Genomic DNA, 196,219 nt, shown 5'->3' with positions numbered 1-196,219 from the left:
ATTTAAAATTTAAATAAACTTTTTATTCTGTTTTTGAGCGATGTTTTTCTTATTTAAAAACATAAAACTAAGCGACGTTTTTAGTTAGCAAGCTAGCTACCGTCAATTTGCAGACGTCATAAGGATATTTCTGAATTGGCAATTCTGCGTTACGTATCGTAAAGAAATATTTACGAAAACCTCGTTAAAGCTCAATGGACAACCGTCGCATGGGAGGGTGTAAGGAAAAGCTGCCGGAGTCCGCGGGTCAGCGCGCCGCGAGAGGCTTTGGCGCGCTTGTTTCCGGGGCTCGGGAAGGGTGAGATGCGCCCCATGCCTGTCGTGCAGGTGCATAACAAGAAGGAGGCGCAATGAACGCCGTGACTGATCTCCACTTCTCTGCGTGGGACGGGATTTTCCTCGTCCGCGTCGAAGGCCCGCAAAGGCCTGACTCAATTTTTGCAGCCGCCCGAGCGACTCGTGGCGGACACACGCAATCCCGGCAACCGCCACGCTGATCCAGCGGGGTCTGGCAGCAGGGGGTTAGCGGTGTACAATGCGCCGCGTTTTAACTGTGACCCTCTGCGTAATCGCGCAAACCTCAAGGCTATCCGCCTTGTTCACTCCGTGGCGCCACAAGCGTTTCGGGTTCGATTTCGTCACAGATAAAAACAAACAGGTGACGCATGACCGTTGTAAATGAGCTGAACTCCTGGTGCCTGCGCTGGGGTTTGATCGGGGCTGCCTGAAATCGCAACCTTGCAGCAACGTCTACTGAACATCATCAAACCTTGCGTGAGACCTTTTTCATGAGTGGACAACCCTCGCAATCAGGTACGCTTAAACGCGGCCTGAAAAATCGCCATATTCAACTGATCGCCCTCGGTGGCGCGATCGGTACCGGATTGTTCCTCGGCTCGGCCGGGGTACTCAAATCTGCCGGCCCGTCGATGATCCTCGGCTACGCCATCTGCGGCTTCATCGCCTTCATGATCATGCGCCAGTTGGGCGAAATGATCGTCGAAGAGCCGGTGGCCGGTTCCTTCAGCCATTTCGCGCACAAGTACTGGGGCGGCTTCGCCGGTTTCCTGTCGGGCTGGAATTGCTGGATTCTGTACATTCTGGTGGGCATGTCGGAGCTGACGGCGGTCGGCAAATACATTCACTACTGGGCGCCGGACATTCCGACGTGGGCTTCTGCGGCAGCCTTCTTCGTGCTGATCAATGCGATCAACCTGGCCAACGTCAAAGTCTTCGGTGAGGCCGAATTCTGGTTCGCGATCATCAAGGTCGTGGCCATCGTCGGCATGATCGCACTCGGCAGCTACCTGCTGGTCAGCGGCCACGGCGGTCCGCAAGCCTCGGTGAGCAACCTGTGGTCCCACGGCGGTTTCTTCCCCAACGGCGTCAGCGGTCTGGTGATGGCAATGGCAATCATCATGTTCTCCTTCGGCGGTCTGGAAATGCTCGGTTTTACCGCTGCTGAAGCCGACAAGCCGAAAACCGTGATCCCGAAAGCGATCAACCAGGTGATCTACCGCATCCTGATTTTCTACATCGGTGCACTGGTGATCCTGCTGTCGCTGACCCCATGGGACAGCCTGCTGGAAACCCTCAACGCGTCCGGCGACTCCTACAGCGGCAGCCCGTTCGTGCAGGTGTTCTCGATGCTCGGCAGCAACACCGCTGCGCACATCCTCAACTTCGTGGTACTGACGGCGGCGTTGTCTGTGTACAACAGCGGCACCTACTGCAACAGCCGCATGCTGCTCGGTATGGCCGAGCAGGGTGATGCGCCGAAGGGCCTTGCGAAGATCGACAAGCGCGGCGTGCCGGTGCGTTCGATCCTGGCCTCGGCGGCAGTGACCGTGATTGCCGTGCTGCTGAACTACCTGATTCCGCACAGTGCCCTGGAACTGCTGATGTCGCTGGTGGTTGCGACGCTGGTGATCAACTGGGCGATGATCAGTTTCTCGCACTTCAAGTTCCGCCAGCACATGAACAAGACCCACCAGACGCCGCTGTTCAAAGCGCTGTGGTACCCCTACGGCAACTACATCTGCCTGGCGTTCGTGGCGTTCATTCTGGGCGTGATGCTGCTGATCCCGGGCATCCAGATCTCGGTGTACGCGATTCCGGTGTGGGTTGTGTTCATGTGGGTCTGCTACGTGATCAAGAACAAGCGCAGCGCACAAGATGCGTTGCCTGCAACCGCCAAGTAACCGCGCGCGCAGAAACAACAAACCCGGCCAAGTGCCGGGTTTGTCATTTTCAGGGTTCACACAAACCCCCACAGTTTTGATCTCCAACAGGCTGCAGGTCTGAATCAAGGTATCCTGCACGCTCTGAATACGGACGCTTTTCCATGCTGGTGATTTCCAACAATGTGCATCTGCCGGATGCCGAGATCGAATTGACGGCCATTCGCGCCCAGGGCGCCGGTGGGCAGAATGTCAACAAGGTCTCCAGCGCTGTGCACCTGCGCTTCGACATTCCGGCCTCGTCCTTGCCTGAATTTTACAAGGAGCGGCTGCTGGCGCTGCGCGACAGTCGCATCACCAGCGACGGCGTGTTGATCCTAAAGGCCCAGCAATACCGCACGCAGGAAGCCAATCGCGCCGACGCGCTGGAGCGTCTGGTCGAGCTGATCCTCAGCGCCACCAAAGTCGAAAAGAAACGCCGCCCGACCAAGCCGACCCTCGGTTCAAAGAAGCGCCGGCTGGAGTCGAAAACCAAGCGCGGCAGCATCAAGGCCGGACGTGGCAAAGTGGATTTCTAGTCTTCGCGGTATTTGGCCGTGTGTTTGTACAGGTACACGCTCAGCGCCAGACCGCTCAACGCTGCAATGGCCGCGAAAAGGAAGATCGAGGCAAAGCCGAATCCTGCCGCAATGGCCCCGGCCAACGGCCCGGTGATCCCCAGCGACAAGTCGATGAACAGTGAATAGGCGCCGACTGCCGCGCCACGGCTGGAGGCCGGCACCAGGTTCACCGCCTCCACGCCGAGCGCCGGGAATACCAGCGAGAATCCGAAACCGCTCAACGCCGCACCGGCCAGCGCCCAATGTGCATCGGGCGCCAGCCACAACAACAGCAAACCAAGGGTTTCCACCGACAGGCAGGCAATCGCCACGCGGAAGCCGCCGAGACGATTGATCAGGTTGCCGAACAGCAGGCGTGCGCCGATGAAGCTGGCGCCGAACAGGCTCAGGCACAGCACGGCGTTTTCCCAATGCTGGGTGGCGTAATACAAGGTGATGAAGGTGGCGATGGTGCCGAAACCAATCGAGCCCAGCGCCAGACCGCAGCCGTGGGGAAACACTTTGCCGAGCACATGGATGAACGGCAGACGTTCACCGGCCACAATCGGTGCGGCGGTTTTCGGCCACGCCAGCGCCAGGCCAAGCACGGCCAGCAAGATGATGCTGACGCCCATGCTCCACAAACCCAACTGAGCGACCAGCCACACGCCGAAGGGTGCGCCGACCGCCAGTGCGCCGTAACTGGCGATGCCATTCCAGGAAATCACCTTGGCCGTGTTGGCCGCGCCCACCCGGCCGATGCCCCAGCCAATCGAGCCTGAACCCACCAGGCTTTCGGCGCTGCCCAGCACCAGTCGACCGATCAGCAGGCTGATCAGGCTGAGCATCGGCAAGTTCGGTGTCCACGCCGAAATCAACATGAACACGCCGCTCAAACCGCAGCCGGCGAGGCCAATCATCACCGCACGCTTGCTGCCCTGGTTATCGATGATCTTGCCAGCGTAGGGACGACTGAGCAGGGTGGCGAGGTATTGCACGCTGATCACCAGCCCGGCGATCACCGCGCCAAAACCGAGGTCGCTGTGCACGTAACCCGGCAACACGGCGAGCGGGATGCCGATGTTCAGGTAGCCGATAAAGGTGAAGAGGACGATGGAAACGACTTGCAGCGTAACCGCCAGGGGGCGCTGGGGTGGCATAGAGGACGACATGGGTAACGATCCACGGGAACGGCAGATTAGATAGGCTGCTTATGATACCGGCGCGGACGACGCTGGGGCGGGAAAAGTAAAACTATTTGTCGGGCGGCGAGTTCAGGGCTTGGCGGGTGCAACCAGTTGCGTGGTGACCAGGGCGGCGAGAGCGTTTTCTTCGCTGCCGAAACGGGCGAGCAGGGCGGCTTGCTTCTCTGGCGAGAGGCGGTTCCAGATTTCGATCATTTTCTCGGTGGCACCGATCAGGACGGCAGCTTGGCTTTCAGAGAATTCGTCGGTCATGGCGGGCTCGAGGTTTCAGGCAGTGTGGAAAGCGCATGTTAGCGCTTTCCACACGGTCTGTACGACGGGTCTTACTCTTCGTTGTCGGCCGGGCGGCTCTCAACGGCTTCTTTCGGCTCGGGCTGTTCGGCGCCGGCTTGTTGCGTGGTCGTCTGCTCAGGTACGTGCAGGCTTGGGAAGGGGAGATTAGGAATCTCGTGCATGGTTGCGCTCCTCGCTAAGTCTGTTGATAGATCTGGTAGATCCGCGCTTTTAGAAAGCCTGCGAAGGATACAGCAGGAAAAATGACAATCAGACTTTTAATTCAAAATAATGCGACAGATGGCCGCAGGGGCACAGCTCACCGCCAGACAAAAGTGGGAGCGGGCTTGCTCGCGAAGGCGGTGTGTCAGGCAACCTGGTTGTTGAATGACACGCCGCCTTCGCGAGCAAGCCCGCTCCCACAGGGAGTTGCGGTGCTCGGACTATTGGCTGACGTCAGCGATAGCCTGAGCCAGCAGTGCAAGGCGCGTGGCGTCGATGCCGGCGACGTTCGCCCGACCGGAGCTGACCATGTATACGCTGTGCTGCTCACGCAGTTGCTTCACCTGCTCCGGCGACAGGCCGGTGTAGGAGAACATCCCGCGTTGCACGCCGATGTGTGCAAAACGCTCGCGCAAGCCGTGCGGTTCCAGCGCTTCGACCAGACCGCTGCGCAGTTGCGCAATACGCAGACGCATGGCTTCCACTTCATCGGCCCAGCGCGCTTTCAGCTCCGGGTCGGCGAGGATGGTCGCGACCACTGCCGCGCCGTGATCCGGTGGCGTCGACCACAGGTTGCGGGCGATGTTGGCCAGTTGACTGCGGATGTCGAGGAGCTTGTCGGCGCTTTTCGCGCAGACAATCAGCGCACCGGTGCGGTCGCGATACAGGCCGAAGTTCTTCGAGCAGGAGCTGGTGATCAGCAGCTCGGGAACTTGCGCTGCGAACAGCCGCGTCGACCACGCATCCTGTTCCAGACCCTCGCCAAAGCCCTGGTAGGCAAAGTCGATCAGCGGCAGCAGGTTACGGTGGCGCACCACGTCGAGCACGCGTTGCCAATCGTCGTGGTTCAAGTCAAAACCGGTCGGGTTGTGGCAGCACGCATGCAGCAGCACCACGTCACCCTTCGGCACTTCGTTGAGCACGGCGAGCATGGCGTCGACGTCGAGGCGGTTGTCGCTGCCCACATACGGGTAGTGACTGACCTTGATCCCGGCCGCGGCGAAAATGGTTTCGTGGATTGGCCAGGTCGGGTTGCTCAACCATACGCCCTTGCCCGGCAGGCACTGAGCGATGAAGTCAGCCGCCAGACGCAGGGCACCGGTGCCGCCCGGTGTTTGAGTGGCGCCGGCACGTTGCTCGGCGATCAGCTTCGAGTCGGCGCCGAGCACCAGCTCGTTGATGACTTTGCCGAACAGCGGGTTGCCGTGGCCACCGATGTAGGTCTTGGTGTCCTGGCTTTCGACCAGTCGCGCTTCGGCGATTTTCACCGCTTCGGGGATCGGTGTCAGGCCTTGGGCATCCTTGTAGACGCCAACGCCGAGGTCGAACTTGCGCGGGTTGGTGTCCTGCGCATAGGCCTCCATCAAGCCGAGGATCGGGTCGCCGGGTACCCGGCCGATGGCGTCGAAATGCATTACTTGCGTCCTTCTGCGGTCTTGGCCACTTCGTCAGTGCGCGCGGCCATGATGAAGTCGTTGCGGTGCAGGCCTTTGATCGAGTGGCTCCACCAGGTCACGGTGACTTTGCCCCACTCGGTCAGCAGGCCCGGGTGGTGACCTTCGGCCTCGGAAATCTCGCCGACCGCGTTGGTGAACGCCAGTGCGTGCTTGAAGTTCTTGAACAGGAAAACTTTCTCCAGTTGCATGATGCTGTCGCGTACTTCGATGTTCCAGTCAGGGATCTGCTTGATCAGGATCGGCAGTTCTTCGTCGCTGACTTGTGGCGCATCGGCGCGGCAGGCTTCGCAGTGGGCTTGGTTCAAAGTGGACATGGTGTATTCCTGAAATCGAGTGTGTTTTTTTTATTAAAGCGTTTGAGCCGTCAATGCCGTCACGCTAAACCAAAGTGACGGCGACGGACAGGCTCAATTGTCAGCAAAAGTCGCGGTTCACGCGGCTTTCGGTTTCGGCGGAAATTTCGGTGCGTGCAGACCCAGCTGCATGCCCTGGCGAACCATGGCCATGATGTCTTCATGGGCCACGTCGAACAGACGCTTGAGGTTCGGCAGGACAAAGTACAGCGGTTGCAGAATGTCGATGCGGTACGGCGTGCGCATCGCTTCGAGCGGGTCAAAGGTCTGGTGCTCGGGCTCGTCCGACAGCGAATAAACAGTTTCTTTTGGCGAAGACAGAATGCCGCCGCCGTAGATGCGTTTGCCTTGCGGGGTGTCGACCAGGCCGAACTCGATGGTCATCCAGTACAGGCGCGCCAGGTAGACGCGTTCTTCCTTGGTCGCTTGCAAGCCGAGCTTGCCGTAGGTGTGGGTGAATTCGGCGAACCACGGGTTGGTCAGCAGCGGGCAATGACCAAAGATCTCGTGGAAAATATCCGGCTCTTGCAGGTAGTCCAGTTCTTCGCGGGTGCGGATAAAGGTAGCGACGGGAAACTGCTTGCTGGCGAGCAATTCAAAAAAGGTCTGGAAGGGTATCAGCGCCGGGACACGGGCGACCTGCCAGCCGGTGGTCTCACCGAGTACCTTGTTGATCTCGCCCAGTTGCGGAATGCGGTCGTGGGGCAGACCGAGTTTTTCGATACCGTCCAGATATTCCTGGCAGGCACGCCCTTCGATCACTTTCAACTGGCGAGTGATCAGCGTGTTCCACACCGCGTGTTCTTCGGCGGGGTAGTCGATAAAACCTTGCGCATCGGGCTCGCGGGCCACGTATTGCGTCTGCTTCATACTGCTCTCCTGCTAGGGGAATTCGTTCTTGTTATGTCCAGCGATGGACCAAGAATTACCCGAGAGCGTGGCGCTGTGCAGTAAGTTGAGCGGGGCGTGCGTAGGAAGTTTCTCTGGATTTCGTAAAATAATCGTTACACTTTAGGCGGTATCTCGTATTTGCGGCGATTCGCAAGTTTGAAAAGCTCGGCTACTGTCACATAATCTTGACAACTATCTGCGCGCCTCGACAGAAAAGTCGGGTCATGCGCCGCCATCGGGCTCGGTATTTTTCCCTGTGGGATCGTGTCCAGCCCTTACTTTTTTATCGTCGGGTCTTTTCTATGCGCATCAAAGTCCATTGCCAGAACCGCATCGGCATCCTGCGCGACATCCTCAATCTGCTCGTGGAATACGGGATCAACGTCGCGCGCGGCGAGGTCGGTGGTGAGCATGGCAATGCGATTTACCTGCACTGCCCGAACCTCATCAACATCCAGTTTCAGGCACTGCGTCCCAAGTTCGAGGCGATTGCCGGGGTGTTCGGCGTCAAGCGGGTCGGGTTGATGCCGAGCGAGCGGCGGCATATGGAGCTGAACGCCTTGCTCGGCGCGCTGGAGTTTCCGGTGTTGTCGATCGACATGGGCGGCTCGATTGTCGCGGCCAACCGCGCGGCGGCGCAGTTGCTGGGGGTGCGGGTCGATGAAGTGCCGGGCATTCCTTTGTCACGCTACGCCGAAGATTTCGACTTGCCGGAACTGGTGCGTGCCAATAAATCGCGGATCAACGGCATGCGCGTCAAGGTCAAGGGCGACATCTTTCTCGCCGACATCGCCCCGCTGCAATCGGAACACGACGACAGCGAAGCCATGGCCGGCGCCGTGTTGACCCTGCATCGAGCGGATCGCGTTGGTGAGCGTATCTACAATGTGCGCAAGCAGGAGTTGCGCGGCTTCGACAGCATTTTCCAGAGCTCGAAAGTCATGGCAGCGGTGGTGCGCGAGGCGCGGCGCATGGCGCCCCTCGACGCGCCGCTATTGATTGAAGGTGAAACCGGAACGGGTAAAGAGTTGCTCGCACGCGCCTGCCACCTCGCCAGCCCGCGCGGGCAGTCGCCGCTGATGGCGCTCAATTGCGCAGGTTTGCCGGAATCAATGGCCGAAACCGAACTGTTCGGCTACGGCCCTGGTGCCTTTGAAGGGGCGCGCGCCGAAGGCAAGCTCGGCCTGCTGGAATTGACGGCGGGCGGCACGTTGTTCCTCGATGGCGTCGGCGAAATGAGTCCGCGTCTGCAAGTGAAGCTGTTGCGCTTTCTGCAGGACGGCTGCTTCCGTCGCGTCGGCAGTGATGAAGAGGTATATCTGGATGTGCGAGTGATCTGCGCGACTCAGGTCGATTTGTCCGAGCTCTGCGCACGGGGCGAGTTTCGCCAGGATTTGTATCACCGCTTGAACGTGCTGTCCCTGCATATCCCGCCGCTGCGCGAATGCCTCGACGGGTTGACGCCGCTGGTCGAACACTTTCTCGATCAGGCCAGTCGGCAGATCGGTTGTTCACTGCCGAAACTGGCCCCGGCGGCGATGGACCGGCTCAGCCATTACCACTGGCCGGGCAACGTGCGGCAACTGGAAAACGTGTTGTTCCAGGCGGTGTCGCTGTGCGACGGCGGCACGGTGAAGGCCGAGCATATTCGTTTGCCGGATTACGGTGTGCGTCAGCCGCTTGGCGATTTTTCTCTGGAGGGCGGGTTGGACGAGATTGTCGGGCGCTTCGAGAAAGCCGTACTGGAGCGCTTGTATTCCGAGCATCCGAGCAGTCGGCAGTTGGGCAAGCGGCTCGGGGTTTCGCACACGACGATTGCCAATAAGCTGCGCGAATATGAAGTCGGTAAAACCGGGTTGTAGCTCACGGGATGTATTGTCTGTAATGGCCTCTTCGCGGGCAGGCTCGCTCCCATAGGGGGATGCATTTCAAATGTGGGAGCGAGCCTGCTCGCGAAAGCGATAGTCCAGGCAACCTTAGCGCCAGACATTGCCACCTACCGGCATAACACCGCCGGTTTTTCGACTTCGATACATTTCCAGTTTCCCCGCAAAATCCTCCAAGTCCTTTGTTTACCGGGTCTCGCACCGCCAGAAAAAAGTTGGTCTGCAAATTGCTTATGGCTCAGCAGTACAGCGGTGGGCGGCAAACGTCCGGCATGCAGAGGAAAGAGTGTGGACAAGTACCTTTATGTGGCAATGACCGGCGCCAGCCAGAACGCACTGGCGCAAAAGGCTCATGCCAACAACCTGGCGAACATCTCTACCAACGGTTTTCAGCGCGACCTGGAGCAGGCGCGTTCGATGCCGGTGTTTGGTGACAGCTTTCCGGCGCGTGCGTTTGCGATGAGCGAACGTCCGGCCACCGACTTCACGCCGGGCTCGCTGGTGCAGACCGGTCGTGACCTCGACGTTGCGGTGACCGGCAACGGTTTTATCGCCGTGCAGAACCCTAACGGCGGTGAAAGCTACGTGCGCACCGGCAGCCTCAATATCGACGCCCTCGGCGTACTGCGCGCCGGCAACGGCATGCCGGTGCTCGGCAATGGCGGGCCGATTGCCGTGCCGCCAGAGCAGCAGGTCGAAGTCGGTGAAGACGGCACCATCAGTATTCGTGCGATGGGCGAAGGCCCGCGCGTCATGGCGGAAGTCGACCGGATCAAGCTGGTCAACCCGGACATCAAGAATATGAACAAAGGCCTCGACGGCTCGATTTACACCAAGGACGGCCAGCCTGCGCCGGCCGATGCCAACGTCAAACTGGTGTCGGGATTCCTTGAGTCGAGCAACGTCAACGCCGTGGAAGAAATGACGTCGGTGCTGGCCCTGGCCAAGCAGTTCGAATTGCACGTCAAGATGATGAACACCGCCAAAGACGACGACCAGGCCATGGCTCGGGTCTTGCAGATCAGCTAATTATCAGAACGTCGCGCCGTAAAACAGGCGCACGAGGAGAATCGAATGCTTCCGGCTCTATGGGTTGCCAAAACCGGTCTGTCCGCCCAGGACACCAACCTGACCACCATTTCCAACAACCTGGCGAACGTCTCGACCACGGGTTTCAAACGTGACCGCGCCGAGTTCCAGGACCTGCTGTACCAGATCAAGCGTCAGCCTGGCGCTCAGTCGACCCAGGACAGCGAACTGCCGTCGGGTCTGCAACTGGGTACCGGTGTGCGCATTGTCGGCACGCAGAAAAACTTCACCGCCGGCAGCCTGCAAACCACCGAGCAGCCGCTGGACATGGCCATCGACGGTCGCGGTTTCTTCCAGATCCTGCAACCGGACGGCACCACGTCCTACACCCGCGACGGCACCTTCCACCTCGACTCCAACGGCCAGATCGTCAACGCCAGCGGTTTCGCGCTGGAGCCGGCCATCGTGATCCCGAACAACGCGCAGAGCTTCACCGTCGGCACTGACGGCACCGTGTCCATCACTGTTCCGGGCAACCCGGCTGCACAGGTGATCGGCAACCTGCAAACCGCCGACTTCATCAACCCGGCCGGTCTGCAAGCCGTGGGCAACAACCTGTTCCTGGAAACCGCTGCTTCCGGCGCGCCGCAAATCGGCACCCCAGGCCTGAACGGTTTCGGCACCACGCTGCAAAACACCCTGGAAAGTTCCAACGTCAGCACCGTTGAAGAGATGGTCAACATGATCACCACTCAGCGCGCCTACGAGATGAACTCCAAGGTGATCTCCACCGCCGACCAGATGCTCTCGTTCGTAACGCAGAATCTGTAATCAAGTCTATGGGGTGGCCCTGAGGCTGCCTGCAACACCGTGAGGTAGGGTCATGAAACGCTTCGTATCTGTTCTGGCATTGGGTGGGGTCGTCTCGCTCGCGGGCTGCGTCGCACCGACGCCCAAGCCCAATGACCCTTACTATGCTCCGGTGTTGCCGCGCACGCCGTTGCCGGCAGCGGCCAACAATGGCTCGATCTATCAGGCCGGCTTCGAGCAGAATCTGTACAGCGACCGCAAGGCGTTCCGTGTCGGTGACATCATCACCATTACCCTGAACGAGCGCACGCAGGCGAGCAAAAACGCCAACTCGCAGATGGACAAGAACAGCGACAACTCGATCGGTCTGACCTCGCTGTTCGGCTCCAGCCTGACGACCAACAATCCGATTGGTGGCGGTGACCTGAGCCTTAACGCCGGCTACAGCGCTGATCGCTCGACAAAGGGTGACGCAAAATCGGGGCAGAGCAACAGCCTGACCGGTTCGATCACTGTGACCGTCGCCGACGTGTTGCCCAACGGCATCATCGCTGTGCGCGGCGAGAAGTGGCTGACCCTCAATACTGGTGACGAACTGGTGCGCATTGCCGGCATGGTCCGCGCTGATGACATCGCGACTGACAACACAGTGTCGTCGACCCGCGTCGCCGATGCCCGTATCACCTATTCGGGTACCGGCGCGTTCGCCGATACGAGTCAGCCAGGCTGGTTCGACCGTTTCTTCCTCAGCCCGCTGTTCCCTTTCTAGGTGGCTACGTTGAATCTGAAAAGCTTCATGCTGGCGGCGGCCCTGATGTCCGCAGCCTTTGGTGCCCACGCCGAGCGATTGAAAGACATCGCCAGTATTTCCGGTGTGCGTTCCAACCAGTTGATCGGTTACGGCCTGGTGGTCGGGCTTAACGGCACCGGCGACCAGACGACGCAAACCCCGTTCACCCTGCAGACCTTCAACAACATGCTCTCGCAGTTCGGCATCAAGGTGCCGCCGGGATCGGGCAACGTGCAGCTGAAAAACGTCGCGGCGGTGTCGGTCAGTGCCGATCTGCCGGCGTTCGCCAAGCCGGGTCAGCAGGTCGACATCACCGTGTCTTCCATCGGTAACTCCAAGAGCCTGCGCGGCGGCACCTTGTTGCTGACCCCGCTCAAGGGTATCGACGGCAACGTCTACGCCATCGCCCAGGGCAACCTGGTGGTCGGTGGTTTCGATGCCGAAGGTCGTGACGGTTCGAAGATCACGGTCAACGTTCCCTCGGCCGGTCGTATTCCCGGCGGTGCGTCGGTGGAGCGTTCGGTGCCGAGCGGTTTCAACCAGGGCAACAGCCTGACGCTGAACCTCAACCGCTCCGACTTCACCACCGCCAAGCGCATCGTCGACAAGATCAACGACATGCTCGGCCCTGGCGTCGCTCAAGCGATTGATGGCGGCTCGATCCGTGTGACTGCGCCGCTCGATCCGAGCCAGCGTGTCGACTACTTGTCGATCCTGGAAAACCTCGAAGTCGATCCGGGTCAGGCGGTGGCGAAAGTCATCATCAACTCGCGCACCGGCACCATCGTCATCGGCCAGAACGTCAAGGTTTCGCCGGCCGCCGTCACCCACGGCAGCCTGACCGTGACCATCACCGAAGACCCTATCGTCAGCCAGCCTGGCCCGTTGTCCAACGGACAGACCGCTGTGGTGCCGCGCTCGCGCGTCAATGCCGAGCAGGAAGCCAAACCGATGTTCAAGTTCGGCCCGGGCACCACCCTCGACGAGATCGTGCGTGCGGTGAACCAGGTCGGCGCGGCACCGGGTGACTTGATGGCGATCCTCGAAGCACTGAAGCAGGCCGGCGCATTGCAAGCCGACCTGATCGTGATCTGAGGACGACCACCATGGATATGCGCAAAGGCAGTCTGGTTGACACGGGTGATTCGGGGTCGTACTCCGACCTCAATCGTCTGAATCAGCTCAAGGTCGGCGACAAGAACAGTGATGCGAACATGCGCAAGGTTGCGCAGGAATTCGAATCGTTGTTCATCGGGGAAATGCTCAAGTCGATGCGTTCGGCCACCGAGACTCTCGGTCAGGACAATCCGCTCAACACGCCGGCCGCCAAGCAATATCAGGAAATGGCTGACCAGCAATTGGCCGTTTCCATGTCCCGCGAGGGCGGTGGTATTGGTCTGGCTGACGTGCTGTTGCGCCAGATGCAGAAGAACAAACCGCTGGCGCCGGGTGAGGCTGCTGCTGCGTCCGCCGCCAAGCAGGAAGAAGCCAGGGCGAAAGCCGCTGCCGTGGCCACGCCGATTGCTGCTGGCACGACCGCCGTCAATGGCCCGTTGTCGCGCGTCAATGGCGAGCGTCCGCTGTGGGCTTCGCGTTCCGGGCGTGTGTCGAACAGCGCCGACGTCTCCCACAGCAATGACATGGCGATGATCAACAAGCGTCGCCTGGCATTGCCGCCCAAACTCGCGGATCGCTTGCTCGCCGGTCTGGTGCCTTCGGCCACGACCAATGCCACACCAGCGCCCAATACCCTGTTGCCGCATGCCACTCACGCTGTCGCGACGGGCTCCGGTCCGTTGTACAACGGCGACTGGCTGGCCCGCGCCGAAAGCGAAAAAGCTGCCGGCGGGCAAATGCAGGTTTATGGTCGCGCCATGGCACAAATTCCGCTGGCACCGGCAAAGAAAGCCTTCAGCTCGGCCGACGAATTCGTCAACACCATGCTGCCGATGGCCAAGGAAGCCGCCGACCGTATCGGCGTCGATCCGCGTTATCTGGTGGCCCAGGCTGCGCTGGAAACCGGTTGGGGCAAATCGGTCATGCGCGCCCAGGATGGCAGCAGCAGTCACAACCTGTTCGGCATCAAGGCGAGCGCCAACTGGAAGGGCGATTCGGCCCGGGCAATCACCAGCGAGTTCCGCGACGGGCAGATGGTCAAGGAGACGGCCCAGTTCCGTTCCTACGCCTCGTACAAGGACAGCTTCCACGATCTGGTGACGTTGCTGCAGAGCAATAATCGCTATCAAGATGTCGTGAAGTCTGCCGATAACCCAGAACAGTTTGTGCGTGAGTTGCAAAAGGCCGGTTACGCCACCGACCCGAACTACGCGACAAAGATTTCGCAGATTGCCAAGCAGATGAACAGTTTCCAAAACTACGCTGCGGCGGGTGTATCCACCACGCCTTTATAAGGCACAAGGTATAAGGTCTGAACCATGAGTTTGCTCAATATCGGGATGTCGGGACTGTCGGCCAGCCAGTCCTCTTTGGCTACGACAGGCAACAACATTGCCAACGTCGACACCGCCGGTTATTCGCGTCAGCAAACCGTGCAGGGCACCAAGTCCTCGCAGCAGTTCGGCACCGTCTTCATCGGCACAGGCACGACCCTGGCTGACGTGCGCCGGGTCTACAACTCGTACCTGGAAAGCCAGTTGCGCACCGCGACTTCGCTCGACAGCGAGTCGGCTTCGTTCCTGAAACAAGCCACGCCGCTGGACTCGATGCTGTCGGACACCAACACCGGCCTGACCGGCGTGCTGCAAAAATTCTTCACCTCGATGCAGGGTGTTTCGACCTCGGCCACCGATGACACCTCCCGTCAATCGGTGCTGACCGGCGCGCAGGCACTGACCAATCGCTTCAACACCATCGCCAAGCAGCTCAACGACCAGAACTCCACCATCAATGGCAGCCTTGGCGACATGGCGGCCCAGGTGAACAAGCTGGCCACCTCGATTGCCAGTCTCAACCAGAAGATCGGTGAGATTTCCACCAGTGGCGGTGCCCCGAACGACTTGCTCGACACCCGTAACGAAGCGGTCCGTCAGTTGTCCGAGCTGGTCGGTGCGCAAGTGGTCGAGCGCGGCACCAGTTTCGACGTGTATGTCGGCAGTGGTCAGCCACTGGTCATCGGTAACACCACCAACACCCTGAGCACCGTGCCGCTCAAGGATGATCCATCGCGCATGGGCATCCAGATGGATCGCGGTTCGAGCACCATCGACATCACCTCGGCGATGACCGGTGGCGAAATCGGCGGCCTGCTGACCTATCGCAAAGAAGTCCTCGACCCGTCGCTCAACGAACTCGGTCGTGTCGCACTGGTGGTCGCTGACCAGATCAACAGCCAGCAAGCCCAGGGCATCGACAAGAACGGTGACTTCGGCGCGGCGATTTTCAACAACATCAACAGTGCCGCGCTGATCAGTCAGCGCAGCATTGCGAAGGATGGCAACAGCGCCGGCTCAGGTAACCTCGATGTCACCATCAAGGACACCGGCAAGCTCACCACCAGCGATTATCAGGTGACGTTCACCAGCGCCACCGACTACACCGTCAAGCGTTCCGACGGCACCGACCTGGGCACGTTCAGCACCACCACCAACCCGCCTCCGGTGATCGACGGCTTCAGCCTCGCGCTCAATGGCGGTGCGCTGAGCGCCGGTGACAGCTTCAAGATCACCCCGACCCGTGGGGCGGCGGCAAGCATTCAGACCGTGCTTACCGATCCGAAGAAAATCGCTGCTGCCGGCCCGCTGACCGGCGTGGCCAGCGCCAACGGTTTGGGGACGTTCACCCAGCCGACGCTGAGCGACACGATCAACATCTACAACCCGACCGCGCAGGCTGACATGCAGGCGGCGCTGAAGAATTCGACCCCGGTCAAACTGGTGTTCGGCGCGGCCAGCGGCGGCAGCCAGTCGTACAATCTGGTCGACGCCAAGGGCGCGACCATCGGCACCGGCACCATCGTGCCTGGCCAGGCGAACACGCTGAACCTGAAAGTCGGCATCGTCGATGCCAGCGGCAATCCGGTGATGGACACCACCGTCATCCCGAACGTGCAGAAGACCTTCACCGTGCAGACCACCGTTGGTGGCACGCCGAAGTCCGGCGAAACCTTCACCATGAACCTGACCGGTGCGGCGTCTTCGGACAACCGCAACGCGCAGGCGTTGGTTGGCCTGCAAACCAAGCAGACCGTCGACACCGGTTCGGCGAGCAAGGGCATCAGCCTGACCGACGCCTACAACAAACTGGTGACCAACGTCGGCACCAAGACTGCCCAGGGCAAGTCCGACAGCGCCGCCACTACAGCGATTCTGGATAACGCCAAAGGTGCCCGCGATTCGCTGTCCGGGGTCAACCTGGATGAAGAAACCGGCAATCTGGTCAAGTATCAGCAGTACTACACAGCGTCTTCGCAGATCATCAAAGCTGCGCAGGAAACTTTCGCCACGCTGATCAACAGCCTTTAAGGAGTCGTAATTCATGCGCATTTCCACCGCCCAGTATTACGGAACGCAAGCGTCGGACTATCAGCGTAACTTCAACAAGGCTGTTGCCACCGCCAGCGAGGCGAGCAGCCTGCAGCGCATCAATACCGCTGCGGATGATCCGATCGGCGCCGGTCGTTTGCTGCAATTGGGCCAGCAGGCCGCGATGCTGGATCAGTACAAGACCAACGTCGACACCACCAAAAGTTCGTTGACCGTGCAGGAATCCACGCTGGAATCCATCACCACCGCGTTGGCCCGTGCCAAGGAACTCGCCCTCGCCGCCAACAACGGCACGGCCACCGACAAGGATCGCCAGGCATACGCTTCGGAACTCGGTCAGATCCAGCAACAAGTGCTGGGCTTGATGAACGCCAAGGATGCCAACGGCAACTACCTGTTCTCCGGTTCGAAAACCGACACCGCGCCGTATTCGCAGAATGCCGATGGCACCTACACCTACAACGGTGACCAGACCACGATCAACCTGGGCATTGGCGACGGCATGACTGTCGGCACCAACACCACCGGTTGGACGGCTTTCCAGCAGACCATCAACACCGCGCGCACCAACGTCACCATGACCGCGCCGGCCGTTGATGACGGTCGCGTCGTGCTGTCCAACGGCACCGTGGGCACCGCCGCCACCTATGATTCCAAGTTCACTGCTGGCCAGCCGTACACCGTCAGCTTCATCAGCAGCACCCAGTTGCAGATTACCGATGCCCTGGGCAACGACGTCACCGCTGAAGCGAGCCAGAACGGTCTGGTCAGCAACAGCAGCGGCGCCAACCAGACGGTCAGCTTCCGTGGCGTCGACATGAAGCTGAACATCAACCTGAAGACCGGTGACACCAACCCGGATGCCGTCATCGCCGGCCACAGCTTCCAGCTGTCGACCGCGCCGGACTCGTTCACCACCACGCGTAACCCGGGCAACCCGTCGAGCGCTGTGATCACCGGTTCCAGCATCACCGATCAGGCAGCCTACACCGCAGCATTCCCGCAGGGCGGGGCCGTCCTCAAGTTCACCAGCGCCACCGCATTCGATCTGTATGCGGCGCCAGTGACCGCTGACAGCAAGCCTGTGTCCTCGGGCACTGTCGTGGGTAGCAACGCGACCGCCGCCGGTGTCACTTTCGCATTGGGTGCGGCCCCGGCAGCGGGCGATCAGTTCTCGATCCAATCGAACGATCACCAGACCCAGAACGTCCTCGACACCCTCGGTCAGATGATCACCGCCCTGAACACGCCGATTGATGGTGATCCGGTGGCCAAGCAGAAATTCCAGGGCGCGATGGAAGCGGGCCTCGGCAACATCGATGCGGCCAGCAACCAGATTGGCACAGCGGTGACCGAGATCGGTGCCCGTGGTCAGGCGCTGGACATGCAGGCCATCACCAATGACAGCCTGAGCACCGCGAACACGACCACTCAAGGTTCGATCCGCGACTCCGACCCTGCTGAAGTGATGACCCGCCTGACCCTGCAACAGACCATGCTGCAGGCCTCGCAATTGGCGTTCAGCAAGATCAGCCAGTTGGGTCTGTTCAACAAGATCTGACCCGCAACGGGCGCGTGAGCGCCCGTTTGCCCTGTCCCTCAGTCATGTTTTTTCGCGGTACCTAGGGCTCGCTTTGCCGAGCGGGCTCATACCGCCTGTGAGCCCGCCGTGAATTCACTTCCTCTTGTCAGCCTCGTCATTCCCGCCTTCAATCCGCGCTTTTTCGAGCGGGCATTGAACAGTGCTGTCAGCCAGACCTACGCGCCCCTTGAAATCATTGTCTGCGACGACAGCCGTGGCCCGCAGATCGAAGGGATTGTCGCGGCCGTGGCCGAGCAGTCCGGCGTTGCCGTGCGCTATGTGCGCAACCCACGGACCCTGGGCATGGTCGGCAACCTCAAGGCTTGCCTTGAGCAGGCGCAAGGCGAATTCATCAAGTTCCTGTGTGACGACGATCACCTCTACGCCGCCTGCATCGAGCAGCAGGCGCACGAGATGGTGCGCGAGGAAGTCAGCCTGGTGCTGGCGCAGCGACTGTTCTGGGATGCCGACGACATCATCTTGCCGGCGCGTCTGGAAAACACTTCGCTGTCACCGCTCAGCGGCCTGTTCAAGGGCGATGACCTGCTGGGCATCTTTGAAAAATTCCCGGTCAATGTGCTCGGTGGTTTTACCAACGCGTTGTTCCGTCGTGCGGATGTCGCCGAGTTGTTGCCGGCTCTGACTCAGGATGGCCACTGCTTCGTCGCGACTCTGGATTTCGCCCTGTATATCTGCCTGATGCGGCGCGGCAATGTGGCGGTGTCGAACAACGTGCTCAGTGCCGAGCGGCTCTATCCGGAGCGCCTGAGTGCGCAGCAACCGATGAAGGATGCGGTTGAGGTCGAGCGTGAGTGGATTTTGCAAATGCTCAAGGCCCGCAGCGGTGAATCCGCGCCGGCACCGGGTTGGGTTCGCTACGTTCCGTTGACCAGGGCTGACGAGTCGCCGCGGGTCTGGGAAGAGTTGCCGTTGAGCCGCACTCTCGGCACCAAACAGAGTCGCCAGGAATGGTGTGTCGGTATCGACAGCTGGAGCTTTGCCGAGCTTTATGCCCGCTGGCTCGAATGCCGCAGCCTTACTGAAGGCCAGCGCAAGGTACTGCCGGAAACCCTTGCGGCCTGGCCACAGCAGCCGCGGATCGTGCCAATCATCATTGATGCTCAAGGCAGTCGCGATGGCGTCGAGCGCACGTTGTCAGCCCTTGCAGCCCAAGACTATCCGCCGGAGCTGATTCTGCTGTTGTCCGCCGACTGCACCGAGGCAACGCTGGACGGGCGGGTGTTTCGTATGCCGTTGCAGGACAACGGCCTGGAGCAGATCAACGCGCTGTTGCCGCAACTGGAAGGCGCCGACTGGTTTTACCTGTTGCAGGCCGGTGATCGTCTGGTGGTGCCGGCATTGCTGGTCATGGCTGACCGGATTGCCCATTCGCCAGCGCTGACGTGCGTGTACAGCGATGAAGGCAGTCTGCGCGATGGCGAGTCCGCCGAGCCAGCGTTCAAACCCGATTTCAACCTTGACCTGATGCGCAGTTACCCCTACGTCGGACGTACCCTGGCGTTCCAGCGTGAACGCTTCCTCGCACTCGGCGGTTTCGACGTGACGTTCGCCGTGCTGGCGCCTCACGACATGCTGTGGCGCATGGTCGAGAGCGACGGTACGCAAGTGGTTGGACACGTTGCCGAAGTCCTGCTGGAATCGCCATTCGATCTGTCCGCATGGCTGGCCGAGCCGACGGTGCTCGAACAGAACCCGCGAGTGCTCGAAGCGCATTTGCACCGCATGGGCATTGCCCACGACATCCGCCGGGGCAGTTGCGAATTGCTCAATCGGGTCGACTATCGGCACGCCCGGCGGCCGCGGGTGTCGATCATCATCGTCACCCGCGACCAGACGGCTGCCTTGCAGCGCTGTGTCGAGACGCTGCTGGAAAAAACCGCCTACTCGGAATACGAGCTGTTGCTGGTCGACAACGGCAGTGAAAGCGCCGAGGCGCTGGCATGGCTGGACGGCATGGCGCAGTTGGGTGGCGAGCGGATTCGCGTGCTGCGTTACCCACAGCACGACAACATGGCGGCATTGCATAACTTTGCGGTGACCCAGGCCCGTGGCGAGTACGTGTTGCTGCTCAACACCTTCGCAGTGATCACCCACACCGACTGGCTCGACGAGTTGCTCAATCAGGCGCAGCGCCCGGAAGTCGGCGTGGTCGGCGCCAAGTTGTTCAATCCCGACGGTTACGTGTTGCACGCCGGGATGATCCTCGGGTTGCAAGGCGCGGTCGGCTTGCCGTTTTATGGGCAGTCGCTACAGGCCGACGGCTACATGTTCCGGCTGCAGGCGACCCACGACCTGAGTGCCGTCGGCGGTGACTGCGTGATGGTGCGCAAGACTGTTTTCGAGTCGGTCGCCGGGCTCGACGAACAGGATTTGAAGCAGGCGCTGAATATCGTCGACCTGTGTCTGCGCATCGGCCAGGAAGGCTATCTGGTGGTGTGGACGCCTTATGCCTTGCTGGCCCAAGGGGCACGGCCAAACGTAGAGGCGACAGCTGAGGAAGGTCAGCAGCACGTGCATGAGCAGGAGACCTTCTACAAGCGCTGGCTGCCGCGCATTGCCCGTGATCCGGCGTTCAACGTCAACCTGTCCTTGCAGGGTGTCGGTGCGACGAGCTTCAGCCTTGAGCCGGGCTTGCGCACCGGTTGGACGGCATTTTCCCGACCGCAATTACCCAACGTACTCGCCGTGCCGATCAACGCCTCGGCGATTGGTCACTACCGCATGAGTCAGCCGCTGATCGAACTGCAAGCGGCCAACCGCGCCGAAGGCTGTATTCGTTATGGCTTGCCGTCGCTCATTGAAATCGAGCGGCAGTCGCCGGACGTCATCGTCCTGCAAGGGCGCTACTCGCAAGGCGCCATCGACGAAATTCCGCCGCTGAAGAAGTTCTGCAATGCCCGGCGCATCTTTGAGCTGGACGACTATGTGATCGACGTGCCCCATCGCAACGCGCATATCCGCAACATGCCCAACAAGCACGAGATGGAGCGCATGGTGCGTCAGGCCATCGGCCTGTGTGACCGCGTGGTGGTGTCGACCCAGCCACTGGCCAATGCGCTGTCGGACATGCATCACGACATTCGTGTTGTCCCGAACATGCTCGCCAAGCACCTCTGGACCGGCCTGCGCGGCAAGCGCCGGACTTCCAGGAAGCCCCGCGTCGGCTGGGGCGGCGGCACCAGCCACCACGGCGACCTGGCAGTGATTGCCGATGTCGTGCGCGAGCTCGCCAACGAAGTCGACTGGGTGTTCTTCGGCATGTGCCCGGATGACCTGCGGCCGTACATGCATGAATTCCACGGGGTGATCCCGCTGGACGTCTACCCGGCGAAGCTGGCGAGTCTGAATCTCGATCTGGCCCTGGCGCCGCTGGAATTCCACATTTTCAACGACTGCAAGAGCAACCTGCGTCTACTGGAGTACGGCGCCTGCGGTTTCCCGGTGATCTGCACCGACACCGAAGCCTATCAAGGCTACCTGCCGTGCACGCGGGTCAAGACCAATAGCACCGATGAGTGGCTGCAAGCGATCCGCATGCACCTGGCCGATCCGGACGCCAGCTATCGCATGGGCGACGACTTGCACGAGGTGGTGATGCGCGACTACGTGTTGCGTGGCGACAACCTGCGCTACTGGGAAAATGGCTGGTTGGCGGATTGATCTGTTCGCAAGGCTGCACAGGAAGGCGATCTCTCGGGTCGCCTTTTTTGCAGGTTCGTTTATTTGTTCGAGTCGATCACGCGAGGGAACGCGGTCTGGACAGGCAGCGCCCTCACTGACGAATCCGGTTTCAACCACCCTGCAAGGAAGATGCAATGACAATCGTGAATGGAACGAGTGAAGCGGACGTGCTATTGGGCTCTGACGGCAATGACGAACTCTACGGACTGGCGTCGGATGATGTCCTGCTGGCAAGTGCAGGATCGGACGTGCTCGACGGCGGGGACGGCTTCGACACCGTGAACTATTACGCAATCACCTCGGGGATCAGCGTCGAGCTGGTCAATGGCGCAGCCACGGTCGCCGGGCCTGACGGCAAGCTTGATACGCTGGTGGGGGTGGAGAAGATCGTTGGGACCTTTGCCAATGATACGTTCACCAGTGCCGTGGGGGGTGTAACGCTGGAGGGCAGCAGTGGTGACGATCTGTACATCGTCAGCGCCGAGGACGTGACCGTCATCGAAGAGTACTGGGGTGGCTACGACGAACTGCGCACCAGCCTCAACAGCATCAAAATGGGCGCGCACGTCGAGAAGCTGACCTTCACCGGCGCCGGCGATTTCAAGGCTTACGGCAGCGAAACCGACAACGAGATCGTCGCTGGCGCCGGCAACGACTGGCTGTGGGGCGGCGCCGGTGCCGACCACTTCGTCGGTGGCGATGGCTACGACACGGTCAGCTACAGCGACAGTCTTGAAGGGGTAAGGGTCAATGACTACGCCAACTTCGACGGGCTGACCATTGCCAACGGTGACACCTTCACCGGTATCGAAGCCATAGAGGGCTCAGGCTTCGATGACCTGATCTATCTCAATCAGCCCGCCGACCAGGCGATGGTCATTGATGGTGCCGATGGTTATGACACGGTGAGCTATCGCAGCTCGTTAGACGCAGTGAGTGTTGAAGTCGGCGCAGGCTCGCGCCTGTTGAATGTGGAGAAAGTGATCGGCTCGTCAGGCGCCGACCATTTCACCGCCAACTCGAGCGGCCTGACATTGGCCGGTGGCATGGGCGATGACACCTACACCATCAACAGCAGTGGTGTGACCCTGGAGGAAATCGAGGGTTACATGGGTGGTACCGACCAGGTTTACACCAGCCTGTCGCAGATGCGCCTCGGCGCGTTCGTTGAAAACCTGACCTACACCGGCACTGGCGACTTCATCGGCTATGGCAATGATGAGAGCAACATCATCGTTTCGGGGGCCGGCAATGATGTGTTGTCCGGTGGCAAGGGATGGGATGTGTTGAATGGCGGCGCCGGCATCGACATTGTCAGTTATGCAGACAGCGAGGAAGGGTTGACGGCCTCTCTCAATTGGGGCCCTAAAAGCGGTGACGCGCTCTATCACACCTACATTGATATCGAAGGCCTGCGCGGCAGCCAGTTCGGTGATCAGTTGTATGGCGATTCGGGCGATAACATTCTCGAGGGTGGAGCTGGCTTCGACATGATCTACGGGGGTGACGGCAACGACCACATTTATGGCGGACTGGCGTCCGGGCTCGATACGCAAGGCTACAACTCTGATTGGCTGTCGGGAGGCGCGGGTGATGACGTCATCGTCAGCGATGCCTTTGATACGACCAGTAGCGCCAGCGGTGATGAAGGCAATGACACCATCACCATGGTCGGTGGTCAGGCTCGGGGTGGCGAGGGCAACGACGTCCTCACCGGCACGGGGCGCAACTTCATGTTGTTCGGTGACGAGGGCAACGACCTGTTGATCCTCAATCTGGCCGGCCAGTCGACCTCTGGCGGCAGCGCCTATGGCGGTCAGGGCGATGACACCTACGTGGTCAACACCACCGGGCTGGTGACGATTCAGGATGAGGGCGGGGATCTGAATGACACCTTGATCCTCAACACGGTTGCCAACGCCAGCCAGCTCAACGTCACCCGCATCGGCAACGACGCTTACCTGCACAGCGCCAATGATGGCAGCACCGGTGTGCCGAGCGGCGGCGTGAAACTGGCGGGTTGGTACGCCGGCTTCAACAACATCGAGCATATCCAGACTGCTGACGGGCTGGCCTACGATCTGCCTTCCAGCGGTGATGCGTTCGCCATGTTCGGCTAATCGCTGAGCGGTTGACCTCGCTCAAGGAAAGGGATGAATCCAGGGCTGGATTCATCCCTTTTTTCATGCCTTGTGGTGCAGCTGACGCGGGGCTCATGGAGCTGGCGCGTTTCCTGCAAGTCCCCCTCAAATCGCCATAAAACGAGCGCTCGCGGTCATTGCACCGACGCCCGTCACGGCAAACGGTTTAGCCAGATGGCCCGCGCAGCTCAAGAAAGCCGTGCGCAGCCCGGTGAAGTACGAGAGGGGAGACGATGAAGGCAGTTATTTTGGCGGGTGGCCTCGGCACGCGCATCAGTGAAGAGTCGCACCTCAAGCCCAAGCCAATGATTGAAATCGGCGGCAAGCCAATTCTCTGGCACATCATGAAGCAGTATTCCGCCCATGGAATTCACGACTTCGTGATCTGCCTCGGCTACAAGGGCTATGCGATCAAGGACTTCTTCGCCAACTACTTTCTGCACACCTCCGACGTCACCTTCAACATGCGCGAAAACCGCATGGACGTGCACCAGAACTACAGCGAGCCGTGGAGCGTCACGCTCATCGACACCGGCGAGGAAACCATGACCGGTGGCCGTCTGCTGCGCGCCGGGCGTTATCTCAAGGATGAAGAGGCGTTCTGCTTCACTTATGGCGACGGCGTTTCCGATATCAACATCGCGCAACTGGTCGATTACCACAAAGCCCACGGCCGTCTGGCGACGGTCACTGCCGTGCAGCCACCGGGCCGCTACGGCGCCCTTGAACGGCAGGGCGATCAGGTGTTGGGCTTTACCGAAAAACCTCGCGGCGACGGTGGCTGGATCAATGGCGGTTTCTTCGTGCTGTCGCCCAAAGTGCTGCCGTACATTGCTGACGACGCCACCACCTGGGAAGCCGAGCCACTGGCACGTCTGGCAGCGGACGAACAGTTGAAAGCCTTCGAGCACGAAGGCTTCTGGCATCCAATGGACACCCTGCGCGACAAGAACCACCTCGACGCACTGTGGCAGAACGGGGAGGCCCCATGGAAGCAGTGGGCCTGAGTGCGGATTTCTGGCGCGGCAAACGCGTCCTCGTCACCGGTCACACCGGTTTCAAAGGCAGTTGGCTGACCCTGTGGCTGCAAAGCCTCGGCGCGCAAGTCAGCGGCTTTTCCCTTGATCCGTCGACTGAACCAAGCCTGTTCGAACTGGCGCGGGTGCACGAAGGCATCAACGATCAGCGCGGTGATCTGCGTGACCTCGGCGCCTTGCTCGAAATCATTGTCGACACCGAGCCGGAAATCGTTTTGCACCTGGCCGCCCAGCCACTGGTGCGCGAAGGCTATCGCGATCCGCTCGGCACTTACTCCAGCAACGTCATGGGCACGCTGAACCTGCTCGAAGCGATTCGTCAGGTCGGCTGCGTGCGCGCCTGCGTGCTGGTGACCACCGACAAGGTCTACGCCAACAAGGAATGGCTGTGGCCGTACCGCGAAGACGAAGCGCTCGGTGGGCATGACCCTTACAGCAGCAGCAAGGCCTGCTGCGAGTTGCTCGCGCAGTCTTATGCCGCGTCGTTCTTTCCGGCGGACAAGTACGCCGAACACGGTCTGGCCCTGGCCACCGCGCGTGCCGGCAACGTTTTGGGCGGCGGCGATTTCGCCCCTGAGCGCCTGATTCCCGACGTGCTCAAAGCCTGGACCGCCGACGAGCCGGTGACCCTGCGTTACCCGCAAGCCGTGCGCCCGTGGCAGCACGCGCTGGAGCCGCTGGCCGGTTACCTGCAACTGGCCGCCGGCCTCTACGAACAAGGCCCGGAATACGCCGGTGCGTGGAACTTCGGCCCGGGCGAGGCAGACATGTGCAGCGTCGGCGAAGTGGTCGAACTGCTCGCCAGCCGCTGGCCGCAGGCGCGGGGTCTGCGCATCGAAAAAAGCGAACTGCACGAGGCCGGTCTGTTGCGCCTGGACAGCAGCCGCGCCCGGCAACTGCTGGGCTGGCAACCGCGCTGGACCTTGCAGCAATGCCTGACCCAGACCCTCGACTGGCACCTGGCGTGGCAGAACGGCGATGACATGCGCTCCGTGACCCTCGGCCAACTGAACCTGTACCGAGGCGCGCTGTGAGCGAGTTTTCCTTGAAAGCGTTGCCGCTGGCCGGGCTGTTCAGCGTCCAGCACAAGCGTTTTGAAGATCAGCGCGGGCACTTCGCCCGGTTGTTCTGCGAAGGCAGCCTGAGCGCGTTCGGCAGCGAATTTCACATTCGCCAGATCAACCATTCCTGCACCCGCGAGAAGGGCAGTGTGCGCGGTCTGCATTACCAGAATGGCAACGCCCCGGAAGCCAAACTGATCACCTGCCTGCGCGGTGAAGTGTGGGACGTGGCGGTGGATCTGCGCCCGGACTCCGAGACGTTTCTGCACTGGCACGCCGAGCATCTGAAGGCCGGTGATGGCCGCAGTCTGTTGATCCCGGCCGGGTTCGCCCACGGTTTTCAGACCCTCACCGAAGACGCCGAATTGCTCTACCTGCACAGCGCCGATTACGCGCCGGAGCATGAGGGCGGGCTGTCAGTGAACGATCCACGGCTGGCGATTGCCTGGCCGTTGCCTGTCAATAATTTGTCAGCGCGTGATTCCAGCCATCCCGCGCTCGATCAACACTTTGCTGGAGTGCGTCTATGAACTGCCGTGGGTGCGCCGCACCGCTGAGCCTGCCGCTGATCGACCTCGGCACCTCGCCACCGTCCAACGCCTATGTGCATGCTGATCGCCTCGAGCAGGCCGAGCAATGGGTGCCGTTGAAGGTCGCCGTGTGTCAGCAATGCTGGCTGGTACAGACCGAGGATTACACCAGCGCCGACAGCCTGTTCGACGCCGAGTACGCCTACTTCAGTTCGTTCTCCAGTACCTGGCTGGCCCACGCCGAGCGCTATGTCGCCGAGATGGTTGAACGCTTCGGCCTGACTGCCGACAGCCGTGTGGTCGAAGTCGCTGCCAACGACGGTTATCTGCTGCAATACGTGGCGGGTCGTGGCATTCCGTGCCTGGGCGTCGAGCCGACCCGCAGCACCGCGCAAGCGGCGCGGGAAAAGGGTCTGGAGATTCGTGAAGTGTTCTTCGGTCGCGACAGCGCCGCACAGCTGAAAAGCGAAGGCTGGGGCGCCGATCTGATGGCCGCCAACAACGTGCTGGCGCATGTGCCGGACATCAATGATTTCCTCGGTGGGTTTGCGGCGCTGCTCAAGCCGACCGGCGTCGCCACGTTTGAATTCCCACAACTGCTGACGCTGATGGCTGGCGCGCAGTTCGACACGCTGTATCACGAACACTATTCGTACCTGTCGCTGACCGCCGTGCAGACCCTGTGCGAGCGCAACGGTCTGGAAGTGTTCGACGTCAGCCAACTGACCACCCATGGCGGTTCGCTGCGGGTGTTCGTGCAGCGCCGGGACGGCGAGCGTCGCCCGGTGCAACCGGCGGTGCAGCAACAGTTGCAAGCCGAACTCGATGCCGGGGTAAAAACTGCCGAGTACTACGCGACCCTCGCGCCCGCCGCTGAACGCATCAAGCATGAACTGCTGCGCTTCCTGTTGCAGGCCAAGGCCGACGGCAAGCGTGTGGTCGGTTACGGCGCGGCCGCCAAGGGCAATACCTTGCTCAACTACGCCGGGGTCAAACCCGACTTGCTGGCGTGGGTGGCCGATGCCAACCCGCACAAGCAGGGCAAGTGTTTGCCGGGCAGCCGGATTCCGATTGTCGCGCCGGCGCAGATCGATATCGACAAGCCGGATTACGTGCTGGTGCTGCCATGGAACCTGCTCCACGAAGTCAGTCAGCAACTGGCGCAGGTGCGTCAGTGGGACGGGCGCTTCGTGATCGCCGTGCCTGAGTTGAAAGTGCTGTGAAGGTTCTGGTTACCGGGGCTACAGGCTTTGTTGGCCGGCATCTGGTTGCTGCCTTGCTGGCGCGTGGCTGCGAAATACGCGCCGTGGCGCGTAACGCAGAAACGGCGCAAGGCATGCCGTGGATCAACGACGTCGAGTTCGTCAGCGCAGATATTCACGCGCCCGATCTGGATGTCGCAGCGCTGGTAGAAGGCATTGATGCGCTGGCGCATCTGGCCTGGCCGGGACTGCCGAACTATCGCGCGCTGTTCCATTTCGAGCACAACCTGATGGCCGACTATCGCTTTATCAAAAGCGTGGTCAAGGCGGGTGTGCCGCAGGTGCTGATCACCGGAACCTGTTTCGAATACGGCCTGCAAAGTGGTCCGCTCAGCGAAAGCAGCGAGCCGCAGCCGAGCAATCCCTACGGTCTGGCGAAACACACGCTGCACCTGTTTTTGCAGAATCTGCAGCAGGAACAGCCGTTCACCTTGCAGTGGGCGCGGTTGTTCTACCTGCACGGCGAAGGGCAGAACCCCAACAGTCTGTTGGCGGCCCTGGACCGCGCAATCGACAGCGGCGATGCGTCGTTCAACATGTCCGCCGGCGAGCAGTTGCGTGACTTCCTGCCGGTTAAAACCGCTGCCGGACACCTCGCCGCCATCCTGCACCAGCGTGAATTCAACGGCGTGATCAATTGCGCCAGCGGGCAGCCGGTCTCGGTGCGTGCATTGGTCGAGCAACGCCTGCGCGAACGCGGCGCGACGCTGAACCTGAACCTCGGCCACTACCCGTATCCGACCCATGAGCCACTGGCGTTCTGGGCCGTGACCGAGCGTTTGCAACAGTTATTGGGAGAGTCGTCATGAGGCACGAGTTGTATCGGGTCACTGACCTGCCGGTGCTGCAGAACCGCACCTTTGCCGATGCCGCATCGGCGCAAGCCTCAGCCCGTGCCGACATGCGGTTGGTGCAGGACGAGCGCAGCGGCTTGATCTTCAACGCCGCGTTCGACGCCGACAAGCTCAGCTACGACGCCGATTACCAGAACGAACAGGCGCATTCCGGCCAGTTCCAGAAACACCTGAGCGACGTCGAAGGCATCATCGCCAGGCATTTCAAGGGCCAGGAGCTGATCGAAGTCGGCTGTGGCAAGGGCTACTTCCTTGAGCTGCTCAAAGGTCTCGGCTATTCGATCACCGGCATTGACCCGGCATACGAAGGTGAAAACGCCGACGTGATCAAGGCGCCGTTCACCCGTGGCCTCGGGCTGGCGGCGGACGCCATCGTCTTGCGCCATGTGCTGGAGCACATCCAGGACCCGGTGAGCTTCCTCGCCGAGATCGCCGAAGCCAACCAGGGCGGGCAGATCTACATCGAAGTGCCGTGCTTCGACTGGATTCTCGAGCACAAGGCCTGGTTCGATCTGTTCTACGAACACGTCAATTATTTCCGCCTCGATGACCTGCGCCGCCTGTTCGGCACCGTTCACGAGGCCGGTCACCTGTTCGGTGGCCAATACCTGTACATCGTTGCCGACCTGGCGACGTTGCGCCTGACCCCGGAACAACCGGTAGCGCGCCTGGCGCTGCCCGATGGTTTCACCGCCAGCCTTGATCGCGCGGTGCAGATTATCCAGGCGTCGCCCGAGCAGGGTTCGGCGATCTGGGGCGCGTCGTCCAAAGGCGTGATCTATTCGCTGTTCCTGCAACGCGCGGGTGTGGCGGTGGATCGCGTGGTCGACATCAACCCGGCCAAGCAAGGGCGTTATCTGCCGCTCAGCGGTGCGCGCGTGTCGTCGCCGCAAGAGGCGATGGACGCGCTGCCCGAGGGTGCCAACCTGTTTGTGATGAACTCCAATTACCTCGAAGAAATCAAGCGGATGACCGGTGGACGCTACGTCTATCACGCCGTTGACAGCGCTTCGTTCCAGTGACCATTGAGATTTTGAAAATGACCGACAACAGCATCAACAAAGCCTTCGAAGCCGAGTGCCGGGAACAGATCGCCCAGCAGGGTGACGACCAGAAACTCACTGGCCTTGCCCGTGATTTCTTCAACGAATCGGCGAAGCACAAATACAGCTACCACTTCTCGTGGATGGGCCGTCCGATCATCCAGCTGCCACAAGACATGATGGCGATGCAGGAGATCATCTGGCAGGTCAAGCCGGATCTGGTCATCGAGTGCGGCATCGCCCACGGCGGCTCGATCATCTACTACGCCTCGTTGCTCGAGCTGCAAGGCCATGGCGAAGTGCTGGGTATCGACCTCGACATTCGTCCGCACAACCGCGAAGCCATTGAGAGCCACCCGATGGCCAAGCGTATCAAGATGATCGAAGGTTCGAGCATCGACGCCGGCATCGCCGCCCAGGTGCAAGCTGCCGCCAAAGGCAAGAAAGTCATTCTGGTGCTGGACTCCAACCACACCCACGATCACGTCCTCGAAGAGCTGCGTCTGTACGCACCGTTGGTGTCGGTCGACAGCTACTGCGTGGTCATGGACACCGTGGTGGAAGACATGCCGGCCGACTTCTTCCCGGATCGTCCTTGGGGCCCGGGCGATAACCCGAAAACCGCAGTATGGAAATACCTCGAAGAGAACCAGGACTTCGAGATCGACCAGCAGTTGCAGAACAAGCTGCTGATCACCGTGGCGCCGGATGGCTATCTGCGTCGCGTCCGTTAATTCGCAACATCCCCAAAGCGTTATCTCGGCGAGTCGCCGGTTGTGGAGAGAAGTTATGCAAGGCAAGTACAGTTCTGAACTGACGCTACCGGTCAACGAGCTGTTGACGGTGGTGCTGATTACTCACAATCGGCCGGCATTCCTGCGCCGGGCGGTGAAGTATTACAGCAGCCTGCCCTGCAAGATCATGGTGCTGGACTCCACACCCGAGCGTCCGCAAGGGGATTTTTCCAGCGTCGATTATCACCACGTGCCGCAATTCGCCTATTGGGGCATGCAGGCCAAGCTAGCCTATGGCGTCGAACAACTGACCACGCCGTACATGGTGCTGGCGGCCGACGACGACTTCATCCTGCACGATTCGCTGGTCGAATCCGTGGGCTTCCTGCAGGCCAATCCGGATTACGGCATGTGCCACGGCTACTGCATGATGTACCTGACCCTGGCCGGTGGCGTCAGCTACTACCGCCGCGACAAGAAGGTCCAGGAAGACTACTGCTCGGACAACGCCCAGGAACGGGTGGTCGATTACATGAGCCAGTACATCCCGCCGTTCTATGCGGTGACCCGGACCGACCTGATGAAGCGCTGGCATTCGTCGCTGCCGCCGGGCACCAGTTTCCAGTGGCAGGAAATCGGCCACGTCTACTTCCTCCTCGCCAGTGCCAAGGCGCGGATTCTGCCGATGCCTTACGTGGTGCGCGAGATCAACTACGGCGCCTCCGAACACAGCACCGAGGTGTACCACTCGCTGACCTACGTCGATGCCAGGTCCGTCGCCGAGCGTGAAGCATTTGCCGAATTCCTCGCCGCGTTGCCTACCCAGATCAACGACCTCGATGCCAAGCAGGGCAAGGCGTTCGCCTTGCAAAGTTTCGAAGCGATGGTCGACAGCCTGCAATCGGGTCGTGCGCTGACGGCGGAACTGATCATCCAGTCCACCTGGAATCAGGAACTCAAGTACCCGGATCGCCGGTTCGGGCCGTTGCAGTACGTCGAAATGCCGTTCTACAACGAGGCGTTCTTTGATCGCCTGGCGCATTTCGAATTCATGCTGCACGCCATGCCGGCGGGGCGCATTCAACTGGAAGGGCTCGAAGGCATCTGGACCCGCCAGGCGCACTTGCTGCAGGCGCGCAACAACGACACCCCGGAAAGTGTTCTCGACCGTTTGTGGCAGGCCCATGACCTCAATGCGTTCAACCGCATCGTGGTCAAGCGTCTGGCCGCACAACTGGCGTCGATGGGCGAAGCCGAGGAAGCGCAAGACATGCTGGCGTGGATCGCGCGCCTCGAAGCGCTGACCGACGAAGATCATCAGGCGGTGATGGACACGATGCAGTCCGGTCGCCTGCTCAAGTGGCTGGCCGCGCGCGCACCCGGCGAGCACCAGATCAAGGCAATCGGCGAACATTTGTCGGTGAATGGCGGCGGCCCGCAGTTCGGCATTTTCCTGCTGGACATGGACGACGACATCGACAAGCTTCAGGTCTCTCTCGACAGCTTGCTGGAAGGCCAGTGCAAGGCCTTCCGGATTGTCGTGTTCACCACCGGCGAAGCGCCGGCCGCGACCACGGCGCAGAACATCCTGCACTTTGTCCGCGTGACCCCGGACAATCTGGTCGACAAGCTCAACCAGAGCGCGCGTCAGTCGCCGTGCGACTGGCTGTTGCTGGCCGAGGCTGGCGACGAATTCACCGCCAGCGGCCTGCTGCGCGCCAGTCTGGAACTGATGAACGCCGGCGATTGCCGCGCGGTCTCCACCGACGAAATCCAGCGCCAGGAAAACGGTGCGCTGGTCGACGTGTTCCGTCCTGGCTTCAACCTTGACCTGCTGCTGAGCCTGCCAACCCTGATGGCGCGGCACTGGCTGGTGCGCCGCGACGCCCTGGTGGAGGTCGGCGGCTACCGCGCCGACTTCAGCAAGGCGCTGGAACTCGATGTTCTGTTGCGCCTGATCGAAGAGCATGGCCTCAACAGCCTGGCGCATCTCGACGAACCGCTGCTGATTACCCAGGCGCCGGAGCTGGCCGAGAACCCTGACGAGCGCCTTGCGCTGCTGCGTCATTTGGGCAATCGCGGCTACAAGGCCAAGGTCACTTCGGCGGTGCCGGGGATTTACCAGATCGACTACCACCACAGTGAGCGCCCGCTGGTGTCGATCATTATTCCGGCGGGTAACGATCTGGCCGTGTTGCAACGCTGCCTCGATGGGGTGTTGCTGCGCACCCGTTATCACCAGTACGAAGTGCTGATCGCCGCCACGGCGGAGCAGAGCGCTGAGGTCAACGACTGGCTGGGCACTTACCAACACCCGAAAGTCGAGGTGCTGCGCAGTGATCGGGCGCTGAGCGCAACAGCGTTGTTCAACGCCGCCAGCCGTCAGGCCCGGGGCGAGTATCTGGTGCTGCTGGCCGCTGATGCCGAAGTGGTCAATCCGAACTGGCTCGACTCGCTGCTCAACCATGCCCTGCGTCCGGAGATCGGCGTGGTCGGCCCGAAACTGATCGACCGTGATCGCAAGATCAGTCAGGCCGGATTGATCCTGGGCATGAACGGCGGCGTCGGTTCGGCCTTCGTCGGTGAGAAGCACGATGCCGACGGTTACCTGCATCGCCTTGCGGTGGAGCAGAACTATTCGGCGGTATCGAACACGTGCCTGATGGTGCGCAAAGCGCTGTTCGACGCACTGGGCGGTCTGGACGAAAGTGCCTTCGTCGACGCTTTCAGCGATGTCGATCTGTGCCTCAGCGCGGCCCAGGCCGGCTACCTCACGGTGTGGACGCCAGCGGTGCAGGTCATCCATCCGGGCGGCATGCCTGAGGCGCCACAGGCCCTGGCGGCGCTGCGGGAAAAATGGCCGGCCGCGTTCGCCCAGGATCAGGCGTACAACGCCAACCTGAGCCTGAACGGCAAAGGTTTTGTGCTCAATGACAGCGCCGCGCTGAACTGGGCGCAGTTGCTCGCTTAAGCCTGCCGGACAGGGAACAGGAATCACAACATGTTCAATGGAAAATCGATCTTCATCTCCGGTGGTACCGGCTCGTTCGGGCGCAAGTTCATTGCCCGTCTGCTGGAGCAATATCAGCCCAAGCGCGTGGTGGTGTTCTCCCGCGATGAGCTCAAGCAGTACGAAATGCAGCAGACGTTCAACGCGCCGTGCATGCGTTACTTTCTCGGTGACGTGCGCGACGCCGAGCGTCTGCGTCAGGCCATGCGCGGCATCGATTACGTGGTGCATGCCGCCGCGCTGAAGCAGGTGCCGGCAGCCGAATACAACCCGACCGAATGCATCCGCACCAACGTCAATGGCGCGGAGAACATCATCGCCGCCGCCATTGATAACGGCGTGAAGAAAGTCGTGGCGCTGTCGACCGACAAGGCGGCGAGCCCGATCAACCTGTACGGCGCGACCAAGTTGCTCTCGGACAAACTGTTTGTCGCCGCCAACAATATCGCCGGTGAGCAGCCGACCCGTTTTGCCGTGGTGCGCTACGGCAACGTGGCCGGCTCCCGTGGTTCCGTGGTGCCGTTTTTCAGCCAGCTGATTGCCAGCGGCGCTCAAGAGTTGCCGATCACCGACGAGCGCATGACGCGGTTCTGGATCACCCTCGACCACGGTGTGCAATTTGTCCTCGACAGCTTTGCGCGCATGCATGGTGGCGAAGTGTTCGTGCCGAAGATCCCGTCGATTCGCATCGTCGATCTGGCGCGGGGCATGGCGCAACATCTGCCGCACAAGAACGTCGGCATTCGTCCCGGCGAAAAACTGCATGAGCTGATGGTGCCGCTGGACGATGCACGGATGACCCTTGAGTTCGAAGATCACTACACCATCCAGCCGTCGATCCGCTTCACCAGCGTCGATGTCGATTTCGCCCTCGACAAAGTCGGTGAGCGGGGGCGAGCGGTCAGCGAAGATTTCGAATACCGCTCCGACACCAATCCGCATTTCCTTTCGGTCGGGCAGATCGCCGATCTGCACGCGAAGCTCTCGGTATGATCCCTTACGGTCGGCAGAGCCTCGACCAGGCGGACATCGACGCAGTGGTCGAGGTGCTGCAATCGGATTGGCTGACCCAAGGGCCAACCATTGAGCGCTTCGAGCAGGCGATGGCCGAACGTTGTCAGGCGGATTTTGCTGTGGCGGTGTGCAATGCCACAGCGGCGTTGCACATTGCCTGCCGCGCCGCCGGCCTCGGCCCGGGCGACCGTTTGTGGACCACACCGAACACCTTTCTCGCCTCGGCCAACTGCGGACGTTATTGCGGCGCCGAGGTGGATTTCGTCGACATCGATGCGCTGACCTGGAACCTCGACGCCTTTGCCCTGGAAGCGAAACTCGGCCAGGCCGAGCGGGACGGCACGCTGCCGAAAGTGCTGGTGGCGGTGGCGTTCTCCGGGCAGAGCTGCGACCTGCGCAAGATTGCCGAACTGGCAGAGCGCTATAACTTCACCGTAATCGAAGACGCCTCGCACGCGGTAGGGGCCCGCTATGCCGGACGCCCGGTGGGTTGCGGTGAGTTTGCGGCGATGACCGTGTTCAGTTTTCACCCGGTGAAGATCATCACCAGTGCCGAAGGCGGCATGGTGCTGACCAATCACCCGCAGCTGGCCGAGCGCCTGCAACGCCTGCGCAGCCACGGCATGACCCGCGACCCGCAACAGATGACCGAACCCAGCCACGGCCCGTGGTACTACCAGCAGATCGAGCTGGGCTTCAATTACCGGATCACCGATTTGCAGGCGGCGCTGGGCTTGTCGCAACTCGGCAAACTGGACGGTTTCGTTGCCCGTCGCCGCGAACTGGCGGCGCGTTATGATCGCTTGCTGGCGTACCTGCCGCTGACGTTGCCCAGTGCGCAGCCAGAGGCGGAGTCGGCGTGGCATCTGTACGTGGTGCGCCTGCAGACCGAGCGTATCGGCCTGACCCACCGTCAGGTGTTCGAAGGTTTGCGTGCAGCCGGTATCGGCGTGAACCTGCACTATATTCCAGTACATTTGCAGCCGTACTATCGTGACCTGGGGTTCGCCGAGGGCGACTTCCCCGAAGCCGAGCGTTATTACGCTGAAGCGATCAGCCTGCCGCTGTTCCCGTTGCTCAGCGAAGAGCAGCAGGATCATGTGGTCGAGCAATTGCGCCGGCTGACCGAATAAATCCCGCTGCGGCGGTGGATGAGACTGTGCGATGCGTGATCTGAGCGAGCAGGAAAAATTCTGGCAGGGCGAGTTCGGCAACCAGTACGTTGATCGCAACGTCGGACAGCCGCTGGTGGCGGCCAATCTGGCGTTGTTCGCCAAGGCTTTGAGCCGCACCGCACGTATCGACAGCGTGGTGGAGTTGGGCACCAATGCCGGCAACAACTTGCAGGCGTTGCATCAACTGCTGCCGCAAAGTGATTTGTTCGGGGTCGAGATCAATGAAAGCGCCTGCGCGCAGGCGCGAACACTGGGCATTGCGCAGATTTGGCACGGCTCGCTGTTCGACTTTCCTCGCGAGCGCATGTATGACCTGACTCTGAGTAAAGGTGTGCTGATCCATCTGGCGCCGCAATTGTTGGCGAGCGCCTATGCGCAGTTGTACGCGCTGAGTCGGCGCTACATCCTGATCGCCGAGTACTACAACCCGGCGCCGGTAGAAGTGTCCTATCGCGGCAACAGCGGCAAGCTGTTCAAACGCGATTTCGCCGGTGAAATGCTTGATCGCTATCCCGATCTGCAATTGCTCGATTACGGCTTTGGTTATCACCGTGATCCGCGATTCCCGATAGACGACATCACTTGGTTCCTGCTGGAAAAACGTCCTTGAACTGTGTCGCGATCATCCCGGCCCGCGGCGGCAGCAAGCGCATCCCGCGCAAGAATCTGTTGCCGTTCGACGGCGTACCGATGATTGTCCGTTCGATCCGTACCGCGCTGGATTCAGGCTTGTTCGATGAAGTGGTGGTGAGCACCGACGACGCGGAAATCGCCGAGGTGGCGCGCACGCACGGGGCGCAGGTGCCATTCATGCGGCCGGCGGCGCTGGCCGATGATTTCACCGGTACCGCTGCGGTGATCGTGCATGCTCTGGAGCAACTGCCGTCGTTCGATTACGCCTGCTGCGTGTACGCCACCGCGCCGCTGTTGCAAGTGCGCTATCTGCGTGAAGGCTTCGAGTTGCTGGAGCAGCATGCGGACAAGTCGTTTGCCTTCTCGGTATGCGATTTCGGTTTTCCGGTGCAACGGGCGCTGACTCTGGACGAGCAGGGCGCCTTGACCGCTTTGTATCCGGAATTTCGCAACACCCGCTCCCAGGACCTGACCGCAGCGTTTCAGGATGCCGGCCAGTTCTATTGGGGCCGTCGCGAGGCGTGGCTGCGTGGCGAAGTGTTGTATTCGCCGGCGAGTCTGCCGGTGATCCTGCCCCGGCATCTGGTGCAGGACATCGACACGCCGCAAGACTGGAAACGCGCCGAATATTTGTACGCCGCGCTCAAGGCCGGCGGAGAACTGCAATGAGAGTGCTGATTCGTGCCGACGCCTCGCCGACCATCGGCAGTGGCCACATCGCCCGTTGCCTGACGCTCGCGCGGGTGTTGCGCGCGCAGGGCAGTCATGTCGCGTTTGCCTGTCGGCGTCTGCCGGGACATCGTCTTGATGCGCTGGGCGCCGAGGGCTTTGCAACCTTCGCGCTGCCGGAGCGTTATGCCGACGAAGACCCACAGCAAGCCATCGAGTCGATGTTGCCGTGGCAGCACGACATTGATGCGCTGGGCTCGCAGCTTGCAGGGCAAGCCGAGTTCGACTGGATCATCGTTGATCACTATGGCCTCGATCATCACTGGCAAACTGCAGCACGGCGCTGGGCGCATCGCATCGCAGCGGTGGACGATCTTGCCACCCGGCGCTACAGCGTCGATCTGCTGCTCAATCAGAACCTCTCCGGCCTCAGCGAAAACTACGCGCCGTTGCTGCCCGAGGGCTGTCGCACCTTGCTCGGCCCGCGTTATGCGATGTTGCGCGAGGAATTCAATTGCCCGGCCATCGCGATCCAGCCCAAGGCCCGGCGGGTGTTGGTGAACTTCGGCGGTTTCGACGCGGCGCGGCAAACCCATCACGCGATGCTCGCGCTGGCGGATTTCACCGAGCTGCAAGTGGATTTCGTCGCCGGGGCCGACAACCCGGCATGGGCGACAATGCAGGCGCTGGCCGAAACGCGGCCGAACTGGCGCCTGCACAGTTTTGTCAGCGATTTCTACCAGCGCATGACCGAGGCGGATCTGTTTATCGGCGCCGGTGGCGGCACCAGTTGGGAGCGCGCGGCGATGGGGCTGCCGACCATCTGCATCGCCGTGTCGAACAACCAGCAGAACAACGGCGAAGTGATGGCCGCCGCGGGGGCGCATGTGTTCATGGGCGCCCGCGAGCAGGTCAGCGTCGAGCAGTTGCGCGATGCCATCGGCTTTGTCACCGGCAATTATTTTTTGCGCCAGAGCCTGGCCGAACGCTCGCGGCAACTGGTCGACGGGCGCGGCGCGTTGCGCGTTGCCGCCGCACTGGCCGGCGCGGTGCTGACGATCCGGCCCGCCACGCCCGAGGATGCGCAGTTGTTGTTTGACGGGCGCAACGCCGAAGCGGTGCGCCGTTGGTCGCTGACGAGCGCGCCAATCGACTGGCCGCAGCACGTCAACTGGCTGACAGCGAGTTTGCGCAACCCGCAACGTCTGCTGTTGATCGCCGAGGCCGACGACGGCCCGGTCGGGGTGCTGCGCTATGACCTGCGTGGGTTTGATGCGCAAGTGTCGATCTATCTGCTCGAGGGTCGATTTGGCCTGGGTTGGGGCAAGTCGCTGCTGGCGCGGGGCGAGGCGTTCGTCACCCGTCACTGGCCGCAGGTGATTGCAATCACCGCTGATGTGCTGCCGGCCAATCGTGCCTCGTTGAATGTGTTTCGTGACGCCGGGTTCACTCAAAGTGCCTGTGCGTTCACCCGTGTTTTGAAGGATCACCCCCATGACTAGTTTCAAGATCGGCGACCGTTTGATTGGTGCCGATGCGCCGCCCTTCATCATTGCCGAGATGAGCGGCAACCATAACCAGTCGCTGGACGTCGCCCTGCAAATTGTCGAAGCGGCGGCCAGGGCCGGTGCGCATGCCTTGAAACTGCAAACCTACACCGCCGAAACCATGACCCTGGATCTGGCCGAGGGCGAATTCTTCATCAAGGACCCGAACAGCCTGTGGGCCGGGACTTCGCTGTACGACTTGTACGAGAAGGCCCACACCCCATGGGAGTGGCATGCGCCGATTTTCGCCCGGGCCAAAGCGCTGGGCATGCTCGCGTTCTCCACGCCGTTTGACGACAGCGCGGTGGACTTTCTCGAAAGCCTCGACGTGCCGGCCTACAAGATCGCCAGTTTCGAAAACACTGACCTGCCGCTGATTCGTCGCGTGGCCGCTACCGGCAAACCGTTGATCATTTCCACCGGCATGGCGAGCATCGCCGAGCTCGATGAAACCGTGCGCGCTGCTCGCGAGGCCGGTTGCAAGGATCTGGTGCTGCTCAAATGCACCAGCACCTACCCGGCGACGCCGCTCAACAGCAACGTGCGCACGATCCCGCATCTGCGTGAATTGTTCGGTTGTGAAGTGGGCCTGTCGGATCACTCCATGGGAGTTGGTGTGTCAGTGGCTGCTGTGGCGCTTGGCGCGACGGTGGTGGAAAAACACTTCACCCTCGACCGTTCAGCGGGCGGGGTGGACGCCAGCTTCTCCCTGGAACCGGCGGAAATGGCCAGTCTGGTGCTGGAAACCGAGCGCGCCTGGCAAGCGATGGGCCAGGTGCATTACGGTGTCACCGAGGCAGAACGCAAGTCGCTGGTCTATCGCCGCTCGCTGTACGTCACCGCTGACATGGCCGCTGGCGACCCCTTCACCGGGCACAACCTGCGCGCCATTCGCCCGGGCCTCGGACTGCCGCCCAAGCACGCCGAAGCGGTTCTGGGTCGCTGTGCCCGCACGGCGATCAAGCGCGGCACGCCGCTGGACTGGTCGTTGGTCGAATAACCCGATCTGCACCGATTCGGCAAAATAGCGTGACCTGCGAGTCATAACGCGCATCTTCACTGTATTGTATTGATCGGGGAGATGGCGCCTGGCTCGTATTCGATTCCAGTGATAGCCCTTTGCGCTCCCCGTGGCTGCCCGTTGTGGCGGCCGTTTTCTGTTTGTCGGCGCCCCTCGAATCCTTGCGAGCGGTGGTCTTGGGCTGTTTTTTATTGGGAAGCCGTAATGATTGGCATAAAAAGCATTGCGAGCTACGTTCCTGTAGCCGGCGTGGACAATTACGCACAAGGTGCAAAATTCGAGAAGGATGAAGAATTCATCCTTGGCAAGATCGGTTCGGCCTTCCTGCCGCGCAAAGACGCTGAACAGGAAACTTCCGATCTGTGCGTGGAAGCGGCCAATGCGCTGTTTGCCAGCAATCCTGAACTGAAGCGTGAATCGATTGACGCATTGATTGTCGTCACCCAGAACGGTGACGAAGAAGGCTTGCCACACACCGCGGCCATCGTGCAGGACAAGCTCGGTCTGCCGACCAGCGTCGCGGCGTTCGATATTTCTCTGGGTTGCTCCGGTTACGTCTACGGCATTTACGCGATCAAGGGCTTCATGGAGGCCGCCGGCCTGAAGAATGGCCTGCTGATCACCGCTGACCCGTATTCGAAAATCGTTGATCCCGAAGACCGTAACACCACCATGCTGTTCGGCGATGCCGCCACGGCTACGTGGATGGGCGAAGACCCGACCTGGGCGCTGGGCAAGGCCAAGTTCGGCACTGACGGTTCCGGCGCACCGCACTTGAAAGTGACCGATGGCGTGTTCTTCATGAACGGTCGTCAGGTGTTCAACTTTGCGTTGCTGAAAGTCCCGGCGCACTTGCATGAGCTGCTCGACGATTCCGGCCTCAAGGCCGATGACATCGACGCGTTCTGCATTCACCAGGGCAGTGCGGCCATTGTCGATGCCGTGGCGCGGCGCTTCGAAGGCGAGCCGCAGAAGTTCATCAAGGACATGGTCGAGACTGGCAACACGGTGTCGTCGAGCATTCCGTTGCTGCTGGAAAAACACGTAATCGATTCCGATTGGCAGCGTATTGCGCTCAGCGGATTTGGTGTCGGTCTGTCGTGGGGCTCGGCGATTATTTATCGCCCTTGAGCTGAATCAAAAACGGCGAATACAAAAATAGCGTTCAAGGTTAACCTTCAACGCTATTTTTTTGCCTGAAAGGGAGCGCAAGGCGCCATGAGCGAATTTTTGCAAGCCAATGCCGAAGTGTTGCAGCGGCGCTGGCCGGCGCTGTTCGAGCGACTTATGGCTGAAGACAGTGCGGCAATTCAGGCCGAACTGGTTGATGGGCTGGGCTCGACGCTGAGTGTTAACGGCATTCAACTCACCAGCCGCCACGACCGCCTCCACGAAGCCCAGGTTCAGGCGGCCAGCCTGCCCGACAAAGCGCAATTACACGTCTATGGCACTGGCCTCGGCGATCTGCCTGGTGTCCTGCTTGAGCGCGAAGGACTGCAGCGCTTGTACGTGCACATCCTCAACGGCGCCTTGTTCGCGCTGGTGCTGCAGTTGCTCGATCAGCGGGACTGGCTGGAAGATCCGCGCATCGAGTTGTTTTACGCCGGCGATCACTCGGACATGTTCACGCCGTTTTTCGCCTTGCCGGCCGAGATGCTGCTGGCCGATGACTTCAATGCGAAGATCCGTGACCGGTTGGTCAATGAAGTTCATTTGAGTTTCAACAATCGCGAGTTCGATGCGCAGTCGCCGTTCATTCAGCAGCGTTTGCAGGAGTGCTTGCCAGTGCTGTTGGGCGATGACGATGTCGCACAATTGTTCGGCAGTTGTACTGATCGCGAAATCTACGTGATCGGCACCGGCCCGACCCTTGAAGGGCACTTTGAGCGACTGGCAGCAGCGCGGGCTCAGGCGCAGCGCCCGATGTTCATCTGTGTCGACACCGCTTATCGGCCGTTGCTCGAGCACGGTATCAAGCCCGATCTGGTGGTCACCATCGATCAGCGCATCAGCTTTCGCCATTTGCCTTTTGAGCAATCTGATGGCATCGCCCTGGTGTATCTGCCGATGAGTGATCCCGAGGTTCTGGGCGCCTGGAAGGGCAGGCGTTACGGCGGCTACTCGGCCAGTCCGATCTATGCCGGCCTGCGTGAGCAGCATCCGCGCGCGCTGTTGCATGTCGGCGGCAGCGTGATTCATCCGGCGGTGGATCTGGCGGTGAAAATGGGCGCGGCCCGGATCACGCTGTTCGGTGCCGATTTCGCCTTCCCGATGAACAAGACCCACGCGGGCTGGGGCGACGGTGACCTGGGCCCAGGGGTCAATCAGGCGCGGCACTGGGTGCGCGACGGCAACGGCCAGCGGGTCAGTACCCAGCTCAATTTCCGTGGTTATTTGTGTGTACTTGAGCGCTATATCGCTGCGCACCCGCACGTGCAGTTCTTCAATAGCAGTCGGGCGGGCGCGCTGATCGCCGGCACGCAATTCAATCAGGAGTTCGTGCAATGAGCGCCATCGACCCGTCCATCGACGATTGCCGCCAGTGCGCCAGGCTGTTTCGGCTGGGGCGGGATGTCGAGGCTGCGTTGATCATGGTCGATGTCTTCGAGGGGGTGCAGGTGTCGCTGGTGTCCGCCCCGGCGAATATCCAGCAATCCTGGGCGCAGGTGCTGACCGCCATGCTCGATTGCCAGGAGCGGCAGGATTGGTTGGGGCTGGCCGACTCAATGGAATATGAGTTGCTCGAACTGCTGGAATCGGCACGCCACTGAAGTGCCTCGACAGCACTGGCCCGCAGCTTTGCGCCGCAGTCGGTTTTATGACGTCATTTTTTCGCGAAGGGAGGGCGGCTAAGCCCTTGTTTTCTCGGGGGTGGCAGGGTGATGGCAAATTTTTTTCAAAAAGCCCTCAAGCAACCTGATTACCCGACGATAACTATTACGAAGGTTCTCTAGGCCATACCCGGCGGTTGCCAGGGCCGGAAGCCGCAGTACCCAACCAACGAGGAATTCGTCATGGCTTTAACAGTAAACACCAACACCACATCGTTGAACGTTCAGAAAAACCTGAACCGCGCTTCCGACGCCCTGTCGACTTCGATGCAGCGCCTGTCTTCCGGCCTGAAAATCAACAGCGCCAAAGACGACGCCGCTGGCCTGCAGATCTCCAACCGTATGTCCTCGCAGATCCGCGGTAACACTCAGGCGATCCAGAACGCCAACGACGGTATCTCCGTTGCCCAGACCGCTGAAGGCGCTCTGCAAGCTTCGACCGACATCCTGCAGCGTATGCGTGAACTGGCTGTTAAAGCACGTAACGGTACCAACGGCACTGCTGACCAGACCGCTACCAACGCTGAATTCGCTCAGATGTCTGACGAAATCACCCGTATCTCCGCTGCTACCAACCTGAACGGCAAAAACCTGCTGGACGGTTCGGCTGGTACTGTGACCCTGCAAGTTGGCGCAAACACTGGTTCGGCTAACCACATCGACCTGGTACTGAGCTCCAAGTTCGACGCCGTCAGCCTGTCGGTTGGTAGCGGTACTGTAGTTCTGACCGGTACTTCGGGTACTGGCGCTGGTTCTGCTTCGCAGAACATCGACAACGCGATCACTGCAATCGACGCCGCTATCGCTGCAATCGGTGCAACCCGTGCCAGCCTGGGTGCTTCGCAAAACCGTCTGACCAGCACCATCTCCAACCTGCAGAACATCACTGAAAACACCACTGCTGCACAGGGTCGCGTACAAGATACCGACTTCGCCGCAGAGACTGCTAACCTGACCAAGCAGCAAACCCTGCAACAGGCTTCGACCTCTGTTCTGGCTCAAGCCAACCAACTGCCTTCCGCTGTACTGAAGCTGCTTCAGTAATTTCGGAACAGGTTTTGGCGGGGGAGTGCGCTAGTCGTGCTCTCTCGCTTTTTCACGTCAGGAGGTGATGGGCATGGACATGAGCGTAAAGCTTAACGTGTCGTATCCGGCTCCCAAGCCAGCGACCCCGGTTGCTGAAAAGCCGTCAGAGACGCCTAAAGTCACCAGCATTGCCGATGTTCCGGTTGCAAAGAACCAGGAATCGGACGATGCGAAGTTGAAGCTGGCGGTGCAAGAGATCGAAAAGTTCGTACAGTCGATCAAGCGTAATCTGGAGTTCTCGATTGATGAGCACTCTGGCAAGGTCATCGTCAAGGTGATCGCGAGCGAAACGGGTGAGGTCGTGCGACAGATCCCCTCCGCAGAAGCTCTCAAGCTGGCAGATAGTCTGGCCAATGCAAGCCATGTGTTGTTCGACGCCAAAGTCTGATAGCTGGCATGAATAGTGTTTGTCTGTCTTTATGACGCCAGGAAGGGTCAAAAGACTGGCAGCAACCTGAAGGGAGATGCACATGGCAAGTCCAATTTTACCGGGTTCGGGCCTGGGTTCCGGCCTGGACATCGGTGCAATCGTTACCGCGCTGGTGAACGCCGACAAATCGGCGAAGCAGACGCAGATCGATTCCGCCACCAAAACCAACACCCTGAAGATCTCGGGTGTGGGTACGCTGAAAAGCGCATTGGCGGCCTACCAGAAGGCAATGACCGATCTGGGTAGCAAGACCAATCCTGCGTTTGCCGGCTACACGGCGACCTCGGGAACTCCGGCAACGCTGACTGCTACCTCCGACAATACCGCGGTTTCGGGCACTTACAGCGTTGTGGTAAACAATCTGGCGACCGGCTCGAAAGTAGCCAGTGCATCCTTTGCCGGCGGTGCGGCCAGTGCCATTCCGAGTGGTACCCTGAAAATCAGTCAGAATGGCACTGATTACAATGTCGCGATTCCGGCCAATGCCACGTTGCAGAGCACTCGCGACGCCATCAACACGGCGCAGGGCAGCAACGGTATTTCCGCCAACATCGTGACTGACAGCTCGGGCGCTTCGCGTCTGGTGATCAGTTCGAACAAGACCGGTGCGGGCTCCGATCTGACAGTCAGCGGTATCGCTGGCCTGGAAATCGACGGCACCCAGGTGATGTCGGCTACGCCGACCGCCGGTGAGTCGGGTGCTGTGGGCGCCATTGCGATGGATGCCAAGCTGACCATCGATGGTCTTGCCGTGACCAGCAAAAGCAACACCGTGACCGGCGCGGTCAGTGGCCTGAACATGACGCTGGTGTCCGCCAGCGCGACCCCTGTGGTGGTCAAGGTCGACACCAACGCCACCGGTTTGCAGGCTTCGGTTCAGCAGTTTGTCGACGCCTTCAACACGTTGAAGAACACCATCGACACGCTGTCCAAGGCTACACCGGACGAAGATGGCAAGTTGACGGTGCAAGCGGCATTTACCGGCGATTCCATGCCGCGTACATTGCTCGCCGATCTTCGTGCGCAGTTGACCACTTCATCGCCAGGCGATCTGGCCGTGTTGTCTCAGCTCGGCGTCATGACCAACCGTGACACCGGTAACCTGACCCTGGACACCACAGCCTTCAACAAGGCAATGGCCCAGCCAGGCATGACCGGCAAGGTTCAGCAGTTGTTCAGCGGGACCAACGACACCAATGGTCTGCTGGCGCGCATGAGCAAGGCGGTAGACCCGTATCTGAAAGCATCCGCCGATGGCAAGACCACCAGCGGCCTGCTCGATCAGCGTCTGACCATCCTGAACAACAACACGCGCAACCTGACCTCGCAGCAATTGGCGCTGGATCTGCGTGTGGCCAACCTGACCAAGACGTTGACGGCAAAATACAACGCCATGGACTTGCTGGTAGGGCAGATGAAGGCGACGGCGAGCAACATCACCTCGTTCTTCAGCTCGCTCAACGCGCAGCAATCCGCGAAGTAACAGGCTAGAGCGACAAAAACCCGGCTACGCTTTATCGGCGTGCGCCGGGTTTTTGTCTTTTGATCTAAAGTTTTGTGATTCGTTGGCGATACACTGGTTATACGAGTCATTGTTGCAATGAGGTAGAACATGAACCCGATGTTAGCCCTTCGGCAGTACCAGAAAGTCGGTGCCCACGCGCAGACTTCCGAAGCGAGCCCGCACCGTCTGGTGCAGATGTTGATGGAAGGTGGCCTGGCCCGAATCGCTCAGGCCAAAGGCGCCATCGAGCGCAAGGATATTCCCGGCAAGTGCACTTCGATCAGCAAGGCCATTGGCATCGTGAGTGGTCTGCGTGAGGGTCTGGATCTGGAAAACAGCGCGGATACGCTGGCTGACCTGGACGGCCTGTATATCTACATGATGAAACGTCTGGCCGAGGCGAATATCAGCAGCGACCCACGCATTCTCGATGAGGTTGCAGGCCTGCTGAGCACGGTAAAAGAAGGCTGGGATGCAATTGCGCCCACGCCAGCTCCGCAGTTCTGAAGGAGATCGTCATGAGTCTTGTATTGCAGCGAATCGCCGATACCCGTGAAGCGTTGGTCAGTGCCCTGGCCGAGCGTAACTGGGAAGCCATTGGCGAGCTGGATCTGGCTTGCCGTTCCTGCATGGAAGACGTCATGGCTGAGGCTTCGCTGGACGAAGTCGCGTTGCGCGACAACCTTGAGGAGCTGCTGCACGTCTACAAAGACCTTCTTGAGGTCGCTATGGGTGAGCGGCAGGCGATAGCCAACGAGATGTCGCAGATCACCCAAGCGCAGAACGCGGCAAAGGTTTACCATCTGTTTGGTTAATTAACACCCAGTTAATCCAGACATGTGCGCCATAAATTTGACTGTGCACGGTTTTTTGACTTAACTAGTGGCTGTTTTCAGATTTCAGGCGTCTACAGGCACAAGGTGTCCTGCAAGCGTCTCGCTTGCCCCATTTTTCGGGCATTGAGTTGACTAGGGAAGTTGCTATTGCATGTGGCGTGAAACCAAAATTCTGCTGATCGATGACGATAGCGTCCGCCGCCGCGACCTGGCGGTGATTCTAAATTTTCTTGGCGAAGAAAATTTACCCTGCGGCAGCCATGACTGGCAGCAGGCAGTCGGCTCTTTATCGTCTAGTCGTGAGGTCATTTGCGTACTGATCGGGACGGTCAATGCTCCTGGTGCGCTTTTGGGCTTGCTAAAGACACTCTCGACCTGGGATGAGTTCCTTCCGGTTTTGCTGATGGGCGATAATTCTTCCGTCGACTTGCCTGAAGACCAGCGCCGCCGAGTGCTGTCGACCCTCGAGATGCCACCCAGCTACAGCAAGCTCCTCGACTCCCTGCACCGTGCCCAGGTCTATCGCGAGATGTACGACCAGGCCCGCGAACGCGGTCGCCACCGTGAACCCAATCTGTTCCGCAGCCTCGTCGGCACCAGCCGTGCGATTCAGCACGTGCGCCAGATGATGCAGCAAGTGGCCGACACCGATGCCAGCGTGTTGATCCTCGGCGAGTCCGGCACCGGCAAGGAAGTGGTCGCGCGCAACCTGCATTACCACTCCAAACGGCGCGACGCCCCCTTCGTCCCGGTCAACTGCGGGGCGATCCCTGCAGAGCTGCTGGAAAGCGAACTGTTCGGCCACGAGAAGGGCGCGTTCACCGGCGCGATCACCAGCCGTGCCGGCCGCTTCGAGCTGGCCAACGGCGGTACGTTGTTCCTCGACGAAATCGGCGATATGCCACTGCCGATGCAGGTCAAACTGCTGCGCGTCCTGCAGGAGCGCACCTTCGAGCGCGTGGGCAGCAACAAGACCCAGAGCGTCGACGTGCGCATCATTGCCGCGACCCACAAGAATCTCGAGAGCATGATCGAGATCGGCACCTTCCGCGAAGACCTCTACTATCGTCTGAATGTGTTCCCGATCGAGATGGCGCCGCTGCGTGAGCGCGTCGAAGACATTCCGTTGCTGATGAATGAACTGATCTCGCGCATGGAGCACGAGAAGCGCGGTTCGATCCGTTTCAATTCCGCCGCGATCATGTCGCTGTGCCGTCACGGCTGGCCGGGCAACGTCCGTGAACTGGCCAACCTGGTTGAGCGCATGGCGATCATGCACCCATACGGGGTCATCGGGGTCGTCGAACTGCCAAAGAAGTTCCGCTACGTCGACGACGAAGACGAGCAAATGGTCGACAGCCTGCGCAGCGATCTGGAAGAGCGTGTGGCGATCAACGGCCATACTCCGGACTTCACCGCCAACGCCATGCTGCCGCCGGAAGGCCTGGACCTGAAGGACTACCTCGGTGGTCTGGAGCAGGGCCTGATTCAGCAGGCGCTGGACGATGCCAACGGCATTGTTGCGCGTGCCGCTGAGCGTCTGCGCATCCGGCGTACCACGCTGGTGGAGAAGATGCGCAAATACGGTATGAGCCGGCGCGAAGGAGATGAACAGGCGGATGATTGACGCCTGTTTTTCAACCTCCTCATTTATAAGCGGTTTTTTTTAGGCACGGGTATTGCTACATCCCTCGCAACGTTCCGTTTCACTGACGGTCAGCCAAGCGAGAGAGCACAATGCCCCAAGCCGCCCAGATCTCTTCTGCCTCCGAGTCCGAGGGGCAACCCTCGTCCGTAGAGCACGCAAGCCGGCAGGGTCTTGAACAGGCTTTCGAGCTGTTCAATCAGATGTCCAGCCAGCTCACCGATTCCTACAGCATGCTCGAAGCGCGGGTCACCGAGCTCAAGGGCGAGCTGGCTGTGGTCAGCGCCCAGCGCATGCAGGAACTGGCGGAAAAAGAGCGCCTGGCCAACCGTCTGCAAAATCTCCTCGATCTGTTACCCGGTGGTGTCATCGTCATCGATGGTCACGGCATGGTGCGCGAAGCCAATCCAGCGGCCATCGATCTGCTCGGCCTGCCGCTGGAAGGCGAGCTGTGGCGTCAGGTGATTGCCCGCTGCTTCGCTCCCCGTGAAGACGACGGTCACGAAATCTCTCTGAAAAACGGCCGACGCCTGTCGATTGCCACCCGTTCGCTCGACGCCGAGCCGGGTCAACTGGTTCTGCTTAACGACCTGACAGAAACCCGTCATCTGCAAGATCAACTGGCGCGCCACGAGCGGCTGTCCTCGCTGGGGCGCATGGTGGCCTCGCTGGCGCATCAAATCCGCACGCCGTTGTCCGCTGCGTTGTTGTACGCCAGTCATTTGGCTGAGCAGGAACTGCCGGTCGCCACCCAGCAACGTTTCGCCGGGCGACTGAAAGAGCGCTTGCATGAACTCGAGCACCAAGTGCGCGACATGCTGGTATTCGCTCGCGGTGAGTTGCCGCTGACCGATCGCCTCACCCCCAATGCCTTGATGCAAGCGCTGCAAGCGGCGGCGCTGACGCATGTGCAGGATCTGCCCATTCGCTGGCAGTGCGACAGCCATGCCGGCGAGTTGCTGTGTAATCGCGACACGCTGGTCGGCGCACTGTTGAACCTGGTCGAAAACGCGATTCAGGCCAGCGCCGGTGATGTGCGCCTGAAAGTGCACTGCTATACCCGCGACAACGCCTTGCGCATCAGTGTCAGCGATAGCGGCAGCGGCATTGAGCCCGCCGTTCTGGCGCGATTGGGCGAACCGTTTTTCACCACCAAAGTGACCGGCACTGGCCTGGGCCTGACCGTGGTCAAGGCTGTGGCCCGGGCGCATCAGGGAGAATTGCTGCTGCGTTCGCGCGTCGGACGCGGTACGTGCGCGCAGGTCATCCTGCCGCTGTTTTCCGCTGTACAGGGAGCTGAGTGAACCCCATGGGCATCAAGGTTTTGCTGGTCGAGGATGACCGTTCGTTGCGCGAGGCGCTGACCGATACGCTGATGCTGGCCAGTCATGATTACCATGCAGTCGGCAGCGCTGAAGAGGCGTTGACGGCGGTGTCCCGCGAAGCGTTCAGTCTGGTGGTCAGCGACGTCAACATGCCCGGCATGGATGGTCATCAATTGCTCGCGCTGCTGCGGGCCCGCCAGCCGCAATTGCCGGTGTTGCTGATGACTGCGCACGGCGCCGTCGAGCGCGCAGTCGATGCGATGCGCCAGGGGGCGGCAGATTATCTGGTCAAGCCGTTCGAACCCAAGGCGTTGCTGGATCTGGTGGCACGCCATGCGCTGGGCAACATTGGCGCGAGCGAAAGCGAAGGCCCGATTGCCGTTGAGCCGGCCAGTGCGCAGCTTCTCGAATTGGCTGCGCGCGTCGCACGCAGCGATTCCACCGTATTGATCTCTGGCGAGTCCGGGACTGGCAAGGAAGTGCTGGCGCGCTACATTCATCAGCAATCCCGTCGCGCCAATCAACCGTTCATTGCGATCAACTGCGCCGCAATCCCGGACAACATGCTTGAAGCAACATTGTTCGGGCACGAGAAAGGCTCATTCACCGGCGCCATCGCTGCGCAGGCCGGCAAGTTTGAACAGGCCGACGGCGGCACCATTCTGCTCGACGAAATTTCTGAAATGCCCCTCGGCCTGCAGGCCAAGCTTTTGCGCGTCTTGCAAGAGCGTGAAGTGGAGCGTGTCGGTGCGCGCAAGCCCATTACCCTCGATATCCGTGTGGTGGCGACAACCAACCGCGACCTGGCGGGCGAGGTGGCGGCGGGGCGCTTCCGTGAAGATTTGTTTTACCGTTTGTCGGTTTTCCCCCTGGCCTGGCGTCCACTTCGCGAGCGCACTGCCGATATCTTGCCGCTGGCCGAGCGCCTGCTCGCCAAACACGTCAATAAAATGAAGCATGCGGCGGCGAAACTCTCGCCTGAGGCGCAAGCGTGCCTGACCGCTTACCCGTGGCCGGGCAACGTGCGCGAACTGGATAACGCCATTCAGCGAGCGCTGATCTTGCAGCAGGGCGGTTTGATTCAGCCGCAGGATTTCTGTCTCGCCGGTGCCGTGACGTTCGCCGCATTGCCGCTCGCAACACCGGCGCCAATGGCCGTTCGTGACGTGGGAATTGAAGCGGATTCCGCTGGCGCCTTGGGCGATGACCTGCGCCGCCGGGAGTTTCAGATGATCATCGATACGCTGCGCGCCGAACGCGGGCGACGCAAGGAGGCGGCGCAAAAGCTCGGCATCAGCCCGCGAACCCTGCGCTACAAGCTGGCGCAAATGCGCGATGCCGGGATGGACGTCGAAGGCTACCTGTTCGCCACCTGAGCTGATGCACAACCCATTGTGGGAGCGGGCTTGCTCGCGAAAGCGCTATGTCGGCTGAATAAATAACGAGTGACGCGCCGACTTCGGGAGCAGGTCCGCTCCCACAGTCGTTTTGCGTGACTGATCGTGCAGGCGGTGCTCCGATCAGCTTTTGTGAAATAACTCTGCCGAGCTGGCACCCTTGTTGCTAATACCTGTGTACCCGCCGAGTGAGTGTCAAAAAATTGCGGGCCGCCCAAGAGAGTAGACCATGAGCCAAGGTATTGAATTTAATCGGTTGATGATGGACATGCAGGCCATGAAAGTGGATGCCATGTCTGCGCCGAAATCGACGACCGCTGTCCCTGAACTGGCGGGCAGCAGCTTTTCCGACATGCTCGGTCAGGCGATCAACAAGGTCAGCGATACCCAAACGGCATCGACTCAATTGGCCAACGCCTTTGAAGTGGGCAAAAGCGGCGTCGATCTGACGGACGTGATGATCGCTTCGCAAAAAGCCAGCGTGTCGTTCCAGGCTCTGACCCAAGTGCGCAACAAACTGGTTCAGGCTTATCAAGACATCATGCAGATGCCGGTTTAAGGACGAGATTGAGTCATGGCAGAAGCAGTCGCCGATAACGTTCCGGCCAAGGCCACCCCGATAGACGGCAAACCGCCGCTGTTCGGCCTGTCCTTCCTGGAAAACCTCTCCGAGATGACCGTGCTGCGTCAGGTGGGCCTGTTGGTCGGCCTGGCTGCGAGCGTGGCGATTGGCTTTGCCGTGGTGCTGTGGTCGCAGCAGCCGGATTACCGTCCGTTGTACGGCAGCCTTGCCGGCATGGACGCCAAGCAGGTCATGGATACCCTGGCCGCCGCCGACATTCCCTACAACGTCGAACCGAACTCCGGCGCTTTGCTGGTCAAGGCCGATGACCTGTCCCGTGCGCGGATGAAACTCGCCGCCGCTGGTGTCACTCCCAGCGACGGCAACATCGGTTTCGAAATTCTCGACAAGGAACAGGGTCTGGGCACCAGCCAGTTCATGGAAGCGACCCGTTATCGTCGCGGCCTCGAAGGTGAACTGGCGCGAACCATTTCCAGCCTGAACAACGTCAAGGGTGCCCGCGTGCACCTGGCGATTCCGAAGAGTTCGGTGTTCGTCCGTGACGAACGCAAGCCAAGTGCTTCGGTGCTGGTCGAGCTGTACAACGGCCGCTCGCTGGAGCCGGGCCAGGTGGTGGCGATCATCAATCTGGTGGCGACCTCCGTTCCCGAGCTGAGCAAATCGCAGATCACCGTCGTCGACCAGAAGGGCAACCTGCTTTCTGATCAGGCGGAAAACTCCGAAATGACCATGGCCGGCAAGCAGTTCGATTACAGTCGCCGCATGGAAAGCATGCTCACCCAGCGCGTGCACAACATTCTGCAGCCGGTTTTGGGCAATGATCGCTACAAGGCTGAAGTCTCGGCCGATGTCGATTTCAGTGCTGTCGAATCCACTGCCGAGCAGTTCAACCCGGATCAACCGGCGTTGCGCAGCGAGCAGTCGGTCAACGAACAGCGCACCGCCAGCAATGGTCCGCAAGGTGTGCCGGGTGCCCTGAGCAACCAGCCACCGGCGCCAGCCTCCGCGCCGCAAACCACCGGTGGCACCGCCGCCCCGGCGGGCATGGTGCAGCCAGGTCAGCCATTGGTTGATGCCAACGGTCAGCAGATCATGGACCCGGCCACCGGCCAGCCGATGCTCGCACCTTACCCGGCGGACAAGCGTCAACAATCCACCAAGAACTTCGAGCTCGACCGTTCCATCAGCCACACCAAGCAGCAGCAGGGTCGCCTGAATCGCCTGTCGGTGTCGGTCGTTGTCGACGATCAGGTCAAGGTCAACGCGGCCAACGGTGAAACCACCCGCGCACCGTGGAGCGCCGACGAATTGGCACGTTTCACCCGCCTGGTGCAGGACGCCGTCGGTTTCGACGCCAGCCGTGGCGACAGCGTCAGCGTGATCAACATGCCGTTCTCCGCCGAGCGCGGTGAAGTGATTGCCGATATTCCGTTCTACTCCCAGCCATGGTTCTGGGACATCGTCAAACAAGTGCTGGGTGTGTTGTTCATCCTGGTGCTGGTGTTTGGTGTGCTGCGTCCGGTGCTCAACAACATCACTGGCGGCGGTAAAGGCAAGGAGCTGGCCGGTCTTGGCAGCGACGTGGAACTCGGCGGGATGGGCGGCCTGGACGGCGAACTTTCCAACGACCGCGTGAGCCTCGGTGGTCCGCAGAGCATTCTGTTGCCGAGCCCAAGTGAGGGTTATGACGCGCAACTGAATGCAATCAAGAGTCTGGTGGCCGAGGACCCGGGTCGCGTGGCTCAGGTCGTGAAAGAGTGGATTAACGCAGATGAGTGATAACCGAGCCGCAACCGTCAAACTGAACAAGGTCGACAAAGCCGCGATTCTGCTGCTGTCCCTGGGTTCGACCGATGCTGCACAAGTGCTGCGCCACATGGGCCCGAAAGAGGTTCAGCGCGTCGGCGTGGCCATGGCGCAGATGGGCAACGTCCATCGTGAACAGGTCGAGCAGGTCATGAGCGAGTTCGTCGACATCGTCGGCGACCAGACCAGCCTCGGCGTCGGTTCCGACGACTACGTGCGCAAAATGCTCACCCAGGCCCTGGGTGAAGACAAGGCCAACGGCCTGATCGACCGCATCCTGCTCGGCGGCAACACCAGCGGCCTCGACAGCCTGAAATGGATGGAGCCGCGCGCCGTTGCCGACGTGATCCGTTATGAGCACCCGCAGATCCAGGCCATCGTGGTTGCCTACCTCGACCCGGATCAGGCGGGTGAAGTGCTCGGTAACTTCGACCACAAGGTGCGTCTGGACATCATCCTGCGCGTCTCGTCGCTGAACACCGTACAGCCTGCCGCACTGAAAGAGCTCAACCAGATTCTCGAGAAGCAGTTCTCCGGCAACTCGAATGCCTCGCGCACCACCCTGGGTGGCATCAAGCGTGCGGCGGACATCATGAACTTCCTCGACAGCTCGATCGAAGGCCAGCTCATGGACTCGATCCGCGAAGTCGACGAAGACCTGTCCGGTCAGATCGAAGACCTCATGTTCGTGTTCAACAACCTCGCCGATGTCGACGACCGTGGCATTCAGGCGTTGCTGCGCGAAGTGTCCTCGGATGTGCTGGTACTGGCGCTCAAGGGTTCGGACGAAGGCGTCAAAGAGAAGATCTTCAAGAACATGTCCAAACGTGCCGCCGAACTGTTGCGCGACGACCTCGAGGCCAAAGGCCCGGTGCGCGTCAGCGATGTCGAAACGGCGCAGAAAGAAATCCTCACCATTGCCCGTCGTATGGCCGAAGCCGGCGAGATCGTGCTCGGTGGCAAGGGTGGCGAGGAAATGATCTAAGCCCATGGACAAGCACGACGACGATGTGACGGATCTGATCCGTGCCCGCGATGTCCGTGGTTTCGAATCCTGGGCCATGCCCAGCTTCGACCCGCCGAAGCCGGAACCCGAGCCAGAGCCGGAGCCCGAACCGCCGGAAATGGAAGAAGTGCCGCTGGAAGAAGTCCAGCCACTGACCCTGGAAGAGCTCGAAAGCATCCGTCAGGAAGCTTATAACGAGGGCTTCGGCATCGGCGAAAAAGAGGGTTTTCACAGCGCCACGCTCAAGGTGCGTCAGGAAGCCGAGGTGGCGCTCACCGCCAAACTCGCCAGCCTTGAGCAGTTGATGGCGAACCTGTTCGAGCCCATTGCCGAGCAGGATACCCAGATTGAAAAGTCGCTGGTCGATCTCGTGCAGCACATCACCAGACAGGTGATCAAGCGCGAACTGACCATCGATTCGAGCCAGATCGAACACGTCATGCGCGATGCCCTCAAGCTGTTGCCGCTGGGCGTCGACAACGTGCGTCTGTACGTCAATCCGCAAGACTTCGAGCAAGCCAAGGCCCTGCGCGAACGTCATGAGGAAACCTGGCGCATCGTCGAAGATGAATCATTGTTGCCGGGTGGCTGCCGGGTCGAAACCGAGCACAGCCGCATCGATGCCAGTATTGAAACCCGCGTCACGCAGGTCATGGCCAAACTGTTCGATCAGTTGCACGAACAAGCCCTGCATCCGGCTGAAGCGGATCTGAGCCTGGACATTCCCGAAGACGTAAAGCCGGCTACCACGCCTGAAGAGCCGCTCGCGGACGCCACCGATGCGCCTTGAACGGACCAGTTTCGCCAAGCGTCTGAGCACCTATGCTGAGGCCACCGAGATTGCCGGTGCGCCGATTCTCGAAGGCCGCCTGCTGCGCATGGTCGGCCTGACGCTGGAGGCTGAAGGCCTGCGCGCCGCCATGGGCACGCGCTGCATGGTGATCAACGACGACAGCTATCACCCGTCCCAGGTCGAAGCCGAAGTCATGGGCTTCTCCGGCAGCAAGGTATTTCTGATGCCTGTGGGCAGTGTCGCCGGCATCGCCCCGGGCGCCCGCGTGGTGCCGTTGGCCGATACCGGTCGCCTGCCGATGGGCATGAGCATGCTCGGGCGGGTACTCGACGGCGCCGGTCGTGCGCTGGACGGCAAGGGCGGCATGCGGGCCGAAGACTGGGTGCCGATGGACGGCCCGACGATCAACCCGCTCAACCGTGATCCGATCAGCGAGCCGCTGGACGTTGGCATCCGTTGCATCAACGGTTTGTTGACGGTGGGGCGCGGTCAGCGTCTGGGCCTGTTCGCCGGTACCGGTGTCGGTAAATCCGTGCTGTTGGGCATGATGACGCGCTTCACCGAGGCCGACATTATCGTCGTCGGGCTGATCGGTGAGCGGGGTCGTGAAGTTAAGGAGTTCATCGAGCACAGCCTCGGTGAAGAAGGTCTCCAGCGTTCCGTGGTGGTTGCCTCGCCAGCGGACGATGCGCCGCTGATGCGTCTGCGCGCAGCAATGTATTGCACGCGCATCGCCGAGTATTTTCGCGACAAGGGCAAGAACGTCCTGTTGCTGATGGATTCGCTCACCCGTTTCGCCCAGGCCCAGCGGGAAATCGCGCTGGCCATCGGCGAACCGCCGGCGACCAAGGGTTATCCGCCGTCGGTGTTCGCCAAGTTGCCGAAACTGGTGGAGCGCGCCGGTAATGCGGAGAAGGGCGGAGGTTCGATCACCGCGTTCTACACCGTGTTGTCCGAAGGCGATGACCAGCAGGACCCGATTGCCGACTCCGCGCGAGGCGTACTCGACGGGCACATCGTGCTGTCGCGGCGTCTGGCCGAGGAAGGGCACTATCCGGCCATTGATATCGAAGCCTCGATCAGCCGGGTGATGCCAGCGGTGGTCTCGCCGGAACACATGCAGCGCGCGCAGTATTTCAAACAGCTGTGGTCGCGCTATCAACAGAGTCGTGACCTGATCAGCGTCGGCGCCTACGTTGCCGGTGGCGACCGCGAAACTGACCTGGCGATTTCCCTGCAACCGCAATTGGTTCGTTACCAGCGCCAGGGCCTGAACGACAAGATCAACATGGGTGAAAGCCAGGCTTATCTGGAAACCCTGTTTGCCCCAGCGGCGGGCGGCTAACCGCTCATGGCTGCCGTCAGTCGAGCCGCACGCCTGGCGCCTGTGGTGGACATGGCCGAAAAGGCCGAGAAAACCGCCGTGCAGCGCCTGGGCTACTTCCAGGGTCAGGTCAAAGTCGCGGAGAGCAAACTGGCTGACCTCAATGCCTTTCGTCTGGATTACTCGCAGCAATGGATCGTGCGCGGCAGCACCGGCGTGACCGGACAATGGCTGTTGGGTTTTCAGGGCTTTCTGGCGCAACTCGACACCGCTGTCGACCAGCAGCGCCAGAGCCTGGTCTGGCACCAGAACAAGCTCGACAAGGCTCGTGAGGAATGGCAACAGGCGTTCGCCAAGGTCGAAGGCTTGCGCAAGCTGGTGCAGCGTTATCAGGAAGAGGCGCAGCGCCTGGAAGACAAGCGCGAGCAGAAACTGCTCGACGAGTTGTCCCAGCGATTGCCGCGGCAGAATCCGTTTTAATCCGCTGCCAGATCCCCTGTTGCGGCGGGCTTGCCCCAACCCTGTCCAGATGCTAAACCTTGTACACGTTCGTCAATGACAAGGAAGCCAGTCAATGTCAGTCGCTGAAAAAACGCCGTCAGTCGGTACCAAGCTCTCATTGGATAAACCGGACAAGCCCGAACTAACCATTTCAGTCAACGGACGATTTGATTTTGGTAAGCATCAGGCCTTTCGAGATGCCTATGAAAAGGCACGGCCGGAACCGGCATCGATCATTGTCGATTTGAAAGAAACCACCTACCTCGACAGTTCTGCACTCGGCATGTTGCTGCTATTACGTGATCACGCGGGTGGCGATGAGGCGCAAGTGCGGGTCGTCAACGTCAACTCCGACGTGCGCAAGATCCTCGCCATCTCCAATTTCGACAAGCTCTTCGACATCAGTTGACCGCCATGCAGGCGCAAGAGCCGCTGACCATTCTGATCGCCGAAGACAGCGCCGCCGACCGCCTGTTGCTCTCGACCATCGTCCGCCGTCAAGGCCATGAAGTCCTGACGGCGGCCAACGGTGCCGAAGCGGTCGAGCTGTTTCGCAGCCAGCAGCCCGATCTGGTCTTGATGGACGCGATGATGCCGGTGATGGACGGCTTCGAGGCGGCGCGGCAGATCAAGGCGCTGGCGGGCGAAACGCTGGTGCCGATCATCTTCCTCACTTCACTTACCGAGAGCGAAGCGCTGGTACGGTGTCTGGAGGCCGGGGGCGACGACTTTCTGGCGAAGCCCTACAACCAGGTGATCCTCGCCGCCAAAATCAAGGCGATGGATCGCTTGCGGCGTTTGCAGGCGACCGTGTTGCAACAGCGCGACCTGATCGCCAGACATCACGATTACCTGCTCAACGAACAGCGCGTGGCCAAAGCGGTGTTCGACAAGGTCGCGCATTCCGGTTGCCTGAGCGCGCCCAACATCCGCTACCTGCAATCGCCTTACGCGCTGTTCAACGGTGATCTGTTGTTGGCGGCGTACACGCCGGCGGGTGACATGCATGTGCTGCTCGGTGATTTCACCGGGCACGGGCTGCCGGCGGCGGTCGGCGCGATGCCACTGGCCGAAGTGTTTTACGGCATGACCGCCAAGGGCTACGGCCTGGCCGAAACCCTGCGCGAGATGAACGCCAAGCTCAAACGCATCCTGCCCGTGGACATGTTCTGCTGTGCGACGTTGTTGTGCCTGAGTTTCCAGCGGCGCTCGGTCGAGGTGTGGAACGGCGGCATGCCCGATGGCTATCTGCACCGGATCGCCACGGGCGAGCGCGTGCCGTTGGCGGCACGTCATCTGCCGCTGGGCGTGCTCAGCCCGCAGGTATTCGATGACAGCACCCAAGTGCACAAGATGGCGGCGGGCGATCGGGTGTTCCTGTTGTCTGACGGGGTCATCGACACCAGCGATGCCGGCGATCAACTGTTCGGCGTCGAGCGTTTGCAGCAGGTCTTCGCCGCCAATCGCGAGCCTGACCGGTTATTCGAGGATATCGAGCAGGCGTTGCAGGATTTTCGCGGTGAGGCCCGCGACGATGTGAGCATGGTGGAAGTCAGTCTGCTGGAGGTGGCGCAGGTCAATCCGTCGGCGCCGGTGTATTCCGACAGCGGCCAGTCCTGCCCGCTGGATTGGTCGGTGAGTTTCGAATTCCGTGGCGCCACGCTCAAGCGTTTCAATCCGTTACCGTATCTGTTGCAGTTGCTGCTTGAGGTGCACGGTTTGCGCGCGCAGAGTGGCGCGCTGTATAGCGTGCTCGCCGAGTTGTACTCCAATGCGCTGGAGCACGGTGTGCTCGGTCTGGACTCCAGCCTCAAGCGCGACGCCTCGGGATTCGCCCGTTACTACGAGCAGCGCAACGAACGGCTGGAGGCCTTGCAGGACGGTTACGTGCGGGTGCACTTGCAGGTACAGCCCAGGGGCGAGGGCGGCTGCCTGGTGATTCGGGTCGAGGACAGTGGCCAGGGATTTGATGTGGACAGGGTCATGGCGCGTCCACTGGAAAGCGTCCGTCTGTCGGGTCGTGGTGTCAGCCTGGTCCGGCAATTGGGGCGCAACGCCAGTTGGTCGGACGGCGGCCGCAGTGCCCGCGTGGAGTTTTTCTGGGAGGTTCAGGCATAATCTGCGTAATTCTTGATCAAGGAGTGAACAAGTGACAGATAAACATGTGGATCGCGAAGTACTGGATGCGTTGCGCGACGTCATGGAAGAGGCTTATCCGGATTTGCTGGATACCTTCCTGAACGATTCCGAAAGTCGCTTGCACGCACTGCAAATGACCGCCGATGCCAGCGCGTTGTCGGAAGTTGCCCATAGTTTCAAGGGCAGTGCCAGCAACATGGGCGCTGTGCGGTTGGCCGAGTTGTGCCAGGAACTGGAGGCGCAAGCGCGAGACAAGAGCCCGGCAGAAATTGTCAAACTGGTCGCCGAGATCAGCGGCGAGTTCGCCGACGTGCGCCCGGTGTACGAAGACGAGCGACAGCACGCGCTGACCCATTGATCCGGCCGTCCGGCGGTTTTCCAAAGCGCCGGACGAAACTGGCCCGGCACTTGCAGATATCTCCGCCAACTGTACCTACGATTCCAGTGCAGCGGAGACCGTTTCATGCCTGCGACCCCTAACATTCTTCTTCAGAGCGCCGCCCAGGCGAAGGCTCAGGCCGCCTCTGCAAAAACCTCGGCAGTGGCCGCAGATGCCGGGAACAAGGCCTCCAGCTTCGCTCAGGTGTTCGCCGACCAAGGGACGAAAAAGACTGTCGCGAACGCTGACAGTCCGGTGAAACCTGCCCGCGACAAAGCCGGCGATGACAGCGGCAAAAAAGACATTGGCAAGGATGCGTCTGCCGCCCCGGCGCCAGCCGTTGCCGATAGCGGCAATGCCTTGCCTGCCGATAAAACCGCCACTGGCGACGAACACGCGAGTAGCGACGACGCTGCTGATGCTGCGCAAACGCCAGTGGCGGATGCCACGCCGGTAGACCCGGCGCTGGACCCGGCCCTGGCAGAAGTCGTGCAGCCCGTAGTCGCGGCCCCGGTGGCGGCGCCGGTTGTCGACGCGAGCACTGCCGGCAAAACCGAAACGCCTGCCGTGGCTGTTTTGCCGGCGGTGGTCAAAGACCCGGCGCCTGCCGCCGACAGCGACTTCGATCCCTCCGCCGATCCGCTCGACTCGATGCCTGCCGTGCGCATGGCAATGGAGCAGGGCGGGCACATTTCCGCCGCCAGCCAGGCACAGCCCAAAGCTGCGCCGACCCAGGCTCAGGCTGACGGTGAATTGACTTCGGCGCAGAACTTCGCCGCCGGCATGGCCAGCATGCTCGACGTGCAGGCCGACAAGGACAGCACCAGCGAGGGTGGCGAGAAAGCCTTCAGCGGGCTGATCGACGACGGTCTCAAAGACCTCAAGAACGCCACCAGCGATACCCGCGTCGATGATTTCGCCAACCGTCTGGCTGCACTGACGCAGGCCGCCACGCCGAAGACCGCCAACGCGGTGCCGGTGAACCAGCCGATTGCCATGCACCAGAACGGCTGGACCGAAGAAGTGGTCAACCGCGTCATGTATCTGTCGAGTGCCAACCTGAAGTCGGCGGACATCCAGTTGCAGCCGGCGGAACTGGGGCGCCTGGATATTCGCGTGAACATGGTCCCGGATCAGCAGACGCAAGTGACGTTCATGAGCGCACACCCAAGCGTGCGTGAAGCGCTCGATGGCCAGATGCATCGCCTGCGTGAGATGTTCACCCAGCAGGGCATGGGGCAGGTCGACGTCAACGTCTCCGACCAGAACCGTGGCTGGCAAGGTCAGCAAGGGCAGGAGCAGGCGCAGCAGGGCCAGAGTGGTCGCACCAGCGCTGCCGGTGGTCGCCTCGATTCGGCGGATGAAGAATTGGCGCCTGCCGCCATTGCTGAAGCCGCCGCGCAAACGACCAGCGTGATCGGCACCAGCGCGGTCGACTATTACGCCTGAGTAAATCAAAAGCCCCTCACCCTAGCCCTCTCCCAGAGGGAGAGGGGACCGATTTGGGGATGCCCGCGAAGTACGCCGACCGGTTACTTCTGCTGTGAATCCATAATCGACGCGGTCTTTCAGGTCGACGTCTGGCAACTCGGTCCGTCCCCTCTCCCAGAGGGAGAGGGGACCGATTTGGGGATGTCCACGAAGTACGCCGACCGGCTACTTCTGCTGTGAATCCATAATCGACGCGGTCTTTCAGGTCGATGTTTGTCGCCTGACACCTCGGTCGGCCCCCTCTCCCTCCGGGAGAGGGCTGGGGTGAGGGTGCCTTTGACTTAGCCTTGTCTCCATTGCCACCGACACTTCTGGCATAACACTTGCTCTTGCCTTGCCGTGCGACTGTGAAAACCCGATTAGTGACGGATTATTGGCATGGCGAAGAGCGAAACAGCAGCAGTGAAAGACCCCGCAACCAAAGGCAAACTCAAGCTGATCATTGTGATCGTGCTGGCGTTGCTGCTGGCCGTTGGCGCATCCGTGGGGGCGACCTGGTTTTTCATGCACAGCGCTCAGAGCAAGCCCGCCGAGGCCGCCGAAGCGGCGCCCGTGGGCAAGCAACCCGCGATTTTCGAGCCGATGGCGCCAGCCTTCGTTGCCAACTACAACCAGAACGGCCGTCAGCGCTACATGCAGGTGAGCATCACCATGCTGGCGCGCAATCAGGCTGACCTGGAAGCGCTGAAAGTGCACATGCCGGTGATCCGCAACAACCTGGTGATGCTCTTCTCCGGTCAGGATTTTGCCACCTTGGCGACTCCGGTCGGTCAGGAGATGTTGCGCCAGAAGGCCACCGCCAGCGTCCAGGAAGTGGCGCAGAAAGAGCTGGGCAAAGTGGTGATCGAACAGTTGCTTTTCACTAATTTCGTACTGCAGTAGGAACACGACATGGCCGTGCAGGATCTGCTGTCCCAGGATGAGATCGACGCGCTGTTGCATGGCGTCGACGATGGTCTGGTACAGACCGATAACGCTGCCGAACCCGGCAGTGTCAAAAGCTACGACCTGACCAGCCAGGATCGCATCGTCCGTGGACGCATGCCGACTCTGGAAATGATCAACGAGCGTTTTGCCCGTTACACCCGCATCAGCATGTTCAACATGCTGCGCCGCTCGGCGGACGTTGCCGTCGGTGGCGTACAGGTGATGAAGTTCGGCGAATACGTGCACTCGCTGTACGTGCCGACCAGCCTCAACCTGGTCAAGATCAAACCGTTGCGCGGCACCGCGCTGTTCATCCTCGACGCCAAGCTGGTGTTCAAGCTGGTGGACAACTTCTTCGGCGGCGACGGCCGTCACGCGAAGATCGAAGGGCGTGAATTCACCCCGACCGAACTGCGTGTAGTGCGCATGGTGCTGGAGCAGGCTTTCGTCGATTTGAAAGAAGCCTGGCAGGCGATCATGGAAGTCAATTTCGAGTACATCAACTCGGAAGTGAACCCGGCCATGGCAAACATCGTCGGCCCGAGCGAAGCGATTGTGGTGTCGACGTTCCACATCGAACTCGATGGCGGTGGCGGCGATCTGCACGTGACCATGCCGTACTCGATGATCGAGCCGGTGCGCGAAATGCTTGATGCCGGTTTCCAGTCCGATCTCGACGACCAGGACGAACGCTGGGTCAACGCCCTGCGTCAGGACGTCCTCGATGTCGATGTGCCGATCGGCGCCACCGTCGCTCGCCGTCAGTTGAAGCTGCGCGACATCCTGCACATGCAACCGGGCGATGTGATCCCGGTCGAGATGCCGGAAGACATGATCATGCGCGCCAACGGCGTGCCGGCCTTCAAGGTCAAGATGGGCTCGCACAAAGGCAACCTCGCGTTGCAAGTGATCGAGCCGATCGAGCGTCGCTGAAGCGGCGCTCCTACCCCCCTACATTTAGCTGAATTGTTGCCCGCCGAGGACAAATGATGAACGACGATATGAACGCCCAGGACGATCAGGCACTGGCTGACGAATGGGCTGCGGCTCTGGAAGAAACCGGTGATGGCAGCCAGGCCGACATCGACGCGCTGCTGGCGGCTGACGCTGGCGCAGCGAGCTCCAACCGTTTGCCAATGGAAGAGTTCGGCAGCGTGCCGAAGAACAACGATCCGGTGACGCTGGACGGCCCGAACCTGGATGTGATCCTCGACATCCCGGTGTCCATCTCAATGGAAGTGGGCAGCACCGACATCAACATCCGCAACCTGCTGCAACTCAACCAGGGTTCGGTGATCGAGCTGGATCGTCTGGCGGGTGAGCCACTCGACGTACTGGTCAACGGCACCCTGATTGCGCATGGCGAAGTGGTGGTGGTCAACGAGAAGTTCGGCATTCGCCTGACCGACGTGATCAGCCCAAGCGAACGCATCAAGAAGCTGCGCTGAGTGAAGCGGTTCCTCTGGACTCTGCTGGCATTGCCGTTGAGCGTGCTGGCCGCCGAGCCGTCGACCACTGCCACGATGCCGGCCGCCACCGCACCGATGGTCGGCAGCGGCGTCGCCGGACAATTGACGCAGCTGGTGTTCGGTCTGTTGCTGGTGCTGGGCTTGATCTTCTTCCTCGCCTGGCTGTTGCGCCGGGTGCAGCAGGCCGGTCCTGCGGGCAAAGGCCAGGTGATCGAGCTGATCGGTTCCCGCGCACTGAGTCCGCGTGACCGGCTGTTACTGGTGCAGGTCGGCAATGAACAGATCCTGCTGGGCCTGAGCCCTGGCACCATCACCGCGCTGCATGTGCTCAAGGAGCCGGTCGAGGTGCCTGCCGCCAGCGAAAAAGCGACCCCGGAATTTGCCCAGCATCTGCTGAAGATTCTCGGCAAGGATCAGAAGGATACGAAGTAATGGGTGCGCTCCGCATCGTCTTGACGCTGGCCTTGTTGCTGGTTGCACCGCTGGCGCTCGCCGCCGATCCGTTGTCGATCCCGGCGATCACCCTGGGCACCAACGCCGACGGGGCGCAGGAATATTCGGTCAGCCTGCAGATTCTGCTGATCATGACCGCCCTGAGCTTCATTCCGGCGGCCGTGATCCTGATGACCAGTTTCACCCGGATCATCATTGTCTTCTCGATCCTGCGTCAGGCCCTCGGCCTGCAGCAGACGCCGTCGAACCAGATCCTCACCGGCATGGCGCTGTTCCTGACGCTGTTCATCATGGCTCCGGTGTTTGACCGGGTGAACAAGGACGCGCTGCAGCCGTATCTGGCAGAAACCCTCACCGCCCAGCAAGCGGTGGAAAAGGCTCAGGTGCCGATCAAGGACTTCATGCTCGCGCAGACCCGCACCAGCGACCTTGAGCTGTTCATGCGCCTGTCCAAGCGCACTGACATCGCCACGCCGGATCAGGCACCGCTGACCATTCTGGTGCCGGCGTTCGTCACGTCCGAACTGAAAACCGCGTTCCAGATCGGCTTCATGATCTTCATTCCTTTTCTGATCATCGACCTCGTCGTCGCCAGTGTGCTGATGGCGATGGGTATGATGATGCTCTCGCCGCTGATTATTTCGCTGCCGTTCAAAATCATGTTGTTCGTGCTGGTGGATGGCTGGGCGCTGATTATCGGCACCCTGGCCAGCAGTTTCGGAGGTGTCTCGCCATGACGCCGGAAGTCGCGGTCGATATCTTTCGTGAAGCGCTGTGGCTGACCACGTTGATGGTCGCGATTCTGGTGGTGCCGAGCCTGTTGGTCGGCCTGCTGGTGGCGATGTTCCAGGCCGCCACGCAGATCAACGAACAGACCCTGAGCTTCCTGCCGCGTCTGCTGGTGATGCTGGTGACGCTGATCGTCGCCGGCCCGTGGATCGTGCAGCAGTTCATGGAATACATCATCCAGTTGTACAAAAACATCCCGATGGTCATCGGCTAAGCCATGCAATCGCTGCTTCAGCTGACCGACACCCAGATCAGTACCTGGGTGGCCTCGTTCATGTTGCCGCTGTTTCGTGTCGCGTCGATGCTGATGGTGATGCCGGTGTTTGGCACCACGCTGGTGTCGCGGCGAATACGCCTGTATTTCGCCGTAGCGATCACGGTGTGCATTGCGCCGAGCCTGCCACCGCTGCCGGCGGTCAGTCCGCTGGATCTCAGCGGCTTGCTGATGATTGCCGAGCAGATTCTGGTTGGCGCCGTACTCGGCTTCTCCCTGCAGCTGTTTTTCCAGGCATTCGCTGTGGCGGGGCAGATCGTCGCGATCCAGATGGGCATGGGCTTCGCCTCGATGGTCGACCCGGCCAACGGCGTCTCGGTGGCGGTGATCGGGCAATTCTTCACCATGCTCGTGACGTTGCTGTTTCTGTCGATGAACGGCCACCTGGTGGTGTTCGAAGTGCTTACCGAGAGTTTCACCACGTTGCCTGTCGGCAGCGGGCTGATGACGGCGCATTACTGGGAGCTGGCCGGCAAACTCGGCTGGGTGCTCGGCGCGGCATTGTTGCTGGTGTTGCCGGCGGTGACCGCGCTGCTGGTGGTCAACATCGCGTTTGGCGTGATGACCCGGGCGGCGCCGCAATTGAACATCTTTTCCATCGGTTTCCCGCTGACCCTGGTGCTCGGCCTGTTTATCGTCTGGGTCGGGCTGGCGGACATTCTCAACCAGTATCAACCGCTGGCCACCGAGGCCTTGCAGTTGTTACGCGAACTGGCACGGGCGCGCTGACTCATGGCTGAGAGCGAAAGCGGTCAGGACAAAACAGAAGACCCCACGGAGAAACGTAAAAAGGACTCCCGTGAGAAGGGTGAGATTGCCCGTTCCAAAGAGCTCAACACCCTCGCTGTGATGATGGCCGGCGCCGGCGCGCTGCTGGTGTTCGGCGGCATGCTCGCCGAAGACCTGATGGAGTTGATGCGCCTGAATTTCACGCTGTCGCGCGAAGTGGTCATGGATCAGGGCGCCATGGGCCGCTTCCTGTTGCAGTCGGGGCAGATGGCGCTGTTGGCGATCCAGCCAATCATGATCACCTTGTTGCTGTCGGCGCTGATCGGGCCGATCTCCCTTGGCGGCTGGTTGTTCGCGGCAGGTTCGCTGGCGCCGAAGTTTAGCCGGATGAACCCGGCGGCGGGCCTGAAGCGGATGTTCTCGTTCAAGGCTGTGGTCGAACTGCTCAAGGCTCTGGCCAAGTTTCTGATCACCTTGGGTGTGGCGTTGCTGGTGTTGTCGGCAGACGTCGATGACCTGCTGCGCATCGCTCACGAACCGCTTGAGATGGCGATCATCCACAGCGTCACGCTGGTCGGCTGGAGCACGTTGTGGCTGGCCTGCGGCCTGATCATCATCGCCGCCGTCGACGTGCCGGTGCAACTCTGGGAAGCCCACAAGAAACTGCTGATGACCAAGCAGGAAGTGCGCGACGAGCACAAGGATCAGGAAGGGCGCCCGGAGGTCAAGCAGCGCATCCGCCAGACCCAGCGCGAAATGTCCCAACGGCGGATGATGGCGGCGATTCCCGACGCCGACGTGGTCATCACCAACCCGACCCACTACGCCGTCGCGCTCAAGTACGACTCCGAGAAGGGCGGCGCGCCGGTGCTGCTGGCCAAGGGCAGTGACTTCCTGGCGCTGAAGATCCGCGAAATCGCTGTCGCCAACAACGTCATGCTCCTCGAATCGCCGGGCCTGGCGCGGTCGATCTATTACTCCACCGAACTGGAGCAGGAAATCCCCGGCGGCCTGTATCTGGCCGTCGCCCAGGTACTGGCCTACGTCTACCAGATCCGCCAATACCGCGCCGGCAAGGGCAAGCGTCCGGACCCGCTCAAGGATGATCTGCCGATTCCGCCGGATCTGCGGCGCGATTCCTGACGATGCGGCGAAGCCATTTGTCCGAGATCACCCATTCCTGTCAACTCTGACAGGTGCAGTCGCCGTGATTTTGCAGTTTGATACAAGGTGCTGCCGCGTACCGGGCGCTGGCATGTGGGCGAGTGCAAGGGAGCACGACAATGAAAGGTATTTTCAGCAGTTATGACGAAAAAACCGGAAGGGGCACCATCACGCCGAAGCCCTCGGGGCGATGTATTTCCTTTGCTGAGGCCACGGGTTTTTTTCTGACCGCCAAAGAATACCGATTCAGCATTCCATTGGCCGATGCCCTGCAGGCGGACGTTAAAGTCGGCGGCGAGGTCGAGTTCGAATTGCCCAGAACCAAGAATGGGAAAGTAAAACTCCTTCGGTATTGACCCGCCGAGTGCTCTGGCTTCAAAACACCTGAAACGAAAAAACCGCTGTCCCGATTAAACGTGGCGGCGGTTTTTTTGCCTCAAACGTGTGTCGGCTGCGACCCGGCGCATGCGTCAGTCCAGGCGCCGAAATTTTCCCGTTACGCCCTCAGGCTGATGCCGTTGGTCTGGAAGCCGGCATGACCTGTCAACTCTGACAGGTGTATGCAGCTTTCATTTGCAGTTTGATAGCGTGGTGACTTCGCACAGTTCGCGCGACTACAGGGAGTAAGGCAATGAAAGGCACATTCAGCAGCTATGACCCGAAAACCGGTAAAGGCGCCATCACGCCAGATCCAGAGCCTGCATCGCCAGGTTTTTCTTTTGGAGCGGCGGCGGCGGGCGTCCTGTTTACGGAGGATTACCCTTTCAGCATCCCATTGGCCGAGGCCGGGCGAGTGAAGATCAAAAAGGGTAAGGCGGTCGAATTCGACAAGCCTTCAAAGGCTGGTGGCGAAGCCACGAACCTGAGGTATTAGTTTTCCCGAAATCAAAAGATCGTAACCTTCGTCAGCGCTTGCTCCGATCCATGAGCTGTCGAAGGCTGCGATCTTTTTGGTTTTTCTATCTGTGAGAGCGGGAAGGGAAGTCCAGCGCCGTGACCGCCGAAACCTTGCGAGGCAAACTCTTTCCCCTGGGGCGACTGTACCTGGCGGTCGCTCAGGTACTGGCCTACGTCTACCCGATCCGCCAATACCGTGCCGGCAAGGACACGCGTCCGGATCTTCGCCGCGATGCTTGATGGGGCCGTTCATCTGAAATGCCTGTTTACCTGTCAGCTCTATCAGTAGACGTCAATCGTCGAACGCGGTGATATGAGTGGCGGGCATATCCGCTCTCAGGGAGGCACGATGATGCAAGAGGAGCGTAGTTATCGAAAACTCGAAGGCATGGCGCTGGATTTTGTTTCAGGACGGTTGCAGAAGAATGAGTCGGAGCGGGCCATCGGTTACAGCGTAACCCTCGACATGCATCTGGACTTCACACACTTTGTGCATATGGCTAACGTTCACTCTCCGGGCTTTTTGAGCATTCGGGACAATGCCATTCGGCCAGAACTGGAAGGTCTTGCTTACCACCATGCTTACAGTTACCTGTCTGGTGCCGCTGGCAACATTCACGACAACGCAGCGTTGTTCAACCTCTTCACGCCGCCCGATTACTACATGGATCAATGGGCTGAAGGCGCTGCGCTCGATGTGCGCTACGCAAAACCGGTATTCGAAGTACAGGGGAATACGTTGCGCATTACGGCGGGTCGGGATTTCCGCTTGCCGGGCGGGACGGAGCAGATCGAAATCAGTCACCTGCCGCTCATGCAGTTTCGCTGGGCGCTTAACCTGCTGGAGAACCACGAAAAGTTTCCCGGAGATATCGCTGCGCCAGCCACCAAGGTCGTGTTCATGTACATGGATGAAGACCTGGTTGAGGTGGATGGCGAGCAACTGTATCGGGGGACGCGATACATTCACGGCAATCAGCTGCACTTTGGCGACATCGTCGCCAAGCAGGTGCTGACGGCGTAATCAGCAGCGTTTCAAGCAAAAAAGATCGCAGCCGGCGAAAATGGGGGCGAACTCAAATCGGCAACCTCCGGAACGCTCCCCGTTTAGCCTCAATGAAAGTCCGGCGCCGGCTGCGGTCACTGTGGCGAGGAGGTAAATCCCCTCGCCACAGGGTTGTCAGCTCGGCAACTCCAGATTATCCAGTGCCCGACTCACCGCCAACTCGCCAAGCATGATCAGTTGCGCGATCCCCAATAGCGTCCTGCGCTGCGATGCGGGGATGAGGTGGGCGAAGTCGTTGGCGATGGTTCGGGCTGAAGCGAGTGTTTCGCAGGCATCGGCCAGCAGTTCTTCGTTTTTGAAGTCGGCGGTGACGGCGTACATCCGGCGGGTTTTACGCGGTGGTGGGGTGGAGCCGGGTGGACAGAGGTAGTGATCGAGGGCGCGGTCTGCGGCGTCGTTGAGCTTTTTCGAATCGAGTGATTCGTAGGGGGAGGCGAGGTCGATTTCGGGAGGGTTTGGCGTTGGTTTGATCATGGTGAAGCTCCTAGAGTCATTGGAGCTGCCAGCGTTCGCTGCGAGACGAATGAAGGTGGCAGCTATACGCGGGTCGCAGACCGGGACTCTAGAACCGGCAGACCCGAAGGTCTCCCACGTACAGCCGCCATAAAGAAGCGGGTGTTGTGCGTCCAGAGATCGACGGGCTGCGAGACCCGATCGCTGATTCGTCAGCGACCGGACCACAATAGAACCCGACCCCAAGGCGCACAAGCCGGCGGATTCTGGCGTAGCTGTAGGCAATGGCGCAAGAATTTGTAGCCTGAAAGGCGTGTCTGAAGTTGTCATTTAAACGCCTGAGTTTAAAAGGCGATTGGTACTGACTTCACTGGCCCCTTCGCGAGCAGGCTCGCTCCCACACTGGATCTCCAGTGAATACAGATTTGGGGATCACACCGATCCCCTGTGGGAGCGGGCTTGCTCGCGAAGAGGCCAGAACTTGCGCCCGATTAATCAGCGGGTGTGCCCAATATCTGCCTCAGCCCGGCAATTGCAGATTATCCAGTGCCCGACTCACCGCCAACTCGCCAAGCATGATCAGTTGCGCGATCCCCAACAGCGTCCTGCGCTGCGATGCGGGGATGAGGTGGGCGAAGTCGTTGGCGATGGTTCGGGCTGAAGCGAGTGTTTCGCAGGCATCGGCCAGCAGTTCCTCGTTTTTGAAGTCGGCGGTGACGGCGTACATCCGGCGGATTTTACGCGGTGGTGGGGTGGAGCCGGGTGGGCAGAGGTAGTGACCGAGGGCGCGGTCGGCGGCGTCGTGGAGCTTTTTTGAATCGAGGGATTCGTAGGGGGAGGTGGGGTCGATTTCGGGAGGGTTTGGCGTTGGTTTGATCATGGTGAAGCTCCTTTGAAGTGGAGCCGCTACAACCTGTCGCTAAACAGGAGGGGTGGCGGCTGTACGCAGGTTAGCGAACCGGTCAAAGGTACCCGGCAGACCCGAGGGTCTCCCGCATACAGCCACCATGACGAAATCGCGAAAATACAGATCCGCAACGAAGCCTGGAACGCCGATGCACCTTTGACTTGAATTCGAGTCGCTAAACCCGATCGCTGATTCGTCAGCGACCGGACCACAATAGAACCCGACCCCAAGGCGCACAAGCCGGCGGATTCTGGCGTAGCTGTAGGCAATGGCGCAAGAATTTGTAGCCTGAAAGGCGTGTCCTGAAGTGTCTTTTAAACACCGGGGTTTAAGAGGCACTTTTTGCTGACTTCACTGGCCTCTTCGCGAGCAGGCTCGCTCCCACATTTGGAATGCATTTCCCTGTGGGAGCGAGCCTGCTCGCGAAGGCGGCATCCCGGTCAGCAGAAAACTCACGGTTAAACCCCTCTGTTTCAATCCTTGGCAAAAGTTGGAAAGCTTCTTGCAGTAGCCGCCGTGAGCCCGCTCTGGGCGTCAAAAGTTTGCTTTAAAGGAACGGGGAAAACCGGTGGATCGCTCTCAGTTATTCAACACTGCTCGCACAAACGTTGCCGACCTCAGTCGAGGCAATCTGGGCGTGCCGTTGTTGCTGCTGGTCATGCTGGCGATGATGATGTTGCCGGTGCCGCCGTTCCTGCTCGACGTGTTCTTCACCTTCAACATCGCCCTGTCGATTGTCGTCCTGCTGGTCTGCGTGTATGCGCTGCGGCCGCTGGATTTTGCCGTGTTCCCGACGATTCTGCTGGTGGCGACGCTGCTGCGGCTGGCGTTGAACGTGGCGTCGACGCGGGTGGTGATGCTCCACGGTCAGGACGGCCACGCCGCTGCCGGTAAGGTGATCCAGGCCTTCGGTGAGGTGGTGATCGGCGGTAACTACGTGGTCGGTATCGTGGTCTTCGCGATCCTGATGATCATCAACTTCGTCGTGGTGACCAAGGGTGCCGGGCGGATTTCCGAGGTGAGCGCGCGCTTCACCCTCGATGCGATGCCCGGCAAGCAAATGGCAATCGACGCCGACCTCAACGCCGGCCTGATCGACCAGAACCAAGCCAAGGCGCGTCGCCAGGAAGTCGCCCAAGAGGCCGAGTTCTACGGTTCGATGGACGGTGCCAGCAAATTCGTGCGCGGTGACGCCATCGCCGGCTTGCTGATTCTGTTCATCAACCTCATCGGCGGCGTGGCCGTCGGTATCTTCCAGCACAACATGAGCTTCGGCGATGCCGGCAAGGTTTACGCCTTGCTGACCATCGGTGACGGTTTAGTGGCGCAATTGCCATCACTGTTGTTATCTACAGCTGCAGCGATCATGGTGACCCGTGCTTCCGGTTCGGAAGACATGGGCAAGCAGATCAACCGCCAGATGTTCGCCTCGCCGAAAGCGCTGGCCGTGGCCGCCGGTTTGATGGCGGTGATGGGCCTGGTGCCGGGCATGCCGCACTTCTCGTTCCTCAGCATGGCGGCGCTCGCGGCTGGCGGTGCGTACCTGTTCTGGAAGAAGCAGAACGTCGCCAAGGTCGTGGCGCTGGAAGAGGTCAAGCGTCAGCAGGAGCTACTGCCGTCGCCGGCTCGCGCCATGGAAACCAAGGAGCTGGGCTGGGATGACGTCACGCCCATCGACATGATTGGCCTGGAAGTCGGCTATCGCCTGATTCCGCTGGTGGACCGCAATCAGGGCGGGCAATTGCTGGCGCGGATCAAGGGCGTGCGCAAGAAGCTCTCGCAGGATCTGGGCTTCCTGATGCCGACCGTGCACATCCGCGACAACCTCGATCTGGCGCCGAGCGCCTATCGCCTGACCCTGATGGGCGTGATCCTGGCGGAAGCCGAGATCTACCCGGATCGCGAACTGGCGATCAACCCGGGCCAGGTCTACGGTACGCTCAACGGCATCAACGCCAAAGATCCGGCTTTCGGCCTGGAAGCGGTGTGGATCGAAATCAGCCAGCGTGCCCAGGCGCAATCGCTGGGTTATACCGTGGTCGACGCCAGCACCGTGGTCGCGACGCACTTGAACCAGATTCTGTACAAGCATTCCAGTGAGCTGATCGGCCACGAGGAAGTGCAGCAACTCATGCAATTGCTGGCCAAAAGCTCGCCGAAACTGGCTGAAGAGCTGGTGCCGGGTGTGGTCACGTTGTCGCAGTTGCTCAAAGTCCTGCAGGCGCTGCTCGCTGAACACGTGCCGGTGCGCGATATCCGCAGCATCGCCGAAGCCATCGCCAACAACGCTGCGAAGAGTCAAGATACCGCCGCATTGGTGGCCGCTGTGCGGGTCGGTGTATCCCGCGCCATCGTCCAAAGCATTGTAGGCACTGAGTCCGAGCTGCCTGTGATCACCTTGGAACCAAGGTTGGAACAAATATTGCTCAATAGTCTGCAGAAGGCAGGACAAGGCTCGGAAGAGGGTGTTCTGCTGGAGCCAAGCATGGCCGAGAAGCTGCAGCGTTCGCTCATCGAAGCGGCGCAGCGTCAGGAAATGCAAGGTCAGCCGGTGATTCTGTTGGTAGCAGGCCCGGTTCGCGCGATGCTTTCGCGCTTTGGCCGCCTCGCCGTCCCTGGACTGCATGTGCTGGCCTACCAGGAAATACCGGACAACAAGCAAGTGACCATCGTTGCGACAGTAGGGCCCAACGGCTGAGGTAGTGGTTTATGCAAGTTAAGCGTTTCTTTGCCGCCGATATGCGTCAGGCCATGAAGCTGGTTCGTGATGAGCTGGGCGCTGATGCCGCCATCATTGGCAATCGCCGCATTGCCGGCGGTGTCGAGCTGACGGCGGCACTGGATTACAAATTGTCGGCGCTGGCGCCACGGGTTCCGAACATGGAACTCGAAGACGAGCTGCGCAAGACCCAGTCGCGCATCGTCACCGCCCAGGCCGAACTGAGCCTGCGTGGCGAAGCCGACGGCAACACCAATCGCCAGTTGTTCGCCGGGCTGCCGTTGACTGCCGGCCTGCCACTGACCGCCGCCGAACCGCTGACCGAGCCGACCTACACCGCCCCGGCGCGTCCGGCTGCGGCCCCTGCGCAGCCATCGGCCGGTGTTGATCCGCGGGCACTGGATTCGATGCGCTTCGAATTGAACAGCCTGCGCGAGCTGATGGAAGTGCAACTGGGCACCCTGGCCTGGAACCAGTTGCAAGGCAGCCGCCCGGCGCAAGCCAATCTGTATCGCCGCCTGCAGCGCATCGGTCTGTCCGGCCCGTTGTCGCGCGATCTGCTGTCGATGATCACCGATATCGAAGAACCTCGTCAGGCCTGGCGCATGCTGCTCGCGCACCTGGCGCGGATGATTGCCGTACCGGAAGTCGAGCCGCTGGAAGAGGGCGGTGTGATTGCCATGGTCGGCCCTGCCGGCATGGGCAAGACCACCACGCTGGCCAAGCTGGCCGCGCGCTACGTGCTCAAGTACGGCGCGCAGAATGTCGCGCTGGTGAGCATGGACAGTTTCCGTATCGGTGCGCAGGAACAGTTGAAGACGCTCGGTCGCATCCTCAATGTGCCGGTCACTCACGTCGATCCTGGCCAGTCGCTGGTGCAGGCGCTGGACCCACTGCTGCGCAAACGCGTGGTGCTGATCGATACCGCCGGCCTGCAAGCCAGCGATCCGGCCCTGCGCATGCAGCTCGAAAGTCTCGCCGGTCGTGGCATTCGTTCAAAAAATTATCTGGTCTTGGCAACCACCAGCCAGAAACAGGTTCTAACCGCCGCTTATCACAGTTACAAGCGTTGCGGGCTCGCCGGGTGCATCCTGACTAAACTGGATGAAACGGCAAGCCTGGGCGAAGTGTTGAGCCTGGCGATCAGTCATGAATTGCCGGTCGCGTACCTGACCGATGGCCCACGGATTCCGGATGATTTGCATCTGCCGCGCCGCCATCAACTGGTCAGCCGTGCCGTCAGCGTGCAAATGCAGGAAGAACCCAGCGAAGAAGCCATGGCCGACATGTTCGCTGATATCTATCACAGCCCGACCAAGCAGGTAGGCTGAGGTATTCATGAACAGTTTTTGTACCTACATCGATGGTCTGCCATGCATTGTTCCGGTTGTGAACGCGCAGCCAGTAATGTGGCCTCCGTCTATGCAAGACAAGGTAAAGAAATAACATGGGCAGCATGCATCCCGTACAGGTGATCGCGGTGACCGGCGGCAAAGGTGGCGTCGGGAAGACTAACGTGTCAGTGAACTTGTCTCTGGCGCTGGCAGAGCTTGGCCGTCGGGTCATGCTGCTGGACGCTGATCTGGGGCTGGCGAACGTCGACGTTCTGCTGGGGCTTACCCCGAAACGCACACTGGCCGACGTCATCGAAGGCCGTTGCGAACTGCGCGACGTGCTGTTGCAAGGCCCCGGCGGTATCCGCATCGTGCCGGCCGCTTCCGGCACGCAGAGCATGGTGCACCTGAGCCCGGCGCAACACGCCGGCCTGATCCAGGCATTCAGCGACATTGGCGACAATCTCGACGTGCTGGTGATCGACACCGCTGCGGGTATTGGTGACTCGGTAGTCAGTTTTGTGCGCGCCGCCCAGGAAGTGTTGCTGGTGGTTTGCGACGAGCCGACTTCGATCACGGACGCCTACGCGCTGATCAAGCTGCTCAACCGCGATTACGGCATGAACCGCTTCCGCGTCCTCGCCAACATGGCGCAGAGCCCGCAGGAAGGCCGCAACCTGTTCGCCAAGTTGACCAAGGTCACGGATCGCTTCCTTGACGTGGCCCTACAATACGTCGGCGCCGTGCCTTACGACGAAAGCGTGCGCAAGGCCGTGCAGAAGCAGCGTGCCGTCTACGAAGCCTTCCCGCGCTCCAAGTGCGCGCTGGCGTTCAAGGCGATTGCACAGAAGGTCGATACCTGGCCGCTGCCGGCCAACCCGCGCGGCCATCTCGAGTTTTTCGTCGAGCGTCTCGTGCAGCAAACCGCAGGGCCTGTGTTATGACCGCCAGTGGCATGAATCTCTACAAGAAGTCGGCACGTGACGCGCAGTACGAACTGATCGAGCGTTACGCACCATTGGTCAAACGCATTGCCTACCACTTGCTGGCACGCTTGCCGGCGAGTGTGCAGGTCGAAGACCTGATCCAGGCCGGCATGATCGGCCTGCTCGAAGTCTCGACCAAATACGACGCCAGCAAAGGCGCCAGTTTCGAAACATACGCGGGCATACGAATCCGCGGTGCGATGCTCGATGAAGTGCGCAAAGGGGATTGGGCGCCACGCTCGGTTCACCGCAATACCCGTATGGTCAGCGACGCAATTCGCTCAATTGAAGCTAAAACCGGCCGTGACGCTAAAGATCACGAGGTTGCAGCCGAACTCCAATTGAGTCTCGACGATTACTACGGGATTTTGAATGACACCTTGGGCAGTCGCCTGTTCAGTTTCGACGACCTGTTGCAGGACGGCGAACACGAAGGGCTGCACGAGGATGGCGCGAGTGCTCATCTTGAGCCGTCACGCGATCTGGAAGATGAACGCTTCCAGGCGGCGCTGGCGGACGCGATTGCCAATTTGCCGGAGCGTGAGCGACTGGTGTTGGCGCTGTACTACGACGAAGAGCTGAACCTCAAGGAGATCGGTGAAGTCCTTGGCGTCAGTGAATCGCGGGTCAGCCAGTTACACAGCCAGTGCGCGGCCCGTTTGCGGGGGCGTTTGGGGGAGTGGCGAGCGCGCTGAAGGCAGTGTGGGGACACTGCGAACGAGGCTGGTGCGGTGATGAACGGCACCGGTCTTGCTCTGTTGTGCTCCAGACAGTCTTCGAGTGCTGCGCCGATTGATTGAAGTGGCGCGTCCAGGTGCTGGGCGCGTTTAAGACTGCTTGGAGGTCGAATTGAACAAAGACATGAAAATCCTCATCGTTGATGACTTCTCAACGATGCGGCGGATCATCAAGAACCTGCTGCGTGATCTTGGGTTCACCAACACCGTCGAGGCCGACGATGGCACCACTGCCATTCCGGTGCTCAACAGCGGCAGCATCGACTTTCTGGTAACGGACTGGAACATGCCGGGCATGACCGGTATCGACCTGCTGCGTCACGTGCGTGCCGATGAAAAGCTCAAGCACCTGCCGGTACTGATGGTGACCGCTGAAGCCAAGCGTGAGCAGATCATCGAAGCCGCTCAGGCCGGTGTGAACGGCTACGTGGTCAAACCTTTCACGGCTCAGGCGCTGAAAGACAAAATCGAGAAGATTTTCGAACGCATCGGCTGATGAACGCGCGGGGGAGCTATGGAGCATAAAGAATCTTCACAGGGCGATTTCGAGTCGACCCTGAAAAAACACGCGGTCGAACTGGTCGAGAGCCTTGAAAAAGGCAGATTCGGTGACGCGGTGCAACTGATCCATGAGCTCAATCAGACCCGTGACCGTGGCCTGTATCAGGAAGTGGGCAAGCTCACGCGTGAACTGCACAGTGCGATCGTCAATTTCCAGATCGATCCGCACATGCCGCAGGCCGAGGAAGTGTCGCAAATCACCGACGCCACCGAACGCCTGGGCTATGTGGTCAAGCTGACGGAAGCCGCGGCCAACCGCACCATGGATCTGGTGGAAAGCGCCACGCCGGTGGTCAACGGTCTGGCTGATGAAGCCCAGACCTTGAGCGCCGATTGGAGTCGCTTCATGCGTCGCGAAGTCGGGGCTGAAGAGTTCCGCGAGCTGGCGCGCCGGGTCGACGGTTTTCTGTCACGCAGCAGCACGGACAACCGTGAAGTGTCGAGCCATCTCAACGACATCCTGCTGGCCCAGGATTACCAGGACCTCACCGGTCAGGTGATCAAGCGTGTGACCCAACTGGTCACCGAAGTCGAAAGCAATTTGCTCAAACTCGTGCTCATGGCCAGTCAGGTCGACCGCTTTGCGGGCATCGAACATGACCGCGCCGCGATGCTTGCAGAAAAAGATCCACAAAAACATCTCTCGCAGGGTGAAGGTCCGCAGATTCATGCCGATAAACGAGAAGACGTTGTGTCCGGTCAGGACGATGTGGACGATTTGTTATCCAGCCTCGGATTCTAGTGTTTTGGAATTTTAGGTTTTTTGGGTTTTTAGACCTGTAGGAGCACCCCATTAATGAGCTTCGGCGCCGATGAAGAGATCCTTCAGGATTTCCTGGTTGAGGCCGGCGAGATTCTTGAGCAACTGTCCGAACAACTGGTCGAGCTGGAAAGCCGCCCGGATGACGCAGATCTGCTCAACGCAATTTTTCGCGGTTTCCACACTGTAAAAGGGGGCGCCGGCTTCCTTCAGCTCAACGAGCTGGTGGAGTGCTGTCACATCGCCGAAAACGTGTTCGACATCCTGCGTAAGGGTGAGCGGCGCGTTGATGCAGAACTGATGGACGTTGTCCTCGAAGCACTGGACGCGGTGAACAGCATGTTCAGCGAAGTCCGCGAGCGTGCTCCGATCACCGCTGCCACCCCGGAACTGCTGGCCGCCCTGGCGCGTCTGGCCGAACCGCAATCGGCGGACGAAGCCCCGGCTTCGCCAGTGGCCGAGATGATCGAAGAGCTGGTCGTCGAGGGCGATTCCGGCGATTCCGGCGACATCACCGATAACGAATTCGAACAACTGCTGGATTCACTGAACGCCGTCAAGGCCGAAGCCGAAGCCCCGGCAGCTGCTCCTGCGCAAACGGCCAATGAAGCCGCTAGCGATGAAATCACCGACGCCGAGTTCGAGTCTCTGCTCGATCAACTGCACGGCAAAGGCCAGTTCGCCGTTGATGCGGTAGTCCCGACGGCGGCCGCTCCGGCAGCACCGGCAGCACCGGCGGCAGGCGACAGCTCGGACATCACCGACGACGAATTCGAAGCCCTGCTCGATCAGTTGCACGGCAAAGGCAACTTCGCCGTTGAAGCGCTGGAGTCGGCCATTGCCTCGGCACCGGCTGCGCCAGCCGCTCCGGCCGCCGCCGCTGCCGGCAGCGATCTGATCTCCGATCACGAATTCGAATCGCTGCTCGACGAATTGCATGGCAAAGGCAAGTTCTCCGAAGTCGGCGCCGCCACGGCGGGCAGTGCTTCGACGGTTGCCGCGCCAGCCGCCAAGGCACCGGCTGCCGCTGCGCCAGCGAAGCCCGCCGCCAAGCCTGAGCCGAAAGCCGAAGCGCCAAAACCGGCCGCTGCCGCACCGGCTCCGGCCCGCGCCGCCGCGGCACCGCCACCGGAAAAACCGGCGAGCGAAGCCGAGACCACCGTGCGGGTCGACACCGCGCGTCTCGACGAAATCATGAACATGGTTGGCGAGCTGGTACTGGTGCGTAACCGTCTGGTGCGCCTGGGTCTCAACAGCGGCGATGAAGCCATGTCCAAGGCCGTGTCGAACCTCGACGTGGTCACGGCTGACCTGCAAACCGCGGTGATGAAGACGCGGATGCAGCCGATCAAGAAGGTCTTCGGGCGCTTCCCGCGTCTGGTTCGCGACCTGGCGCGTCAGCTCAAGAAAGAGATCAACCTGGAACTGGTGGGTGAAGAAACCGACCTCGACAAAAACCTTGTCGAGGCCCTGGCCGACCCGCTGGTCCACTTGGTGCGCAACGCGGTCGACCACGGCATCGAGTCGCCGGAAGAGCGCGAAGCGTCGGGCAAGGCCCGTGGCGGTCGCGTGGTGCTGGCCGCCGAGCAGGAAGGCGATCACATCCTGCTGTCGATCTCCGATGACGGCAAAGGCATGGACCCGAACGTCCTGCGTTCCATCGCGGTAAAACGCGGTGTGATGGACAAGGACGCGGCTGATCGCCTGAGCGATACCGAGTGCTACAACCTGATTTTCGCCCCCGGTTTCTCGACCAAGACCGAGATCTCCGACGTGTCTGGCCGCGGTGTCGGCATGGACGTGGTGAAGACCAAGATTTCCCAGCTCAACGGTTCGATCAATATTTACTCGACCAAGGGCCAGGGCTCGAAGATCGTCATCAAGGTGCCGCTGACCCTCGCGATCATGCCAACCCTGATGGTCATGCTCGGCAACCAGGCGTTTGCGTTCCCGTTGGTCAACGTCAACGAAATCTTCCACCTCGACCTGTCGACCACCAACGTGGTGGACGGCCAGGAAGTGGTGATCGTGCGGGACAAGGCGCTGCCATTGTTCTATCTCAAGGGCTGGCTGGTCCGCTCTGCCGCTCACGAAGAGCAGCGCGAAGGCCATGTGGTGATCCTTTCGGTGGGCACTCAGCGGATCGGCTTCGTCGTCGATCAACTGGTCGGCCAGGAAGAAGTGGTCATCAAGCCATTGGGCAAAATGCTGCAGGGCACTCCGGGCATGTCCGGCGCCACCATCACCGGTGACGGCCGCATCGCTCTGATTCTCGATGTTCCAAGCATGCTCAAGCGTTACGCCGCACGGCGTATTTGAATCCGGGGCAGCGGGGCGATCACGCTCCGCTGCACCTAATGGAGTGTTTATGGCAGTCAAAGTCCTGGTGGTGGACGATTCGGGTTTTTTCCGCCGCCGCGTCTCGGAAATTCTTTCAGCAGATCCGAGCATCCAGGTTGTCGGCACGGCAACCAACGGTAAAGAGGCGATCGATCAGGCCCTGGCCCTCAAGCCGGACGTGATCACCATGGACTACGAGATGCCGATGATGGATGGCATCACGGCGGTGCGGCACATCATGCAGCGCTGCCCGACCCCGGTGTTGATGTTCTCCTCGCTGACTCACGAAGGCGCCCGGGTGACCCTGGATGCGCTGGACGCCGGCGCGGTGGATTTCCTGCCGAAGAATTTCGAAGACATCTCCCGTAACCCGGAGAAGGTCAAGCAACTGCTGTGCGAGAAGGTGCACAGCATCTCGCGCAGCAACCGGCGTTTCAGTGCCTACAGCGCACCGGCGCCAGTGGCTGCACCTGCACCTGCGCCGACCCCGGCGGCATCAAGCTTCAGTAGCCACAGCACCAGCGCGCCGGCACGTCCGGCGCCTGCACCGGCACCCACTCGCGCGCCGGCCGCCAGCGCGTCGTCGCCAGCGCCCAAACGCAAAGCCTACAAACTGGTTGCCATCGGCACCTCGACGGGCGGCCCGGTTGCTCTGCAGCGGGTACTCACGCAATTGCCGGCGAACTTCCCGGCGCCCATCGTGCTGATCCAGCACATGCCGGCGGCGTTTACCAAGGCCTTTGCCGAGCGACTCGACAAGCTCTGCCGCATCAGCGTCAAGGAAGCCGAGGATGGCGACATTCTGCGTCCGGGCCTGGCGTTGCTGGCGCCGGGTGGCAAGCAAATGATGATCGACGGCCGTGGCGCGGTGAAAATCCTGCCGGGCGACGAGCGTCTGAATTACAAGCCGTGCGTGGACATTACCTTCGGTTCCGCCGCGAAATCCTACGGTGACAAAGTTCTGGCGGTGGTGCTGACCGGCATGGGCGCCGATGGTCGCGAAGGCGCGCGTCTGCTCAAGCAGGGCGGCAGTTCGGTGTGGGCTCAGGATGAGGCGAGTTGCGTGATCTACGGCATGCCGATGGCCATCGTCAAAGCCGACCTCGCTGACGCGGTATACGGTCTGGACGACATCGGCAAGCACATCGTCGAGGCGTGTATCTGATGGATGTTTTAAGCCTTATCGGGATCATCATGGCGTTCGTCGCCATCATCGGCGGCAACTACCTGGAAGGTGGTCACCTCGGTGCGCTGGCCAACGGCCCGGCGGCGCTGATCGTGCTGGGCGGCACCATCGGTGCCGCGCTGCTGCAATCGCCGATGAGCGCGTTCAAGCGCGCCATGCAGATCCTGGCCTGGATTTTCTTTCCGCCTCGCGTGGACCTGGCTGGCGGTATCGACCGCGTGGTCAACTGGAGCCTTACCGCCCGTAAAGAAGGTTTGCTGGGGCTGGAAGGCGTGGCGGATGCCGAACCCGACAGCTACTCGCGCAAAGGCCTGCAATTGCTGGTCGACGGTGCAGAGCCGGAAGCGATCCGCAGCATCCTCGAAGTGGATTTCTACACGCAGGAAGCGCGCGACATCGAAGCGGCCAAGGTTTTTGAAAGCATGGGCGGCTATGCGCCGACCATCGGCATCATCGGTGCGGTGATGGGCCTGATCCACGTGATGGGCAACCTCGCTGATCCGACGCAACTGGGCAGTGGCATCGCCGTGGCGTTTGTCGCCACGATCTACGGTGTGGCGAGTGCCAACCTGATCCTGCTGCCCGTCGCCGCCAAGCTGAAGTCAATCGCGTTACGGCAGTCGCGTTATCGCGAAATGTTGCTGGAAGGCATTCTGTCGATCGCCGAAGGTGAAAACCCACGCTCCATCGAGTTGAAGCTGCAAGGCTTCATGGATTAAGGGAATAACCTCATGGCCCGTCGCAGGCATCAGGAAGAACACGTCAACCACGAGCGCTGGCTTGTGTCCTACGCGGATTTCATCACGTTGCTGTTCGCGTTCTTCGTGGTGATGTACTCGATCTCGTCGATCAACGAAGGCAAGTACAAAGTCATTTCCGAAGCGCTGATCGGAGTCTTTACCGATTCCGACCGTTCGCTTAAGCCGATTCCGATCGGAGATGAACGACCGAAAACCGTGACCCCGGCCAAGCCGCTGGTCAAGGACGCCGAGCAGGTCGACGCTGGCATCGCCGGGGCCAGCGATCCTTTGAAAAGCATCGCCGATGACATCAGCGCCGCCTTCGGCGACTTGATCAGTTCCAACCAGATGACCGTGCGCGGCAACGAGCTGTGGGTCGAGATCGAACTCAACTCCAGCCTGTTGTTCGGCAGTGGCGACGCGATGCCCAGCGACATCGCGTTCAACATCATCGACAAGGTGGCGGCGATTCTGAAACCGTTCGACAACCCGATCCACGTCGAAGGCTTTACCGACGATCAACCGATCCGCACCGCGCAGTACCCGACCAACTGGGAATTGTCCTCGGCGCGTTCGGCAAGCATCGTGCGCATGCTGGCCATGCAGGGTGTGAACCCCGGTCGCCTGGCTTCGGTGGGCTACGGCGAGTTTCAGCCGGTCGCCAATAACGCCACTGCCGAAGGCCGTGCGAAAAACCGTCGCGTGGTGTTGGTGGTGTCGCGCAATCTCGATGTTCGCCGCAGCCTCACGGGCACCGGAACCGCCAATGCGCAACCGGACGCCGCTTTGAAGCGTGCTGGCACACAAACTGCACCGACCCCGGTCAAGACGCCGGGACGCGAGAGTGCCGTCAATTCTCCGTCACCCGCATTAACACGCTGAGCTATGTCTCGGTCGAGCATATCGGCCGGGAGGAACGAACCGAATGAGAGTCTGGGCAGTCGCCAATCAAAAGGGTGGTGTCGGTAAAACCACATCTTCCATCGCTTTAGCCGGATTGCTGGCGGAGGCGGGCAAGCGTGTGGTTGTCGTCGACCTCGATCCGCACGGCTCGATGACCAGCTATTTCGGTTACGACCCCGACAGCCTCGAACACAGCAACTACGACCTGTTCCTGCACAGGGGCAGCGTGCCGCAAGGCCTGCCGGGGCAACTGCTGTTGTCGACCAGCGATGAGCGCATTTCCCTGCTGCCGTCGAGCACCGCGCTGGCCACCCTTGAGCGTCAGTCGCCAGGGCAGAGTGGCTTGGGTCTGGTGATCGCCAAGAGTCTGGCGCAGCTGTGGCAGGACTTCGATTACGCCGTCATCGACAGCCCGCCATTGCTCGGCGTGCTGATGGTCAACGCCCTCGCGGCGAGTCAGCAGCTGGTGATTCCGGTGCAGACCGAACACCTGGCTGTCAAAGGCCTGGAGCGCATGGTCAACACCCTGGCGATGATCAACCGCTCGCGCAAACAGGCGCTGCCGTTCAGCATTGTGCCGACCTTGTTTGATCGCCGTACCCAGGCATCCATGCATACCTTGCGCGTGCTGCGTGACAAGTTTCCGGACGAGATCTGGCAGGGTTACATCCCGGTCGATACCCGTCTGCGCGACGCCAGCCGTGCCGGTGTCACGCCTTCGCAATTCGACGGCAAGAGCCGGGGCGTGCTGGCCTACCGCGCGTTGCTCAAGCATCTGTTGGCGCAACAACTTGTTCCGCAGGTGGCGTGAGCATGAATCGCCCGGTCAAACTCACCTCGCGCCCGCAATTGGCCTTGCAGTCCTATCTGGAAGACCTGCTGCATGACGTTCCAGAAGCGCTGCCAGCGGTCGTTGCGGCGCAGCCTGACGTTGTGGAAAGCGCCGAGGCACTGGACGAGTTTCAGGCAGCGGTGCTGGAAGAGCAGGCGCGTGATGCGCAGAAAGCCGCCAAACCGGTTGCTGCGCCAGTCGCTGCCCCGACGCCGAAAGCGCCAGTGGCATTGATTGAAGAAACCCGCGCGCCAGTGTCGACCCTCGCGCCGCTGCTGCAAACCCAATTGCTGAAAACCGCGCTGGAACCGGCGGCGGTCGAGCCGGCTCCGGCTCCAGTTGCACCCGCGCCCGCGCCCGTCGAACAGACGCGGGTCCCGCCGCTGGTGGAAGTGCATCTGCCGCCAAGCAACACGCCGCCACCGGTGGACACCGATGGTCGTCCGGTCTGGGCTTCGGAAGCGTTCGAATGCCTGCTGTTCGACGTCGCCGGGCTGACCCTGGCCGTGCCGTTGGTGTGCCTCGGCTCGATCTATTCGCTGGCCGGCCACGAACTGACGCCGCTGTTCGGGCAGCCGGAATGGTTCCTCGGGATTCTGCCGAGCCAGGCCGGCAACCTGAAAGTGCTGGACACCGCGCGCTGGGTCATGCCGGATCGTTACCGCGATGACTTCCGTCAGGGCTTGCAGTACGTGATTTCGGTACAAGGTTACGAGTGGGGCCTGGCGGTGCATCAGGTCAGCCGCTCGTTGCGCCTGGACCCGAGTGAAATCAAATGGAGAAGTCATCGAGGTCAGCGGCCATGGCTCGCCGGCACGGTGATTGAACACATGTGCGCCTTGCTCGATGTCGCCGCACTGGCCGAGTTGATCGCCAGCGGCGGGGCAAAGCACATGTCCGGCAGTAAGCCGAACCACAAACCGACATAAACAGACACTACCGGCATCGATGTGCCGGAAAACGAAACATACACCGCTAGGGCGGTACTTCGAGGGGCTAGGGTATGAACGACAAGGCGACGGCGGCAAAGGGTTCTGAAGATCCGATCCTGCAATGGGTGACCTTCAAGCTGGACAACGAAACCTACGGCATCAACGTGATGCGCGTTCAGGAAGTGCTGCGCTACACCGAGATCGCTCCGGTGCCGGGCGCACCCAGCTACGTGCTGGGCATCATCAACCTGCGCGGTAACGTGGTCACCGTGATCGACACCCGTCAGCGCTTTGGCCTGAACAGCGGCGAGATCAGCGACAACACCCGTATCGTCATCATCGAAGCCGACAAGCAAGTCGTCGGGATCATGGTCGACAGCGTGGCTGAAGTGGTTTACCTGCGTCAGTCGGAAATCGAAACCGCACCGAACGTCGGTAACGAAGAGTCGGCCAAGTTCATCCAGGGCGTGTGCAACAAGAACAACGAGTTGCTGATCCTGGTCGAGCTGGACAAGATGATGAGCGAAGAAGAATGGTCGGAACTGGAGAGCATCTGATTGATTCTCGAGGTTGCGGTCATTGTCCTGTTCCTCTTCTGGGCAGGCACGCTGGCAATGTTTCTGGCGTACATCAAGGCGCAGCGGGTGATCGCCGCGCAACAGGCTCAGGGCGATGCGCTGCGTGATCAGCGCATCAAGGACCTGGCCAAGCGCGTCGACGATTACCAGAACGGCAACGTGCGCATGGGCGAAGCCCTGCATGAACTGCGCGCGGTGGTGAGTCCGTTGCCGGACAAGATCGTTGCGCTTGAACAGCGCGATCCCTCCAGCCTGTCGTTCGCCCAGGCGGCGAAACTGGTGGGCATGGGCGCAAGCGTTGATGAGCTGACTCAGTCCTGTGGCTTGACCCAGGCTGAGGCGGAGTTGATGCGCAAGCTTCACAAGAACTAGAAGCAAGATCAAAAGATCGCAGCCTGCGGTAGCTCCTACAGGGGAAACGCTTATCCCGATGTAGGAGCTGCCGAAGGCTGCGATTTTTTTTGCTTTTAATTGACAGTGCCGCTGGTCGGAACTGTCAGAACTGACAGTGGATATCGATCTTCGGCACTCAACATACTCGAGATGAATTCAACTTTATCAGGGTATGAACATGAAACTATTCCTGTTCCTGACTTTCGCTTTCTCCGCTGCTGTCAACGCCATGTCCGGTCAGGCATTAGTGGCGGACTTGAATGCAAAATATCAAAGCAATGTCGCGCAATGCTCAAATGGAACTCCCGCCTATTATTGTTCCGGTATCCTCCTGAGGGGGGTGGATTACAGCACGTTCTTCAAGTTTTGGGATTATGGGTCGAAAGCGACAAAGCTAGGGTCTGTGGCCTTTACCTACATACGATCTGATATTGGCAGTACCGCAGTGAACGGCAATCGTAAAAGCGGTTTTATCCTCAAGGACCAAACCTCTGCTCTTGCAGATGGCAAGGCGTTGCATCTGCGCTGCGTTTTTCCGTTTCCAACCGAGTCTCTGGATGTGCGGGCCGATCATGGGTGTGGGTTTGCACCGAAAGTGGCGAAAGCGGATCCTGATCTTGCCAACTGTGCAAAGTTATGGGGCAGTCCCACTACGGCTGCAGCATGGTTGAAGAACTTCAAGGAGCATGATTCTTTGCCAAAGAACCAATGTTCATTAAGTACGGTTGTCGCTGCACAATTCAAGGCCAGTCTGGAAGCACACAAGCTTGTGAATGCTATATGGACAGCCAAGCCCACTGAGGTTCTGGTTAAGACATGGGATGAAAGTAAACCGGAAGCGTTGCCTATAGAAGCTGTCTTTTATGATGCGTCGGTGCCAGGTAAGTTGGGGGATGCACAGAAGTTTCAACGTGAGTATTATCTGGCGACTTCGCTTTATTTGCCTATTGTCAAATTGGATCTTACTGCTCCGGACAAGAATGTGTTCAGTTTCTCTAGTGCGGAACAGGTTTATGGTCAGACCGTGGCGCAGCAATTGAATGCCCGTTTTTCGAATGTGTCTAATGACTGTGCCGGGAACGCGGCTTATTTTTGTAGTGGCGTCCTGATTCGGACAACCAAAGCAACAAAAAATTATCACGCTTGGGATCCTAGTTCTGGATCTATTTTACGCGATGGAGTTTCTTTCTCTTTTCTTCGCAAAGACGTAAAGATGAAAGGGCTTTATATTTCTGAGAAGCAGGGTTTCGTATTCAAAAGCACGGAGTTTGCCATCAAGTCCCGCGCGCATCCTATCAATGTGCGATGCTCATTTCCAGGTGATGGTGCTACTGGGACTTACAGAAAACACTCTTGTGGACGCCATAAATATTATCCAAACGAAGGGGATTCTTGTGAGGAAATGAATATTTTGACTCTATCTGCATGGAGATCCCACTATCATTCCGTAACGGGTACGGCAAATCGCTTTTACCATCAGTGCGCTTTAGGTCCGAATAGAGAGCAATTTACGATTTTCGTGCAGGGTAGAAGCAATTTCGAGTACGCCGCCGATCTGGCTTATACCAATGAAGTCGTAACAGCGGCATGGCCTCCAGGTATTCCACAGAAACTACCTTTGGAGGCGTTCGTTTATGTTTACTCTGCCAATCCAGTGGTCGCATTGGATGGAGCTCGGTTCATGCAAAACGATTATTACGAGCAAACATCGAATTATTTGCCAGTTATAAGATTGACCTTCGATGGAGAAGATGCATTGTTCAGTTTTCATGCGGCGGAACAGTCGGTCTCGGTAGTGGGTAAGTAACAAGGCCTGCATTTGATTTTAAATGAGTGTGGTGCGATTGCTGTTTTGGTTGTCCGGGTTAAAGCATGAAAAAAGCCCATAATGCGGAAGTTTTGTATCGTGGGCTTTAACGCTATGCCGCGATTTCAAAGGTTTAGGCGGAGTGCTTTCGAAAATATCAGGTTGGCGTTTGACCCTGAACGATGAACGCTGTAATTGATCAATACTGTTTTTCCAGCATTTTCTGATACCCAACTCGCTGGGATACTAAAAGGTATCGATGAATCATTCAGAATCGGTTTGCTTTCAGTGTCGCGTACAACGATGCCATGCCATCTAACTTTTGCTGTGAAACCAGTCGTCATGTTCAAGAATTTCACAGTCACTATTTTTCGGTCTTCGGACAGCCTCGGTTCAACCAGGTCGAAAGGTTGAGGATCAACTCGCAACGTCAGTGCTTTGGATATCTGCAGCGGAAGTCCAGAAGCGGTGCGCACGCTGTAGTTGAGAGCCACAAGGCCGCCAATAGCGTCGATGACTTCAATGCGAGGAATTCTAAAAACCTGTGGCGCGGGTGTGCCAACTGTCGATGTTTGCGTCTCATACACATATCGGCCACTGGTCCAGCGAACCCTTATGGTTTGCCCTTTTAACATGCCGACGTATTTCGGTACCTGAACGTTGACATGGCTGTTGGTATATACATCGTTGACGTTCAACCGGTTTCCATCGGTTCCGTAGGCTTCCAGAAGTTTTGGGGCGGTAAGATTCAGTGCGTGCGTTTCGGTGCTCATGCTTGCGATGTCCTTGTTTGGAATTTTCTGCAAGTCCCGGCTTTACAACTGCACTCTCAGAACTTGAGAGAACATGCTGTTTTCAGCGACGCCGCGGCGGTTGACGCTGTAGTTAATCAATACAGTTTTTCCGATATTTTCCTGTATCCAGCTTTTAGGAATCGAAAACTCTGCCGTTGCACCCGTCTTCAGGTCTTGCCAGTCTGTCTTCCTTGTTTCGATACCTGCGAAACGCACGCGAGCGTGATAACCCGTAGCCATTCCCGGGTATCGGACAGTGACGGTGCTGAGATCAGGCGTGAGGCGCGGAGGTGTCAGGACAAATGCTTGCGCGTCGATGGTTAAGCGCAGGGATTGCGAGCGGTGCAGCGGACCGCCAGGGAAAGTTCGAACGGTGAAGCTGACCGGCACGGTGCTCCCGATGGCATCAACTACTTCCAGCCGGGGGACTTTGAAGTTCATCGGGCCTACGTTATCGACTCTCGTAATCACGCTGTCATAGGTATTTCGTGCGGAAGCCCAGCGAGCTCGTATGGTTTGTCCGACGGCCATTCCGCCATATTGCTTTACTTGGACTGTTACATGTCGGGAGTGGTAAATATCCTCCATCTTCAAATGCTCGCCTCGTTCGCCGTACGCTTCAATGACGGCGGGTGGCGTGAGGCTGATCGTTGTTTTGACCACCAGTGCTTTAAGTTCGGAGGTGAGTTTTTCGCCCGAACGTTCTACGCGCAGGGTGATATTGACTGTGCTCGTATCGCTTTCGTGAGCCCATGCAAGAGGTATCCGGAAAGCCAACGCGCCGGTCCCTGGATAGATTTTTGCGGCAGTTTCCCTTACCTGGCGGCCTTGCCAATGGACATGGACGTTGTCTCCACTCATCAAGCCGACCCCGGACCCGATCACTTGAATCTCAGTCAAGTAGGCCGGGTCAAGGATGCCATTCTGCTCACCCGACACCGTCGGTGCCGGGATGCGATTCACGTTCACCGTGACTTCAGTGGGAATTGCCCATGGGCCATTGAAATGGGGACGGTTTCCACAACGATCAATCACCTGATAGGTGATCAAGTGAGTACCGTCACCTGCGCGTCTGATCAGATCTTCATCGAACCTGATAAGGATAGGATGATTTTGCGGATCACTGATTTGCTCGGGCGTGATCGGGTAGTGAATCACCTGTTCCTCATCCCCCCATCGCGCGACTATCCCGTCGAAAATGGTGATGTTCTGGTAAGGCAAGATACGCATGGAAACGCCTCGCCTGGCGATGTCGCCATCGACGCCATCCTTGAGATCCGGGGTCAAGGTGTAACCCAGTCCAGGGTGACCCAATGGTTCGGGTTTGCTGAGCACGCCTCCCGGCAGCGTGCGCTTGACCAAAATGTTGAGTTTGAGCGAGTCGCTTTCGTTACCGCTGTTGCGTCTGACACGGTAGAACACCGGGTAGGCTCTTCCATCATGAATTTGGGTTGCCGGAATGCGGAAGAGCACAGGAGCGTTGAGTTCTTCTGGCGTATCGATGATTTGCGAAAGGACTGGGCTTGTGTCGTCATCCCAGAATAGCTGGCATCGATGGCCCAATTCTTGGCCTGACCACGGATCAACGATAACGAGCAGTTCATTCATCAGACTTTGCGCGCCAATGCCTCCGTGGTAGCCCTCTTCGCCATCAATCGGTGTAATAAGATAGGGGATATTCGGCGGCCCAAGGGCCAGCAAATTACTTCCCGAGAGGCTGTCGTCCGCTTCGTAGGTGAGGGTCATCTGAACGCTCCTGAAAGGGCAGCGCCGACATACAACGCTGTCTGCTTATCTGACAGCAACAGCGATTTTTCGCGCCACTGTCAGATCTGACAGTGGCGACGAGCGGTATACAGTTCAGGGTATTTTCAGTCACACAGGACGCTGACGGTTTCTCGACGATCTTTGCTTTCAGGGCTTAGTAATCGTCGCCCCGCAGGGTGATGTCCTTCTCGACCGTTGGCGCATTCGGATCTTGCCCCTCGGGGAATTTGCCCTTCAGATTCCACGCAAACGCGATGATTTCGGCGATGGTGCGATACAACTCCTCTGGAATGCTGTCGCCCAGTTCCATCCGCGCCAGCAAGCGCACCAACTCGGCGTTCTCGTAGATTGGCACTTCGCAATCGCGAGCAATGCGCAGGATTTCTTCGGCCAGTTCTTCGTCGCCCTTGGCGGTGAGGGTCGGGGCGTGGTTGCCGTCGTATTTGAGGGCGATGGCCTGGCGTGGGGCAGTGGAATCGTTCATGCGGTTTCGTCGACCCAGCGGTGTTCGAGACGGGTTTGATTGCCTTGCGGCGGGGTGCCGAGATGGCAGTCGATATCGCCGACGTTCAGCCCGCGATCAAGCAGGCGCTGGCGCAGGGCGAACAGGTTGTTTTCGATCAGGTCAGCGGTGTATGGCCGTTCGGCCCACAGTTGGCTGGACAGGCTGCCGGCGATCAGTTGCGCCTGAATCTGCATCGGTCCGAGCGGTTCCATGTCGAACGCCAGATCGACGCGCCACAGGTGTTGTTTGGGCTCGCGCTCATCGCGCCGTTCGTCCGGCTGCGGTTCGCGCTCCGGCGCTTCTTCGCGCTGGAACTTGACCTGCAATGGCACGATGTCTTGCAGGTTGCGCATCGGAATTTCCAGCTGCCAGGTGCTCAGCAGGCGGCCATCGTCGGTGACGCCGGTCTGTTCAAGGCTCGACAGTTGATGGCTCTGCAGACGCGAAACCGCAGCGGCAGCCAGACGCAGCAACTGTTCCAGATCGCCTTCGCCTTCCAGATTTTGCAGCAGACGGTCGGGCAGGGGAAAGCTGCTCGGCACCGGTTTGGCGCTGACCTGGCCGAGGGTGCCGAGGGCGTTGCGGACGAAACTGGGCAGCGCCTGCGCCAGGGTGTTGGCGGCGATTATCGCGTTGAAACTGGTGCTGCTGGGCAAGCCCGGCGTCAATTGCGCGATCAGCTTGAGCAGGTCGGCCTTCATGTCCGGGGCCAGTGTCGGGTTTTGTCCGCCGAGCAGTTTCGCTTCGAGGAACGCGCCACTGTTGGCCAGGGCCAGCGCTACGCCTTTGGCGGTGCTCAGTTGCTGCACGTCGGGCAGGCTGGCGAGCAATTTGTCGACCACTGCACGCAAGTCCTGCGACGTCTGGTCGGTGTCGGCCGGCAGATTTTGCAGCGCGTTCAACAAACCCGTCAGCGAGGCTTGGCGGCTTTGCTGGCCAAGCAGTTGCTGGCTGACGGCGAGTTGCTCCTGGCGGCTGCTCAGGGGCAGGAATTTCAGGGTTTGCGCATCCTCGACCAAGGCTGACAGCAGCGTGCCGATGCGCAGCGGTTGCGGGCTGTCGATGGTCAGTGTGCTGCCGCTCTGAGCGGTGTTGAGCAAACTGACCAGCGAGCGAAACACCGTCGCTTGCCCCGGTGCCTGCGGCAGCACTTGCGAGGTCAGCACTTTGCCTTGCAGCAGCGTGCCGACCGGCAACTGCGCGGTGTCGATGCGGGTGAGGGTGGCGACGCTGCTGGCGATGGCTTGTTGCACGGTAATCGCCAGATTGCCCGCCGATGGCTGAGTGATCGCCAGACTGGTGCCCAGGGGCAACGGCAGAGTGCTGCTGGCCTGCACGGTGGTTTGACGGCCGTTGTCCAGCGTGATCTTGAGCAGCAACTGAAAGGTCTGATCCGCTTGCTTGAGCGACAACACCTCGGCCTTGGCGCTTTGCCCGGCACTGATCAACCCCTCGACGGGCGTCAACAGCTTGAGCAGCTCACCGACCTGCGGGCGAATGGTCGCCGGCGTGGTGGGCGGGAGCGGGAGGATGTTCATTTCGCCTGTCATACGCGGACACAACCTGAGGAAATTGCACGCTTGAGAGTAAGGCACGCCATGTATAATGCCGCCCGTCTTGCGCTTCGAATAAAAAAACATAGCAATTGTTGATCCAGCTCTCTGGATCAAGCCGTCATTGCATCTATGCTGCATCTCTTTAACGGCCGCGCCAGAGCCGACTTGAACCGTATAAGGCCCGTGATCCCTTGACCAGTCCTGTCCTGCAAACCGTTGCCCTTGCGTGTGAACGTGATCTTAGGCTGCTCTTCGAAAATCTCGAATTGAGACTGGCCAGTGGCGACATGGTGCAGATCAGCGGTCCCAACGGCAGCGGCAAGACCAGCCTGTTACGCCTGCTGTCCGGCCTGATGCAGCCGACCGCCGGGCAAGTCCTGCTCAATGGCCTGCCACTGCTGGATCAACGCAGCGAACTCGCGCGCAACCTGCTGTGGATCGGCCACGCCGCCGGGATCAAGGATCTGCTGACCCCGGAAGAGAATCTTTCCTGGCTCTGCGCCCTGCATCATCCCGCCGAACGCGAGGCCATTTGGCAAGCGCTGGCAGCGGTAGGATTGCGCGGATTCGAAGACGTTCCCTGCCACAGCCTCTCCGCCGGCCAGCAACGCCGTGTGGCGCTGGCGCGCCTGTATCTCGACAGTCCGCCGTTGTGGATTCTCGATGAGCCGTTCACCGCCCTCGACAAGCAGGGCGTGGCGCAACTCGAAGAGCATCTGGCCAGACACTGCGAGCGCGGCGGTCTGGTGGTCTTGACCACGCACCACACGCTGAGCCGGATGCCGGCCGGTTATCGCGACATCGATCTGGGGAACTGGGCAGTATGAGTGTGTTTGGCCTGCTGGTTGCCCGTGAATCCCGACTGCTGTTTCGCCGCCCGGCGGAACTGGCCAATCCACTGATTTTCTTCGCCATCGTCATCGCGCTGTTCCCGCTGGCCGTCGGCCCGGAAACTCAAGTGTTGCAAAACCTGTCCCCCGGGTTAGTCTGGGTGGCGGCGCTTCTGTCGGTCCTGCTCTCGCTGGACGGGCTGTTTCGCAGTGATTTCGAAGATGGCTCGCTTGAACAGTGGGTCCTTTCGCCGCACCCGCTGCCACTTCTGGTGTTGGCCAAGGTGCTGGCACACTGGCTGTTCTCCGGCCTGGCGCTGGTTTTACTCTCACCGGTGCTGGCGTTGATGCTCGGTTTGCCCGTCGCCTGCCTGCCGGTTTTGCTGCTTTCGTTGTTGTTGGGCACACCGGTGCTGAGCTTGCTCGGCGCGGTGGGCGCGGCACTGACGGTCGGTTTGAAACGCGGCGGCCTGTTGCTGGCGCTGCTGATTCTGCCGTTGTATATCCCGGTGTTGATCCTTGGCAGTGGCGCTTTGCAGGCAGCCCTCCAAGGCATGCCGGCGACCGGGTATCTGCTGTGGCTGGGTAGCCTGACCGCTCTGGCGATCACCCTGACACCTTTTGCAATAGCGGCTGGCCTGAAGATCAGCGTCGGCGAATAATGAGGTCTGGTTAAAATTTAACCAGCAAAGACCCTGAGACTGCTCACACCGATGAGCGGCATCCGTGATGGAAACAGTATGAACTGGACCTGGTTTCACAAGCTCGGCTCGCCCAAGTGGTTCTACGGCATCAGCAGCAAGTTCCTGCCGTGGTTGAGCATCGCAGCGTTGCTGCTGATTGGCGTCGGCGTCGTTTGGGGCCTGGCCTTCGCGCCGCCGGATTATCAGCAAGGCAACAGCTTTCGCATCATCTACATTCACGTGCCTGCCGCGATGCTCGCTCAGTCGATCTACGTGATGCTCGCGGTGTGCGGGATTGTGGGGCTGGTGTGGAAAATGAAACTGGCCGACGTCGCCCTGCAATGCGCCGCACCGATTGGTGCGTGGATGACCGCCGTGGCGCTGGTCACCGGAGCGATCTGGGGCAAACCGACCTGGGGTTCGTGGTGGGTCTGGGACGCGCGCCTGACCTCGATGCTGATTCTGCTGTTCCTGTATTTCGGCGTGATCGCGCTGGGCAATGCCATCAGCAACCGCGACAGCGCCGCCAAGGCTTGCGCGGTGCTGGCCATCGTCGGCGTGATCAACATTCCGATCATCAAATACTCGGTGGAGTGGTGGAACACCCTGCACCAGGGCGCGACCTTCACCCTCACGGAAAAACCGGCGATGCCTGCCGAGATGTGGCTGCCGCTGTTGCTGACCGTGCTGGGTTTCTACTGCTTCTTCGGCGCCGTGCTGTTGCTGCGCATGCGCCTTGAAGTGCTTAAGCGCGAAGCCCGCGCCAGTTGGGTGAAAGAACAAGTGCAGAACAGTCTGGAGGCCGCTCGATGAGTTTTGCTTCATTCGGCGACTTCCTCGCCATGGGCCATCATGGCCTGTATGTCTGGTCGGCTTACGGCATCTGTCTGGCGGTGCTGGCCCTCAACGTGGCGGCGCCGATCCTGGCCCGCAAGCGGTATCTGCAACAAGAGGCGCGCCGTCTGCGCCGGGAGAACGGCAAGTGAATCCGCTGCGCAAAAAACGTCTGATCATCATTCTGGCCGTACTGGTCGGGGTCGGCGCTGCCGTCGGCCTGGCCTTGAGCGCCCTGCAGCAGAACATCAATCTGTTCTACACCCCGACCCAGATCGCCAACGGCGAAGCGCCGCAGGACACGCGCATCCGTGCCGGTGGCATGGTCGAGGCCGGCTCGTTGCAACGTTCGCCGGATTCGCTGGACGTCAGATTCGTCGTTACCGACTTCAACAAGTCCGTGACCATTACCTACCGCGGCATCCTCCCGGACCTGTTCCGTGAAGGTCAGGGCATCGTCGCGCTGGGCAAGATCAACGCCGACGGCGTGGTGGTGGCCGACGAAGTGCTGGCCAAGCACGACGAGAAATACATGCCGCCAGAAGTGACCAAAGCCTTGAAAGACAGCGGTCAATCCGCGCCAACACCTGCGAAGGAGGGTTGATTGATGACGTCGGCGATTTTTATTCCTGAGTTGGGCCATCTGGCGATGATTCTGGCGCTGTGTTTTGCGCTGGTGCAGGCGGTGGTGCCATTGGTCGGTGCCTGGCGCGGCGACCGTTTCTGGATGAGCCTGGCCCAGCCGGCGGCGTGGGGGCAGTTTGCCTTTCTGCTGTTCGCCTTCGGCGCGTTGACCTACGCGTTCATGGTCGACGACTTCTCCGTCGCCTACGTGGCGAACAACTCGAATACCGCGTTACCGTGGTACTACAAGTTCAGCGCGGTGTGGGGCGCTCACGAAGGTTCGTTGTTGCTGTGGGCGCTGATCCTCGGTGGCTGGACTTTCGCGGTGTCGGTGTTCTCCCGACAGTTACCGCAAGTCATGCTCGCCCGCGTGCTGGCGGTGATGGGCATGATCAGCACCGGTTTCCTGCTGTTCCTGATCCTCACATCGAACCCGTTCAAACGTATCCTGCCGCAAATGCCGAGCAATGGCGCTGACCTCAATCCACTGTTGCAAGACATTGGCCTGATCGTTCACCCGCCGATGTTGTACATGGGCTACGTCGGTTTTTCGGTGGCCTTCGCTTTCGCCATCGCCGCGTTGATGGGCGGTCGCCTTGATGCAGCGTGGGCGCGCTGGTCGCGTCCATGGACGATTGTGGCGTGGGCCTTCCTCGGCATCGGCATCACGCTCGGTTCGTGGTGGGCGTACTACGAACTCGGTTGGGGTGGCTGGTGGTTCTGGGACCCGGTGGAAAACGCCTCCTTCATGCCGTGGCTGGTTGGCACCGCGCTGATCCACTCGCTGGCAGTCACGGAAAAACGTGGCGTGTTCAAGAGCTGGACGGTGCTGCTGGCGATTGCCGCATTCTCCTTGAGTCTGCTGGGTACGTTCCTTGTGCGCTCCGGCGTGCTGACGTCGGTCCATGCGTTCGCCTCCGATCCGGAGCGCGGCGTGTTCATCCTGATCTTCCTGCTGTTTGTCGTCGGTGGTTCGCTGACGCTGTTCGCCCTGCGCGCGCCGGTGGTCAAGAGTCAGGTCGGTTTCAACCTGTGGTCGCGGGAAACCCTGCTGCTGGGCAACAACCTGGTGTTGGTGGTGGCGGCGTCGATGATTCTGCTCGGCACCCTGTATCCGCTGATTCTCGATGCCCTGAGCGGCGCCAAGCTGTCAGTCGGCCCGCCGTACTTCAACGCGCTGTTCATTCCTTTGATGGCGTTGTTGATGCTGGTGATGGCGGTCGGTGTGATCGTGCGCTGGAAAGACACCCCGGTGAAATGGCTGGCCAGCATGCTCACGCCGGTCCTGCTCGGCAGCGTCGCGCTGGCGGTGGTGGCCGGTGTCGCTTATGGCGATTTCAATTGGGCAGTGATCGCGACGTTCCTGCTCGCTGCGTGGGTGTTGCTGGCCGGTGTACGTGACATCGTCGACAAGACTCGCCACAAGGGTCTGATCAAAGGCCTGCCGACCCTGACCCGCAGCTATTGGGGCATGCAGATCGCTCACCTGGGCATCGCCGTGTGTGCGCTCGGGGTGGTGTTGTCGAGCCAGAACAGCGCCGAACGCGACCTGCGTCTGGCGCCGGGCGAGTCGATGGATCTGGCCGGATATCACTTCGTCTTCGAAGGCGCCAGGCATTTCGAAGGGCCGAACTTCACCTCCGACAAGGGCACCATCCGTGTCATTCGTGACGGCAAGGAAATCAGCGTGCTGCACCCGGAAAAACGCCTGTACACCGTGCAGAATTCGGTGATGACCGAAGCCGGGATCGACGCCGGTTTCACCCGTGACCTCTATGTTGCCCTCGGCGAACCGCTGGACAACGGTGCGTGGGCAGTGCGGGTGCACGTCAAACCGTTCGTGCGCTGGATCTGGTTCGGCGGCTTGCTCACCGGCTTCGGAGGTTTGCTGGCGGCGCTGGATCGACGGTATCGGGTCAAAGTGAAAGCCAAGGTGCGTGAAGCCCTGGGCATGACGGGAGCAGCTGCATGAGACGTTGGTTGATGCTGGTGCCACTGGCGATTTTCCTGCTGGTGGCGGTGTTTCTTTATCGCGGTCTGTACCTCGATCCGGCAGAGCTGCCGTCGGCGATGATCAACAAGCCGTTTCCGGAGTTTTCCCTGCCAAACGTACAGGGCGACAAGACCCTGACCAAGGCTGACATTCTCGGCAAACCGGCACTGGTCAACGTCTGGGGCACCTGGTGCATTTCCTGCCGGGTCGAGCACCCGGTGCTGAACAAACTCGCCGAGCGCGGTGTGGTGATCTACGGCATCAATTACAAGGACACCAACGCCGACGCCCTGAAATGGCTGAGCGAGTTCCACAATCCCTACGTGCTGGACATCCGTGACGACGAAGGCTCGCTGGGTCTGAACCTCGGCGTGTATGGCGCCCCGGAAACCTTCTTCATCGACGCCAAGGGCATCATCCGCGACAAGTACGTCGGGGTGATCGACGAGCAGGTCTGGCGGGAAAAACTCGCGGCCAGGTATCAGGCGCTGGTCGATGAGGCCAAGCCATGAAGCGTTTTTTAGCCGCTCTGGTATTGGGCTTGAGTCTGGTCGGTGTGGCCCATGCCGCCATCGATACGTATGAATTTGCCAAAGAAGGCGACCGGGAGCGTTTCCGCGAGTTGACCAAGGAGCTGCGCTGCCCCAAGTGCCAGAACCAGGACATCGCCGACTCCAACGCGCCGATTGCCGCTGACTTGCGCAAAGAGATTTTCCGCATGCTCGGCGAAGGCAAGGACAACCAGCAGATCATCGATTTCATGGTGGATCGCTACGGCGATTTCGTCCGCTACAAACCGGCGCTCAACGCCAGTACTGCGCTGCTGTGGTTCGGCCCGGCCGGTCTGCTGCTCGGAGGCTTGGTGGTGATCGCGGTGATTGTCCGCCGTCGTCGCGGCCAGCGCGCCGAGACCCCGCAATCGCTTTCCGCCGATGAGCGTCAGCGCCTCGACCAACTGTTGGATAAAAACCAAGAATGATTGATTTCTGGCTTGCCGCAGGGCTGTTGCTTCTGGTCGCCCTGAGTTTTCTGCTGATCCCGGTACTGCGCGAACGTCGCGCCCAGCGGGAAGAGGATCGGACTGCCCTGAACGTTGCGTTGTATCAGGAGCGTGTCGCCGAGTTGCAATCGCAGCAGGCGGAAGGCGTGCTCGACGCCGCGCAAATGGACAGCGGTCGTGCCGAAGCAGCGCGTGAGTTGCTGGCGGATACCGAAGGCGTTGCCGCCGCGCGCGTTTCCCGATTGGGCAAACCGTTGCCGTTGCTTGCGGCGGTGCTGGTGCCGCTGCTGGGCCTCGGTCTGTATCTGCATTTTGGCGCTGCCGACAAGGTCGAACTGACCCGCGAATTCGCCCAGGCGCCGCAGTCGATGGAAGAGATGACCCAGCGTCTGGAACGCGCCGTGGCAGCGCAACCGGACTCTGCCGAAGGCCTGTATTTCCTCGGCCGTACCTACATGGCGCAAGAACGTCCGGCGGAGGCGGCGAAGATGTTCGAACGCGCTGCCAATCTGGCCGGGCGTCAGCCGGAACTGCTCGGGCAGTGGGCGCAGGCGCAGTATTTTGCGGACGGCAAAAAGTGGTCGGCGAAGATTCAGGCGCTGACCGACGAAGCGCTGAAGGCCGATCCGAAAGAAGTCACCAGCCTTGGTTTGCTTGGCATCGCTGCATTCGAAGGCGAGCGTTATCAGGAAGCCATCGATTACTGGAACCGTCTACTGGCGCAACTGCCGCCGCAGGACAGTTCCCGTGCTGCGCTGCAAGGTGGCATCCAACGTGCCGCCGAGCGTCTGGAGGCCAGTGGCGGCAAGGTCGCCCAGGCTCCGGTAGCGACGAAAGCCGCTCTGTTGAAAGTCAGCGTCGATCTGGCCACCGAACTCAAAGGCAAGGTGCAACCGGGCGACAGCGTGTTCATCTTTGCCCGCGCCACTTCCGGCCCACCAGCGCCATTGGCGGCCAAGCGCCTGACCGTCGCCGATCTGCCGGTGACCGTTGAACTGGGCGATGCCGACGCAATGATGCCGCAGTTGAAACTGTCGAACTTCCCTGAAGTCCAACTGGTTGCGCGCATCTCACGCGCCGGCCAACCGACTGCCGGCGAATGGGTCGGTCGCAGCGGCCCTCTGGCCAGCAGCACCACCGCGCTACAAAAACTGACCATCGACAGCCCGGACAAATAGCCGGGGCAAAACAGGAACGCGCCGCCATGCACACCATCGCCCGAATCACAGTCCTCACACTGGCCTTGGGCTTGAGTGCATGTGCGGTGCAACGACCGGAACCGACGACCAACCTGCCGCCGATTCCGCCGTCGCAACCTGGCCCGACCCCGCCGACTTCGCCGACACCGGGCAAAAGCATCCCGGCGAAACCGGCCAAACCGGTGCCGCGCACCTCGGCCAGCTTCGCGCCACCACCGGGCGGCAACAGCCATTGGGACCAGAAACTCGGCGTCTACGTCCTCGACGACCAGACCAACACCTTCTACCGTCAGCGCACCTACTACCGCTGGAACAACGGCTGGAGCCGCTCTATCAGCCCCAACGGCCCGTGGGAAGACACCAACATCCACGGCGTGCCGCCGGGGTTGGGCAAAAAATTCGGGCAGTGAATAGTGCTAACGGCGACCCTTGGGTCGCCGTTTTGTTGTCTGTGGTTTGAAAACATTTACAAGCATCCACTAGGTCAGCAACCCTTGGACATACTCGACAAACGCCCGCGCCTTGGCACTCGCCATTCTTCCCGTCGGAAACACTGCCCATAAATCCAGGTCGGGCAGCGTCCAGTCGTGCATCACGGTTTTCACCGCACCACTGGCCAGTTCAGGGGCGAACATCCATTCGGAGGCCAGGGTCAGGCCCTGATCGGCGAGTACGGCTTCGCGCACTCCCTCGGCCGCGCTGACGCGCAAACGTCCGCTGAGGATCACCGATTGTTTTTCCGTGCCTTTGGCGAACTGCCAGGCGTTGCCGCCGCCGAGGTGGTAGACGACTGCCTGGTGTTTGCTCAATTCGGCAGGACAGGCAGGTTCGCCGTGTCTGGCAAAGTAGGCCGGTGTGCCGAGCACCACGCGGCGACAGTCGGCGATTTTGCGTGCGGTCAGGCCCGAATCGGTCAGCGCACCCATGCGCAAGGCAACGTCGATGCCTTCTTCGACGAGGTTGATGTTGCGGTCGTCGAGCATCAGGTCGATGTTCAGTTGTGGATGCTGATCGAGGAACGGCCCCAATTTCGGCACGATGTGCAGGCGGCCGAAGGTCACGGCGGCGCTGATGCGCAGGTGGCCGCTCAAACCGCCGGCGGTGCCGCGCGCAGCGTTGTCGGCCTCATCGGCTTCTTCGAGTGTGCGCTTGGCCCGTTCGAAAAAAGCCAGTCCGGCTTCGGTTGGGGTCAGGCCCCGGGTCGAACGCAGGAGCAGGCTGACGGCCAGGCGTTTTTCCAGGTGAGCGATGGTTTTCGAGACGGCGGGCTGACCGATATTCAGGCGCCGAGCGGCGGCGGAAAACGAGCCGGTTTCCACAACGCAGATGAAGGTTTCCATGGCGGCGAGGCGATCCATCAATGCTCCTGTAAAAGTCTGGAAGTTATCGGGGAGCCCACAGAGGATTTAGGGCGTTGATTAGAACGCGGCTTTGCCGACCGAGGCGCCGCCATCGACAAACAGGGTTTGTCCGGTGATGAAGCCGCTCTGCTCCGAAAGCAGGAACGCTATCGCCGAAGCAATCTCCTCCGGCTGCCCAAGCCGCCCCATCGGCACCCCGGCCAGATACCGCGCCTCACCCTCGCTGCCCGCTGGATTATTGGCGCGAAACAGTTCGGTCTCGGTCGGCCCCGGTGCTACGGCGTTCACGGTGATCCCGGTCTGCGCCAGTTCCAGCGCCCACGAGCGGGTGAAGCTGACCAGCGCCGCTTTCGCCGCTGCATACGCCGTGCGCTGGGTGATGCCCAACACCGTCAGGCTGGAGATATTCACCACCCGACCCCAACCCCGTGTGCGCATCCCCGGTAACAGCGTCTGAGTCGCCTGCAGCGCCGAATGCAGATTCAACCGCATCACGTCGTCGAAGGCGTCCAGATCGATATCGCCCAACACCTGCGGACGCACCAGTCCGACATTGTTCACGAGTCCGTCGAACTCGTAGGTCCGCGCCAGCTCCGCAAGGACTTCACCGGTCAGCGTGCGATCACTCAGGTCCAGCGGGAACAGAATGCCCGGGAAGCTCAGGTCGGGCTGGCGGGCAATTCCCACCACCCGGTGCCCGGCGCGGTCCAGATGTTCAGCCAGCGCCCGGCCAATGCCTTTGCTGGCGCCGGTGATGAGGAAAGTGCGTCGGGTCATGGCAACTCCAGGGCAGATCATCGATTCAGCCACGCAATGCGTCCAGCATCGCTTCAGGCTCGGGACGCTGAGTGTAATCCGGGTTGACCTCGGCGTAACGGATCACGCCATCCTGACCGATCACGTAACGCGCGGGCATCGGCAGGGTCCAGGCGGGATCATCATTGAAGGTCGGCAGATCATTGCGCAGATTCCTGTAGAGCTCGATCAGGTAGGGCGGCAGCTCGAAGCGTAATCCGAATGCGGCTGCCACGTCATTGCGCGGGTCGCTGAGGATCGGGAATTGCAGTTCGTTGATGCGTTGCGACTTGCGGCTGTTGGCAGCGATCTGCGGTGAAATCGCCAGCAGGCTCGCCCCGGCGTCCTGAATCGCCGGTAGAAAAGCCTGCAGTGCCTGCAACTCCATGTTGCAGTACGGGCACCAGACGCCACGATAAAACGTCAGCACCAACGGCCCCTGTGCCAGCCGGTCGGCGGACGAGACCGCATTGCCCTCAGGGTCTTTGAGGGTGAACAGCGGCGCTTTATCGCCGACTTTCAACGAACGGCTGGCTGCACCGGAGGCGATCAGCTCGGCAGTGGCGCGCTCCATCACCGGGTGGATGTCGGCCGGGGCGTTGTAAGGCGGTTTGCCGGCCTTGAAGTCGGCTTTGAAGGCATCGAGTTGTGCTTGCAGGGTCATGGTCGAAAGTCCTGAAGAAACGCCGGTAGTGGCTGGGTTCAAGAGTGACCGTCAGGCGCGCGCGGGGGAACGCCGCTGCGGGGCATAGCATTTATGCTCGGGGGGAATGAAAACTTACACTCTGCAAAACAACCGGACGTCGCTTTGCGGTTTTCTGTGCGTGAGTAAAGATAACTCTCGGGTTGCTTTTAAAGGGCCGGGCCAGGGAGATCCATAATGCAATATCCAATCTGCATCGAATGGGGTGACGAAAATACCGCCATCGGTATTCAGATCCCCGATACTCCCGGCGCCGTGACAGCAGGCTCAGTGAGTAACCTGTGGGAGCGAGCCTGCTCGCGAAGCTTTTGCGGCCTTACGCCGTTGCCAGTGAGCCACGTTGCGAAGCACTTAAAAACCGCAACAACGCCAGTAGCGGAAAAGCACTGCCGACAATCACGATCCACAACCAGCCGCCATGCTCATACACCGCGCTGGCCACCGACGAGCCGAAGGCGCCGCCAATGAAGATGCTGGTCATGTACAGCGCGTTCAGGCGGCCACGGCTTTTCGCGTCCAGTGAATAAACGGCACGCTGGCCGAGGACCATGTTCATCTGCACGCAGAAGTCGAGTACCACGCCGGTGACGGCCAGGCCGATGACGCTGTAGGCCGGGTGGATGAAAGCGGGCAGGAAGCTCAGGCTGGCGAACAGCATGGCCAGCAACGAGGCGATGCGGGTGTGGCCGGCGTCGGCCAGGCGACCGCTGATTGGCGCGGCGATGGCACCGATGGCGCCGACCAGGGCGAAGATCGCGATTTCGCTTTGCGACAGGCCATGATTGCGCGCCAGTTCCAGCGGCACCGCCGTCCAGAACAGGCTGAACGTGGCGAACATGCAACCCTGATAAAACGCACGCTGACGCAGCACCGGTTGCTGGCGCAGCAGCGTCCACAATGAGCCGATCAGTTGACCATAGGTGGCGCTGTGATCCGGTTGGCGCTTGGGCACGGTCATCGCCAGCACGACGCTGATCGCCGCCATCAACGCGGCGGCAATCATGAACATCGCGCGCCAGCCCAGGTGGTCGGCAACCACGCTTGATACCGGGCGCGCCAGCAGAATCCCCAGCAGCAAGCCCCCCATGATCCCGCCAACCACGCGGCCACGGGATTCTTCCGGTGCCAAGTGTGCGGCCAGTGGAATCAGAATCTGCACCGATACCGAACTGAAGCCCACCAGCAACGAAATCAGCAGGAACACGTTCGGCTGATCGGTGAACGCTGCGCCGAGCAGGCTGGCAATTGCCACTACGGTGGTGATGATCATCAATCGGCGGTTTTCCAGCAGATCGCCCAGCGGCACCAGGAAAAACAGGCCCAGCGCATAGCCGATCTGGGTCAGCGAGACGATGAAACTGGCCATAGTGTCGGAGAGGCCGATGTCCGGCGCGATCAGGCCGATGATTGGCTGTGCGTAATAGATGTTGGCAACGATGGCGCCGCAGCAGAAAGCGAATAGCAGCACCATGCCCCGGGTCATTGCGTGAGTTGTGGCGGTCATAAGGTTTCTCGATCCAGCGAAAGGGAGTGCGGTGAGGCTATGGGACAAACCGGGCAGGCAGAAGCCGGCTTCGGTTGATATCAGTTATTCCGTTGCGGAATATCCGGGCGCTATCGGCCTGTCGTCCATCGGCAGACTTTGCGTCCGACCGGTGCGGGCCAATGATACATTCACTTACATCCTGTTCGATAGCGTGCTTATGTTTGCATCCGCGTGTTCAATATTCATGACCGGAGGATTGCCATGAAGCTTCGTCTTATCGCAATGCTCCCCGACACTAATCCCCTGTGGGAGCGGGCAGTGTTTAGTTCAGGTGTGCATGAAAAAAGGCGACCGCAGAGGATCGCCTTTGTCGTTGTCACTTAAGCCTTACTGACCGGTGTAGATCTGATCGAAAATCCCACCATCATTGAAGTGAGTCTTCTGCACGGTGCGCCAGTCCCCAAAGGTCTTCTCAACAGAGAGGAAATCAACTTTCGGGAAGCGGTCAGTGTGCTTCGCCAGGACCGCCGGATCACGCGGGCGCAAATAGTTCGCCGCCGCAATCTCCTGACCTTCCGGCGACCACAGGTACTTCAGGTATTCATCCGCCGCCGCACGCGAGCCTTTCCTATCGACCACTTTGTCGACCACTGCCACCGGTGGCTCGGCTTCAGCGGAAACGCTCGGGTAGATCACTTCAAACTGGTCACGACCAAACTCGCGGGCAATCATTTCCGCTTCATTCTCGAAGGTCACCAGCACGTCGCCGATCTGGTTGGTCATGAACGTGGTAGTGGCGGCACGGCCACCGGTGTCCAGCACTGGGGCTTGCTTGAACAGTTTGCCGACGAAGTCCTTGGCCTTGTTCTCGTCACCGCCATTCTTCAGCACGTAACCCCAGGCCGACAGGTAGGTGTAGCGTCCGTTACCCGACGTTTTCGGGTTCGGCACGATCACCTGCACGCCGTCCTTGAGCAGATCCGGCCAGTCTTTCAGGGCTTTCGGGTTGCCTTTGCGGACGATGAACACGGTGGCCGAGGTGAACGGCGCACTGTTGTTCGGCAGACGGGTGACCCAGTTTTCCGGCACCAGTTTGCCGTTGTCGGCGAGGGCATTGATGTCGGTGGCCATGTTCATGGTGATGACGTCAGCCGGCAGGCCGTCGATCACCGAGCGGGCTTGCTTGCTCGAACCGCCGAAGGACATCTGCACGGTGATGTTTTCGTTGTGCTCGGCTTGCCAGTGTTTCTGGAACGCAGTGTTGTAGTCCTTGTAGAAGTCGCGCATCACGTCGTAGGAAACGTTAAGCAGCGTCGGGGCTGCCTGAGCGATGTTGGCCAAGGCCAGGCCGGCGGCGAGAAGCGAGGCGCCAAAGAGTTTTTTCACTGCGCATTCCTTGTTTTATCTGTGTAGGGGCTGGGGGGGAGCCGTTCAATTGCCACTGACTATAACGGGGCGCACATAGTCGTTTAAAGATTAAAAAGCTCTTTGCTTATTCCAGTTTCTTGAACAGCGCATTGCCACATCGCGAGCAAAACGCCGCGCCATGCTCGTGGCTGTTTTTCTTGCACACCGGGCAGTCGTGTTGCAGCTGTTCACCGCGCATGGCGTTGGCCAGTTCGGCGGTGAAAATCCCTGTCGGCACGGCGATGATCGAGTAACCGGTGATCATCACCAGCGACGAAATCACCTGGCCTAGCGGGGTCTTCGGCACGATGTCGCCGAAGCCCACCGTGGTCAGCGTGACGATAGCCCAATAGATGCCTTTGGGAATGCTGGTGAAGCCGTGTTCCGGGCCTTCGATCACGTACATCAAGGTGCCGAACACTGTCACCAGGGTGCAGACGCTGACCAGAAACACCACGATCTTCTGCTTGCTGCCACGCAGCGCCGACATCAGGTAATTGGCTTGCTTGAGGTACGGACTGAGCTTGAGCACGCGGAAAATCCGCAGCATGCGGATGATCCGAATGATCAGCAGGTACTGCGCATCGCTGTAATACAGGGCGAGGATGCCCGGCACGATGGCCAGCAAATCCACCAGCCCATAGAAGCTGAAGGCATAGCGCAACGGCTTGGGCGAGCAGTACAGACGCAGGATGTACTCGCCGAGGAAGACGGCCGTAAAGCCCCACTCGATGTAGGCCAGCACGTCGGCGTAGTTCTGGTGGATGCTGTCGATACTGTCGAGCATCACGATCACCAGACTGGCGAGGATGATCAACAGCAGGATGCCGTCGAAGCGACGCCCGGCGAGGGTGTCGCTCTGGAAAATCATGACGTAAAGCCGTTCGCGCCAACTGTTGCTGCTGTCCATGGATAACGCCTGAATCGAAGATCAGCGCAGCCTAGGTTGATTCTCCCCGTGAGCGCAAGGCGCACGCTCGACGTTGGCTTTGCCAAGCATCTCAATCCCGGCGCGGATCAGCCACCCGGCGAGGATGAAGGGCGCGGTCAGGGTCGCGAGGCCGACCGCCGCAAACAGCGGAGTGACCAGCAACGCAAGGACGATGCCGAGCAGCGGCAGCCACGGTTGTTGACGTTGCGACGAGAAGGCGAGGGCGGCGAGCACGGCGTTGTAGCTGCCGATGCCCAGCAGCGCAACACTGGTTTCGTGGTGCAGCAGGCTCGAGCCAAGGCCGATGGCAGACGCCAGCAGTGCCCAGCAAAACGCGCGGCGATCAGCGATCAGCAAACCGATGGCGATCAGGGCGCCGGCCAATGGATGACCGAGGAACATCACCTGGCCGAGGCCACGCAGTTGGGCGGCGAGCAGGTTCAGGGTGTTCATTTCGATGGGGGCCATCGGCGCCGACGGCGCGGCGAACAGCAGTAGAACCCAACTCATGGCCACGAACGGCGAGGTATAGGCCGGTATGGCTCGGCTGCGGTATACGTGTTTAAGCCATTGCTGCGTGACCATCGCACTCAAGCCGCCAGCGGCGAGAATCAGCGGCGGCAGCATCGGCGACCAAGGGAAATACAGGCTCAGCAGCAGGCCGAGCAGCACGCCGTTGTAGCTGAACAATCCCGCCTGGCGATCAGCCTTGGCGTAATTGCGCCGTTGCGCGGTGAGCAAGCCGGCGACGGCACCGAGCAGCGCGCCGGCGAACAGCACAGGCGCGGTCAGCAGAATCGCCAACAGACACAGCAGGCCGCACAGCGGATGGCGCTGGAGGAATATTTGACTGAAACCGTTGAGCAAAGCCTCGGCCCAGTCGGGGCAGTGGGTGTTGAAGTGATTGGCAGGCATGGCAGTTCTGAAGGTCAGTGAAACCGAGTTGCCTTCTGCGCCAGCAGGCTGGCTCCCACATTGAATCTTTGTTCAGTCATTGAGTTTGTGATGCACACAAATCAACTGTGGGAGCGAGCCTGCTCGCGAAGAGGCCGGGACAGGCGCTAAATCAATGTTTCGATCCGCAGGGAGTTGGTCGAACCCGGCTGGCCAAACGGCACGCCGGCGGTGATCAGCAGCGTGTTGCCACGCTCGGCCATGCCTTGGGCCTGGGCGATTTCCAGCGCGGTCGAGCAGACTTCGTCGACCTGGCGCAGGCGATCATTGACCACCGAGTGAATCCCCCACGCCACGCTCAAACGACGTGCCGTTTGCAGGTTCGGTGTCAGGTTGAGGATCGGCGCTTTCGGCCGCTCTCGCGAGGCACGCAAACTCGACGCACCCGACTCGCTGTAGTTGACCAGCACCGCCACCGGCAGCACGTTGCTGATGCGACGGATCGCGCAACTGATCGCGTCGGAAACGGTGGCCTCGGCTTTCGGCCGGCTGACGTCGAGTTGCGTCTGATAATCCGGCCCGTTTTCCACCTGGCGAATGATCTTGCTCATCATCTGCACGGCTTCCAGCGGGTACTCGCCGGAGGCCGTTTCTGCCGACAACATCACCGCATCGGCGCCTTCGGCCACGGCGTTGGCAACGTCAGTCACCTCGGCGCGGGTCGGGGCAGGGGAGAAGCGCATCGACTCCAGCATCTGCGTCGCCACCACCACCGGTTTGCCCAGTTCGCGGCACGTGGTGATGATGTTTTTCTGAATCTGCGGCACGCTTTCCGCCGGCACTTCGACGCCGAGGTCGCCACGGGCGACCATGATCGCATCGCTCAATTCAGCGATTTCGCGCAGTTGCTTCACGGCGGATGGCTTTTCGATTTTCGCCATCAGAAAGGCCTTGTCGCCGATCAGTGCGCGGGCTTCGATGATGTCTTGCGGGCGTTGCACAAACGACAGCGCGACCCAGTCCACACCCAGCTCCAGACCGAAGCTCAGGTCGCGGCGATCCTTGGCGGTCAGCGGGCTGAGGTCGAGCACCGCTTGCGGCACGTTGACGCCTTTGCGGTCCGACAGTTCGCCGCCGTTGAGCACGGTGGTGTCGATGGCATCGGTGTATTGGGTGACCACGCGCAGACGCAGTTTGCCGTCGTCGAGCAGCAGATCCATGCCGGCTTCCAGCGCGGCGATGATTTCCGGATGCGGCAGATTTACCCGACGCTCATCGCCCGGTGTCGCGTCCAGATCCAGGCGGAACGCCTGACCACGATGCAACTGCACTTTGCCGTCAGCGAACTTGCCGACGCGCAGTTTCGGCCCTTGCAAGTCCATCAGAATGCCCAGCGGATAATTGAGCTGGCGCTCGACTTCGCGAATCCACTGATAGCGCTTGGCGTGATCGGCGTGATCACCGTGGCTGAAGTTCAGGCGGAAGATGTTGACCCCGGCTTCGACCAGTTCACGGATTTGCTCGATGCCATCGACGGCAGGCCCAAGGGTGGCGAGGATTTTGACCTTTTTATCAGGCGTCATGATTTGCAGCTCTCAAGGATCAGAATGGCGCGGAAGTCGTTGACGTTGGTGCGGGTCGGCTCGGTGACGATCAGCGCGTCGAGCGCCTCGAAATAGCCGTAGCCGTTGTTGTTATCCAGCTCGTCGCTGGCGCTCAGGCCAAGGGCGGCGGCGCGGGCGTAGCTGTCCGGGGTCATGATCGCGCCGGCGTTGTCTTCCGAACCGTCGATGCCGTCGGTGTCACCGGCCAGGGCGTAAACGCCAGGCTGGCCTTTGAGGCTGTCGGTGAGGCTCAAGAGGAATTCGGCGTTGCGGCCGCCACGGCCATTACCGCGCACGGTCACGGTGGTTTCGCCGCCGGACAAAATCACGCACGGCGCTGCCAATGGCTGGCCATGGTTGATGATCTGGCGGGCGATGCCGGCGTGGACTTTCGCCACTTCGCGCGACTCGCCTTCGAGGTCGCCGAGGATCAGCGTGCTGAAACCGGCCTGACGGCATTTCACGGCGGCGGCATCCAGCGACTGCTGAGGACGGGCGATCAACTGGAAGTGGCTGCGGGCCAACGACGGATCACCGGGTTTGACGGTTTCCGATTCAGGGCTTTGCAGCCAGGTGCGCACCGACGCCGGAATCTCGATGCCGTAGCGTTTGATGATCGCCAGCGCTTCGGCGGACGTGCTTGGATCGGCCACGGTCGGGCCGGAAGCGATGACCGTGGCGAGGTCGCCCGGTACATCGGAAATTGCGTAGGTATAAACCGTCGCCGGCCAGCAGGCCTTGCCCAGACGCCCGCCCTTGATCGCCGAGAGGTGCTTGCGCACGCAGTTCATCTCGCCGATGGTCGCGCCGGATTTGAGCAGGGCTTTGTTGATCGACTGCTTGTCGGCGAGGGTGATGCCTTCGGCCGGCAACGCCAGCAGGGCAGAGCCACCACCGGAGAGCAGGAAGATCACGCGGTCGTCTTCAGTCAGGTTGCTGACCAGTTCCAGCACCCGTTTGGCCACGGCCAGGCCGGCAGCGTCCGGTACCGGGTGCGCGGCTTCGACCACTTCGATTTTTTCGCACGGGGCGCCGTGACCGTAGCGGGTCACAACCAGGCCAGACACGTCACCTTCCCAACTGCGCTCGACCACTTGCGCCATGGCGGCAGCGGCTTTGCCGGCGCCGATGACGATGACTCGACCGGTACGATCGGCAGGCAAATGGGCTTCGAGCACTTGGTTCGGATGGGCCGCGTCGATGGCTGTGGCAAACAGCTCGCGCAGCAGTTGTTGCGGATCGACCGACATGGCGGGCTCCCGGAATTCTTGTTATTCGAAAGGGCAACTCAGATCCCTTGTGGGAGCGGGCTTGCTCGCGAAAGCGGTGGGTCAGTCAATCTCCATGTCGACTGACACGCCCTCTTCGCAAGCAAGCCCGCTCCCACATGGAAAGCGGGGCAGTGGCTTATTTGTTGTCGCGAATCGAGAAGTTGGCCATGTGCTCCAGACCTTTGATCAGCGCCGAGTGGTCCCAGTTGCTGCCACCGATGGCCGCGCAGGTGCTGAACACTTGCTGGGCGTTGGCTGTGTTCGGCAGATTGATGTTCAGCTCCTTGGCGCCTTGCAGGGCCAGGTTGAGGTCTTTCTGGTGCAGGCTGATGCGGAAGCCTGGATCGAAGGTGCCTTTGATCATGCGTTCGCCGTGCACTTGGAGGATTTTCGAGGACGCGAAACCGCCCATCAGCGCTTCACGCACCTTGGCCGGATCGGCACCGTTTTTCGAAGCGAACAGCAGGGCTTCAGCGACGGCCTGAATGTTCAGGGCCACGATGATCTGGTTCGCGACCTTGGCGGTTTGACCGTCGCCATTGCCACCGACCAGGGTGATGTTCTTGCCCATCGCCTGGAACAGCGGCAGCGCGCGTTCGAAGGCATCGGCGTCGCCACCGATCATGATGCTCAGGGTCGCGGCTTTGGCGCCGACTTCACCGCCGGATACCGGTGCGTCGAGGTATTGCGCGCCTTTCTCGTTGATCTTCGCCGCGAACGCTTTGGTGGCGGTTGGCGAGATCGAGCTCATGTCGATGACGACTTTGCCTTTGCTCAGGCCTGCTGCAACGCCGTCGGCGCGGAACAGTACGTCTTCAACCTGCGGGGTATCCGGGACCATGACGATGATGAATTCAGCTTCCTGCGCCACTTCGCGCGGGTTGGCCAGCGCGACGGCGCCAGCGGCCACCAGGTCAGCAGGGGCGGCGTCGTGGTGCGCCGACAGGAACAGGCTGTGACCGGCTTTCTGCAGGTTCGAAGCCATTGGGTGGCCCATGATGCCGGTGCCGATAAATCCGATTTTAGCCATGAGAAAATCCTCTTGTTTTTGTCTTGCTCAAGCAAATAGGGGAGCTGCTTTTATGTGGGAGCGAGCCTGCTCGCGAATGCGATATGCCAGGCGCCACTGATGGTGAATGTGCCGGCCTCTTCGCGAGCAGGCTCGCGCCCGCAGGGTTTTGCAGTGTTCTTTAGATTGCGTTGTGGGTTTTCAACCAGCCGAGGCCAGCTTCGGTGGTGGTCAGCGGCTTGTATTCACAGCCAACCCAACCCTGATAACCGATGCGATCCAGGTGTTCGAACAGGAAGCGGTAGTTGATTTCGCCGGTGCCTGGTTCGTTGCGCCCCGGGTTGTCCGCGAGCTGCACATGGTTGATCTCGCCCAGGTGCGATTGCAGGGTGCGGGCCAGATCGCCTTCCATGATTTGCATGTGATAGATGTCGTATTGCAGGAACAGGTTGGCGCTGCCGACCTGTTCGCGAATCGACAGGGCTTGCGCCGTGTTGTTCAGATAGAAACCCGGGATGTCACGGGTGTTGATCGCTTCCATCACCAGTTTGATGCCCGCTGCCTGCAGCTTGTCGGCGGCGTATTTCAGGTTGGCGACGAAGGTCTTTTCCACGGTGGCATCGTCAACGCCTTGCGGGCGGATACCGGCCAGGCAGTTGACCTGGGTGTTGCCCAGCACTTGTGCGTAGGCAATCGCCAGATCGACACCAGCGCGGAATTCTTCAACACGATCCGGTAGACACGCGATACCGCGCTCGCCCTTGGCCCAGTCACCGGCCGGCAGGTTGAACAGCACTTGTGTCAGACCGTTGGCGTCGAGCCTGGCCTTGATTTCAGCGGAGCTGAAGTCGTAGGGAAACAGGTACTCGACACCGCTGAAGCCGGCCTTGGCGGCGGCGTCGAAACGGGCGAGGAAATCCTGTTCGGTGAACAGCATGGACAGGTTGGCTGCAAAACGCGGCATGGTGGTCTCCCGTAAATCTTGTGAGGTTCCCCCTGTGGGAGCGAGCAGGCTCGCTCCCACAGGGGGAGCAGTCAGCAGTTAATCAAGCAGCGAAATCGCCGTTGGCGCATCGTTGCCGACCAGCGCCAGGTCTTCGAATTCGTTGACGGCGTTGATCTCGGTACCCATGGAGATGTTGGTCACACGCTCCAGAATGATCTCGACGATCACCGGTACTTTGAACTCTTCGATCATCTGTTCGGCCTTGCGCAGGGCAGGGGCGATTTCCGAGGGTTCGAACACACGCAGTGCCTTGCAGCCCAGGCCTTCAGCCACGGCGATGTGGTCAACACCGTAACCGTTGAGTTCCGGCGCGTTCAGGTTATCGAAGGACAGTTGCACGCAGTAGTCCATTTCGAACCCGCGCTGTGCCTGACGGATCAGGCCCAGGTACGAGTTGTTCACCACGACGTGGATGTACGGCAGTTTGAACTGAGCGCCGACCGCCAGTTCTTCGATCATGAACTGGAAGTCATAGTCCCCCGACAGGGCCACGACTTTACGGCTCGGATCGGCCTTGACCACGCCCAGCGCTGCCGGAATGGTCCAGCCCAATGGGCCGGCCTGACCACAGTTGATCCAGTGACGCGGCTTGTAGACATGCAGGAACTGCGCGCCGGCAATCTGCGACAGACCAATGGTGCTGACGTAGCAGGTGTCCTTGCCGAACACCTGGTTCATTTCTTCGTAAACGCGCTGTGGCTTGACCGGCACGTTGTCGAAGTGGGTCTTGCGGTGCAGGCTGGCTTTGCGCTGCTGGCAGTCTTGCAGCCAGGCACTGCGGTTTTTCAGCTTGCCGGCAGCTTGCCATTCACGGGCCACTTCGATGAACACGGTCAGTGCTGCAGCGGCGTCGGAAACGATGCCCAGATCCGGCGTGAACACACGGCCGATCTGCGTGCCTTCGATGTCGACGTGGATGAACTTGCGGCCTTCGGTGTAGACATCCACCGAACCGGTGTGGCGGTTGGCCCAACGGTTACCGATACCCAACACCACGTCGGATTTGAGCATCGTCGCGTTGCCGTAACGGTGCGAAGTCTGCAAACCCACCATGCCGACCATCAACGGGTGATCGTCCGGGATGGTGCCCCAGCCCATCAGGGTCGGGATCACCGGGATGCCGGTCAGTTCAGCGAATTCAACCAGCAGGTCGCTGGCGTCGGCGTTGATGATGCCGCCACCGGCCACCAGCAATGGACGCTCAGCCTGATCCAGCAAAGCCAAAGCCTTTTCAACCTGAACGCGGGTCGCGGTCGGTTTGGCCAATGGCAGCGGCTGGTAAGCGTCGATGTCGAATTCGATCTCGGCCATCTGCACGTCGAACGGCAGGTCGATCAGCACCGGGCCTGGGCGACCGGAGCGCATTTCGTAGAACGCTTTCTGGAACGCGTAAGGCACTTGGCCCGGCTCCAGAACCGTGGTCGCCCACTTGGTGACTGGCTTGACGATGCTGGTGATGTCGACAGCCTGGAAGTCTTCCTTGTGCATACGGGCGCGGGGTGCCTGGCCGGTAATGCAGAGGATTGGAATCGAGTCGGCCGAGGCGCTGTAGAGCCCGGTGACCATGTCGGTACCGGCAGGGCCGGAAGTCCCGATGCACACGCCGATGTTGCCGGCCTTGGTGCGGGTGTAGCCCTCGGCCATGTGCGAGGCGCCTTCAACGTGGCGAGCAAGGACGTGATCGATGCCACCGACTTTCTGCAAGGCGGAGTACAGCGGGTTGATGGCAGCACCCGGGATGCCAAAAGCGGTATCAACCCCTTCACGGCGCATCACCAGAACGGCGGCTTCGATTGCTCTCATTTTGCTCATGGTTTTGTGCCTCTTTACGTTTTGTAATTGTATACAAGTGGCTTTGCGCAGAGTGTATTCACGGCGGACGGCGCAGGTCAATCCATTTTCTCAAGCGCCTGTTTCATTCGTCGGAAGCCTGTCTGAGTGTGGCTTTTCGTCGCATGTGGCGCTTTTCGAGAATTATTGTATACAAAAAAATAACTCATTGTGTTCTATTTGTTGCATCGGGCTGCGGCAGAAAAGCGCAGCCCCACGACTTTCCCTATAACAAAATGAGGACGGCACCATGAGCGCTTTAACCTTGAAAGTCGCAGTCAACCTGGTCAATGAAGCCATCAACGCAGGGCGCGGCATCAACGCCGCGCCGCTGACCATCGCGGTGCTCGACAGCGGCGGCCATCTGGTCACCCTGCAACGCGAAGACGGCGCCAGCCTGCTACGCCCGCAAATCGCCATCGGCAAAGCCTGGGGCGCGATTGCGCTGGGCAAGGGCTCACGCCTGCTGGCGCTGGACGCCCAACAACGCCCGGCCTTCATTGCCTCACTGAACAGCATGGGCCAGGGCAGCGTCGTGCCCGCACCGGGTGGTGTGTTGATTCGTGATCAGGCCGGGAACGTGCTGGGCGCTATCGGCATCAGCGGCGATCTGTCGGATATTGATGAGCAGGTGGCGATCAAAGCGGTGGAGGCGCTGGAGTTGCGGGCGGATGCGGGGGTGGCGGCTTGATTTGTAGCGTCTGATTAACCGCCTTCGCGAGCAGGCTCGCTCCCACACTGGATTTGTGTTCAGACGCAAAATGTTTGAATACCCCAAATCCCCTGTAGGAGCGAGCCTGCTCGCGAAGGCGATTCAACGGACACATCTGGCTAACAGTCTTGGCGCTTTCTCCCCGGGTGCACATCTAACCTTTCAGGTCATCTCTTGAAAGGGGCAAAGGAATGCCGAAACTGTCCGCTTCACATCGCTTGCGCATAGGCCGTTACTCCGAACACACCCGCATCTACCTACTGACTACCAATACAGCGGGAAGGCAACCTGTTTTCAGCGACTTTGCACTGGGTCGATTGGTCGTCAGCCAATTTCGCGTCGCAGAGGAAATGGGGTTTGCCAAGACGTTGGCCTGGGTTGTGATGCCGGATCATTTTCACTGGCTGGTTGAATTGAAGCGCGGTTCGCTTGGCGAGTTGATGCAACGAACCAAATCCCTCAGCACCAAAGCCGTGATACTCGCGACCGGTCGACAGACCAGTCTTTGGCAATCAGGCTTTCATGATCGTGCATTGCGCAGAGAGGAAGATCTGGTGAAGCTGGCTCGGTATATCGTGGCCAACCCGCTGCGGGCTGGTCTGGTCGAGAAAATTGGCGACTATCCCCTGTGGGATGCGATCTGGATTTGAGCGTTATTCTGTGTTGCCGCCATTCGCGAGCAGGCTCGCTCCCACATGGGATCTGTGTCGTTCATAAGTTCCTGTGGGAGCGAGCCTGCTCGCGAAGCGGTCAACGCGGTATTCAGTCCGGCTCACATCCCTTCAACACCAACCGGATAATCGTCTGCGCCGCCGCCTCATAATCCGCCTCGTCGAGCTTGTCCTTGCCGGTCACAGCAGAAATCTGCCAATCGAAGTCGGCGTAGGTCTGGGTCGCGGCCCAGATGCTGAACATCAGGTGATTGGGGTCGATGGGGGCGATCTGGCCGCGGTTGATCCAGGTCTGGATGCAGTCGATATTGTGCTTGGCCTGGCCGTTGAGCTGCTCGACCAGATCGGCACTCAGGTGCGGGGCGCCGTGCATGATTTCGCTGGCGAACACCTTGGAGGCGAAAGGCAGGTCGCGGGAGATGCGGATCTTCGAGCGGATGTAGCCGCTCAGCACTTCGCTCGGTACGCCGTCCGGATTGAACGGTGTCGACGCCTGCAGGATCGGCACGATGATGCTTTCCAGAACCTCGCGGTAGAGGTTCTCCTTGGACTTGAAATAGTAGTAGACGTTGGGCTTGGGCAAGCCCGCCTTGGCGGCGATGTCGCTGGTTTTGGTCGCAGCGAAGCCCTTGTCGGCAAACTCCTCGCTGGCGGCACGCAGGATCAGTTCTTTGTTGCGCTCGCGGATTGTGCTCATAAACCCGGTGGTTCCTTGCCTGTTCTGGCGGTGGCGCATGGTAGCACCGGCCTCGCGCAGCGCTCAAGAATGCCCCGTGTGGTCGGTGGTCGCGTTATGCTTCGCAACATTCATACATAAAAGGAAACAGGATTCATGGCAGGAAGCAGTTTGCTGGTGTTGGTCGACGATATTGCCACCGTGCTGGATGACGTGGCGTTGATGAGCAAAATGGCCGCCAAGAAGACTGCCGGCGTACTCGGCGACGACCTGGCGCTCAATGCCCAGCAGGTCTCCGGCGTGCGTGCCGAGCGGGAAATCCCCGTGGTCTGGGCGGTGGCCAAGGGTTCTTTCGTCAACAAACTGATTCTGGTGCCCTCGGCGCTGGCGATCAGTGCGTTCGTGCCGTGGTTGGTGACGCCGTTGTTGATGGTCGGGGGCGCGTATTTGTGCTTCGAGGGGTTCGAGAAGCTCGCGCACAAGTTTTTGCACAGCAAGGCCGAAGATGAGGCCGAGCATGCACAACTGACTGAGGCGGTAGCCGATCCGGCGACTGATCTGGTGGCATACGAGAAAGACAAGATCAAAGGCGCGATTCGCACGGACTTCATCCTGTCTGCAGAAATCATCGCCATCACCCTTGGCACCGTGGCCGATGCCTCGCTGACGCAGCAAGTGATCGTGATGTCGGGCATTGCCATCGTCATGACCGTGGGCGTTTATGGCCTGGTCGCCGGTATCGTCAAACTCGACGACCTCGGTTTGTGGCTGACACAGAAGCCTGGGCAAGCGGCGAAAAAGATCGGCAGCGGCATTCTCAGTGCGGCGCCGTACATGATGAAAACCCTGTCGGTGGTGGGCACGGCGGCGATGTTCCTGGTCGGCGGCGGCATCCTGACCCACGGCGTGCCCGTGGTGCATCACTGGATTGAAGGCGTTGGCGCCGCGGCGGGAAGCGCCGGTTTTGTGGTGCCGATGTTGCTCAATGGCGTTGCGGGGATCATTGCCGGTGCGGCGGTGTTGGCGGTTGTTTCTGTCGTCGGCAGGATCTGGCGCGCCATCAAAGGCTGAATGCATCACCCTGTGGGAGCGGGTGATGCCATGAAAAAGGGCCATTCGACTCGCATCGAATGGCCCTTTTTTGTACCTGCCGAAAATTATTCGGCGATCTGCAACTTGCGCGCTTCGGTGTACACGTAACGCACTTTTTCATACTCGAACGGCGAGTTCATCTGGCCGTAACGGAAGCTGGTCTGATAGCGCTTGTCGACCGCGCGCAATGCCCAGACTTCCGGGTGGTTGGAGCTGACTTCCGAAACGTTGAGGAAGTTGATCGCTGAATCAGCGGTGTAGTCCACGGCCAGGCCGGCGGTGTCGCGGATGTTCGACGGGCCGAAGATCGGCAGGACGAAGTAGGCGCCACCCGGTACACCGTAGAAGCCCAAGGTCTGGCCGAAGTCTTCGCTTTGACGCGGCAGCCCCATGGCGGTGGCCGGGTCCCACAGTCCGGCGATGCCGATGGTGGTGTTGAGCAGCAGGCGCGCGGTGGTTTCCATCGAGCGCTGGCCCTTGAACTGCAACAGACTGTTGACCAGGTTCGGCACGTCACCGAGGTTGTTGAAGAAGTTGCTCACCCCGGTCCGCACAAAGCTTGGCGTGATGTAGCGGTAGCCATCGACCACCGGCAGGAACACCCATTGGTCGAAGCGGTAGTTGAAGTGGTAAACCCGACGGTTCCACGACTCGAGCGGGTCGTAGACGTTCAGCGCGTTGAGCGTCGAGCGCTCGAATTCGCGCTGATCCAGCCCCGGGTTGAACTTGAGTTTGGACAGCGGCTCTTTGAAACCGTCGCTGTCGACCACCACGGGCGCATTAGCTTTACTGTTGTCGGCCTGGGCCACGCCTGCGCAGAGTAGCGCTGCAGTCAGCAGGAGATATTTAGCCACGGAAGAACTCCAGCATGGCGTCGCTGTTGACGCGGTAGTTAAGGTTGCCGCAATGGCCGCCCAGTGGGTAAACGGTCAGGCGCTCGCCAAAAGTCTTGCGCAGGAACCCGAGGTCGCCCGGGCCGAGGATCACGTCGTCGGCGTTGTGCATCACGGCAATTTTCGGGCTGTCGTGCAGGTAATCCTTGAGTGCATAGAGGCTGACCTGATCGATCAGTTGCAGCAGGCTGCCGCCGTCGGTGCGGGCGCGCCACATCGGAATCACCTGCTCGGTCAGGTAGCAGTCGAAGTCGCACTGCAGGGCGCGCTTGAGGAACGGCGTCAGGCTGGTGCCTTCAGTGATCGGGAATTTCGGCGGGGTGATCAGGCCGCGACGGTTGATCAGGTCCGAGGTGAAGGCAATATCGGCCGCCGAGAAGCGGAACGAGGTGCCGATCAGCATCGCCATCTGTTCGTTGGTCAGGTGCTGCTTGGACTGCTGAAAGTCATAGAGCAGGGCATCGTTGAGGTCGATGTAGCCTTTCTGCTGGAAGTAACGGGTCAACTTGCTCAGCACCAGCTCATAGAATGTCGTGCTGTTGTTGATGCCTTTAACTTCGGTTTGTACCAGCTTGTCGAGGTTGGTGATCGAGGTGTAGAGATTGACCGGCGGATTGAGCAGCAGGACTTTCTTGAAGTTGAAGCTGCGGCGAGTCTCGTCCAGATGCGCGACGAAGGCAGCATCCAGAGCGCCGAGGCTGTAGCCGGTCAGGTAATACTCGGTAACCGGCAGTTTCGGGTTTTGCGCCCGGACAGCCTGCATCACCCGGTACATGTCTTCGGCATCTTCCTTGGTCACGCCCGGGGTGGCGAAACGTGAGGCGGCGCTGATGAAGTCGAAGCTGGTCGGCGACGACAATTGCACGACGTGGTAGCCAGCTTTGTAGTAGAGCTTTTTCAGGTATTCGTTGAGCGTGCTGTCATAGCGCGCGCCGGTGCCGGCGATCAGGAAGATCAGCGGTGCCGGTTTGTCTTGTGTGGCGATGCGGTAGGTGAGTTTCTTCACTGCCCAGAAATTGTCCGGCAGGATGAACTCGCGCTCCGGGCGCAGCGTCAGGCTGCGGTCAGACTGATTGATGTCATCGTCCAGCGGCAACTCCGGGCGCAAATCCGGCGGGGTCGTGGCGATGGTCGCCTCGAACGGGTTGGTCAGGGGGTAGCCATAACTGGCGGCGTCGATATCCACCGCCAGTGCGGACGCACTCAAAATAAGGCCGCTGAACAGCGCGGCGAAGCGCAAGGAACGGAGCATGACTAGATCCCTTAGAGGAAGGTGCCGAATAAAGTTCGCAGGCTATGACCACCGGGTTTACGCCAAAGTGCCATGCATCGGCACCAAAGAGGCAGAATTCGGAGTAATAGTAGCTGGACGATACACTTTGCACCGCCTTCATGAACAGTTAACAGTTGTTAGTGCTTGCGTATGGCCGTTGGCGGATTAAGCTGGCCGCCGATTTCTCATGTTTGGAGTGCTACATGTCCCACCGCTTGCCCGTGATTCTGCTGATCGTTCTGCTGCCGTTGTGGCTGGCGGCCAGTTATGGCGCGCGTTATGGCTTCATGGAGGATGGGCAATGGGTCGGCATCTGCGTCGATGAGGCCAGCCGCTGGGAATGCCAGTTGCGTTCGAACCTTGGGCTGATGATCCATTTCAAGGTGTTGGGCTGGGCGGCGCTCGTTGCGGCGCTGGTCGGGTTTGTCTTGCCCGCACGGACAGGGTGGTGGCTGGCCGTGCTGGCGCTGGTGTTCGGCGTGCCGGCGCTGGCGTTGTACAACACGACGTTGGCAGTGTTTGCGTTGGTGATTGCCGGGTTGCGTCTGGTTCGCGAGTCTCGCAGTGCCTGAAAGCAGGTCTTCGCGAGCAAGCCCGCTCCCACCTTGGAACGCAATCCCCTGTGGGAGCGAGCCTGCTCGCGAAGAGGCCTGATGCCTCGCTGACTATCAGCCCTTGCGAACACGCAGGCAGCGCCACATCGCAGCGGCCATCAACCCGCTCACCAGTGCCCAACCCCAAGCCTGCTGATTCTGCAACCCTTCCTGATACAACTGCGGCGCAATCCCTGCACCGACTATAAAGGTCAGCAGGGCAATCTCCCGACGCGGCACGCTGACCGGCCGGCACAGATACACCAGCGCCGGCAGCACGAATGCCATGCTGGCAAAGCTGCGATAACGCGGATCGAACACCATCTCCAGCACCATCACCGCCGCCGCAAAACCTGCCGACGCAACCAGCCAGCCCGCGCGGCGCTCCAACAGATTGAATGCCCGCTCACGCCAGCCACTGCGTGCACTCAGCGTCAAGGCAGCGTGAGCCAGCACCAACAGATTCAGCGCCGTCAGCAGTCCGACCCACAGCCATTCGCCGGCGAATCGCGTGGTCACCCGGGCCAGATCACCCCAGGCGGCAATCGAGCAGGCGGCGAGGGCCGCCAGCAGCGGCAGGACCAGTGCCGAACGCGTATTGCGCACCCGGCCGCCGAGGAACAGCGTGCCGAGGAAAATCAAACTACCCACCGCCAGCCATTCTTTCCAGAACGGCACGTTGGTCACCGGCCCGGCCAGCACGCCCTTGTCCTGACGGTCGGCATCAAACAGCCCCCAATACCCGCCAACGGCACCTTCACTGCCACGTTTCCAGGGCTGGTCGAATGCTTCGATCAGGTTGTAGTGCCAGCCTTCCTTCTCGGCCATCGTCACAAAACCGCGAATGAACCTGGCTTCGTTGACCCGGCTCGGCAGCGCCGTCTCGCGCTGGCGGCCTTCGCTCGGCCAGCCGGTTTCACCGATCATCACATCCTTGGGGGCGAACTTGTTGCCGAACACCTGACGCACATCGGCGACATGCTGCAGCGCCACATCGATGTTCGACGGGTCATCTTCCCAGTACGGCAGCAGGTGAATGGTCAGAAAATCCACCGCCGGCGCGACTTCCGGGTGCTTGAGCCAGAATTCCCAGACATCGGCGTAGGTGACCGGTTGCTTGACCTGGCTTTTGACTTTATTGATCAGTCGAACCAGTTGCGCTGCGGTGACTTCCTTGCGCAGCAAGGCTTCGTTGCCGACGATCACCGCGCTGACCACGTCCGGGTTGGCATTGGCCGAGTGGATCAGCAGGTCGACTTCTTTCTCGGTGTCCACCGGGTTGCTGTTGACCCAGGCACCGATCATCAATTTCAGACCATGTTTGCGCGCCAGATCCGGCAAGGCTTCCAGGCCCGTCATCGAATAGGTGCGGATGCATTCGAAACGCGTTGCGAGCAGGGCGAGGTCGGCATCCATGCGCTCCGGGCGCAGTTTGAACGGCACGTCGAACGGCGACTGGTCCTTGTCAAACGGGGTGTAGGAGGCGCATTGCAGCTTGTGCGTCGGGGTCGCGGCGTCCGGCAGGATCACCGGTTTGCCGAGGCCGTACCAGAAGCCGCAAAGGGCAAAGAGACCGAGCAGGCAAGCGAAGGCGTAAGGCAGAAAAGGAAAACGGGAAGTCGCGGACATGGTCAGGCCGAGTGGCTGCAAAGCGACGCATGTTACCTGCATTTATAGAGGGGTTGGTGGCGCGCATGATTTTGACATGCAAAGTTCGGGCGGATTGTCTGGCGCCAATTATCCGAAGAGGGTTAATGGCTTTCTGATGTCGTTTCTCGTTGTCTTGAGGTCGCTGACAGAGCAGGTCGTTGTGATCGTGAGGTTGATGATCGAAAGCGTCAGCACTCCACTGATGTTCGAACGAGTTTGCGGTGAGGCGTGATGGAGGCGCTGTGCACCATAACAATACGTTGACGATGTCCGGCATCCGTCGGACGCAGCATTTCGGGGAAGTAACGATGAAGATGCGACGACTTTTAGGCGCGAGTGCCGCTCTGGTGCTGGCGATGAGCTCCACGTTTGCCAGCGCAGAAAAACAGACCCTGAACATCGGTTACGTTGACGGCTGGTCCGACAGCGTCGCGACCACCCACGTGGCGGCCGAAGTGATCAAGCAGAAACTCGGCTACGACGTGAAGCTGCAAGCCGTCGCCACCGGGATCATGTGGCAAGGCGTCGCCACCGGTAAACTCGACGCCATGCTCTCGGCCTGGCTGCCCGTGACCCACGGCGAATACTGGACGAAGAACAAGGATCTGGTCGTCGATTATGGCCCGAACTTCAAGGACGCAAAAATCGGCCTGATCGTGCCTGAATACGTCAAAGCCAAATCCATCGAAGACCTGAAAACCGACGACACCTTCAAAAACCGCATCGTCGGTATCGACGCCGGTTCAGGCGTGATGCTCAAAACCGATCAGGCCATCAAGGATTACGGCCTCGATAAATACAGCCTCAAGGCCAGTTCTGGCGCCGGCATGATCGCCGAGCTGACCCGTGCCGAGAAGAAAAACGAATCCATCGCCGTGACCGGTTGGGTGCCGCACTGGATGTTCGCCAAGTGGAAGCTGCGCTTCCTCGACGACCCGAAAGGCGTTTACGGCGCGGCTGAAACCGTGAACAGCATCGGCAGCAAGGAGCTGGAAGCCAAGGCGCCGGAAGTGGCCAGGTTCCTGAAGAACTTCCAGTGGGCCTCGAAAGACGAAATCGGCGAAGTCATGCTGGCGATTCAGGACGGTGCCAAGCCTGAAGCCGCAGCGAAAGATTGGGTCGCCAAACACCCGGATCGCGTGGCTGACTGGACCAAATAAACGCTTCACCGCCTGACCCTGTGGGAGCGGGCTTGCTCGCGAATGCGATCTGTCAGTTGATACCGATATCGACTGAGCTGACGCCTTCGCGAGCAGGCTCGCTCTCACAGTTGTTTTGGCTGTGCTGAAAAATGGCGAATACGTCATGTCGTTCTACTACTAAGGTCGTCTGTTACCGCGCTCGCAGCCGCATACATTAGCTATGTTCCAACAATAATCTGTGCTGCGAGGATAAAAACAATGAACGACAGCATTTACCTCTCGATTCAAAACAGCCCGCGCTTCAAGGAGCTGGTCTCGAAAAGGGAACGATTCGCCTGGATTCTCTCGGCAATCATGCTCGGGCTTTACTCCGCATTCATCTTGCTGATTGCATATGGGCCGCATGTGCTCGGTGCGAAAATCAGTCCTGAATCTTCGATTACCTGGGGTATTCCGATCGGTGTCGGTCTGATTGTCTCGGCCTTCGTCCTGACCGGCATCTACGTGCGCCGCGCCAATGGCGAATTTGACGACCTGAACAATGCGATTCTCAAGGAGGCTCAGCAATGATCCGGCGCCTGTTGGCTTTATTGAGTGTTGCGGCTTTCGCGCCAGGTGCCTGGGCGGCTGACGCATTGACCGGGGAAGTGACCAGACAGCCACTGAACATCCCTGCGATTCTGATGTTCGTCGCGTTCGTTGGCGCGACCTTGTACATCACCTACTGGGCTTCGAAGAAAAACAACTCGGCTGCCGACTACTATGCGGCGGGCGGCAAGATCACCGGTTTCCAGAACGGTCTGGCGATTGCCGGCGACTACATGTCGGCGGCGTCTTTTCTGGGCATTTCCGCGCTGGTATTCACCTCCGGCTACGATGGCCTGATCTACTCGATCGGCTTCCTGGTCGGCTGGCCGATCATTCTGTTCCTGATCGCCGAGCGTCTGCGTAATCTGGGTAAATACACCTTTGCCGACGTGGCGTCCTACCGCCTCGGGCAAACCCAGATTCGCACATTGTCCGCCTGCGGTTCGCTGGTGGTGGTGGCGTTCTACCTGATCGCGCAAATGGTCGGTGCCGGCAAGCTGATCCAGCTGTTGTTCGGCCTCGATTACCACGTTGCGGTGATTCTGGTCGGTGTGCTGATGTGCATGTACGTGCTGTTCGGCGGCATGCTGGCGACCACCTGGGTGCAGATCATCAAGGCAGTGCTGTTGCTGTCCGGCGCCTCGTTCATGGCGCTGATGGTGATGAAGCACGTTGGCTTCGACTTCAACACGCTGTTCTCCGAGGCGATCAAGGTTCACGCCAAAGGCGAAGCGATCATGAGTCCGGGCGGTCTGGTCAAGGACCCGATCTCGGCATTCTCGCTGGGTCTGGCGTTGATGTTCGGCACCGCTGGCCTGCCGCACATTCTGATGCGCTTCTTCACCGTGAGTGACGCGAAAGAAGCGCGCAAGAGCGTGCTCTACGCAACGGGCTTCATTGGTTACTTCTACATTCTGACCTTCATCATCGGCTTCGGCGCGATCCTGCTGGTCAGCACTAACCCGGCCTTTAAAGATGCTGCTGGCGCGCTGTTGGGCGGCAACAACATGGCGGCGGTGCACCTGGCCAACGCGGTCGGCGGTAGTATCTTCCTCGGCTTTATCTCGGCGGTGGCGTTCGCGACCATTCTGGCGGTTGTGGCAGGCCTGACACTGGCCGGTGCTTCGGCGGTTTCTCACGACCTGTATGCCAGTGTGATCAAGAAGGGCAAGGCCAACGAGAAGGACGAGATTCGCGTTTCGAAGATCACCACCATTGCCTTGGCGGTGCTGGCGATTGGTCTGGGTATTCTGTTCGAAAGCCAGAACATCGCGTTCATGGTCGGCCTGGCATTCTCGATCGCGGCGAGCTGCAACTTCCCGGTGCTGCTGCTTTCGATGTACTGGAAGAAGCTGACCACCCGTGGCGCGATGATTGGCGGCTGGCTGGGTCTGGTGAGTGCGGTTGGCCTGATGATTCTTGGCCCGACCATCTGGGTGCAGATCCTGCATCACGAGAAGGCGATCTTCCCTTACGAGTACCCGGCGCTGTTTTCGATGATCATTGCCTTTGTCGGGATCTGGTTCTTCTCGATTACTGACAAGTCGGCGGCGGCGGATAACGAGCGGGCGCTGTTCTTCCCGCAGTTTGTGCGTTCGCAGACCGGGTTGGGGGCGAGTGGGGCGGTTTCGCATTGATGGGTTGATGGTTTTGTAATGTTGTGCTGAATGCCCCGGTTGAGAGATCGGGGCATTTTTTGTGGGCGGTTATCGGACTGGGGGGATTGGGTGTATATCCGTTGCTGCGGTAACGGCTGCTTAAGGTTTCGCCCTTACGACGACCCACTTTTTTACAAGTGCCTAAATTTGTGGTGGATTTGCCCCTCACCCCAGCCCTCTCCCTAAGGAGAGGGAGCCGATTTGTGAGTCTTTCAGAATCTGAGTTCAACACGGTATCGCATATCGGCGTACCTCCCCCAAACACCTCGATCAGTTCACTCTCCCTCCGGAAGAGGGCTAGGGTGAGGGGCTCTTGATCTGGCTTTTGATTTTGCTTTGGCTTTTGATCTTTTGCCCCATCGGCAGGCCGAACGCCGGGGGAAGCCTTTTTGGTTACTTTTTTCTGGGCCGGCATTCCGGGCGTTTGGAAAAAGTGACCCACCGTAAGGGCGCGACCTTAGGCGGCCATAACCGCAGCAACGGGTATGCCCCCAAATCCCGGACAAACAAAAACGGCCCCTATATAAATAGAGGCCGTTCTCGATACAACTTAAGAACTTATCGCAAGACAGGTCTTATTTGCGGTCTTCCAGCTTGGTAATGTCACGCGACTCGTAGCCGGTGTACAGCTGGCGCGGACGGCCAATCTTGTACGGGCTGGAGAGCATTTCTTTCCAGTGGGAAATCCAGCCAACAGTACGTGCCAGCGCGAAGATCACGGTGAACATGCTGGTCGGAATGCCGATCGCCTTGAGGATAATCCCCGAGTAGAAGTCGACGTTCGGATACAGCGAGCGTTCGATGAAGTACGGGTCGGTCAGCGCGATCTCTTCCAGGCGCATGGCCAGTTCGAGTTGCGGATCGTTGTTGATGCCCAGTTCCTTCAGCACTTCGTCGCAGGTCTGCTTCATTACAGTCGCGCGAGGATCGCGGTTCTTGTAAACGCGGTGACCGAAGCCCATCAGCTTGAACGGATCGTTCTTGTCCTTGGCCTTGGCGATGAACTTGTCGATGTTCGAAACATCGCCAATTTCATCAAGCATGGTCAGAACGGCTTCGTTCGCACCACCGTGAGCAGGGCCCCACAGTGCGGCGATACCGGCGGCGATACAGGCGAATGGGTTGGCACCCGAAGAGCCCGCCAGACGCACGGTGGAAGTCGAGGCGTTCTGTTCGTGGTCGGCGTGGAGGATGAAGATCCGGTCCATGGCCTTGGCGAGTACCGGGCTGATCGGTTTGATCTCGCACGGGGTGTTGAACATCATGTGCAGGAAGTTTTCCGCGTATGTCAGGTCATTGCGCGGGTACATCATGGGCTGGCCCATGGAGTACTTGTAAACCATCGCTGCCAGGGTCGGCATCTTCGCAACCAGACGGATCGCGGAGATTTCGCGATGCTGCGGGTTATTGATGTCGAGGGAGTCGTGGTAGAAGGCCGAGAGGGCGCCGACTACACCGCACATGACGGCCATTGGGTGGGCGTCACGACGGAAGCCGTTGAAGAAGGTTTTCAGCTGCTCGTGAACCATGGTGTGGTTTTTCACGGTGCTGACGAACTGGGCCTTCTGTTCTGCTGTCGGCAGTTCGCCGTTGAGCAGCAGGTAGCAGGTTTCCAGGTAGTCCGACTTTTCAGCCAGCTGTTCGATCGGGTAGCCGCGGTGCAACAGAATGCCGTTGTCGCCGTCGATATAGGTGATCTTCGACTCGCACGAGGCGGTCGACATGAAACCCGGGTCGAAAGTGAAGCGGCCCGTGGCCGTCAGGCCCCGAACATCGATTACATCGGGACCAACGGTGCCGGTTAAAATGGGCAGCTCGACGGGGGCTGCGCCCTCGATGATCAACTGCGCTTTTTTGTCAGCCATGTGGCCTCCTATTTATGCTTGAACCATCAGACAGACCCCCCACGCAGGGCCCGCACCACTATAGTGAGATAAATTCGAATGTCAATTTGCCTAAAGTCTTGCTCCAGAAGGCTTTAAGCGCACTTTTTCCTCGAAATTGACTGCCATTTACGCCTTTTATACGACTTGTGCAATCAGCTATTTGGGGTAGGTGATTGCGTTGTCATTAGTAGCCTAACTGTCTATACTCGGCCACCGACCGCCAAGGGCTTTTGGGCCTGCTTTATTGGGGGTCGCATCCCTGGGTGGTGGTTACCTGACCAGTGCACTCCCCAACAACTTTGCCCTGATTGTTAGGGGCTCTTCAGTGTGAAAAAAAAGCCGTGAAAAGCCAACGACCTGTAAACCTAGACCTAAGGACCATCAAACTCCCCATCACCGGCGTTACGTCGTTTCTTCACCGTGTTTCCGGCATCATCCTCTTCCTGGGTATCGGCTTCATGCTTTATGCATTGGGCAAGTCTCTGGGTTCCGAGGAAGGTTTTGCCGAAGTGAAGGCATGCTTGACCAGCCCGCTGGCCAAGTTCGTAGCATGGGGCCTCCTGTCCGCTCTGCTGTATCACCTGGTAGCCGGTGTGCGCCACTTGATCATGGATATGGGCATCGGTGAGACGCTGGAAGGCGGCCGCCTGGGCTCGAAAATTATCATCGCCGTTTCCGTGGTGCTGATCGTTCTGGCAGGAGTTTGGATATGGTAACCAGCGTTACGAACCTTTCGCGTTCGGGCCTCTATGACTGGATGGCGCAACGTGTGTCTGCGGTTGTTCTCGCGGCTTATTTCATCTTCCTGATCGGATACCTCGCAGCGAATCCGGGCATCGGCTACGACCAGTGGCACGGCCTGTTCGCTCACAACGGGATGCGTATCTTCAGTCTGCTGGCCCTCGTTGCCCTTGGCGCTCACGCCTGGGTCGGCATGTGGACCATCGCGACCGACTACCTGACGCCAATGGCGCTGGGCAAGTCCGCGACCGCAGTACGTTTCCTTTTCCAGGCAGTTTGCGGCATCGCGATGTTCGCTTACTTCGTCTGGGGTGTGCAGATTCTCTGGGGTATCTGATTCATGGCTAACATTCCAACGATTTCTTTCGACGCCATCATTATTGGTGGTGGCGGTGCCGGCATGCGCGCTGCGCTGCAACTGGCGCAGGGCGGTCACAAGACTGCCGTGATCACCAAGGTTTTCCCGACCCGTTCGCACACTGTGTCCGCCCAGGGCGGCATTACTTGCGCCATCGCGTCGGCTGACCCGAACGATGACTGGCGCTGGCACATGTACGATACCGTCAAGGGTTCCGACTACATCGGTGACCAGGACGCTATCGAATACATGTGTCAGGAAGGCCCGGCTGCCGTGTTCGAGCTGGACCACATGGGTCTGCCGTTCTCGCGTACCGAGCAAGGCCGTATCTACCAGCGTCCATTCGGTGGTCAGTCCAAGGACTACGGTAAAGGTGGCCAGGCTGCACGTACTTGCGCCGCTTCCGACCGTACCGGTCACGCCCTGCTGCACACTCTTTATCAGGGCAACCTGAAAGCCGGTACCACGTTCCTGAACGAGTACTACGCTGTCGACCTGGTGAAAAACCAGGAAGGCGAATTTGTCGGTGTGATCGCTATCTGCATCGAAACCGGCGAAACCACCTACATCCGCGCCAAGGCCACCGTACTGGCTACCGGCGGTGCAGGTCGTATCTACGCTTCCACCACCAACGCCCTGATCAACACCGGTGACGGCGTCGGCATGGCTCTGCGTGCAGGCGTGCCGGTGCAGGACATCGAAATGTGGCAGTTCCACCCGACCGGCATCGCCGGCGCCGGTGTACTGGTTACAGAAGGTTGCCGTGGTGAAGGTGGTTACCTGATCAACAAGCACGGCGAGCGTTTCATGGAGCGTTATGCTCCGAACGCCAAAGACCTTGCCGGTCGTGACGTGGTTGCTCGCTCGATGGTCAAGGAAATCATCGCCGGCAACGGTTGTGGTCCGAATGGCGACCACGTAATGCTCAAACTCGACCACTTGGGCGAGGAAGTGCTGCACAGCCGTCTGCCAGGCATCTGCGAACTGTCGAAGACGTTCGCTCACGTTGACCCGGTTGTTGCGCCGGTTCCGGTTGTTCCGACTTGCCACTATATGATGGGCGGTGTTGCCACCAACATTCATGGTCAGGCGATCACTCAGGACGCCGACGGCGTGGATCAGATCATTCCTGGTCTGTTCGCGGTAGGTGAAGTGGCTTGCGTATCGGTGCACGGTGCCAACCGTCTGGGCGGCAACTCGCTGCTCGACCTGGTGGTATTCGGCCGCGCTGCCGGCCTGCACCTGGAAAAAGCGCTGACCGACGGCATCGAATACGACGACGCTACCGAAGCTGACATCGAAGCGGCCCTGGCGCGCTTGAACGCGCTGAACAGCCGTACCGATGGCGAAGACGTGGCTACCCTGCGTCGCGAGCTGCAGAGCTGCATGCAGAACTACTTCGGTGTATTCCGTACTGGCGAATACATGCAGAAAGGTATCGCTCAGCTGGCCGATCTGCGCAAGCGTATCGCCAACGTGAAGATCAACGATAAGTCGCAGGCGTTCAACACTGCACGTATCGAAGCGCTGGAACTGCAAAACCTGCTGGAAGTGGCTGAAGCTACCGCCATCGCGGCCGAAGTACGTAAAGAGTCCCGCGGCGCTCACGCCCGTGAAGACTTTGAAGACCGTGACGACGAAAACTGGCTGTGCCACACCCTGTACTTCCCGGGTGACAAGCGCGTCACCAAGCGTGCCGTGAACTTCTCGCCGAAGACTGTTCCGACTTTCGAACCTAAAGTCCGGACTTATTAAGGGTGACCGCCATGTTGAATGTCAGTGTTTATCGCTACAACCCTGATCAGGACGCTGCGCCGTTCATGCAGGAATTCCAGGTCGATACCGGTGGTAAAGACCTGATGGTGCTGGACGTGCTGGCCCTGATCAAAGAGCAGGACGAGGGTTTCTCCTATCGTCGCTCTTGCCGTGAAGGCGTCTGCGGCTCCGATGGCATGAACATCAACGGCAAGAACGGTCTGGCGTGCATCACGCCGCTGTCCGCCGTTGTGAAAGGTAACAAGTTGATCGTTCGTCCTCTGCCAGGTTTGCCGGTGATCCGTGACCTGGTCGTCGATATGAGCATCTTCTACAAGCAATACGAGAAGGTGAAGCCATACCTGCAGAACGACACGCCGGCTCCGGCCATCGAGCGTCTGCAGTCCCCTGAAGAGCGTGAAAAGCTCGACGGTCTGTACGAGTGCATCCTGTGCGCTTGCTGCTCGACCTCTTGCCCGTCCTTCTGGTGGAACCCGGACAAGTTCCTGGGTCCGGCTGCTCTGCTGCAAGCCTACCGCTTCCTGGCAGATAGCCGTGACACCAAGACCAACGAGCGTCTGGCTTCGCTCGATGACCCGTTCAGCGTATTCCGCTGCCGGGGCATCATGAACTGCGTCAACGTATGTCCGAAAGGCCTGAACCCGACTAAGGCCATCGGTCACATCCGTAACATGCTGCTTTCGAGCGGCGTGTGATTCAGCTGCTGTAACCGCTGTACCGTAGAGGCTGTGGCGCGGGCTTCAACCCGCGTCATGGCTATAACCAGAGCAGTAGCCACAAGCTGCAGCTCTTATTTTGAAGAAATGAGACAAGCAGGGGCATCCGGGCTGGTACCCGGACTATCAGTGTGATCCTAAGTGGCTTGTTTTAGTCGCTGCATTCGGACTTCTGCAAGTTTGCTCGGTGTCGACACCGATGGTGTTCCCCTAACCGAGGGTGACCAAGCATGCAAGAAAGCGTGATGCAGCGCATGTGGAACAGCGCCTACCTTTCAGGTGGAAACGCTGCCTATGTGGAAGAGCTTTATGAGCTCTACCTGCACGACCCTAACGCTGTGCCAGAAGAGTGGCGCACCTACTTTCAGAAGTTGCCTGCCGACGGCAACTCTGCCACTGATGTTTCGCACTCCACAATTCGCGATCATTTCGTGCTGCTGGCAAAGAACCAGCGCCGCGCCCAACCGGTTTCCGCCGGCAGCGTGAGCAGTGAGCACGAGAAGAAGCAAGTTGAAGTGCTGCGATTGATTCAGGCCTACCGTATGCGTGGCCACCAGGCAGCCCAGCTTGACCCGCTGGGGCTGTGGCAGCGTCCTGCACCTGCAGACCTGTCGATCAATCATTACGGCTTGACCAATGCCGATCTTGATACGACCTTCCGTGCCGGCGACCTGTTCATCGGCAAAGAGGAAGCGAGCCTACGCGAAATTCACGAAGCGTTGCAGCAGACATATTGCCGCACCATCGGCGCTGAATTTACGCACATCACCGATTCCGAGCAGCGCCAGTGGTTCCAGCAGCGTCTGGAAAGCGTGCGTGGTCGTCCGACGTACTCCGCCGACATCAAGAGCCACCTGCTTGAGCGCGTGACTGCCGGTGAAGGCCTGGAAAAATACCTGGGCACCAAATACCCGGGCACCAAGCGTTTCGGTCTGGAAGGCGGCGAAAGCCTGATTCCGATGCTCGACGAACTGATCCAGCGTTCCGGTTCCTACGGCACCAAGGAAGTCGTCATCGGCATGGCCCACCGTGGCCGTCTGAACGTACTGGTCAACACCTTCGGCAAGAACCCGCGCGAGCTGTTCGACGAGTTCGAAGGCAAGAAGAAGGTTGAGTTGGGTTCCGGTGACGTTAAATACCACCAGGGCTTCTCGTCCAACGTGATGACCACCGGCGGTGAAGTTCACCTGGCCATGGCGTTCAACCCGTCCCACCTGGAAATCGTTTCGCCGGTGGTCGAAGGTTCGGTTCGCGCCCGTCAGGATCGTCGTAACGACGCCACTGGCGAGAAGGTTCTGCCGATCTCCATCCACGGTGACGCTGCTTTCGCAGGTCAGGGCGTGGTCATGGAAACCTTCCAGATGTCGCAGACCCGCGGTTTCAAGACCGGCGGTACCGTGCACATCGTGATCAACAACCAGGTTGGTTTCACCATCAGCAACCCGCTGGACTCGCGTTCCACCGAGTACGCCACCGACGTTGCCAAGATGATCCAGGCACCGATCCTCCATGTGAATGGTGATGATCCGGAAGCCGTGTTGTTCGTGACCCAGTTGGCCATCGACTACCGCATGCAGTTCAAGCGTGACGTGGTGATCGACCTGGTCTGCTACCGTCGTCGCGGCCACAACGAAGCCGACGAACCAAGCGGCACCCAGCCTCTGATGTATCAGCAGATCACCAAGCAGCGCACCACTCGTGAGCTGTACGCTGAGCGTCTGACCCAGGCCGGTGTGCTCGACGCAGAGCGTGTTCAGGCGAAAGTCGATGAATATCGCAACGCGCTGGACAACGGCCTGCACGTAGTGAAATCGCTGGTCAAGGAACCGAACAAAGAGTTGTTCGTGGACTGGCGTCCGTATCTGGGCCATGCCTGGACTGCACGTCACGACACTCGCTTTGATCTGAAGACCCTGCAGGAACTGTCCGCCAAGCTGCTGGAAATTCCGGAAGGCTTCGTGGTTCAGCGTCAGGTCGCGAAGATCTACGAAGACCGTCAGAAGATGCAAGCCGGCGGCCTGCCGATCAACTGGGGTTATGCCGAGACAATGGCATACGCGACCCTGGCGTTCGAAGGTCACCCGATCCGCATGACCGGTCAGGACATCGGCCGCGGTACGTTCTCGCACCGTCACGCTGTGCTGCACAACCAGAAAGACGCGGGTACCTACATTCCTCTGGCGCACTTGTACGACGGTCAGCCACGCTTTGACCTGTATGACTCGTTCCTGTCGGAAGAGGCGGTACTGGCATTCGAATACGGTTACTCGACCACCACGCCAAACGCGCTGGTGATCTGGGAAGCCCAGTTCGGTGACTTCGCCAACGGTGCACAGGTTGTTATCGACCAGTTCATCACCAGCGGCGAGCACAAGTGGGGCCGTCTCTGCGGTCTGACCATGTTGCTGCCACACGGTTATGAAGGTCAGGGCCCTGAGCACAGCTCGGCACGTCTTGAGCGTTACCTGCAGCTGTGCGCCGAGCACAACATTCAGGTGTGCATGCCGACCACCCCTGCGCAGATCTACCACTTGCTGCGTCGTCAGGTGATTCGCCCGCTGCGCAAACCTCTGGTAGTGCTGACGCCGAAGTCGCTGCTGCGCCACAAGCTGGCCATCTCGACCCTGGAAGATCTGGCCGAAGGTTCGTTCCAGACCGTGATCCCGGAAATCGATGCCCTGGACCCGAAAAAGGTCGAGCGCATTGTTCTGTGTAGCGGCAAGGTCTACTACGACCTGCTGGAAAAACGCCGTGCCGAAGGCCGCGAAGATATCGCCATCGTGCGTATCGAGCAGCTGTATCCATTCCCTGAGGACGACTTGAAAGAAGTCCTGGCTCCTTATACCAACGCCAAGCATGCCGTTTGGTGTCAGGAAGAGCCGATGAACCAGGGCGCGTGGTACTGCAGCCAGCATCACTTGCGTCGCAGCATCGGTAACCTCGACAAGTCTCTCGTACTCGAGTACGCGGGCCGCGAGGCTTCTGCTGCCCCAGCTTGTGGTTACGCTTCGATGCACGCCGAGCAGCAGGAAAAACTGCTGCAAGACGCGTTTACCGTTTAATGCCTTCGCGCACCTGAAACCGAATTTAAGGAACTACAGATAATGGCTATCGAGATCAAAGCCCCCACTTTCCCGGAATCGGTTGCCGATGGCACCGTTGCCACCTGGCACAAGCAACCGGGCGACGCCGTCAAGCGCGACGAACTGATCGTCGACATCGAAACTGACAAGGTCGTACTGGAAGTTCTGGCTACCGCCGATGGCGTGCTGGGCGCAATCGTCAAGGGCGAGGGCGAAACCGTCCTGTCCGACGAAGTGCTGGGCTCCATCCAGGAAGGTGGTGCTGCTGCCGCCGCTCCAGCCGCCGCCGCTGCTCCGGCCGCCGCAGCCGCTGCACCAGCTGCACCAGCTGCCGCCGAAGGCGAAGACGATCCTGTTGCTGCTCCAGCCGCGCGCAAGCTGGCTGAAGAAAACGGCATCAACATCGCTTCCGTTGCCGGCACCGGCAAAGGCGGTCGCGTGACCAAGGAAGACGTGGTTGCTGCTGTTGCTGCCAAGAAAGCCGCTCCGGCTGCCGCGCCTGCCAAGGCTGCTGCTCCTTCGGCTGCCGCTCCTGTGTTCGCCGCTGGCGACCGCATCGAGAAGCGCGTACCGATGACCCGCGTTCGTGCCACCGTGGCCAAGCGTCTGGTTGAAGCTCAGTCGAACATGGCGATGCTGACCACCTTCAACGAAGTCGACATGACTGAAGTGATGGCGCTGCGTTCGAAGTACAAAGACCTGTTCGAGAAGTCCCACAACGGCGTGCGCCTGGGCTTCATGTCGTTCTTCGTGAAAGCTGCTACCGAAGCGCTGAAACGCTTCCCGGCGGTCAACGCGTCGATCGACGGCGGCGACATCGTTTACCACGGTTACGCGGACATCGGCGTTGCCGTTTCCAGCGACCGTGGCCTGGTTGTTCCGGTTCTGCGTAACGCCGAACTGATGAGCCTGGCTGAAATCGAAGGCGGCATCGCAACATTCGGCAAAAAAGCTCGTGACGGCAAACTGTCGATGGACGAGATGACCGGTGGTACCTTCACCATCACCAACGGTGGTACCTTCGGTTCGATGATGTCGACCCCGATCGTCAACCCGCCGCAGGCAGCGATTCTGGGCATGCACAACATTATCCAGCGTCCTATGGCCGTCAACGGTCAGGTCGTTATCCGTCCGATGATGTACCTGGCACTGTCCTACGATCACCGTCTGATCGATGGCAAAGAAGCTGTGACCTTCCTGGTGACCATCAAGAACCTGCTGGAAGATCCGGCTCGTCTGTTGCTGGATATCTAAAAAACAGCGGCAAGCTTCAAGTTTCAAGCCACAAGCTCAAAGCGAGCGGGGTGGGCTTGGAGCTTGTGGCTTGCGGCTTGTAGCTTTATTGCTAAAGAGGATTTTTTGAATGTCGCAGAAATTTGACGTAGTAGTGATCGGTGCTGGCCCTGGTGGCTACGTAGCTGCCATCAAGGCCGCGCAGCTGGGTCTGACCACTGCCTGCATCGAGAAGTACACCGACGCTGAAGGCAAGCAGGCCCTGGGCGGCACCTGCCTGAACGTGGGCTGCATTCCTTCCAAGGCACTGCTCGACAGCTCCTGGAAATACAAGGAAGCGAAAGAAAGCTTCAACGTTCACGGTATCTCGACCGGCGAAGTCAAAATGGACGTTGCTGCGATGGTTGGCCGCAAGGCTGGCATCGTCAAGAACCTGACCGGCGGCGTTGCCACCCTGTTCAAGGCCAACGGCGTTACTTCGATCCAGGGCCACGGCAAACTGCTGGCTGGCAAGAAAGTCGAAGTCACCAAGCCAGACGGTTCGGTTGAAGTCATCGAAGCTGAAAACGTCATCCTGGCTCCAGGTTCGCGTCCTATCGACATTCCACCGGCTCCGGTTGATCAGAAAGTCATCGTTGATTCGACTGGCGCACTGGAATTCCAAACCGTACCCAAGCGTCTGGGCGTGATCGGCGCTGGCGTGATCGGTCTGGAACTGGGCTCGGTATGGTCGCGTCTGGGCTCCGAAGTGGTTGTCCTGGAAGCTCTGGACACTTTCCTGATGGCAGCGGACACCGCTGTTTCCAAGGAAGCGCTGAAAACCCTGACCAAACAAGGTCTGGACATCAAGCTGGGCGCTCGTGTGACCGGCTCGAAAGTGAACGGCGACGAAGTCGTTGTGAGCTACACCGATGCCAACGGCGAACAGACCATCACTTTCGACAAGCTGATCGTAGCCGTTGGTCGCCGTCCGGTGACCACTGATCTGCTGGCGGCCGACAGCGGTGTGACCCTGGACGAGCGCGGTTTCGTGCACGTTGACGATCACTGCGCCACCACCGTACCGGGCGTTTTCGCCATCGGTGACGTGGTTCGCGGCATGATGCTGGCTCACAAGGCATCCGAAGAAGGCATCATGGTTGTCGAGCGCATCAAGGGCCACAAGGCCCAGATGAACTATGACCTGATCCCTTCGGTTATTTATACTCACCCGGAAATCGCGTGGGTTGGCAAAACCGAGCAGGCCTTGAAAGCTGAAGGCGTTGAAGTTAACGTCGGCACCTTCCCGTTCGCCGCTTCCGGCCGTGCCATGGCCGCCAACGATACCGGTGGTTTCGTCAAGGTCATCGCTGATGCCAAGACTGACCGCGTATTGGGCGTGCACGTGATTGGCCCGAGCGCTGCAGAACTCGTTCAGCAGGGCGCGATCGGTATGGAATTCGGCACCAGCGCTGAAGACCTGGGCATGATGGTTTTCTCCCATCCGACCCTGTCTGAAGCCTTGCACGAAGCTGCTTTGGCTGTGAATGGCGGCGCCATCCACATTGCCAACCGCAAGAAGCGTTAAGACACAATAAGAAACCACGGCGGTAACGGCCCGTCGTGAGCCTTGCGAGCAAGTCTCACCGCGGAATGTCCGCTGGACGCAGTCTTGCGTAGCTGAACCGGTTAGCCGGGAAGGCTGCGCAAGCAGCAGTCACAGGTGGCGCGGCACTCAAATGAGCGCAGCGCCGAATGCGCAGTACCTAACGAAGACGGTAAAAAGCATGAATCTTCACGAGTATCAGGGTAAGCAGCTGTTCGCTGAATACGGCCTGCCAGTTTCCACTGGTTATGCAGTAGACACCCCGGAAGCAGCAGCAGAAGCTTGCGACAAAATCGGCGGCAGCGAGTGGGTTGTCAAAGCCCAGGTCCACGCCGGTGGTCGCGGTAAAGCGGGCGGCGTCAAGCTGGTTCGCAACAAAGAAGACGCCAAAGCCTTCGCACAGCAGTGGCTGGGCAAGCGTCTGGTGACTTACCAGACTGACGCCAATGGCCAGCCAGTCACCAAGATCCTGGTTGAATCGTGCACTGATATCGCTAAAGAGCTGTACCTGGGCGCTGTCGTTGACCGTTCGAGCCGTCGCATCGTGTTCATGGCTTCCACCGAAGGTGGCGTGGACATCGAGAAAATCGCTCACGACACTCCAGAAAAAATTCTGAAAGCCACTATCGATCCACTGGTTGGCGCTCAGCCATTCCAGGGTCGCGAGCTGGCATTCCAGCTGGGTCTGGAAGGCAAGCAGGTTACTCAGTTCGCCAAGATCTTCGTAGGTCTGGCCAAACTGTTCAAGGATCACGACCTGGCTCTGCTGGAAGTGAACCCGCTGGTGATCAAGGCTGACGGCGATCTGCACTGCCTGGACGCCAAGATCAACATCGACGCCAACGCAATGTACCGTCAGCCCAAGCTGAAGACTTTCCATGATCCGTCGCAGGACGATCCGCGCGAAGCGCACGCTGCCAAGTTCGAACTGAACTACGTAGCGCTGGAAGGCAACATCGGCTGCATGGTCAACGGTGCTGGCCTGGCCATGGGTACCATGGACATCGTCAACCTGCATGGCGGCAAGCCAGCTAACTTCCTCGACGTAGGTGGTGGTGCTACCAAGGAACGCGTAACCGAAGCGTTCAAGATCATCCTGTCCGACAGCAATGTCGCTGCAGTACTGGTCAACATCTTCGGCGGCATCGTTCGCTGCGACATGATTGCCGAAGGCATCATCGGCGCTGTGAAAGAAGTCGGCGTGAAAATCCCGGTTGTTGTTCGTCTTGAAGGCAACAACGCTGAACTGGGCGCTAAAGTACTGGCAGAAAGCGGTTTGAACATCATCGCTGCTACCAGCCTGACCGACGCTGCTCAACAAGTCGTTAAAGCTGCGGAGGGCAAGTAATGAGCGTCCTGATCAATAAAGACACCAAGGTCATCTGCCAGGGCTTCACCGGCGCGCAGGGTACTTTCCACTCCGAGCAAGCCATTGCCTACGGCACCAAAATGGTTGGCGGCGTGACGCCAGGCAAGGGCGGTACTACCCACCTGAACCTGCCTGTGTTCAACACCGTGAAAGAAGCCGTAGAAGCTACTGGCGCTACCGCCAGCGTGATCTACGTTCCGGCTGCTTTCTGCAAGGACTCGATCCTGGAAGCAGCATTCGGCGGTATCAAGCTGATCGTCTGCATCACCGAAGGCATTCCTACCCTGGACATGCTGGACGCCAAAGTTAAGTGCGACGAGCTGGGTGTTACCCTGATCGGCCCTAACTGCCCAGGTGTGATCACCCCAGGCGAGTGCAAGATCGGCATCATGCCAGGTCACATTCATTTGCCAGGCAAGGTCGGTATCGTTTCGCGTTCCGGCACCCTGACCTACGAAGCTGTGAAGCAGACCACTGACGCCGGTTTCGGTCAGTCGACTTGCGTCGGCATCGGTGGTGACCCGATCCCGGGTTCGAACTTCATCGACATCCTGAAGCTGTTCCAGGAAGACCCGAAGACCGAAGCGATCGTCATGATCGGCGAGATCGGCGGTTCGGCTGAAGAAGAAGCGGCTGCCTACATCAAGGCACACGTGACCAAGCCGGTTGTTTCCTACATCGCTGGTGTGACTGCTCCTCCGGGCAAGCGCATGGGCCATGCTGGCGCAATCATCTCTGGCGGCAAAGGCACTGCAGACGAGAAATTCGCTGCACTGCAAGACGCAGGCGTAAAAACCGTGCGTTCGCTGGCAGACATCGGCAAGGCCCTGGCCGAGCTGACGGGTTGGGCTGTCAAGTAAGCCTCGCGCTTAGCTGACGCTTCACCAAACAAAGGCCACCTTCGGGTGGCCTTTGTCGTTCAAGAGCAGTTGATAGCGACAAGCTGCTAGTGGCAAGACAAAAGCTTGTCGCTTGAAACTTGCAGCTTGCGGCTGCTTTTCATACATAAACGCGACACGGAAATGTCGCGTATCGGATAGTTCGCCCTCTAACAGTGCGTTTGCGGGCCAAATTCGTTAGGCTAGCAGCCATTTTTGCGTCTGCCGCCCACAAGGCATGCAACGCGCTTTAAGGGTCAGTCCCATACGGATCGACAGCATTTCCCTAATCCCACAGGGCAATCCCCCTCTAAATTCCGATTCAGTAGTGTGGTATTACCTTAATGAAAGTTTTGAAAGGTCAGGACATCCTGGCACTTGGTTTTATGACGTTTGCCCTGTTTGTCGGGGCCGGTAACATCATTTTCCCGCCTATCGTTGGCTTGCAGGCCGGGCCTCACGTGTGGATGGCCGCGCTGGGCTTTCTGATCACGGCGGTAGGCCTGCCGGTTGTCACCGTCGTTGCACTGGCCAAGGTCGGTGGGGCGATGGACGCATTGAGCAGTCCGATCGGCAAAGTTGCTGGCGGCATTCTCGCTGCTGCGTGCTATCTGGCGGTCGGTCCGTTGTTCGCCACCCCGCGTACCGCGACCGTATCCTTCGAAGTAGGTCTGGCTCCGCTCACCGGCGAGAGCCCCTTGGCCCTGTTTCTCTACAGCTCGGTGTACTTCCTGCTGGTGTTCTTCATCTCGCTCTACCCTGGGCGTTTGCTGGACACGGTCGGTCGTTTCCTCGCGCCGTTGAAGATCATCGCACTCGCCGTTCTGGGCATCGCTGCATTCGCCTTGCCGGCGGGTGACATTGGTCACGGCACGCCGGAATACGTCGCTGCGCCGTTCTCCCAGGGTTTCATCAATGGTTACCTGACCATGGATACCTTGGGCGCACTGGTGTTCGGTATCGTCATCGTTAACGCGATCCGCTCCCGTGGCGTCGAGTCGCCGAAGTTGATCACCCGTTACGCGATCATCGCCGGTCTGATCGCCGGTGTCGGTCTGGCGCTGGTGTATGTCAGCCTGTTCCGTCTCGGTTCCGGCAGTCACGAAGTGGCGGTCGGCGCAACGAACGGCGCAGCGGTATTGCACGCTTATGTTCAGCACACCTTCGGTTCGCTGGGCAGCGGTTTCCTTGCGGTGCTGATCTCGCTGGCGTGTCTGGTGACGGCGGTCGGTCTGACCTGCGCCTGTGCCGAATACTTCAGCCGCTTGCTGCCACTGTCCTACAAGACCCTGGTGATCATCCTGGCGGCATTCTCGCTGCTGGTGTCCAACCTCGGCCTGACCAAGCTGATCGCGTTCTCGATCCCGGTGCTGACCGCGATCTATCCACCGTGCATCGTGCTGGTGGCATTGAGCTTCTGCAAAGACTTCTGGCATGAACACGGGCGCATTCTCGGCCCTGTGATGCTGGTGTCTTTTGTGTTCGGCAGCATTGACGCGCTCAAAGGTGCTGGTCTGGCTGACTGGATGCCAACGCAACTGGCGCACCTGCCACTGAGCGAGCAGGGGCTGGCGTGGCTGGTACCGTGTGTAATGACTCTCGTGGTCGCGGTTGTTTGTGATCGCCTGCTGGGCAAACGCAGCGAAGCGGTTGCCTGACGTTGGCTGACCCGCCATACGCGGGTCTTCAGCGCTTGAACAGAAATGCCCCGTATCAATCGATACGGGGCATTTTTTATGGGCGTCGGGCAGTGTCTTTTTCCCTGAGCCAACGTCGAAGGGGTGCCGAAATCTTAATGTGGGAGCGAGCGTGCTCGCGAAAGCGGCGTATCACGCAACGTTGATGGCGGCTGACATGACTCTTTCGCGAGCAGGCTCGCTCCCACAAGTCATCAGTGCCGTGTACACACCTCACAAGGAATTGCATGTCGTTCATCCAAGCCAACCTGATTCACTTGCTCGCCGCTGTCTGGTTCGTCATCTGCTGGGGCGGCTACACCCGTTATGCCTCATGGAAGGCCCGCGACACCGCGTGCCTGGCCAGCGTATTGCACCTGTATCGCGAAGACTGGATGCGTCGCATGCTGCTGCGCGACAACCGCATCGCCGATGCCAGCGTGATCGGCAATCTGGAACGTAATGCCTCGTTCTTCGCCTCCAGCACGTTGATCATTCTCGCCGGTATTCTCACCGTACTCGGTGCGTCTGAGCGGGCAGTGTCGTTGTTGGCGGATATTCCGATGGTGCAGCAGGCGTCGCAGGGCATGTCGGAGATCAAACTGCTGTGTCTGGCGCTGGTGTTCGTCTACGCCTTCTTCACCTTCAGTTGGTGCATGCGTCAGTACAACTTTGCTGCGGTGCTGGTAGGCTCGGCGCCGATGGTCGGTGAGCGGCAAGTTTCCGAGCAGGAGCGCAAGGCTTTTGCTGCGCGAGCAGCGCGGGTGATTTCGATGGCCGCCAATCAGTTCAACTTCGGTCTGCGTTCCTACTATTTCGGCATGAGCATGCTGGCGTGGTTCGTCAGCCCTTGGCTGTTCATGCTGATGAGTGCTGGCGTGGTCGTGGTTCTGTACCGCCGCGAGTTTCATTCCGACGTTCTCGACGTAATGGTCTATACCCCTACAGAGACGCCCATCCCCGAGGCGAACAAAGAGGCCGCTTGATGAGTATTCCGTTTTGGTGCGTGTTTATCAGTGCTGTGTTGATCTATGTGGCGCGTATGCCGGTGGCCAAGGCCATGAAAGAGCAGGGTGGTTACGACAACCACGCGCCGCGTCAGCAACAGGCGAAACTCACCGGTTACGGCGCCAGGGCGCTGGCGGCTCACCAGAACAGCATTGAAGCGTTCATGTTGTTTGCGGTGGGCGTGCTGATGGCGCACACCACACAAACGGCGGGATGGCTGATCGATACATTGGCGATCATCTTTGTGATCGCACGGATTCTCTACTTGTGGCTCTATCTGGCGGATCAGCCGTCACTGCGAAGTCTGGTCTGGATTGTCGGCGTAGTGTGTTCGTTATTGCTGATGATTAGTCCGACTTTTAGAACCGTCTTGATCTAACGCGCAATTGCAGATAAATCCCGGATAAAAGAAAACCCGCACTTGGCGGGTTTCCTTTTTCTGCAGCAAAAAGCGATTTATTGCTTCTTGGCAGCTTCTTCTTGAGCGGCAGCGTTCGATTCAGCCTGAGCTTTGGCAGCTTCGGCGTTTTCTTTCGCTGCGTCGTTCACCTTATCCTGAGCTTTGTTCATGTCTTGCTGAGCTTGCTCAGCGTGTTGGTTAGCATCTTGAGCTTTGTCCTCGGATTTTTTATCGCAGGCAGCGAGACCGAGGGAAGCGGTCAACATCAAGGCAACAGCAAAAGTCTTACGCATGGGGTGTTTCTCCTTATGGAAAGTAACTACTGGCCTTAAGAACTCTGCGCTGAGGGTTAAGTTCCTCATTTCTTTCAGATATATAAGTTTGTTTTCAATTGGAACTTTTGCTGTTTCCCTCACTACTGGCAAATGGCTTTAACGAGAGTAATTATCAAATGGCCGAAAGCCCCGTTTTTGAGCGTGCGACGCGATTCCTGTCCGCGCTGCGCCACTGTCAGGTACTCGGATTACGCGTGCACAGCGCTTCCAATGAAGGGCTCACTGTCATCCTTCCCTACAGCCCGCACATCGTCGGTAATCCCGAAACGGGAGTCATCCATGGCGGCGCAATCACCTCGTTGATGGACACCGCCTGCGGTATGTCGACTTTGTGCGTGCTGCCGGAGTTCGAAGTCTGTCCGACCCTGGACCTGCGTATCGACTACATGCACGCCGCCGAGCCGCACAAGGACGTTTACGGTTTCGCGCAGTGCTATCGGGTCACCACCGACGTGATCTTCGCCCGTGGTTTCGCCTATCAGGACGACCCCGAGCAGCCGATTGCGCACGTCGTCGGCACGTTCATGCGCATGGGCAAGGGCCTCAAGGGTACCAAGGGCTTCGGCGGCGCGATCAAGGGAGCAGGTCAATGAGCAACGACCTCAAGGCGCAATTGCAACAGGCCCATGCGCAGGGTGACTACGCGCCATTGTTGCAGCTCATTCCCTACGCCGGGCTGATCGGCATCGAGTGCGCACGGGTCGGTGATGAGTTGCTGTTCAAGCTGCCGGCCAACAAGGACAACATTGGTAACCCTTTATTGCCGGCCATCCACGGTGGCGTGATCGCCGGGTTCATGGAGCTCGCCGCTGCCCTGCATCTTTTGATCTTCACTGACGCGCCGAGTGTGCCGAAGATCATTGACTTCTCCCTGGATTACCTGCGTGCCGGGCAGTTTCGCGACACTTGGGCCAAGTGTCAGGTGTGTCGCCAGGGCCGGCGCGTGGCCAACGTTGCCGTGACGGCATGGCAGAGCACCGAAAGCGAGCCGATTGCCACCGCCCGTGCACACTTCAAAATCGATGAGCCCTTGAAATCCTGAACAGCGCCCCCAACTCAGATGACAACCCGCCGCAGACCATTTCGGGTCGCGGCCACTGCCATCTGATTGGAGTTTGATGACCATGAGTGTGGAAACTCAAAAGGAAACCCTGGGCTTCCAGACCGAGGTAAAGCAGCTGCTGCACCTCATGATCCATTCGCTGTATTCCAACAAGGAAATTTTCCTTCGCGAATTGATCTCGAACGCCTCTGACGCTGTCGACAAGCTGCGCTTCGAAGCCCTGGCCAAGCCAGAGTTGCTAGAGGGCGGCGCTGATCTGAAAATCCGTGTGAGCTTCGACAAGGACGCCAAGACCGTCACCCTCGAAGACAACGGTATCGGCATGAACCGTGACGATGTGATCACCCACCTGGGTACCATCGCCAAATCCGGCACCGCCGACTTCATGAAGAACCTGTCCGGCGATCAGAAGAAGGATTCGCACCTGATCGGCCAGTTTGGTGTGGGCTTCTATTCCGCCTTCATCGTTGCCAACCAGGTTGACGTGTATAGCCGCCGTGCCGGCACTCCAGCCAGCGAAGGCGTGCACTGGTCGTCGAAAGGCGAGGGCGAGTTCGAAGTCGCCACCATCGAAAAACCAGAGCGCGGCACTCGAATCGTCCTGCACCTGAAAGCTGCAGAAGACGAGTTCGCTGATGGCTGGCGTCTGCGCAACATCATCAAGAAGTACTCCGACCACATCGCTTTGCCGATCGAGCTGCCGAAAGAAGCGGCCGCCGCCGAAGGCGAAGAGGCCCCGGCCGTTGAATGGGAAACCGTCAACCGCGCCAGTGCCCTGTGGACCCGTCCGCGCACTGACGTGAAGGACGAGGAATACCAGGAGTTCTACAAACACATCGCCCACGACTTTGAAAATCCTCTGGCCTGGAGCCACAACAAAGTCGAAGGCAAGCTTGAATACAGCTCGCTGCTGTATGTGCCGGCCCGTGCACCGTTCGATCTGTACCAGCGTGAAGCGCCCAAAGGCTTGAAGCTGTATGTGCAGCGCGTGTTCGTCATGGATCAGGCTGAGTCGTTCCTGCCGCTGTACCTGCGCTTCATCAAAGGTGTGGTCGATTCCAATGACCTGTCGCTGAACGTGTCGCGGGAAATTCTGCAGAAAGACCCGATCATCGACTCGATGAAGACCGCACTGACCAAGCGCGTTCTCGACATGCTGGAAAAACTGGCGAAGAACGAGCCTGAGCAATACAAAGGCTTCTGGAAGAACTTCGGTCAGGTCATGAAAGAAGGCCCGGCAGAAGACTTCGCCAACAAGGAAAAAATTGCCGGTCTGCTGCGTTTCGCATCGACCCAAGGCGACGACGGTGAGCAGGTCGTCGGTCTGGCTGACTACCTGGCACGCGCCAAGGAAGGTCAGGACAAGATCTACTACCTTACCGGCGAAACCTACGCGCAGGTCAAGAACAGCCCGCACCTGGAAGTCTTCCGCAAGAAAGGCATCGAAGTGCTGCTGCTGACCGACCGCATCGATGAGTGGCTGATGAGCTACCTCAGCGAGTTTGACGGCAAGACCTTTGTCGACGTGGCGCGCGGTGACCTCGATCTGGGCAACCTGGACTCGGAAGAGGACAAGAAAGCCGCAGAAGAAGTCGCCAAGTCCAAAGAAGGCCTGGTTGAGCGTCTGAAAACCGCGCTGGGCGATTGCGTGGCGGAAGTCCGCGTATCGCATCGTCTGACCGATTCGCCGGCCATTCTGGCCATCGGCGAGCAGGATCTGGGTCTGCAAATGCGTCAGATCCTCGAAGCCAGCGGTCAGAAGGTTCCGGATTCGAAGCCGATCTTCGAATTCAACCCAAGCCACCCGCTGATCGAGAAACTCGACGGCGAGCAAAGCGAAGAGCGTTTTGGCGACCTGTCGCACATCCTCTTCGATCAGGCAGCCCTGGCTGCTGGTGACAGCTTGAAAGATCCGGCGGCTTACGTGCGCCGTCTGAACAAGCTGCTGGTTGAACTGTCGGTTTAACCAGGTTGCAGAAAAAACCCGCTTCGGCGGGTTTTTTCATTTTGGTGTTTAACCAATCAGGAGTCAGAAATGAGCCAAGTCACTGTACGTTCCGTGGTTTATCAGATTGACGGGCAGCCTTATGAAGGTCGCCTGGCGTTCGACGCCGAGCACAAGGGCGCGCGTCCGGGTTTGTTGATGGCGCCGAACTGGATGGGCGTCAGCGCCGGAGCAGAAGAGATCGCCAAATCGGTCGCGGCCAAGGGCTACGTGGTGTTGATCGCTGACGTGTACGGTCAGGCTGTGCGTCCGCAAGATGCCGATCAGGCTGGCGCGGCGATGATGCCGTTGAAGAATGATCGCGCGCTGCTGCGCAAGCGCATGCAAGCGGCGTTCGAGCAGTTGCAGAAGCAGGGCGAGGCGGCGGTCGATACGTCGAAACTGGCGGTGTTCGGTTTCTGCTTCGGTGGTTGCTGTGCGCTGGATCTGGCGCGCACCGGTGCGCCGGTGAAGGCGGCGGTATCGTTCCACGGCACGCTGGATTCGCCGAATCCTGCCGATGCGCAGAACATCAAGGGTTCGGTGTTGGTCCTGCACGGCGCAGCCGATCCGTTGGTGCCGAAAGAGCAACTGCCGGCGTTTGAAGACGAGATGAATGCGGCGAAAGTTGATTGGCAATTGCTGAGCTACGGCGGCGCGGTGCACTCGTTTACTGACCCGCACGCGAATGTGCCGGGCAAGATGATGTACGACGCGAAGACCGCCAAGCGCGCATTCCAGTCGATGCATGATTTGCTGGATGAAGTGTTCAAGGGCTGATTGAGGTGTCAGGCACTGACTTTTGTGGTGCCTGGCCGGGCCTCTTCGCGAGCAGGCTCGCTCCCACAGGGAATTTATGGTGTCCAGGGATTCCGGGCGCAGCACCAATTTCTGTGGGAGCGAGCCTGCTCGTGATGACTGACTAAGTCGCTATACAAAATTCAGGGCAATTCGATCCGCTCAATTTCACCTGGCACCGTCGGCCAATCCCCGGCCGCCCACTTGCGCCGCGCTTCATCAATAGCCGCCGGATCGCTCGCAACAAAATTCCAGTTGATCCGCCGGGGCCCGTCCAGCGGCGCGCCGCCGAACACCACCGCGTGCACATCGCTTTCGGCAAACAGGCTCATCTCTTCCCCGGCCGGCAATACCACCAACGCATGCGGTTCAATGATTTCGCCATTCAACTGCGCTTCCCCGCTCAGCACATAAACCGCCCGCTCTTCATGCTCGGTCGGAATCAGCAAAGTGGTCGCCGTTTGCATCTTCACTTCCGCATACAGCGTAGGAGAAAGCACTGGCACCGGCGATTCCAGGCAAAAGCCTGACCCGGCAATCATACGGATCTGTACACCGAGGTTATCGCTGACCGGCAACGTCGCTGCCGGGTGATGGCTGTAATGCCCGGGGCCTTGTTCATGATCCTTGGGCGAGGCCAGCCAGATCTGCAAGCCGTGCATCATGAAGCTTTCGTCCCATAACGGCTCTGGTGTCCGCTCGACGTGCGCAATCGCGCTGCCAGCGGTCATCCAGCTGACATCGCCAGCGCCAACAACCTGATCCGAGCCGAGGCTGTCCTTGTGCTGAATCTGCCCTTCAAACAAATACGTAAGGGTCGACAGACCGATGTGCGGATGCTGTCGGATGTTCATGCCTTTGCCTGTCGGATAAACCGTTTCAAGCATGTGGTCGAAAAACACGAACGGCCCGACGCTGCGGCATTTGGCAGACGGTAACGGGCGCAGTATCGGCTGGCCTTCGACGTCTTCGGCGCGCGGGCGGATGATCAGAGGTTGCGTGTCCATGGTGCATTCCAGGCTGAGCGGGTTGCGAAGAGCATAACCCGCCGCAGCCCTTGTGTTGATTACTGGCTGTCGAAGCCTAGCGGGGCGTGGGTTTCGATAGTCACTTCGCTGGTGGTCATCAGCTTGTGGATCGGGCAGCGATCAGCGACGCGTAACAACTCTTCGCGTTGCGCGTCGGTGAGGACACCTTTGAGGGTGAGGGTTACGTGCAGGACGTATTTGCCTTTCTGCTCTTCGCTGTTGTCGCGTTTGACGTCGACACCCACGCCGGTCAGCGGGATATCTTTTTTCTTCGCGTACATTTTCAGGGTCAGGGCTTTGCATGCGCCGAGGGCCGCATCGAAGTAATCGTGGGGCTCAGGGGCCGAGCCTTCGCCGCCGGCAGACGTTGGTACGTCGGCAAACAATTCGTGGTCATCGATCTGTACGGTATGACGAAAACCTTCGGCGGAGACGGTATTGACGGTAACAGTCATGGGAACCTCACAGGCAGTAGGAAAAGTCGTTCGATCAAACAGGATCTTGCAGTTGTAGAGCATTCCCACCGGCATGCGTTCCACTTTCCTGCGTGGTGAACCCTTGTTGCCGGGGCGGGGTCTAGGCTATGCCTACCTCTCGGAGATTACTTGTGTCCCTGTATCATTTGAGTCTCGCCTGCCTCCTGATGTTGGCCGCAAACGCCAGCGCCCGGGAATACACCTACAGCGATGCGCACCTGCACTACGTGGATTTTTTCCAGGAAACGGCCGGCATGGCGAAACTGCTGACGGCGATGAAGGACAATTCCGTCGAGCATGTGATGATTTCCGGCATCCCCGTGGCGAAGAAATGGCACGAAGATGAACCCAAGCGCCCACGCTACTACGCCGGAGACGATGCCGATGCTTACTGGTACAGCGCAACTGACGTGATCGTTGCTGAGGCGGTGCAAAAGCTCAGCGTCGAGCAGCGTCCGTACTTTCATCCATTCCTGTCGGGTTTCAATCCCAACGACAAGAATTCCGCCGCGCACATCCAGCGCATGCTTGATCTCTATCCGGGGCTCTGGCAGGGCATCGGCGAAGTGTTTACACGGCATGACGATCTCACGGCGCTGACTGCCGGCGACACGCCGCGGGCCAACAACGAGGCGATGACCAAGATCTATCACCTCGCGGCGGAAAACGATTTACCGGTGATGCTGCATTCGAACATCACGTCCAAACGCGAGAAAAATCCGCTGTATCTGAAGGAGATCGAAGAGCCGCTACGCAATCACCCGCACACACGTTTTATCTGGGCGCACGCGGGCACCAGCGCGGAAATCCATAGGCATCAGACGCAGTTGAACTTCTTGCTGCCCACCCTGACCCGCATGCTTGAGGCCTATCCGAATCTGTATATCGACTTGTCGTGGAGCATGCTCACCCCGTACCTGCTGGACGAACAGGGCAAGCCGCGTTCGGAATGGCTCGCTCTGGTCGAAAAATACCCGGAGCGGTTCATGCTCGGCTCCGACGTCGTAGGGCGTTTCAACAAGCTCGGTCAGGAGATGCACAGTTTCAAACCGTTTCTTGATGCCTTGCCCGAGCAAGTTGCGCGTAAAGTCGCACGGGATAATTTCTTGGCGATCCTGCCGAGAACGGTGCTGAAGTCCGGGGAAACCATGCTGAATCGTTAACGTGGCGAGTTCGAAGGATCAAGGCCTTTTGATATCGCCTTTTCGTCTTACGCAAATTTCTGCCGGGCCGATACCTTCTAAAGCAACCAGCTGCAGGGTTGATGCAGCGCTTTTGGAAGGAGCCAGAGCAATGAGTATCCGTAGTCTCAATATTGCCCCGCGTGCCGGACTGGGTTTTGGCCTGCTGGCGCTGATGGTGTTTGCCCTTGGGGCGTTCGCCTTGCTGCAAATGTCGAACATGCGCGCGCAATCCGACGAGGTCGACAATAACTGGCTGCCGAGTGTCATGGCGGTCGGTGAGATGAGTCAGGACATGCTGCGCTTGCGGGCGTTGACCATGCGCCTGTTGCTCAACCGTGATCCGCAGGCACTTGACCAGAACGTTGCCAAGATCAATGAGTTGCGCGGTGTGCTCAGTGAAGCCCAGCAGCGCTATGACGTGCTGATTGTGCTGCCCGAGGAGCGCAAGCTGTTCGACCGCTTCAAGGTGGCTGAGCACCAGTACCTGGAGTTTCAGGCGCAGGTCATGCAGCTCTCCGCGCAGAATCGGATCGAGGAGGCGGCGAGCATTCTCAATGGTCAGATGAGTCCGTTGGCGGATGAAATCGCTGTGCTTTTGCGCGAGCTGGTTGAGCTCAATAAACACAATGCCAATCTCGCCACCGAAGCGGCGCGGCTGGTGTTCATCAATTCGCGGGTGTGGGTCGGGGTGATGATCGCTATTACCGCGCTGATCACCATGGGGCTGGCGCTGTTGCTCACGCGCAGCATCGTACTGCCGCTGGCGCAATCGCTGGGCGTGGCTGAGGTGGTGGCCGGTGGTGATCTGACCGGCGATATCAGCATCTCCGGCAAAGACGAGCCGGCGCGGCTGCTGCACGCGCTCAAGAGCATGCAGCACAATCTGCGCGACACCATCCGCCAGATCTCCGAATCCTCCAGCCAGTTGGCGTCGGCCTCCGAGGAGCTCAGTTGTGTCACCGAGGACGCCACTCGCGGGCTGCATCAGCAGAGTCTGGAAATCGAGCAAGCGGCCACGGCGGTGAATCAGATGACCGCTGCCGTTGAAGAGGTGGCGAGCAATGCCGTGGCGACGTCCGAAGCGTCGCGCGAGTCGGATCGCATTGCCCAGCATGGGCGCGAGCAGGTCCAGCAGACCGTGACGTCAATTGAATTTCTGGCAGAGGATGTCACGTCCAACGCAACGCAGGTGGAGGATCTGGCGCAGAAGGTTCACGGCATCAGCAAGGTGCTGGACGTGATCCGTTCGATTGCCGAACAGACCAACCTGCTGGCACTGAACGCCGCGATTGAAGCGGCGCGCGCCGGTGATGCCGGGCGCGGGTTCGCCGTGGTGGCCGATGAGGTGCGGGCATTGGCGCACCGCACGCAGCAATCGACACAGGAAATCGAGCAGATGATCGGCGGGATTCAGCAGGGCACTGACTCGGCGGTGAGTTCGATGCAGCAGAGCAATGCCCGCGCGCGCTCGACACTGGAGCTGGCCAAAGCCGCCGGTGTGGCCCTGGAGGAGATCGCCTCGGCGTTCACCGTGATCAATGAGCGCAATCTGGTGATCGCCAGTGCTTCGGAGGAACAGGCGGCGGTGGCGCGGGAGGTCGACCGCAACCTGATGAATATCCGTGATCTGGCGATGCAGACCTCGGCAGGGGCTAATCAGACCAGTGCAGCGAGTCAGGAGTTGTCGCGGCTGGCGGTGGATTTGAACAGTATGGTGGCGAAATTCTCTGTCTGAAATTGCTACAACCTTGTGGGAGCGAGCTTGCTCGCGAATGCGTCCGATCAGTCAGCAGCGTGTTGAATGACACGCCGCCTTCGCGAGCAAGCTCGCTCCCACATTGGTTGGTGGTGCTGCAGAAGTCCTAGGCAAAAAAAGCCCCGCATTTCGCGGGGCTCTTTGATTTTCCAGTGGATCAGCTGCCTTTAACGGTTTTGCCGTTGACCGTGCCGTCCTGGAGCATGATGTTGTACTCCTTGCCGTCGGTTTCAACCTGTCGCAGGCGGACCAGCAGGTAATCCCAATCCTTGGCGAACCACAGGACGGTGATGCGCTTGCTTTGTGTCGGGTCGCGCACGCGCTCGACCTTGATCGCTTCGACCTGGCCAGCCTTGGTGTCGATCTTTTCCGAGCCCAGCACGCGGAAATCATAGGTATCGACTTCGCCGTCATCGACCACTTGATAGCTCATGGTCTTCTTGCCGGCGGCGACGTCATGCTGCAACGCCAACTGGTACGTGGACTTGTCGACCATGCCACGGTTCAGTGGGATTTTCACCGCGTCGCCACGGTCGGTGCCGGTGACCATTTTGCTGTTCCAGTCGAAATCCAGGTCAGCCTTCTTGGCTTTGCTAAGACCACCACGTTCGAAGTGGTAGGACTGCGGCAGCAAAGTGTCCTTGTCCAGGGTCAGGGTGCTTTCTTCACTCAGGCTGGCGATCATCATCGAGGCCTTGAAGCTGAGTCTCCAGACGCCGTTGGCTTCCTTGGTCAGGCTGCGTTCAGCGGTGCCGCTCATGGGCACCGCGTTCCAGTCGGCGGTGTAGCTGGCAGAGAACGGTTGAAGATCCGCTGCCTGCGCGAAGGGCAGGGCGAGCAGAGCGCAAGCGAAGAGCAGGGCGCGACGCATAATATCTCCTAGTTTCGAATCAAGTGGCCGCTGGCTGCGAGTAACTGGCCATCCAGTGAAGCACCGTGTTCCCCGAGTGCCAGTCTGCCTTCGGCGAACCAGCGTACTGCCATCGGGTAGATCAGGTGTTCCTGAACATGCACTCGCTGCGCGAGACTCTGCGGCGTGTCGTGCAACTCTACCGGTAATACTGCCTGTACGACCAGTGGTCCGCCATCGAGTTCCTCGGTGACGAAGTGCACGGAGCAGCCGTGCTCAGTGTCGCCGGCCTCCAGCGCGCGCTGATGAGTGTGTAACCCTTTGTATTTGGGTAGCAGCGACGGGTGGATATTAAGCAGACGGCCCTGGTAGTGGCGAACGAAATCAGCGCTGAGAATGCGCATGAAGCCGGCCAGTACCACGAGTTTCGGATTGAATTCGTCGATCAGTTCGATCAGAGCAGCATCGAAAGCCTCGCGGCCTTCGAATGCCTTGTGATCCAGTGAGCGGGTGGCGATACCCGCGTCACTGGCGCGTTGCAGGCCGTAGGCGTCGGCGCGGTTGGAAATCACCGCAGCGATGCGGACCGGGCTGTCGCCGGTCCGCGTGCTGTCGATCAGAGCCTGCAAGTTACTGCCGGTGCCGGACAGCAGCACCACGACATCACAGGTTGCGGACATTAATGAGCCTTAAGGTTCTGCAGATCAACCTGAGCGGCACCTTCGGCGGCGGCAGCGATCTGGCCGATGACCCAAGGCTGCTCGCCAGCGTCACGCAGGGTGTTCAGTGCCACGTCAACGTGTTCCTGAGCCACGCAGATGACCATGCCGACACCGCAGTTCAGTACGCGGTGCATCTCGGTTTCGTCAACGTTGCCTTTCTCTTGCAGCCAGTCGAACACGGCAGGGCGAGTCCAGCTTGCTACGTCAACCACGGCCTGAGCGCCTTTTGGCAGAACGCGCGGGATATTGTCGAGCAGACCGCCACCGGTGATGTGGGCCATGGCTTTGACGGCGCCGGTGTCTTTGATCAGCTTGAGCAGCGGCTTCACGTAGATGCGGGTCGGGGCCATCAGCAGGTCGGTCAGCGGTTTGCCGTCGAGCTGGGTGTTTTCGATGTCGGCGCCGGAGACTTCGATGATCTTGCGGATCAGCGAGTAGCCGTTGGAGTGCGGGCCGGACGATGGCAGCGCGATCAGGGCGTCACCGGTGGCGACCTTCGAGCCGTCGATGATTTCCGATTTTTCCACGACGCCGACGCAGAAGCCGGCCAGGTCGTAGTCTTCGCCTTCGTACATGCCAGGCATTTCAGCGGTTTCGCCGCCAACCAGCGAGCAACCCGACAGTTCGCAGCCAGCGCCGATGCCGGTTACTACCTGGGCGGCGGTGTCGACATTGAGTTTGCCGGTGGCGTAGTAGTCGAGGAAGAACAGTGGCTCAGCGCCGCAAACCACGAGGTCGTTCACGCACATGGCAACCAGGTCGATGCCGATGCTGTCGTGCTTGTTCAGGTTCAGCGCCAGACGCAGCTTGGTGCCGACGCCGTCGGTGCCGGAAACCAGCACTGGCTGTTTGTAGCCGGCCGGGATTTCGCAGAGGGCGCCGAAACCGCCCAGGCCGCCCATGACTTCCGGGCGCGCAGTGCGCTTGGCGACGCTCTTGATGCGTTCGACCAATGCTTCACCGGCGTCGATGTCTACACCGGCGTCCTTGTAGCTCAGGGAGGGTTGCTTGCTCATGATCCAGGCCTTTAGGGGAGGGGATTCAGGGGTAACGACCGAGTTCAGCGGGAACATCGAAATCGAGGGGCGAGTGCCTCACGCGAGTTTCGAAGGGCCCGGCTGTTGCCGGTCTGCGAAGGCGCGCGATTTTATCAGGCTTGAGGGGCAGCGGCCATCCTCGCACCGACGGGCAGGGCCATATCTCGGGAAATTTTTTGCAATTAAGGCCTGCGGGTGCCTGTATAAGGTGTGGCCATTAACCGTCTATCGTTATCACGGTGCAAAAACTTATCGCCGCCGGGTGAATGTTTGGTGCTGGCAGATTGTCACAGCCTTGCTCAACCGGTTCACGCGGCCTGTTCCAGCCGCTCTTGTCGACGGGAATTTTCCATGCGTTTTTGTAAATTGTTGTTTGTGGGTTGTTTGTCTCTGATCAGCCTGGCGAGTCACGCCGAAAATCTCAAAGGCCTCTATCAAGTGCGTGAGCCGGTCAGCGGTCAGGCTCCAGAGGAGCGTGATCGTGCCACTCAGGCGGCACTCGATACGTTGGTGTTGCGCTTGACCGGCGATCCAAAGGCCCCGCAAAACCCGGGGCTGGCGGCGATTCGCAAGGACCCGCAGCAAATCATCAGTCAGTTTGGTTTTGATGCCGGGCCGCCGGAAGTGTTGAAGGTCGATTTCGATCCGGCAACCACCGAGCAGGCGTTGCGTCGCGCCGGTTTGGCCTTGTGGGGCGCCAGTCGCCCGTCGATTCTGAGCTGGTGGCTGAACGATTCGGCCGAGGGTTCGAGTCTGGTGGGTGATGGTCAGGCTGCCGCCGCGTCATTGCGCACAGCGGCACAGCACCGGGGCTTGCCGTTGCGTCTGCCGTTGGCTGATTTGAGTGAACAACTGGTGGCCACCGCGCCTGCGCTGGAAGGCACAGACCCGGCGCCGCTGCGCGGTGCTTCGGAGCGCTACAATGCCGACGCCTTGCTGGCCGTGCATGCCCGTGAGGAAGGCGGGCAATGGCAAGCCAAATGGCACTTATGGCTGGGCGATCAAAAAGAGGCGGGCAGCGTGCAGGGGGGCGATCAGGCAGCCGTCGCTGACGCGGTGATGCTGGCGGTGGCCGAGCGTCTGGCGCCACGTTTTGTCGTCAGGCCCGGCGCTTCGGGTCAGCAGACCCTGGAAGTGCAGGGCATGAATCTTGAGCATTACGCGGCGTTGTTGCGGTTGCTCGAGCCGTTTGGGGTGCGTCTGCAAAGTGTAGAGGGTGATCGTATCGTTTATCGGGTCAACGGCAGCGCCGATCAGATGCGCGCGCAGTTGTCGCTGGCCAGGTTGCAGGAACTGCCCGCCGAAGCCCCGGCGCCGGTGGCAGCGCCACAGCCGTCGGCGCCTGGCGCGGCACCTGTCGTGGCGCCGGCCCCGACAGCGGCAGCGCCGTCGTTGCGGTTCCGCTGGTAAGTCTTTCCTTATATAGAAGAAGCAGGAGTGGTACATGGCCGATACGCGGCGTTGGTTCTGGCTCGGTGGGGTAGTCCTGCTTTGCGCGTTTGTGTGGTTGCTGCACCCGATCCTCACGCCATTTCTGGTGGCGCTGCTGCTCGCTTATCTGTTCGATCCGCTGGTGGATCGCCTGGAACGACTCGGCTTGTCGCGCACTTGGGGAGTGATCACGGTGTTCGCCCTGTTCACCCTGATCGTCACGGCGATGCTGCTGGTGTTGGTGCCGATGCTCGCCAAGCAATTGCTGCGTCTGTATGAGCTGGCGCCGCAGATGCTCGACTGGTTGCAACACTCGGCATTGCCGTGGGTGCAGGCCAAGCTGGGCTTGTCCGATGGCTTCTGGAAGTTCGACAAGGTCAAGGCGGCGATCAGCGAGCACATGGGCCAGACCACCGACATTGTCAGTGTGGTGCTGAGTCAGGCAACGGCTTCCAGTCTGGCGCTGATCGGCCTGCTGGCGAATCTGGTACTGATTCCGGTGGTGAGTTTCTACCTGCTGCGCGATTGGGACGTGATGATGGCAAAGATCCGCAGCCTGCTGCCCCGTGATCGCGAAGAGCGGGTGGTGGCGCTGGCTGGTGAATGTCATGAAGTGCTCGGTGCGTTCGTGCGTGGCCAGTTGCTGGTGATGCTGGCGTTGGGGGTGATCTACGCAGCGGGCCTGATGATTGTCGGCCTCGAGCTGGGCCTGTTGATCGGTCTGATCGCGGGTCTTGCGGCGATTGTGCCGTACATGGGGTTTGTCATCGGGATCGGCGCGGCGCTGATCGCCGGGTTGTTCCAGTTTGGTGGCGATCTGTACCCGATGGTCGGGATCGTTGCGGTGTTCATGGTCGGTCAGGCGCTGGAGGGCATGGTGCTGACGCCGTTGCTGGTGGGGGATCGGATCGGTCTGCATCCGGTGGCGGTGATCTTCGCCATTCTCGCCGGGGGCGAACTGTTCGGCTTTACCGGCGTACTGCTGGCGCTGCCGGTGGCTGCGGTGATCATGGTGCTGGTGCGCCATGTGCACGACCTCTACAAGGACTCCGACATCTATAGTGGTGTCGACGAGCTGGAGTTGTAGTTGTACAGCGGGCGCAGCCCGGTGGATCGCCGGGTTGGCCCATGTCCTGCAGGAAGCTCGCGTCAGAGAAACTGTCATAAAACCAGTGTGTTAACGCAAACCTTTGATTTTGCTTGGACTCTGTCGCATTGTGCGCTCAGCTTCACGGGTATAAACTTCGCCAACTTTACACAGAGGCCACTAACGGTTCCTTGAGAACTGTTCAGTCAGCATGAAACCGATTCAGCTGCCCCTAGGTGTGCGTCTGCGTGACGACGCCACCTTCATCAACTACTACCCAGGCGCCAATGCCGCTGCACTCGGCTATGTCGAGCGTCTATGCGAAGCCGACGCCGGCTGGACCGAGAGCCTGATCTACCTGTGGGGCAAGCACGGCGTAGGGCGCACGCACTTGTTGCAGGCAGCCTGCTTGCGTTTCGAACAGATGGGTGAACCGGCGGTGTACCTGCCGCTGGCCGAGTTGATGGATCGCGGCGTGGAAATCCTCGACAACCTTGAACAGTACGAACTGGTTTGCCTGGACGATCTGCAGGTGATTGCCGGCAAGGCTGACTGGGAAGAGGCGATGTTTCACCTGTTCAATCGCCTGCGGGACAGCGGTCGGCGGTTGCTGATTGCCGCTTCAACCTCTCCACGTGAACTGCCGGTCAAACTGGCTGACCTGAAGTCCCGCCTGACCCTGGCGCTGATTTTCCAGATGCGTCCTCTCTCCGATGAAGACAAATTGCGTGCCCTGCAATTGCGCGCATCGCGTCGCGGCCTGCACCTGACCGATGAGGTCGGGCATTTTATTCTGACTCGCGGTACCCGCAGCATGAGTGCGCTGTTTGACCTGCTTGAGCAGCTCGATCAGGCCTCTCTGCAGGCTCAGCGCAAGCTGACGATTCCTTTCCTGAAAGAAACGCTGGGCTGGTAACGGCGCGGCCTTCAGCGCGTTTCGGCATATTTCAGGCGCCAGAAAATCCGCTTTCCTGCACGTTCTGCAAGCTGCGTCCTGGTTCAAATAGGCTTAAGCGCTTAGATGTTAACGAGAAACCGGGAAGTCACAAAAAGATCGATTGAATTTGCAAATGAGGCTCATAGCGGGCATAGTCTCGGCTTCTTTACAACTATCAGCCACGGTCGTGCCCATGCTAAAGCGCTTCGCACCCCTCGTGCCTCTCGCACTCGTCACCCTGTTGTTCGGTTGCGCTGCTCATTCTCCAGTTCAAGAGCAGCCTCAACAGGTTAAAAATTCTGCCACGGCCCAGTCTTCCGTTATTTATCAGGAAGAGCTGGACACCGAAAAAGAACTCAACGAATTCAATGGCAAGAAGCCGTATCAGCTTCCTGTTCTGGCCGACAGCATTCTCGAACGCGGTATGTCCCTGATCGGTACCCGTTACCGTTTCGGCGGTACCTCTGAAGCCGGTTTCGATTGCAGCGGCTTCATCGGTTATCTGTTCCGCGAAGAAGCTGGCATGAACCTGCCGCGCTCGACCCGCGAAATGATCAACGTGGATGCGCCGCTGGTATCGCGCAGCAACCTTGAGCCGGGCGATCTGCTGTTCTTCGCCACCAACGGCCGTCGCGGTCGCGTCAGCCACGCCGGTATCTATCTGGGTGACAATCAGTTCATCCACTCCAGCAGTCGTCGCAGCGGCGGTGTTCGCATCGACAGCCTGGGTGACAGCTACTGGAGCAAGACCTTCATCGAAGCGAAGCGCGCATTGGCGAACGCTCCGACGGTGGTCACCGCTCGCAAGTAATTCCCCGTTGTCGCTGCATTCGCGGCGACATCTGTCTGCCGGCAACGGAGTAGACCTAAACTTTACAGGGTGAAGTTAAAGTCTTACTTGAAGTTTGCCGCGTAGCCGCTAGAATCCTGAATCTATATTGATGGCAAACCGCCTGCGTGTTGCGCAGGCGGTTTTGTTTTCTGTCCATTCGGCAGAGAAAGCCGCAGCCAGATCAGGATGTTCTGCTTATGACCATGTCGGCCCGCCTCGCATTGATGTTCTTCGCAGCGCTGCTCAGCGCCTGCGCCAGTCGCACGCCGCCCCCTGCGCCGGTGGTTCGCGCTCCGATAGTATTCGGCCCCTCACAATCCTTTTCGCCTGCTGCTGAAGACGTGCTGTTTCGCGCGCTCGGGCTGGTGGGCACACCTTACCGCTGGGGTGGCAACACGCCGGATTCAGGGTTTGATTGCAGTGGTTTGATTGGCTTCGTCTACCGCGATGCAGCGGGCATTTCCCTGCCGCGAACCACTCGCGACCTGATCGTGATGCAGGCGCCGAACGTCGGTAAGGAAGGCTTGCAGAGCGGTGACCTGGTGTTCTTCGCCACCAATGGCGGCTCGCAAGTGAGTCATGCGGGGATTTATGTCGGCGAAGGGCGCTTTGTGCATGCCCCGGCAACGGGCGGCACGGTGAAGCTCGATAGCCTGTCGAAGGCGTATTGGCAGAAGGCTTATCTAAGCGCGAAGCGAGTGTTGCAGCCGGAGCATTTGGCGCATAACCCGTAACAAGGCCAACACAAAACCCGATGTGGGAGCGAGCAAGCCCGCTCCCACATTCGTTATGGGTAAGGCGCTACATTATTTGGCAGAAGTGACCCGCCACACTTTATTGCCAACATCATCCGCGACCAGCAATCCACCCTGCTGATCGATCACCACGCCCACCGGGCGACCCAATGCGTTCTCGTCCTTGTCGAGGAAGCCGGTCAGCACGTCTACCGGTTGACCGCTCGGCTTGCCGCCGGTAAACGGCACGAAAATCACTTTATAACCACTGTGCGGTTTACGGTTCCATGAGCCGTGCTGGCCGATGAAGGCGCCTTCCTTGAACGGTGCTGGCAATGTGTTGCCCTCGGCGAAGCTCAGGCCCAGCGATGCAGTGTGCGGGCCGACCGCGTAATCCGGGGCGATGGCCTTGGCGACCAGATCCGGGTTTTGCGGCGAAACGCGCACATCAACATGCTGACCGTAATAGCTGAACGGCCAACCGTAAAAACCACCGTCCTTGACTGAGGTGATGTAGTCCGGCACCAGATCACTGCCAATCTCGTCACGTTCGTTGACCGCCGTCCACAGCGCGCCACTGGTGGGTTCCCAGGCCAGGCCGTTGGGGTTGCGGATGCCGGAAGCAAAGATCCGGTGATTGCCGGTCGCCCGATCCACTTCCCAGATCGCCGCGCGGCCTTCTTCCTTGTCCAGGCCATTTTCGCCGACGTTGCTGTTCGAGCCGACCGTGACGTACAGCTTGTTGCCGTCCTTGCTGGCGATCACGTTTTTGGTCCAGTGATGGTTCAGCGTGCCGCCGGGCAGGTCGACGACCTTGATCGGCTGCGTCTTGATCTCCGTCGCGCCAGGCTCGTAATGGAAGCGCAACAGGCGGTCGGTGTCGGCGACGTAGAGGTCGTTGCCGACCAGGGTCATGCCGAAGGGTGAATTGAGGTTCTGCAGAAACACAGTACGCGTCTCGGCCACGCCATCGTGGTCGGCGTCACGCAACAACGTGATGCGATTCGGGCTCGGTACGCCCGCACCGGCCTTGCCCATGACCTTCTTCATGACCCAGCCACGGATGCCGCTGCTGTCGTCAGGTTTTGGCGGGGCATTGGTTTCCGCCACCAGCACATCGCCATTCGGCAGCACGTAGAGCCAGCGTGGATGATCGAGGTCTTCGGCGAATGCCGCGACCTGGGTGCCGACTGCGGCCGTCGGTTTGGCGCCCTCGGGCCAGCCGATTGCCGGGGCGATGTTCACCGTTGGAATCAGGGTTTTGTTTGGTTCCGGCAATTTCGGTGACGGGCCAGTGCCGTCGGAGACTTGCAGGCTGGAGGTTTCACCACAGGCGGCGAGCCCTCCGGCGAAGGCGATGACAAAAACGAACTGGGGCTTGCGCATTGCTGATCTTCCCTATGAATGCATTCCTAAACATAGAGGAGGGCGCAAGCCCGATGGTTCAACTGCTCAACCGCGGGCTTCCTTGAACAGTACGGCAATGCCCGGATGGTAGTTGCCGGCCTCGCTGCGCAACTTGCGGTAGGCATAGGGGAAATACCAGGCGACCGCGCAGGTGTGTTCCTTTTGCAGATCATCGACCATGTCCTGCAGTTCTTCAGGGCTGGCGCTGTGCTGGGCTTTCTGCGGGGCGACGAACAGGCAGCCTAGCTTGAGGTCGCTGGCGTAGCTGATGCGTTTGGCGTCGCTGGTGATGTCCGCCAACGCTTGGGTCAGGTTGAGATTGTTCACTCGGGGCCAGCGCTGCGTGGCCTGGATATACGCCCGATCGTCGGCGCCGGCAACGAACAGATCGGCGCGAGCGTTGCGTTCGCCTTCTTCGTTCTGTTTGCGTGTAGTCGTTTCGTTCAGAGTGACCAGTTCGGCCATCCATGCTGCTGCGGTCAGCAATCCGAGATTGGCTTTCTCGTCATGCCAGTAGGGCGTGTCGCTATCACCGCGAACGGCGTTGTAGCGGTCGATACAGTCAAACCAGCGTTCAAGCACCGGGCGCAGGAATTCCAGGCGCGGGTTGCTGATGATCATGCCTTGCATCGTCATCATCCTTTTATTGTTGTGGTGAGCTTTTCAAGAAAAGCATGGCTCTTTGATATCATTTGTATCAGCGTGGCACAAGATTGGCGCCAGATAATTGATCGACGGCAGTTATTCGCCCGCTGGCCGCCTCTTTAATTGACGCTCCACCCCCAACCCTCTAACCTTCGCCGCTTGTTTCAGGTGCTCTGTGACCCTTGTCGACAGAGTGAAACAGGGAAGCCGGTGAGGGTTGTCTTCAAGCGAAGAATGACCACGATCCCGGCGCTGCCCCCGCAACGGTAAATGAGTGAAAACTGCGCCTTGAGCCACTGCCTCGAATGAAGCGGGAAGGCGCGCAGTCAGGCATGCGCCGCTCATGAGCCCGGAGACCGGCCTGATCCATCCAGCGGCATCACGGTGGGCGATGCCAGGCTTTTTGCCGTCTATTCCTGTGCCCGCCCGCCGTTATTCAGCCTCAACGGAGAGCTCCCCATGACTGATTCCCCCGAGCGCGACGAACGCCATCTGGCGCGCATGCAGCGCAAAAAAGCCGTGATCGACGAACGCATCGCCAATTCGCCGGACGAGTGCGGCCTGGTGCTGGTGCTGACCGGCAACGGCAAAGGCAAAAGCAGCTCGGCGTTCGGCATGCTCGCCCGCGCCATGGGCCACGGCATGCAATGTGGCGTGGTGCAGTTCATCAAGGGGCGCAACAGCACCGGGGAAGAATTGTTCTTCCGCCGCTTCCCTGAGCAAGTGCGCTACCACGTGATGGGCGAGGGCTTCACTTGGGAAACCCAGGATCGTCAACGCGACATTGCCGCCGCCGAAGCTGCGTGGGCCGTCTCCCGCGAACTGCTGCGTGATCCGTCGATTGGTCTGGTGGTGCTTGATGAACTGAATATTGCCCTTAAGCACGGTTATCTCGATCTCGATCAGGTGCTCAGCGATTTGCAGGCCCGTCCGCCGATGCAGCACGTGATCGTCACCGGGCGTGCCGCCAAGCCGGAAATGATCGAAATGGGCGATACGGTCACCGAAATGGGCATGCTCAAACACGCCTTCCAGGCCGGTATCAAAGCGCAGAAAGGCGTCGAACTTTGAATCAACCACGTCACTGCCCGGCGGTCCTCATTGCCGCGCCGGCCTCCGGTCAGGGCAAGACCACCGTCACCGCCGCGCTCGCCCGTTTGCATCGCAATCAGGGGCGCAAGGTGCGCGTGTTCAAATGCGGCCCGGACTTTCTCGACCCGATGATCCTCGAGCGCGCCAGCGGTGCGCCGGTGTATCAGCTGGACATGTGGATGGTCGGCGAGCAGGAAAGTCGGCGTCTGTTGTGGGAAGCCGCCGCCGAGGCGGATCTGATTCTGATCGAAGGCGTGATGGGCCTGTTCGACGGCACGCCGTCCAGTGCCGATCTGGCGCGGCATTTCGGTGTGCCGGTGCTCGGGGTGATCGACGGCACGGCGATGGCACAGACCTTTGGTGCGTTGGCGCTGGGCCTGGCGAAGTATCAATCTGATCTGCCGTTTGCCGGCGTGTTGGCCAACCGCGTTGGCACGCTGCGCCATGCGCAGTTGCTCGAAGGCAGTCTGACGCAAGGTTTGCGTTGGTACGGCGCGCTGTCCCGTGAGACCGGTATCGAACTGCCGAGCCGGCATCTCGGCCTGGTCCAGGCCAGTGAATTGAATGACCTCGATGTGCGCCTCGACGCAGCGGCCGACGCCCTCGGCAGCAGCTGCGAGGTAGCGCTGCCACCGGCCGTGGAGTTTGCCGCTCCGGACCTGATGAGCGTTGAACCGTTGCTCAACGGTGTGCGAATCGCCGTTGCCCGTGATGAGGCATTTGCCTTTACCTACGGCGCGAGTCTCGACTTGTTGCGGGCGATGGGCGCCGAGTTGAGCTTCTTCTCGCCAATCCGCGACACCCAATTGCCTGACGCCGACAGTCTGTATCTGCCCGGTGGTTACCCGGAATTGCATCACGTTGCACTGTCGCAGAACACCGCGATGCTTGAGGCGATTCGTGCGCATCATGCAGCGGGCAAACCCTTACTGGCTGAGTGTGGCGGCATGCTGTATCTGCTCGATTCGTTGACTGACGTTGAAGGCACTCGCGCTGCGTTGGTTGGGTTGCTCAAGGGCGACGCGGTGATGCAAAAGCGCTTGGCAGCGCTGGCGTTGCAAGCGGTCGATCTGCCGGAAGGTTCGTTGCGTGGGCACACTTATCACCATTCGCTGACGACCACTGAGCTGACGCCGATTGCCCGTGGCTTGAGCCCGAATGGCGGGCGCGGCGCCGAGGCGGTTTATCGTGAGGGGCGGATGACGGCCTCTTATGTGCACTTTTATTTTCCGTCGAATCCGACGGCGATTGCTGCATTGCTTGGGCCAGCCCGTGAGGCCGCCTTCGCGAGCAAGCCCGCTCCCACATTGAGCGGTGAGCTTCCTGACGAAATGCAATCCCTTGTGGGAGCTGGCTTGCCAGCGATGGGGCCATGACAGACAACGCATTCTCCGAAGCCGAACGCCAAGCGGTCTACAAAGCCATCGCCGAACGCCGCGACATGCGCCACTTCACCGGGGGCACCGTGGAGCCGGAGTTGCTGCGCCGTCTGCTCGAAGCCGCCCATCAGGCCCCAAGTGTCGGCCTCATGCAGCCTTGGCGTTTCATCCGCATCAGCGACCGCAGCCTGCGCGGGCAGATCCAGAGTCTGGTGGAAGCAGAGCGCATCCGCACAGCCCAAGCCCTCGGCGAGCGCAGCGACGAGTTCATGAAACTGAAGGTCGAAGGCATCAACGATTGCGCCGAAGTGCTGGTCGCGGCGCTGATGGATGATCGCGAAAAACACATTTTCGGGCGCCGCACGCTTCCGGAAATGGACATGGCGTCGTTGTCCTGTGCGATCCAGAATCTGTGGCTGGCGTCCCGTGCCGAAGGCTTGGGCATGGGCTGGGTGTCGCTGTTCGAGCCGCAGGCGCTGGCCGACCTGCTGAAATTGCCGGAGGGCGCCAAGCCGTTGGCCGTCTTGTGCCTGGGCCCGGTCAAGGAATTCTATCCGGCGCCGATGCTGGTACTCGAAGGGTGGGCTCAGGCGCGTCCGCTCAATGAGTTGCTGTACGAAAATTATTGGGGAGTGAGTCAATGAGTGTGGCGTTGTTGAGTGTCGCCGCAGTGGCGCTGGATGCGCTGCTGGGTGAACCTAAACGCTGGCATCCGCTGGTGGCGTTCGGCAATTTTGCCGGGCGCATCGAGCAACGTTTCAACGCCGGGGGGCGTGGCTGGCGCAGCCATGGCGTCACCGCCTGGGTAATTGCGGTGCTGCCGCTGACCTTGTTCGCCACGGCGCTTTCCTGGGCGCCGTATGTGGGCTGGGTCGTCGAGATTGTTGCGCTGTATTGTGCCCTCGGCATGCGTAGCCTCGGCGAGCATGTCGCGCCGGTGGCGGCTGCCTTGCGTGCGGATGATCTGGACGAGGCGCGCAAGCGTGTCGGCTATCTGGTCAGCCGTCAGACCGACGAACTCGACAGCACCGCCGTCGCCCGTGCCGCGACTGAATCCGTGCTGGAAAACGGCAGTGACGCGGTGTTCGCCGCGCTGTTCTGGTTTGTCGTCGCCGGTGCGCCGGGCGTGGTCCTCTATCGCTTGAGCAACACGCTCGACGCGATGTGGGGTTATCGCAACGAACGTTTCGAACGGTTCGGTTGGGCCGCAGCAAAAATCGACGACGTGCTGAACTACATTCCTGCACGCTTGGTGGCGTTGACCTACGCGCTGCTCGGTAAAACCCGACTCGCGCTGCAGTGCTGGCGGACCCAGGCACCTCAATGGGACAGCCCCAACGCCGGCCCGGTGATGGCGTCAGGCGCTGGCGCTCTGGGTGTGGAATTGGGTGGCCCGGCGATCTATCACGGCGAACTGCATGAGCGTCCGCAACTCGGTGAAGGCGAACCGGCCAGTGCCGATTCCATTGATCATGGCTGGCAATTGGTTCAGCGCGGGGTATGGTTATGGCTGCTGATTCTCTGCGTGGGAGCTGAATTCTATGCTTGAGCACGGTGGCCGACTGCGCAAGGCTGCACTTGATTACGGCATTGCCGAGGCCGACTGGCTCGACCTGTCCAGCGGTCTGGCGCCGTGGCCGTTTCCGATCCCGCAGATTCCGTTGCGCGCCTGGGCGCGACTGCCGGAAACCGATGACGGTCTGGAGCAAGCCGCGTGCGACTACTACGGTGCCACGCAAGTGTTGCCGGTGGCCGGTTCGCAGATGGCCATCCAGTTGCTGCCGCGTTTGCGTCGGGCCGGCAAGGTCGGCGTGTTGTCGCCGTGCTATGCCGAACATGCCGAAGCCTGGCGCCGCAGCGGTTACATTGTGCGTGAAGTGCTGGAGCAGGAAGTCGAATTCTTTCTCGACAGCCTCGATGTGCTGGTAGTGGTCAACCCGAACAACCCCACCGGTCTGAGCCTGACGCCGGCGCGCCTGCTCGACTGGCATGCGCGGCTCGCACAACGTGGCGGCTGGCTGGTGGTCGATGAGGCGTTCATGGACAACACGCCGCACCTGAGCCTGGCGGCGCATGCCCATCAAGTCGGGCTGATCGTGCTGCGATCATTTGGCAAGTTTTTCGGCCTGGCCGGTGTGCGTCTGGGCTTTGTCCTGGCCGAGCGCAAGTTGCTCCGACTGCTCGCCGAACAGGTCGGGCCGTGGGTCGTGAGCGGGCCGACGCGGGTGTTGGGCCAGGCCTGTCTGCAAGACACTGAAAACCATACACGCCAGCGCATTCGCAGTGATGAAGCCAGTGAGCGGCTGGCCGCGCTGCTTGAACGTTACGGCTTCAAACCTCAGGGTGGTTGCGCGTTGTTTCAGTGGCTGATCACCGAACACGCACACGCGCTGCACGAATTCATGGCCCGACGCGGGATCCTCCTGCGCCTTTTCACCCACAGCAGCAGTCTGCGTTTCGGTCTGCCTGCCAATGCGGCGGAAGAGGCGCGCCTCGAACAGGCGTTAATCGCTTTCACCAAGGACAACCCATGACCACGCTGATGGTGCAGGGCACCACTTCCGATGCCGGTAAAAGCACGCTGGTAACGGCGCTGTGCCGCTGGGCGACGCGCCAGGGTCTGGCGGTCGTCCCGTTCAAGCCGCAGAACATGGCGCTCAACAGCGCGGTAACGGCGGATGGCGGCGAGATTGGCCGCGCCCAGGCGGTGCAGGCGCAAGCGGCGTTTCTCGAGCCGCACACCGACATGAATCCGGTGCTGCTCAAACCGAACAGCGACACCGGCGCTCAGGTGATCATTCATGGTCGTGCGGTGACGTCGATGAATGCCGTGGCCTATCACGACTACAAAGCCATCGCCATGCAAGCGGTGCTGGCGTCCCATCAACGGCTGAGCGCCGCGTATCCGCTGGTGATGGTCGAAGGTGCCGGCTCGCCCGCCGAGATCAACCTGCGCGCTGGCGATATCGCCAACATGGGCTTTGCCGAGGCGGTGGATTGCCCGGTGCTGCTGATTGCCGACATCAATCGTGGTGGGGTTTTTGCCCATCTGGTCGGCACGCTGGAGTTGCTGTCGCCGAGCGAACAGGCACGGGTCAAAGGTTTCATCATCAACCGTTTTCGTGGTGACATCGCGCTGCTGCAACCGGGCCTCGACTGGCTCGAACAGCGCACCGGCAAACCGGTGGTCGGCGTGCTGCCGTATGTGATGGACCTGCATCTGGAGGCCGAGGACGGCATCGATCAGCGTCAGACCGACAAGGCCGAACAGGTGTTGAAAGTGCTGGTGCCGGTGCTGCCGCGCATCAGCAACCATACCGACTTCGATCCGTTGCGCCTGCATCCGCAGGTCGATCTGCAGTTCATCGGCCCGGGTATGGCGATCCCGCCTGCCGATCTGATCATCCTGCCCGGCTCGAAAAGTGTGCGCAGCGATCTGGCCTGTCTGCGCGCCAACGGCTGGGACGCGGCGATCAATCGTCACCTGCGTTACGGCGGCAAGGTGCTGGGGATTTGCGGCGGTCTGCAGATGCTCGGTGAGCAGGTGCACGATCCGCTCGGCCTCGAAGGCGCCCCCGGTTCCAGTGCCGGGCTTGGCTTGCTGGCGTTCGAAACGCAGCTCGAAGCCGAGAAGCAATTGCGCAATGTGCGCGGGCGTCTGGCGCTGGAGGATGCCGAGGTCCACGGTTATGAAATTCATGCTGGCGTGACCAGCGGGCCAGCGTTGGAAAACGCGGCGGTGCATCTGGATGACGGTCGTTGCGACGGTGCGCAGAGTGCCGACGCACAAGTGTTCGGCACTTATCTGCATGGCCTGTTCGAATCGCCGGCGGCGAGTGCGGCGTTGCTGCGCTGGGCGGGGTTGAGCGACGTGCAGGAGGTCGATTATCACGGCTTGCGCGAGCGCGATATCGAGCGCCTGGCGGATCTGGTAGAGCAGCATTTGGATACCGGTCTTTTGCGAAAACTCTGTGGGATCTGATTGGCCTGTGCCGGCCTCTCGCGAGCAATCCCGCTCCCCTATTGAAACACCTGCCCCCTGTGGGAGCGGGCTTGCCCGCGAATAGGCCAGTCGACTCAACACATAAAATTCAGGATGCCTCCATGCTCCAACTGATCCTCGGCGGCGCCCGCTCCGGCAAAAGTCGTCTGGCGGAAAAACTCGCCAGCGAAAGCAACCTCGCGGTCACCTACATTGCCACCAGCCAACCACTCGATGGCGAGATGAACGAGCGCGTTGCCCATCACCGCGCCCGTCGTCCGGGCGAATGGGCGCTGATCGAAGAACCGCTGCAACTGGCCCGCGTCCTGCGTGAAAACGCGAGTGCCGAGCGTTGCCTGTTGGTCGATTGCCTGACCCTGTGGCTGACTAATCTGCTGATGCTCGACGACGCCGAACGCCTCGCCGCCGAGCGCGAAGCCCTGCTCGAATGCCTGGCTACGCTGCCGGGTGAAATCATTTTTGTCAGCAACGAGACCGGGATGGGTGTCGTGCCGCTGGGCGAATTGACTCGCCGCTACGTCGATGAAGCCGGTTGGCTGCATCAAGCTCTGGCCGGGCGCTGTCAGCGTGTTGTCCTGACCGTCGCCGGCTTGCCCCTGACTCTGAAAGGATCTGCGTTATGACTCAATCGTGGTGGCTCAACCCCTGCAAACCGGTGAATGCCGCTGTCGTCGAACAAGCGGCGGCCCGCCAGCAGCAACTGACCAAACCGTCGGGTTCGCTGGGGCGGCTGGAATCGGCTGCGGTGCAACTGGCCGGCCTGCAGGGCCAGGTCAAACCGACGCTGGAGCAGGTCTGGATCGCGATTTTCGCTGGCGATCACGGCGTTGTCGCCGAAGGGGTTTCGGCGTTCCCACAGGCAGTCACCGGGCAGATGCTACTGAACTTCGTCAGCGGCGGCGCAGCGATCAGCGTTTTGGCGCGCCAGCTCGGTGCCGAACTCGAAGTGGTCGACCTGGGTACCGTGACGCCGGCGCTGAACCTGCCGGGCGTGCGTCATTTGAACATTGGCCTGGGCACGGCGAATTTCGCCAAAGAGTCGGCGATGACCGAGGCGCAGGGCGGGCTCGCATTACAGGCAGGTCGTGATAGCGTTCTGCGCGCGAAAGCGGCCGGCGCACAGCTATTCATTGGCGGTGAAATGGGCATCGGCAACACCACGGCGGCCAGTGCGCTGGCGTGTGCCTTGCTCGATTGCCCGGTGGCGCATTTGACCGGCCCGGGCACGGGTCTGAATGCCGAGGGTGTCAGCCACAAGGCGCACGTGATCGAGCGCGCGCTGGCGCTGCACTCGGCGCAACGCGGGGAGGTCTTGCAGACGCTGTTCAATCTCGGCGGTTTTGAAATCGCTGCGCTGGTCGGCGCTTATGTGGCCGCGGCGCAGGAAGGCGTCGCGGTGATGGTCGACGGTTTCATCTGCACGGTCGCCGCGCTGGTCGCGGTACGCTTGAATCCGGCTTGCCGTGAGTGGCTGCTGTTCGGTCATCGCGGTGCCGAGCCGGGCCATCGGCATGTCCTCGAAACCCTGAAAGCCGAGCCCTTGCTGGAACTGGATCTGCGTCTGGGTGAGGGCAGCGGGGCGGCGCTGGCGGTGCCGCTGTTGCGTCTGGCCTGCGACCTGCACGGGCAGATGGCGACCTTCGCCGAGGCGGCCGTGGCGGATCGTCCGGCATGACCTTGCGCCTGGATCTGTTGCGCCACGGTGAAACCGAACTCGGCGGTGGCCTGCGTGGCAGCCTCGACGATGCGCTGACCGAAAAGGGCTGGGCGCAGATGCGCGCGGCGGTGATTGATGGCGGGCCGTGGGATCGGCTGGTCAGCTCGCCGTTGCAACGGTGCGCGCGGTTCGCCGCAGAACTGGGTGAGCAACTCGATTTGCCGGTGCAACTGGAAAAGGATCTGCAAGAGCTGCATTTCGGTGCGTGGGAAGGACAGAGCGCGGCGGCGCTGATGGAGACCGATGCGCAGGCGTTGGGGCTGTTCTGGGCCGATCCTTACTCGTTCACGCCGCCTCAGGGTGAACCGGTCAGCGCGTTCTCGGCGCGGGTGCTGACTGCGGTTGCCCGACTGCAGGCGGCGTATGCCGGTGAGCGCGTTCTGCTGATCAGCCATGGGGGGGTGATGCGCTTGTTGCTGGCTCAAGCGCGCGGCTTGCCCCGCGAACAGTTGCTCAATGTCGAGGTCGCTCATGGTGCGTTGTTTGCGCTTACCGTCGAGGCCGAAGGCTCGCTCAAGGAAGGTCACTAAGATGCTGCCGCTGTGGATCGCCTTGCAGTTTCTCAGCAGCCTGCCGATTCGTTTGCCGGGCATGCCAGAGCCGGATCAACTGGGCCGTTCACTGCTGTTTTATCCGCTGGTGGGCTTGCTGTTCGGCCTCATCCTGTGGGGGGTGAACCTGGTATTGAGCGGCGCGCCTTTGCTGCTGCACGCGGCGCTGCTGTTGACGGTGTGGGTGCTGCTCAGCGGTGCGCTGCACCTCGACGGTCTGGCCGACAGCGCCGATGCCTGGCTGGGCGGCTTCGGTGATCGCGAACGCACGCTGACTATCATGAAGGACCCACGCAGCGGGCCGATTGCGGTGGTGACGCTGGTGCTGGTGTTGCTGCTCAAGTTCGCTGCGCTGCTGGCGTTGATCGAGCAGGGGCACGGGTTGGCGTTGATCATTGTGCCGCTGCTCGGGCGGACGGCGCTGTTGGGGTTGTTTCTGACGACGCCGTATGTGCGTACCGGTGGGTTGGGGCAAGCGTTGGCGGACCATTTGCCGCGCAAGGCCGGTTGGTGGGTGTTGGGCGCGACTGCGCTGGGCTGCGTGTTGATCGCCGGGTTTGGCGCGGTTGTTGCGCTGGTGATTTCGCTCGTTGTGTTTGTCTGGCTGCGCCGGGTGATGATGCGGCGGCTGGGCGGGACGACCGGCGATACGGCGGGGGCGTTGCTGGAAGTGCTGGAGATGGTGGTATTAGCGGGATTGGCACTGGCCTGACAGTTGTTTTGTATCGGCGGTGCCGGCCCCTTCGCGAGCAAGCCCGCTCCCTCGTTGGGAATGTGGTCTGATGTGGGGGCGGGCTTGCTTACGAAGGCGGTCTGACAGACGCCGAATAATCTTGGGTAAACTCATCTGTAACTTGATTTAACACAGTCGCGGGTATATACACGCATCATGCTTCCTTCTCAGTGTTTGTGCACCAACCTGCGTCGCGCCGCTCGTGGCGTCAGCAGGCATTATGACGGCGCTCTCGATGGCTTCGGGATTAACGTTGCCCAGTATTCTCTGCTGTGCAATCTGCAACGCCTCGACCAACCGAGCATCTCGGAACTCGCCGAAGCGATGGGGCTGGACCGCAGCACCCTGGGGCGCAATCTGCGGGTGCTGGAAGGCGAAGGGCTGGTCGCGCTGGCCGAGGGCGAGGACATGCGTAACCGCATCGTCAAGCTCACCGAAACCGGCGAGCAACGGCTGGCCGCAGCACTGCCTGCCTGGGAAGCGGCGCAACAGCGGTTGATTGATCGCCTGGGCGCCGAGAAGCGTGAAACCTTGCTCAAATTGCTGGACGAACTGGCGTAACGGCCGGTTTTTCCGACCTCAAGCGGGTATATACCCGCGACTGGAGAACAAGAATGACATCGATGTGGCGTGCGTGCGGTTGGGTATTGGTCGGCAGTGCGCTGATTCTTGCGTTGTCGTTGGGTGTGCGGCATGGCTTCGGCCTGTTCCTGTCACCGATGAGCGCGCAATTCGGTTGGGGCCGCGAGGTGTTTGCCTTCGCCATCGCCCTGCAGAACCTGATCTGGGGCCTGGCGCAGCCGTTTACCGGGGCGCTGGCTGATCGCTTCGGTGCGGCGAAAGTGGTGCTGATCGGTGGAGTCCTCTATGCCGCCGGCCTGGTGTGCATGGGCTTGTCGGATTCGGCGGTGACGTTGTCGCTGAGTGCCGGTTTGCTGATCGGTATCGGCCTGTCTGGCACCTCGTTCTCGGTGATCCTCGGCGTCGTCGGCCGTGCGGTGCCGCCAGAGAAACGCAGCATGGGCATGGGCATTGCCAGTGCTGCCGGCTCCTTCGGTCAGTTCGCCATGTTGCCTGGCACCCTCGGGCTGATCGGCTGGCTCGGCTGGTCGGCGGCGTTGTTGGTGCTGGGCCTGCTGGTCGCGCTGATCGTGCCACTGGTGAGCATGCTCAAGGACAAGCCGCTGCCGGTGCTCGGCCATGAACAAACCCTGTCCGAAGCGTTGCGTGAAGCCTGCTCGCATTCAGGATTCTGGCTGCTGGCGTTCGGTTTTTTTGTCTGCGGATTTCAAGTGGTGTTCATCGGCGTGCACTTGCCGGCGTATCTGGTCGATCAGCACTTGCCGGCCAGCGTCGGCACTACGGTGCTGGCGCTGATCGGCCTGTTCAATATCTTCGGCACCTACACAGCGGGATGGTTGGGCGGGCGTATGTCCAAACCACGCTTGCTCACCGCTTTGTATCTGTTGCGAGCGGTGGTGATTGTGCTGTTCCTGTGGCTGCCGGTAACCACCACGTCGGCCTATCTGTTCGGCATGGCGATGGGCTTCTTGTGGCTGTCGACGGTGCCGTTGACCAACGGTACGGTGGCGACCTTGTTCGGTGTGCGCAATTTGTCCATGCTCGGCGGTATCGTGTTCCTGTTCCACCAGCTTGGCTCGTTCCTCGGCGGCTGGCTGGGCGGGGTGGTGTATGACCGAACCGGGAATTATGACTTGATCTGGCAGGTGGCGATTCTGTTGAGTCTGTTGGCGGCCGCGTTGAACTGGCCGGTGCGCGAGCGTCCGGTCGCGCGTTTGCAAACCGCTGCGAGCGCCGCATGAACCGAATCTGGCCACGATTGGCCTTCACCGCACTCGGCGCCGCGCTGCTGGCGCTGGTGTGGTGGGGCTGGCAGCAGGGCGGCCTGGCTTTGATGCAGTTGGGCATGAGCATTTGCTAGAAACAGGTATCGCGAGTAACGTCGAAATCTGACGACTTCTCAAGGATGCCCGACATGCTGATGCGCTGGTGTGCTGTTCCCGCGTTGCTGATGACGTTGACTGGTCTGGCCCAGGCCGCTGAGTGCCCGGAAGTGTTGCAAGGTTCCTTGCCTAAATTGCGGGCCAAGGAATCCATCGACCTGTGCAAGCAGTACGCCGACAAACCGCTGGTGGTGGTCAACACGGCCAGTTTCTGTGGTTTTGCACCGCAGTTCGAAGGTCTTGAGGCGCTGCATAAGCGCTACGAATCGCAAGGCCTGGAAATGCTCGGCGTGCCGTCCAATGACTTCAAGCAAGAGTCCAAGGACAGCGCCGAGACTGCCAAAGTCTGCTACGCCAACTACGGCGTGACATTCGCCATGACCGAGCCGCAGAAGGTTCGCGGTGATGACGCCACGCACCTGTTTCAGGTACTGGCCGCACAAAGCAGTGCGCCGAAATGGAATTTCTACAAGTACGTGGTGGATCGCCAGGGCAAGGTCATTGCCAGTTTTTCCAGCCTGACCAAGCCGGACGATCCGGAACTCATCGCCGCGATCGAAAAAGCCATCGCCTCCAAACCCTTGAAGCCATAATGCGCTGTGCTTTGGGTAGGGGCGGGCTTGCTCGCGGATGCGGTGCATCAGTCAGCATCTTTGTTAGATGACAAACCGCGTTCGCGAGCAAGCCCGCTCCCACAAGGGGTTCAGTGTTGAGTTCAGGCATAAAAAAGCCCCGCTTTCTGCAAAGAGAGCGGGGCTTTTTGGTGGGCGAGGGATCAGCCTCGCCCTGCAGCATCAGAAGCGGTAGGTCGCGCCGACACCGAAACCGTTTGCCGAGTTTTCATACTTGGAGTTGTAGCTCTGGCCACGGTCGTTCTGGTTGCGGATGTTGACCGACTCTTCCTTCAGGTACGAGTACGCAACGTCGATGGTCAGGTCTTCGGTCGGGCTCCAGCCGGCACCGATGCTGAAGATGGTACGGTCGCCAGTCGGGATACGCGGCGAACGGTCGACGTTGTTGGTCGGCGACTGGTCGAAGGTCAGACCGGTGCGCAGGACCCATTCCTTGTTCAACTGATACGAAGTACCCACGGCGTAAGCCCACGAGTCGTGCCAGTTCTGGTCTTCGGTGATCTCGCCGAACTGGCCAGCCAGCAGCGGCTGTACACCGGAGTTCTTGACCGTGATCTTTTCCAGTTGGCTCCAGCGGGTCCAGGTGGTACCAGCGTAGACGTTCCACCGATCGTTGATCGCCTGGGTCACCGAGAGGTCGACCGATTCAGGTGTAGTGATTTTCAGCGAAGCGTCGTACTTCTGGCTGGCGCCCAGACCGACCAGGGCCAGCGCGTTGTAGTTGACCTTGGTATCGCCTTCCAGCTTGTAGTCGACTTTCGAGTGGTAGGTCAGACCGACGCGAGTGCTGTCGGTGGCTTGTACCAGCAGACCGACGTTGTAGCCCAGTGCGGTGTCATCACCCTTGATCTTGACCTTGCCGTCCGGCAGGGCCTGAGTGATCGACAGGTTGGACTCCAGCGAACCGTCGATGCGGTTGATGGTCGGGCCGAAACCGATCGACACCTTGTCGTTGAAGGCATAGCTGACGGTCGGTTGGAAGGTGATGACTTGTACTTCGGACTTGCTGCCGAAGTAACGGCCGGCAAAGCCGTTTTCGTAGTCGGTGATCAGGCCGAACGGTACGTATACGCCGAGGCCGAATGCCCAGTGATCATCAATCGGTTTGACGTAGAAGCCCATAGGTACGGAGGTGAAGGGCACCATGTCGCCTTTGTTGCTGCCGCCGTTAGGGCTGGAGCTGGCATCGCTGATATCGGTCTTGGCATCGAGAAATGCAACACCGCCGGTGACTTGTTCGCGCTTGAGGCGCGACATGCCGGCAGGGTTGCCATAAACAGTGCTTGCGTCGTCGGCAGAAGAAGATCGCCCGGCGTAACCCGTCCCCATCCCGCTAATGCTGTGTTCGTTGATGGCAAAGCCAGCGGCGAAAATCTGCGTGGATGCCATGGCAACGGCGAGGCTAAGGGTGGTTTTGAGCATTACTTTTTTCATTATTAGAACTCCTGGTGATCACCGGGGCGAAAATTACCAACATTTTCGTCCCAGCGCTATAGTCCGTATAGCTTGAGTTAGAGCGGTTTTGTAGGACAATCCGACCAGAATTGCGACCTGTTGGAAGAACTTCCGAAACCGGTCAGTCAGCAGGCGACCTGATTCAACGGTGAAACACAGGTTTGCCACGCGCAGGTGAAATCACGCAGGCGACCCTGAGGATGGAAAGTCTGGCGCCAGATGCGCGCCATACCGAGCAAATCGTCGGGGTCGGGGAGGGTGGGGTTTTGTTCTTCCACCAGCAGCCAGGCAATGGCAGTGGCGTAACGCAGGTTAACGGTCAATTCGAGGTGCGGACCACTCAGGAAAGCATGCTGGCTGGCGAGACCGCGAACCAGGCTGGCGCGTTCCGGATCGAGCGCCAGATAGTCGTCCCACACGGCCTGATGGCGATGCTCGGCAATGCGGTACAGCCCGTGACCACGGCGGTCATGCAGGGCGGACCCGAGGGCGGATTGGCTGGCGGCGATGCCCAGCAACAGGGATTCGGCGGTTGCACAGTGGCGTCCCAGATAAATCAATGTAGGACGAATCACATAGCGGCACAGTTCGCTGGCAGCGATACCCATAAAGCCCTCGGATCTTGTCATTGATCGGCGAGTCCTGAAGGGGCCTTGGCAGCAGTGGATCGACTCAGGCTCGCCGCAAGCGGATCATGCCGCTTGAGTTCAAGTGTAGTGTCATATTCGAAGCGTAAAGGTCTGTTTTTAAAATATTTCCGGCTTCGAGTTATAGCCCTTATATCCGACGGTGCTTAAGCGCGAGGGTAAAAAGGTGAAACATCGGGCAATAAAAAGCCCCGCATTTTTATGCGAGGCTTTTGCTTTTGCGGCCTTTTCGGCTTTCAGGCAACCAGTGCCTGACGTGTACGGTCGATCACGGCCTGCAGCGGTTCGGCGCTGGAGTATTGATCTGGGTACAGACGCTCGCTGTGGCGGGCGATCCCGTGTTCATTGACCACGGTGAAGCTGAAGCAGCCTTTGCGAGCGGCCATGATCAGGCAGTTCATTGGTGCAAAAGCGTTGGTTAGGGTGCGAATGGCATCCTGAGTCTGGATTTGAGTAGACATAGTTATTAGGTGTTCCTACAAATGACACGGATAAGAACCGTGCAACGTTAAAACGTTCCAGTAACGTCGATCACCATTGATCGAACGAAGAACCCGACTGGAACAAAGCAGCCAGTTTGAAGCGCTGATAAATTGGCGCGCTTGGGCTGGCAGGTAGGTACTTAGGAGGGCAGGCATCACAACGAGGGCAAAGGTTCTGGGCCCGGGGTGAAGATCCTGATCAATTTGCAGGCTGGTTCGGTCAGAGTAAGTGGTCTTCGCAACACCCTTTGCATCATTCAAAGGCAGTGTTGTCGCAAGATTTACCTGGAAACCATCGAGGGGTCGTTCCCGCTTTTTTCGGTGAAGGCTTCCTGAAGGAAGGTTGACCGTGGGGAGGTGTTCGACCGGAATTGACTTTCAGCTTGGTACTAACGCCGCGGATACTAACGGATCGATTACAGCAAAGCAAATCGAATGTGGAAAAGATTGCCGTCGCGCCTGCGTTCTGCTTTCAGCTTCTCGCATACGCCCTGGATTGGCTCGTTTCTCGACCGTCTGTCGGTGAAGAATTCTTCATCAAGCAGCGCCACAGGCTTGCTTATCCCCAGATAGAGAATGAAAACGACCCGAAAAAGCGCAGCGATATAACCGGGTAACAGGTACTTGTGCACATTAGTGGCGCGGGCTGTCACGGCGCTGTCATATCAATCCTGACCGCGATGGCTGCCTGTTTCAAAAGTTTAAGTCAATGAAAAACATCGCATTTTTTTGTTGGTGAAAAAATCGTCAGTTTGACTGCGAGCCCCATTCCACAAGGCTTTGCGAGGGTTGAAGGGCGGTTGTCCACTGAGTTATCCACAGCTTCTGTGGATTGTCCCTAGCGCTTGCTCTAGGACGGGCGTGCCGGGTAATTTTTCGACTTTACCTGTAAGAAAAAGAGAGTAGAGTGGCGCGCCTTCCGATCTGTCCCACAGTGCTTTATGAAGTTTCGCTCAGTATCAGACTCTGTTACCTCACAACCCCCGCGTGTTACCAGCCCCAAGCGATTTTCCGTGCGCGTGGCCGAATGGCTGCTCGACAGCCCGCGCTTGAGTGATAGCCATAACGCCAAGCACCTCGCCGGACGCCTGCTCAAGCAGCCGGCACGCGAAGGTGTGGTCGTCGCCCAAAGCCGCCTCGGCCAGTTGATGTGCCGTGAATGCGGCAACGCCCGCGATCGTCGCATCGGTCAGGACCTGTTGCGCCAGGCTGCCCGCGCTGGCGACGTGCGTGCGCAACAGGAACTCGGTCTGATCGAAGACTGAGCTGTCCAAGCCCTGACACCTTGGTTAACCTTCAGGCTTTATAAGATCGGCAGGAGTCGCTATGGCTATGGACTTGACCAGCGTGTTGCTCGGTCTCGCAGGGGCGGGGTTGCCGCTGTTGGCGCTGGCCTGGCAACTGCAACGTCGGGCGAGCAACGGCCAGGCCGAGGTGGCGCTGCTCGAAGAGCGCCTGGCGATGGCACAACTGGCGCAGGACGGACTCACGGCGCAACTGGATGCCAGCCGCGATGAGGTCGCCGACCTGGGTCAGGCTAACGCCGCCAAACAGGCGGATCTGGCGGCTTTGCGCCGCGAAGTCGAGCTCCTGCAAATCGAACGCGACGACGCCCGCGATGCCTCCCACGCGTGGAACATCGAGCGCGGCAACAAGGAAGCCGAACTGCGCCGTCTCGACGCGCAGGCAGCCTCGTTGAGCGCCGAACTGCGCGAGCAACAGGAAAGCCATCAACAGCGCCTCAATGACCTGCAAGGCTCGCGCGATGAGCTGCGCGCGCAATTCGCCGAACTGGCCGCAAAGATCTTCGATGAGCGTGAGCAGCGCTTTGCCGAGACCAGTCAACAGCGTTTGGGGCAGTTGCTCGATCCGCTGAAAGAGCGCATTCAATCCTTCGAAAAACGCGTGGAAGAAAGCTATCAGGCCGAGGCGCGCGAACGCTTTTCGCTGGCGAAGGAACTGGAGCGCTTGCAGGCGCTCAATCTGCGCCTGAGCGACGAGGCGACCAATCTGACCCGTGCGCTGAAAGGCCAGAAGACCCAGGGTAACTGGGGCGAGTTGATCCTTGAGCGCGTACTCGAACACGCGGGCCTGGAGAAAGGGCGCGAGTACCAGACGCAGGTCAACCTCAAGGGCCCGGACGGCGAGCGTTTCCAGCCGGACGTGATCATTTACCTGCCGGGCGACAAGCAGGTGGTGGTCGATTCGAAGGTCAGCCTGACCGCGTATCAGCAATACGTCGCGGCAGACGACGACACCCTGGGCCAAATTGCGATCAAGCAGCACGTGCTGTCCTTGCGTAATCACGTCAAAGGCCTGGCCGGCAAGGATTACAAACGTCTGGAGGGGCTGCACAGCCTCGATTTCGTTTTGCTGTTCGTGCCCATCGAGGCAGCGTTTTCCGCCGCTCTGCAGGCCGAGCCGGCACTGTTTCAGGAAGCGTTCGACCGCAACATCGTCATCGTCAGCCCCACCACCTTGCTGGCCACGTTGCGGGTGATCGACAGCCTGTGGAAGCAGGAACGACAAAGCCAGAACGCCCGGGAAATCGCCGAGCGCGCCGGGTGGCTGTACGACAAGTTTGTGTTGTTCATTCAGGATCTGGACGAGGTCGGTAATCGCCTGCAGCAACTGGATAAAGCCTACAGCTCGGCGCGAAACAAGTTGACCGAAGGGCGCGGTAACCTGGTCAGCCGCAGTGAACAACTCAAGTTGCTGGGTGCGCGGGCGAGCAAGAGCTTGCCCGCGGATTTGCTGGAGCGGGCGATGACCGATGTTGATGGTCTCGTCGAACTTCCCGAGTAGCCCAAAAACTTCGTCGGATCGCCGCCCGGAGCAAGCCCGCTCCCACAGGTTGAAATACGTTCCCCTGTGGGAGCGGGCTTGCTCGCGAAGACGTCAGTGAAGTCAGCACCTACAATGGCACATACCGGCTCAATAACGCCCGCAATGCCGCCGGTTTCACCGGTTTGGCCAGATAATCCAGCCCCGCCGCATGCACCAGCGCCACCGTCTCCGGCCGCCCATCTGCACTGATCACCACGCCCGGTACCGGCTCGCCCAGCGTCGTGCGCAACCACGCCATCAATTCGGTACCGGTATCGCCGTGATCGAGGTGATAGTCAACCAGCGCCAGTTGCGGGCGCACGCCGTCATTCAACAGTGCGGCGCATTCTTCGCGGTTGCGCGCCGTCCACACCTGGCAGCCCCAGCGACTCAAGAGACTGTTCATGCCGATCAGAATGCTGTCTTCGTTATCGATGCACAGTACCTGCGCGCCGCCCAGCAACTTGCCATTCAACTCAACAGCGGTGCTGACCGGCACGGTTTGCGTCGGGGCCAACGGCACGCTGACGCTGAACACACTGCCGCGCCCCGGCGACGAACGCACCCGTAACGTATGACCGAGTACGCGGCACAAACCATCGGCAATCGCCAAGCCAAGCCCCAGGCCTTTTTCGGCGCGGGTCTGGTGACTGTCGAGGCGTTTGAATTCCTCGAAAATCACCTGCAGTTTGTCCTGCGCAATGCCTGGCCCGCGATCCCATACTTCCAGCGACAACTCTTGCCCACGCCGACGCACGCCCAGCAGCACCGGGCCCTTGGCGTAGCGGAACGCATTGGTCAGGAAGTTCTGCAGAATCCGCCGCAGTAATTTGCTGTCGCTGTCGATGCGCAGGTGACTGCCGCGCACGCGGAAGGTCAGGCCTTGTTCTTGCGCCAGCGCCTTGAATTCGGCGCCGAGAATATCGAACAGTTCGTTGAGCGCAAACGGCTTGCGATCCGGGTTGATCTTGCCGTTTTCCAGGCGCGAGATGTCCAGCAGATCGCTGATCAAATCCTCGGCCGAGCGCAGTGAGCTGTCCAGATGCTGCACCAGTTTCTGTGCCTCGCTGCTCAGTCCGTCGTCCTGGTGGGAGAGGGCGGCGGAGAACAGTCGTGCCGCGTTCAGGGGCTGCATCAGGTCATGGCTGACGGCGGCGAGGAAACGGGTTTTCGACTGGTTTGCCGCCTCGGCGGTGCCCTTGGCTTCGGTCAGCGCGACGTTGAGTTGCGACAGTTCCTGCGTGCGCTCGCTGACTCGTTGCTCCAGCCCTTCGTTGGCCTCGGTCAGCGCCTGTTCGGCTTCGCGGAACGCGGTGATGTCGGTGAAACTCATGACGAAGCCGCCGCCGGGCATCGGGTTGCCGATCAGCTCAATCACCCGCCCGTTGGGGAACAGCCGTTCCGAAGTGTGCGCGCGGCCTTGGCGCATCCAGTGCAGACGTCGCGCAACGTGAACCTCCGCTTCGCCGGGGCCGCACAGACCGCGTTCGGCGTTGTAGCGAATGATGTCGGCAATCGGTCGACCGACGCTGATCAAACCATCGGGATAGTTGAACAGCTCCAGATAGCGACGGTTCCAGGCCACCAGTTTCAGTGACTGGTCGACCACGCTGATGCCCTGGGTGATGTTTTCAATCGCGCCTTGCAGCAGGGCGCGGTTGAATTGCAGCACTTCCGAGGCTTCGTCAGCGATTCGGACGACATCCTCCAGTTGCATTTCCCGACCTTCGATGGCGGCTTTTACCACCGCGCGCGTCGAAGAAGCGCCGAGCACACCGGCCAGCAAGCGCTCGGTATGGGCGATCCACTCGCCGTCGGCATTCTGGTTCGGGTTGAAACCTTTACCTTGGCGGTAAGCGAAACGGATGAAGCTCTGGCGCGCGCGTTCCTCACCGACAAAGCGTGCAGCCAGTTGCAGTAAATCGTTGATCTGCACCGCGAGCATCGAGCGCGCACTCGGGCGCGCGCTGATTTCCTGACCGATGAAACGCCCGGCTTGCCAGTGCTCCGACACCCGTGTGCGCGACAGCACCGAAACCCAGGCGAACAACGTGAAGTTACCGGCCAGCGACAGCACCACGCCTTGGGTCAGCGGCGAAATCGGCAGGTTCAGCGGGTTACTGTGCAACCACGCAAGCCCCGGGAAACTGCTCAGCGACCAGCCGAGACTGTGCGCGGCAATCGGCAGAATCAGCGTGTAGAACCACAGGAAAGTACCGGCGGCGAGGCCGGCAAACACGCCGCGACGGTTGGCCTGTTTCCAGTACAGCGCGCCGAGCATCGCCGGTGCCAGTTGGGTGACGGCGGCGAAAGCGATCTGGCCGATGGTCGCCAGGCTAGCGGTCGAGCCGAGCAAGCGATAGCTGACGTAGGCCAGCAACAAAATCACCACGATGCTCACTCGTCGCACCGACAGCATCCACTGGCGGAACACTTCGAACGGCCGCTCGGCATTGTTGCGCCGCAGCAACCACGGCAGCAGCATGTCATTCGACACCATGGTCGACAGCGCCACGCTGGCAACAATCACCATGCCGGTGGCCGCCGACGCGCCGCCGATAAATGCCAGCACAGCCAGCGCCGGATGGGCTTGCGCCAGCGGCAGGCTGATCACGAACGAGTCGGGCAATACATCGCTGGGCAGCAACATCTGCCCGGCCAGCGCGATAGGCACGACAAACAGCGCCGCCAAGGCGAGGTAGGCGGGGAACACCCACTTGGCCAGGCGCAGATCCTGCGGATCGATGTTCTCCACCACGGTGACGTGGAATTGCCGGGGCAGGCAGATAATCGCCATCATCGCCACGCCGGTCTGTACCACCATCGACGGCCAGTTGATCGTTTCTTGCCAGTATTCCTCAAGGCGCGGGGCGAGCATCGCCTGATTGAACAGGTCGTCGAAACCGTCATACAGACCAAAGGTGACGAAGGCGCCGACGGCGAGAAAGGCGAACAGCTTGACCAGCGATTCGAAGGCAATCGCCAGCACCATGCCACGGTGGTGTTCAGTGGCGTCGAGGTTGCGTGTGCCGAAGACAATGGTGAACAGCGCCAGCACCAGCGAGACGATCAGTGCGGTGTCCTGGGCGCGGGTGCCCATGGCGTCTGCACCGGCGCCGATCAGCAGGTTCACGCCGAGCACAATGCCTTTGAGTTGCAGAGCGATGTAGGGCAACACGCCCACCAGGCAGATCAGCGCGACCACCACCGCCAGCGATTGCGACTTGCCATAACGCGCGGCGATGAAGTCGGCGATGGAGGTGATGTTCTCCTGTTTGCTGATCATCACCATTTTTTGCAGCACCCACGGCGCACCCACCAACAGCAGGATCGGCCCGAGGTAAATCGGCAGGAATGACCACAATTGCTCGGCGGCCTGGCCGACCGCGCCAAAGAATGTCCAACTGGTGCAATAAACCGCCAGCGACAGGCTGTACACCCAGGCACGCATGCGCGGCGGCAACGGCGCGCTGCGCCGGTCGCCGTAGAAGGCGATGGCGAACATGATGGCCATGTAGGCAAGGGCAACGGCGGCGATCAGCCCGGTGGACAACGACATGCAACACTCCCGACAGAAGACTCCCCGGCACTCCTGCCCGGGCGGACAGTCTCGCACGCGCGGGGCGGTTAGTCAGTGTCGACCAAGGTCGTGGCGTGGCGGGGTGTCGCATGTGGGGAACCGGATGGTTTTTGTTGTGACTGGCAGGGCCTCATCGCTGGCCTGCCAGCGATGGCGTCAGTCCTGCTGCAAAGCAATATCGATCAGACGATGAAGCTCATCCACCTCCAGCGCCACTGCCGAAAACAGAATGCGGAACACCACCGGCGCCACCACCAGATTGATCAGGTGATCGACACTCGGCGCGGCTTCATTCGGATGCCGCTCAATGATCGTCTGCAACTGCGCGGCAATGATCGTCACGCAATACCCCGGCGTCGCACTCGCCTGCACATCACGCATCATGTTGCGCCCGGGCTCGGAGCTCATCTCGTCAAGGTATTGCTCGGCCCAGGCGCGAATATCGCTGCGCAGACTGCCGGTTTGCGCCGGCTCGCTGTCCGGCCGCATGCGGGCGAGGGCGACGTCTGCCAGCAACGCTGCCAGATCGCCCCAGCGACGATAAATCGTCGACGGCGTGACGCCTGCCCGTGCCGCGATCTGCGGAACGGTCACGGCCGAGCGCTCCTGTTCCTGCAACAGCGCACGGACAGCCGAATGAATCGACTCTTGAACCCGGGCACTGCGGCCACCGGGGCGTAAACCTTCTTTAATAGCCATGGGGCAGACCTTAACACAAAGAATTTGCTTTAAGCGCGGAGCGGTAGCACACTCCACAAAAGCAAAAAATTAGCTTTTGCGGAGTGTGCACATGCCCAGCCTTGCTTCCAACCGTTTCAGCCTGTGGTTTCTGGCGATCACTTTACTGAGTTTTCTCGCCGCCTCCACCGCGCCGACACCGCTCTACCATCTCTATCAGGATCAATTGCAGTTTTCGTCAGCCATGCTGACCCTGATTTTCGCTGTCTACGCCTTCAGCCTGTTAGCCGCGTTATTGACCGTGGGCTCGTTGTCCGATCACCTCGGGCGCAAACCGGTGATCTTCAGCGCGGTGCTGCTCAATGCCCTGGCGATGCTGCTGTTCATCTATGCCGACAGTGTGGCGTGGCTGATCGGCGCGCGGGTGCTGCAAGGTTTTGCCACCGGCATGGCCACGGCGGTGCTGAGTGCAACGCTGCTCGACACGGATCGCCAGCAGGGGCCGTTGATCAACAGCGTCGCACCGCTGTTGGGCATGGCGCTGGGTGGGATGGGCTGTGGCGTGCTGGCGGAATTCGCCCCGGCGCCGCTGCAACTCACCTACTGTCTGCTGCTCGCATTGTTTGTCTTGCAGGCGCTGTACGTCTGGCGTTTGCCGGAAAGCGTCAATCCACAGCCCGGCGCATGGGCTTCGTTGCGGCCGACGCTGCATGTACCGACCCAGGCGCGCTCGACGTTGTGGCGCGTGCTGCCGCTGAACACCGCGACCTGGGCCCTCGGCGGTTTCTATGCGTCGCTGGCGCCGTCGTTGGTGCGCACCGCCACCGGCTCGACCTCCAATCTGATCGGCGGCGCCACCGTGGCGGCGCTGACCGTGACCGGCGCGCTGATGATCTTCACCCTGCGCAACCGCAGCGCCAAGCGCACCTTGCAACTGGGCGCGAGCCTGCTGCCAGTGGGGTTGGTGCTGATTCTGCTGGGTGTGCACAGCGCCAGTCTGGCGCTGTTTTTCCTCGGCACGTTGGTCGCCGGTTGCGGTTTCGGCTCGGGCTTCCTGGGTGCCGTGCGCAGCCTCGTGCCGCTGGCCTTGCCCCACGAGCGGGCGGGTTTGATGTCGGCGTATTACGTGCTGAGTTACCTGGCGTTCTGCCTGCCGGCGTTGCTTGCCGGGCATCTGGCGCGCAACTACGGTTTGCTGGCGACCACCGATGGTTACGGCGCGACTTTGATCGTATTGGCTGTCGGCGCGCTGCTGCTGAGCCTGCGCCCGGCAGCCGCCCAAGTGTGCCGCGCTCCCTAAACGGCGGGCTTTCGGTTAGCCTTGCCCAGCCTTCTTCTCACGGATCGAACCATGAAGATTATTCGCAGCAAGACCTTCACCGCCGAGCGAGCCTGGGGCGCACTGGATATCGCCAGCATGAACGGCATCACCACGCGCCTGCACTGGACCGATCAACCCTACAAGTGGCACGTCAACGATGGCGAGGAAGTGTTCGTGGTGCTCGATGGCCAGGTGCTGATGCATTACCGCGAACAGGGTGAAGAAAAACAGGTGCAGTTGGACGTCGGCGATATCTTTTACGCCTCGGTCGGCACTGAACATGTCGCCCATCCTCAGGGCGCGGCGCGGATTCTGGTGATCGAGAGCGAAGGGAGCATTTGACTGCTTATCGGTACAATAGATAACAGTTAGAGATATTACCCGTTATATAGATATTCGATTCGGTTCTACCATGAACTCAACCTCACCAGAGGATAGGAGTTCATGATGATTTGCCCCAACAGCGCCAAACCCGGCATCAAGCTTTTCAGTCAACTTCAGCACCCGCGTGAAGTGATCCGTCAATTCACCCCCAACTGGTTCGCCGCGACCATGGGCACCGGCGTGTTGGCGCTGGCGTTGGCGCAATTGCCCATCGCCATCCCGGGCATGCACGCTGTGGCCGAAGGACTGTGGCTGTTCAATATTCTGTTGTTCACTGTGTTTGCCGCTGCTTATGCCGCGCGCTGGATCGTGTTTTTCGACGAAGCGCGGCGCATTTTCGGGCATTCCACGGTATCGATGTTCTTCGGCACTATCCCCATGGGCCTGGCGACCATCATCAACGGCTTTCTGGTGTTTGGCTTACCGCGTTGGGGCGATGGGGTGATTCACCTGGCCGAAGTGCTGTGGTGGATGGATGTGGCGATGTCGCTGGCCTGCGGCGTGTTGATTCCGTACATGATGTTCACCCGTCAGGAGCACAGCATCGATCAGATGACGGCGGTCTGGCTGTTGCCGGTCGTGGCGGCGGAAGTTGCAGCGGCCAGCGGCGGTTTGCTCGCGCCGCACCTCACCGATGCCCACTCGCAACTGGTGATGTTGACCACAAGCTACGTGCTCTGGGCATTTTCCCTACCGGTAGCGTTCAGCATTCTGACGATCCTGTTGCTGCGCATGGCCTTGCACAAACTGCCCCACGAAAGCATGGCCGCCTCGAGCTGGCTGGCCCTCGGCCCGATTGGCACCGGTGCGCTCGGCATGTTGTTGCTCGGCGCTGATGCGCCGGCGATTTTCGCGGCCAATGGTTTGTCGGGCGTCGGTGAAATCGCCGCAGGTCTGGGACTTGTGGCCGGGATAACCCTGTGGGGCTTTGGTCTGTGGTGGATGCTGATGGCTTTGCTGATCACCGTGCGCTACTTGCGTGACGGCATTCCGTTCAACCTTGGCTGGTGGGGCTTCACCTTTCCATTGGGCGTGTATTCGCTGGCGACCTTGAAGCTGGCGAGCGTGTTGAACTTGAGCTTTTTCAGTGTTTTCGGCACCGCGCTGGTGACTTTATTGGCGGTAATGTGGCTGATCGTCGGCAAACGCACCCTGCAAGGCGCATGGCGCGGTGAGCTGTTTGTCTCGCCCTGCATCGCAGGATTGAAGAAATAACCTGAAAAGTTTAGGTAAGGTGTGGCCTGGATCGCACTTCGAGATTCCAATAAGCAGATCCAGGCCATTCTCTACCGACATCAGGGAAACACGGAAGATGAGTCACCCCTCACAGTTCAACCTGCTTCGCACCCGGCGCTTTCTGCCGTTCTTCATCACCCAGTCGCTGGGTGCATTTAACGACAACGTGTTTAAACAGTCGTTGATCCTCGCAATTCTGTACCGGCTGACCATCGAGGGTGACCGCTCGATCTGGGTCAACCTGTGTGCGCTGCTGTTTATCCTGCCGTTTTTCCTGTTTTCGGCGCTGGCCGGACAGTTTGGGGAAAAATTCGCCAAGGACGCGCTGATCCGTCTGATCAAACTCGCGGAAATTGCGATCATGGCCGTAGGATCGGTCGGTTTCCTCTTCGATCATTTATCGCTGATGCTGGTGGCCCTGTTTGCGATGGGCACGCACTCCGCGCTGTTCGGGCCGGTGAAGTATTCGATCCTGCCGCAGGCGTTGCGCGAGGATGAACTGGTTGGTGGCAACGGACTGGTGGAGATGGGCACCTTTCTGGCAATTCTTGCCGGCACCATCGGCGCTGGGGTCATCATGTCCTCGAGTCATTACGCGCCACTGGTGTCGACCGCCATTGTCGGTATCGCGGTACTGGGTTATCTGGCCAGCCGGGGTATTCCGCGCGCGGCAGCGGCCTCTCCGCAAATGCGCCTGAACTGGAACATCTTCAGTCAATCCTGGGCCACTCTGAAACTCGGTTTGGGCCAGACGCCAGCGGTGTCGCGCTCGATTGTCGGCAATTCCTGGTTCTGGTTTGTCGGGGCGATTTACCTGACGCAGATTCCGGCTTATGCCAAGGAGTGGATGCACGGCGACGAAACCGTGGTCACCCTGATTCTGACGGTGTTCTCGGTCGGTATCGCGATGGGTTCGATGCTGTGCGAGAAGCTGTCCGGGCGTAAGGTCGAGATCGGCCTTGTGCCGTTCGGCTCGTTTGGTCTGACGGTGTTTGGCCTGTTGCTGTGGTGGCATTCCGGCGGCATCCCCGACAGCGTCACCGGTCATGGCTGGATCGAAGTGTTGGGCTTCGTTCACACTTGGGCGGTGCTGATCGACATCCTCGGCCTCGGCATCTTTGGCGGCTTCTATATCGTGCCGCTGTACGCGTTGATCCAGTCGCGCACGGCCGAGAACGAACGGGCCCGGGTGATTGCCGCCAACAATATTCTCAACGCGCTGTTCATGGTGATCTCGGCAGTCGTGTCCATCGTGTTGCTGAGCGTGGTGAAACTGTCGATTCCACAGCTGTTCCTGGTGGTGTCGCTGCTGAACATCGGCGTCAACGCCTATATCTTCAAAATCGTTCCCGAGTTCAGCATGCGCTTCCTGATCTGGCTGCTCAGCCATTCCATGTACCGCGTCGAACATCGCAATCTTGAGGCGATTCCCGATGAGGGCGCGGCATTGCTGGTGTGCAACCATGTATCGTTCGTCGATGCCTTGCTGATTGGTGGCGCGGTACGTCGGCCGATTCGCTTTGTCATGTACTACAAGATCTACAACCTGCCGGTGCTGAACTTTATCTTCCGCACGGCGGGCGCTATTCCTATCGCTGGCCGCCAGGAAGACATCCAGATCTACGAAAGGGCCTTCACGCGTATTGCCCAGTATCTGCAGGACGGTGAGCTGGTGTGTATTTTCCCGGAGGGCAAGTTGACCGCCGACGGCGAGATGAACGAATTCAAGGGCGGGCTGACGCGGATTCTTGAAGAGACCCCGGTGCCGGTGATTCCGCTGGCGTTGCAGGGGTTGTGGGGGAGTTTCTTCAGTCGCGATCCGAACAAGGGTTTTTTTCACCGATTGTGGTCGCGCGTGACGTTGGTGGCGGGAGCGCCGGTGGACGTTGATGCGGCGGAGCCGGCGCATTTGCAGGGGTTGGTAGGGGCGTTGCGCGGGGCAGTCAGATAGTCGGCGTTTCAAGGGCCTCTTCGCGAGCAGGCTCGCTCCCACAGTTGATCGTATTCCTCTGACGGAGCGCGGTTTAATGTGGGCGCGAGCCTGCTCGCGAAAGCGGTAGTGGCCTAAGCGCTGATCTTAAGGCCAATCAAACCGGTAATGATCAACGCCACACTCGCCAGCCGAATCAGCGCCATCGACTCGCCAAACAGAATGATCCCGGCAATCACCGTGCCCACGGCACCGACGCCGGTCCAGATCGCATACGCCGTGCCCAGCGGCAGTTCCTTCATCGCAAGGCCCAGCAGGCCAAGGCTGATGGCCATGGCCGCAACGGTCAGAACGGTGGGGAGTGGGCGAGTGAAACCGTCGGTGTATTTCAGGCCGACAGCCCAGCCGACTTCGAACAGGCCAGCGAAAAACAGAATGATCCAGGACATGAAAGACCTCCATCGATTGACGGGGTCGTCCCCAGATTAATGACTTGATCGAGCCGCAGGGTCGTCCCTGCGCTGCGCCAAGTTTGCCGAGCATTAATCCGGGGATCAAGTTTACGGCTCAGTCGGCCGCCTGTTGCGCTAAGGTCTCGCGATCTTCCTTTTCGCTCATGCGGCGGAAGTAGGTCGAAAGTAGCGCCCCGGAAATGTTGTGCCACACGCTGAACAAAGCACTCGGCACCGCCGCCAATGGCGAAAAGTGTGCACTGGCCAGTGCCGCGCCCAAGCCCGAATTCTGCATGCCGACTTCCAGTGCCAGTGACTTGCGCTGGGTCAGTGGCAACTTGAACAAACGTCCGGTGAAGTAACCCAGCAGATAACCGAAGCTGTTATGCAGCATCACCACGGCCATGATCAACAGACCGGATTCGGCAATCTTCGCCTGGCTGGCGGCGACGACAGCGGTCACGATGATCACGATGCTGACCACCGACACCAACGGCAATACCTCCACTGCATGGCGAACCTTGTCACCGAGCAGACGTTGGGCGACCACGCCGAGAATGATCGGCAGCAGTACCACTTGCAGGATCGACCAGAACAGCTCCATGAATGACACCGGCAGCCATGCCGAAGCCAGCAGCCAGATCAGTGCCGGCGTCAGCAGTGGAGCGAGGAGGGTGGTCACGGCGGCAATGGCCACCGACAGCGCCAGATCGCCACGCGCCAGCCAGGTCATCACGTTGGACGAGGTGCCACTCGGACAGCAACCTACCAGAATGACGCCGACGGCGATTTCCGCAGGCAGGTGAAACACCTGGCAGAGCAACCATGCCATGCCGGGCATGATCACGAAATGTGCAACCACGCCGAGCGCCACACGCCACGGATGGCGGGCGACAGCAGCGAAGTCATCGAGTTTGAGGGTCAGGCCCATGCCAAACATCACCAGACCCAGCAGCGGCACGATCGCGCTTTTGAGACCTAGGAACCATGCCGGTTGCAGGAACGCTACCACCGCAAAAATCAGAACCCAGTAAGCGAAAGTGTTGCCGACGAAACGGCTGAGTGCAGCCAGTGGGCGCATGGCCTGATCCTTATTATTGAATGAACACCACAGAACCAATTGTGGGAGCGGGCTTGCTTGCAAAAGCGGGCTGACATTCAACGAGGATGTTGACTGTTATGACGCCTTCGCGAGCAAGCCCGCTCCCACCGTTTTGAAACTCGCCAGAGGTCAGATCCCCTGCGGCGTCTCTTCGCCACCCAGCGCGTCGACCAGCGCCGGCAGGAAGTCACCGAAGGTCAGCATCATCAGGGTGAAGCTGGCGTCCAGTTGGCCGAGGGCCTCATCGCCGCCGTCCTGCTCCGCCTGATCCTGCAGCAGATCTTCGAACTTCAGACGCTTGACGGTCATCTTGTCATCAAGCATGAACGACAGTTTGTCCTGCCAGGCCAGCGACAACTGCGTGACCACTTTGCCGGTGCTCAAGTGCAACTGGATCTCTTCGCTGGTCAGGTCCTGACGTTTGCAACGCACGATGCCGCCGTCTTCGTGAGTGTCACGCAGCTCGCACTCGTCCAGTACATAGAAGTCGTCGGCGGCTTTTTGCGTGGTGACCCAGTCAGTCATGACCGCGGTCGGTGCCATTTTCACGGTCAGCGGACGGACAGGCAGGGTGCCGATCACTTCGCGCAGGGTGGAGAGCAGGTCTTCAGCGCGTTTCGGGCTGGCCGAGTTGACCAGGATCAGGCCCTGTTTCGGCGCGATGGCGGCGAAGGTCGACGAACGACGAATAAAGGCGCGCGGCAGGAAGGCCTGGATGATTTCATCCTTGATCTGATCGCGTTCCTTCTTATAGACCTTGCGCATCTGTTCGGCTTCGATCTCTTCGACCTTTTCCTTGACCGCGTCACGCACGACGCTGCCCGGCAGAATGCGTTCTTCTTTACGGGCCGCGATCAGCAGGAAGTCACCGCTGACGTGCACCAATGGAGCATCTTCGCCTTTGCCGAACGGCGCGACGAAACCGTAGGTGGTCAACTCCTGGCTTGCACATGGACGCGCCAGTTTGGTGGCCAGTGCAGTTTCCAGCGCCTCGGCATCGACAGGCAGGTCTTGGGTCAGGCGATAGATAAGCAGGTTTTTGAACCACATGGGGTGAGTCTCTCCTTTATACAAAGGGGGGCATTATTGTCTTCGCCGGGTCATAGGCCAACCCTTCTCTAAGCCTTTGGAAGGCCTGAGAAAATTATTTAAAAAAGTGCTTGCCAGAGGTTGGGTCGCTCCGTAGAATGCGCGCCACACCGAAGCGAAGGGTGATTAGCTCAGCTGGGAGAGCGTCTGCCTTACAAGCAGAATGTCGGCGGTTCGATCCCGTCATCACCCACCATTCGTTTCAAGTGTTTAGCGCAGCGGTAGTTCAGTCGGTTAGAATACCGGCCTGTCACGCCGGGGGTCGCGGGTTCGAGTCCCGTCCGCTGCGCCATATTCGGTAACCTGGACCACTGAACGCCAGGTCACCACGGAAAAACCCGCCAAGGCGGGTTTTTTTCTGCTCCAAGGTTGTACCCGCGGGATGTGTCGTTTTATCGGTTTTCGGATTTATTTGAAAAAAACTTCAATTAAATCAACACTTTACGAAAACTTGTGGCATAATGCGTCCCGTAACGAAGCGAAGCAATGGGTGATTAGCTCAGCTGGGAGAGCGTCTGCCTTACAAGCAGAATGTCGGCGGTTCGATCCCGTCATCACCCACCATTCGTTTCAAGCGTTTAGCGCAGCGGTAGTTCAGTCGGTTAGAATACCGGCCTGTCACGCCGGGGGTCGCGGGTTCGAGTCCCGTCCGCTGCGCCATATTCGGAATCTGGAACACTGAACGCCAGATTCCACAGAGAGCCCGCCTAGTGCGGGCTTTTTGCTGTCCGGGATTCAGGAAATCATCTGCCGGCCACTACTGGGTGGCGTTCTGGCTGTGCCGGTAATCGCTCACTGCCTCATACACCGCTTTGCGCAAGCGATTGATCCCGCCAATCGGCCGGTGCGCCTCAATCCCGAACCACGGATTGAACGACAGGTTGTCACAAGCCAGATTCAGCGCCGGTGTGTCGAAGTCCTGCGGCGGCAACGTTATCCGCGCAACCGTTGCAAACGGTGAATCCTGCTCACGCCATTCAATACTCGTGTCTTCAATTGGCATGTATTTGTTCGCATCCTGCCGCTGGATCTGCAGAACGAAACACGCCGGCACCCGATCCGTTGACAACTGCTGATTCAAAGCGCTGCGCAGGAAGTTCGGCAAGTCTTGATTCTGCCGGGGCAGGGTGTAGGCCGGGCAATTGTCCGGGGCCGGCGCGACCCGAAACTTTGCATTGGCCTCGCCAAATTTGTAGGGCGAAACCGAAAAGTAGGTCGTCCCCGTCGGACTGTCTGGCGGTGGCGACAGCGTGGCCAGGGCGATGAACAGATGACGGACCTGCCAGGTGCGCGGGTCCCACCCCGGAAAGAACGCCATGACTTTCTTTCCATCAGCCTGCGCCGCCACATTCTGACGGTACTCGGCGACATCGCTGACAAAGAAGTTCGGATGACTGAACATCACGAAATCCTGTTCGTGTTGTGCCTGGCGGTCACTGAGCAAGGATTTTCCCGGCACCTCCAGCAACTTGATTGCCATGCCCCGGGCATCGCGCATGCTGTCGAATTGCGGGTAGGCATTGCCGTTGGAGAAACGGATCATCGCCTGCCAGGTTTTCCCAGGTTCACTGAAAACCCCCTGCCGCAGCGACTGTTCCAGTTCCGGCAACACCTGCACCTGCGCCTTTACACAGCCATGTGCCTTGGCATGGGCATCGCGCAGATATCGCGTGCCCTCTCGATGCTGATCGACGATGCGCACGGCGGTCTGGATCACGTCCTGAGTCATCGCCGCTTCGCCGGGTGGAATCTGTTCCAGCGCGGAGACCGGGCCACGGTGCTGCCAGGCGAACCAGGCGGCGGCGACGGCCCAACCCGACAACGCGATAACGAGGACAATCAGCAGCGTTTTGCCCAGCAGGCGCCCCAGCCATAACCAGAGTCGCGCCAGCAACGGCAGTTCCTTCTTGAAGGTCGGCATGATCATGGCAATTGCGCCTCCAGTGGACCGCCAAGAACTTTCAGGTATTCGAGCAAGGCCCAGCGTTCTTCCGGCAGCAGCAACCGGCCGATAACGCCATTGCCGCGTTCGCCGGCGCGGAATTCGTGACCGCTGTTGTGGTTGCCGCTGATGCGCGTGTCGAACAGGAAACCATTGGTAAAGGCTTCGGTGCGATACCCCAGGTGTCCCGGATCGTATTCGAACGTACCTTTATAGAAGGTGGTCGCGCGTTCATCCTGCGGCGACAGCAACTGATAAATGTTCGGCACCGAACCGTTGTGCAGAAAAGGCGCAGTGGCCCAAACGCCGTCCAGCGGTCGCGCCTTGTAGGCAACCTTTTCGCGCACCCCGATGGGCAGGCCAAAACCGTCGAGTTTCGGCTTCTCTTCGGGGCTGACGTTGGCCTCGCGGTACGCGCGTTTTTCGACGAAGGCAGTGACGTATGCCAGGCCTTTGGCCACAGACAATTGGCTCAGATCGAGCGGTTCCGTGGGCTTCGGATGCAATTTTACGTCCATGTTTTCCAGCTCTTTCAGATCCCATTGCAAGGGCGTCAGGTCGAAGCGATGGCTGGCGATGTTGTTGGCTGCATTCGGATCGGTGCCGATAACGTCCACTGGCAGCATGTGCAAATGCTGCACCCAGCGTCCGTCTGTTTCGGTTTTGCGCGGAACGTGGCAGCTCGCGCAGTTCTCGGCAAACAGATTGCGTCCCTTGGCGGCCAGTGGTTTGTCGACCACGCCCAATAGTTCTTCCGGCCAGGCGGGCGGCTTGAGTTGTTGCAGGGTTTCTTCGATTTTGTGCAGATCGCGGACACGAACGCTGGAGGCATAACGTGCATCGCCTTGCAGTGGCTGGCCATTGGCGTCGAAGAAGCTCAGGGTTGCGCCCACGCCCAGCGCCTCGCCGATATTGCGCGCCATCGGCTGCTGCGCTGAGCCGTTCCATTGCACCCAATCGAAGGTCCACATGTCCCACAGTTGCGGGTAATCCACTGGCGCATTGGCGACGCGGTAGTTGGCGGGGGAAATCGCATCGCCGAATGTGGCGTTGGCAATCCGCCCGAACGCGTCGGTGCGGCCCGGGCCCTCCTCGGTCGGGTAAAGGCCGCGATGGGTGTCGTTCCAGGCGACTTTGAGGAAGGTATCCAGCGCGGTTTTAAAGTCTTTGCGCAGTTGCTCATGGCGGGCGTCGTACTCATTGCCCAGCACGTTGCGGGCGAAGCGCTCGAATTTCCACGGGTTGTAGTAAGTCGATGTCAGGCTCGCGACCAACGCCTGTCCGAAGCTGCCGCCGCGTAATGTAGGAACACTGGAAGGCAATACGTGCTGAGCCGTGCCACCGTCGATGCGGATCGCCTGGCCTTTGAAGCGCAATTCACCGGTATGGCAAGCGGCGCAGGTGATGTCGAGGTATTGCTCCGTGCCGCCAGTATTCTGATGGCGGGCAAAACCTACGGGCAGGTTGCCGGGATTGATCGACGTGGCTTGTTGTTGCGGGTCGACGAGAAAACCGAAACGGGCGAGGTAGTCGGGAGAGGCGAAGCGTTGTTCGGAGAACGGCAGTTCCAGTGCCTGGAACCACTCATACCGCAAGCCTTTGACCTGCGTACCCTGAGGGGTGAAGTAATAGGTTTGCCGCTCGTCTTCACTCCATTGATTGAGGTAGTGCACCTGTTGCGCCGGGGTGTAGAAGGGCAACTTCGGATTGGCGACGTAATACAAAACCACTGCCAGGACGAGTCCCGCCAGCACCGCGATCAGAGTCAGCACACGAAATAAGAGGCGCAAGATAAACATCCTTGTCGATTTGTTACGTTGTTATGCCTGAGTCAGTCCGTGTGGGCAAGTGGCCATTACGCCAGATGTTGAGGGAACGCGATTTGATCGTTGTCAGGCGCAGATGACAGAAGCTTCATCGTGGCGTTGCCTTAATGCGTTTTAATCCCTGAACTTATCGGAAGATTCCTGCTCTCATGCCGGTAGCCATTGGTCGTGGCGGCCTGATAAGCTCGCGGCTTTACTCGATTGCCCATTCGGCGCATGAACAAGGAAATAGCATGAAACAGCATCGGTTGGCGGCGGCGGTTGCCCTGGTTAGCCTGGTCCTCGCGGGTTGTGATTCGCAGACCAGCGTAGAGCTTAAAACCCCGGCGCAAAAAGCTTCCTACGGTATCGGCCTGAACATGGGCAAGAGCCTTGCTCAGGAAGGCATGGATGATCTGGACTCCAAAGCGGTAGCCCAGGGCATCGAAGATGCCGTCGGCAAGAAAGAACAGAAGCTGAAAGATGAAGAGCTGGTCGAAGCCTTCGCCGCGCTGCAAAAGCGCGCTGAAGAGCGCATGGCCAAGATGAGCGAAGAGTCGGCAGCCGCCGGCAAGAAATTCCTCGAAGAAAACGGCAAGAAGGCCGGTGTCACTACCACCGCTTCCGGCCTGCAGTACGAAGTGATCAAGAAAGCTGACGGTCCACAGCCTAAGCCGACCGACGTAGTGACCGTTCACTACACCGGCAAGCTGACCAACGGCACCGTATTCGACAGCTCCGTCGAGCGCGGCAGCCCGATCGATCTGCCAGTCAGCGGTGTGATCCCGGGTTGGGTTGAAGGTCTGCAATTGATGCACGTTGGCGAGAAGTACAAGCTGTACATCCCTAGCGATCTGGCTTACGGCGCACAATCGCCAAGCCCGGCAATCCCGGCCAACTCGGTTCTGGTTTTCGACCTGGAACTGCTGGCCATCAAGGACCCGGCTAAAGAAGACGCTGCTGCTGCGAAGTAATCAGCATCGTTTAAACAACGCCTCGCTTATGCGGGGCGTTGTTGCATCCGGACCATGGCAAGGTTAAACAGAGCGAACCGATGCGCACTGGGAGAGTCATAGCTTTGAGGCTGCCCGCACTAGACGCCCTGAGCTGCCAAGTCAATGAAATATTGGGGTTTTTTATGTGAGTAAAAAACGCCCGATCTGAGCGCAGCCCTTATGAAACGGGGCTCTCAGCGCTGAAATGCAGCTCTGTTCACAAGGTTATCCACAATTTGTGTGGATAACATTTCAAAGGGAGGAATAGATGAAAGCTCCGTGGAATTTCGCTCGATTCCTGCCCCTGGCCGGTCGATTGCTGGCCCGTGGCCGCTTGCCGACCCTGTTGTTCGCCGTGGCCAGCAAAGGGGCCGCGCAAGGCAATCGCCTCGGCAAGCTCAAGGACGACCTGCGCCTGCTCCAGGCGCTGTGCCTGGCCTATTGGCGTGGCGAGTACCGCGCGATCAGTCCGAAAGCACTGATCTCGGTGGTTGCGGGTTTGATGTACTTCCTCAGTCCGGTGGATGCGATCCCGGATTTCATTCCGATGTTCGGCATGCTCGATGACATTGCCGTGCTCGCCTGGCTGATGAAAACCCTCGACGACGAGCTCAACGCCTTCCGGCTCTGGCGCAATCGCCAGCGCCCGGAAAAACTCGCCGTCGTCGAACGTCTGCCTGATACCCCCGAGCAATTGCAGATTCAGGGTCCGAAAAAGCCCTGATTCCCCCATCCCGTTTGCAGATAGATACCCCCCGCGACCTTGGCCGCTGTTAGGATTACACTTCTAGGGAAAAGTGCCGACTCGCTAAGTGTTGTTGTCCTACGGGGTAGTCATGGATATTCAGATAATTGCACGCGATGGCGAGCCCGAATACGCGGTTCTGCCATGGGCTCAGTATCAGGCTCTACTGAAAGCAGCAGGCATCAACGAAGCACCGTCGCAGCCGGCTCCAGCGCCACTTGCGGCATCACCAGACCCGATTCTTCCCGGTCTGGATCAACTACGCAGTTTGCGCGAAGGGAAGGGCATCGCCATCGAGGCGCTCGCCCGCACGGTAGGCATCAGCCCGTCTTATCTGGCCATGATCGAAAGTGGTGAGCGTCTGCCCGACGCCGCGATTCGCCGCAGCCTGGCCTGGGAATTGACGGTGCCAGGGTGGAGGGACGAATCGTGAGCGTTCGCATCAGTCGTCAACATTGGGACGGATTGCTGGGGGAACTGGATCAGGCCCGCAGGCAGCGCCATTTGCTGACCTACCGGGCTTTGCTCGAACGGTTGCAATTGCCGACGCCGGCGATGCAAACCTTGACCGCCGCGCTTGAGCATCTGGCCGCACTCGACGCCAAGGCCGAACAGCCATTGCGCAGTTCGCTGGTCATCAGCCAAGGCGCCAGTCGCCTGCCGCGCACCGGTTTTTTTGAATGTGTCGAGCGTCTGGGGCGGTTTTCCGGCCCGTCCGATGGGGTGGCCGCCGCGTCGTGGCATGCGTCGGAAGTGGTCAGAGTCTTCGAGTACGAATACCCGGAATCGGCGGAGGCCTGAGTGTTTTTACACCTCAAGGCGCGGGCCGGTTACTGGCTGGCCCGGCGGCTGTTTCACTGGTCCTGGTTCGTGCGTCAGCCCCGCGGCTGGCGCTGGCTCGAGGGCCAGTTCGCGCGCATGGCTGCCCTCGGCGATGTCGGCGCGCAAAGTTTCTACGGACACATCCTGATGTTTCGGGGTGTGGGGCTGGGAGCCCGTGAAGAGGGCGTGCGCTTGTTGCGTCTGGCGGCATTGGCGGGCGATGGCAAAGCAGCCTATCAGATCGGCGTGATCAGCCTCGCTGGCTCGCCGAGCAAAGCGCCGGATGCCGTTGAGGCCGCCCGCTGGTGGCGCATGGCGGCTAACGCCGGGCATCCGTTGGCCGAGCTGAAATTGAAAGAGCTGAGCGCCGGGAACTCAACGCAGTAAATCCATTTGTGTCGATCAATAAACGGGGCGTGAGGAAAACTCACGCCCCGTTTTCGTCTGTTGGTTTTGCATAAATATACGTGTTGCAGACTTCTCCTACAGCAATCGCCTACTCGTCTGACTTCTTTCCTGAGTGATCCCCCGCAAAGTCCTCGCGCCTAATTTCTGCGCGAGGGAACGCTCATGTTCGACCCGGTTATTCAGTCCATCCCGCACCCAAGCGTGCGCTGATGGAAGCCATCACCCGCATCGAGCAAGCACTCGACAGCTTTCCCGACACGCTCAATCTCTATCGCGAGCAACTCAAGCACTGGGCCAGCCGTTCCGCGGACACAGTCAGCCATGCTGCCGATCTGCCGTCGTTGATGGGCATGGAGCGGATCATCCGCTTTGGCGAGAGCAATATCGCCGTCAGCAGCAGCGACGACCAGTTTTTCTCCAGCGTCGTCCAGTGCCCGAAGGGCGGGCTGATGTTGATCGAGAGCAAGTTTGAATCGGTGTATGACATCCCGCTGGGCAACATCAAGGTCGATGTGGTGGCGGTGGATGGCGGCGAAAAAACACCGGTGACCCTTGATGCCCAGGGCAAGGGTGAGTTCAAGGGCGCAGAGGGCAAGTTCTACCGGGTGCAAGTGCACGGTGCTGTCAGCCCGGAACAGGTTGAAGATCTTTTTGAGTCCTACGATGGCCTGACCCTTGAGCTGGATGATTGGCTGCGTAGTGAGTGGCAGGGGTTCAAGCCGCAGTGGTCGCAGTCGGTGGCGACTGCGGCGAGCAACGGCTTGCTCGCCGGGAGTTGGGCGGCGATTGAGAGGGTGTGGGACAGCATCGGGATGCTGTCGGACATTCTCAAAGATCCTGGGGCGTTCGCCGAGCAATTAGGCAGTGGTGCAACTGATCTGATCAATCTGGCAGCTACCGCGCCTGAGGTGATGGAGAAGCTTCAACTGCTGGTCAGTGACGAGGCGGCTCTGTGTTTGCTGCTACGCACGGCGAGTCTCTGGCTGGAGATGTTGCCGCCCAGTGAGATCGCCGGCAAAACCGCTCAAGCGGCGTCGATGATGATCGTGCAAATACTGATCGATGTGCTGATCAGCGTTGTGCTGACTTTCGCCAGTGGTGGCGCAGGGATCGCTTATCTGACGCTGCGTCTTGCAGATCGCGCGGTTCAATTGCTGTCAGCGGTGACGCGGTTGGTGAAGGCGCTGTTCACCATCGTCAACGGCTTCATCAAGTACGTTGATCAATACAAAACCGTTGCCGCGCGCGGCATAGCGGCCGGCGTGAAAAAAGGCCGGATGCAACTTCGCTGGAATGCGAGGCGCAACGCCTCGCTGAAGAAAGACGAACCTCACGACGATAAGCCCGATCAGGCGAAAAACCCCAACGGCGACAGCACCGACTGCGTAACGCTCACCTGCACCAACGGCTGCCCGGTGTCGATGGTCACCGGCGAAGAACTGCTGACCCTCAACGATGCTGTGCTCGATGGCGTGTTGCCGTTCGAGTTCACCCGCTTGTATCGCACCAGTGCCGCTGAAATCGACGTCGGGCTGGGCTTTGGCTGGAGCCATTCGCTGGCGCATCGGCTGGAGTTCGATGGCGATTTCGTGGTTTGGGTCGACCATGAGAACCGGCGTACCCGGTTTCCAATGCCGAGCGTCGCGCGGCCGGCGATTCACAACAGCCTGTCGCGGGCAGCGATTTTTCTCGGGGATGAGCCGCAGGAGTTGATTCTTGCGCTGGCCGGGGCAGTTGCGGGGTTTTATCACTTTCGCAACGGGCGGCTGACGGCGATCAGTGATGCGTATGACAACCGATTGCGCATTTCCCGGGATCGTCAGGAGCGTGTTCAGCGTCTGGACAACGGCGCCGGCCGGGCGTTGTTATTGCGTTACGACCGCTCACACCTGATCGCGGTTGATTACCAGCGTTTTGACCCGTCGCAGAACCTGGCCGAGCCTTGGCTCACTGAGCAAACCCTCGTCAGCTACCGCTACG

General features: G+C 59.9%; 188 protein-coding genes, 4 tRNA genes, 1 pseudogene and 1 riboswitch. Of the genes and pseudogenes, 145 read left to right on the top strand and 48 right to left on the bottom strand.

What is annotated here, in order from left to right; genetic code table 11:
* The first annotated feature begins 788 nt into the window (after positions 1 to 788).
* Positions 789 to 2,201, top strand: a complete 1,413-nt coding sequence (locus tag AACY19_RS21915) for an amino acid permease (RefSeq protein WP_339453697.1) — start codon at positions 789 to 791, stop codon at positions 2,199 to 2,201.
* Positions 2,202 to 2,344: 143 nt separating this feature from the next.
* The gene (arfB, locus tag AACY19_RS21910; protein WP_083366627.1) at positions 2,345 to 2,758 is read left to right on the top strand and encodes an alternative ribosome rescue aminoacyl-tRNA hydrolase ArfB; all 414 of its coding nucleotides are present in this window, start codon (positions 2,345 to 2,347) and stop codon (positions 2,756 to 2,758) included.
* On the opposite strand, the gene AACY19_RS21905 is transcribed toward arfB, so the two are convergent.
* The 6 genes from AACY19_RS21905 to phhA form a co-directional block, all read right to left on the bottom strand.
* Positions 2,755 to 3,951 (bottom strand): MFS transporter, encoded by a 1,197-nt coding sequence (locus AACY19_RS21905; RefSeq protein WP_339453696.1) that lies wholly within the window; start codon positions 3,949 to 3,951, stop codon positions 2,755 to 2,757. The genes arfB and AACY19_RS21905 overlap by 4 nt on opposite strands.
* Positions 3,952 to 4,053: 102 nt before the next feature.
* Positions 4,054 to 4,236 carry a hypothetical protein gene (locus AACY19_RS21900; RefSeq protein ID WP_003222790.1) on the bottom strand — a complete coding sequence of 61 codons (183 nt, stop codon included), beginning with the start codon at positions 4,234 to 4,236 and terminating at the stop codon, positions 4,054 to 4,056.
* A gap of 71 nt (positions 4,237 to 4,307) precedes the next feature.
* The gene (locus AACY19_RS21895) at positions 4,308 to 4,439 is read right to left on the bottom strand and encodes a hypothetical protein (protein ID WP_339453695.1); all 132 of its coding nucleotides are present in this window, start codon (positions 4,437 to 4,439) and stop codon (positions 4,308 to 4,310) included.
* 261 nt (positions 4,440 to 4,700) lie between these two features.
* The gene (locus tag AACY19_RS21890) at positions 4,701 to 5,894 is read right to left on the bottom strand and encodes an amino acid aminotransferase (protein WP_339453694.1); all 1,194 of its coding nucleotides are present in this window, start codon (positions 5,892 to 5,894) and stop codon (positions 4,701 to 4,703) included.
* A complete protein-coding gene (locus AACY19_RS21885) occupies positions 5,894 to 6,250 on the bottom strand; it encodes a 4a-hydroxytetrahydrobiopterin dehydratase (RefSeq protein ID WP_003222798.1) in 357 nt (118 codons plus the stop codon). Before AACY19_RS21885 ends, AACY19_RS21890 begins: the two co-directional genes overlap by 1 nt.
* Before the next feature lie 117 nt (positions 6,251 to 6,367).
* Positions 6,368 to 7,159, bottom strand: coding sequence for a phenylalanine 4-monooxygenase (gene phhA / locus AACY19_RS21880; protein WP_194936404.1), 792 nt, complete (start codon positions 7,157 to 7,159; stop codon positions 6,368 to 6,370).
* 323 nt (positions 7,160 to 7,482) lie between these two features.
* Between phhA and AACY19_RS21875 the strand changes: the two genes are divergently transcribed.
* The 57 genes from AACY19_RS21875 to AACY19_RS21595 all read left to right on the top strand — a co-directional run bounded on the left by AACY19_RS21875 (position 7,483) and on the right by AACY19_RS21595 (position 68,014).
* Entirely contained in the window at positions 7,483 to 9,042 is a 1,560-nt protein-coding gene (locus AACY19_RS21875; protein WP_339453693.1) for a sigma-54-dependent transcriptional regulator, read from the top strand.
* A gap of 312 nt (positions 9,043 to 9,354) precedes the next feature.
* Entirely contained in the window at positions 9,355 to 10,095 is a 741-nt protein-coding gene (locus AACY19_RS21870) for a flagellar basal body rod protein FlgF (protein ID WP_339453692.1), read from the top strand.
* A gap of 45 nt (positions 10,096 to 10,140) precedes the next feature.
* Positions 10,141 to 10,926, top strand: a complete 786-nt coding sequence (gene flgG, locus AACY19_RS21865; RefSeq protein ID WP_339453691.1) for a flagellar basal-body rod protein FlgG — start codon at positions 10,141 to 10,143, stop codon at positions 10,924 to 10,926.
* Positions 10,927 to 10,978: 52 nt separating this feature from the next.
* Complete coding sequence (gene flgH, locus AACY19_RS21860; protein WP_095139341.1) at positions 10,979 to 11,674, top strand: flagellar basal body L-ring protein FlgH; 696 nt, start codon at positions 10,979 to 10,981, stop codon at positions 11,672 to 11,674.
* Positions 11,675 to 11,701: 27 nt separating this feature from the next.
* Entirely contained in the window at positions 11,702 to 12,790 is a 1,089-nt protein-coding gene (locus AACY19_RS21855) for a flagellar basal body P-ring protein FlgI (protein WP_011333019.1), read from the top strand.
* Positions 12,791 to 12,801: 11 nt separating this feature from the next.
* The gene (gene flgJ, locus AACY19_RS21850; RefSeq protein WP_339453690.1) at positions 12,802 to 14,106 is read left to right on the top strand and encodes a flagellar assembly peptidoglycan hydrolase FlgJ; all 1,305 of its coding nucleotides are present in this window, start codon (positions 12,802 to 12,804) and stop codon (positions 14,104 to 14,106) included.
* Between the two features lie 24 nt (positions 14,107 to 14,130).
* Complete coding sequence (gene flgK / locus AACY19_RS21845) at positions 14,131 to 16,176, top strand: flagellar hook-associated protein FlgK (RefSeq protein ID WP_339453689.1); 2,046 nt, start codon at positions 14,131 to 14,133, stop codon at positions 16,174 to 16,176.
* A gap of 13 nt (positions 16,177 to 16,189) precedes the next feature.
* Complete coding sequence (locus AACY19_RS21840) at positions 16,190 to 17,758, top strand: flagellar hook-associated protein 3 (RefSeq protein ID WP_339453688.1); 1,569 nt, start codon at positions 16,190 to 16,192, stop codon at positions 17,756 to 17,758.
* A gap of 108 nt (positions 17,759 to 17,866) precedes the next feature.
* Positions 17,867 to 21,460, top strand: a complete 3,594-nt coding sequence (locus AACY19_RS21835; RefSeq protein ID WP_339453687.1) for a glycosyltransferase — start codon at positions 17,867 to 17,869, stop codon at positions 21,458 to 21,460.
* Between the two features lie 155 nt (positions 21,461 to 21,615).
* On the top strand, positions 21,616 to 23,601 hold the full coding sequence (locus AACY19_RS21830) for a calcium-binding protein (protein ID WP_339453686.1): 1,986 nt from the start codon (positions 21,616 to 21,618) through the stop codon (positions 23,599 to 23,601).
* A 254-nt stretch (positions 23,602 to 23,855) separates the two neighbouring features.
* Positions 23,856 to 24,629, top strand: coding sequence for a glucose-1-phosphate cytidylyltransferase (gene rfbF, locus AACY19_RS21825; RefSeq protein ID WP_339453685.1), 774 nt, complete (start codon positions 23,856 to 23,858; stop codon positions 24,627 to 24,629).
* The gene (rfbG, locus tag AACY19_RS21820; RefSeq protein ID WP_339453684.1) at positions 24,611 to 25,693 is read left to right on the top strand and encodes a CDP-glucose 4,6-dehydratase; all 1,083 of its coding nucleotides are present in this window, start codon (positions 24,611 to 24,613) and stop codon (positions 25,691 to 25,693) included. Before rfbF ends, rfbG begins: the two co-directional genes overlap by 19 nt.
* The gene (locus tag AACY19_RS21815; RefSeq protein ID WP_116033117.1) at positions 25,690 to 26,250 is read left to right on the top strand and encodes a dTDP-4-dehydrorhamnose 3,5-epimerase family protein; all 561 of its coding nucleotides are present in this window, start codon (positions 25,690 to 25,692) and stop codon (positions 26,248 to 26,250) included. The genes rfbG and AACY19_RS21815 overlap by 4 nt, the downstream gene beginning before the upstream one ends.
* On the top strand, positions 26,247 to 27,473 hold the full coding sequence (locus tag AACY19_RS21810; RefSeq protein ID WP_339453683.1) for a class I SAM-dependent methyltransferase: 1,227 nt from the start codon (positions 26,247 to 26,249) through the stop codon (positions 27,471 to 27,473). Before AACY19_RS21815 ends, AACY19_RS21810 begins: the two co-directional genes overlap by 4 nt.
* Positions 27,470 to 28,321, top strand: a complete 852-nt coding sequence (locus AACY19_RS21805; protein ID WP_339453682.1) for an NAD-dependent epimerase/dehydratase family protein — start codon at positions 27,470 to 27,472, stop codon at positions 28,319 to 28,321. The genes AACY19_RS21810 and AACY19_RS21805 overlap by 4 nt, the downstream gene beginning before the upstream one ends.
* Positions 28,318 to 29,388, top strand: coding sequence for a class I SAM-dependent methyltransferase (locus AACY19_RS21800; protein ID WP_339453681.1), 1,071 nt, complete (start codon positions 28,318 to 28,320; stop codon positions 29,386 to 29,388). The genes AACY19_RS21805 and AACY19_RS21800 overlap by 4 nt, the downstream gene beginning before the upstream one ends.
* A 17-nt stretch (positions 29,389 to 29,405) precedes the next feature.
* Positions 29,406 to 30,143, top strand: a complete 738-nt coding sequence (locus AACY19_RS21795; RefSeq protein WP_339453680.1) for a cephalosporin hydroxylase family protein — start codon at positions 29,406 to 29,408, stop codon at positions 30,141 to 30,143.
* Between the two features lie 55 nt (positions 30,144 to 30,198).
* Positions 30,199 to 33,114, top strand: a complete 2,916-nt coding sequence (locus AACY19_RS21790; RefSeq protein WP_339453679.1) for a glycosyltransferase family 2 protein — start codon at positions 30,199 to 30,201, stop codon at positions 33,112 to 33,114.
* A 30-nt stretch (positions 33,115 to 33,144) separates the two neighbouring features.
* On the top strand, positions 33,145 to 34,146 hold the full coding sequence (gene pseB / locus AACY19_RS21785; RefSeq protein WP_339453678.1) for a UDP-N-acetylglucosamine 4,6-dehydratase (inverting): 1,002 nt from the start codon (positions 33,145 to 33,147) through the stop codon (positions 34,144 to 34,146).
* Positions 34,143 to 35,300, top strand: a complete 1,158-nt coding sequence (gene pseC, locus AACY19_RS21780) for a UDP-4-amino-4,6-dideoxy-N-acetyl-beta-L-altrosamine transaminase (RefSeq protein WP_339453677.1) — start codon at positions 34,143 to 34,145, stop codon at positions 35,298 to 35,300. The genes pseB and pseC overlap by 4 nt, the downstream gene beginning before the upstream one ends.
* Positions 35,301 to 35,331: 31 nt before the next feature.
* On the top strand, positions 35,332 to 35,952 hold the full coding sequence (locus AACY19_RS21775; protein WP_339453676.1) for a pseudaminic acid biosynthesis-associated methylase: 621 nt from the start codon (positions 35,332 to 35,334) through the stop codon (positions 35,950 to 35,952).
* The gene (gene pseF, locus AACY19_RS21770; protein WP_339453675.1) at positions 35,949 to 36,644 is read left to right on the top strand and encodes a pseudaminic acid cytidylyltransferase; all 696 of its coding nucleotides are present in this window, start codon (positions 35,949 to 35,951) and stop codon (positions 36,642 to 36,644) included. Before AACY19_RS21775 ends, pseF begins: the two co-directional genes overlap by 4 nt.
* Entirely contained in the window at positions 36,641 to 38,146 is a 1,506-nt protein-coding gene (pseG, locus tag AACY19_RS21765; protein WP_339453674.1) for a UDP-2,4-diacetamido-2,4,6-trideoxy-beta-L-altropyranose hydrolase, read from the top strand. The genes pseF and pseG overlap by 4 nt, the downstream gene beginning before the upstream one ends.
* On the top strand, positions 38,139 to 39,191 hold the full coding sequence (gene pseI, locus AACY19_RS21760; RefSeq protein WP_339453673.1) for a pseudaminic acid synthase: 1,053 nt from the start codon (positions 38,139 to 38,141) through the stop codon (positions 39,189 to 39,191). Before pseG ends, pseI begins: the two co-directional genes overlap by 8 nt.
* A 225-nt stretch (positions 39,192 to 39,416) precedes the next feature.
* Positions 39,417 to 40,343: a ketoacyl-ACP synthase III gene (locus tag AACY19_RS21755; protein WP_339453672.1), complete on the top strand. Its 927-nt coding sequence runs from the start codon at positions 39,417 to 39,419 to the stop codon at positions 40,341 to 40,343.
* Between the two features lie 87 nt (positions 40,344 to 40,430).
* A complete protein-coding gene (locus AACY19_RS21750) occupies positions 40,431 to 41,720 on the top strand; it encodes a motility associated factor glycosyltransferase family protein (RefSeq protein ID WP_339453671.1) in 1,290 nt (429 codons plus the stop codon).
* Positions 41,717 to 41,983: a hypothetical protein gene (locus AACY19_RS21745; RefSeq protein ID WP_339453670.1), complete on the top strand. Its 267-nt coding sequence runs from the start codon at positions 41,717 to 41,719 to the stop codon at positions 41,981 to 41,983. The genes AACY19_RS21750 and AACY19_RS21745 overlap by 4 nt, the downstream gene beginning before the upstream one ends.
* A gap of 243 nt (positions 41,984 to 42,226) precedes the next feature.
* Positions 42,227 to 43,087 carry a flagellin domain-containing protein gene (locus AACY19_RS21740; protein WP_016771090.1) on the top strand — a complete coding sequence of 287 codons (861 nt, stop codon included), beginning with the start codon at positions 42,227 to 42,229 and terminating at the stop codon, positions 43,085 to 43,087.
* A 73-nt stretch (positions 43,088 to 43,160) separates the two neighbouring features.
* Positions 43,161 to 43,517 (top strand): flagellar protein FlaG, encoded by a 357-nt coding sequence (locus tag AACY19_RS21735; protein WP_339453669.1) that lies wholly within the window; start codon positions 43,161 to 43,163, stop codon positions 43,515 to 43,517.
* Positions 43,518 to 43,599: 82 nt separating this feature from the next.
* Positions 43,600 to 45,042 (top strand): flagellar filament capping protein FliD, encoded by a 1,443-nt coding sequence (gene fliD / locus AACY19_RS21730; RefSeq protein WP_339453668.1) that lies wholly within the window; start codon positions 43,600 to 43,602, stop codon positions 45,040 to 45,042.
* Between the two features lie 129 nt (positions 45,043 to 45,171).
* The gene (gene fliS / locus AACY19_RS21725; protein ID WP_123452708.1) at positions 45,172 to 45,570 is read left to right on the top strand and encodes a flagellar export chaperone FliS; all 399 of its coding nucleotides are present in this window, start codon (positions 45,172 to 45,174) and stop codon (positions 45,568 to 45,570) included.
* A gap of 11 nt (positions 45,571 to 45,581) precedes the next feature.
* On the top strand, positions 45,582 to 45,878 hold the full coding sequence (locus AACY19_RS21720) for a flagellar protein FliT (protein ID WP_339453667.1): 297 nt from the start codon (positions 45,582 to 45,584) through the stop codon (positions 45,876 to 45,878).
* A 172-nt stretch (positions 45,879 to 46,050) separates the two neighbouring features.
* Positions 46,051 to 47,526, top strand: a complete 1,476-nt coding sequence (locus AACY19_RS21715) for a sigma-54 dependent transcriptional regulator (RefSeq protein ID WP_003222863.1) — start codon at positions 46,051 to 46,053, stop codon at positions 47,524 to 47,526.
* Between the two features lie 110 nt (positions 47,527 to 47,636).
* On the top strand, positions 47,637 to 48,848 hold the full coding sequence (locus AACY19_RS21710; protein ID WP_339453666.1) for a sensor histidine kinase: 1,212 nt from the start codon (positions 47,637 to 47,639) through the stop codon (positions 48,846 to 48,848).
* Positions 48,849 to 48,853: 5 nt separating this feature from the next.
* Positions 48,854 to 50,245, top strand: a complete 1,392-nt coding sequence (locus AACY19_RS21705; RefSeq protein ID WP_339453665.1) for a sigma-54-dependent transcriptional regulator — start codon at positions 48,854 to 48,856, stop codon at positions 50,243 to 50,245.
* Positions 50,246 to 50,495: 250 nt separating this feature from the next.
* Complete coding sequence (fliE, locus tag AACY19_RS21700; RefSeq protein WP_339453664.1) at positions 50,496 to 50,825, top strand: flagellar hook-basal body complex protein FliE; 330 nt, start codon at positions 50,496 to 50,498, stop codon at positions 50,823 to 50,825.
* Between the two features lie 15 nt (positions 50,826 to 50,840).
* Positions 50,841 to 52,628 (top strand): flagellar basal-body MS-ring/collar protein FliF, encoded by a 1,788-nt coding sequence (gene fliF / locus AACY19_RS21695; protein ID WP_339453663.1) that lies wholly within the window; start codon positions 50,841 to 50,843, stop codon positions 52,626 to 52,628.
* Positions 52,621 to 53,640 carry a flagellar motor switch protein FliG gene (fliG, locus tag AACY19_RS21690; RefSeq protein WP_007920042.1) on the top strand — a complete coding sequence of 340 codons (1,020 nt, stop codon included), beginning with the start codon at positions 52,621 to 52,623 and terminating at the stop codon, positions 53,638 to 53,640. Before fliF ends, fliG begins: the two co-directional genes overlap by 8 nt.
* A gap of 4 nt (positions 53,641 to 53,644) precedes the next feature.
* Positions 53,645 to 54,451, top strand: a complete 807-nt coding sequence (fliH, locus tag AACY19_RS21685) for a flagellar assembly protein FliH (RefSeq protein WP_339453662.1) — start codon at positions 53,645 to 53,647, stop codon at positions 54,449 to 54,451.
* A complete protein-coding gene (fliI, locus tag AACY19_RS21680) occupies positions 54,441 to 55,799 on the top strand; it encodes a flagellar protein export ATPase FliI (protein WP_339453661.1) in 1,359 nt (452 codons plus the stop codon). The genes fliH and fliI overlap by 11 nt, the downstream gene beginning before the upstream one ends.
* Before the next feature lie 6 nt (positions 55,800 to 55,805).
* Positions 55,806 to 56,258, top strand: coding sequence for a flagellar export protein FliJ (gene fliJ / locus AACY19_RS21675; protein WP_339453660.1), 453 nt, complete (start codon positions 55,806 to 55,808; stop codon positions 56,256 to 56,258).
* A gap of 94 nt (positions 56,259 to 56,352) precedes the next feature.
* Positions 56,353 to 56,688, top strand: coding sequence for an STAS domain-containing protein (locus AACY19_RS21670; RefSeq protein WP_339453659.1), 336 nt, complete (start codon positions 56,353 to 56,355; stop codon positions 56,686 to 56,688).
* A gap of 5 nt (positions 56,689 to 56,693) precedes the next feature.
* Positions 56,694 to 58,397, top strand: coding sequence for an ATP-binding SpoIIE family protein phosphatase (locus AACY19_RS21665; RefSeq protein ID WP_339453658.1), 1,704 nt, complete (start codon positions 56,694 to 56,696; stop codon positions 58,395 to 58,397).
* A 31-nt stretch (positions 58,398 to 58,428) separates the two neighbouring features.
* Positions 58,429 to 58,776, top strand: coding sequence for an Hpt domain-containing protein (locus AACY19_RS21660; protein ID WP_339453657.1), 348 nt, complete (start codon positions 58,429 to 58,431; stop codon positions 58,774 to 58,776).
* Between the two features lie 105 nt (positions 58,777 to 58,881).
* A complete protein-coding gene (locus tag AACY19_RS21655; RefSeq protein ID WP_339453656.1) occupies positions 58,882 to 60,246 on the top strand; it encodes a flagellar hook-length control protein FliK in 1,365 nt (454 codons plus the stop codon).
* A gap of 420 nt (positions 60,247 to 60,666) precedes the next feature.
* Positions 60,667 to 61,170: a flagellar basal body-associated protein FliL gene (gene fliL, locus AACY19_RS21650; protein ID WP_339453655.1), complete on the top strand. Its 504-nt coding sequence runs from the start codon at positions 60,667 to 60,669 to the stop codon at positions 61,168 to 61,170.
* Positions 61,171 to 61,179: 9 nt separating this feature from the next.
* Positions 61,180 to 62,148 (top strand): flagellar motor switch protein FliM, encoded by a 969-nt coding sequence (fliM, locus tag AACY19_RS21645; protein ID WP_003222890.1) that lies wholly within the window; start codon positions 61,180 to 61,182, stop codon positions 62,146 to 62,148.
* A 56-nt stretch (positions 62,149 to 62,204) separates the two neighbouring features.
* Positions 62,205 to 62,663 (top strand): flagellar motor switch protein FliN, encoded by a 459-nt coding sequence (fliN, locus tag AACY19_RS21640; RefSeq protein WP_123452732.1) that lies wholly within the window; start codon positions 62,205 to 62,207, stop codon positions 62,661 to 62,663.
* Entirely contained in the window at positions 62,664 to 63,116 is a 453-nt protein-coding gene (gene fliO, locus AACY19_RS21635; protein ID WP_339453654.1) for a flagellar biosynthetic protein FliO, read from the top strand. It begins immediately after the preceding gene.
* Entirely contained in the window at positions 63,116 to 63,874 is a 759-nt protein-coding gene (gene fliP / locus AACY19_RS21630) for a flagellar type III secretion system pore protein FliP (protein ID WP_339453653.1), read from the top strand. The genes fliO and fliP overlap by 1 nt, the downstream gene beginning before the upstream one ends.
* A complete protein-coding gene (fliQ, locus tag AACY19_RS21625) occupies positions 63,871 to 64,140 on the top strand; it encodes a flagellar biosynthesis protein FliQ (protein ID WP_339453652.1) in 270 nt (89 codons plus the stop codon). The genes fliP and fliQ overlap by 4 nt, the downstream gene beginning before the upstream one ends.
* A gap of 3 nt (positions 64,141 to 64,143) precedes the next feature.
* Complete coding sequence (gene fliR / locus AACY19_RS21620; RefSeq protein ID WP_339453651.1) at positions 64,144 to 64,929, top strand: flagellar biosynthetic protein FliR; 786 nt, start codon at positions 64,144 to 64,146, stop codon at positions 64,927 to 64,929.
* 3 nt (positions 64,930 to 64,932) lie between these two features.
* The gene (gene flhB, locus AACY19_RS21615; RefSeq protein ID WP_339453650.1) at positions 64,933 to 66,072 is read left to right on the top strand and encodes a flagellar biosynthesis protein FlhB; all 1,140 of its coding nucleotides are present in this window, start codon (positions 64,933 to 64,935) and stop codon (positions 66,070 to 66,072) included.
* Positions 66,073 to 66,212: 140 nt separating this feature from the next.
* Positions 66,213 to 66,449 (top strand): hypothetical protein, encoded by a 237-nt coding sequence (locus AACY19_RS21610; RefSeq protein WP_339453649.1) that lies wholly within the window; start codon positions 66,213 to 66,215, stop codon positions 66,447 to 66,449.
* Positions 66,450 to 66,724: 275 nt separating this feature from the next.
* Positions 66,725 to 66,967 carry a hypothetical protein gene (locus AACY19_RS21605; RefSeq protein WP_339453648.1) on the top strand — a complete coding sequence of 81 codons (243 nt, stop codon included), beginning with the start codon at positions 66,725 to 66,727 and terminating at the stop codon, positions 66,965 to 66,967.
* Positions 66,968 to 67,086: 119 nt separating this feature from the next.
* A complete protein-coding gene (locus tag AACY19_RS21600; RefSeq protein WP_339453702.1) occupies positions 67,087 to 67,230 on the top strand; it encodes a hypothetical protein in 144 nt (47 codons plus the stop codon).
* A gap of 109 nt (positions 67,231 to 67,339) precedes the next feature.
* Positions 67,340 to 68,014 carry a hypothetical protein gene (locus tag AACY19_RS21595; protein ID WP_339453647.1) on the top strand — a complete coding sequence of 225 codons (675 nt, stop codon included), beginning with the start codon at positions 67,340 to 67,342 and terminating at the stop codon, positions 68,012 to 68,014.
* A 156-nt stretch (positions 68,015 to 68,170) separates the two neighbouring features.
* Here the strand turns inward: AACY19_RS21595 and AACY19_RS21590 are convergent, their stop codons facing one another.
* A complete protein-coding gene (locus AACY19_RS21590; RefSeq protein ID WP_339453646.1) occupies positions 68,171 to 68,530 on the bottom strand; it encodes a DUF6124 family protein in 360 nt (119 codons plus the stop codon).
* Positions 68,531 to 69,029: 499 nt separating this feature from the next.
* Entirely contained in the window at positions 69,030 to 69,389 is a 360-nt protein-coding gene (locus tag AACY19_RS21585; protein WP_339453645.1) for a DUF6124 family protein, read from the bottom strand.
* Positions 69,390 to 69,984: 595 nt separating this feature from the next.
* On the opposite strand from AACY19_RS21585, the gene flhA reads away from it, so the two are divergent.
* The 15 genes from flhA to AACY19_RS21510 all read left to right on the top strand — a co-directional run bounded on the left by flhA (position 69,985) and on the right by AACY19_RS21510 (position 86,224).
* Positions 69,985 to 72,114, top strand: a complete 2,130-nt coding sequence (gene flhA, locus AACY19_RS21580; protein WP_339453644.1) for a flagellar biosynthesis protein FlhA — start codon at positions 69,985 to 69,987, stop codon at positions 72,112 to 72,114.
* 11 nt (positions 72,115 to 72,125) lie between these two features.
* On the top strand, positions 72,126 to 73,466 hold the full coding sequence (gene flhF, locus AACY19_RS21575; RefSeq protein WP_339453643.1) for a flagellar biosynthesis protein FlhF: 1,341 nt from the start codon (positions 72,126 to 72,128) through the stop codon (positions 73,464 to 73,466).
* A 116-nt stretch (positions 73,467 to 73,582) separates the two neighbouring features.
* Positions 73,583 to 74,413 (top strand): flagellar synthesis regulator FleN, encoded by an 831-nt coding sequence (gene fleN, locus AACY19_RS21570; protein ID WP_003222917.1) that lies wholly within the window; start codon positions 73,583 to 73,585, stop codon positions 74,411 to 74,413.
* Positions 74,410 to 75,150 (top strand): RNA polymerase sigma factor FliA, encoded by a 741-nt coding sequence (gene fliA / locus AACY19_RS21565; RefSeq protein WP_007951959.1) that lies wholly within the window; start codon positions 74,410 to 74,412, stop codon positions 75,148 to 75,150. The genes fleN and fliA overlap by 4 nt, the downstream gene beginning before the upstream one ends.
* 166 nt (positions 75,151 to 75,316) lie before the next feature.
* Positions 75,317 to 75,688, top strand: coding sequence for a chemotaxis response regulator CheY (locus AACY19_RS21560; protein ID WP_024012118.1), 372 nt, complete (start codon positions 75,317 to 75,319; stop codon positions 75,686 to 75,688).
* 18 nt (positions 75,689 to 75,706) lie between these two features.
* Positions 75,707 to 76,495, top strand: coding sequence for a protein phosphatase CheZ (locus AACY19_RS21555; RefSeq protein WP_339453642.1), 789 nt, complete (start codon positions 75,707 to 75,709; stop codon positions 76,493 to 76,495).
* Positions 76,496 to 76,549: 54 nt separating this feature from the next.
* The gene (locus AACY19_RS21550) at positions 76,550 to 78,832 is read left to right on the top strand and encodes a chemotaxis protein CheA (RefSeq protein WP_339453641.1); all 2,283 of its coding nucleotides are present in this window, start codon (positions 76,550 to 76,552) and stop codon (positions 78,830 to 78,832) included.
* A gap of 49 nt (positions 78,833 to 78,881) precedes the next feature.
* Entirely contained in the window at positions 78,882 to 80,018 is a 1,137-nt protein-coding gene (locus AACY19_RS21545) for a protein-glutamate methylesterase/protein-glutamine glutaminase (RefSeq protein WP_339453640.1), read from the top strand.
* Positions 80,018 to 80,758 (top strand): flagellar motor protein, encoded by a 741-nt coding sequence (locus AACY19_RS21540; RefSeq protein ID WP_095190692.1) that lies wholly within the window; start codon positions 80,018 to 80,020, stop codon positions 80,756 to 80,758. The genes AACY19_RS21545 and AACY19_RS21540 overlap by 1 nt, the downstream gene beginning before the upstream one ends.
* 12 nt (positions 80,759 to 80,770) lie before the next feature.
* Positions 80,771 to 81,661, top strand: a complete 891-nt coding sequence (gene motD, locus AACY19_RS21535) for a flagellar motor protein MotD (RefSeq protein ID WP_007919992.1) — start codon at positions 80,771 to 80,773, stop codon at positions 81,659 to 81,661.
* A 43-nt stretch (positions 81,662 to 81,704) separates the two neighbouring features.
* On the top strand, positions 81,705 to 82,493 hold the full coding sequence (locus AACY19_RS21530; RefSeq protein WP_339453639.1) for a ParA family protein: 789 nt from the start codon (positions 81,705 to 81,707) through the stop codon (positions 82,491 to 82,493).
* Between the two features lie 2 nt (positions 82,494 to 82,495).
* Entirely contained in the window at positions 82,496 to 83,443 is a 948-nt protein-coding gene (locus AACY19_RS21525; RefSeq protein WP_339453638.1) for a CheW domain-containing protein, read from the top strand.
* Positions 83,444 to 83,517: 74 nt separating this feature from the next.
* Positions 83,518 to 84,003: a chemotaxis protein CheW gene (locus AACY19_RS21520; RefSeq protein ID WP_126361291.1), complete on the top strand. Its 486-nt coding sequence runs from the start codon at positions 83,518 to 83,520 to the stop codon at positions 84,001 to 84,003.
* The gene (locus AACY19_RS21515) at positions 84,004 to 84,396 is read left to right on the top strand and encodes a DUF2802 domain-containing protein (RefSeq protein ID WP_339453637.1); all 393 of its coding nucleotides are present in this window, start codon (positions 84,004 to 84,006) and stop codon (positions 84,394 to 84,396) included.
* Positions 84,397 to 84,595: 199 nt separating this feature from the next.
* Positions 84,596 to 86,224 (top strand): hypothetical protein, encoded by a 1,629-nt coding sequence (locus AACY19_RS21510; protein WP_339453636.1) that lies wholly within the window; start codon positions 84,596 to 84,598, stop codon positions 86,222 to 86,224.
* Between the two features lie 125 nt (positions 86,225 to 86,349).
* Here the strand turns inward: AACY19_RS21510 and AACY19_RS21505 are convergent, their stop codons facing one another.
* The 4 genes from AACY19_RS21505 to fliK form a co-directional block, all read right to left on the bottom strand.
* A complete protein-coding gene (locus tag AACY19_RS21505) occupies positions 86,350 to 86,997 on the bottom strand; it encodes a hypothetical protein (RefSeq protein WP_339453635.1) in 648 nt (215 codons plus the stop codon).
* Positions 86,998 to 87,039: 42 nt separating this feature from the next.
* On the bottom strand, positions 87,040 to 88,764 hold the full coding sequence (locus tag AACY19_RS21500; protein WP_339453634.1) for a hypothetical protein: 1,725 nt from the start codon (positions 88,762 to 88,764) through the stop codon (positions 87,040 to 87,042).
* A 175-nt stretch (positions 88,765 to 88,939) separates the two neighbouring features.
* On the bottom strand, positions 88,940 to 89,269 hold the full coding sequence (locus tag AACY19_RS21495) for an EscU/YscU/HrcU family type III secretion system export apparatus switch protein (protein ID WP_339453633.1): 330 nt from the start codon (positions 89,267 to 89,269) through the stop codon (positions 88,940 to 88,942).
* The gene (gene fliK, locus AACY19_RS21490; protein WP_339453632.1) at positions 89,266 to 90,840 is read right to left on the bottom strand and encodes a flagellar hook-length control protein FliK; all 1,575 of its coding nucleotides are present in this window, start codon (positions 90,838 to 90,840) and stop codon (positions 89,266 to 89,268) included. The genes AACY19_RS21495 and fliK overlap by 4 nt, the downstream gene beginning before the upstream one ends.
* Before the next feature lie 197 nt (positions 90,841 to 91,037).
* Here fliK and ccmA point away from each other — a divergent pair, with 197 nt between their 5' ends.
* The 10 genes from ccmA (at position 91,038) to AACY19_RS21440 (ending at position 98,419) form a co-directional block, all read left to right on the top strand.
* Positions 91,038 to 91,673 carry a cytochrome c biogenesis heme-transporting ATPase CcmA gene (gene ccmA, locus AACY19_RS21485; RefSeq protein WP_339453631.1) on the top strand — a complete coding sequence of 212 codons (636 nt, stop codon included), beginning with the start codon at positions 91,038 to 91,040 and terminating at the stop codon, positions 91,671 to 91,673.
* Positions 91,670 to 92,338 (top strand): heme exporter protein CcmB, encoded by a 669-nt coding sequence (gene ccmB, locus AACY19_RS21480; RefSeq protein WP_339453630.1) that lies wholly within the window; start codon positions 91,670 to 91,672, stop codon positions 92,336 to 92,338. The genes ccmA and ccmB overlap by 4 nt, the downstream gene beginning before the upstream one ends.
* Positions 92,339 to 92,416: 78 nt before the next feature.
* Positions 92,417 to 93,172 carry a heme ABC transporter permease gene (locus AACY19_RS21475; RefSeq protein WP_339453629.1) on the top strand — a complete coding sequence of 252 codons (756 nt, stop codon included), beginning with the start codon at positions 92,417 to 92,419 and terminating at the stop codon, positions 93,170 to 93,172.
* Positions 93,169 to 93,345: a heme exporter protein CcmD gene (gene ccmD / locus AACY19_RS21470; protein ID WP_008055370.1), complete on the top strand. Its 177-nt coding sequence runs from the start codon at positions 93,169 to 93,171 to the stop codon at positions 93,343 to 93,345. Before AACY19_RS21475 ends, ccmD begins: the two co-directional genes overlap by 4 nt.
* Positions 93,342 to 93,797 carry a cytochrome c maturation protein CcmE gene (gene ccmE / locus AACY19_RS21465; RefSeq protein WP_339453628.1) on the top strand — a complete coding sequence of 152 codons (456 nt, stop codon included), beginning with the start codon at positions 93,342 to 93,344 and terminating at the stop codon, positions 93,795 to 93,797. Before ccmD ends, ccmE begins: the two co-directional genes overlap by 4 nt.
* A 3-nt stretch (positions 93,798 to 93,800) precedes the next feature.
* Positions 93,801 to 95,789, top strand: a complete 1,989-nt coding sequence (locus tag AACY19_RS21460; RefSeq protein WP_339453627.1) for a heme lyase CcmF/NrfE family subunit — start codon at positions 93,801 to 93,803, stop codon at positions 95,787 to 95,789.
* Positions 95,786 to 96,322: a DsbE family thiol:disulfide interchange protein gene (locus tag AACY19_RS21455; protein ID WP_339453626.1), complete on the top strand. Its 537-nt coding sequence runs from the start codon at positions 95,786 to 95,788 to the stop codon at positions 96,320 to 96,322. Before AACY19_RS21460 ends, AACY19_RS21455 begins: the two co-directional genes overlap by 4 nt.
* Entirely contained in the window at positions 96,319 to 96,789 is a 471-nt protein-coding gene (locus AACY19_RS21450; protein WP_339453625.1) for a cytochrome c-type biogenesis protein, read from the top strand. The genes AACY19_RS21455 and AACY19_RS21450 overlap by 4 nt, the downstream gene beginning before the upstream one ends.
* A complete protein-coding gene (ccmI, locus tag AACY19_RS21445; RefSeq protein WP_339453624.1) occupies positions 96,786 to 97,988 on the top strand; it encodes a c-type cytochrome biogenesis protein CcmI in 1,203 nt (400 codons plus the stop codon). Before AACY19_RS21450 ends, ccmI begins: the two co-directional genes overlap by 4 nt.
* Positions 97,989 to 98,014: 26 nt before the next feature.
* A complete protein-coding gene (locus AACY19_RS21440) occupies positions 98,015 to 98,419 on the top strand; it encodes a hypothetical protein (protein WP_339453623.1) in 405 nt (134 codons plus the stop codon).
* 69 nt (positions 98,420 to 98,488) lie between these two features.
* Here AACY19_RS21440 and AACY19_RS21435 read toward each other — a convergent pair whose 3' ends face one another.
* The 3 genes from AACY19_RS21435 to AACY19_RS21425 are packed head-to-tail and all read right to left on the bottom strand — an operon-like array spanning position 98,489 to position 100,829.
* Positions 98,489 to 99,367, bottom strand: a complete 879-nt coding sequence (locus tag AACY19_RS21435) for a LysR family transcriptional regulator (protein WP_339453622.1) — start codon at positions 99,365 to 99,367, stop codon at positions 98,489 to 98,491.
* A gap of 60 nt (positions 99,368 to 99,427) precedes the next feature.
* Positions 99,428 to 100,147: an SDR family oxidoreductase gene (locus tag AACY19_RS21430; RefSeq protein WP_339453621.1), complete on the bottom strand. Its 720-nt coding sequence runs from the start codon at positions 100,145 to 100,147 to the stop codon at positions 99,428 to 99,430.
* Between the two features lie 25 nt (positions 100,148 to 100,172).
* Positions 100,173 to 100,829 carry a peroxiredoxin-like family protein gene (locus tag AACY19_RS21425; protein WP_339453620.1) on the bottom strand — a complete coding sequence of 219 codons (657 nt, stop codon included), beginning with the start codon at positions 100,827 to 100,829 and terminating at the stop codon, positions 100,173 to 100,175.
* A gap of 216 nt (positions 100,830 to 101,045) precedes the next feature.
* Between AACY19_RS21425 and AACY19_RS21420 the strand changes: the two are divergent.
* A pseudogene (locus AACY19_RS21420) lies at positions 101,046 to 101,135 on the top strand (type II toxin-antitoxin system HicB family antitoxin); the annotation flags it as partial.
* A gap of 49 nt (positions 101,136 to 101,184) precedes the next feature.
* Here AACY19_RS21420 and AACY19_RS21415 read toward each other — a convergent pair.
* The 9 genes from AACY19_RS21415 to gcl all read right to left on the bottom strand — a co-directional run bounded on the left by AACY19_RS21415 (position 101,185) and on the right by gcl (position 112,288).
* Positions 101,185 to 102,372 carry an MFS transporter gene (locus AACY19_RS21415; protein WP_339453619.1) on the bottom strand — a complete coding sequence of 396 codons (1,188 nt, stop codon included), beginning with the start codon at positions 102,370 to 102,372 and terminating at the stop codon, positions 101,185 to 101,187.
* 369 nt (positions 102,373 to 102,741) lie between these two features.
* Entirely contained in the window at positions 102,742 to 103,740 is a 999-nt protein-coding gene (locus AACY19_RS21410; protein ID WP_339453618.1) for a sulfate ABC transporter substrate-binding protein, read from the bottom strand.
* A gap of 106 nt (positions 103,741 to 103,846) precedes the next feature.
* Positions 103,847 to 104,671: an ion transporter gene (locus AACY19_RS21405; protein WP_339453617.1), complete on the bottom strand. Its 825-nt coding sequence runs from the start codon at positions 104,669 to 104,671 to the stop codon at positions 103,847 to 103,849.
* Positions 104,672 to 104,692: 21 nt separating this feature from the next.
* Complete coding sequence (locus tag AACY19_RS21400; RefSeq protein WP_339453616.1) at positions 104,693 to 105,607, bottom strand: urea transporter; 915 nt, start codon at positions 105,605 to 105,607, stop codon at positions 104,693 to 104,695.
* A gap of 146 nt (positions 105,608 to 105,753) precedes the next feature.
* Positions 105,754 to 107,169, bottom strand: a complete 1,416-nt coding sequence (gene pyk, locus AACY19_RS21395; protein ID WP_339453615.1) for a pyruvate kinase — start codon at positions 107,167 to 107,169, stop codon at positions 105,754 to 105,756.
* On the bottom strand, positions 107,166 to 108,440 hold the full coding sequence (locus tag AACY19_RS21390; protein ID WP_339453614.1) for a glycerate kinase type-2 family protein: 1,275 nt from the start codon (positions 108,438 to 108,440) through the stop codon (positions 107,166 to 107,168). The genes pyk and AACY19_RS21390 overlap by 4 nt, the downstream gene beginning before the upstream one ends.
* 157 nt (positions 108,441 to 108,597) lie before the next feature.
* Positions 108,598 to 109,491 carry a 2-hydroxy-3-oxopropionate reductase gene (locus tag AACY19_RS21385; RefSeq protein ID WP_339453613.1) on the bottom strand — a complete coding sequence of 298 codons (894 nt, stop codon included), beginning with the start codon at positions 109,489 to 109,491 and terminating at the stop codon, positions 108,598 to 108,600.
* A gap of 160 nt (positions 109,492 to 109,651) precedes the next feature.
* Positions 109,652 to 110,434, bottom strand: coding sequence for a hydroxypyruvate isomerase (hyi, locus tag AACY19_RS21380; protein ID WP_095050211.1), 783 nt, complete (start codon positions 110,432 to 110,434; stop codon positions 109,652 to 109,654).
* 78 nt (positions 110,435 to 110,512) lie between these two features.
* Positions 110,513 to 112,288, bottom strand: coding sequence for a glyoxylate carboligase (gcl, locus tag AACY19_RS21375; protein WP_041479607.1), 1,776 nt, complete (start codon positions 112,286 to 112,288; stop codon positions 110,513 to 110,515).
* A gap of 268 nt (positions 112,289 to 112,556) precedes the next feature.
* Between gcl and AACY19_RS21370 the strand changes: the two genes are divergently transcribed.
* Both AACY19_RS21370 and AACY19_RS21365 read left to right on the top strand, forming a co-directional pair.
* Positions 112,557 to 112,997 carry a GlcG/HbpS family heme-binding protein gene (locus AACY19_RS21370; RefSeq protein ID WP_339453612.1) on the top strand — a complete coding sequence of 147 codons (441 nt, stop codon included), beginning with the start codon at positions 112,557 to 112,559 and terminating at the stop codon, positions 112,995 to 112,997.
* A gap of 212 nt (positions 112,998 to 113,209) precedes the next feature.
* On the top strand, positions 113,210 to 113,668 hold the full coding sequence (locus AACY19_RS21365; RefSeq protein WP_339453611.1) for an REP-associated tyrosine transposase: 459 nt from the start codon (positions 113,210 to 113,212) through the stop codon (positions 113,666 to 113,668).
* A gap of 112 nt (positions 113,669 to 113,780) precedes the next feature.
* Here AACY19_RS21365 and AACY19_RS21360 read toward each other — a convergent pair whose 3' ends face one another.
* Entirely contained in the window at positions 113,781 to 114,386 is a 606-nt protein-coding gene (locus AACY19_RS21360) for a TetR/AcrR family transcriptional regulator (RefSeq protein WP_339453610.1), read from the bottom strand.
* A 135-nt stretch (positions 114,387 to 114,521) separates the two neighbouring features.
* Here AACY19_RS21360 and AACY19_RS21355 point away from each other — a divergent pair, with 135 nt between their 5' ends.
* A complete protein-coding gene (locus tag AACY19_RS21355; RefSeq protein WP_339453609.1) occupies positions 114,522 to 115,436 on the top strand; it encodes a DUF808 domain-containing protein in 915 nt (304 codons plus the stop codon).
* An 86-nt stretch (positions 115,437 to 115,522) separates the two neighbouring features.
* On the opposite strand, the gene AACY19_RS21350 is transcribed toward AACY19_RS21355, so the two are convergent.
* Both AACY19_RS21350 and AACY19_RS21345 read right to left on the bottom strand, forming a co-directional pair.
* A complete protein-coding gene (locus AACY19_RS21350; protein ID WP_339453608.1) occupies positions 115,523 to 116,311 on the bottom strand; it encodes an MlaA family lipoprotein in 789 nt (262 codons plus the stop codon).
* Positions 116,304 to 117,602 carry a serine/threonine protein kinase gene (locus AACY19_RS21345; protein ID WP_339453607.1) on the bottom strand — a complete coding sequence of 433 codons (1,299 nt, stop codon included), beginning with the start codon at positions 117,600 to 117,602 and terminating at the stop codon, positions 116,304 to 116,306. Before AACY19_RS21345 ends, AACY19_RS21350 begins: the two co-directional genes overlap by 8 nt.
* A 224-nt stretch (positions 117,603 to 117,826) precedes the next feature.
* Between AACY19_RS21345 and AACY19_RS21340 the strand changes: the two genes are divergently transcribed.
* The gene (locus tag AACY19_RS21340; protein ID WP_339453606.1) at positions 117,827 to 118,195 is read left to right on the top strand and encodes a hypothetical protein; all 369 of its coding nucleotides are present in this window, start codon (positions 117,827 to 117,829) and stop codon (positions 118,193 to 118,195) included.
* A gap of 96 nt (positions 118,196 to 118,291) precedes the next feature.
* Here AACY19_RS21340 and AACY19_RS21335 read toward each other — a convergent pair whose 3' ends face one another.
* Positions 118,292 to 119,887 carry a glycoside hydrolase family 17 protein gene (locus AACY19_RS21335; RefSeq protein WP_339453605.1) on the bottom strand — a complete coding sequence of 532 codons (1,596 nt, stop codon included), beginning with the start codon at positions 119,885 to 119,887 and terminating at the stop codon, positions 118,292 to 118,294.
* 287 nt (positions 119,888 to 120,174) lie between these two features.
* Here AACY19_RS21335 and AACY19_RS21330 point away from each other — a divergent pair, with 287 nt between their 5' ends.
* From AACY19_RS21330 to AACY19_RS21320, 3 genes are all read left to right on the top strand, one after another.
* A complete protein-coding gene (locus AACY19_RS21330; protein ID WP_339453604.1) occupies positions 120,175 to 121,026 on the top strand; it encodes a glycine betaine ABC transporter substrate-binding protein in 852 nt (283 codons plus the stop codon).
* A 240-nt stretch (positions 121,027 to 121,266) separates the two neighbouring features.
* Positions 121,267 to 121,578: a DUF485 domain-containing protein gene (locus AACY19_RS21325; RefSeq protein ID WP_339453603.1), complete on the top strand. Its 312-nt coding sequence runs from the start codon at positions 121,267 to 121,269 to the stop codon at positions 121,576 to 121,578.
* Positions 121,575 to 123,233 (top strand): cation acetate symporter, encoded by a 1,659-nt coding sequence (locus tag AACY19_RS21320; protein ID WP_339453602.1) that lies wholly within the window; start codon positions 121,575 to 121,577, stop codon positions 123,231 to 123,233. The genes AACY19_RS21325 and AACY19_RS21320 overlap by 4 nt, the downstream gene beginning before the upstream one ends.
* A 596-nt stretch (positions 123,234 to 123,829) precedes the next feature.
* On the opposite strand, the gene gltA is transcribed toward AACY19_RS21320, so the two are convergent.
* Positions 123,830 to 125,119 (bottom strand): citrate synthase, encoded by a 1,290-nt coding sequence (gene gltA / locus AACY19_RS21315; RefSeq protein WP_003222994.1) that lies wholly within the window; start codon positions 125,117 to 125,119, stop codon positions 123,830 to 123,832.
* Positions 125,120 to 125,481: 362 nt separating this feature from the next.
* Between gltA and sdhC the strand changes: the two genes are divergently transcribed.
* The 12 genes from sdhC (at position 125,482) to AACY19_RS21255 (ending at position 139,942) form a co-directional block, all read left to right on the top strand.
* Positions 125,482 to 125,856, top strand: coding sequence for a succinate dehydrogenase, cytochrome b556 subunit (gene sdhC / locus AACY19_RS21310; RefSeq protein WP_034156251.1), 375 nt, complete (start codon positions 125,482 to 125,484; stop codon positions 125,854 to 125,856).
* Complete coding sequence (sdhD, locus tag AACY19_RS21305; protein WP_007919900.1) at positions 125,850 to 126,218, top strand: succinate dehydrogenase, hydrophobic membrane anchor protein; 369 nt, start codon at positions 125,850 to 125,852, stop codon at positions 126,216 to 126,218. The genes sdhC and sdhD overlap by 7 nt, the downstream gene beginning before the upstream one ends.
* Positions 126,219 to 126,221: 3 nt before the next feature.
* Entirely contained in the window at positions 126,222 to 127,994 is a 1,773-nt protein-coding gene (gene sdhA / locus AACY19_RS21300) for a succinate dehydrogenase flavoprotein subunit (protein ID WP_339453601.1), read from the top strand.
* Positions 127,995 to 128,005: 11 nt separating this feature from the next.
* A complete protein-coding gene (locus AACY19_RS21295) occupies positions 128,006 to 128,710 on the top strand; it encodes a succinate dehydrogenase iron-sulfur subunit (protein ID WP_095050238.1) in 705 nt (234 codons plus the stop codon).
* 251 nt (positions 128,711 to 128,961) lie between these two features.
* Positions 128,962 to 131,793, top strand: coding sequence for a 2-oxoglutarate dehydrogenase E1 component (locus AACY19_RS21290; RefSeq protein WP_339453600.1), 2,832 nt, complete (start codon positions 128,962 to 128,964; stop codon positions 131,791 to 131,793).
* Positions 131,794 to 131,835: 42 nt separating this feature from the next.
* A complete protein-coding gene (gene odhB / locus AACY19_RS21285; RefSeq protein WP_339453599.1) occupies positions 131,836 to 133,068 on the top strand; it encodes a 2-oxoglutarate dehydrogenase complex dihydrolipoyllysine-residue succinyltransferase in 1,233 nt (410 codons plus the stop codon).
* Between the two features lie 109 nt (positions 133,069 to 133,177).
* Positions 133,178 to 134,614, top strand: coding sequence for a dihydrolipoyl dehydrogenase (gene lpdA, locus AACY19_RS21280; RefSeq protein ID WP_339453598.1), 1,437 nt, complete (start codon positions 133,178 to 133,180; stop codon positions 134,612 to 134,614).
* Positions 134,615 to 134,813: 199 nt separating this feature from the next.
* Positions 134,814 to 135,980: an ADP-forming succinate--CoA ligase subunit beta gene (gene sucC / locus AACY19_RS21275; RefSeq protein WP_339453597.1), complete on the top strand. Its 1,167-nt coding sequence runs from the start codon at positions 134,814 to 134,816 to the stop codon at positions 135,978 to 135,980.
* Complete coding sequence (gene sucD / locus AACY19_RS21270) at positions 135,980 to 136,861, top strand: succinate--CoA ligase subunit alpha (protein WP_339453596.1); 882 nt, start codon at positions 135,980 to 135,982, stop codon at positions 136,859 to 136,861. Before sucC ends, sucD begins: the two co-directional genes overlap by 1 nt.
* A gap of 362 nt (positions 136,862 to 137,223) precedes the next feature.
* Entirely contained in the window at positions 137,224 to 138,537 is a 1,314-nt protein-coding gene (gene brnQ, locus AACY19_RS21265) for a branched-chain amino acid transport system II carrier protein (RefSeq protein ID WP_339453595.1), read from the top strand.
* 266 nt (positions 138,538 to 138,803) lie between these two features.
* Complete coding sequence (locus tag AACY19_RS21260) at positions 138,804 to 139,541, top strand: DUF599 domain-containing protein (RefSeq protein WP_339453594.1); 738 nt, start codon at positions 138,804 to 138,806, stop codon at positions 139,539 to 139,541.
* A complete protein-coding gene (locus AACY19_RS21255) occupies positions 139,541 to 139,942 on the top strand; it encodes an MAPEG family protein (RefSeq protein WP_339453593.1) in 402 nt (133 codons plus the stop codon). The genes AACY19_RS21260 and AACY19_RS21255 overlap by 1 nt, the downstream gene beginning before the upstream one ends.
* A 77-nt stretch (positions 139,943 to 140,019) precedes the next feature.
* On the opposite strand, the gene AACY19_RS21250 is transcribed toward AACY19_RS21255, so the two are convergent.
* Positions 140,020 to 140,256, bottom strand: coding sequence for a hypothetical protein (locus AACY19_RS21250; RefSeq protein ID WP_339453592.1), 237 nt, complete (start codon positions 140,254 to 140,256; stop codon positions 140,020 to 140,022).
* A gap of 158 nt (positions 140,257 to 140,414) precedes the next feature.
* Between AACY19_RS21250 and AACY19_RS21245 the strand changes: the two genes are divergently transcribed.
* The 4 genes from AACY19_RS21245 to AACY19_RS21230 all read left to right on the top strand — a co-directional run bounded on the left by AACY19_RS21245 (position 140,415) and on the right by AACY19_RS21230 (position 144,125).
* Positions 140,415 to 140,891 (top strand): PaaI family thioesterase, encoded by a 477-nt coding sequence (locus AACY19_RS21245; protein ID WP_339453591.1) that lies wholly within the window; start codon positions 140,415 to 140,417, stop codon positions 140,889 to 140,891.
* The gene (locus tag AACY19_RS21240; protein ID WP_339453590.1) at positions 140,888 to 141,340 is read left to right on the top strand and encodes a PaaI family thioesterase; all 453 of its coding nucleotides are present in this window, start codon (positions 140,888 to 140,890) and stop codon (positions 141,338 to 141,340) included. The genes AACY19_RS21245 and AACY19_RS21240 overlap by 4 nt, the downstream gene beginning before the upstream one ends.
* Before the next feature lie 82 nt (positions 141,341 to 141,422).
* Entirely contained in the window at positions 141,423 to 143,327 is a 1,905-nt protein-coding gene (gene htpG, locus AACY19_RS21235; protein WP_339453589.1) for a molecular chaperone HtpG, read from the top strand.
* A 69-nt stretch (positions 143,328 to 143,396) separates the two neighbouring features.
* Positions 143,397 to 144,125, top strand: a complete 729-nt coding sequence (locus tag AACY19_RS21230; protein ID WP_339453588.1) for a dienelactone hydrolase family protein — start codon at positions 143,397 to 143,399, stop codon at positions 144,123 to 144,125.
* A gap of 161 nt (positions 144,126 to 144,286) precedes the next feature.
* Here AACY19_RS21230 and AACY19_RS21225 read toward each other — a convergent pair whose 3' ends face one another.
* Together AACY19_RS21225 and AACY19_RS21220 are read right to left on the bottom strand one after the other, a co-directional pair.
* Positions 144,287 to 145,150, bottom strand: a complete 864-nt coding sequence (locus AACY19_RS21225; protein ID WP_339453587.1) for a pirin family protein — start codon at positions 145,148 to 145,150, stop codon at positions 144,287 to 144,289.
* Between the two features lie 59 nt (positions 145,151 to 145,209).
* Positions 145,210 to 145,626: an OsmC family protein gene (locus AACY19_RS21220; RefSeq protein WP_339453586.1), complete on the bottom strand. Its 417-nt coding sequence runs from the start codon at positions 145,624 to 145,626 to the stop codon at positions 145,210 to 145,212.
* A gap of 128 nt (positions 145,627 to 145,754) precedes the next feature.
* On the opposite strand from AACY19_RS21220, the gene AACY19_RS21215 reads away from it, so the two are divergent.
* Positions 145,755 to 146,810 (top strand): amidohydrolase family protein, encoded by a 1,056-nt coding sequence (locus AACY19_RS21215; RefSeq protein WP_339453585.1) that lies wholly within the window; start codon positions 145,755 to 145,757, stop codon positions 146,808 to 146,810.
* A gap of 130 nt (positions 146,811 to 146,940) precedes the next feature.
* A complete protein-coding gene (locus AACY19_RS21210; RefSeq protein ID WP_339453584.1) occupies positions 146,941 to 148,566 on the top strand; it encodes a methyl-accepting chemotaxis protein in 1,626 nt (541 codons plus the stop codon).
* Positions 148,567 to 148,744: 178 nt separating this feature from the next.
* Here AACY19_RS21210 and AACY19_RS21205 read toward each other — a convergent pair whose 3' ends face one another.
* Genes AACY19_RS21205 through purM form a run of 3 tightly spaced genes read right to left on the bottom strand, consistent with a single transcriptional unit; the run spans position 148,745 to position 151,175 of the window.
* Positions 148,745 to 149,458: a DUF3108 domain-containing protein gene (locus tag AACY19_RS21205; protein ID WP_339453583.1), complete on the bottom strand. Its 714-nt coding sequence runs from the start codon at positions 149,456 to 149,458 to the stop codon at positions 148,745 to 148,747.
* A gap of 8 nt (positions 149,459 to 149,466) precedes the next feature.
* A complete protein-coding gene (purN, locus tag AACY19_RS21200; protein WP_339453582.1) occupies positions 149,467 to 150,117 on the bottom strand; it encodes a phosphoribosylglycinamide formyltransferase in 651 nt (216 codons plus the stop codon).
* Complete coding sequence (gene purM, locus AACY19_RS21195) at positions 150,117 to 151,175, bottom strand: phosphoribosylformylglycinamidine cyclo-ligase (protein ID WP_339453581.1); 1,059 nt, start codon at positions 151,173 to 151,175, stop codon at positions 150,117 to 150,119. Before purM ends, purN begins: the two co-directional genes overlap by 1 nt.
* A gap of 372 nt (positions 151,176 to 151,547) precedes the next feature.
* On the opposite strand from purM, the gene AACY19_RS21190 reads away from it, so the two are divergent.
* The 5 genes from AACY19_RS21190 (at position 151,548) to AACY19_RS21170 (ending at position 156,217) form a co-directional block, all read left to right on the top strand.
* Entirely contained in the window at positions 151,548 to 152,606 is a 1,059-nt protein-coding gene (locus AACY19_RS21190; RefSeq protein ID WP_339453580.1) for a DUF2066 domain-containing protein, read from the top strand.
* Positions 152,607 to 152,640: 34 nt separating this feature from the next.
* A complete protein-coding gene (locus AACY19_RS21185) occupies positions 152,641 to 153,714 on the top strand; it encodes an AI-2E family transporter (protein WP_339453579.1) in 1,074 nt (357 codons plus the stop codon).
* A 211-nt stretch (positions 153,715 to 153,925) separates the two neighbouring features.
* Positions 153,926 to 154,630 carry a DnaA regulatory inactivator Hda gene (gene hda, locus AACY19_RS21180; protein WP_007919828.1) on the top strand — a complete coding sequence of 235 codons (705 nt, stop codon included), beginning with the start codon at positions 153,926 to 153,928 and terminating at the stop codon, positions 154,628 to 154,630.
* Positions 154,631 to 154,844: 214 nt separating this feature from the next.
* On the top strand, positions 154,845 to 155,462 hold the full coding sequence (locus tag AACY19_RS21175; protein WP_150774388.1) for a C40 family peptidase: 618 nt from the start codon (positions 154,845 to 154,847) through the stop codon (positions 155,460 to 155,462).
* 218 nt (positions 155,463 to 155,680) lie between these two features.
* Entirely contained in the window at positions 155,681 to 156,217 is a 537-nt protein-coding gene (locus tag AACY19_RS21170) for a C40 family peptidase (protein WP_339453578.1), read from the top strand.
* A gap of 72 nt (positions 156,218 to 156,289) precedes the next feature.
* On the opposite strand, the gene AACY19_RS21165 is transcribed toward AACY19_RS21170, so the two are convergent.
* Positions 156,290 to 157,603: a PQQ-dependent sugar dehydrogenase gene (locus tag AACY19_RS21165; protein WP_339453577.1), complete on the bottom strand. Its 1,314-nt coding sequence runs from the start codon at positions 157,601 to 157,603 to the stop codon at positions 156,290 to 156,292.
* Positions 157,604 to 157,669: 66 nt separating this feature from the next.
* Complete coding sequence (locus tag AACY19_RS21160; RefSeq protein ID WP_339453576.1) at positions 157,670 to 158,254, bottom strand: hypothetical protein; 585 nt, start codon at positions 158,252 to 158,254, stop codon at positions 157,670 to 157,672.
* Between the two features lie 164 nt (positions 158,255 to 158,418).
* Positions 158,419 to 158,648: riboswitch (cobalamin riboswitch) on the top strand.
* A gap of 80 nt (positions 158,649 to 158,728) precedes the next feature.
* On the opposite strand from AACY19_RS21160, the gene cobO reads away from it, so the two are divergent.
* The 14 genes from cobO (at position 158,729) to AACY19_RS21090 (ending at position 170,301) form a co-directional block, all read left to right on the top strand.
* On the top strand, positions 158,729 to 159,340 hold the full coding sequence (gene cobO, locus AACY19_RS21155; protein ID WP_339453575.1) for a cob(I)yrinic acid a,c-diamide adenosyltransferase: 612 nt from the start codon (positions 158,729 to 158,731) through the stop codon (positions 159,338 to 159,340).
* Positions 159,337 to 160,737 (top strand): cobyrinate a,c-diamide synthase, encoded by a 1,401-nt coding sequence (locus AACY19_RS21150; RefSeq protein ID WP_339453574.1) that lies wholly within the window; start codon positions 159,337 to 159,339, stop codon positions 160,735 to 160,737. Before cobO ends, AACY19_RS21150 begins: the two co-directional genes overlap by 4 nt.
* Positions 160,734 to 161,384, top strand: a complete 651-nt coding sequence (bluB, locus tag AACY19_RS21145; protein WP_339453573.1) for a 5,6-dimethylbenzimidazole synthase — start codon at positions 160,734 to 160,736, stop codon at positions 161,382 to 161,384. The genes AACY19_RS21150 and bluB overlap by 4 nt, the downstream gene beginning before the upstream one ends.
* Positions 161,381 to 162,289, top strand: a complete 909-nt coding sequence (cbiB, locus tag AACY19_RS21140; protein WP_339453572.1) for an adenosylcobinamide-phosphate synthase CbiB — start codon at positions 161,381 to 161,383, stop codon at positions 162,287 to 162,289. Before bluB ends, cbiB begins: the two co-directional genes overlap by 4 nt.
* Complete coding sequence (gene cobD, locus AACY19_RS21135) at positions 162,282 to 163,274, top strand: threonine-phosphate decarboxylase CobD (RefSeq protein ID WP_339453571.1); 993 nt, start codon at positions 162,282 to 162,284, stop codon at positions 163,272 to 163,274. The genes cbiB and cobD overlap by 8 nt, the downstream gene beginning before the upstream one ends.
* Complete coding sequence (locus tag AACY19_RS21130) at positions 163,271 to 164,722, top strand: cobyric acid synthase (RefSeq protein WP_339453570.1); 1,452 nt, start codon at positions 163,271 to 163,273, stop codon at positions 164,720 to 164,722. The genes cobD and AACY19_RS21130 overlap by 4 nt, the downstream gene beginning before the upstream one ends.
* A 122-nt stretch (positions 164,723 to 164,844) precedes the next feature.
* On the top strand, positions 164,845 to 165,366 hold the full coding sequence (gene cobU, locus AACY19_RS21125) for a bifunctional adenosylcobinamide kinase/adenosylcobinamide-phosphate guanylyltransferase (RefSeq protein ID WP_339453569.1): 522 nt from the start codon (positions 164,845 to 164,847) through the stop codon (positions 165,364 to 165,366).
* A complete protein-coding gene (gene cobT / locus AACY19_RS21120) occupies positions 165,363 to 166,418 on the top strand; it encodes a nicotinate-nucleotide--dimethylbenzimidazole phosphoribosyltransferase (RefSeq protein ID WP_339453568.1) in 1,056 nt (351 codons plus the stop codon). Before cobU ends, cobT begins: the two co-directional genes overlap by 4 nt.
* The gene (gene cobC, locus AACY19_RS21115; RefSeq protein ID WP_339453567.1) at positions 166,415 to 166,990 is read left to right on the top strand and encodes an alpha-ribazole phosphatase family protein; all 576 of its coding nucleotides are present in this window, start codon (positions 166,415 to 166,417) and stop codon (positions 166,988 to 166,990) included. The genes cobT and cobC overlap by 4 nt, the downstream gene beginning before the upstream one ends.
* 1 nt (position 166,991) lies before the next feature.
* Entirely contained in the window at positions 166,992 to 167,723 is a 732-nt protein-coding gene (locus AACY19_RS21110) for an adenosylcobinamide-GDP ribazoletransferase (RefSeq protein ID WP_339453566.1), read from the top strand.
* 177 nt (positions 167,724 to 167,900) lie between these two features.
* Positions 167,901 to 168,305, top strand: coding sequence for a MarR family winged helix-turn-helix transcriptional regulator (locus AACY19_RS21105; protein ID WP_339453565.1), 405 nt, complete (start codon positions 167,901 to 167,903; stop codon positions 168,303 to 168,305).
* 62 nt (positions 168,306 to 168,367) lie between these two features.
* Positions 168,368 to 169,567, top strand: coding sequence for an MFS transporter (locus AACY19_RS21100; protein WP_339453701.1), 1,200 nt, complete (start codon positions 168,368 to 168,370; stop codon positions 169,565 to 169,567).
* Entirely contained in the window at positions 169,564 to 169,686 is a 123-nt protein-coding gene (locus tag AACY19_RS21095) for a hypothetical protein (protein ID WP_339453564.1), read from the top strand. Before AACY19_RS21100 ends, AACY19_RS21095 begins: the two co-directional genes overlap by 4 nt.
* 54 nt (positions 169,687 to 169,740) lie before the next feature.
* Positions 169,741 to 170,301: a glutathione peroxidase gene (locus AACY19_RS21090; RefSeq protein WP_339453563.1), complete on the top strand. Its 561-nt coding sequence runs from the start codon at positions 169,741 to 169,743 to the stop codon at positions 170,299 to 170,301.
* A 201-nt stretch (positions 170,302 to 170,502) separates the two neighbouring features.
* Here the strand turns inward: AACY19_RS21090 and AACY19_RS21085 are convergent, their stop codons facing one another.
* The 4 genes from AACY19_RS21085 to AACY19_RS21070 form a co-directional block, all read right to left on the bottom strand.
* A complete protein-coding gene (locus tag AACY19_RS21085; RefSeq protein ID WP_339453562.1) occupies positions 170,503 to 171,774 on the bottom strand; it encodes an OmpP1/FadL family transporter in 1,272 nt (423 codons plus the stop codon).
* Positions 171,775 to 171,920: 146 nt separating this feature from the next.
* A complete protein-coding gene (locus AACY19_RS21080; protein WP_339453700.1) occupies positions 171,921 to 172,403 on the bottom strand; it encodes a hypothetical protein in 483 nt (160 codons plus the stop codon).
* Positions 172,404 to 172,678: 275 nt separating this feature from the next.
* Entirely contained in the window at positions 172,679 to 172,903 is a 225-nt protein-coding gene (locus AACY19_RS21075; RefSeq protein ID WP_108589715.1) for a hypothetical protein, read from the bottom strand.
* A gap of 437 nt (positions 172,904 to 173,340) precedes the next feature.
* Positions 173,341 to 173,577 (bottom strand): hypothetical protein, encoded by a 237-nt coding sequence (locus tag AACY19_RS21070; RefSeq protein ID WP_339453561.1) that lies wholly within the window; start codon positions 173,575 to 173,577, stop codon positions 173,341 to 173,343.
* Positions 173,578 to 173,865: 288 nt separating this feature from the next.
* Here AACY19_RS21070 and AACY19_RS21065 point away from each other — a divergent pair, with 288 nt between their 5' ends.
* Together AACY19_RS21065 and rmuC are read left to right on the top strand one after the other, a co-directional pair.
* Positions 173,866 to 174,189: a sel1 repeat family protein gene (locus tag AACY19_RS21065; RefSeq protein WP_339453560.1), complete on the top strand. Its 324-nt coding sequence runs from the start codon at positions 173,866 to 173,868 to the stop codon at positions 174,187 to 174,189.
* Between the two features lie 175 nt (positions 174,190 to 174,364).
* A complete protein-coding gene (gene rmuC / locus AACY19_RS21060; RefSeq protein ID WP_339453699.1) occupies positions 174,365 to 175,729 on the top strand; it encodes a DNA recombination protein RmuC in 1,365 nt (454 codons plus the stop codon).
* A gap of 109 nt (positions 175,730 to 175,838) precedes the next feature.
* Here rmuC and AACY19_RS21055 read toward each other — a convergent pair whose 3' ends face one another.
* Together AACY19_RS21055 and AACY19_RS21050 are read right to left on the bottom strand one after the other, a co-directional pair.
* A complete protein-coding gene (locus AACY19_RS21055; RefSeq protein WP_339453559.1) occupies positions 175,839 to 179,309 on the bottom strand; it encodes a hybrid sensor histidine kinase/response regulator in 3,471 nt (1,156 codons plus the stop codon).
* A gap of 177 nt (positions 179,310 to 179,486) precedes the next feature.
* A complete protein-coding gene (locus AACY19_RS21050) occupies positions 179,487 to 180,029 on the bottom strand; it encodes a TetR/AcrR family transcriptional regulator (protein ID WP_339453558.1) in 543 nt (180 codons plus the stop codon).
* 91 nt (positions 180,030 to 180,120) lie between these two features.
* Here AACY19_RS21050 and AACY19_RS21045 point away from each other — a divergent pair, with 91 nt between their 5' ends.
* From AACY19_RS21045 to AACY19_RS21030, 4 genes are all read left to right on the top strand, one after another.
* Positions 180,121 to 181,308 (top strand): MFS transporter, encoded by a 1,188-nt coding sequence (locus tag AACY19_RS21045; protein WP_339453557.1) that lies wholly within the window; start codon positions 180,121 to 180,123, stop codon positions 181,306 to 181,308.
* A 51-nt stretch (positions 181,309 to 181,359) separates the two neighbouring features.
* Positions 181,360 to 181,671 (top strand): cupin domain-containing protein, encoded by a 312-nt coding sequence (locus tag AACY19_RS21040; RefSeq protein WP_339453556.1) that lies wholly within the window; start codon positions 181,360 to 181,362, stop codon positions 181,669 to 181,671.
* Positions 181,672 to 181,776: 105 nt separating this feature from the next.
* Entirely contained in the window at positions 181,777 to 182,928 is a 1,152-nt protein-coding gene (locus AACY19_RS21035; RefSeq protein WP_339453698.1) for a TDT family transporter, read from the top strand.
* Between the two features lie 97 nt (positions 182,929 to 183,025).
* Positions 183,026 to 184,900 (top strand): MFS transporter, encoded by a 1,875-nt coding sequence (locus AACY19_RS21030; RefSeq protein WP_339453555.1) that lies wholly within the window; start codon positions 183,026 to 183,028, stop codon positions 184,898 to 184,900.
* A 113-nt stretch (positions 184,901 to 185,013) separates the two neighbouring features.
* Here the strand turns inward: AACY19_RS21030 and sugE are convergent, their stop codons facing one another.
* From sugE to rdgC, 3 genes are all read right to left on the bottom strand, one after another.
* Positions 185,014 to 185,328 (bottom strand): quaternary ammonium compound efflux SMR transporter SugE, encoded by a 315-nt coding sequence (gene sugE, locus AACY19_RS21025; protein ID WP_127652648.1) that lies wholly within the window; start codon positions 185,326 to 185,328, stop codon positions 185,014 to 185,016.
* Between the two features lie 118 nt (positions 185,329 to 185,446).
* Positions 185,447 to 186,412, bottom strand: a complete 966-nt coding sequence (locus AACY19_RS21020; RefSeq protein WP_339453554.1) for a bile acid:sodium symporter family protein — start codon at positions 186,410 to 186,412, stop codon at positions 185,447 to 185,449.
* A gap of 150 nt (positions 186,413 to 186,562) precedes the next feature.
* Positions 186,563 to 187,483 (bottom strand): recombination-associated protein RdgC, encoded by a 921-nt coding sequence (rdgC, locus tag AACY19_RS21015; RefSeq protein ID WP_339453553.1) that lies wholly within the window; start codon positions 187,481 to 187,483, stop codon positions 186,563 to 186,565.
* Between the two features lie 159 nt (positions 187,484 to 187,642).
* Here rdgC and AACY19_RS21010 point away from each other — a divergent pair.
* The 4 genes from AACY19_RS21010 to AACY19_RS20995 all read left to right on the top strand — a co-directional run bounded on the left by AACY19_RS21010 (position 187,643) and on the right by AACY19_RS20995 (position 188,182).
* Positions 187,643 to 187,718, top strand: a tRNA-Val gene (locus AACY19_RS21010).
* Between the two features lie 19 nt (positions 187,719 to 187,737).
* A tRNA-Asp gene (locus tag AACY19_RS21005) sits at positions 187,738 to 187,814 on the top strand.
* A 196-nt stretch (positions 187,815 to 188,010) separates the two neighbouring features.
* Positions 188,011 to 188,086 (top strand) — tRNA-Val (locus AACY19_RS21000).
* A gap of 19 nt (positions 188,087 to 188,105) precedes the next feature.
* Positions 188,106 to 188,182 (top strand) — tRNA-Asp (locus AACY19_RS20995).
* Between the two features lie 97 nt (positions 188,183 to 188,279).
* On the opposite strand, the gene AACY19_RS20990 is transcribed toward AACY19_RS20995, so the two are convergent.
* On the bottom strand, positions 188,280 to 189,416 hold the full coding sequence (locus AACY19_RS20990; RefSeq protein WP_445262319.1) for a catalase family protein: 1,137 nt from the start codon (positions 189,414 to 189,416) through the stop codon (positions 188,280 to 188,282).
* 29 nt (positions 189,417 to 189,445) lie between these two features.
* The gene (locus tag AACY19_RS20985; RefSeq protein ID WP_339453551.1) at positions 189,446 to 191,254 is read right to left on the bottom strand and encodes a di-heme-cytochrome C peroxidase; all 1,809 of its coding nucleotides are present in this window, start codon (positions 191,252 to 191,254) and stop codon (positions 189,446 to 189,448) included.
* Between the two features lie 269 nt (positions 191,255 to 191,523).
* On the opposite strand from AACY19_RS20985, the gene AACY19_RS20980 reads away from it, so the two are divergent.
* The 6 genes from AACY19_RS20980 to AACY19_RS20955 form a co-directional block, all read left to right on the top strand.
* Positions 191,524 to 192,243 (top strand): FKBP-type peptidyl-prolyl cis-trans isomerase, encoded by a 720-nt coding sequence (locus AACY19_RS20980; protein ID WP_003223103.1) that lies wholly within the window; start codon positions 191,524 to 191,526, stop codon positions 192,241 to 192,243.
* Between the two features lie 289 nt (positions 192,244 to 192,532).
* Positions 192,533 to 192,988 (top strand): YkvA family protein, encoded by a 456-nt coding sequence (locus AACY19_RS20975; RefSeq protein WP_339453550.1) that lies wholly within the window; start codon positions 192,533 to 192,535, stop codon positions 192,986 to 192,988.
* 112 nt (positions 192,989 to 193,100) lie between these two features.
* Positions 193,101 to 193,442, top strand: a complete 342-nt coding sequence (locus AACY19_RS20970) for a helix-turn-helix domain-containing protein (protein ID WP_339453549.1) — start codon at positions 193,101 to 193,103, stop codon at positions 193,440 to 193,442.
* Positions 193,439 to 193,810: a hypothetical protein gene (locus tag AACY19_RS20965; RefSeq protein ID WP_003223109.1), complete on the top strand. Its 372-nt coding sequence runs from the start codon at positions 193,439 to 193,441 to the stop codon at positions 193,808 to 193,810. Before AACY19_RS20970 ends, AACY19_RS20965 begins: the two co-directional genes overlap by 4 nt.
* The gene (locus AACY19_RS20960) at positions 193,811 to 194,218 is read left to right on the top strand and encodes a sel1 repeat family protein (RefSeq protein WP_339453548.1); all 408 of its coding nucleotides are present in this window, start codon (positions 193,811 to 193,813) and stop codon (positions 194,216 to 194,218) included.
* A 230-nt stretch (positions 194,219 to 194,448) separates the two neighbouring features.
* Positions 194,449 to 196,219, top strand: a 1,771-nt coding sequence (locus tag AACY19_RS20955) for a DUF6531 domain-containing protein (RefSeq protein WP_339453547.1), incomplete at its 3' end; no start/stop codon positions are given.

This window comes from Pseudomonas sp. EA_5y_Pfl2_R50 (genome assembly GCF_963970475.1).
GTDB lineage: Bacteria > Pseudomonadota > Gammaproteobacteria > Pseudomonadales > Pseudomonadaceae > Aquipseudomonas.
The sequence above is the reverse complement of the archived record's forward strand: the minus strand, read 5'-3'. Positions and strand labels throughout refer to the sequence as shown.

Bases quoted from the DNA above. Each gene is read 5' to 3' on its own strand.
- fliA (WP_007951959.1), top strand. From the start codon at position 74,410: ATGACCGCCAGTGGCATGAATCTCTACAAGAAGTCGGCACGTGACGCG.
- phhA (WP_194936404.1), bottom strand. From the start codon at position 7,159: ATGAAGCAGACGCAATACGTGGCCCGCGAGCCCGATGCGCAAGGTTTT.
- AACY19_RS21610 (WP_339453649.1), top strand. From the start codon at position 66,213: ATGAAAGGTATTTTCAGCAGTTATGACGAAAAAACCGGAAGGGGCACC.
- AACY19_RS21160 (WP_339453576.1), bottom strand. From the start codon at position 158,254: ATGCAAGGCATGATCATCAGCAACCCGCGCCTGGAATTCCTGCGCCCG.
- AACY19_RS21810 (WP_339453683.1), top strand. From the start codon at position 26,247: ATGAACTGCCGTGGGTGCGCCGCACCGCTGAGCCTGCCGCTGATCGAC.
- rfbF (WP_339453685.1), top strand. From the start codon at position 23,856: ATGAAGGCAGTTATTTTGGCGGGTGGCCTCGGCACGCGCATCAGTGAA.
- AACY19_RS21175 (WP_150774388.1), top strand. From the start codon at position 154,845: ATGCTAAAGCGCTTCGCACCCCTCGTGCCTCTCGCACTCGTCACCCTG.
- AACY19_RS21800 (WP_339453681.1), top strand. From the start codon at position 28,318: ATGAGGCACGAGTTGTATCGGGTCACTGACCTGCCGGTGCTGCAGAAC.
- AACY19_RS21510 (WP_339453636.1), top strand. From the start codon at position 84,596: ATGAAACTATTCCTGTTCCTGACTTTCGCTTTCTCCGCTGCTGTCAAC.
- AACY19_RS21435 (WP_339453622.1), bottom strand. From the start codon at position 99,367: ATGGATCGCCTCGCCGCCATGGAAACCTTCATCTGCGTTGTGGAAACC.
- AACY19_RS21080 (WP_339453700.1), bottom strand. From the start codon at position 172,403: ATGGGTATCGCTGCCAGCGAACTGTGCCGCTATGTGATTCGTCCTACA.
- AACY19_RS20970 (WP_339453549.1), top strand. From the start codon at position 193,101: ATGGATATTCAGATAATTGCACGCGATGGCGAGCCCGAATACGCGGTT.
- pseG (WP_339453674.1), top strand. From the start codon at position 36,641: ATGAGAGTGCTGATTCGTGCCGACGCCTCGCCGACCATCGGCAGTGGC.
- sugE (WP_127652648.1), bottom strand. From the start codon at position 185,328: ATGTCCTGGATCATTCTGTTTTTCGCTGGCCTGTTCGAAGTCGGCTGG.
- AACY19_RS21530 (WP_339453639.1), top strand. From the start codon at position 81,705: ATGAGAGTCTGGGCAGTCGCCAATCAAAAGGGTGGTGTCGGTAAAACC.
- AACY19_RS21050 (WP_339453558.1), bottom strand. From the start codon at position 180,029: ATGGCTATTAAAGAAGGTTTACGCCCCGGTGGCCGCAGTGCCCGGGTT.
- AACY19_RS21830 (WP_339453686.1), top strand. From the start codon at position 21,616: ATGACAATCGTGAATGGAACGAGTGAAGCGGACGTGCTATTGGGCTCT.
- flhF (WP_339453643.1), top strand. From the start codon at position 72,126: ATGCAAGTTAAGCGTTTCTTTGCCGCCGATATGCGTCAGGCCATGAAG.
- purN (WP_339453582.1), bottom strand. From the start codon at position 150,117: ATGTCCGCAACCTGTGATGTCGTGGTGCTGCTGTCCGGCACCGGCAGT.
- fliQ (WP_339453652.1), top strand. From the start codon at position 63,871: ATGACGCCGGAAGTCGCGGTCGATATCTTTCGTGAAGCGCTGTGGCTG.
- AACY19_RS21900 (WP_003222790.1), bottom strand. From the start codon at position 4,236: ATGACCGACGAATTCTCTGAAAGCCAAGCTGCCGTCCTGATCGGTGCC.
- AACY19_RS21095 (WP_339453564.1), top strand. From the start codon at position 169,564: ATGAACCGAATCTGGCCACGATTGGCCTTCACCGCACTCGGCGCCGCG.
- AACY19_RS21875 (WP_339453693.1), top strand. From the start codon at position 7,483: ATGCGCATCAAAGTCCATTGCCAGAACCGCATCGGCATCCTGCGCGAC.
- AACY19_RS21520 (WP_126361291.1), top strand. From the start codon at position 83,518: ATGAACGACAAGGCGACGGCGGCAAAGGGTTCTGAAGATCCGATCCTG.
- AACY19_RS21170 (WP_339453578.1), top strand. From the start codon at position 155,681: ATGACCATGTCGGCCCGCCTCGCATTGATGTTCTTCGCAGCGCTGCTC.
- fliR (WP_339453651.1), top strand. From the start codon at position 64,144: ATGCAATCGCTGCTTCAGCTGACCGACACCCAGATCAGTACCTGGGTG.
- rdgC (WP_339453553.1), bottom strand. From the start codon at position 187,483: ATGTGGTTCAAAAACCTGCTTATCTATCGCCTGACCCAAGACCTGCCT.
- hda (WP_007919828.1), top strand. From the start codon at position 153,926: ATGAAACCGATTCAGCTGCCCCTAGGTGTGCGTCTGCGTGACGACGCC.
- AACY19_RS21225 (WP_339453587.1), bottom strand. From the start codon at position 145,150: ATGGACACGCAACCTCTGATCATCCGCCCGCGCGCCGAAGACGTCGAA.
- flgJ (WP_339453690.1), top strand. From the start codon at position 12,802: ATGGATATGCGCAAAGGCAGTCTGGTTGACACGGGTGATTCGGGGTCG.
- AACY19_RS21085 (WP_339453562.1), bottom strand. From the start codon at position 171,774: ATGAAAAAAGTAATGCTCAAAACCACCCTTAGCCTCGCCGTTGCCATG.
- flgK (WP_339453689.1), top strand. From the start codon at position 14,131: ATGAGTTTGCTCAATATCGGGATGTCGGGACTGTCGGCCAGCCAGTCC.
- pyk (WP_339453615.1), bottom strand. From the start codon at position 107,169: ATGACGCCTGATAAAAAGGTCAAAATCCTCGCCACCCTTGGGCCTGCC.
- pseI (WP_339453673.1), top strand. From the start codon at position 38,139: ATGACTAGTTTCAAGATCGGCGACCGTTTGATTGGTGCCGATGCGCCG.
- AACY19_RS21710 (WP_339453666.1), top strand. From the start codon at position 47,637: ATGCCCCAAGCCGCCCAGATCTCTTCTGCCTCCGAGTCCGAGGGGCAA.
- AACY19_RS21090 (WP_339453563.1), top strand. From the start codon at position 169,741: ATGCTGATGCGCTGGTGTGCTGTTCCCGCGTTGCTGATGACGTTGACT.
- fliH (WP_339453662.1), top strand. From the start codon at position 53,645: ATGGACAAGCACGACGACGATGTGACGGATCTGATCCGTGCCCGCGAT.
- AACY19_RS21100 (WP_339453701.1), top strand. From the start codon at position 168,368: ATGTGGCGTGCGTGCGGTTGGGTATTGGTCGGCAGTGCGCTGATTCTT.
- AACY19_RS21665 (WP_339453658.1), top strand. From the start codon at position 56,694: ATGCAGGCGCAAGAGCCGCTGACCATTCTGATCGCCGAAGACAGCGCC.
- lpdA (WP_339453598.1), top strand. From the start codon at position 133,178: ATGTCGCAGAAATTTGACGTAGTAGTGATCGGTGCTGGCCCTGGTGGC.
- AACY19_RS21215 (WP_339453585.1), top strand. From the start codon at position 145,755: ATGCCTACCTCTCGGAGATTACTTGTGTCCCTGTATCATTTGAGTCTC.
- ccmD (WP_008055370.1), top strand. From the start codon at position 93,169: ATGAGTTTTGCTTCATTCGGCGACTTCCTCGCCATGGGCCATCATGGC.
- fliM (WP_003222890.1), top strand. From the start codon at position 61,180: ATGGCCGTGCAGGATCTGCTGTCCCAGGATGAGATCGACGCGCTGTTG.
- AACY19_RS21245 (WP_339453591.1), top strand. From the start codon at position 140,415: ATGGCCGAAAGCCCCGTTTTTGAGCGTGCGACGCGATTCCTGTCCGCG.
- ccmI (WP_339453624.1), top strand. From the start codon at position 96,786: ATGATTGATTTCTGGCTTGCCGCAGGGCTGTTGCTTCTGGTCGCCCTG.
- AACY19_RS21720 (WP_339453667.1), top strand. From the start codon at position 45,582: ATGAGTCTTGTATTGCAGCGAATCGCCGATACCCGTGAAGCGTTGGTC.
- AACY19_RS21110 (WP_339453566.1), top strand. From the start codon at position 166,992: ATGCTGCCGCTGTGGATCGCCTTGCAGTTTCTCAGCAGCCTGCCGATT.
- AACY19_RS21190 (WP_339453580.1), top strand. From the start codon at position 151,548: ATGCGTTTTTGTAAATTGTTGTTTGTGGGTTGTTTGTCTCTGATCAGC.
- AACY19_RS21385 (WP_339453613.1), bottom strand. From the start codon at position 109,491: ATGGCTAAAATCGGATTTATCGGCACCGGCATCATGGGCCACCCAATG.
- rfbG (WP_339453684.1), top strand. From the start codon at position 24,611: ATGGAAGCAGTGGGCCTGAGTGCGGATTTCTGGCGCGGCAAACGCGTC.
- AACY19_RS21855 (WP_011333019.1), top strand. From the start codon at position 11,702: ATGCTGGCGGCGGCCCTGATGTCCGCAGCCTTTGGTGCCCACGCCGAG.
- AACY19_RS21560 (WP_024012118.1), top strand. From the start codon at position 75,317: ATGAAAATCCTCATCGTTGATGACTTCTCAACGATGCGGCGGATCATC.
- cbiB (WP_339453572.1), top strand. From the start codon at position 161,381: ATGAGTGTGGCGTTGTTGAGTGTCGCCGCAGTGGCGCTGGATGCGCTG.
- cobD (WP_339453571.1), top strand. From the start codon at position 162,282: ATGCTTGAGCACGGTGGCCGACTGCGCAAGGCTGCACTTGATTACGGC.
- AACY19_RS21585 (WP_339453645.1), bottom strand. From the start codon at position 69,389: ATGATCAAACCAACGCCAAACCCTCCCGAAATCGACCCCACCTCCCCC.
- AACY19_RS21590 (WP_339453646.1), bottom strand. From the start codon at position 68,530: ATGATCAAACCAACGCCAAACCCTCCCGAAATCGACCTCGCCTCCCCC.
- AACY19_RS21045 (WP_339453557.1), top strand. From the start codon at position 180,121: ATGCCCAGCCTTGCTTCCAACCGTTTCAGCCTGTGGTTTCTGGCGATC.
- AACY19_RS21390 (WP_339453614.1), bottom strand. From the start codon at position 108,440: ATGTCGGTCGATCCGCAACAACTGCTGCGCGAGCTGTTTGCCACAGCC.
- fliI (WP_339453661.1), top strand. From the start codon at position 54,441: ATGCGCCTTGAACGGACCAGTTTCGCCAAGCGTCTGAGCACCTATGCT.
- AACY19_RS21885 (WP_003222798.1), bottom strand. From the start codon at position 6,250: ATGTCCACTTTGAACCAAGCCCACTGCGAAGCCTGCCGCGCCGATGCG.
- fliN (WP_123452732.1), top strand. From the start codon at position 62,205: ATGAACGACGATATGAACGCCCAGGACGATCAGGCACTGGCTGACGAA.
- AACY19_RS21735 (WP_339453669.1), top strand. From the start codon at position 43,161: ATGGACATGAGCGTAAAGCTTAACGTGTCGTATCCGGCTCCCAAGCCA.
- sucC (WP_339453597.1), top strand. From the start codon at position 134,814: ATGAATCTTCACGAGTATCAGGGTAAGCAGCTGTTCGCTGAATACGGC.
- gcl (WP_041479607.1), bottom strand. From the start codon at position 112,288: ATGAGCAAAATGAGAGCAATCGAAGCCGCCGTTCTGGTGATGCGCCGT.
- AACY19_RS20975 (WP_339453550.1), top strand. From the start codon at position 192,533: ATGAAAGCTCCGTGGAATTTCGCTCGATTCCTGCCCCTGGCCGGTCGA.
- AACY19_RS21745 (WP_339453670.1), top strand. From the start codon at position 41,717: ATGAGCGCCATCGACCCGTCCATCGACGATTGCCGCCAGTGCGCCAGG.
- AACY19_RS21540 (WP_095190692.1), top strand. From the start codon at position 80,018: ATGGATGTTTTAAGCCTTATCGGGATCATCATGGCGTTCGTCGCCATC.
- cobT (WP_339453568.1), top strand. From the start codon at position 165,363: ATGACTCAATCGTGGTGGCTCAACCCCTGCAAACCGGTGAATGCCGCT.
- flgG (WP_339453691.1), top strand. From the start codon at position 10,141: ATGCTTCCGGCTCTATGGGTTGCCAAAACCGGTCTGTCCGCCCAGGAC.
- AACY19_RS21460 (WP_339453627.1), top strand. From the start codon at position 93,801: ATGACGTCGGCGATTTTTATTCCTGAGTTGGGCCATCTGGCGATGATT.
- fliG (WP_007920042.1), top strand. From the start codon at position 52,621: ATGAGTGATAACCGAGCCGCAACCGTCAAACTGAACAAGGTCGACAAA.
- AACY19_RS21890 (WP_339453694.1), bottom strand. From the start codon at position 5,894: ATGCATTTCGACGCCATCGGCCGGGTACCCGGCGACCCGATCCTCGGC.
- AACY19_RS21335 (WP_339453605.1), bottom strand. From the start codon at position 119,887: ATGCAGGTAACATGCGTCGCTTTGCAGCCACTCGGCCTGACCATGTCC.
- AACY19_RS21105 (WP_339453565.1), top strand. From the start codon at position 167,901: ATGCTTCCTTCTCAGTGTTTGTGCACCAACCTGCGTCGCGCCGCTCGT.
- AACY19_RS21655 (WP_339453656.1), top strand. From the start codon at position 58,882: ATGCCTGCGACCCCTAACATTCTTCTTCAGAGCGCCGCCCAGGCGAAG.
- fliD (WP_339453668.1), top strand. From the start codon at position 43,600: ATGGCAAGTCCAATTTTACCGGGTTCGGGCCTGGGTTCCGGCCTGGAC.
- AACY19_RS21075 (WP_108589715.1), bottom strand. From the start codon at position 172,903: ATGTCTACTCAAATCCAGACTCAGGATGCCATTCGCACCCTAACCAAC.
- AACY19_RS21775 (WP_339453676.1), top strand. From the start codon at position 35,332: ATGCGTGATCTGAGCGAGCAGGAAAAATTCTGGCAGGGCGAGTTCGGC.
- AACY19_RS21755 (WP_339453672.1), top strand. From the start codon at position 39,417: ATGATTGGCATAAAAAGCATTGCGAGCTACGTTCCTGTAGCCGGCGTG.
- AACY19_RS21795 (WP_339453680.1), top strand. From the start codon at position 29,406: ATGACCGACAACAGCATCAACAAAGCCTTCGAAGCCGAGTGCCGGGAA.
- fliK (WP_339453632.1), bottom strand. From the start codon at position 90,840: ATGACAGGCGAAATGAACATCCTCCCGCTCCCGCCCACCACGCCGGCG.
- fliL (WP_339453655.1), top strand. From the start codon at position 60,667: ATGGCGAAGAGCGAAACAGCAGCAGTGAAAGACCCCGCAACCAAAGGC.
- AACY19_RS21500 (WP_339453634.1), bottom strand. From the start codon at position 88,764: ATGACCCTCACCTACGAAGCGGACGACAGCCTCTCGGGAAGTAATTTG.
- AACY19_RS21475 (WP_339453629.1), top strand. From the start codon at position 92,417: ATGAACTGGACCTGGTTTCACAAGCTCGGCTCGCCCAAGTGGTTCTAC.
- AACY19_RS21205 (WP_339453583.1), bottom strand. From the start codon at position 149,458: ATGCGTCGCGCCCTGCTCTTCGCTTGCGCTCTGCTCGCCCTGCCCTTC.
- AACY19_RS21715 (WP_003222863.1), top strand. From the start codon at position 46,051: ATGTGGCGTGAAACCAAAATTCTGCTGATCGATGACGATAGCGTCCGC.
- fliJ (WP_339453660.1), top strand. From the start codon at position 55,806: ATGGCTGCCGTCAGTCGAGCCGCACGCCTGGCGCCTGTGGTGGACATG.
- gltA (WP_003222994.1), bottom strand. From the start codon at position 125,119: ATGGCTGACAAAAAAGCGCAGTTGATCATCGAGGGCGCAGCCCCCGTC.
- AACY19_RS21440 (WP_339453623.1), top strand. From the start codon at position 98,015: ATGCACACCATCGCCCGAATCACAGTCCTCACACTGGCCTTGGGCTTG.
- sdhD (WP_007919900.1), top strand. From the start codon at position 125,850: ATGGTAACCAGCGTTACGAACCTTTCGCGTTCGGGCCTCTATGACTGG.
- AACY19_RS21555 (WP_339453642.1), top strand. From the start codon at position 75,707: ATGGAGCATAAAGAATCTTCACAGGGCGATTTCGAGTCGACCCTGAAA.
- AACY19_RS21365 (WP_339453611.1), top strand. From the start codon at position 113,210: ATGCCGAAACTGTCCGCTTCACATCGCTTGCGCATAGGCCGTTACTCC.
- AACY19_RS21425 (WP_339453620.1), bottom strand. From the start codon at position 100,829: ATGACCCTGCAAGCACAACTCGATGCCTTCAAAGCCGACTTCAAGGCC.
- AACY19_RS20980 (WP_003223103.1), top strand. From the start codon at position 191,524: ATGAAACAGCATCGGTTGGCGGCGGCGGTTGCCCTGGTTAGCCTGGTC.
- AACY19_RS21705 (WP_339453665.1), top strand. From the start codon at position 48,854: ATGGGCATCAAGGTTTTGCTGGTCGAGGATGACCGTTCGTTGCGCGAG.
- AACY19_RS21185 (WP_339453579.1), top strand. From the start codon at position 152,641: ATGGCCGATACGCGGCGTTGGTTCTGGCTCGGTGGGGTAGTCCTGCTT.
- AACY19_RS21040 (WP_339453556.1), top strand. From the start codon at position 181,360: ATGAAGATTATTCGCAGCAAGACCTTCACCGCCGAGCGAGCCTGGGGC.
- AACY19_RS21330 (WP_339453604.1), top strand. From the start codon at position 120,175: ATGAAGATGCGACGACTTTTAGGCGCGAGTGCCGCTCTGGTGCTGGCG.
- AACY19_RS21790 (WP_339453679.1), top strand. From the start codon at position 30,199: ATGCAAGGCAAGTACAGTTCTGAACTGACGCTACCGGTCAACGAGCTG.
- motD (WP_007919992.1), top strand. From the start codon at position 80,771: ATGGCCCGTCGCAGGCATCAGGAAGAACACGTCAACCACGAGCGCTGG.
- AACY19_RS21065 (WP_339453560.1), top strand. From the start codon at position 173,866: ATGAAGTTTCGCTCAGTATCAGACTCTGTTACCTCACAACCCCCGCGT.
- fliS (WP_123452708.1), top strand. From the start codon at position 45,172: ATGAACCCGATGTTAGCCCTTCGGCAGTACCAGAAAGTCGGTGCCCAC.
- AACY19_RS21295 (WP_095050238.1), top strand. From the start codon at position 128,006: ATGTTGAATGTCAGTGTTTATCGCTACAACCCTGATCAGGACGCTGCG.
- bluB (WP_339453573.1), top strand. From the start codon at position 160,734: ATGACAGACAACGCATTCTCCGAAGCCGAACGCCAAGCGGTCTACAAA.
- AACY19_RS21505 (WP_339453635.1), bottom strand. From the start codon at position 86,997: ATGAGCACCGAAACGCACGCACTGAATCTTACCGCCCCAAAACTTCTG.
- AACY19_RS21545 (WP_339453640.1), top strand. From the start codon at position 78,882: ATGGCAGTCAAAGTCCTGGTGGTGGACGATTCGGGTTTTTTCCGCCGC.
- AACY19_RS21450 (WP_339453625.1), top strand. From the start codon at position 96,319: ATGAAGCGTTTTTTAGCCGCTCTGGTATTGGGCTTGAGTCTGGTCGGT.
- cobO (WP_339453575.1), top strand. From the start codon at position 158,729: ATGACTGATTCCCCCGAGCGCGACGAACGCCATCTGGCGCGCATGCAG.
- AACY19_RS21250 (WP_339453592.1), bottom strand. From the start codon at position 140,256: ATGCGTAAGACTTTTGCTGTTGCCTTGATGTTGACCGCTTCCCTCGGT.
- cobC (WP_339453567.1), top strand. From the start codon at position 166,415: ATGACCTTGCGCCTGGATCTGTTGCGCCACGGTGAAACCGAACTCGGC.
- AACY19_RS21670 (WP_339453659.1), top strand. From the start codon at position 56,353: ATGTCAGTCGCTGAAAAAACGCCGTCAGTCGGTACCAAGCTCTCATTG.
- sdhA (WP_339453601.1), top strand. From the start codon at position 126,222: ATGGCTAACATTCCAACGATTTCTTTCGACGCCATCATTATTGGTGGT.
- AACY19_RS21550 (WP_339453641.1), top strand. From the start codon at position 76,550: ATGAGCTTCGGCGCCGATGAAGAGATCCTTCAGGATTTCCTGGTTGAG.
- AACY19_RS21165 (WP_339453577.1), bottom strand. From the start codon at position 157,603: ATGCGCAAGCCCCAGTTCGTTTTTGTCATCGCCTTCGCCGGAGGGCTC.
- AACY19_RS21605 (WP_339453648.1), top strand. From the start codon at position 66,725: ATGAAAGGCACATTCAGCAGCTATGACCCGAAAACCGGTAAAGGCGCC.
- AACY19_RS21360 (WP_339453610.1), bottom strand. From the start codon at position 114,386: ATGAGCACAATCCGCGAGCGCAACAAAGAACTGATCCTGCGTGCCGCC.
- AACY19_RS21230 (WP_339453588.1), top strand. From the start codon at position 143,397: ATGAGCCAAGTCACTGTACGTTCCGTGGTTTATCAGATTGACGGGCAG.
- pseC (WP_339453677.1), top strand. From the start codon at position 34,143: ATGATCCCTTACGGTCGGCAGAGCCTCGACCAGGCGGACATCGACGCA.
- AACY19_RS21325 (WP_339453603.1), top strand. From the start codon at position 121,267: ATGAACGACAGCATTTACCTCTCGATTCAAAACAGCCCGCGCTTCAAG.
- AACY19_RS21320 (WP_339453602.1), top strand. From the start codon at position 121,575: ATGATCCGGCGCCTGTTGGCTTTATTGAGTGTTGCGGCTTTCGCGCCA.
- AACY19_RS21210 (WP_339453584.1), top strand. From the start codon at position 146,941: ATGAGTATCCGTAGTCTCAATATTGCCCCGCGTGCCGGACTGGGTTTT.
- AACY19_RS21240 (WP_339453590.1), top strand. From the start codon at position 140,888: ATGAGCAACGACCTCAAGGCGCAATTGCAACAGGCCCATGCGCAGGGT.
- AACY19_RS21525 (WP_339453638.1), top strand. From the start codon at position 82,496: ATGAATCGCCCGGTCAAACTCACCTCGCGCCCGCAATTGGCCTTGCAG.
- ccmB (WP_339453630.1), top strand. From the start codon at position 91,670: ATGAGTGTGTTTGGCCTGCTGGTTGCCCGTGAATCCCGACTGCTGTTT.
- AACY19_RS21345 (WP_339453607.1), bottom strand. From the start codon at position 117,602: ATGCTCCGTTCCTTGCGCTTCGCCGCGCTGTTCAGCGGCCTTATTTTG.
- AACY19_RS21495 (WP_339453633.1), bottom strand. From the start codon at position 89,269: ATGAACGATTCCACTGCCCCACGCCAGGCCATCGCCCTCAAATACGAC.
- arfB (WP_083366627.1), top strand. From the start codon at position 2,345: ATGCTGGTGATTTCCAACAATGTGCATCTGCCGGATGCCGAGATCGAA.
- AACY19_RS21895 (WP_339453695.1), bottom strand. From the start codon at position 4,439: ATGCACGAGATTCCTAATCTCCCCTTCCCAAGCCTGCACGTACCTGAG.
- AACY19_RS21370 (WP_339453612.1), top strand. From the start codon at position 112,557: ATGAGCGCTTTAACCTTGAAAGTCGCAGTCAACCTGGTCAATGAAGCC.
- htpG (WP_339453589.1), top strand. From the start codon at position 141,423: ATGAGTGTGGAAACTCAAAAGGAAACCCTGGGCTTCCAGACCGAGGTA.
- AACY19_RS21430 (WP_339453621.1), bottom strand. From the start codon at position 100,147: ATGACCCGACGCACTTTCCTCATCACCGGCGCCAGCAAAGGCATTGGC.
- AACY19_RS21750 (WP_339453671.1), top strand. From the start codon at position 40,431: ATGAGCGAATTTTTGCAAGCCAATGCCGAAGTGTTGCAGCGGCGCTGG.
- odhB (WP_339453599.1), top strand. From the start codon at position 131,836: ATGGCTATCGAGATCAAAGCCCCCACTTTCCCGGAATCGGTTGCCGAT.
- AACY19_RS21260 (WP_339453594.1), top strand. From the start codon at position 138,804: ATGTCGTTCATCCAAGCCAACCTGATTCACTTGCTCGCCGCTGTCTGG.
- AACY19_RS21130 (WP_339453570.1), top strand. From the start codon at position 163,271: ATGACCACGCTGATGGTGCAGGGCACCACTTCCGATGCCGGTAAAAGC.
- AACY19_RS21905 (WP_339453696.1), bottom strand. From the start codon at position 3,951: ATGTCGTCCTCTATGCCACCCCAGCGCCCCCTGGCGGTTACGCTGCAA.
- AACY19_RS21355 (WP_339453609.1), top strand. From the start codon at position 114,522: ATGGCAGGAAGCAGTTTGCTGGTGTTGGTCGACGATATTGCCACCGTG.
- AACY19_RS21595 (WP_339453647.1), top strand. From the start codon at position 67,340: ATGATGCAAGAGGAGCGTAGTTATCGAAAACTCGAAGGCATGGCGCTG.
- AACY19_RS21020 (WP_339453554.1), bottom strand. From the start codon at position 186,412: ATGCGCCCACTGGCTGCACTCAGCCGTTTCGTCGGCAACACTTTCGCT.
- AACY19_RS21055 (WP_339453559.1), bottom strand. From the start codon at position 179,309: ATGTCGTTGTCCACCGGGCTGATCGCCGCCGTTGCCCTTGCCTACATG.
- AACY19_RS21340 (WP_339453606.1), top strand. From the start codon at position 117,827: ATGTCCCACCGCTTGCCCGTGATTCTGCTGATCGTTCTGCTGCCGTTG.
- AACY19_RS21290 (WP_339453600.1), top strand. From the start codon at position 128,962: ATGCAAGAAAGCGTGATGCAGCGCATGTGGAACAGCGCCTACCTTTCA.
- AACY19_RS21400 (WP_339453616.1), bottom strand. From the start codon at position 105,607: ATGCCTGCCAATCACTTCAACACCCACTGCCCCGACTGGGCCGAGGCT.
- fliP (WP_339453653.1), top strand. From the start codon at position 63,116: ATGGGTGCGCTCCGCATCGTCTTGACGCTGGCCTTGTTGCTGGTTGCA.
- AACY19_RS21405 (WP_339453617.1), bottom strand. From the start codon at position 104,671: ATGGACAGCAGCAACAGTTGGCGCGAACGGCTTTACGTCATGATTTTC.
- hyi (WP_095050211.1), bottom strand. From the start codon at position 110,434: ATGCCGCGTTTTGCAGCCAACCTGTCCATGCTGTTCACCGAACAGGAT.
- sucD (WP_339453596.1), top strand. From the start codon at position 135,980: ATGAGCGTCCTGATCAATAAAGACACCAAGGTCATCTGCCAGGGCTTC.
- fliE (WP_339453664.1), top strand. From the start codon at position 50,496: ATGAGCCAAGGTATTGAATTTAATCGGTTGATGATGGACATGCAGGCC.
- AACY19_RS21840 (WP_339453688.1), top strand. From the start codon at position 16,190: ATGCGCATTTCCACCGCCCAGTATTACGGAACGCAAGCGTCGGACTAT.
- AACY19_RS21030 (WP_339453555.1), top strand. From the start codon at position 183,026: ATGAGTCACCCCTCACAGTTCAACCTGCTTCGCACCCGGCGCTTTCTG.
- AACY19_RS21035 (WP_339453698.1), top strand. From the start codon at position 181,777: ATGATTTGCCCCAACAGCGCCAAACCCGGCATCAAGCTTTTCAGTCAA.
- AACY19_RS21915 (WP_339453697.1), top strand. From the start codon at position 789: ATGAGTGGACAACCCTCGCAATCAGGTACGCTTAAACGCGGCCTGAAA.
- brnQ (WP_339453595.1), top strand. From the start codon at position 137,224: ATGAAAGTTTTGAAAGGTCAGGACATCCTGGCACTTGGTTTTATGACG.
- flhB (WP_339453650.1), top strand. From the start codon at position 64,933: ATGGCTGAGAGCGAAAGCGGTCAGGACAAAACAGAAGACCCCACGGAG.
- purM (WP_339453581.1), bottom strand. From the start codon at position 151,175: ATGAGCAAGCAACCCTCCCTGAGCTACAAGGACGCCGGTGTAGACATC.
- flgH (WP_095139341.1), top strand. From the start codon at position 10,979: ATGAAACGCTTCGTATCTGTTCTGGCATTGGGTGGGGTCGTCTCGCTC.
- pseB (WP_339453678.1), top strand. From the start codon at position 33,145: ATGTTCAATGGAAAATCGATCTTCATCTCCGGTGGTACCGGCTCGTTC.
- AACY19_RS21455 (WP_339453626.1), top strand. From the start codon at position 95,786: ATGAGACGTTGGTTGATGCTGGTGCCACTGGCGATTTTCCTGCTGGTG.
- AACY19_RS21220 (WP_339453586.1), bottom strand. From the start codon at position 145,626: ATGACTGTTACCGTCAATACCGTCTCCGCCGAAGGTTTTCGTCATACC.
- cobU (WP_339453569.1), top strand. From the start codon at position 164,845: ATGCTCCAACTGATCCTCGGCGGCGCCCGCTCCGGCAAAAGTCGTCTG.
- AACY19_RS21255 (WP_339453593.1), top strand. From the start codon at position 139,541: ATGAGTATTCCGTTTTGGTGCGTGTTTATCAGTGCTGTGTTGATCTAT.
- fleN (WP_003222917.1), top strand. From the start codon at position 73,583: ATGGGCAGCATGCATCCCGTACAGGTGATCGCGGTGACCGGCGGCAAA.
- AACY19_RS21740 (WP_016771090.1), top strand. From the start codon at position 42,227: ATGGCTTTAACAGTAAACACCAACACCACATCGTTGAACGTTCAGAAA.
- AACY19_RS21415 (WP_339453619.1), bottom strand. From the start codon at position 102,372: ATGACCGCCACAACTCACGCAATGACCCGGGGCATGGTGCTGCTATTC.
- fliF (WP_339453663.1), top strand. From the start codon at position 50,841: ATGGCAGAAGCAGTCGCCGATAACGTTCCGGCCAAGGCCACCCCGATA.